The following is a 230686-nucleotide window of genomic DNA, read 5'->3' as shown; positions in this document are numbered from 1 at the left end:
CATTTATTTTTCTAATAGACAATTTCGGCAAATCGCGACTGCAAACATTTTCTCAACGATCGGGGACAAGATGTATTATCTGGCCATGCTGACTTTTGTCAGTACACTTCCTAACGCGCAGTTAGCGATTGGCCTGGTGACAGCGTCTGAATTGATTCCGCAGCTATTTTCCTCTTATACTGGGTATCGGGCAGACCAAACGCACAAGGTAGCCAGAAATTTAATTTGGGCTGATCTCATCAGAGTTGGCTTGTATTTCATCGTCGGCTTGCTATTTTGTTCGAGCCTTGAGAAATGGATTGTGTTAATAGGCATCGTTATATTGAATTTCCTGTCCGATTTCACAGGATCGTACGCAAGTGGGTTGCGGCTGCCGCTCATCGTGAAAGTTACTGGAAAAGAGGATTATCCTCAAGCCAGCGGCTTCAATCAGGGCATTTCACAAATCGTCGGCATGATTTCCCAATTCGTAACCGCCTCCTTACTGATCGTTGTGTCTTACTCCTTTTTAGCCTGGACGAATGCTGCAAGCTTTCTTTTTTCTGGCTTTATTATGCTGAGTTTTTTTAGAAGAAGCCCGCAATTCACAACAAAGGCTGTAACCGAAGTACAGCAAGGGCATAAAGGGGACGGCTATTTCAAAAACCTGAAGGTGAGCTTTGCAGCATTAACAAAGGAAAACAAGCTTTTCGGCGTAATTCTTGCAATTATCGTGCTTAATGCCATGCTATCGTCCCTCACACCACTCATTCAAATGATCATTGTATCGGCTAAAAAAGAGATGGTTATTTATTCCTATCCATTTACAATAGCTGTACTAAGCACGGTGATTTCTCTTTCACTAGCTGCTGGCGGACTGCTGGGAACTAAAATACTCAAGCAAATGCAATTGCAGCAATTAGTGATGATCTGCTTAGTGTTTACCACTATTTTTTATCCTGCTCTACTTCTAAAAAATATGCTGATCATTCTGCCGATGCTAGCACCTGTTTGTTTCCTGGTCGGGACGATCGTTCCCAAGTTATCCGGCTGGATCGTGTCCGTAGTAGAAGAGAACAAGCTGGCAACGACGATTGGCATCATTAATACACTTTTAGTAGGCCTTGCACCGTTAACCACCTTTTTATTAGTAACGATATCTGCTGCAGCTTCTCCAATTTTGACCATAGCGATTTTATTCGTCAGCTCCCTGGCATTGATGACATTTCAAATCAAGAGCGGCCGGGTCAATAAAAGCAAGCAGCATGTGAATCTCCAGTAGTGTGAGGAACGGGGAACGTCAAATAGCCCCATCTAGCGAGAGGGGGCGAAATGGAGAGCGTTGGTGGCAATACCCATTTTAGAAACCTGTTGTTAAGACTAACGGCGAGAAAATAACAAAAAACAGGTCAATCATGGTGGTATCTGACCATATTCGACCTGTTCAATGTAACGTAGAATGGAAGAGTATTTGAAAATATCCAACTACTCTTCTGTATCATCATATAAATTTTCTAAAAAAACCTTGAAATTCTCAGAAATTAAATACATGTTGCCCATATCTTCAGAGTCTTCGTCATGAATCCCAAAATAAATATTTCCGGAATACTTCTCAATAAGACCTATGCAAATTTGATTTCCACCAGAATCATCTGCAATTGGTAAAAATCCTGCATTAAGTATATCGTCAAAAATATCTATTTTTTTGTCTAAATTATCATACATTCCTCCAATGCCATAGAAAATATTTACCATACCCTTACCTTGCTCCTCAGAAATGGTGAAGTAGTATGGTTTAGGATAGCCCCCATTGTATCTCAATAAAAAATCTCGATAATGGTTAGGAAGTTGCACTCCAATGATTCGCTCAAAAACTTGAAGTCTAGCTTCTGTTAAAACTTCTTGATTGTTTTGCATTTTCAAACCAATCTCCTCCTGTTCCGTTTACAATGGACCGTCCGCCCATGTGCTCATGTATGTCTTTTCAGTGAAGAAAGCTCGTAGTAGTTTGGCAGCCCTTCCTTGAAAATATGAACCAATTCACATTTCTTTCCTGACTATTATTTGTATACATTAAAACTACCTCCCATCAATTCAGCGTTACATCAAACAGGCCGATTTTAAAATGGATATTGCGCAGGGAAGAGGGGACATGGGCGTCAGGACCATTTGTTTTGGGATCAGGCAGGTTCAGCTTACGAGAGAGGAAAAGGACCATTTCGATTTCCGTGCAGTTCTCAGACCGGGGGAGAAGTTGCTAGCGTAATTGTGCGTACAAGTAAAATGGAAGAATTCTTATACTGATATTAATTGAGTTAAGTCTGCTTGGGCTAAGCCGCCCGAATCACTCGGCATTGGGTGGGGTGTATATTAGAGCCAATCCCTAATATAAGTTATCAAAAAAATCGTTAAAACTGGTTTTTAAAAAAATCATGTTTTCCATTTCTTCATCTGACTCCATATCATGCATCCAAAAATATATTTTTCCAAAGTATTTCTCACTAATTCCAATACAAATCTCATTTCCTCCTGGATCACTAGCGATTGATATAAAACCTTCAGGCAGCTCACCATCTAAAATCTCAAATACCTTAGCCAAATTCCCCTTCATATCACCGATCCCGTAAAATTTATTTACGACACTTTCACCCGCTTCATCAGAAATCTTAAATGTAGACGCTTTAGGATACCCACCATTATTTTTAATCATAAAATCAATATACTGTTCAGGAAGCTTTAGAACATATTTACCTTCAAATTCAAGAATTTCATTTATAGTTATTTTCTTGTTTCCTCGATCCATATTCGCCATAGTTATTTTCCTTTTTAATTTTCTATTTTACTGTAGACTGACCACTGAATGCCTAAACTCACTAGGAATATCTTCATCGACAAGGATCATTGTCTTTCCATATTATTGGGCTTTATGAGTTAATTCTATATATTTGTTCTTCACCAGTTCCACATACTCTTCTAGATACTCAACCTCATGTTCATCCAAGCTGTCCAGATAGAGACGTGGCTATCTCATTAAGAACCTAATTAACATCTAATCCACAAAATCACAAATGAATTTTCGAAAGGAAATCTTGGAGCATTTTCTTTACTGGTAGGCTAGCAGTGTGTAATGAGTCATTTATACGTTGGAGTATATTTGGGTTATCTAATATCATTTTCTTAATTTCTTGATTTGTAAAACTTCTTAGTGTGTCAATACATATTTCGAATAATTCCTCATCATTCGTACTGAGCAATGATAATAAAATGTTGAATTCATTTACATTGCATTCATTATCCAAACAATACGCTAATTTTCTCTGCCACTCTATAGGTTTATTTTGCACTTGATTAGATAATTCAACCCAATCACTTGGGTTAAACTCCGAAAGCATCTCGCTTGCAATGACACAGCCATCATCGTACCACGAATCTACTGATGTATCTGCAGATAAAAGGTTATCTAGTTCTTTGTACATATTAGAGGCCTCCATTTATATTTGAATTAAAAACCTGATAGGCGAGACGCTTTATCTTGCCTGTTGGCTAACCACTTGTTACATCGTTACCAACTTTAAATATATCAATTTCCACAGCATTCGTAGTAGCTATTTTCGAAGTGCTCCATCTCTTAATCTTGTAGAAATAGTATGCTCTTTTTTAGGTTGGAAATATTTCAGTCAGGGAACTGCTTTGTAAAAAACTACATTCTTTGTATCATCAGCATTAGTTGATAATACTTCAACTGCGAGATTAACGTTAGCATTGTTAATGCTTTGCGAATGTCCTCCCAGGTACTCTCCTGATTCTAACGTATCAATCTGTCTTTGTCTCTCGGGGGAGAGTCGCTTTATGCGGATATTCATTTTTCGGGCAACATTTTGCATGAAGCCTTTGAGAGAATCCAGATTCTTTGGCAGGCGGAGCGCATGGTTCTTGAGTTTGCCGTCGCAGAGCTTGGCTATCGCATCTTTAATATTTCCGAGCCCTCTGAACAGGGGAGAGCGGACGTAGGCACCAGGCCTGGGTATTTTGGGATCAGGCAGGCCCATTTTACGGGTGACGGAAAGGACCTTTTTCGAATTCGTGCTGTTCCCAGACAGGGGAAGAAGTTGCTGGTAATATCCATCTTAAAATGCTGGTGTTAAGACTAACGGTGTGAAAATATAAAAACAGGTCAATAATGGTAGCATCTGACCATAATCGACCTGTATTATGTAACGATTTAGTGTTAATTAGGTTATGCTTTTCGAGCATTACTTTGCGTACAAGCAAAGTGAAGAAATTTTGATACGGGTATTACATAGGTTGAATGTGTCATTGGTTATATGATGGGTTCATCCAGCACTGAGTAGTCCCAACTTATGGCTCAAATTCTTCTTATAGTTTGTCATAGTTAAGTTAGCTCGACAGAGCTATTAATCTTGACTATTTAAATAATTCTCTACAAACAGTTTATTCTTTTCATTCTCAGGAAGTAAACCTAAATATCGATATTCAAAAATCATTTGTCTTTGAGTTGGGGTTAGTGTTGAAGCTATTATATCTTCATAATTATAATGAATCTTCAACTTACCAGGATACATCAATCTTAAGGTTAAATTTGTCCACGCATCTTGATCATTGTCTATAAATATTTGTCTTAATTCTTTAAATTTTGTTTGCAACTCTAATAATAATTTGTCGTACTTTTTTTCATTCACACCATATTTTTCAGGAATATCATGGGAGTATATAAAAGCCCCATTCTCAGAAGTATTGAAATAAAAATATACCTCTCTAGATCCATCGAGTATTTCGGCATATAAGTAAATCTCGTTCCAGTTGTCGTCAGGTATCATACTTAAAACACGCTCTGCTATCAAGGAATATAGCTGATCCATCTGTTGCTCCATAATTCTCACAACCTCCAAATTGATTGTTTGGAGCCATTAACTATGAAACCGGCTCACTGCCTATCCGAATGGAAAAATCGCCTTAATTCTGGATAACAGCCGGATTCATCATGCTATAGAGTACAGCCTTTTTTGGAGGAACACCCGCGTCTACAATTGGTTTTTCTGCCACCTTACAGTCCAAACCTCAATCCAGTTGAAGGGCTGCGGCTGTGGCTCAAATCCGATGTAGTAAACAACGTCTTTTTTGAAAAATTCTATAAAATTAAACTTCATGTCAGTCAATTTATGAAGCGAATCAAGCAGCAACCGATGAAAACGATTGATCGCCTGCTTGTCAGGTTATGATCTTAATTGCGTTCTATCTAATTTAGTATTAATAAATAAATCATAATCCATTCTTTCTACCTCTTAAGTCTGCTTGGGCTTAGCCGCCCGAATCACTCGTCCTGGGTGTGTGTATTCATTAACAGCCGCGATAGGATAAGAGACCACAATACGGGTGGCTGTCTCGTATTGTGGCTTTGGCGATTGTGTTGTTGTTATTTCTGTATAAAGTTTTACAGTCTTCTAAGTTGCCAACTATCAGCATTATCTACGAATTTAAAGAGTAGTTGTAATTTCAAGTAATTTGGTTTCTATAAACTCTATTACTTCTGTATAATTTTTAGATTCAAACCTTTCTATTGGTTTATCCCAGTCTTCGTTTATCAAAATTACAACCAAGAAGTTACCTTCTGGAGAAATATCTGGTCTCCAGCCCATATCCAAAGTTATTGATTTTTTTTGATAATGTAACTGCAACAAACTGTCTGTAAACATAAACCAAATATCATCATCAGGATCTAAATTAAGTGGATCAATTTCCCAAAAATTATTTTTGCTTACTGACCAACCTGTTGGAATCCTTAACGCATGAATATCTAGCTTCGGTGCGTCCAACTTTACAAATTTTATCATAATAAATCCTCCAACATTTTATTTTAGCCCTAATTTCCTGAGGTACTTATCTAATCTTCCACCAGATATCGGGTGTCCATGATATATATTACCATTTGTTAATTCTGCTCTAATCCACTGAGTCGGGATACCACTGTCATAACCAATAACTTTACCTGTATCATAAATAAAGTAGTAGTTATTATTTCCGTTATCAATCAAATGTCCTTTTTACAGTGCTTCTTTTTCAATTACCTTATTATTTGCATTAGGTAAATACTGTGCATTTTTATCACCAGTTTCACTAAATATTTTTGCTTCTTCAGCAGTCTTAGCTTTTAAATGTTTATAACCATGAGGGGTGTAATCAGCATTATAAATCTTTGATCTAAATTCTTTTCGATTATAATATCCCCCATAAGCGTCATCACCCGTCCCCTTAGTTCCCCGGCCCGAGTACTCTCCTGATTCTAACGCATCTTTCTGTCTTTGTCTCTCCGGGGTGAGCGGCGTATCCGGACCTTTGGAGCGGGAAGAGTAGGGCTCCAGATCATGAAATAGCCAACGGCCTGCGGCGGTGGCAGGGTCGGGGGAGAGCCGCTTTACACTGATATTCATTTTACGGGCAACGCTTTGCATGAAGCCTTTGAGAGAATCCAGATTCTTTGGCAGGCGGAGCGCATGGGTCTTGAGTTTGCCGTCGCCGAGCTTGGCTATCGCATCTTTAATATTTCCGAGCCCTCTGAACAGGGGGGAGCGGAGGTGACCACCAGGCCTGGGTAATTTGGGATCAGGCAGGGCCAGTTCACGAGAACTGGAAAGAGAAAGTTCCTTTTTCGATTTTTGTGCTATTCCCATACAGGGAAGAAGTTGCTGGTAATATCCATTTAAAAAAGCTGGTGTTAAGACTAACGGTGTGAAAGTAATAAAAAACAGGTCAATCATGGTAGTATCTGACCATAATCGACCTGTTTGATGTAACGGGATAGTGCTATTTAGGTTATAACATTAAAGCATTTGATGTGTGTACAACCAAAATGGTGAAATCTTTATATGGGTATTACATGGGTTATGTCTAATTGAAATCACCAGCCCGACTCATTCGGCACTGGGTGGAGTTGAGACAAGGGCAAAAGAAAACCACAATACGGGCGGCTATCTCGCATTGTGACGTTGTTCGTTGTATTGTACGCTCTTTAGTTGAATGCAATCGACGCTATTTAACGAGTTGAAAAGTTCAACCACTAATTTTTAGACTAAGCCTTATTTATTATTAACTTCCTCCAAAACCTTATCTATTCGTCTTAACAACTCCCGCCCTTCTTCCTCGGTTAATTCATACTGGGAATTATCAAAATATCTATCTTCGAGTTCATTAATAATGTATTGTGGTATTGTTTCATCAAGTCGTATTAAGTTTTCTGCAATTGTGGTGTACACAATCTTCTTTGCACACACTCTGTACCTAAATTCCCTTTCGAATTTTTTTAAAATGTTATCAATTGTATTGTTATCATTTTCTTTCTCAGAAAAGTAACGCTCGACTATATCTACGATTTCATCATAAAACCATCTTGCTTTTGGACAAAGATCTACTGGCATTTTTTCGAGTTCTTGCAATACTCTGTTTCTCCGCAAATAAAGTTCTTCATACTCTTTTTCATTTAATTGGCCTTTTTGAATATAGTCCTTTAGTTGGTGAAAATCTATTAGTTCAAGGTCTCTAATGTAATTTTCCTTTGTATTCTTATAGATCCGTGGCTGTTTCACTTTTAATTCTGCAGAAATAACCCTCAAAACAGCCTTCTCCATATCATCTGAATTTTTCTCACTGTAGTGCTCGTCAAAAGCTCGAGCAACTGCTTCATTTGGACTCTGATTCTCTAACTTGTACTCTTCATACTCTTCAACAAACGACTCTATTAATTCATTATAATTCCAAGGCATATTTTTCTCCCCTATTATGATTTTTTAGATATCTTAACATCGTTATTATGAATTACTTCTACTTTTATTCCAGGATAATCTTTTGTGAAATTATATATAATATCATTACAACTCGCACAAGTATCGTTTTCGGTAAACAGTTTTATTCTTCCCTTTATATCCGGATTAGGTGGACCAAGCTTATTAGCTAAGTCATTAATCATTTTATATTCTGTATCTCCCTCCCTTGGAAATATATCACCTTGTTTATTTGGAGCATCTTTTGCCGGATACCTTATTGTTTCCGGTTTGTATGAAAAACCATCATAATTCATATTGGGTTGATGAGCCGGCGATGGACCATTCACTTGACTATGTGCATAAAATTCAGTTTTTATATTTGGAACATCAACTTTAACTTCCATATATCCAAAATTTGCCCCACCTTTATTTAATGCGCCATTTGAAAGTCTTTGTTTTAACTCGGCAACCCTATCAATAATATATCCCTCAGTATCCATGTCTATGGATCTGGTAGGGAATTTTTGGTTAACATCTAATGTATCTTTACCCGTCCCCCCAGCCCGGCCCGAGTACTCTCCTGATTCTAACGCATCTTTCTGTCTTTGTCTCTCCGGGGTGAGCGGCGTATCCGGACCTTTGGAGCGGGAAGAGTAGGGCTCCAGATCATGAAATTGCCAACGGCCTGCTGCGGTGGCAGGGTCGGGGGAGAGGCGCTTTACACTGATATTCATTTTTCGGGCAACACTTTGCATGAAGCCTTTGAGAGAATCCAGATTCTTTGGCAGGCGGAGGGCATGAGTCTTGAGTTTGCCGTCGCCGAGCTTGGCTAGCGCATCTTTAATATTTCCGAGCCCTCTGAACAGGGGAGAGCGGACGTGGGCACCAGACCTGGGTAATTTGGGATCAGGCAGGCCCATTTTACGGGTGACGGAAAGGACCTTTTTCGAATTCCGCATTGCTGCCAGACTGGGGACGAAGAAGCTGCTGGCAATATCCATCTCAAAAAGGTCTTGTCCGCCTTGAATCTGTCCGATCTCATAACTTTCTTCTGGAGTGAGCGTCAGCGGGTTATGATACGCATTCGCTTTTTGCTGATTCCGTAAGAATTCTGCACTCCCCTCTATGAAGCTGTCCTTGGCTTTCTCGAATTCGGCAGATACTGACTTTTCACCGGTAATGAGATCTTCTGTATAATCTACCGTATTTAGAAGCCCGGCGAAGGTGGAATTCCGTTCTTCAAGCGGTGCGACTTCAGTGCCGCCATTTAACATGCTATATAACTTTCTGGCTTCCTCATCCTGATTACCGGAAAATGCCATATCTCCGAAATCCACCACGGTATCCCAGAGTCCCTTTGCTGCGTCTTGTAAGATGTCGAGGTATCCTTCAGCTTTTTTATCTGCAATTAATAACTGGTGCTGCTTGGTCACCGCTTCGATTCCCAGAGCGCTTACCTGCTGTTCAAAGGCTGACAAAATAGGTTCCGGGTAATATTCATGCATGGAGCCCTTGAGCTCAATCTCGGAACTGACGTTGTTCACTTCCTGTGCCAGATCCAGTGTAGTGGTCGTTGTATGTAATTGCAGGCTGTTGGTGCCTTGGATCATAATGTTCGCGGCATCCAGAGTGAGTTGGCTGCTGGCCTGAATCCAGATCCGCTGGGTACTGTTCAGGCTGACACCCAGCTGGTTGTTCATCGAGATGTACAGTGAGCCCTCTTGGGCCGTCATATGCAGCTCCGAGTTGCCCAGAGATACTTCTTTTCCCTGTGGATTGGCAAAGGATTTGATGCCGGGATCAGCCGTTTTGCGGCTGTGTCGTTCGGCTGGAGACTCCACAGATCCATTTTGTCCCGGTGAGGAAAGAAGGGCAGTAGAGGCAGAGGGCTTTGTGCGCACTGATTGAATCACTATTGCATCGTCTTCGTCGGCACTAGGGAAATACAATTTCACCTGTGCACCGCGTTCAGGCATCATATACCAGACCTGGCTGCCTTCGGCAGAGTAGGGGAACCAGCGGGCTTCCGCAGCATTTTGCCGGTTATCCATGTCCAAATGCAAGCGTACCTGATTGCGGCTGACCTCGAGAATTTTGCCTTCAATCGCTGCCCCAATAAGGATACGGTTATAAATTTTTGGAACCTTGATCCCTTGCGGGATCGCACATTCATACGACCAGGTCATGAGACCGTGAATCATCTGGCCTTCCCGCTTTGTGATGATGAACGTCTCCTGATTGCGCTCGACTTCATCTCCCAACTGCAGCATCTGATCCCATTCAAAGGTGTAACGGGTATAATCTCCAATGCTGGCAGTATTCCAGCCGTTGGCTTCCTGATCCAGATAAGGTGGGATACTACGCTGCATGGCAAAAGGAACACCTTCTAATTGTATGTATTTCCGTGCTTGCGGAATCCCAATCCAGATCTGTACACGTTGTGAGGTCACGTTAGGAACCAGTACGGCGCCCACATGTGAAGCCAGGCGCTGCAAGAACGTCCAATCCGTCTCCTGATACTGCATAATGAACTGACCTGTGTTCTTCTTCTCGAAGGCTTCATCTAATTTGTCTGAGCCTTTATAATCTGCCAGCACTGCATCTACAATCTCTACGTATCTCTGATTCACTTGTTGGAAGGAACGGTTCTTAAGCTGTGTGTCCAACTTGAAGCTATGGGAAATGACATCCAGAGTGACCATAACTTCCTGATTCAAATGCTGAACATCCACGGCATACAATTGTCCCATGAACAAAGGATACTTGCGGGCATTGTCATCCGTGACCCACAGCTCGACTTCGTCGTCACTGCCCGCTCTGGTTATCAGAGTGTCGGTCTGGTCAGCTTCCATGCTTCCGGTGATCAGCAATTTCGCGTGTGCTCCAAGCTCTTGGGTCAGCTTTATCTGCTGTAAGCGCAGATTGCCGTAGGGCCAGACCACATGCAGCTGATGAGAAGCAAAGCGGTCTTTTACTGCGTTGTTCATCCCATGTTCTCCTTGCTGATTAGATTAAAGGTCTTGTCCGTCATCTGTAATCGAAATGATTCCACCGCCGCCGACAGAGGGGAGAGGGGAGACCTGTGCGCCAATAGCCAAACTGTCTAATCCTGGGCAGCTGCATACTAACTTGGAGTCACTCAGCAGGGCAGGAGCCCCGTCGATCAGTACATCCTCTTTGCCCCCTGTCCATTTCGAAGCCAAGGCAATTTCCGGTTCGCAGGGAGCGCTCTTCAATTTGCAGAACCCAAAGGCATTAATTTTACTGATATTAACTCCGCTAACTGCGTCGTCGATGTTCAGGAGGGGTTTGCTTTTAATATAGACCCCATGGCTAAACATTGTATTGAGTACGCCGGGGTCTGTCCCCATACTGCATTTCAGGGCAGCCCCCCGGACCACAAAGCTTTGTTCACCCTTTAGCGCACCTTGCACCAAGGCACTCAGTAACATAGGCAGCAGCATATGCATCCCTCCATAGATAATATATTGTCAAGAATCAAGGTTATCCGACCAAACCGCATGATGCAGCATGGCATAGGTTAAAGGCACCCATAACGATGCATCTTCCAGCTTGAACTGGCAGCTCCCGATATAAGCTTTACCGCGCCAAGAACGGACAAAGGCAATCTGATAAAAGGGAATGGGAGTCAGCAGAAAAAGAGATTCATAGCAGCCGATTACAGTACCTTGAATAAGCAGGAATTTGTGGTTGATTAGTTTCATCTTTGAGTGCTTGCGGGTTGTATGCTCTATCATCTGTTGCAGATACGATTCTAGCTGCTCTTGTTCCAATTCATGGTTGGTTGAACGCAGACCTAGCACAATTCCATTAGCCTTGTCTTGAACAACAACACCGCCCAACGAATTGCTGCTTTGTTCTGCCGAAACTTCCGGAATCAGAGAACGGGGAATCGATAGGGTGAGTTGATCCTCAAAAGCTTGTAGGGTGTGAAAATGGATGACTTGTCCATCCGGCAAGGTCAGCGAACCACTCGATAATCCCTCAATTGCCTCTTCCACAGAGAAGGTCATCCATTCCTGGTCCTGCTCTGCCAACTCCAACTCCTCTTGCAAGACTTGCTGATTGTGCAGCTTCAAAAATAATTCATCCCAGTGCGCGGTCATAGCCCGGCCCCCTTGCAGAGTTCTGCCATTTGCAGGCGATAACCGCTTAACCCCCGGCGGAGCAAGCTCTCCGCTGCCTCAAGGCTAATGATGTAATAAGGTTCTCTTATCCCTGATAATCGGAAAAAATGATGTCCCTTCACTTTAGCTGCATCCAGCACGAGCTGCTTCAAGGTATGATCGTGCGGATACCACTCGGTCTCTCCTGAAATGCCGTCCAAAGCCGGTACATGGGGAGTCCAATATAAGACCTGCTGTTGATCTTCCCGATTTATGAGATACAGTTGTTTGAATCGAGCATGCGTATTGTACAGTTCCAAGATCCGTTTCATGGGATCGGAGAGCAGCGGGTTCACTGCGGCTGACAGAGGTAGCCAGTCTGTGAAATCCTGCTCTGCCGCAGCCTGCACCTCCAGTACTTGAGCCGGGGGCATTTGCGTGAAGGGGGTTTTTAAGAGAGCCATATTCACAGGTGTAAGCTCGCGGGAGATCCGGTTGTCATTCTGCAGAATATAATAGTGGCGCATGACCATGTCCTCCTTATTCGATCCATACAATAGATTGGCGCTGCGTATCACTGAGCTGCCAGTGCTGTTGGAACATTCGCGGAACCCGGGTTCCTAGCATGGAAGCTCCTTCGAAATAGGCATGCTCAAACGCTTGGACAGCCGTGAAATCTGCGGCATCCAGATTGGCATGCTCAAAGTGGATTCCCACTAAACCGGGCAACCGCAGTCCCTTGTTCCGGTAGGTTTCTCCGCTGGCCTGACTGAAGTCCACACCTTTCATATGGGCGTACCGAAAGTCGGCATCTGTAAGCAGACAACCACGGAAACTACCGTCTTCCACATCCGCTTGCTGCCAGCGGCTCCCCACCAAGTTACAGTTGTGATACCGGCTTCCCTGCAGATGGCTGTGACTGAAATCGTTATAGCGCAGGTCCTTGTCTATAAGCTCCAGATGATGAAGCGAGAGGTGCTTCAGATTCTCGTAGATGAAAGGTTCCTCTGTACTGGCTTGCATCAACTGCTCTCTTATCTCATCCCCTTGTGGGAGGTGTTCGTCGTCGACATATATATTTTCACTGCTATCCATATACTCACCCGTGCGAATAAGCAAACGTTCCGCTTTCAGAATCGTCTGATATTCGGGCATCAGGACAGCCTCCCCTATGGCCAAGCGCAGGATTGAACTTACAAATTGATGGAATAAAGGCATTGACTCCAACAACAGCCGTTCGATGTCTGCCGGATTGAGCACACCCATATATCGCTTGCGCTCCTGCTCCAAGGTTGACAGCATGGTACTTATTGGAGCATACGCCCAAGAGGCGTCATAGGTGGACTTGCAGTCCGAGTCATCCTCGTACCACGCCGTATCGTAAGCCTCAGTCATACAATGGTAGGTTTGTTCAAGCACTTGGGTACGTAAAAAGGAATAGTGAATATAGCCTATGGGAGCTTTCAGCTCCCGCTGCTGCATGCTGTGGATGTGGAGGCATAAGGATCTGAAAGACGCCTTGAAACCGCTGATCAGCTGGCTCTGCTCCCGGTGATATGCCGTTTCCAGCATGTTCAGTTGTTCATCCAGCAAAGGGTTGAAGTATTGCTTTCTAAAATGCTGCAAAGCTGCTTGTTTATCCATATTGACTGCGTGTCGCTCCTGTTAGTTCATTTTAATTTCCTTACCGGAAAAAAGTGTTTTGTCATCGAGTGTAATCTTGTTGCCCTTTCCAGACAGCTCGATTTTGGATGCAGACATATAGATGCTGCCCGATTTCATGACCAGGTCGGTGGTGGCGCTAATATTCACATTTTTACTGCTGACAATATCAATCCCGGTTTTATCATTGATGACGATGGACATGCCGCTGCCGGAAATGACGATTTGATCCGGGGCCAGCATAATTTCTTTACCGTATTTGGTGCGCAGCGTTTTGATCGCCGGATCTGCCATGCGGTCTGGTGCAGGTGCGGCTGCCGTCAGGGACGAAGATGATTTGGCTTCAGAAGATTGAGCAGCAGTAACGGATGCAGCAGAAGTGTGCTCAGTAGGAGGAACTTCTCTTTTTACCGAGCTGATGGCATAGCCTTCTTCCTCTTTGTAACCGGGAAAATAGATGCGGATATGATCGCCTTCTTCCGGCATACAGTACCAGCCGGTGTTGTCTGCTGATGCGTAGATGGTTGAGTAGGGGAACCAGTAATCGGTATTCGGATCCTGCTGGTCATCCATATCAAGTGAGGCGCGGATTTTGTCTCCACGAACGCTGAGCACTTGTCCCTGAATCGAAGCGCCGATGATAGAACGGTTGTAGTCTTTAATAGGCCGCAGTCCACTGCGCGGCGACAGCTTGCACGTATGGACAAGTACTCCTTCTTGCATTTCCGACACTACCTCGGCCACCAGCAGGAGACGTCCTTGAAACTTGACCTCATATCCGGGCTCAAGCAGTTTATCCGTTACCAACTCATATTGGATAAAGTCCGCATCCCTCACCCCGGGAATATGATTGTCAGATGCAGTCTGGTAAGCGCCGATCCGCTTGCTCACTTTGAAGTTGGGCGATTGGATATCTCCCTTGCTCAAGCTCATGGGTAAACCGAAATAGAACTTGGGCACCCCATAGCCGACTGCAGGAATGAGCGGGGAGTAAAAGTGAGAAGCCATACGTTTGAGGAAATTCCAATCGGTCTCATCATATTGCATGATAAAGGTGCCAATCGGCTGCTTGCCGCTGGCAACATCCATGGTCTCGGCATGCGGATAAGCGGACATAATGCTCTCAATAAGGCCGGTGTATGTAAGTCTGGGATTCTGGAAAGAGCGTTTGTGGCGCTTAATATCCAGTTCATAAGTATGGGAGATGGCTTCAACATTGAGGTAATGAACACCATTCACCACTTTCTCTTCAACATTCAGGGCGAGACCCCGAAATAGTGGATGGCGCTTGCCGTTCTGATCGGTAATAAAGGCTTTGACCTGAGTTTTATCATCGGACGCTCGTATGTACAGTTCTCGATTGTTCTCGGAGATGATTCCGGTGCAGATCATGCGGGCATGCTCATTGACAGCTTTGGTAATTTTCAGTACATGAAGACGCACAAAGTCATAGGGCATGATCTCGATCTGACCGTAAGTCACGGTGTGTTCCATGGGCAGCCTCCTTCTGGGCAATATAATGTAATTGCTTGAATATCCAGAATATGTATTTATCGGTGTAATGAGGATATTTATTTACATTAAGCTCCATAGATTGGGATATTTGTACTTCGGACGATCATTCTATTAATGTTTGTAAACTTAAACATTAGAACTTCTAAACTTCTTGACGGTTAGTTCTTTGTGGGTTAGTATGAGGATAAGAAGCTTCTGAATGCTAGAAGGAAAGCAAAATATACGAAGGTAGGAGAGGTGCTGTGTATTATGAAATACGATGGAAGTCAGGCTGGCACAACAGCGGTGTCCAAGATTCAGATGTATCTCACAGGAAAGCCGTTTAACCGGAATGAGGCTACACAGATACTAGAAGGCCTCAAAAGCTACAACAGGAACCGCAAGTATGGGGAAGAACTTACTGGATCATGCCAGGAAATTTTCAGCTATTTTAAATCCAAAACAAAAAACAGATTTACAGACGAGTTAGCATATGACAACTTCTTTAAGAAAAATGGGATTGTCGATTATGCAACGCTTGAGATTCAAGCAGAGGACTACTACGAACGCTACAAGCTTTAAGAATTATAATCACTTTATCCCCGGCCTACGTGTGAGAACCTTGAGAAATCAAGGTTTATTTTTTATAGAGAACTATAGAATGTAAGTTTAATCTTTTGTTTTTATTGAAACTTCTAAAGTTCAGAAGTTTTTTTGATTGTATGCATACTTTTTTACTTGTATACTTAAAGCGAATATAGGATTGTGCAATTTATAAAAAGTAGGAGTTGATCAGAATGAGTGGAGAACAATTTAGCTCAAACGCTGAGGAAATCAGATATTATATTAAACAATTGCTTCAAGATGGTGCGATACATGGCATTGAAGAAATGCGAAGTTATGTTGAACGGCATTCTTCCAACAGTGCGAATTTTACTACTGGCATGTATACAGGGGCAATACGTGATCTTGTGCGTAATAGCGGGGGGCATTATGCCAATCCGGTTCGGGGCGGCTATCAATTGGTTCAAGAGCCAATCGTGAAGTCGGCAGGCTCCGAGTTGCGTCAAAATGTGCTTACCGTGATCGATAATACATGTGAATCTCTAACAGAAGCATGCACGATTAATATAATTGGACTTTCGCAGGCGGAATTAGCTGTCGCGAATAAGGTAGCTGATCTAATAGCCTATTTGAAATCAGCCGCTGATGAAATTCGGCAGGAATAATAAGTCTTTAATAAGTTTGCAGTCCAACTAACAATAGAAAAGCGGCGGTCCTTTGGACCCTGCCCGTCTTACAGGCAAAGGCCGAATGGGCCACCGCTATAGGATTACTTCAGTAATGGGGATAGAAAGTCACATTTTAAGGCCGAATGCCGGATATGAGGATGCCGTTCTTGTACAGGGTAACATGATCCCATGTGCTGAAATCCACTTTGCTTGGGTCAAAGGAGTAGTCATTGGCTTCGTTGAAATTACTCCAGTCGCTTTTATGCAGGCGCAGCTGGATATCTCCGGTCTGTCCCCCGGCAGGAAGACTGCCCGCGTTTGAACCAAAGGTGAGCTCCACATAGGAATCAGCGGAAGTGCCGCTGAAGCTGCCGAATGCGGTAGTGATGTTGGCTGCACCGATTTGCGCCCAATCAATAACGGCATTCAGCGATTGTGTCCCATCCTTGGTGAAGTAATAACGTATTTGTAAGTCACTTAAGCTGACTGCGGAGGGCCCATTGTTCTTGATATTGAAATGGGGTTTGATCTGGTTGTCATTGATGTTCGTATCCGCAGCCCGGTAGTAGAGGGCAAGTCCTGTGGGGGCTGCAGTTGGGGTGGGTGTAGGTGCGACGGTTGCTGTTGGTGACGGCGTTCCTGGGGGGCTAACCGTTGGGAATGCAGTAGGCGTTGCGGTAGGTGCTGTCGTAGGTGACGTTGTTGGGGCTGGAGTTGGAGTGGTTCCATTGTCGGGAACAGGTACATAACCGGGCGTTGTATAGATTCTGTTCAGAACAGAGGTTGCCTGTGTGCCGTACACACTGTTCACAACGGTATTTCCCCATTCCGAGAGCGTGCCTGCCGGACCGCTGGCCAAGTCCAGATATTCGACACCGCCGCCATTACCGTACCAGGACCAGGCCAGCCAGCCTACTCCTATTTGCTGCGAATAGCTCATGATCGTCGCTTCATCAACATCGCCGCTGGTGTGCTTGTACCCAAATTCTCCAATAATAACCGGCAGACCGAGGGCCAGAACACTGTCGATATTGCTTTTGACTGTTGTGGCTGTGCCACCGGCATACTCATACATATGAATGGAGAAAATCGTATTTTTGAGCGGATCGGAGCTAAACACTGCATTGCCGCTGTTGAAAATCGAACCTGGATATTGTCCCCAACCGGCGGAATCCACGACAAGCGTATTTCTGATTCCCGCGGCCCGGAGGGCAGGAATGGCGGATTGATAGCCGCTGGCCCAGGTAGCCGTACTCCAGGAACCAAACCATTCGTTGGCAATGTTGACGATGACCCGGTCTTCCTTGCCGATCAGCGCATCCTTTATGCTAATCCAGTAATTTACGGCAGCGTTCAGATCAGAGATGTTGTCTGAACCTGTGGCATCATGCACTTCAAGCATAGCGGTCAGTTTGTACTCATCGCACAGCGCCAGAATATGCTGGACATCTGCCACACTGTCGAGGGACCATTTGCTGCCGTTCGAAAGCACGATGCGAACGACATTGGAGCCGGTGGCCGCTATGGCGGGAATGGCCGTTTCCAGGTCGTTTTTGTACCAGGTATGTGCATGGTTAATGCCTCTCATTACGAAAGGGCTATTGGTTGCATCGTACAAATTGGAACCGCTTACATAAAATCCTTTGACCGATGTACCTGCCGCTGCTGCCTGCTTCTGAGGGAGTGAGAGGGAGAGGATGAGGACGCAAGCCAGAGCCACTAGACTAATGCTGCGGAACGAAAATAATTTGCCGGATTTCATTCATAGTTCCTCCTCAAATGGATATTGAACTTGCTTCGGAAGCCAGCACTGCCGAAAGAAATGGAGAATTCAACTGAAGAATACTCACAGAAGCATAAGTTAGGCTTGCAGCATTGATCACCTCCCATATATATCCAACATAACATAAAAAGGTTTATATGGGAATGTTTATAGATTTGTATTTTAATCTTCTTTGAACTTTTCGGAAAAACCTTTTATTCTATCTACGAAAATTCCTTTCAGCTGATCCGTGCCTTCCTTCGGCGCTGCATAGGCCTTATAACCGCCAAAGGATTCAATGCAGACCGCTGCTTTTTTTAGTTCCTCAGGAAAATTCGCCTCGATGATTTCTTCAGTTTTTTTTGGCTTTTCGTTGCAAATGTAGTAACCCACACGCTTTTTCAGCAGTTCGGTTTGATTTTTTTTGATGAAATCGCGGATCGGTTTATACAGCTTTCCGTCTCTTACTCCAGCTCCAAGAATAACACTATCAAATTCCTCCAGGTTTGGTTTCCCGGAATCAATATTGCAAAGCGTACAGTGAGAAAGCTCTTCCGATAGGATTTTGGCACATTGCTCTGTGGCTCCTGATTTTGTAGCGTATAAAACGACTAATGACATTGTTCCGCACCCTTTCAGAAAAATATGTTGGATAGACGAGAAGGTTATTTGACGATTATCTAGATTATCAAGATATATTAATTCTAAGTATTGATCGAAACTTTGTCAAGCAAGGTGCGAGGTGTATGGTGAAGTGGACTTGCTCTGCTGCTGCAAAGACACCGGCTAGATGGGCCGATTTCTCAGGTGCTTTTGCTATATTTTCCGGGAGAAACTCCGGCAATATTTTTAAAGGTGCGGATGAAATTGGCATAATCATTAAAACCGGCCAGGTAGCAGGTCTCGGATACTGATTTTCCTCCAGCCAGCAGCTGCTTGGCCAGAGCTATTTTTTTTAGCAGTACATAGCGGTAAAGGGTGCCCCCGGTTTGTTGTTTGAACAGGTGGCTTAAATAGTATTTATCAACGGCCAGCTCACTGGAAACCTGCTCCAGCGAAAGGCCGGTGTGCAGATGGTTGTCGATATAATGGATTGCCGATTCGATCAAGGCGGAAATAATGCTGGGAACCGGGGAATGTGACTTGTTATAGAGACCATTGATGAATACCAGCAACTGCACAAGATAGGTCAGGGCGAGCACATCGCTGCCATACTGCGGGTGGTTTAACGCATCAATCAGCCGGGAAGCCAGCCGCATATATTCATTCAACTGAGGTTCGTCCATATGGGAAATGTTCTGCTTGCCCGGTTGATGGTTTTGGAAACAGGCCAGGAGATTCGTCTCCGCGGTACAGAAGGGATACACCAGCTCTGCTTTGAAATGGATGGTTACCCGTTCATAGGGTCCCGGTGACAAATTGATGATTTTATGGATTTCTTGATTATTGAATACCAGCACAGAGCCTCTTTGCAGCGGATAGCAATACTGGTCCACGAAGCCGTTCACTGTTCCGTTCAGAAAGAGAAAAATTTCATAATGGTCATGAATGTGAAAATCTTTTGTAGGCGATAAGGGTGAATTTCCGATTCCCGCCAACAAGGGCGCGGCAATTTTCTCATAATACTGGGAATGTTTCATAAGTTTAACGGCCTCCACATATAGCAATATTCGCAAGAAATCAAACATTAATCGCAAAGAACTTGCATTACTATAAAGGTAAACTAGGAGGGGAAATAACTCAATACGGCAGACAGTATTCGGTTGGTTGATATGAAGGGATGGACTGATCAGGAGGGTTAATAATGCTCGAAACCAAGGAAATAAGACAAATGCTGCTGCGCATGGAATCGTCCAAGCTGTATCTGGCTGATTATCCGGAGATGCTGAAGCAGAAGGTGCTCGGTTCGCCGGCCTTGCAGCCCATGCTGGCAGAGATCCGGGCGGAGGGTGAAGCGCTGCTGGCGACAGCGATTCCAGAGCTTTCTTACACATTGTTTCGGATTTATTTCGAAAGAGGCACCCGGATGGAGTATGAGACGGCCTATTTCAACAGGAGAAACCGGCTGAGAACCTTTGGGCTGCTGGCATGGCTAGAGCCGGATAACCTTGTGTTCCGTGATGCGCTGTGCGATACCTTATGGGCAGTCTGCGACGAGTATACCTGGTGCGTTCCGGCACATCTTGCCGGTGAGGCGGAGAATGATCCCGCGCTTCCTGAAGGTTCGATTGCAGCGGGCAAGGAAGTACCGGCAGCCACAATAGATCTATTCTCGGCGGAAACCGCTTTTGCGCTTGCAGAATTACTGCATCTGCACGGGGATAATCTGCCGCAACTTGTACGTAAACGGGTCATCTCCGAGGTGCTTCATCGTGTGCTGATTCCATTCACCGAGCGCAGCTTTTTTTGGGAAGAATCCAAGCATAATTGGGCGGCCGTCTGCGCAGGTTCTGTCGGAGCCGCAGCATTGTATATCCTGGACAATGCCGAGGATACGGCGGTCGTGCTAGCCCGTGTACTTCCTGCGATGGACAGCTTTCTGTCAGGCTATCCTGCTGATGGCGCGTGCACGGAGGGGTATGGTTATTGGCAATACGGATTCGGATTTTATGTTTATTTTGCGGATCTGCTGAAGACCCGGACCGGTGGAGCACTCGATTTGCTGGCAGAACCTAAAATCCGGCAAATTGCCATGTTTCAGCAAAAAGCATTTCTTGATGATTGCCATACCGTGAGCTTCTCCGATACCCGGACAGTAGCAGGCGTGTTTATGGGCTTGTCCCACTATCTGCATGCCCGGTTTGAAGAGGTTGACATACCGTCGCGCAGTTATGAGGCCGCTTACATGGAGGATCATTGCTACCGCTGGGCTTCGTCGTTACGCAATCTGATCTGGCAGCATGGGGAGACGGAGGGACAGCCATGGAGGCCGGCTTCCTACTACCTGCCGGAAGCGCAGTGGTTAATTTCCCGGCATGAATCGCAGGGACGGCGGTTTGTATTTGCCGCCAAGGGCGGGCACAACGATGAGCCGCATAATCATAACGATGTCGGCAATTTCATCCTTTTTGCCGAGGGGACGACACTGTTAGCAGATATGGGGTCCGGACAATATACCAGCGGATATTTCGGCCCGGAACGCTACAATATTCTGTGCAATGCAAGCTTCGGACACTCTGTTCCTATCATCAACGGAATGGCCCAGTCGCCGGGCGGGCAGCACCGGGCAGCCGATGTTCAAATGGAGAGCGGGGAGCTGACGGAAACCTTCTCGCTTGACCTGGCCCAGGTCTATGAGGATAACAGTTTGCTGCGGCTGAAACGCCGGTTCACATGGACCAAAACAAGTCAGCCCGTGCTTATGCTGGAGGACAGCTATCAGTTTGCCTCTCCGCCGGAATCTGTTACGGAAAGATTTATTACCCCGCTGAAGCCGCGGATTGAAGAAGATGCAGTCATCCTGTCTTCGGATCAAGCTGCGTTAAGGATTGTCTTTGACAATAAGCTGCTGGCCCCGGAAATCCAGGTATTACAGCATAAAGCTCATCGTGGACGCCTGGCAACCTTTTATGCCCTTGATTTTGCGGTCATCCGTACGGAGCAGAACATGAAGCTGTCACTGCGCTTTGAGTTGTCCGGAGGATAACGTCCGCTCTCTTAAGAGCAGCAAGAATACCTACTAAGAAATAGGGAGAGGATCAGAAGATGGAATATCATTTGACAACCGATGACCGGCAATGGCTGGAGGGAATATGGGGAAATATCCGCAAAAAAATGGCTGTGGAATGTGAAAGAATCGGCACAGACATTCCATTCGAAGCCGAGAACGGCAAATATATAGATATGGGCAAGCAGGACATTTACTGGTGGACCAACGGTTTTTGGCCGGGAATGTTATGGCAAATGTATCATGCCACCGGAGAAGAGCTTTACCGGACCACTGCGGAAGGCGTGGAGGCCCGGCTGGACGAGGCGCTGGAAGGCTTCGAGGGATTGCATCATGATGTAGGTTTCATGTGGCTTCATTCCGCCGTGGCGAACTACCGGATCACCGGGAATGAAAAGTCGAAAATCCGCGGATTGCACGCCGCGTCGCTGCTGGCTGGCCGTTACAACCCGCTGGGACAATTTATCCGTGCCTGGAATTCTCATTCCGGAAATGATTGTACAGGCTGGATTATTATTGACTGCATGATGAATATTCCGCTGCTCTATTGGGCCTCCAAGGAAGTCAATGATCCCAGATTTAAAGCGATTGCCATCCATCATGCGGACACTGTGCTGAAGACAACAATCCGTGGCGACGGTTCTTCGAATCATATTGTCATGTTGGACCCTGAGAACGGGGAGTTTATTGATAATCCCGGAGGACAGGGGTTTGACAGCGGTTCTTCGTGGAGCAGAGGCCAGGCATGGGCGGTCTACGGGATGGCTCTCAGCTATAAACACACTGGAAAAACGGAATATCTCGATGCAGCAAAGCAGGTAGCCCATTATTTTATCGCAAATGTTGCAGAGACCGGCTACATCCCGCTCGTGGATTTCCGCGCTCCGGCGGAACCGGTATGTTACGACACTACTGCCGGGGTATGTGCGGCTTGCGGTCTGCTTGAGATTGCCGGGCATGTCAGCGAATACGAGAAACCGCTGTATATCCGCTCTGCCATCAAGATTCTGCAGGCGACCGAGCGTAAATACTGCAATTGGAATCCTGAAGAGGATTCGATTGTCAGCGGTGGTACGGGAGCATATCACAGTGAAATCAAAGAAATTCCGATTATTTACGGAGACTATTTCTTCATTGAAGCTGTGTTGAGATTGCTGGATAAAGATATTTTCATCTGGTAGAACTGGGCTTCAGCCTATAACTTTTATAAAAATGGGAAGCAGTGAGAGTTTAACTCGCTGCTTCCTCTTTTTTATAGTGTGGTAAAATGGTAATGATTTATAACCGGAAGGAGTCTTTCTATGTTTGATATAAATAGAATCAAGGAGCTAATCCCGCACCGATATCCATTTTTGTTGGTCGATAGAGTCATCGAGCTTGAAGAGGGGAAACGAGCGGTAGCGATTAAAAATGTGACAGTTAATGAGCCGTTCTTCACGGGGCATTTTCCCGAGTACCCGGTTATGCCGGGGGTGCTCATCGTTGAGGCCTTGGCACAGACCAGTGGCATTGCCATGTCCAGTTCAGAGGAAGACAGCAATAGAATTGGACTGTTGACGGGCATCGACAATTGCCGTTTCAAACGTCAAGTAAAGCCGGGGGACCAATTGCGGCTCGAATTCGAAGTTACCCGGGTGAAGGGACAGATTGTCAAAGGCAACGGAACCGCCACCGTCGATGGAGAACTGGTCTGCCAGGCAGAGATCATGTTTGCCTTCAGCAACAAATAATTGTGAGTAATGCAGTCTCGCCAGAATAAATCGCTCCTTATTGAAGTGGTTGTGTGGTACCTCCATTTTACTAAAAGGGCGATTTTTTTTGTTTTTTTAAAAGAAATTAGAAACAATTCCCGCTTAAACAATAGACACCCCCGCTTTGCCTATGCTTTGTAATTATGCAGTGCTGGCGGCGCCTGCTGTTCCTTTTTATACTCGTTGGGTGAGAGGCCGACCTCTTGTTTGAACAGCTTGGAGAAATAGGAGTAGTTGTTGTAACCTGTTTTATTGGCAATGGTATAGACGGACATATTGGTCGTTTCCAGCAGGTGCTTGGCGGCTGCGATCCGGACTTGAATGACATAGCTGCCGAGGGAGACGCCGGTCTCTCTCTTGAACAGCCGGGCCAGATAATCCGGATTGAGATAGACGATTTCCGCCAAGTCATTGCGCGTCAGATCATCCCCGTAATGCTTATGGATATGCTCCTTGATTTCTTCGGCAATGGAAGTGGGCTGTGCGGCAAAGTCACGGTATTCCATGGCGGTGTTGACCAGATACTTCAGATATTCCTCCATATCCTCAATGGAGCTCAGCGAATGCATCAGCAGCTGATCATTGGTTTTGCCGGTATACAATTTATGCGCCTGTATCCCCTTCAGCTTCAGAAAGGAATACACAAGCTGCACAATATCCAGCCGGAACAAGCCCAGGACAGAGGTGTCGATAGCTTTGTTGCTCAGCATATGTTTCAGATGCGAGATGGATTCTCCAAGAAAATCGGCAAGCTTGTTCTGATTGAGCAGCTCCTCCAGATGTGCCAGATCCGGCGGAAGGTAGACAGGTTTATTTTGCCGGGAGTACGCTTCCACGGAGAAGGTCTGGTTGCGGCATTTGGTCAGCTCTTCATCCATATTCAGCAGTTGTTTGAGAATAACACCGACCTTATTCAGTGTGCCAGGCAGGCCGATATTGCAGCAGACATCGCATTTTAAGTAGGGATTGGCTTTTTGGATAAAAGAGGCACTGAACGCTCTGAGCACCCCGGCGTCCTCCGGCGGGTCGTTCCATTTTAATATGGCGATCCAGTTATAGTCTTTAACTTCCAGGATGCTTTCTATGGAGAAGCCCGGATGGTTCAGCAGTTCGTACAGCACATTCAGCAGCGCAAAATCAAACAGGCCTTTTTCTTCTTTGCCCATGCTTCCATTGTGGGGAAACACGTTGAACAATATGGGCTGCAGGAGATCTTCCATTTGATAGGACAGGTTCTGCTCTTCAATTGCATGGGCGATGCCCCCCGGTTTAAGCGGGAAGGAGGTGCTGCTGCTGACCAGCTTGCGCCAGAAATGCTCAAGATTTTTCGCTTGATTCTTTTGCCAGAAGTAACCGCCCCGAATCGCCTGCTCGTTGCTTTGCTGCTCCGCTGCCCGCACGACAGCTTTTTGAATGATTAGCATCAGCTTGTCAAATTCGATCGGCTTGAGAAAATACTCAAAGCTTTGCAATTCGATGGCCTTCTGCGCATAATTGAAATCAGCATAATTGGTAAGCAGGATGGCTTGAATACTGTAATTCTGCTCACGAATCCACGCCAGAAGCTCCAGTCCGCTTCCTTGCGGCATTTCGATGTCTGATATCAGAATTTGCACCGAATGCTTCTCCAGAATTTCCCGCGCTTGCGCCACGTTATTGGCCGTATACACAGTTTCGATATTCAGCATTTTCCAGTCTATTTTCTTCTGCAAGGCGGCAATTACGTAATAGTCATCATCCACAAGTAATATATTCATAAGCTTCTCTCCATTCCTGATGATAGATCCGGCTGATCCGGCAGGGTCAAGGTGATAACAGCGCCGCCTTCCGGCAAATTGGAGAAGCTGACGGACGCTTTTTTAGCATAAAGGTATTCCAGGCGCTTAAGGGTGTTCATGATGCCGATATGTGTGCCTTTCGTCTGATCCAGCGGCAATCCGGAATGAAGTTTCTCCAGAACCTCCGGCGGAAAGCCCGGTCCGGTGTCAGAAATTTGGATAATGGTCAGCTCAGTGTCTTCCTCGTCCGCGCAACGTCCGACGGTAAGCTTAATCTGCACTTCCGAATCTCTGGAAATCGCATATTTAATGGAGTTCTCAATGAAGGTTTGCAGCACGAGCGGAGGAATCATCACGCTGCCAGCCTGTTCAGCCATCTCGATATGATAGATAAAGGCATCCCGGTAACGTTGACGCTGAATTTCCAGATACATCCGCACATGCTCAAGTTCATTCTCCAGCGGAACAAAATTCTCGCCGTTCTGGAACAAATAGCGGAAATACTTGGAGGTCGACATCGCCATATCCTCGATCTCCTGATACATTTGAATTTGCGCCATGCTGTAAATGCTGGTCAGGCAGTTAAGGAAAAAATGCGGTTTAATCTGCTGCTTCATATAGTCCAGCTGGATTTGCTGTTTCTCCAGTTCCTGCTCGTACATGGCAATTTTAAATGTTTTGATCTGCTCCACCAGGTCTTTGAACTGGTCATTTGCCTGTTCCAGCTCAATAAGCTTGCTGCTCTTCAGATCCGCCGGCTGCCCGTCTTCATTAATACGTGCCAGATTCTCGGAGAAGCTTTGGATCGGGCCAAGTACCCTCCGTTTGAAAAAGAGCATAACGACACATATCGTTGAGGTGACTATGAAGAACAGCAGCATAATGAGCAGCTGGGCGATCATGATTTTCTCAAAGGCTCCGAATTTAATAACCATCTCAGCGCTGAACGTTGTACTCGTGAATTCACTGTTGATCGTGGTACGGGGCTGCAGCCGATTGAAAACGCCATCATTGTTCTGAAGCACTTTGCCGTTGTTGGAGACCGGGCTGGTAAGGCTGATGCCGCTCTTATCCACCAGGGATGCATAACCGTTGGCTCCCAGATTGATCTGGCGCAACGGACGGATCAGATGATCCGCCGAGATGAGACCGATGAGATAGCGGTTATAATAAGGAACAATGTTGATCACATAATATTTGCCGTTTACGAGCACAGGCGTCCATTTGGAATAAAACTTCTCATACAGCTCTTTATCATCTATATAGGAAATGATCTGTTTCTTCAGCTCCCGGTAGTCGGTATAGGTCACGCTGATCGGAGCGCAATTCAGAAAGTAGGACTGATTCTTTAAATAGTAGAAGAAGTTATACTCCAGTCCGTAGTTTTTCTGCAGCTCGGTGAACCGTTTATGCAGGTTTTCATTTGCTTTTAAGAACTCGATGCTGTTGATCCGGAAAGCGTTCATCGTGTTGAGGCTTTCATCATTGGCCAGTGTCCAGCCCATATAGTGATTAATGTAAGCAAAATCATGATTGATCCGGTTGATATAGAGGTCAGCGGTATCCTGCAAATACCTTGTGGACTGCTGCTTGACGATAAAAATAGAAGCGATGCTGATTGCCAAATCCAGAACAAGCACGGAGAATGAAATCAGAAGCATAACTTTCACATAATGACGAACAGGGTACAGTTTGGTTGCTGCTTTACCTGAAGTTGTATTGGCCATAGTTCCCAAATCCAGTATCCTTTCCTGCGCAGCCATTTCTATGAATGCGTTTTTATAAGTAACAAAATCATTATAAAACCTTTATATGAAAAAAACATAAGAACAAGTTGCCGTTTCAGCGCAAAGTCCGGAAAGAGCAAACAAAAGTCTGGAAACTGTTATTAAAAAGAGGCCGCGGATAATTTTGCAGCTTCAATATTATGTAAGCGGATGCAGAAGTCCGAATAAGAGGTTCAAAGTGTCCGGAATGCTGAGCGGCAAGCAGGTATGATTAGAACTGCAAAGAGGATGTATATATCGAAATGGGGGATTATGAAATGGGTGAACAGAGCAAGAAATCATCGGCAAAGAAATGGATGACCGGACTTCTGGCAGCCGTAATGGTCATGGGACTTGCCGGCTGTGGCGGCAACAACAAGGAGAACAATACCGCGGCGACCGAAACGGGCGGGTTCAATAAAGAGGGTCTGCCGATTGTAAGCGAGCCGGTGACCCTGAAGATTCTGACTGTCCGCTGGGGCAGCATGGGCGATACTTTTACCCAGAACCAGTGGCTTAAGGATTTGGAGAAGAACACCAATGTGAAGATTGACTGGCAGGTGATGTCATCCAACGACTGGGCCGAGCAAAAATCCATTATGTTAGCAAGCGGCACCCTTCCGGATGTGGTACTGGGGGATCAGACCTTCTCCGATTCCGACATCGTCAACAACTTAAGCTACTTCCGTCCGCTGGATGATTATATTGATCAGTATATGCCTAACCTGAAAGCGGCAATGGAAGAAACGCCGGATATGAAGAAAATCAGCACTTTCCCCGACGGGAAAATCTACTCTCTGGCCACAAGACTGCCTTCGCGTCCAAAGAGCTCGCGCCAGCCTGTAATCAACAAAACCTGGCTCGACAAACTGGGTCTCGAAGTGCCGGATACCCTTGATGATTTGTACAATGTATTGAAAGCATTCAAAGAGCAGGATCCGAACGGAAATGGCAAAGCGGATGAAATTCCTTATATTGAAGTGAGCAATGACCTCATCAGTCCTTTCGGGATCACCGATCTGAATACCAACAACATGCTGGTCAAGGACGGGAAAGCAGTATACTACCCTACTTCGGAAGCGTTCAAGGAAGGCCTCAAGTGGGAAAATAAACTCTACAACGAAGGCTTGCTGGATAAAGAGCTGTTTACACAAGACGACACCATGAGATCGGCCAAATTCCAGAGCCCGGATGCTCCGGTTGTAGGCTTCTCGTACCAATGGACTCCCGATGCCGTATTTGGCAAATGGGGAGATCAGTATGAAACCATTCCGCCGATTGCCGGACCGGATGGCAAACGTTATACGATCGGCAATCCAATCGGGATGAATCTGGCCCGCAACGAGCTGCTGATCACCTCTTCCTGCAAAACACCGGAAATCGCTGCCCGCTGGGCCGATCAGTTCTACACCAATGAAGCAAGCATTCAGAATTTCTGGGGAGCTATCGGCACTGTTATCCAGAAGAACGATGATGGCACCTATACGCTCATGGACCCGCCAGCCGGAACCAGCGCGGATGCCTGGTACTGGGATCAATCGCTGCGTGATTTCGGGCCGAAATATGTAAGCCCGTCTTTTGAAAAGAACATCGTGTTGAGCAGCGAAAGCGGCGACGGCTTGAAGCTGCAGCTCGATAAGCTGGGCAGCGAATACGTAACAACGCCTTTCCCTAACGTAATGTACACTGCGGAAGAATTCCAGGAGCTGCCTACCTTGACCACCGATATTGATACCTATGTGAACACCATGCGGGCCCAATTTATCAGCAAGGGCGGAATTGATGATGGCTGGGATGCATATGTGAAGAAGCTGAACGACATGGGACTTGAGAAGCTGATCAAGATCCGTACTGAAGCTTACGAACGTTATATGAGCGTAAAATAACTCATTTGACTCCACGAATCCGCCCTGCGCAGCTCACTAGCGCGGGGCGCATTGTATTCATGGCTCAGCAGACAAGGGATATGAAGTCCACTATCCGCAAGGAGGCAGTTATGACAGTTACACTTAAGAAAGTGGCCCGTAGAGCCGGAAGGCAAACTGGGAAACCGTGCAGGCGAATGGGCCGACATCGTGGATTTGGACTATAACCATCCCGGGTTGTGGGATGTTCAGATTGAAACCCAGAAGATGTGGGCAACGTTCGTAGACGGCTTTCGCTGCGACGTTGCACCGCTGCTGCCGCTGGACTTCTGGCAGCACGCCCGCCAAGAGGTGGCGGCGGTGAACCCCGGCTGCCTGTGGCTCGGTGAATCCGTCGAACCGGGATTTCTGCTGGATCTGCGTTCCAAAGGTCTGGTGAGCCTGTCCGACGCTGAAATTCTGCAGGCTTTTGACGTCTGCTATGATTATGATATTTATCCCGATTTCGCCGGATATGTTGCTGGAGAGCAGACGCTTGACAGCTATGTGGAGAAGATCAATGCACAGGAGTATATCTATCCGGATAACTATGTTAAGCTGCGGTTTCTGGAGAATCATGACCGGGCCCGCGCCAAAGCGCTGTTTCCGGATGAACAGAACCTGATCAACTGGACCGCCTTTATGTATTTTCAGAAGGGGATGCCGCTGATCTACGGGGGACAGGAAATGGAGAATGAGATACGCCCCGACCTGTTCGACAAGAGCACGGTGAACTGGAACACAGGAAAGGACCTGTCCTGGCTCTTTAGAGCGCTGAATGTCATCAAGAAAAAAGAAATTATTGCCCGCAGCGTCTGTCTCCTGAGAGCTGAGGAGGCGGACATTGTGGTTGGGACCCATACCTGGGGAGCGCAGAAGCTGGCAGGCGTGTTCAGCCTGAAAGGGAAGCCGGCAGAGGTAAAGCTCGACTTTCCCGATGGAGTGTACCGCAATCTGATTGACGGCAGTGAGGTGACCGTTTCCAAGGGCAAACTGTTCTGCGCAGCCGCGCCTGTCATACTGGAGCTTGAACAATAAGTAACACTCAACGATCCCATGGAAAAACGTCCGGCACACCACCCTGTGCCGGACGTTTTTTTTGCTGGAATAGTGAAAGTCCGGAAAACAGCAGGGAAAGTCCGAATACCCTATGGCTTCCCGTTCATCCCGGAACTGTTCTGCATTCTGACGCAGAAACGAACTCTAAAAGTCCGGTTAACGCGCCTTATATGTCCGGTAGGCGCAGAAGCAGAGGCGATATACTGAAAGCAATTAAACAGATAAACAGAATCAGGAAGCGGATGCTTACAAAATTTTAGGGGGGATTTCATGAAATCCGGTCAAGCCAGTCCGGCACGGGCATTCGGACAAATGAAACGAAATTGGGGACTGTACCTGTTACTGCTTCCCGCTGTGGTGCTTACATTATTATTCGCCTACAAACCGATGTATGGGGTGCTCATTGCTTTTAAGGATTATAGTCCGGCGATGGGTATAAGTGACAGTCCATGGGCGGGATTCAAGTATTTCGAGAAGTTTTTTAATTCCTATCAGTTTTCATCGACGATTAAGAATACATTGATCATCAGCTTGTACAGCCTGCTTACGTTTCCAATCCCGATTCTGCTGGCACTGATGGTCAATCAGATGCGGCCAAACCGGTTTAGACGTTTTTTTCAGACCGTGTCCTATATGCCGCATTTTATTTCAACCGTGGTTATGGTTGGGCTGATGATGATTCTGCTGTCCCCAAGCACCGGGCTTGTCGGTAATCTGTACAGTTTGTTTGGCAAAGAAGCCCCCGATCTGATGGGCTCCTCCAGCCTGTTCAGCAGTGTCTATGTCTGGTCGGATGTGTGGCAGCATGTGGGCTGGGACAGTATTATCTTTATCGCTGCTCTGTCTGCGGTGGACCCCAGTCTGTACGAGGCCGCTACTGTAGACGGAGCAAGCCGCTGGCATAAAGTCCGCTATATTGATATTCCGATGCTGATGCCCACAGCGGTTACACTGCTGATTCTGCGTGTCGGCGGGCTGTTGGGGGTTGGCTTTGAAAAGGTCTATCTCATGCAGAACGATCTGAATGCCACTTCAAGCGAAATTCTTTCAACGTATGTCTACAAAATTGGTCTGCTCAGCAGCCAATACAGCTTTTCCTCGGCGGTCAACCTGTTCAACACGGTCATTAACTTTATCTTACTCATTATCGTCAATCAGATTTCCAAAAAACTCAGCGAAAACAGCTTGTGGTAGAAAGGAGGAACTTAGACATGGGAGTCTTGGAACCTGTAGTGAAAGAGAACATGGGGAAAATAAAAAACAACCGTTCCTCGGACACGGTTATGGAATATGGAATGTATGCCATTGCGGTGGTCTTTCTGATCATCCTGATGTACCCGTTGTATTTTATTATTATCGCTTCGTTCAGTGATCCTTCTGCGGTGGCGGGCGGACAGGTGTGGCTGTTCCCCAAAGGGTTCACCTTTGACGGCTACAAAGAGCTGCTGCGGCATGAAAACATTTGGATCGGGTACCGGAATACAGTGCTCTACACGGTGGTGGGAACAGCCATTGGGCTGGTGGTCAATATCTCGGCGGCTTATGCACTGTCCCGGAAGGATCTTGCCGGACGAAAGTTTCTGTCGCTCTTCTTCATCTTTACGATGTTTTTTAACGGCGGTCTGATTCCGACCTTCCTGACGATCCGCGATTTTCATATGTACGATACCTTCCTGGTCATGGTGCTGCCTTTTTCAGTAGGCGTTTATAACATCATCGTTGCGCGTACTTTTTTCCAGACCAGTATTCCCGGAGATTTATGGGAAGCGGCGCAGATCGACGGCTGCGGGAACCTGCGTTATTTTGCCCAGGTGGTTCTGCCGCTCTCCAAAGCTATCATTGCGGTGCTGGGATTATGGATTGCTGTCGGCTACTGGAATTCTTATTTTAATGCGCTGATTTATTTGAAAAATCCGAACCTGCATCCGCTGCAGCTGATTCTCCGCAACATTCTGATCACCAATCAGATGCAGTCGGGCATGGGGACAGGCGAAGCTGCCCAAATCGCGCTGCGTTTGGCTAATATGATGCGCTATTCCGTGATCATCGTTGCCACCGTTCCAATTATGTGTGTGTATCCGTTTGTGCAGAAGTATTTTAATCAAGGGGTTATGATCGGCGCCGTGAAGGAATAGCACTTTTGGCACGGAGCTGATAGCCTGTCCGGTCACACAGCCGGTAGACAAGCAGACAGGCGTTGCTGAATTCAAGGCTTGGCTGCCGGAAGGGATCTGGGTGGATTACTTCAGCGGGAAAGTATATGACGGCGGAAGGAGGCTGTTTCATCCTGCCAGCGGTAATACAGCAGTTGTGCCGGAGCGGCGGACCTGGAAGCTGTCCTTTGTCGGCTTCGAAAGCCCGTACTCCTTTTCCTCAATCCTCATCCCCAAAGGTTAATAGGCCACACTCAAACCCCTTCACCACAGCCCCGATTCTTGTCTTCACCCCCAGCTTCTGATTGATTGCGGCCAGATGGTATTCGACAGTCCGCTGGCTTAAGGCCAGCTCTGTGGCAATTTCCTTGTTGGATTTCTCCTTCGCCAGCCAGCGCAGCACTTGTCGTTCAGTTGTTGTTAGCGCGTCTGGAGAAGCGGAAGCCCGAAGATGCTCAGGGACCAGAATATTGCCCAGCACACTTTGTTTGATCGCGTTGATAATGATGCTGTATGAGCTTTGTTTGGAGAGGTAGGCATGAACGCCGATTCGGTACGCTTTGTAGTAGAACTCTTCGTAGGTATAGCCTGATAATAGAATAATCTTCAGCACATTGCCGTAGTTCTCTTTCAACAGCCGGGCTACCTGGAAGCCGTCCATCTGTGGCAGCGAGATATCCATCAGCACTACATCCGGGCGCAGCAGCGCCGTCTCTGCGAGGAATTCTACCGGATCTGTGAAGGTCCGCAGAACTTCAAGGCCGGGCTCCTCGTCCAGACGGCTCTTAAGCCCGTCCAGCACAAGGGGGTGATCATCAAGAATATACAGGGTTATATTGTCATTCATGAGAAGACTGCTCCTTATAAAGAGGTATTTTGAGTGTGACAGAAGTTCCCTGTTCCGGTACAGAGTCAATCAGAGCCGTTCCACCCAGATGCTCCATCTGTTCACGGATCGACAGCAGTCCGAAGCGGGGGCGGCCGTCGGCAGGGGCCGTAATGGCAATATTTCCGTTGAAGCCTATACCGTTGTCGGACACACTGCAATAGATGCTGTCACCGTCTATCCATACACGGACCTTCAGTTCGGAAGCCATCGCATGCTTGAAAACGTTGACGACCAGCTCTCGGGCTGCCCGGAAGAGGTTCGCCTTGATAAAGACAGGGAAGGAGTCCTGCATTGGAGCCTCAATCTGCAGGGTTACGTTAAGCTCCTCCAGGCGGTTCATGTCTTGCAGCAGCCAGTGCAGGGCTTCCTGCAGATTACCTTTGTCCAGAATATGTGGATATAATTGATCGCTGAGCGCCCGGATGCTGCGCTGAGAATCGGCCAGGCATTTGAGCCATTTCGCATTGCGCTCCTGCTGGTACCTTCCGGTATCATGCAGCTCCTCAAGGTCCCGGGACAAGAAGATCAGGTTCTGCAGCAGGTCATCATGCAGGAAATAAGAGATGCGGACCTTCTCCGCTTCTCTGGCCTCCAGCAAGCCCTGGCTATAGCTGCGGAAATCATGCACCTGGCGCTCGTAATGGTCAATCTGCTTTTGATTGTCCTCATATTCGTGCCTCAAGCGGAGCAGAAGGCGGGCGTTCATAAGCATCTGGACAGCTTCACTGCGGAATTTCTGGATGATCCGCTGTTCTTCGGCAGAGAACAAGGTCTGATTGTGCTTCGGTCCAAGGCACAGGTAGCCAAGCCGCTGCTCCTCCAGTTCATGCACCAGCTCGAATACGGCAGCGTATTCGCTGCCGGCGGACCATTCAGGTTCAGGGGTGTCCCGTAACGGAGCTGGACCCTTCGTCCCTTTCTCCTCGTAAATCCCTGTGTTATGTACTAGCGGCAGGGAACTGTCATCGTAATAAACCAGTGTAAGACCTTCTACTTCAATCATATCCTGCAGGAGCTCAGCGAACAGCTTGAGGATATCGCGGATATTCTTGTTACCGGCCAGTTGTAGGGAGAGAAGCAGCTTCTGTTGCTCCAGCCAGTCTTTTTTGCGCTTTTCCCCATGCTGCAGCCGCCGCAGCAGCAGACGATAGCCGCCGGTCAGCAGCGCCAGCAGAATGAACAATAGCACCGCGTATCCTATCGAACCCCAGACGGTTGTCAATAGAAATACCACTAGTGTCAGGCTGAAGTACAGGCTGTGCGCGGCCAATCTGGGAATATAGAATCTCATGTCCAGAACCTGACGCTGGACGAGCAGATAAGTGAACGTTGCAGAAATCGGCACCAGACCAACCAATGCATATTCTGCCGTGATCCAATACCGTTCCCATAACAGATAGGGCAGGGCATACAGCCATACATAAGGAAGCAGACTTACGGTTATTCCTGCAAACAGGATGTAGAGCTGATTTTTCTCAATCCGGTCGAATTTGCTCCAGTGCCAGACCGTTATGGCAGCCATCAGCAGCAGTGTGGCAAGCAAGGCCATATTCAGAACGCTGGTCACCCAGTCATATACATGACGCTGCAGCATAAAGCCTACAGCAAAGACCGAGAACATCAGCGAGTAGACCTGATAACCCCGCAGCAAGGCACGGAATTTTGAATAAATAGGACGGAAGGCAAACAGCAGATAGAAGGAAATTATCGCATAAGGCATCCAGATTGCACAGAAAGTGAACAGGTAGCCGGAGAGCACAAGCTCATCCGAGAACAGCGCCACTATGACGAATGCAAACAACAGATTCATCAGCAAAAATCTGCGGATCAGCAGCGATTCAGGATTCTTGCACAGGGCATAAGTGCCTACACCCACCAGAAAGATTTCCATGACGAAGGCAAAGCCATTCTCCAGTTTGTCTCTGCTGCCAGCTTTAAGCTGAATGGTATACGGCTGCCCTTCCTTGCTGTCAACCTTCAGACTATGGGTTCCCGTAAGCATTCGCCTTCTGTCAATGATAAATACTTCCGGTTCCGGCTCCCCATCGAAAGCGAGAATACGATCACCTGGTTTGAGGTTTGTTCTCGAACCAGGGCTGTCCCTATCGATTCTGGAGATCATCCATTCGCCGTTGGAATCCGGTTCCACGCTGATGCCTGAGTAGGGATTGGTGAATAATTGAATCTGTATATAGGTTGTGGCAAGCACAACAAGTCCCATGAAGATGTAGATGATCCTACGGCTGACACGGGGGCGTTGAAGAAAGCTGAACATGGTTCACAATCCTTTATCACTCTTTTCTTAAAAGTATATGATAAAACAGGCGATTCGTCTCGAATCGCCTGTTCGGCTGCCCTGTTGTTACAGCAGGTTCTGCAGCAGCCGGTAGATTAAAGCTGCGGCCTCCTGATTCAGCATTGGATCCTGTGCCCTGTAATTTACTTGCCCGTCTGACAACTCTACGTCAGGACCATAAAGGCCACGGCCAACCACATACTGGACACCCTCGGCAGCCCAGTCCGAGAAGGGCTTTTGCACATCAGCCTTCACCGGGGCGGCTCCCAGGCCAATACGAGCAATCCGCCAGACAAAGGTTGCAGCCTGTTCACGTGTCAGTGGCAGGTCGGGGCCGAAATAACTGCCCGGCAGTCCTTGAACGACACCGTAATCAAGCGCAGTCTGAATGGCAGTCTCATAAGGGCTGCCCTTGGTGTCTTTGAATGCGCTGGGCCGGGTCGAAGATTGAAATCCGGCAAGAGGTATCAACTGGGCAATGAATTGTCCGCGTGTAACTGGGTGATCCGGCTGGAAGGGTCCAGTGCTTTCAGGAATGGCGCCTAACTGAACAAGATTATAGATGTATTTGGCATAGGGATGATCAGAGCCCACATCGCTGAAGTGCTGGGGCTCAGGCAGCTTTTCAAGCCAGCTGTCGGGCTGGTTGTAATAGAAGTACAGCACCTTGCCGTCGGCATCCAGCTTGAAGCCTGCCGGCTTGTCTTCTTCATCATAAAACAGCAGCTCGTCAGCCTGCCGCAGCTTATGCTCTCCGAACACATCCTTAACCAGGAGTGCTCCGTCTACTGCGGTGATCTCCGAAGTTAAGGCTGGTGTTCGCAGGTGGCGGTACAAGCCTGCGAAACGCTGCAGCTGCTCTTGGGTAGCTGCAGGTTCGATGGAAGCGGGAGCGCTTGTCTCAGGGAAATAACGGCTCATGAATTGATGGAACAAGGGCTGGCGCAGATTGCCTTTATCACTGTTCAGTGCAAGGAAGATTCCCGTGTTCTGCTCAGGCAGCAGCCATAGATTAGTATGAAAGCCGGATAGATCGCCGCCTTTCTCCGCAACCTTATATCCGTTGTAGTCCTGCGAGTAGGTAGACTCGAAGGCATAACCGTTTCCTGGAACCTTAGGATGGATCGCTACACTGCTGTGCTCCATGGCCTGTATGGATTCTGGTTGGAGAATCCGGTTCTCCCCCTTCTTCCCGCCGTTCAGCATCGCAAGCATGAACTGGGCCATATCCTTCCCGGTAGAAGTCATGCCGCCTTCAGGAGCACTAAGCGGGTCGTTGGGAATCTGCTCGGTCGGCTGCAGTTGATTATCATAAGGGGTGGCCATCCGCTTGATCACCTTATCATCGAAAATGAAGCTGGTGTTGCCCATCCCGAGCGGTTTGAATAGCTTTTCGGCCATGTAATTCTCAAAGGGCATCCGGGAAACTTGTTGAATGATGTAACCTTGCAGGGAGAAGCCGAAGTTGTCATAGCGGTAGACCTCACCCGGCTTGCGGACGATTGTAGGCATCTTCTCCTTCACGAATTTCTCCAGTGTGGAAGGGGTCCCGGATTCAAGGACATCTCCGTTGTCGAAACCGGTAGTATGGGTCATTAGATGTTTGAGGGTAAGCGGGAATCCGCTTGTGTTGTTAATGTGCAGACCCGGCAGATAGCTCTGCACGTCTGTGTCAAGATCAACCTTGCCTGATTCGCTCAGCTGCATCACGCCTGCTGCAGTAAACAGCTTGGATACGGAAGCCAGACGAAACAAGGTCTTCTCCGCATCAACCGGCTGTTTGGCAGCAACATTGGCATACCCATAGCCCTGGTTCAGCAGAATCTTTCCATCCTTAACGATGACTAGAACAGCTCCAGCCAGCTGCTCCTGTATCTCTTGCTGCTTAAAAAAATCATCGCCAAACCGCTTCGCATCCTCCATGTTGAGCGTAACCGCAGAGGGGGAGCCTGGCGGACCGGCGGCAAAGGCAGAGAGGGGGAACATCAAGAAGGCCATAACAACAAGCATAATTTTTCTCATAAATGTGCTCCTTTGATCAGGTTGAGCCCTTATCCTATCATAATTGCATCAGCCTGAAATCCGTAGAAGCGGGCAGCGGGCGCGGACAAGCCGCATGAATTTTGCGGGATCACGCAAAGGGGAGGCTGGTAGGCTGCGCCTGATTTGGCATAGCCGAAGTTTTTACAAACACAAATAAGAAACCTGCTAATAATCTCAGCATGTTATAATCTGGAATACTTCGCAAATATGCTACATAACAGTGACAGCAGCTTGCAATTCGATTAAATAAAGGCTATTATAGACTAATAAAGTCTTTGATTGAGGTGGAAGATGAAATATTCAAAGGCAACAAATTATGCGCTGCATACGATGCTCTTTTTGGTGGCGGCTGCGTCTGACAAGCCGGTAGGCGTACAGCAGTTGGCAGAGCGGCAGGAGGTTTCCCCTACGTATCTGTCCAAGATATTGACCAAGCTAGTGAAAGCTGGACTGATCGAGTCGGCATCGGGTGCGAATGGCGGTTATCGGCTCAAGCGTAAGAAGGAAGACATTTCATTTCTCGACATCATTCATGCCATTGAAGGCACCGCCTCGTTGTTTGATTGCACGCTAAATCATCCCAGCGAGTGTCTGATTCAGCAGGAAATGGTGGAAGCCGAACGGCGGATGGAAGATTATTTGCGGAATAAAAAAATCTCCGAGCTTGCTGCACAGATAACGGTGGCTTTATAACCGCCGTTATTTTTGCAATTAAATTATAGATATAATAAGTCTGTTAAGTCTATTAAATGCAGGCTAAATGATATTCAAGAAAGGGATGAGCAAAGATGGCAAAAGATTTATTTGATATTCAATTGTGGGAGCAGGCGTGGAAGGAGGACCCCTCATCCACGGCCAACCAGATGAAGCGTGCTGGCATTGATCCCACGCATGGGTTCGATCATAAGGCCAAGGTGTTTGATGAAGAGGTATTCAGTGAAGGCGGAAGACGCAGAAGTGAGCGGATTATCGGCTGGATGGAAGGGCAGGGAGTGGATTTTGCCGGACTCAGCGTGCTGGATATCGGTGCGGCTTCAGGGGGCTTCAGCGTACCTTTTGCCGAGCGCGGGGCCAAGGTTACCGCCGTTGAGCCCAACGTACCGCTGGCTGATTTATTTGAGGCCAATACAGCCCGTGTCAGCCCCGGAAAAGAAAAGATAACCTTAGTGCGGGAAGCATTCGAGGACCTTGACATAGCTGCAATGGGCTGGGAGAAAGGATTTGATCTGGTATTCGTCTCCATGTGTCCGGTGATCATTGACTGGGATAGCGTGGAGAGAGTGCTGAGCTGTGCCCGTCAATATTGTTATATCAGTACTTCAGCTGGGAGCAGACAGCATAGTCTTATTAATGAGGTAATGCCGCTGCTGACCGGGAGGGAGATACACCCGGATTCCTCAGATATGGCGTATTTGAACCATCTGCTTTACTTGAAAGGGTATGCCTATGAGTCCATTGTGACACGAGAAATGAAAAGCACCGAACTTTCCGTAGAGGCGGCAATTGAAGAGGTCTTGCAACTGTTGAAGATGTATCATCTGCCTGCCCACGAAGTTTCCCGGAATATTGTTACGGATTATATACGCAGCACGTATCAGGAGAAGAAGGTAACGGTTCAGCAGGGCGGACGTTTCGGCAAGGTGCTGATCCGGCTGCAGGATCAGAATATGTACAGCAAATCATAAAACGTAGAATCAACCGCTTCTAAGGTGTATTTTCCTTGTGGAAATACGCCTTTTTTCTTTGCGGCCGCAGCAGAATGCGAAAATTGTCGGCCAACCATTTCTATCAGGAGCTGTAAAATGCTAAGATAGGAGTACATTATTTAACGGGGAGTGAATTTCTTATGAAAAAGATTGCTGCCGGATTTCTTGCCGGGGCAATACTGATGGTTAGTGCGCAGGCGCTTGGGGCTACCTCTAGTCTGGTAGGAAAGAAAATCCAAGCGGAATATACAGTCAACGTGTACGGCAAGAAGCTGGTAGATCCGGCCATAATCATTGATGGAAAAAGCTACGCCCCGGTGCGCGCCATCGGAGAACTGGCAGGCTTTAAGGTTTCGATATCCGGCAAGAATATTAACCTGGATGAGAAAGATAGCGGAGCGGGCGCATTGGCCAATGATAAAAATACCAATGCCGTCCTGGGACCGCGGCCGACCACAACACCGGACCCTTTGCCGGCGGTCACCAAAAATAAAATCAAACAAATTGACGAAAAAATTGATACTGTTGTCGATAACATTCTGGTCACCAGCAGCCTGCTGAAGACAGATGCCAATAATGCTGAATTGAAGCTTAAGCTGGAGCAGTATAAATCGGAATACACAGATCTGCTGAAACAGAAGGATCTGGAGCTGCAGAAGTAAGGAAGAGCAGTCGTGCTTTCCCGTTAAGTGATATAAAGACAGGGCGATCCCCATCCTCTCAGTGAGAGGATGGGGATCGCCCTGTTTCATAGACTTCACCGCTGCCTTATCGTCTGAATAGGCGGAATTCAGCCGTTTGCTCCCCAGGCCTTCAGCAGCGGACCCGCTTTCCCGTAGACGGGATCGCTATCCGGCAGCGGCACCTTCCCGTGGCATGAATCGTGACCTCCTGTTCAATGATTCTTTTATTATTGAATCTGTTGTCTGCGGTATTGATAAGGTGTGATTCCATACTGATCCTTGAACAGCTTGATGAAATACTGCGGCTTCTTGTAACCGACCATATGAGAAATATCGATCACATGCAAATTGGACTCTATCAATAGCTGGGAGGCTTTTTCCAATCGTTTGGCTGCAATGAAGTTCGATAGATTCTCACCGGTTTCCTGCTTATACACTTTGGACAGATAGACAGGATGAAGATGAACAATTTTACCTAGATCGTCCAGGCTCAAACCATCGCCGATATGACCGGCAATATGAGATTGTATGGTTTGGACAATATGATTGTTAGACAATTTTGCGCTTCGCTCGAATTGGGTGATGCAGAGCAGAATGGACTCAAGCGCAGCATCCGGCTCTGCCAGTTGACTGAAGATCCAACCTGCGACCTCAACCTGCTGCAGCCGGCTGGCAGTGAAATACACCCGCTGAATAAAGTCGAGCAGATAGAGGATTTTCTGTTTTCTGGACGCAAGCTGGGCGAAGGTCTTGAGAATGTTCTTTCTGGTCAGCTCCCATTCTCCCGGCTCCCACTTAGGATGAGCAGTAAAGTCCTGCAGCAGGGTACAGTCACCCGCGTGAACTTCCTCCTGGTAATAAAACTGGCAGAAGATATGCCGGACGGCATTCTTCCGGGTAAATTCAAATTTCTCCGAAAAGGAAATATTGCTGATGCTATGCGCGAGTTTCTGAGCGTCGGATTCCAGGATTAATCCTGCCAGCCCCGAGCCTGTCGTCCAAATCAATTGATCCAGCTCCCGGCTGTTGTCTCTTAAGGTGATTTCATCTGCTCCCTCTGCATCTGGAACCTGAAAGAAGCAAAAGGTCTCCTTCAGCAGTACGGTATCATAAGCACTGAAATCAGTGCCTGCGGGGGAGGGTCCGCCAATAACGGACAGCAGATAACCCAGTCCGTCAAATTTCTCCCACATAATCTGGGGCTTCAGCTGCTGCTCATCAATGCTTTTGAGTACTTGCTTCATCGCTTTCTCCATATCCTCTTTATCCACGGGCTTCAGCAAATAATCCAGAGCGCCCAGCCGGATCGCTTTCTGCGCATAATCAAATTGGGAGTAGCCCGAGAGAAAAACGACCTTGGTCTTAAGCATGTTCTCATTAATATGCTCCAGCAAATCAATGCCGGACACCTCGGGCATGCGGATATCCGTAATCAGAATATCAATCTGATTCTGATTCAATAATTGTTTGGCTTCAACCGAATTGGTTGAGGTCACAATCTGGTGTATGCCGAATTTCTTCCAATCCAGCAGATGTTTTAAGTATTCAACAATGTAATGTCCGTCATCCACAATCAGTAATCGCATGTTCTCCTCCTTCATCCAGCGAGAAATCAATGTAAGCCATCACGGACAAGCCGCCCCAGTCATTGGTGAAGAAACGCAGGCCGCTTAATTCGCCGTAAGCATTTTTAAGACGCTGATGTATATTCCACAGACCGATTCCTCTGGAGCCTGGCGGAGGGGATTCGCTTTCGACCCTGGCTGCCAGAAGAACCATTTGCTCCGGCGTAAGCCCCTTGCCGTCATCTGCAATTATGATCAGCGCACCGTCATCAAGAGCTTTTATCTCTATGGATACACGATGGGCGCCTTGCCGTTCCTCAATGCCATGCTGGATGGCGTTCTCTACGATCGGCTGGATAATGAGCGGCATAATACGATGTTCTCCCAGCTCCGGGGGCAGGTTGATTTCATAATGAATCTCTTTGCATAGGGACATGATGGATAAAAAATGATCCGCAAGCTGGAGCTCAGAGGCCAGAGTGGCGTCATGGCGATCCAGCTTCGTCAGATAGCGGTAATATTCAGCCAGATGTTTGCTCATCTGCATGACAGCCTCCGGAGATGTCTTCGCCATCGACATAATAAAGAACAGGCTGTTATACAGAAAATGCGGATTGATCTGCGCCTGCAGCTGCTTCACCTCGGCATCTCTCCGCAGCTCTGTTTCAATCTTCAGGGACGCAAACAGATTCTGGGTTTTGAGCACCATATGGTTAAAGCTTTTGAACAGATTAAAAAATTCATTAACGGGATTCTCGCTGATCCGTGTGCTGTAATTTCCTTGCTCCACCTGATAAAATTTCTTGCCCAGCAAATGAACATTCCGGTAGAAATTCCGGTAGAACATCAGAATGACGATCAGCCCAATAATCAGAATGACCAGGATACTGCCTACGAATACCTGCTGATTCCGGTCCAGCGGATTCAAAAAATCACTCATCCGTGTATATGTCACAAGATATGTGTCAATAGGCTCGATATATTTAGACAATACATAATAGTCGTCCTCGCCGGTATGATAGTCAAATTTCAGGATTCTCTGCGTATCCGGTGTAATCGTCTCCTTGGCTTTTTGCTCGATACGGCTGTCTACAGGTTTGCCGCTGATCACCAGGTTGTCGTTCACCAGGAAAAAAGCATTGGAGCTGTCGCCGTTAACCGCTTTGCCCAGCAGGCTGACCAGATATTCCTTCTTGAGCTTCACCCCCACGATGTATTGAATATTTGCCGGGTTTTTGGGCTGATGGATGTAGGGGTAGACTGAAAAATAATACAGGCTGTTATTATAGGTCTGCCAGCCGCGCTCAGTGACCTGTTCGAAGGGAAGCTTAGCCAGAGAATCATGGCCGGTCTGAATAAAGGTGCTATCCGGCTTCCAGTAAATCCCGATAGATTCCACCGCCAGACTCGAAAAGAGCTGATCCGATAACCGGTCCGAGATTTCATTCTTGTTCATCTGTGCATCATAATTGCTTAATTCCTGTTTCCGGCTCTGATAGAACCGAACATCATTGTCGGCGGTATACTGGATACCATACATGCTTGCCTCGGAGATGACGCCATCCATAATGCTCTCCGCATAAGCCAGCTGATTTTTGGAGGAGTTGATCAGACTTTCCTGAATCGTTCTTGAGCCCAACGTATTCATGATAAAAAACAGTCCCAACGTAAGCAGCAGAAAAAAGACGAAAAAGTAGATGAACCGTTTCATATTCACTTTTTTAATCATATTCACTTCCTCGTTCCCCAAAACTGGCGGTTGCCGGATTCGTATCATTCCGTATAAATCTATCATAATTCATTAAATTCAAAAGAAAAAGATAATCCAGCCGCAAAATGAAAGCGCTTATCAAACATGTTTAGGGATTGGTTATGATCTTTAGATTAAGACATTTTAGGATGAAAGCGCTTTTGCTAACATTAAACCTGAAAGAAAAACTTCTTGGCATGATAAAAGGGGGTAACACAAATAGCTCAGGTTATAAATACCCAAGTGGGGACGTTAAAGACAGATGACAGGAAAAAAAGCAGCAAAAATCCCTGGAACAAGGAGATCAGGAAAAACTGGCCGCTGTATGTGCTCTGTATCCCGGCACTCGTATTCGTTCTTATCTTTGCGTACGGACCGATGGTCGGCCTGGTGATGGCTTTTCAGGATTACAAGCCCTGGCTGGGACTTACCGGCTCAACGTGGATCGGCTGGGACAACTTCGCGAGAATCTTCCAGTATAAAGAAGCGACACAGGCCATTACCAACACGCTCATCATTGCTGTAATCAAAATTATTGTCGGCATTATCGTTCCAATCTTCATGGCAATCCTGTTAAGTGAAATCAGAAATGTGGGAATCAAGAAAAGTATCCAGACCTTGGTGTATTTGCCCCATTTCTTATCATGGGTAACCGTTGCCGGAATTATGATTGATATTCTGGGACTGGACGGCGGCATCAACCACTTTTTGTCCAATCTGTTTGGATCGAAACCGATCTTCTTCCTGGGTGATCCGGTCCTGTTCAGGCCGACGGTTATTATCAGTGACCTGTGGAAAAATTTCGGCTTCGGCATGATTGTCTACCTGGCGGTCATCACCGGGATAGACCCTTCCTATTATGAGGCTGCAGAGATCGACGGCGCTTCACGCTGGCAGCAAATCAGGCATGTTACTTTGCCGAGCATGATGCCGATGATCATCGTCATTGCTACGCTGAGCCTGGGAAACATCCTCGATGCGGGCTTTGATCAAATCTTCAACCTGTACAATCCGCTTGTCTATAGCACAGGAGATATTATCGATACGTACGTGTACCGGTCTTCCTTATTGAATGGACAATACGGGTTCGGTACTGCCGTCGGGTTGTTCAAATCTGGCATAAGTTTTATATTGATCGTCGTTTCATACCGGATTGCCTATAAGGTTGCCAACTACAAGATATTCTAGAAAGGAGCATGGAGAGTGTATCATAAGTCCAAGGGATATAAGATCTTTTCGTTCTTCAATTATATATTTCTGATTCTGATTGCATTATCATGCTTCTTGCCTATGCTCCATCTGCTCGCGCAATCTCTTAGCAGCAAAGCAGCTATAAACGGCAATCTGGTCTCTTTTTGGCCGGTGGATTTCAATGCGGACGCCTATGTCAAAACCTTTAAAAACTCCAACTTCACCGGTTCCATGCAGGTATCCGTGTTCAGAACCGTACTGGGAACGTTAATCAGCATGTTTATTATTACGACTGCGGGTTATGCCTTATCCAAAGATTTCCGCGGACGCAATGCCTTGATGTGGGTCTTCATCTTCACCATGCTGTTTTCCGGGGGGCTAATTCCGTCCTATATCCTGGTCACGAAGCTTGGATTAAAGGATACGATCTGGTCCTTGGTGCTTCCGGGTGCCTTTGGCGCGTACAATTTGATTCTGATCATGAATTTCTTCAAGACCATTCCGAAGGCGCTGGAAGAAGCAGCGTTTATCGACGGAGCTTCGTTCTTCGTGATTTTCCGCAAAATCTACTTGCCACTGTCGCTTCCCGGCTTGGCCACTGTGGGATTGTTCATCATGGTCGGGCACTGGAACGCCTGGTTTGACGGCATCCTGTATATGTCGAATACTGAGAACTACCCGCTGGCTTCGTTCCTGCAGACGGTCGTCGTCCAAGGCTCAGCCCAGAGTATGGCGCTCAGCCAATCGGAAGCGGCAGCGATGTCGGAGCAGAGCATCAAGGCGGCCCAGATTTTTATCAGCACCTTGCCGATCATTCTGGTCTATCCCTTCCTGCAAAAGTATTTTGTGAAAGGCATCGTGTTAGGTGCAGTCAAAGAATAATCCACTATAAAGGAGCCTACTCAATGAAAAAAACAGGTGTTTTACTCTCCGCCGCTTTACTGATGACTGGATTGCTCGCCGGCTGCGGCTCGGATAACAAGGGATCAAGCTCCGCTGCGGAAGCAACGCTTAAGGACGGGAAATATGATCCTCCGATTACGATCAGCATTGCGAAGCAGCAGGATGAAAATGCCGGCAAATACATCAACGGCGAAAGCCTGAATGACAATGTCCTGACCCGCTGGGGTAAAGAGCATCTCGGCATCCAGATCGAGACCACACTGCTGGGCGGCGATGCGACCCAGTATAACACCAAGCTGCGGCTCGCGCTCACCGGCTCCGAGAAACTCCCGGATGTTCTGCCTGTCTATGACACCTCGCTAGAGAATGACCTGATTCAGTCCGGGCTGGTCAAAGATATTACAGAGGACATCAGCAAATATATGCCTGAGCGGCTGAAAGAGATTTATAAGGAATACCCGACGGCCTTCAATCCGGTCATACAGGACGGCAAGGTGTACGGCATGCCGATTGCCCCTAATTTGACGGAAGGCCAAGTGATGCTCATCCGTCAGGACTGGCTGGATAAGCTGAACTTAAAGGCACCGACAACCATCGATGAGTTTGAAAAAGTGATTGCAGCCTTTACGAATGATGATCCCGATGGCAATGGCAAACAGGATACCTATGGATTTGATTTCTCCGGTAAGGATTCCTACAACACAGGCTGGGTCAGTGACTCCGTGATGATCTTCAGTGCCTATACCGGCAAGCATCTTCCTGGCCAATGGTATAGCGAGGACGGTAAGCTAACTTACGGGTCAGTTTCTGAAGGAACCAAGGATGCGCTTGCCAAACTCCGCGACTGGTATTCTAAAGGGTATCTGAACAAGGAATTGGCTACACAGGGCGCATGGGATGCACTGGCTGACTTTACCGAAGGTAAAGCAGGCATTATCATTGGCCGGCCTTGGCTGTACGGCAGTGTAAAGGATGTTGAAACCAACGTTCAAGGTGCCAAAATTAGTGCTTACCCCACTATCAGCGGTGTCAGCGGAGATAAGACCTACCAATCCGGTCAACAGAATGACGGAGTGTTCATGTTCAATAAGGATTTTAACAATATGGAAGCTTTCTTCTTGTACTACGACAAGTTGTACGATGCGGCATTCGGCACGGGTGACTTCAAGTACGGATATGCCGAGGGTTACGATTATGATACCGTAAACGGCGAAGTAGTTTTTGATTCCAAGAAATTCAACACGCCCATGGATGCTGCACAAGGTGTAGGTAAGATGTCCTTTACCAAGAATACGCCAAGCGTTGACGGCCCGGGCAAATCGTTTTATGATCTTGCGCAAGGCGCGAAGCCGGATAATGGGGTTCTGATGAGATCCGCAGCCAATGATCCTACCGCCAAAGACGGATATGTTATTTCTTATGAGAACAGAGATGTGCTGCTTCCTAACGCCTTCAACGGACCGCCGACCAAAACGATGCAAACTTCGTGGGAACAGCTGAACACCATGGAGAAGGAAACCTTCACGAAGATCATCTACAGCAAAGAACCGCTTGAAGCTTACGACACCTTTGTTAAGCAATGGCATGACAAAGGCGGCACGCAAATTACAGAAGAAGTGAACGAATGGTACACCAATGCCAGCAAAGTCGATGTAATGTCCAATATGGGCCTGAAATAAGCCAATGATGGAAAATAACTTAAACATGGCTGTCATCCAAAACGGTGTTCCGCTGATGGACACAAACGGAAATCCCGTTCATGCACATGGCGGACATATGCTCTTCGAGGACGGATTCTATTACTGGTTCGGAGAAAACCGCACAGGACGGCGTAAAGTGAGCTGCTACCGCTCCGCGAACCTGGCGGACTGGGAATGGCGGAAGGATGTACTGACGCTGGATTCTCCGGTACGGCCGATTTATCACCGCACTTCCCTGGAGCTGGAACCCGGGGAAGCACAGAACCGCGGGTACGGAAAAGGGGCTGTCATCGAGCGGCCGAAAGTGCTTTACAATGCGCTTACCGGCAGATACGTCATGTGGATGCATTGGGAGAACGGGTGCGACTATTCCGACGCGCGGTGTGCGATTGCCGATTGCGGGACAATCGACGGAGATTACGTCTTTCGCGGCAGCTTTAATCCGGTAGGCAACATGTCCCGGGACTGCACTCTGTTTCAGGATGACGACGGTATGGCCTATTTCCTGGCCGCGGCCAGGGAGAATGCAGACCTTATCATGTACCGGCTGTCACCGGATTATCTCAGTATAGAGGAGCAAGTGAAGACATTGTGGCCGGGGCAGGCGCGCGAAGCTCCTGCGTTGATGAAGCGTGGAGGTATCTACTTTCTGATCTCGTCAGCTTGTACCGGCTGGCTGCCCAACCAGGGCGCGTATGCCTGGGCCGGGCAGCTGACCGGCCGCTGGTCGCCCCTGATGCCGCTTGGCGACATTACGACCTACGACACTCAGCCTGCATTTATCGTTCCTGTAACGGATGCCACACAGAGGCAGACCTCTTATTTATATGTGGGCGATCGCTGGGACCCTGCGGATTACTACGCCTCGTCCTATGTGTTCCTACCGCTTGAGTTTCCGTCAGAAAGAGAGATGCGGCTTACGTGGGGAGAACGGCTGACTATAGATCTTGGTTCGGGAAAAATGAAGGCGGAATGCAGCTCCGGCAGCGGGCTGTTCCGGCTGAAGAGTGTAGGCACGGAACTTTATCTTGCCGCAGCAGGAGAGCTTGGAGAACAAGGCCAAGCGCTGAGTGTGGAAGTCCGCAAGCTTGCTTATAGCGATAAGCAGCAGCAATGGGCCGTGGAGTACAACGATGACGGGACTGTGAAGCTCATGAACGGGGAGTTCACATTATACTCCGGTACTGCCGGTGCCTTGACACTGGAGCCTGCACCGTACGACCTTGATAAATCACACTGGCTGCTTACAGAGACGGAAGAAGAGGCGCTGATTATCAGCTCCAGGGACAGCAAAGTGCTTAAGGTAGTGAGAGATTCAAGGGAAGGACCGGGCCGGGTGTTCCTTGAACCGGAATCTGCTCATGATCCACGCCTTGGCCCGGATAGGCAGTTGTTTCAGCTGATACCGGTAAGATAACGGGCTTACGGCCGGTCTTATAATTATGAAATCATTTATTTCTGAGAAAAGAGGGTTACTTATGAACCTTACGATCCCATTCTCCAATGAATGGTTTCAAGCTGATCATAATTCACAAGTATCCGCGGCTCCGTCCGGCGGCTTCCGGTTGAACACAACGCCCGAGGGCGGGGGAATGGAGCTTCTGCCGGGCAGTCTGGACAGTTCTGTATGGCAGGAATACGAGTTTATGAATGCAGAGGTGTATCACGATTCACATGATGTACTGGTGCTGCTATTCAGTTTCCGTGATCAGGACAGTCGTATGATCACCTATCATACTGGCATTTTGCCGGGCGTCAGAACGGTGATCTGTTTGCCGCTGAAGCACCTTAACGGGGAGAAGCTGTTCCTTGACCGTTATCCGGGTGTGATGCAGACCGTGCTGCGCGGAGATGCAAGGGTCGACCGGAAGCGGATTGCAGAGTTCTCCATTGCGACCATTCCTTCAACGACAAGCCGGAGTGTGGAGATTAGCGGATTGTCCCTCAGCGGAGCCGAGCCGGATTTCACCTACGAGTACCACCCTTACATTGATGGGCTGGGCCAGCTGAAAGGCAGGGATTGGCAGGGGAAGACAGCGAATCAGGCGGAGTTGAGCGAAAGGCTGCATTTAGAACGGCAGCTTGCAGCTGCGGCTGATTTCGGCGGGAACGGTCTCGGCCGGTACGGAGGCTGGAAGGGACTCGCATTTCAGGCGACCGGTTATTTCCGGACAGAATTTGACGGCAGCAACTGGTGGTTTGCTGATCCGGACGGCTATGCCCTGTTCAGTACCGGAATGGACTGTGCCGGTCCGGCTTCTCCCATGCGCGTAACCGGAATGGAGCATTTGATCCCGCAGCTGCCGGAGCGGGAAGGGAGTTATCATGAGGCCTGGTCACAGGCAGGGCAGGAATTCAGCTTCGGGATCGCCAATCTGATCACAACCTTCGGGTCACAGTGGCGCTCCGCCTGGACGGAGCTGACTGAATACCGGCTGAGACAGTGGGGATTCAATACGATCGGCAATTGGTCCGATGACGGATTTATCAAGAGTTCGGAGCTTCCCTATGTGTATCCGCTGTCTGATTTTCCGGCGACGGAGCAGACGATCTTCCGCGATTTCCCCGACGTGTTCAGCCGGGAGTATGAGCAGAATGCAGAGGAATTCGCTAAGCAGCTGGTTCCGCTGCGCGGAGACCTGCGGATGATCGGCTATTTCATGCGCAATGAGCCGCATTGGGCATTCGTGGACAGTCTGAATTTGACGCAGCTGATGCTGAAATCACCGGTCCGTTATGCCAGCAAAGAGCGGTTCGTCCAGTGGCTGGGCGAAAAGTACGGGACTGTGGAGCAGCTGAATGAGGCGTGGGCCAGCAGCTACGCCAGCTTTGAACAGCTGTACACACCGCATGGTACGGCAGCTTCGGATCATCCCGTAAGGGAAGCAGATTACGCACAGTTCAACCGGATGATGATCCGGCGGTATGTCGAAATTCCGGCACGTCTATGCAAGCAGGCGGACCCGAATCATCTCAATCTGGGCATGCGTTATGCCTGGGTGGGCAGCGACGATGTGCTGGAGGGCTGCGAGTGGTTTGATGTCTTCTCGCTGAACTGCTACCAGTTCGCTCCTGACCGGGAACAGATCATGCATATCAGCGAGCGGCTGAGCAAGCCGGTCATGATCGGAGAATATCATTTCGGCGCAGCGGACGCCGGCATGCTGGCTTACGGCATACGCGCGGTGGCAACCCGGGAGGAGCGCGGCAGTGCCTACCGCTATTATGTCGAGCAGGCTGCAGCCATTCCGCAGCTGATCGGGGTGCATTATTTTCAGTGGAATGATCAGCCGGTGCTGGGGCGTTTTGACGGGGAGAATTACGGGATCGGCGTGGTGGATGTCTGCAACCGGCCGTATGAACATTTTGTAGAAGCAGCGAAACAGGCCCATGAGCAGATGTATCAGGTGCGGACCGGCCTAGTTGAACCCTATAATGTACTTCCCGCAGAGATACCCAAAACAGGATTCTGACGGCACAATCCTTACTGTCTACACTAAAAGGGCAATCCCGGGTCTTAGTGACCATGGATTGCCCTTTATTTAGATTATTAGAATATGATTTAATCCATTATACTTAAGCTTTTTCTACCGTAAGCTTGGAAGGATTCAAGCCTTCTGCTTCTCCTTCGGCAGGAGCCTTGTTCGAGGTGCGGAGCGGCAGCTCCTTCAGGAAGAAGACCAGAAAAAAGGCGACAACCAGTACGATGGTCCCTGTCAGGAACACGGTGGACAATGTCTGGCCCAGAGCGTCACGGATGCTGTCAATCATCTGAACGAAGATCGGCTGGGCATCGGCAGGCAGGCTGGCTTGTGTCTGCTCAAGCAGCGGCTTGTTCATCAGCGCCTGCGGATTGGCAAAGGCTGTCATTTGCTGGGTCACTGCCGGATCCAGCTGAGAGAAGTCTGCTGCCGAGGAAGACTGCAGGGCTTCCTTGAGATGTTTCGTAAGATTGTTCGACATAACAGTCCCCATCACTGCGATACCGATGGTACCGCCGAGGTTACGGAACAGCTGAGACGAAGCGGTAACTGCACCAAGCTCCGTATGGGAAACTGCATTTTGCGTAGCCAGCGAGAATACAGGCATACCCAGACCAAGGCCGAGGCCGAATACGATCATACTCAGAACTGCCATTGGCACATTGTTCATGAATACCATAATCGCCATGCCGGCAATCATAACCGGTACGCCAATCAAGGCATAACGTTTGTATTTTCCTTTTTTGGCGATCATCTGACCGGTAAAGGTACTGGCAACCACCATAACGATCGACATCGGCATTGTGACATAACCGGCGTAAGTAGCGGAGATACCGAGTACACCCTGCACGAAGAACGAGAGATAAATCATCGCACCCATCATGCTGAAGTTCATAATGAACCCGATCAGGTTGGAAATCGTAACTACACTGTTTTTAAATAGATGAAGCGGCAGAATCGGATTCTTCGCTCTGGTTTCGGTGAAAATAAAGACAAGCAGCGAAATAACGGATCCGGCTAACAGGCCGAGAATTTGGGATGAACCCCAGTCATATTCTGTACCTGCCCAAGAGAAGGCCAGCAGCAGCGGAACAATGGTCGTCGTCAGGAACAGTGAGCCGAGATAGTCGATGCTTGTAGACTCTCCGCGTTTGGCTTTCGGGAACAGGGCCAGGATCAGCGCAAAAGCAACAAAGCCGAGCGGCAGGAAGATCCAGAAGAGCCAGTGCCAATCCATATGGTCAACAAGATAACCGCCGAGTGTCGGTCCGAGTACACTGGAGAAGCCGAAGACAGCCGTCATTAGGCCCATCCATTTGCCGCGTTCACGCGGAGGGAACAGGTCGCCTACAGCTGTGAATGCGGTGGACTGGATAATACCGGCGCCCACGCCTTGAATCCCGCGGTAAATGATGAATTGATACACATCATCCGAAGTACCGGTCAGAAAAGCTCCGACCATAAATATCAGAATCCCTGCCAGCAGAAAAGGCTTGCGGCCGAACATGTCGGACAGCTTGCCGACAAGCACCGTGGCGATTGTTGAAGTCAGCATGTAAATATTGATTGTCCAGGTATAGTAATCCATACCGTCCAGTATCGCGATAATGCGCGGCATAGCCGTGCTGGTAATCGTCTGATTGATCGCGGCAAACAGCATAGCTGCCATAATGGCGATCATAATGGTAAGCTTGCGCTTATCAGATAAATGTTCCATTGATTTTTCCCCACCGTTTTTTTATTTTTTGTCTAATTCCGAAATTAATACTCCAAAAATTCTTCTTAAATGTGCGATATCCTCATCAGGCAAGATGCTGAAGTAGGAGCCCATGATCTCCTTTTGTTTATTATGCGCCTCCTCGATTGCAGCTTTCCCTTCCTTCGTCAGTGTAATATTAACCACTCGTCGATCGTCAGCCGCCCGTTCCTTCTCGACGTAACCTTCAGCAAGCAGCGAGTCTGTAACACCTGTGATTGCCGCGGGGGTCATGTTAAGCGCAGCGGCCAGCTGGGATACCATCATCGGGCCTTCCTTGGACAGAAAATGCAAAGCCTTGAATTGGGTCAGGCTAAGGGCAAAGCCTTGTTTATTCCAGCCCTGAGCCATTCCTTTCAGGAACGTTTTGAACATAGTAGAGATTTCAAAAAAATCATTGTGATCGGACAAAACTTCACCTCCGAAAGCTGTATGGAAAACGCGTACAAGTTAATTTAGTGTTTAATGATTAAGTGATAAATAGTTAAATACTAAATTATTAAGCTGTGAATCAATATATCACCATTTTTTTATCCCGTCAAGACAACAAGCTAGTGAAATTTTCTTTGATTCTAATCGTTAAGCAGTAAATGTTTAAATACTAAAATAATAAACCGTGAATCAATATATCATCAAACTTTTATCCAGTCAAGATTGATATAAGTGGAATTTCATCGGATTTCTTGACGTAAAAAGTGCAGGATAGTTCAGTTATGTCCCATAATAGATCATTTATGTTTATTTCCCGCCGGGGTACTATTAATGCTGGAGAAGTTCGGCACCAAAGAGATTATGAACTTTGATTAGGAGGAACCTATTTTATGGAAGCCTATTTGTTTGTACATTTTAAGGAGAAAAAGACTCCCGACGGAGAACAGGTCTATTTCGCACTCAGCACCGATGGATTCAATTGGGAAGCGGTTAACGGGGAACAGCCTGTTTTATGGAGCAATTTGGGTGAGAAGGGCGTCAGAGATCATACCATCATCAGAACACATAACGGCAAATTTTATATTCTTGCGACTGACCTGAGTCTGGCCAATTGTTTCCACACCAAATACAAAGGAGATTGGTCCAACATTGGCAGGGATGCGAGCAAATGCCTCTCCTTGTGGGAATCGGATGATCTTGTGAACTGGTCTGATCAGAGAATGATTGAACTCGGCGATACGGATTTCGGCTGCCTGTGGGCTCCGGATGTGATTTATGATTACCAGAATGAAGACTATGTCATTCACTGGTCTTCTTCGCATGCCTCCAATAATTATGGGGATAAGGCCATCTATTATACGCGTACTAAGGATTTTGACAGCTTTAGCGAACCACGGATGCTGTGCCGGAAGGATGGCAGCGGAATTATCGATTCGGCAATTTATGAAGAGAACGGCATGTATTACCGCTTCTTAAAGAGCGAGGCCAACCCGGCGGGGATTATTCTGCAGAGGGGCAGAACTCTTACCGGAGAGTACACCCGAATTGAAGCCTTTGATGAAGAAATGGCCAAGCTGGGACACAGTGCTTATGAAGCACCTACAGCGTTTAAGCTGAGCAACGGCAAATGGTGCCTGATGCTGGACTTTTTCGGTGTGGAAGGGGAGGGTCAGGGCTACGTTCCTTTTATAGCGGATGAAATCGACACAGGACGGTTTATCCGCTCAGACGAGAGCTTCAGCTTTCCGTACGGTTTCAAGCACGGCACAGTGCTGGCTATTACAATGGAAGAATACAACCGGATCAAGGAAGCATTCGCCGGACAATAGAACAAAAGGAGCATCCGCCAGCGCAGCGGATGCTCCTTTTTTTGTTCATAAGCCTGTATCTCTACAATTCCTCGACTTCCCGCAGCCAGAGCGCGGCGGAAGCGTCGCTTGGCATCCGCCAGTCGCCGCGCGGTGAAAGACTGACGGTCCCGACCTTCGGGCCGTCCGGCAGGCAGGAGCGTTTGAACTGTTGGGTGAAGAAACGGGTGATGAATACTTTCAGCCACCCGACCAGCTGTTCCCGGGTATATCCATCGCCAAAGGCATGTTGGGCGAGGTACAGGATTTTGCCGGGGGAAGCGCCGGTGCGGAGCATATAATAGAGGAAGAAATCATGCACAACATAAGGACCGAGTATATTTTCGGTCAATTGGACAATTTCCCCTGTCTTCGAAGGCGGCAGCAGCTCTGGGCTGATCCCCGTTTCAATAACGCTGTAGAGCAGTTTGTTCACCGTCTCGTCCGCTTCGTGATCCGCATACCAGGCGACGACGTACTGGATCAGTGTCTTCGGAATGCCTGAGTTGACACTGTACATGGACATATGGTCCCCGTTATAGGTACACCATCCAAGCGCCAGCTCGGACAAGTCGCCGGTGCCGATGACAATGCCGCCATTTTTGTTGGCCAAATCCATCAGGATTTGTGTCCGTTCTCTGGCTTGTACATTTTCGTAGGTCAAGTCATGAACATCCTTGTCATGGCCGATGTCCTCGAAGTGCTGCAGACAGGCAGCCTTGATATCGACAACCTTAAGTGAAGCTCCCAGCGCTTTGATCAGGCCGACGGCATTGTCGTAGGTCCGGTTCGTTGTGCCGAAGCCCGGCATCGTAACGGCGAGCACGTCGCTTGCCGGGCGGCCGAGCAGCTCCATGGCCCGTACGGCCACCAGCAGCGCAAGCGTGCTGTCCAGGCCGCCGGAAATGCCGATGACGGCCTGCTTGGTGCCGATATGGCGGATTCTTTTCATCAGGCCGGAAGTCTGGATGGAGAGGATCTCACGGCAGCGTTCGTCGCGCTGAAGCGGATTGCCGGGAACAAAAGGATTAACGCCGACGGTACGAACCAGTTTCCGTTCACTGTTAAGGAGGGCAGGCTCCGCATACAGCACCTCACGATAATTGCGGCCGCCCTTTCCGGCACGGAAGGTACCCATGACCGCGCGGGAATACTGGATTTTCGGGATGTCGATATCGGCGATGATGATCCGGCTCTCATGGGTAAAACGCTCCGATTCCGCAAGTGTCAGACCATTCTCGGCGATCAGAGAATGGCCGCCGAATACGACATCGGTTGTGGATTCGCCGGCATTGCAGCCGGCGTAGACATAACCTGCCACGCAGGAGGCGGACTGGCTGGAGACAAGCTGGCGGCGGTAGTCTGCTTTGCCTACCAGCTCGTTGCTGGCTGAGGGGTTAAACAGCAGCACAGCGCCGGCTTGAGCCAGCAGACTACTCGGTGGAACGGGAACCCACAAGTCCTCACAGATTTCAACGCCAAAGGACAAATTGCTGTTCGCTTCACATGCGAAAATAAGATCATTGCCGATGGGAACGGTGATTTCCCCGAGACGCAGCTCTGTGATTTCAAGCTCTTCGGCACCTGCAAACCAGCGCGGTTCATAGAACTCACTGTAGCCGGGAATACAGGTTTTGGGCACAATGCCCAAAATGTTTCCCTGCTGGATGACGGCGGCACAGTTGAACAGCCGTCCCTTGATGGCAATGGGCAGCCCGGCAATGACTACCATGTGAAGTCCGGCACTTGCGGCGGCAATGCTATGAAGGCTCTTCAGAGCCGCATCCAGCAGCGCGGGCTGCAGGAATAAATCTGCACAGGTATAACCGGTGATGCAAAGCTCGGGCAGCACCAGGTACTCTACCTGTTCCTCGTCCGCCTGCTTGATAACCTCAATAATTTGTGCTGCATTAAACTCGCAGTCAGCCACCCGCAGTTCCGGGGAAGCGGCAGCCACCCGCGCGAATCCATAATTATGCATTGGTTTCACCTATCCTTTTTATAATAACGCGTTTCTAATAATTGTACCCATGATTCCCCATCAGTAACAAGCGGCAGTTTCATGAGTTATAGATTACGCGCAGCGGGGCGGGGACGGGGAGTCACAGCAGCATTGGTTAAAATCGAACCGTGCGTCGTTACATAAAAATGCCCGGGACTCCAGAGAGCCCGAGCATTCAACTGCAGCGCCGGATGATTTCAGAGTGCATGTTCTGGAATCATCCGGCATATTAGACACGGTAAATCGGTCCTGAAATGTGTTTGCATCATCCTAAGAGATACAGCGTTTCGCTAGACTTCGCTGTATAACCGCTGCAGGAAATCTACACTTTCCCGCAGATGCGGTTCAGTAGTGCTCTCCAGGAGGCCCTGAATGTGCGGGCGTGTATATTTCATGTACCGGAGGACAGGAGCGAAATTAAGCTGTCCCTGACCGACAGGAACAATGATGATTTGGCCGTCCTGGACCGTGAAATCCTTCAGATGGATCACCGCGATTCTGTCCCCAAGCAGCTCAAGTGCTTCGGTAATGACCGCTTCCTGCTGCCGGTAATTATCGGGCGACATCAGGTTCGCGCAGTCCAGAATGATCTGCAGATTATTGGAAGGAATCAGATCCAGCAGCCGCCTCGTCAGCTTCGCAGAGTGCAGGGGATGATTCTGGCCTGCCTCAATGCCTACCGTTACGCCGAAACGTTCCGCTTCCGCCACCATTGCCTTGACCGAAACGACTACCTCATGGAAGGCTTCCTCCGTAAAGTTATCCGTTGTATAGCCCTTGCCTACGCTGCCAGTTTCTGTGCCTACCAGGCTGGCTCCGAAATCACGTGCCAGGCGAAGGTGGGTGCTGAAATCATTTAGCGCCTGTGCTCTTTTGCCGGGATCGGGATCAATGATATTCACATAGCAGCCGAGTACAGCAATCCGGACCCCGGCTTGCCGGAACGCTTCGCCAAAGTATGCCGCCGTTCCCGGGCTTAATGCCGCCAGAGAGGGGACGCTTTCGGGAAAAGATTTGCGTACCGCAAACTGAATATGCTTAAAGCGGTATTGATCCAGCTTGGCGATCAGCTCCGGCAAAGGAAGCCGGGCAAAATCATGGGCGCGGATGCCAAGATGAAGCGGTGCGGACATAGGGTACATCCCCTTTTCTTAGTTAAATCCGGTTCTGTTGCAATGGTTGCATGTGTTGAATAAGAGTGGACAAGTCTGCAGAATGGCGGATTGCTTCTGCTACCAGCTCTGCCACTTGTTTGGCCCCTTCATTAGAGAAATGGGTATCATCCGTAATCCCTTCCGGATAATTGGGATGCCTGCTCTTGGGCAGATGCATAAATAAATGTCTGGACTCCTCGATACCGAGCTTCCGGTAGAGCTGCTGGGAAGAAGCGAAGATATCAAGCAGCGGTGTACCGGTAAGCTTCGCCACTTCACGCATCGCCTGCGGGTAAGCTCCCACCGCCAGCGGATCGGGATCGCCCTGCGGAGTGAAGCGGCGGCGGCTGACAGAGGTCAGCAGGACAGGGAAACCGCCGCGGCTGCGGGCCGAATCAATAAACGTGATCAGATTGAGGCGGTAGTCCTTGCCGGGATCGGTATAGCGGGCCGGATCCTCCTGCTTCTCGTCATTGTGGCCAAACTGGATCAGCAGAAAATCACCAGGCTGGAAATCCTGTTCAATATCAGCGAGCCGTCCTTGCTCGAGATATGATTTGGTGCTCCGTCCGTTAATTGCGCGGTTGTCCACGGTGATTTCCGGGCCGAAATAGCCCTGAAGATATTCTCCCCAGCCGGTCATTGGCTTCTGGTCCGCACCTTTCTGCGCTGCGGTGGAGTCACCGGCGATATATAGTGTCGGCATGAAGTATTCTCCTTCATTACATATTAATGTTTTTGCGCCAGCTCTTGCGGAGCTGATCGCGCCTGCTTTTCTTTATTCTCCGGCTGGAAAACCGAAGAATCCGGCGGCGTTGTTATACGCGATATTCTCCACCAGTTGACCCAGCAGCACTTCGTCATCCGGCGCTTCACCGCGCTCGGCCAGTTCACCGATCAGCCCGCACAGCACACGGCGGAAATATTCGTGGCGGGTGTAGGAGAGGAAGCTGCGGGAATCTGTCAGCATGCCGACAAAATTACCCAGCAGGCTGTTGTCCGCAAGCAGTGTCAGCTGCTCGCGCATTCCGCTGCGGGTGTCGTTGTACCACCAGCCGGAGCCAAGCTGGAGTTTGCCCGGCGTGTCCTTTTGATAGCAGCCCATCAAGGCCAGCAGGGCGGGATAATCGCCCGGATTCAGCGAATAAAGAATCGTCTTCGGCAGGCCGGTCCCGCATTCTGCGCGGTCGAGCAGCTTAGACAACGCTTCGGTCAGCGGCAGGTCATTCAGGCCGTCATAACCGGTATCCGGTCCCAGCTTCCGGAACATTGGTGTATTGTTGTTGCGGAAGGCGTGCAGATGCAGTTGCATCGTCCAGCCTTTATCGTGATAAAACCCGATTAGAGCCGACAACAGCTCCGTGCGGTAGAGTGTGATCTCCTCCGGCGAGAGGATTCCGCCCTCCAGCCGCTTGGCGAAGATGGCTTCAGCATCAGCAGGTTCACCTGCACGGTAGCGCAGCACATCCAGCGCATGGTCGGACAGGCGGCAGCCGTTCTCATGGAAGAATTCCACGCGGTTTCTCAGTGCGTCCAGCAGCGAAGCATACGACACCACGCTTAAGCCGGATGCTTCTTCCAGCCGCTTGATCCAGGCCGGGAATCCTTCGGCGTCAATGTTCAGCGCCTTGTCGGGACGGAAGGTAGGGAATACCTTGAAGGCCGTCTCTGAATCTTTTAACAGCCGGTGGTACTCCAGCGTATCAGCCGGATCATCGGTAGTGCAGATGGTCTTGACTCTGGAGCTGCGGATCAGTCCACGGCGCGAGAAGGCCGGTTCCGCCAGCTTGCGGTTGACTTCTTCCCAGATGGCCGGGGCAGACGTTTCGTTGAGCAGCTCATGGATACCGAAAAAACGGCGCAGCTCCAGGTGAGTCCAGCTGTACAATGGGTTGCCTACGGCTTGCGGTACGGTCCGGGCCCAGGCCAGAAACTTGTCATAATCCGAGGCATCTCCGGTAATATGCGATTCCGGAACCCCGTTGGCACGCATCAGCCGCCATTTGTAATGATCTCCGTAGAGCCAGGCCTCGGTCAGGTTGCTGAATGCACGGTCTTCATAAATCTCTTTTGGATCGAGATGGCAGTGGTAATCAATAATGGGCATAGCTTTGGCATGTTGATGGAACAGAAGCCGTGCGGTATCGGTTGTTAATAGAAAATCATCGTTTAAAAACATAATGACGCTCCCTTTGCATGGATTTGGAATGGAAATAGGGTATTATAGCGTGACTCCTGTTTTGAAAATAGCCAGCTCGCGCACTTCGTTTTGTTCATTCCGTGTTTTTTCGCCGCTGGCAACATCGATAATATAGTCGATAAACTCCTCAAGCACATCGGCCATCGGGACCTCCAGCAGCGGACCGGCGTTGAAATCCATCCAATGGCCTTTTTTGGCAAAAAGCTCATTGTTGGTCGCCACCTTAACCGTAGGCACAAAGCTACCAAATGGAGTTCCTCTGCCGGTTGTGAACAATACCAGCTGGCAGTCCGATGCGGCCAGCGCAGATGCGGCCACCAGATCGTTGCCCGGCGCCTGCAGGAGGCTGAGCCCTTTTTTGCGCAGCTTAACACCGTATTGCAGCACATCCACCACAGGAGAGGTTCCTGCCTTCTGGGTACAGCCCAGCGATTTGTCTTCCAACGTGCTGATGCCTCCGGCTTTGTTGCCGGGAGAAGGGTTCTCATAGACCGGTTCCCCGTAAGACAGGAAGTATTGCTTGAAGTTATTGATCAGGGATACGATATCTTCATAGACCTCACGGCTTTCCGCACGGGCCATCAGCATTTTCTCCGCTCCGAACATTTCAGGCACTTCGGTCAGTACCGAGGTTCCGCCCTGGGAGATAATGAAATCGGAAAAAGCGCCCAGCAGCGGGTTGGCGGTAATGCCCGAGAACCCGTCGGAGCCGCCGCATTTCAGCCCGATGTTCAGCTCGCTGAGCGGAACTGTCTCACGGGCATCATTCTTAGCTGCTTCATACAGTTCCTCCAGCAGCGTGAGACCTGCTTCCACTTCATTACCCACTTCCTGGGCGACGAGGAATTTGACCCGCTTCTCGTCATAATCACCCAGCATGCTGCGGAACTCGGAGACGATGTTGTTCTCGCAGCCGAGACCGAAGACGAGCACACCCCCGGCGTTGGGATGATTCACGGCATCCAGCAGAATGCTGCGGGTCATCCGGTGGTCATCACCAAGCTGGGAGCAGCCGTAAGGATGCTTAAGCACGGTAAAGTTGTCGAAGGTTCCCATATCCGGATGTTCAGCCTTGAATTCCTGCAGCATTTGCTCGGCGATACCGTTCACACAGCCTACTGTGGGAATAATAAACAGATCATTGCGGATGCCGACCTTGCCGTTTGCCCGGCGGTAGCCCTGAAAGGTCAAATCACGGGAAGGGTAAGTGACCGGATGAAGATCGGGCACGTATTCATATTCCTCTTCACCCGCCAGATTCGTCTTGATGTTATGCGTGTGAATCCATTCGCCCGCTTGAATCGGAGCAATCGCGTGGCCGATAGGATAACCATATTTCGTAATGACGTCATCCGCCGCAAAGCTGGTCAACGCCATTTTATGACCCTGCGGGATGTCCTGGACTGCCTTAAGAGTCATTCCCTCAAAAACAAGCTCTTCTCCGGCGGAAATGGGGCGCAGCGCCACAGCTACCGTATCCCGGGGATTCATTTTCATTAGACGCTTCATGCTGTCCCTCCTAAAAGTATGGTGATTTCATTAACTTCCTTGATCAGCTTCCTCTAAAGCTTGCTTTGGAACCTTTAGAAGAAGCTGTGATTGTTAGTCCGCCTATCGTTCATTTACCTGCCAAGGGTAGAAGTCTCAGCTTACAAACTGCTCCAGTGCAGCCCGGCTGTCCGAGCTTTCCAGCTTCTGCAGATGGGACGCAAGCACCTCTGCCAGGCCCGGCACCTGCGACAAATCTTCGCCCCACAGGCTCTCGTCCTTCAATATCGCCTGAACGAAGTTGACAGGATTGCTCCACGCTTCATCAAAAATGGCCAGTACTTCCGGACTTTCCTGACGCGCCACAAGGTCTCCACGGTAGCTGAGCAGCAGGCCGGCAAAGGAGAGGGTAATCAGCTCCGGCAGCTTGCCGCGCTCCTGCTGGTACTTTAGCAGCACAGGGAGCAGCCGGGTTTTGAATTTGGAGATGCTGTTCAGGGAAATGGATGTAAGTTCATGACGGATAAAAGGGTTCTTGAACCGCTCCTGCACAGCGTCAGCATAAGGCAGAAGCTCCTCTTTCGGCAGATCCAGCATCGGGATCAGTTCTTCCTCTATCAGTTCCCGTACAAACAGGGAGAACGTTTCGTCATTCATCACATCCTCAACCGTCTCAAGGCCGGCCATCATGCCCAGTGGCACCATCGCCGTATGAGGGCCATTCAGCAGATGAACCTTTCGCTCACGGTAAGGTGTCATATCATCTGTCACCACGACATTCAGTCCGGCTTCCGCCAGCGGCAGCTTCTCTGTAAGCCATGCCGGGCCTTCAATGACCCAGAATAGAAACGGTTCAGCGGTCACCATCAGGTTGTCGAGATAACCAAGTTCAGCCTCCAGCTCCGCGGCTTTATCGCGGGGATACCCCGGTACAATCCGGTCTACCAGACTGCAGCAGAACGTATTCTCCTTTTCCAGCCATTGCAGGAAGGCTTCACCCAGGTTCCATTCCGCAGCGTACTGCTGCACAATTTGCCGCAATTTCTCACCGTTGCGGTCGATGAGCTCACAAGGGATGATGACGAAGCCTTTTTTGCCCAGTTGAAAACGCCGGTGCAGAAGCGCTGTCAGCTTGGCCGGGAAACTCTTCGGCGGCGTACCGTCCGCGCGGTCGCCCGGATGATAGGCAATCCCGGCTTCAGTGGTGTTGGAAGTGATGAATTCCAGCCCATCGTCCTCAGCCAGAGCGAGATAAGCTTCATAATCGGTATAGGGATTAATCACCCGGCTGACGCTGGAGATGATCTCGCGTGAATTCACAGGCTGCTGCTGCATGATTCCGTTTAGCAGTACAGTGTACAGGTTATCCTGGGCGGCCATCAGCCCGCCAAGACCCTGCTCGATCGGCTGAACCAACACTGCACTTCCGTTAAAGAGTCCTTGATTGTTCATTTGCTGCAGCTGCCAGTCTACGAAGGCGCGCATAAAGTTGCCTTCACCGAACTGAATCATCCGTTCGGGATGCAGGGGCAGATGGGGATGAGTGCTTCGGGATAAACGGTTTGTCGACATTGGTTTGATCTCCTTTGAGTTCAAATAGTTATATGCACACGTTAACATTTTATTTTAAAAAAGAGAGGCTCTTTTTTAAACAATACCGGGACCCGGTATTTGCTCTGCCGGAGCGCATTTGACCGGCAGGGCAGGGGTCGGGCAGATCCTTCCACATCCCTAAATTTCTGCGACCGTGTCCCGTACGACCAGGGAAGTCTTGACGAACAACTGCTGGGGTTTGGTCTCCGGCTGCTGCAGGAGCTGAATCAGCATCTTGGTGCCGAGCTCACTGATATCGGCAATAGGCTTGCGGACCGTAGTCAATGCCGGATTCGTGTAGCGGGCGAACATAATATCGTCGAAGCCGATGAGTGAAATCTGTTGCGGAATGCTGACCTTACGGGCATAGCAGGCATTCATGGCGCCGATAGCCATATCGTCATTGGAGCAAAAGACGGCCGTAGGGTGATCTGGCAACTCAAGCAGGGTAGACATTGCGGCATATCCGCTTTCAATGCTGTAATCACCGGCTGCAAAATAACTTGAATTCAGCTGAAGCTGGTGGGCGATCAGGCTATCTATGAAGCCCTGTTTGCGCTCGGTTGAGGACTTGAAGCCGGGTTTGCCTTCAATAATTGCAAAACGCTGATGCCCTTGTGTTACGGCATAGTCGATCGCTTCCTTCACACCTTCGCGGTCATTGGCCACCACGTTCATAATGCCGGGATCCTCCAATTGGCGGTTCAGCACCACAAGCGGGATGCCCATTGTTTTGACATGGTAGATAAAAGCGTTATCCTCGTCGCTCTGGCTCATGACCAGAATACCGTCAAAGCGCTGCGGCTGAATGTTGGCGTAATTGTGAACGCCGTCAATTCCGTTCACAGTCAGGTTAAAGTTCTCATCCAGCACATGGCTGATCCCTTTAATGACGTCGACCAGAAAGCTGGACGATGTTCCCTGATCAATACTGGAGAAGAACAGCCCGATGGTAAAGGATCGTTTGGTGACCAGGCTTTTGGCGCTGTAGTTCGGCACATAATTCATTTCCGCGGCGATTTTCTCGATCTTGTCCCGGGTTACTTTCTTGATTAGCGGGCTGCCGTTTAGTGCTCTGGAAACGGTGGTATGGGAAACGCCGGCAACACGTGCAATATCTTTGATAGTAATCATAATATCTCTCCGGGAAATAGAATTGTTAACGATTCCAGTGTAGTTCCTGAACGGGATCAAGTCAAGCGATTTATGAAATGCACACGTTAAAATTTATACTGGCAGAATACGCTCCCGGGCGCTATAATTTATTTGCTTGCGGACGGAAGAGGAGGAAAATGAAATGCTGGTGGGCAAAGAGGGCTTTTGCGATTTTCATTCGATCCAGGAGGCGGTTGATGCGCTTGAACGGCTGCCTTCAGGTAAAGCGGAGACGTTGTATATTCTGGCTGGTATTTATGAGGAGGCTGTGCGGATCTATCGTTCGGACCTGACGATCAAGGGCATCGGACAAGTAGAGATTACCAACAACCGTTACGCAAGGCAGAAAGATGTGACTGGAGAGGAACAGGGCACCTTTGCCACTCCGACCTTGTTTCTGGGTGGGAGCAGGCTGGTGCTGGAAAACCTGACCCTATCCAATACGGCCGGGCAAGGCACTGAAATTGGGCAAGCGCTTGCAGTATATGCACATTGCGACGAAACGGTTTTCCGCAACTGTATCTTAAAGGGGCACCAGGATACCCTGTTTACTGGCCCGCTGCCTCCGGCGAACAAACAGGGGGGAGCTTTCGGAGGAATCCCCCTCAAAGAGCGGCATAACCATTACCGCCAGCTGTACACCCATTGTTACATAGAAGGTACGGTAGATTTTATTTTTGGCGGTGCGACGGCTTATTTCGAGCATTGCGAAATCCGCAGCCTGCGGCATTATAACGATGGTCCTGGCTATATCACGGCAGGCTCCACACCGCCGGGCCAGCCTTACGGCTACCTGTTCAAGGATTGTTACCTGACAGCTGCCCCGGATGTGGATGAAGTGTATTTGGGCCGTCCCTGGCGCGGCTATGCCAAGACGGAGATGGTGAATTGCCGCATGGGCGGGCATATTCATCCAAGCGGTTGGGATAACTGGGAGGATCCGGCCAATGAAGGGACCGTCCGTTACCGCGAATATGGTTTGGCGAAGGCTGACCCTTTGAGGAAACAGCGTGTAAGCTGGGCTATTTTGCCGGACATGGGGGAAGAGGCGCCGGGCAAAGAGCAGGTTTTTGCCGGTACGGATTTTTGGAAAGTGTAATTCCCTGCCCGATTTTGAACAATTGTTTATGAGATGAGCCGCCGGGGAGCCTTCTATGAGCTGAAGCAAATGCAGGGGTAACATAGCCCGCTGCAAGGGCATAAAAAGTGGACACCGTGTCAAATCAAGTGTCCGCTTTTTTGCGTTGGGGTCATCTTTAAATCCGGATAGTTATTGTTTTACTAGAAAAAGCAGGGGAATTGCCCTGAAAAGGGGAAATTAAAATAAAGCTTATGTGCGGTGCGTTAGGCCTTGTTATGCTGAAACTTCGTAATATCCCTGTCATAGTGCGAGATGGAGCCGTCGAATCTTTTTAAGCGTACATACTCTTCGGAGAATTTCTCAACAATCCCGAAGCCTACCTGGGAGTACATTCCATCGGGGTCAAGCTGCAGCGCGGACACAAAGGTCTGCGACAAGGCAGCAACAAAAAAATCGGCATTTTTAACAAGTGTTTGCGGCATAGTCCCGTTCCTCCGTTTATCAGCTCGAATTTTAATCGTTCCATAAAGTCATTTCAATCATTTTACGACAGGCTGTGAGTTTTGAAAATAGGATTTAATTTGTAATATTTGCGAAAATAATACTGTGGTTGGAATCCGCGAGTCCAGTCTTAAGCATATTGAGCCCTATAATCCTTATTAAATACAATCTACAGAACAAGGTGGAACCCTCATGAATGACCTGACACAGCAAGCAAAAGAATGTTTTGCCCGTTATTTGGGCAGCTTTGTGCAGATGCACCGTGAAGGTGTACTGGAGCAGTACAAGCAATATGAAATCCCAAGGGAAATGGAGCTGCAATGGTTTCAGGAGATGGTAACCGGTTATTTGCAGCAATTGTCGATCCGTGATTGGGAGGCGGTGTCCGCACTCGATGCACTTTCCAGACAGTTCCAGGATTCTGTTATCGTAGAAAATACAGCTTCCTTCGCTGCCCGCAACCTGCTCAGCGCCGACAGCATCGTCCGGCTGATGTATGCCGAAAATCTGGTGGGAATCATCCGCTCGAATAAAGGGGTCATTCCCCGCGATCTTTTGTTCAGCGCTTGCCGCACAACGGTTCAATTGCTTGAGTCTGTGATTGCAGAGCCGCTGGTCATAGATCCCGGACATGAACTGCAGTCGCTTGGACTTAAGGATAAGCGTGGGCTGAACAGCAGAGCGAAAAAAAGCATTGAAGAGGTAGAAGTGCTGATCAATTAAAGCAAGCAAAGGTATTTGATTTGAATTACCGGGCTTTTGGAAACCGCGAGGATGAATCGAGGCTGATTGAAAGAATAAGAGAGTCCGCAGACTTCATTCCTGAGCTTTCCATTGTGGCTGTGGAGGATGAGACGGTCATCGGCCATCCCTCCTATTATCCCAAATTCGGCTTTACACCAGCACGTGCATTTGGGCTGGAGCTGAAGCAATTTGAGGTGCCGGACGAGGTATTCCAGGTGTATGAGTTACAGGAAGGCCAGCTGGGGGACATCAAAGGTGAGCTGAGGTATCCCGAGGCGTTCTTTTGACCCTTAAATGAACATGACATAAGGCTGTCTGGTTCGTTATGCTACGCTTTCCTGACAGAGAGTCTGAATGAAACAGCAGGAGGAGACCAACGTATGGCTGAACCATTAAAAGCAATGTACAACGAGGAATTTCTGCGCGGCTTCGGCGGAAAGATTAAAGCCGTATACGGGCTGTTCGATCTGGAAGGCTTCGTCCAGTCGGCGATGAAGGCGCCTTGGGAGGAACTGGAGCTTAAGGGACGGATGCGGCGCATTACAGAGACGCTTGGGTCTTTTTTGCCCCCGGGGTATGAGGACGCCTTGGATATTCTGTATGCAATAGATGCTCAATGTGTAGGGTTTCCGTACCTGATCTTCCCCGACTTTGTCGAGGTGTACGGGCAGGCGGAGGAACACTGGGAACGGTCGATGGCGGCACTGGAGCGATTCACAAGAGGATCGTCGGCGGAATTTGCCGTTCGTCCCTTCCTGCTGCGCGATCCGCAGCGGATGATGGCGCAGATGCTGCGCTGGTCCGGCCATTCCAGTGAGCATGTGCGGCGGCTGGCCAGTGAGGGAAGCCGGCCTCGTCTGCCGTGGGGGCAGGCGCTGCCGATGTTCAAGCGTGATCCGGCTCCGGTGCTGCCGGTGCTGGAACGGCTGAAGGCTGACCCGTCACTGTATGTGCGCAAAAGTGTGGCCAACAATTTGAACGATATCGCGAAGGATCATCCTGATGTTGTCATCGGGATTGCCCAGCGCTGGAAAGGTGAGAATGAGTACACGGACTGGATTGTGCGGCATGCCTGCCGTTCGCTGATCCGCAAGGCGGTCCCGGAAATTATGGCGCTGTTTGGATATGCGGCTGAAGCGGTGGACACACCGCTTGTTGCCGATGCCTCGCTTTCCGTCGATCCGGCTATCGTGCAGATTGGGGGAAGCTGCGAACTGCGATACAGCCTTGATATTGCTCAAGGCGGCCCTGTGCGAATCCGGATTGAATATGGCATTGATTTTGTGAAAGCAGGAGGAAAGACATCACGCAAATTATTTCTCCTGTCCGATAAAACAGTGCCCGGCGGAAGTACATTAAAGGCCACACGGACACACCGCTGGGGTGATTTGACGACCCGCCGCCATTATCCGGGAGAACACCGGATAACGCTGCTGGTGAACGGACGCGAAGCTGCTTCGGCCATGCTGCAACTGGAGAAGCAGGACAAGGGGGATATCGGGCTGTGATTATCAACAATTTATTAATTAAGCTGAAGGACAGCAGTCCGGGCAGCATAGCCAAGACAAGAGAGGTATTGCTTGGCATGCGCGAGAGAATAGAGCATATCCGCGATCTGAAAGTGGAGGTTGATGTCCGAAGCGGCCCGTATGATCTTATGCTAATCGTTCAGTATGCATCAATGGCGGACATGGAGGCTTATCTGGTGCATCCTTATCATCTTGAGGTGTCCGGCTACATTGCGGGCGTGCTGGAATCGTCAGCCTCCCTCTGCTATGAATCGTGAGCTACTGGTAAGAGAGGAGTGCCTACTATATAGATTGAACTTAAGATTACATGTAGGGAAAAGTGGCGGAGGGGAATTTTGGAACTGGAGGAGCGGTAGCGTTCGCCTTTAGGTTTGGATTTCTACCGCGATTCGCGGTTAAAATCAGAAAATCCAAACCTAACAGCGGCCGGAAGTCCAAACATTCTCTGTAGTCACGGCCAGTCCCAAAATAGAAGAATTATAAGTTCAATTTATATTGGGGGGGGGATAAAGTGAATTTTGAATTTCCTGTATTGGAGACGGACAGGCTTAGATTAAGAGAAATTACAGCAGAGGATGCCGAGGGGATCTTCGCCTGCTTTTCCAGCAGCGAGGTCATGCGCTACTATGGGCAGGAGCCGCTTACGACACTTGCACAGGCGGGGGAATATGTTGATTTCTTCGCAGACAGCTTCCGGGACAAACGAGGTATCCGGTGGGGCATTGAGCTTAAGGGCAGCAAAGGGCTTATCGGGACGATCGGGTTTAACGCCTGGTCACCAAAGCACCAACGGGCCGAAATTGGCTATGAGCTCAATCCGGATTTTTGGCGCAAAGGTTATGCCGCGGAAGCGGTGTCCAGGGTTCTAGCTTATGGCTTCGAAAGAATGGAGCTGACCCGGATCGGCGCTGTAGTATTCACTGGAAATGAAGCCTCTAAAGCGCTGCTGGTTAAACTGGGGTTTCAGCAAGAGGGGCTGTTAAGAAACTATATGGTCCAGGACGGCAAGCCGCATGACACAAATGTATATTCCATCGTAAAATGAGCAAGAGTTCTCTAAGTACAGTAATTTCAAAGATACGATCCTACGCGGATGGTATCTTTTTCTAGTTTTCGGCAGCCTATCTGCAACATATTGGAGTGTTATCATCGTTTAGAAAGAAATGGAGCAAGCGCGGGAAACCGCCAAAGGAGGAAATGAAGATGTCTAAGCTGCTGGCCTGTTTGCCGCTGCTGCTGGTTCTGCTGCTTGCAGGGTGTGAAAGGACGGATGGAGGAAACGGAAGCACTACACAGTCTGCAGCTCCACTACAGAGGCCTGACCACCTTATGCCTGAAGTGATGCCGGAGGATTTTGCCTTCTCCGTCCGTTTTGGAATTACCGGGAAGAATGAAATTAATACCTTTGAAGGCACCGTAACCAAGGATTTGGTGACCCAAGGTGAGGCAACTGCGGATCTGACGTTTACTGAGAGCGAAATGGCGGACATCTATACCCGCCTGCGGGATATTGGTGTAATGGGTGAGCTGAAGCTGGAACCGGCGAGGCAAAACTGCAACCAGACACCCTATAATGAAGAGCATTGGCAGATAAGGCTGAATGGAGAAGAGCAAACACTGGAATGGTCTGAGGAAAAATGCGAGGTCACCGAAGATGCCAAAAAGCTGAAGGAAATAAGAAGCTATATCTTTGAACTCGTCAAGACAAAAGCGGGATATCAGGAGCTGCCTGAAGCGGTAGGCGGATATGACTGAGTGAGAGAAGAAGCGTCCACCCAAGTGCTCACGCAGATCCTGCTCAAAAAACGAGGGGTGTCCCAAGCAGCCATTTCATGGCTTTTGGGACACCCCTGCGATCGGACGGAAATTAGTCCGTTATATTGCCGGCCATTTTCAGGCGCTTGGCGATTTCCTTGAAGTCCTCCGCGGAGATGCCCGGTGCGAACTCTTCCTTGGACTCTGGAGCTTCAGGAATGGGAACACCCTTAGGAACGCCTTGAATGACTTCAAGCGGAAGGCCATCCTCCGGATGTGTGCCTTTCCAGATCTGGTCGATGGCACTAAAATCCTGGTCGCTCCATGTATAGAGCTTCGTATGCACACCTTTTTCCTCATACTTCCTGGCTTCGTTAAAAGATTTATTGCTTAAAGATGGTATCGGCACCAGCTTCGTGACATTGACGCCTGTGGCAATTTCCAGTGCCTTGGCATAGGCCACGACGTGCACGCCTCCACGGACAAGCAGGAAGCCGACGACAGCGCGTGCAGCCGGATGATCGGTCATTTCGTAGACTTTCATTTTATGTGTTCTTGCTCCGCATTCGAGGAAGAAGTTGTGGAGCAGATCCTCCACCAGGTTGCCGCTGTTAAACACGTTTGCCCCGGTCCATGGGTTGCCCATGGAGTCGAACGGCATAGCGCCTTGTGCTCCGGCCAGGAAGTGGTAGGAGAGACGCGCGTCTTTGACGGAATCAAGCGGAGTGGAATTCGGTTTTTTGTACTCCGTCGAACCTCTGAGACATTTGTTCACAGCATGGGATACCAGTTCAACGTGGCCCAGTTCCTCTGCGGTGATGCTCATAACCAAATCGTAGAAGGGCTTCAGCTTTTCTTTGGAGCGAAAGTTAAAGGATTGATAGAGATAGTTGTTGAGTGTTGACATCTCTCCAAACTTACCACCTAATAGTTCCTGTACGGCAGCGGCGGCATTGGGATCTGGTTTCTCGACTTCGGGAATCTCGATCATGATTTCATCCATGCGTTTGAACATTGAATTGTCACCCTCCTTAGAACTTCTGCATAAAAATTCCTGCTCTGCCCTAACTTAAACGCAATCCTCTGTCCTTAAACATTAACGCTCCGGTAGTGTCACCTGCAGACGGTGGTTATCCCTCAATTCCCGCCCGGCCATTCCCACGACATAACTCCGCAGTCCGCCGGAGGGAGCATCCTGCCAGAGCCTATAGCCCGCAGAAGCAATGACATCTGCAATGTCTGTATAAGCGGTTCCGGCAAAATAGATCTCATTTAATCGCCCGACAACATGGGCCATGGCCTGCAGCTCGGGTTCCGTGTAGCGGCCATAATCCTTGTTATTCACCAACTCCGCATAGACTCTGTCTGATGACAACCTGTGAAAGGATTCTTCGCTGTACGAATTGAAATGAAGAAGCCTGGAATCGGTTGTCCCGGATGCTGCTGCCCACAGCTCCACATTCAGCTTGGTGGTACTGTAGTCCAACGTCTGAGAGCGGGGAGTATATTTTAAAATGCCATATTGGTGAGGGTATACGGACAATGCGCTGTTTGCGATGTCATAAATATTTTTGCCGTCTTTACGCTGGTAAGTACGGATATCTTGAATATGAATATGTCCGCTGAACGCTGCGGTAATTCCATTTTGGATGAGGGCATGAATGATCTGATCGTTATCATTGACGGTGAAGCCCTCGCGGATGAATTCGCTGTGGTCCAGCAGGCTGTGATGCATCACCGCTACGATTTGTGCTCCGTTGTCAGCCGCAAGTTTCCCGCACTGGTCGATCCATTTCAGCGTGGTGGAGCTCAGTCTCCCATCCAGCTGGGGATGTCCCAGTTCTTTGTTTTTGCTGTATTGACTGGTATCCAGCATCAGCAGCCACAGGTCGTCCGAGGGAGCGGCCAAATAGCTTAGGGAATCCTTATCCTGTAATAAAGCCTCGCCATAGCCAAAGGCGCTGTAAATCTTGCGGAACTTCTCTGCTGTGACAGAGGCTACGGGCTCTTGCCGCTGACCTTTGAACTGCCGGGCCCAGGGATTGCGGATATCGTGATTGCCGGGGATTACATAGATTTGGGTTCCACTGGCCTCCTCGATCGTCTGCAAATGTTTTGCCAAATCCAGATGACTGGCCTGCTCGCCGTTATTGGTTAGGTCACCGCTAATAATCACAGCGCCGGGCCGCTGAGTTTCGATATCGTATCCAAAAGCATCGAGCATTTCCTCGCTGTAGCAGAGCTGTTTCCCGTCTCCGGCGGCGATAAAGCGGTTGAAGGCAGGACCGTTGTCGGTCAGGCTGCCGGACAAATAGTGGGTATCAGTGGTGGTGAAAATACTCAGCTCCTGGCCGGACTGGATCCGGTATTGCGGAGCTTGCAATTTCTCTTCTCCGCTGCAGGAATACAGCAGAAGGAGCAAGGGGAGAACTGCCATTCCGCGAACAGAAATCTGCATGGATACGCCTCATTTCTTTGAACCCAAAAGAGGTGCCTCCCCCTGCATTGCAGTTTGTCGAGGGAAACACCTCTAATTTAAGAGCGGGTTTATTTCTTCACTTCTGTGACGCCGGTTACAATGCCCTGATCTGATGAGTCGAAGGTGGATTGATATTGATCATTCGCGAAATAGACGTTGCCCTTGATGGTGGCATTCACAACGCTAAAGCCGTCCGCCTCCACATAAACGTCCCCGACAAAAGTACCACCCTGAATACGGGCATTTTCACTCTTAATGGTGATTTTGGGAGCAGTCAGTATGAACGAGTTAGTGATGTTGTGCTCCGCATCCTGGGTATAGAGGGCAATTTTGCGCGCAGGTTCTTCCTTGTTGATGAACTGGCCGTCCACAACGAGATCTTCGGTGAACGTAAGGTCATTCAAGGTTGCGGCAATCCAGGTGCCGTCTTTGCTGATTGCTTTTTTGAAATCCTCTCCATTGTTAACTACGGATGCTGAAGTAACAGCGTCAGTGGTTTCCGTAACATTGGTATTGCTGTTTGCGGACGTATTTGTATTTGCCGCATTGTTGTTGTTCGAGTTTCCGCATCCTACGAGTAGGGTCAAAGCGAATACTGCGGCCAGGCCTGCGATCTTTCTCATCTAAAGAACCTCCTTAAGGTGTGTGTGACTTTGGGGTATGTTTCCTTCAAAATTAATATAGAATGATTAGTGCGGAATTAATGTGATGGAAATCACTTTTTCTTCATTATATTTACCGATCGTTCTATAAATGGTAAAATCGACCCAGAGAGGAGCATGATGATGGCAAGAAGCAAAGAGTTCGATATCGACAATGTACTCGGCAAAGCGATGAATGTCTTTTGGCAGCAGGGCTATGAGAAAACCTCCATGCAGGACCTAGTAACCGGAATGGGAATTCATAAGCGCAGCATGTATGATACTTTTGGCGACAAGCATACTTTATATATGAAAGCTATAGACCGGTATGTGCAGAATACCTCAGCTAAGATGGAAGAACAGGTGAAGGAAGCGGCCTCTGCAAAAGGGGCAATTCGTCAACTTTTTGAACTGATTCTTCAGATGGCAGAAATGGACCCGAAGGGCTGCCTGCTTGTGAACACTGCGGTTGAGCTGTCCTATCATGATCCCGAGGCAGCAGCCAGAGTGAATGAAGCGTTCCTGAATACAGAGCAGCTTATTGAGAAATTGCTGCTGGATGGCCAGGCAAGCGGTGAAATCTCCAGCCGCCGTCCGGCGGCGGATCTGGCGGCATATCTGCACAACGCGCTGGTAGGACTGCGGGTAATGGTCAAAACAACCAGGGATGTAGACAAACTACAAGGGATTATAGATACTACGCTTGTGGTGCTCGATTAAACTTCTCGTATAGTATGAGCTTGCGCCGGGTCAAATATCCGCAGATTTTTGAGCGGCAACAGGCTCTGATTATAATTTGACTTCAATATAGCCGCAGTTTGGATTACAATATTCTTCTGATGAATTTTTACGCGAAGGAAGGTCTGTTCCATGGCTAAGCAGAAATTTTATGTAGTATGGGAAGGCAAACAGCCGGGAGTGTACGGTACTTGGGCAGAATGCCAAGCCCAGACGGATCATTACACCGGAGCGAAATACAAGTCCTATGAATCCAGAGCTGCCGCAGACGCAGCGTACAAGGCTGGCTGGAAGGGGAATTGGGGAACGGGGGCATCATCCGCTTCCGGTAGCTCAAAGGGGAAACCGGCTGCCTCACGGGGACGGAGCGCTAGTGTAGAAACCTTGGCAGAGATAGATTATGACAGCATATCCGTTGATGTCGGCACACGGGGCAATCCGGGACCGGTAGAATACAAGGGTGTGGATACTCAGACCGGCGACATTATATTCAGCTGCGGACCCATTAAGAAAGGTACGAATAATCTGGGTGAATTTCTGGCAATTGTTCATGCGCTGGCCTTGCTGAAGAAAGAGGGCAGCAGCAGGACGGTTTACAGTGACTCTATGAACGCGATGAAATGGGTCAAGCAGAAAAAGGTGGCCACGACTCTGCCTAGAGATACCTCTACAGAGGAGATTTGGATACTGATTGACCGCGCCGAGCGGTGGCTGCAGAGCAATACTTATGACAACAAGCTGCTGAAATGGCAGACCAAAGAGTGGGGCGAGATCAAAGCGGATTACGGGCGGAAATAGCCCTGGCAACCCAGCTTTAGATCTGCCCTGCCACTGGAGTGCGCAAGCCGCCTTATATTATGGGTAATAACAGGTAATGAATAATGATTACGTGAAAGATCGGAAGGAGAACGGGGATGTTCGGCAACGATTGGGATGAGGTATTGCAGGAGGAAACAACAAAGTCCTATTTTCAGGAACTGCGCTACACGCTTGCGGGTGAATATAAACAACATACAGTTTATCCGCCTAAAGAGCTGTTGTTCTCGGCGCTCAAGCTGACACCATACAGCAAGACCCGGGTGGTTATTCTGGGACAGGACCCTTATCATGGTGCGGGACAAGCTCACGGGTTAAGCTTCTCAGTGAAGCCCGGGGTGCGTATTCCGCCTTCGCTGCGCAATATTTATGCGGAGCTCCATACGGATACCGGGCTGCCGGTTCCGAACCACGGCTCACTGCTGCACTGGGCCGAGGAGGGTGTCCTCATGCTGAACGCAGTGCTGACTGTGCGCGAAGGCCAGCCCAATTCACATAAGGGACTAGGCTGGGAGACATTTACTGACGCCATCATGGAGAAGCTGAATGAACGGACGGAGCCGATGGTATTTATCCTGTGGGGAAGCCATGCTCAGCAAAAAGGGGCTTATATCGACCGGGACCGGCATATGGTGATTCAGTCACCGCATCCGAGTCCGTTCTCGGCACATCGCGGCTTTCTGGGCAGCCGCCCCTTCTCCAGAGCCAATCAGTATCTGGAGTCACATGGCCTTAAAGGAATAGATTGGTCCATACCGAATGTATAGGTAGCACGGACACAGCGAAGGGGGTGGAGCAATGAAGCATTGGGTTGGCAGACCGGTCATTATGTATTGCGGGGAAGAGCCTTACACCATCATGAAGGGCGTTCTGCGCAAATGGGATCCAGCCGCTTCGGTGGCCGTGATCGGCCATCAGGAAATTGCTGTACCTTTTCGTGACATTGTGTTCATTAAGGCTCTTGCTCCTAAAGAGAGAGCCTTGCCCCCGGTTCTTCACTCCGTTGGATATGTCATGAGAGAGCGCCAGCAGTTCGATAACGCAGTTTATTTCAAATCAGCAGTAACCGTGTGGAAAGGTGATCAGCTGATTGCTTTTAATACAACCATAGCATCGCATACCAAAGGTTCGGTTACCCTGGTGGATGGGCAGAATCTGATGAAAGGCACACACATCTTTGTCGTCCGCTCCCTGCGTGGCTGAGGAAGACAATAAAAAAACGGCTGCACCCTCCCGATTAAGGATGGCGCAGCCGTTTTTCGGTTTTGTTTCAGGGGCCTCTACAAGAAGTTAGCTTCACTAGCAGATGCTATAGCTGTTCTTCCTTAATGACTTCAACTTCTTCAACACGTTCCGCGATAATAATCTCATAGATTCGCAGAAATATGATTTTGATAATCATATACACGGGAAGAGCAATCAGCACACCGATGATACCGAAGAAATCTCCGCCGATCAGCACAAGGAGTACCGTCGTGAGCGGGTGAACATCCAGCGACTTGCCGTAGATAATCGGAGAAAGCACATTATCTTGAATTTGCTGGGCAACCACAATAATGACCAAAGACCAAATCGCCATGGATGGCGAATCAATGAATCCCACAATGACTACCGGGATTGCTGCCAGCAGAGAGCCGACATAAGGAATGAAATTAAGCGGTATGGAAATTACGGCGAGCAGGAGCGAATAGGGCAATCCAATAATCAGAAAGCCGATATAGAGCATAATTCCCAGCACAACATTGAGCAGAACCCGGGTCACGATAAAACCGCTGAGTGCGCTGTCGATATCCTTCAGCATTTCCTGGCCTTCCTTGCGGTACTTTCTCGGAATCAGGCTCTGCAGAATAGGGGACAGCTTGTGTCCGTCCTTCAGCATGTAATAAAGAATAATCGGCAAAGTAGCGATGACCACTACAATGCTTGAAATGACACCGATAAGATTGGTCATCGAGTTGGTGACCCAGGTAATCCCATCGTTCAAATATCCCGAGAGCCGGGCGGCCACGTCGGTATCCCCTTTGAAGAATCTTGACAATGAAGGATCATTCTGCAGCTTGTTGAACTGATCCTGCATTCCCTGAACCAGGTAAGGGGTGTTGTCAATAAAGTTCTGAATCTGTTCACGGAGTGTCGGCCAGACCAGCACCCAGAACAGGATGAATAGTCCCACAGCGACAAGATAGATCAGCAGGATGGATAATCCGCGTCCCAGTTTATGGCGCTCCAGGAACGAGACCAGCGGACGCAGCAGATAATACATAAATCCGGACAGCATCATCGGCACAAGCAGCAGATTCAGGATCGCCACCACAGGACTGAACAGGAAAATAACTTTGGAGCCCAGATACAGAATCGTCAGAAAGGCGATAATGGCTAGGCATGTTCGAAAATACTTGCTTTGTAGCATAGCAGCCTCCCCTTCATTCAAAATAATGCCTGTATGTATCAGCATCAGGATCATTGGTAGATCTACCAATATACTAATAGTACATTAAAATCGCGGTAAATCTAAACCCGATTCTATCTTTATAACCGATATACGAGAGTTTGATTCAAGTTTATCCGGAACCAGGGCAACCGGCCGGCCGGTTCAAGCCGCAAAGGTGGCGGTTAATATCGCTTAAACAGGAGGGATGTCATATGACTATGCTGGTTGTAGGAATATTCGGGCACCGGAGCGATGCAATACTGGCGATAGAGGCGGTGCAGGAGCTCGGAGTCAAAGCGAAGCAGATATCGGTTGTGACGAAGGAGAAAAATACGCTGGCGGTCATCAGCCACGATACAGGGATTGGCAAGCCCGAAGCCGGAGCAGGTAATGAAGGCTTGTTCGGAACAGCGAGAGGCCTGGGGGTAGGGCTGGATATGTTGTCCGATACGGCGGTGGCAGCAGGGCCTGCAGCGAAGAAGCTGGCTGGGGCTGATCTGGATATCGACGGTCTTGCCGTCAGCCTGATTAGCATCGGAATCCCCAAGGAGGATGCGCAAGCCTATGCCAAACATGCTGACCTCGAGCATATTATTGTGATTGTCACACTTAAGGATGAAGAACCTCGCGGGAAGATAAACGCCATATTTGAAAAGCATCAGGCCATACCGTTTGCGTCTGCCTAATGCGAAAGAACTTATTGCCATAGATTAAGCTTTAACGCGGTGGACGGGATTTCCGTCGGGCCGCTTTTTTTTTTCTGGATTGTATGAATAAAAGCGGGTCGATATCTACCTGGCCTCCGGTTTCCTTGGTCACTTGCTTCGCTTTGACGAGGGCCAAAAATGCGAACACTTCTCCCAAAGCGGCTAGACCGGCAGCGATAATTTCATAATCTTCAGCGCTTAACTCCGCGGATTCTACCGGATTGCTGGCGCCGGGATTATTATTCAGATTGCTGACGCCCATGCGGTTGCGATATCCAAAGTTGTTTTTGTTATTGGCCATTTCCTGTTCACCCGCTTTTTCCCATATGTATTATAAAATATGTAACACCCCGGGCAGATGAAATAGGCGTTCGGGAGGATATTTCAGACAGCCGGATCTGAGCAGATCTGCTCAAGAAAAAGGAGCTTTACAGATGATGAAAACGCTGTTATTATCATAAATAAGCAAAAGTAATCACAAACAGTCAATTTCAATCAAAATCGAGCAGTGGAATCTATTCGATCAAAATATGGAGTATAAGGATTATTGTTAATTCAGATCCTAAAGAAGCCGGAAGGTAACGCTGTTCCGTTAAGGAGTGAACCGTCATGCTGTTTGAAGAGGAAAGAAAACGTAGCATCGTGCAGTTTGTCGAGAAGCACACGAGGGGATCGGTGCAGGAGCTTAGCCAGCAGCTTGGCGTATCCGAATCGACGGTCCGCCGTGATCTTAAAGAGCTGGAGGAAGCACGGCTGCTGAAACGGACGCATGGCGGGGCGGTCTCCCTGCAGAGCGTCAACTTTGAAGCGGTATTTCAGGACAAGGAAGACCAGTTCCTGGAAGAGAAGCTGCGGATCGCCCGCAAAGCGGTGGAGATGATTCAGGACGGCGATGCAATCCTGCTTGACGGAGGAACAACAACCCTGCAGATTGCCAGGGAGCTGAAATCCTTCTCCAATCTTAAGGTTATTACTAACTCTATCATGGCGCTAAACGAGCTGAAGGAGTGCCGTAATATCGAAGTATCCATCACTGGCGGTATGCTTCGTCCGGATACACTTGCTTTTGTGGGACCGATGACGGAGCGGTCACTGGAGATGGTGCGGGTGGATAAGGCGTTTCTCGGTACGAACGGGCTGGATGTGCACGAAGGAATTACCACACCGAATATGCTGGAAGCCGCCACCAAACGCAAAATGATCTCCGTTGCCAAGCAGGTCATCCTGCTGGCCGATCATAGCAAGGTCGGGCAGGTATCCTTCTGCAAGGTTGCGGATCTGCAGGAAATTGATCATTGCATTATGGATTCGGAAACGCCGGAGAGCTTTATCCGCGAGCTTGAAATGATGGATATGGACTATACATTAGTTTGAACATTAGAAAACCATAATAATGAGGGATAATCATGATATATACAGTGACACTTAACCCTTCCATTGACTATATCGTGGAAGTTGACCAGGTAAAGCTTGGCAGCCTGAACCGGATGAAACGTGATTTGAAGCTGCCGGGGGGTAAAGGGATCAACGTCTCACGTGTTCTGAACCAGTTGGACGTCCAGAATAAGGCAATTGGTTTTCTTGGGGGCTTTACCGGCCGTTATATTGAAGATTGGCTGCATGAAGAAGGCATTGCCAGTGATTTCGTATCCGTCTCGGATGATACCCGGATTAACATCAAGCTCAAAGCTGGAGAGGAGACGGAGATTAACGGAGTGGGCCCGGTGATCCGGGATAACGAAGCCGAAGCGCTGCTTCAGAAGCTTGCTACTTTGCAGGCCGGTGACATCGTTATTTTGTCCGGAAGCATTCCTCCTTCGCTGGGTGAGGATTTCTATAACAGGCTGATAGGCGTATGCAAGCAGCACGGGGCCGAATTTGTTATTGATACGACCGGACATGCATTGCAACAGGCATTGCCTTTGGGACCTCTGCTTGTTAAGCCGAATCATCATGAGCTGGCTGAGCTGTTCGGGGTTCAAATCAGCAGCAAGGAAGATCTTATCACCTACGGGCGTAAGCTGCTGGAGCTCGGGGCAAAGCATGTGCTGGTCTCCATGGCCGGAGAGGGGGCTCTGTTCATATCAGAGAATAGCCTGTTCCGCGCCAACGCGCCGGCAGGCAAGGTGAAGAATTCGGTAGGTGCGGGGGACTCTATGATTGCTGGTTTTGTTGGCACATTGTCCTTGACAGGAGATGTATTGCAGGCATTCCGTGCAGGAGTAGCTTCCGGCAGCGCAACCGCATTCTCCGATGATCTGGCGGACAGAGAACTTATTGAGCAGCTCAAGCCCTTGATCGAAATTTCACAGTTGTAAACGAGCAGTTCAAGAAAAAAGGGGAGTTGAAATAAATGAAAATTACAGACTTGATGATAAAAGAAACGATGATTATGGACCTCAAGGCCACGACCAAGGAAGCGGCGATCGACGAATTGATCGCCAGTCTTGCGGGCAGCGGGCGCATTAATGATCCCGTGCAGTTCAAGGAAATGATCCTGCTTCGGGAAGCCCAGTCCAGCACTGGCATTGGCGGAGGCATTGCAATGCCACACGCCAAAACCCGGGCCGTCAACGAGGCAACGGTTGTATTTGCCAAAAGCGCAGCAGGCGTTGATTTTGCCTCACTCGATGAGGAACCGGCACAGCTGTTCTTTATGATTGCCGCGCCGGAGGGTGCTGGAAATATGCACCTGCGTACACTGGCTTCATTGTCCAGGTTGCTCATTGAAAGCGAGTTCATCGAGGCGCTGATGAAAGCTTCCACCCCGGAGGAAGTATCCGCTTTGTTCGATGCCAAGCAGGCAGAGCAAGAGGCCAAGGAAAAGGACAATGAATCCGGAAGCAGCACAAAGCAGGCTCCTGAACGCGTAATTACAGGCAACCCCGCTTCTTCAGGCTTCGTCGTTGCGGTCACGGCGTGTCCTACAGGAATCGCCCATACCTTTATGGCTGAGGATGCATTAAAGAAAAAGGCCCTGGAAATGGGCGTCAACATCCGTGTGGAGACAAACGGTTCTGAAGGGGCACAGAATGTGCTGACCGAGGACGAAATCCGCCGGGCCAGCGGTGTTATCATCGCCGCCGACAAAAATGTGGAGATGGCCCGGTTCTCCGGCAAGCCGGTGCTGCAAAGACCGGTAAGCGACGGTATCCGCAAACCCGAAGAGCTGATCACCAAAGCAATGAATGGAGATGCGCCGATATACCGCAGTGAAGGCCGCAGCAGCGGGGATGCCCCGGCAGGGAACTCCTCCAGCATCGGTAGCAAGATCTATAAAGACCTGATGAACGGCATTTCACATATGCTGCCATTCGTAGTCGGCGGGGGGATTCTGCTGGCGATCTCCTTCCTGTTCGAGCAGGTGGCAGGTGTAGATAATCCGCTTGTGAAGCTGCTGCAGACGATCGGCGGGGGAGATGGCGCCTTCCATTTCCTGATTCCGATTCTCGCCGGATTTATCGCGCTCAGCATCGGCGACCGCCCGGCACTCATGCCCGGGATGGTCGGCGGTTATATGGCCTTGAACTCCAATGCCGGATTCCTTGGCGGACTTGCCGCAGGTTTCCTGGCAGGGTATGTGGTCATCCTGCTGCGCAAGGTTTTCGCCGGTCTGCCCAAAACCCTGGACGGCTTGAAGCCGATACTGCTCTATCCGGTATTCAGTCTGCTCATTACCGGCGGCATTATGTTCTACCTGTTTGATCCGGTATTTAGCTGGATCAATGAAGGACTTATCGATGGTCTCAACAGTCTGGGCACCAGCAATATGATCATTTTGGGAATTATTCTCGGTGGAATGATGGCGATTGATATGGGTGGTCCCTTCAATAAAGCAGCTTACACTTTTGCCATTGGAGTATTTACGTCCAGCGGCAACACTAACGGACTAATGATGGCTGCCGTTATGGCGGGAGGGATGGTTCCTCCGCTGGCCATTGCGCTGGCAACCACATTCTTTAAGAACAAGTTCACAGAAACCGAACGCAAGTCAGGTGTAACGAATTATGTGCTTGGTTTGTCATTCATTACCGAAGGAGCTATTCCCTTTGCCGCAGCCGATCCGCTGCGTGTCCTGACCAGCTGTATTATTGGTTCGGCCGTAGCTGGCGGACTTACACAGTTGTGGAACATCAACGTCCCGGCTCCGCACGGCGGAATTTTTGTAGCCGCTCTGTCCAGCAACGCTCTGCTGTTCATTCTGGCTGTTCTTATCGGAGCTGTTATCTCCGGCCTGACGCTGGGACTTTGGAAGAAGCCGATTAAGGCTAATTAAGACAGTACAACATCCGTACTGCGGGATTCAGAATTCAACTCTGAGTCCCGCAGTTTTTTTTTGCCTGAACGAACTGCATTTTGCAGGCGTATTTCTGTATAATTACAAATATACTTAACGAGAAGATAAAGGAGCGAGCGAGATGATTCTGCACAAAGGGGAGGCTTTGTTCCGCCAGGGAGACAGCTGCCAAAATCTGTACAAGGTAAAGAGCGGGCTGTTTAAGGTGACAAGGCTGCATGAGAACGGGAACATGGTGCTGTTCAACCTGTTGTATCCCGGTGAGACGGTTCCCCATCATTCCCTCATTTCGCCAAAGGAGGCGCATGGAACGGCGGTGGCGATGATGAGGAGCGAGGTGGAGGTCATTCCGGCTGCGGAATGGTACCGCGAGCTGCGTGAGGAGCCGGATAAAGTGATGGAAATCGCTCTGCTGCTCCAGGAGAAGGTTCGTTTTATGCAGACACGCATTGACCACCTTACTGTCGGATCGCCGGGGGAGCGGATGGAGCTGCTGACCCGCTGGCTGAATGAGTACTCATATGGAGCACAGCTGACAGACCTGCTGACACAGGAAGAAATTGGTCAATTGATCGGCGTCCGGCGGGAGACGGTGAACCGTCTGCTGCGAAATCCGGGCTAATTCATGCTTTTTATTGGAAAACTGTTTAGAGTGACTCCTTTGCGTGGTATAATCTAAACAGAACATATCAAACTAAAGAAAGGATCAGGATACCATGTGTCCCCGAAGGACGATTCCCCAAAGGACGATTTGGAAACGTTATGATCTGTCTTATACTTAGCTTCCCTGTAGAATGTGCGCGAACCGTTGTTAATTGACGAAGCCGCCTCTGCGTGGGAAGGGAGTATTGTATGCGAAGGAAGAACTCTTCTGGTTTTACCCCTCGTAGAGGCTGGCGGGACGTCTAAGCCGCCATTTACGATAAGGGGAGACCTGTATGAAGAAACAAGACAGTGGCATGAGGTTGCCGCTACGACTCATTATTATTTTATCCGGAACATTGTTACTTGCATTTACTTATTATCACATCAATTATCAGAATCATTTGACCGAGGGCGGATTTGTAGGCCTGGCACTGCTCGGCAAATACGTATTAGGAATTTCACCTTCACTATCTACGCTAATCTTAGACATTCCAGTACTCATAATCGCAATGATATTCAAAGGAAAATCGTTCGTGGTGAACACCTTCATCTCCGTAGGAGCCTTCACGGTATTCTATGGATTGATGGAACGCTATTCCGGATGGGTCATCGACTTGCAGGATAACTTGCCGCTTGCGGCGTTGTTGTCCGGTGTACTGACAGGTCTAGGAGCGGGAATGGTCCTGCGCGGCGGCGGGGCGAGCGGTGGAGACGATATTTTGTCCCTGCTGATCAGTGAATGGAAAGGAATTAAAGTGGGTACGGTATTCATCCTGATGGATGTAATTGTTTTGGCGTTGTCACTCTTCTATATGCCTCTCAAGGAAACCTTGTATACGGTGATGGCCGTGGTTGTAGCCGGCTATGTGATCACCTTTACCACGTCCTTGGGCAGACCGAAGCTGAGCAAGGCGCCGAAGATCCAGCCTGCACGCGTGAAGCCGCAGGATGGTACGGTAATGTGATTAGGGCAAAGTTAGCCCCATGTCATGGGGATCATTATGAGAGGCCAGCGGGAACTTACCCGGCTGGCCTCTTGTTTGTGTGGCAAAGTTAATCACCTTCCGGTAAAAAACAATTAAAAAAGTTGATGTCGAGGAATTGTGTTATATAATGGAAACAAAATAAAAGAATGGTGGGATCGGCGCTTTGATGATGACTATATTCCTGACAAAAGAAATCGGTTAATCCATTAACTGAATAACGCATGAACTGACCAGGCACAGGTATTCCCGGAGTACTGAGGGATTATTCCGCATGGCCGCAGCTCATTTTTCTTTTGTTATGAACTATAGTCTAGTCTCAAGCTGCCGTATCCATTGCCGCGATAGAGGTCTCTCTATTGCCGGGCACCGTTTGCGTACAGCCGTGGATGAACAGAGTTCATTCACGGCTTTTTGCTGTGCCCTGGAGGAGGCAGACCGGGCTTTGTTTACCAATTCAAAGGGAGATGATGAGTAATGAACAGAGTTAAACCAAACGTCACTGCAGAGGAAATCGAAAGGATTGTCAGAAATGACCGGGGAATGCAGGCCGAGAATATCAGTGCGATGGAAGGCAGGAATCTCAGCAGTGTCTTCTCATTCAAGGCGGAAGACCATGAGTATGTTATCCGGTTCAATGAGGCGGAGGATGCCTTCCAAACCGAGTCCTATATTGCCAAGCTGCTCACTGCACAAGGAGTTCCTTTTCCAAGAGTTTTGGGGCTTGGGGTATATAAGGCATACCGCTATTGCATCTCAGAGCGCGTGACCGGACATGATCTCGCTAAACTGCAGAATGAGCAGAGGCTTGCTCTGCTTCCCGAACTGGTCCGTATCATTACCGGGATGAACGGGGTGAAGCTGGACAGCAGCTCTTCAGGGTATGGTTTCTTGAACAATGAAGGCAATGGTATCTATGCCAGCTGGGAGGAGTTCATCCGCTCTTTTTACGGGCAGGAGCAGCAGGAAGGCTTCTGGAAGAATTGGCATGAGCTGTTCACCAGCAGCTGTCTGGAAAAGGATGTGTTTGACGAGTGCTACGCCCGGTTGCTTGCATACAGCAAATATAACGCGCCGCACCGCCATTTTGTCCATAATGATTGCCATGAGTGGAACATTCTCACAGACGGCCGCCGGATTACCGGAATTATCGATAGCAACAGCATATACGGGGATTTCATGATTGATGTGGCCACAATGCATGCAATGATACCCGGTGTGGATATGGCACAGGTTTTCCGCAGGCATTATGAAGAGCTGGGAGCACCGGTTGCCCATTTTGAGGAGCGCTTAACAGGTGCCCACTATTTTAAAGGGCTGGACGCCATGAGGTTTTACGCAAAAATGGGCTGGGACCATGCTTATATGGAGACGCGCGACCGTCTGCTGTCCATACCCTGCAATATTTAACAGAATGCTGAAACCGCTGCTGGAGGGAGCGCGTATATATCTCATTCAAAAAACATAGGAATACAAAAACTTTAGGGGGATAACAAGGATGAGTGCTCACGAAATTGATTATGTCATTATGGGCGAGGAAATACAGTGTGTGGAGGTGCAGCTTGATCCTGGAGAGAGTGTAATCGCTGAGGCAGGGAGTTTCATGATGATGGACCCGGAGATTACGATGGAGACGATCTTTGGCGACGGATCAGGATCTGGACGAACAAATGGTCTGGTAGGCAAGCTGATGGGTGCAGGCAAACGCCTGTTGACCGGAGAAAGCCTGTTTATGACGATCTTCACACACAGCGGGGCCTATGGCCGGAAGAGCGTCACCTTTGCCGCCCCGTATCCGGGCAAAATCATTCCGCTTGATCTCCAGCAATACCACGGCAAAATCATCTGCCAGAAGGATTCATTCCTCTGCGCTGCCAAAGGCGTGTCGGTGGGCATTGAATTCCAGCGCAAGCTGGGCGCAGGCTTCTTCGGCGGTGAAGGATTCATTATGCAAAAGCTGGAGGGAGACGGACTCTCCTTCGTGCATTCCGGGGGATATGTGCTGGAACGGACGCTTCAGCCTGGAGAGACAATAAAGATCGACACTGGCTGTCTTGTGGCCATGACTTCGTCTGTGGATTATGATATCGAATTTGTCAAAGGTGTTAAGACCGCGCTGTTTGGCGGGGAAGGATTGTTCTTTGCTACCCTGCGCGGGCCGGGCAAAGTATGGGTACAGTCGCTGCCGTTCAGCCGGATGGCGGACCGCATTCTGTCGGCTGCCGGCAATACCGGCCGCAAGGAAGAAGGAAGCATCCTTGGGGGCCTTGGCAATCTGCTGGATGGCAGATAGGATCACCAGAGACAAGAATTAGAATTGCCGCTTATCCACTTCGCGGGTACAGCGTGATTAGAGAAACAGCCGTCTTCACCGGATTACCCGGGAAGGCGGCTGTTTGTTTAGCTGAGTTCTAAGGACATGAAAGGAATACTAGTGTTTGACGGCGGCCAACAGCAGGAACATCGGACGGCGAAATTCCTCTTGCCAAGCCGGATTCTGCTCCAGCATTTCCTTGGTCGGCTGAAGCTCGGAAAGCTTGGTTACCGTGAAGCCGGATTCAATCAGTGTATTGATATAGGTAGCGACATTGCGATGATATTTAATCACATCATGATCCAGGAACCTGGCTTCACGCGCTCCCTCGGTATGATAGTTGTCAACGGGCCAATGCAGTTTTTCTCCGCCGGGGCCGTAGAATCAATCCTGTGCCGCCAAGGCCGTAAAGACCGGAGTCCGGGAAGCAGGGAGCGGAAGGTACTCCATTCTCCGGCAGCTTCCAATCCTCCTGTGGAACGGGGCATTTGACTGTATTTATCAAAAAATCCTGATTCGTCATAGTTGTTCTGCTTCATCAGAGGACTCCTTGGGTGGGGTGTTTGTGTTATTTTACGGCCAGAATAATATTAGTATGTATTCCTTCAGTAAAGACTCCTTTGGGGTCCAGAAGCAATAACCTCTCTTCCAGCTCTCTCTCGAATAGAGGTGCCCGGTCGCCGAGAAACCGCTTCGAGCCAAAGGAGGTGGAATACAGATTCCCCAGTATGGCTTCTATAGTCCACTGATATTCATACATTGGCAGCCGGTGAGTTTCAAGGCGGAAGCTGGATCCGGCTACGATATCCGTGTGACTTTTGACCGGATGAGAATAGGTCGTATTGCCAGCCTTCCGCTCCTCGCCATACCATTTGCGCACGATCCGGTCCACTTCGTTCTGCCAAGGCAGGGGCGCTTGATCGGGCTTGTATTGATCCATAATAGCGACTCCGCCTCCCGGAGCAACCCGGTTGTACAGCAGTTCGAGCACCAGGTCCCTGTCCATCCAGTGAAAAGCCTTGGCTATAGTGACCAGACGGTACACGGGACTGGTGGACAGAGCCAAATATTCTTCTGCTTTTCCCGCAACCCATTCCGTATTAAGCGCTCTCAATTCCTTGCTGATCTGCACCGCCTCATTGATCATTTCCTCTTCGTAGTCGAGTCCGGTCACGCGCTGGACCCAATCGGCAAAACGCAAGGCAAGTTGCCCGGTTCCACAGCCCAAATCCAGCAGTTCGCCTTCCCCGTCCAGCCCAAAGCGGTTCACAAGGAATCTTACCAGCCCGGAAGGATAGAGCGGGCGATACTTCGCGTAATAACCTGCCGATCCTTTGAAAAGATCCTGACCATAATCTATCATGCCACTCATCAGCTCCTTTGACTGAAGATTATAACCTATATTTGACTAGCCTGCAGTGACTGTATATATTATTGGGCAAACCCCTTAGCTTCACTAGGGCGTAAACCGGAGGCCTGATATGTTCAAAATATTTATCATTGAGGATGACCGGGGGCTGGTGGCGCTGCTCCAGGAATATTTACATAGGTTCGGCTATGAAACACAGGCAGTGAACGATTTTGAAGCGGTACGGACCGAGTTTGAGCAGTATGTGCCGCATCTCGTACTGCTGGATGTTAATCTGCCTAAATTTGACGGTTATTACTGGTGCCGCCAGATCCGCGGGATCTCGACCTGTCCGATTCTCTTCATCTCCGCCCGCGACGGCAAAATGGATCAGGTGATGGCGCTGGAGAACGGGGCAGATGATTACATTACGAAGCCGTTTGATTATGAAATTGCCATGGCCAAAATCAAAAGCCATTTGCGCCGCGCTTACGGATCCTATGCTGTGGGAGCAAACGAGCGCAGTCTGGCGGTGTCAGGGCTGACGCTGGATGTGGAGCGTCTGATGCTGTCGCGCGGCAATGCCAAAGTCGACCTCAGCCATACGGAAGCGAAAATTCTCGACGAGCTGATGAAAAAAACAGGCACCATCGTCACCCGTGACCGGCTGCTGGAGAAAATCTGGGATGACCAGGCATTTGTTGATGACAATACGCTGAATGTCTATGTCACCCGTGTGCGCAAAAAGCTGGCAGCGATGGGTATTCAGGACGGGCTGCAGACTGTACGCGGGCAAGGGTACCGGTTAAGCGACAACTGGGGGGAAGTGACGTGAAGCTATTTTTGCGGGAACAGACGCCGTTAATCGTGATCTACCTTGCCCAACTGATGATCATTACCCTGGTGTACCGGCTGGACGGAGGAAGCGGTGTGAATGTCAGTCTGTACGCCGGGCTGCTCAGCACCTTCCTGCTCTTGGCCTACCTTGCGTACCGTTATTTCTCCAACCGGTCATTCTATGAGCGGCTGGAGAGCCTGCCTTCATCGCTGGATGAATCGGGAGGACCAGCACAGGGCTCTCCGCTCGCGGAAAGCCTGCGCAAGCTGCTGGCACAGCAGTTCCGGCTCTACCAAAATGATTTGCACAGCTACCGCCACAAGCTGGAGGAGCATATTCATTTCATCAACCAGTGGGTGCACGCTATGAAGACTCCGCTCTCGGTGATCCACTTGATTATTCAGGATAAAGACGGTCCCCCGTTTACGGCCATTGGCGATGAGCTGGACCGGCTGAAAAAAGGGCTGGATACGGTGCTCTATACCGCAAGACTGGATACGTTCGAGCATGATTTCTATGTAGAGCAGCTGGAGCTGGCGGACATCGTGCGCGGTGTGACCTCAGAACAAAAACGGCTGTTCATCCGCAAACGGGTGTTTCCGGCGATAGCGATGGACAGCGGCATAACCATCACCTCTGACGAGAAATGGCTGACGTTTGTACTGACACAGCTGATAACCAATGCTTTGCGCTATACGGTAGAGGAGGGGCGTGTAGTTCATTTTCGCGGATATCTTCAGGAGAAGGGCAGGGCGGTGCTGGAAGTCCGCGACGAAGGAGTCGGCATCCCCTCGGGGGATTTGCCGCGTGTCTTCGATGCTTATTTTACCGGTGTGAACGGCCGCAGCTTTCAGGAATCCACGGGGATGGGCCTCTATTTGGTGAAGCAGATCTGCAGCAAGCTGGGGCATGAGGTGGAAATTTCCTCTGAGGTGGGCAAGGGTACGGCAGTGCGGATTATTTTCTGAGCAGAGGCTGAAATGGAGAACGTATTGAAGAATCATCCGGGAGCGGGGCGATATTATTCCTTGTGCCGGGGCTGAAACCGCAGGATCAGAATAACGACAGCCGATACTACTGTTAAAGACATAGTGTTTGTGATGAAAAAAGCAAGTCCCACGCCCGTCAACACCAAGTTGACAGCATAGGCTTCCATTAAACCTATCCCCAGCAGCATCAATAAGTAAGACTTCAGGTTTAAGTCCGCAACCGATTTTGTCTTGAGAATTTGGATGATTTGCGGGAGCCAGCCGAGGGAAAGAATGACACCGCCGATCAGCTGCATAAGCGAAAAGAGCATGAGAGCACCTCACAGTTTCTTTTTGTACGTTGTATGCGCCGCGGGCGGAATGGGTTCTTTGCACCTGAAAAAAAACCGCCGCCTCTAGGATGAGGCAGCGGGTCGTTCAGGAAGCCAGGCTTACGCCATCATTGCTGTTTCAGACGCAGCAACTGCTCCAGCAGCTCCTGCACCCTGGTGTCAGGGAACGACTGGGCCAAAACCTCGTTAACGGTCACCCGGGCCCGGTCCAGCTTGTCTTGCCCTATGGCAGTAAGCGAGGTATAGATGCTTCTGCGGTCATCATCACAGGTCTTTCTTTGGAGCGCGTTGCAGCCTTTGGCTTCAAAACGGCTGACCAGTCTGGAGACGGCGCTCTGGCTTAACCCGACCATCGACTCCAATTGCTGCAGCTTCAGCTTCTTCTCCGGGGCTTCGGAGAGAAACAGCAGCAGATAGAATTCTTTTAAAGACAATTGGTAGTTCTCCTGAAGTTTGGTTTCCAACTCATTTGCTACATTCATTTGTATATGGGTCAATGACAACCAGCTGGTTATCAGTTCATTGGCAAGAGTATCCTTCATCGCATATCACAATTCCTCTCCCGGCTATATACCGACTCATGAAATTAAATATTCAACTATTATAGCATCATAGGCCCGTGGTTTGATAGATACAGAGGAATCGGCTGCAGCGTACCGGAATTCTGTCAACTCTATTCTGCTTACAATAATGTAAGGTGACTGTAAGTTTCAGAAATAGCAGCTGTAGTTTACAGTTTGTATAATGAAGTCAATCCAAAACGATCAGGTGAACGAAGGAGCGGAAGCACTTGCCCATATTAGACGTCCATAATTTATCCAAAATATATGAGGGCAAGGTATCGATTCATGCGCTGAACCATATTCGTTTTGCCGTGGAGAAGGGTGAGTTTGTAGGTATTATGGGACCTTCAGGCAGTGGGAAAACAACGCTGCTCAACGTGATCGCCACGATCGACGAGCCTACCTCAGGCGAGGTAATGATTAACGGAGGAAATCCGAATGCGCTCGGGCGCAAGGACAAAGCGCTCTTCCGGCGGAAGGAGCTGGGTTTCGTCTTTCAGCATTTCAATCTGCTTGATACGCTTACCGTAGAAGAAAATATCGTGCTGCCGCTGACGCTCACGGGGGTTCCGCTTCCGGAAATGGAACGCAGGCTGCAAGAGGTGGCTGAGCGACTGGCCATCGGTCCGCTTCTTCATAAACGGACATATGAAATCTCCGGCGGGCAGATGCAGCGGGTGGCGATTGCCCGGGCAATGATTCACCGGCCGGCGCTGATTCTGGCCGATGAGCCTACGGGCAGCCTGGACTCCAAAACAGCGGCCGAAGTGATGAGCCTGCTGGCTGAAGTGAATGAAGCGGAAGGGGCAACGGTCCTGATGGTCACCCATGACGCAGTGGCGGCGAGCTTTTGCCACCGGGTCATCTTTATCAAGGACGGACGTTTCTACAGCGAGATGTACCGGGGCAGCAGCAGGCCGGCTTTCTTCCAGAATATCATTGACATGCTGTCGCTGCTGGGAGGAGCAAGCCATGACCTTTCGGCAGTTCGCTTATAGAAATGTAACGCGGAATAAGCGTAAATACGCCGCTTATTTTGTCAGCAGCGCATTTTCCGTAATGATCTTTTTTCTCTGCGCACTGTTTATATTTCATCCGGCGATTTCGGGCGATATGATCTTGGATACGGCGGCTGACACCATGATGGTGGCTGAGGGAATCATCTTTGTATTTTGTTCCCTGTTCGTACTGGTGTCTGTAGGGTCTTTTCTGCAGTCCCGCAAGCTGGAATTCGGCATCCTGCTGATGCACGGCATGACGAAGCGGCAGCTGAACCTGATGGTCTTTTTGGAGAATATGATGATCGGCAGCTCCGCCATCCTCACCGGCACTTTGCTCGGTCTTCTGCTGGGTAAGCTGTTCCTGATGATTGGAGCGGGGTTCCTGGGCATTGGCCCGCTGGAATTTTATCTTTCCTGGCATGCACCGGTACTGACGATTTGCAGCTTTGCTCTGCTGTTCCTGCTGATCTCGTTAAGTACCTTTGCCTTTATCGGGAACGAGTCGGCGAGAGGTTTGTTTCAGGGCGGACGCAAAGGAGACAAGGAGCCGCGGGTGTCTGCCTTACTGGCGTTCGCTTCGGCCTTGCTGCTGCTTGGAGGCTATGTTCTGGCCGCTACCACGACCGCAGCGTCGGTGGAGAGAGTGATGTTTCCGGTGGTGGCCATTACAGTCGCTGGCACTTACTTGTTCTATACACAGCTTAGTCTATATGTAGTTAGGATAATGAGGAAAGTCCGGCGGTTTTATTGGCATAAGACAAACATTATTACGCTCTCGGGCTTAACCTACCGCTGGAAGGACAACGGGCGGATGTTTTTCATGGTGACGATTGTTTCGGCGGTATCCTTCACCTCTGTCGGGGTATTTGCTTCTATTCATACACTCTCCAAAGAACTGAAGCTGGATTATCCGGCAGCGGTTGGTTATGTGGCCAAGGGCAATGAGGCCGGGTCCGCTGCGGAAGAGGATTTAAACGGGATAAAAGCGGAACTGGAGCGGTTGAATCTTCCCTATCGCTCGCTGGAGATCCAAATCAAATATGCGGAAGTAGAGTCTCAGACCGGTCCCGACAGTACAGAACGTTTGCCGCTGATGGCTTACAGTGATTACAAACAGGCGCTCCAGCAAGCCGGATTTACCTCCCGCGAGCAGCCGCTCCAGGGGAACGAAGGTCTGGTCATGATCGGTTCCCAGCGTGACCGCAGCCTGACCTCTGAACGAGTTCATGCCCTTTATAAGCTGAAGCAGGGAGTAGATATTCAGGAGATCGGATATACGGAGCATGTGCCGATTGCTGAATATCTGCTGCCGGAGCTGGATGGGAGGGATGGCGGTGATTTCAGCGGAGTAGTCGTCAGTGACAGCTTGTTCGCCGCCATTAATCCCGTGCAAAGAGATTTGTATACCGGGTTCTATGTGGACCAATTCCAACAGACGGTTGGTATTGCTTCGGGACTTGCGGACAAAGGCAAAGTGTCCTACGAGAGCAAATCCCCTTATGCCGTTGTGGTCAGCGGCACGCTGTTCGAAATTCAGCGGACGCTATACAGTACGATGCTGTTTGCTTCGCTTTTAGTCGGCACCGTTTTTTTTATCGCCGCAGGCAGCTTTTTGTACTTCCGGTTGTACATGGATCTTGACCATGACCGGCTGCAGTATTCCACCTTGTCCAAAATGGGCCTGACCGACCAGGAACTGGACCGGACCGTGACCCTGCAATTGTCACTGATGTTCTTTATTCCGGTGGGGCTTGCCATCCTACACAGCTTGTTCGCCTTTATTGCGCTGCAGCGGCTGTTCTATCTGTCCATCGCTGCCGAAACGGGTGCGGTGCTTATCGGCTACCTGGCTGCGCAGGGGTTATACTTCTTCCTTATCCGCAGCCGTTATTTGCGCAATCTCAAAAAAAATCTCATCTGAACGCGGAGGAGCACGAAATGAAAACATGGATTACCGATTTTATGGAACAGTTCGGCTATCTGGGCATTTTTCTGATGCTGGCCCTGGAAAATATTTTTCCGCCTATCCCCTCGGAGGTAATCCTTCCGTTCGGCGGTTTCATGACAACCACTTCCGGGATGACCATCCCCGGCGTGCTAATCGCCTCAACGGCTGGCTCGCTGCTGGGAGCGCTTGTGCTGTACTGGATCGGCCGGATGCTGGACGTGAACAGACTGGAGCGGATTGTGGACCGCTGGGGCGGACTGCTCCGGATCAGCGGAAAAGATATCCGCAAAGCGGATGCCTGGTTCGACAAATACGGCTACTGGACGGTATTGTTCTGCCGGATGATTCCGCTGGTGCGGAGTCTGATCTCCATTCCTGCCGGAATGTCGGGGATGAAATTCGGATTATTCATGCTGTTTACGACGATCGGGACGCTCGGCTGGAATGTGCTGCTTATTCTGCTTGGTGCTGCGCTGGGAGAATCCTGGGAGGATATTGGCGTGTACATGGAAGCTTACTCGAGTGTCGTCTACGTATTGATTGCTGTGGGAGTTGTTGTGGGTGGTGTGCTCTATTTCCGCAAACGCCAGTCCGGTAGAAAAGCGGTAGATACCACGGATTAATTTAATACACAGGTTTCTCAGAACATTTAAAGCCTCGCATAGGGTGAGGTCAACAAAAAGGAGGGGATCAATATGGAGCTGCTGACTATCATGAAAGCCATCATTCTGGGCATTGTAGAAGGATTAACTGAATTTGCTCCGGTATCCTCGACCGGCCATATGGTAATCGTGGATGATATGTGGCTGAAATCCCAGGAATTTCTAGGAAAATATGCGGCGAACACGTTCAAAGTAGTCATCCAGCTGGGGTCGATCCTGGCGGTAGTCATCATTTTCCGCAACCGGTTCATCGACTTGCTGGGTCTCAAGCGGTTCAGCCGCAAGGAGCTGACGGCGGTGCCGGAAGGGCAGCCTCCGGTGGAGACGGAAGGCCGGCTGAAGCTGGCGCAGGTCATTGTGGGACTTATTCCTGCAGGAATTTTCGGGTTTCTGTTCGAGGATTACATCGACGAGCATTTATTCTCGACGTCGACGGTGCTGATCGGTCTGGTCATTGGTGCAATATTCATGATTTTTGCCGACCGGTTCGCCCCCAAAAAAATCAAGACAGAGAGTGTTGACCAAATTACATATAGACAGGCGCTATCGGTAGGTTTGATCCAATGCTTGTCGCTCTGGCCCGGCTTTTCACGCTCCGGATCGACCATCTCAGGTGGAGTGCTGCTGGGTATGAGCCACCGTGCGGCTGCAGATTTCACCTTTATTATGGCAGTGCCGATTATGGCGGGTGCGAGTCTGATTTCACTGGTCAAGAACTGGCAGTATTTTACGATAGATGCCCTGCCGTTTTTTATTGCCGGGTTCATTAGTGCCTTCCTGTTCGCGCTGCTCTCTATGAAGTTTTTCCTGAAGCTGATCAACCGGATCAAGCTCATGCCGTTTGCGATTTACCGTCTCGTTCTTGCCGGCGTAGTCTACCTCGTTTGGTTCTAAAAGACAGGCTGGAATAGTCCGTTGATTGCTATCATTTATCGAAAAAGAACCGGGTGTACCTCCTTGCCAAGGACGGTGCGGCCGGTTCTTTTTGCTGTATACCAAACGTTTTGCTGAAGCTGCTTCTTAAAGGGAGGCTGTGAGGGAATGTGCGGCAGAATCCCCGCAAAATGAGCCTGCACGGCGCCAGCTATAGGGAATGTGTATAACGGGAATACCCGTAAATCTGTTGCGGATAAGGTATCGGATTCAGTATGATGGCATCAGATTACGGGATGAATACAATTTGCAAATATCGGAGACAGGCGCCAGCCGGAGCATCAGAAAGGCCCGGAGGCTTAATAGGGAAATTCGGTGACAAGCCGATGCGGTCCCGCCACTGTAACGGAAGAGTTCATAGCAGCCTATGTCACTGGCCATCTCTACTTCGCCGGGAAGACTTGCTGATGGATGCCGACGCCGCTAGCCAGGAGACCTGCCTGTCTCAACAGCACTGCAGTACCTACGGAAGATAGGGAGGTGTTAAGACGTTACCCATTGGCAGCCCATGGGCGTCTTTCCCTGCGGCCTGGTTAGGGGAAGACGCTCTTTATTATTGATAACGACTGAGATCATTAACTAAAGCTTAAGGCATTTACTATAGACAAGGGAGTGACTGTAATGACAAACAACATCAAGACGAGCAGCCTCGGTTATCCGAGAATCGGAAAGAACCGGGAGTGGAAAAAGACGCTGGAGGCTTACTGGAGCGGCAAAATCAATGAAGAAACCTTCCGCGCGGAAATGGCCGGTATTCAGCTTCAGCACCTCAAGACACAGCAGCAGGCCGGGATCGCACTGATTCCTGTCAATGATTTCACCTTTTATGACCATGTGCTGGATACCGCTGCTATGTTTGGCATTGTTCCTCCACGTTATGCCTACGACGGCGGTGACATTCCGCTCGATCTGTACTTCGCCATGGCGCGCGGCAATTCGGCCGCCCCTGCCTGCGAGATGACCAAATGGTTCAATACGAATTACCATTATATCGTGCCGGAAATCGGCGAGCAGACTCCCCGCCTGATTGAGAACAAACCGCTCGCTGCCTACCGTTTCGCCAAAGAGCAGGCGGGTATTGAAGGCAAGCCGGTTATAGTCGGGCTCTATACCTTCCTGAAGCTCTCCAAGGGATTCGCTGCTGATCAAATTGCAGAGGTTGCTGCCCGTTTCCTGCCGGTGTATGTGCAGCTGCTGCAGGAGCTGCAGCAGGAAGGCGTGGCTTGGGTACAGATCGACGAACCGGCAATTGTCACCGGCTTAACCGCGGAAGAAGTGGAACTGCTGGGAACTATCTACAGAGAGATCGCTGCAGCAGTGCCCGGACTTCAAGTCTTGCTGCAGACTTACTTTGAAGCTGCAGAGCCGCTGGAAGTGCTGCTGGAGTTGCCTGTGCAGGGTATCGGACTGGACTTTGTCCATGACGGCGGGGCTAATCTGGCGTCGATCCGGCGCCTGGGCTGGCCGGAGGACAAATGGCTGGGAGCGGGCATTATCGACGGGCGCAATATTTGGCGCTCCGATCTGGATGCCAAGCTTGAGCTGGTCCGTGCGCTGAAGTCCCATGTGCCGGACGAACGGCTGATCCTCCAGCCATCCTCCAGTCTGCTGCATGTGCCGGTAACCGTTCAAGGCGAGGACAAGTTAAAGCCTGCGGTACGGCAGGCGTTGGCCTTCGCCGACGAGAAGCTGGCGGAGCTGAGTCTGATTGCAGCAGCGGCGGGAGAGGATGGACTGGTCTATGCCGCAGCGCTCGCCGAGAGCCGCGAGGCGCTGAATGTGTTCCGCGCCCTGCCGGAACGCGGGCGCCGGGATGTGGCTGAGCAGGTGCGCAGCCTGGATAAGCTGCCGGACAGCCGCAGCTTGCCCTTCGCGGAACGCGTAAAGGTACAGCAGCAGAAGTGGCAGCTGCCGTTGCTGCCGACAACGACGATCGGCAGCTTCCCGCAGACGCCTGAAGTGCGCCAGGCCCGGCTCAAATGGCGCAAGGGCGTCTGGAACCAGGAGCGTTATGACGGATTTATCCGCCAGCAAATTGCAGATGCGATTACTTTTCAAGAGGAGCTCGGGCTGGATGTGCTCGTGCACGGTGAATTTGAGCGGACGGATATGGTTGAATTCTTCGGCGAGAAGCTGGCAGGGTACCTCTTTACCAAAGGGGGCTGGGTCCAATCCTACGGTTCACGTTGTGTGAAGCCGCCGGTCATTTATGCCGATGTCGCGTTTACCGGCCCTATGACAGTGAAGGAAAGTCTGTACGCCCAGTCCCTCACCAGTCTTCCGGTAAAAGGGATGCTGACCGGTCCGGTGACTATTCTGAACTGGTCGTTTGTCCGTGATGATCTCAGCCGTGAAGAGGTGGCCAACCAAATCGCCCTTGCCTTGCGTTATGAGGTTCAGGCGCTTGAGGAAGCGGGAATCGAGATGATTCAGGTGGATGAACCGGCGATCCGTGAAGGCCTGCCGTTAAAGGCTGAAGATCATGAGCATTATTTGAACTGGGCGGTAAGATCTTTCCGTATCGCTACCAACCCTGTGAAGGCGACCACGCAGATCCATACGCATATGTGCTACAGTGAGTTCAATGACATGATCGGATCAATCTCGGCGATGGATGCCGATGTAATCTCCATCGAGACCTCGCGCAGCCATGGGGAGCTGATCGTCAGCTTTGAAGAGCAGGAGTATGGCAAGGGAATCGGTCTTGGTGTGTATGATATTCATAGTCCGCGTGTACCGAAGGTAGAGGAAATGACACAGGCTATTGAGCGGGCGCTGCGTGTGCTTGATGCCGGACAGTTCTGGATTAATCCGGATTGCGGCCTGAAGACACGGGGCTGGGAAGAAACCGGAGCGGCGCTGCGCAACATGGTGCAGGCTGCCGTGATTGTCAGAGAGAAGAGCGGAGCGGTCAGCCGCTGATACGTCCGTTATAACTGGCCTCCAATTTCCTGGTGATCCGGAGGGGGCTGAATATTCCGGAAGAAGTCCAGCTAAGGTCGGCATATATACTGTAAAAACCAATCCGGGGTATTCCACCCCGGATTGGTTTTTTGTGGCGATCTTTTTTAGTATAAACACTTGATAATAATTCTCATTCTTGATAGAATGGGTAACAGAAAAGAAGGAACCGTGGAGGGTCCCTTCTAAGTTTACGCTTATTTACTTTCGAAAGTTTTGCAGTCTGTTTCTTCAGACTGTGTAGGCTCTTTGGAGCTGTGATAAGCAACAAAAATGGACTCAGCGTTGCATTTGTTCTCTTCTGCCCAATAGGTGCAAGAGTTCACTGCGCACAATACGTCTTTTGCCATGAGGGTTCACCTCCCCTTATAGTGGATTGGCAACATGATTAGAACGTTTTGATTTGTCCTGTTCAGCAAGGTGGAGCTTGTCCGAACAGAACCCTGCCCTTATTCCTTGTGAATAGAGGGTTTTTGGTGTTTCCTGTCTTTTCAGACACGATTATTGTAGCAAATAAAGCCTGATTTCGCAAACAGGATCATTCAGCATTCGAATGATCCTGTTTGCGATGTAAACGGTGTTATTTTTGGGAATAAACATCAAAAAAGGTCCGAAATTCTCCAATCTCCTGCAACCTTCCAGCTTTTGGAACGTCAAAATAAATAACGCGGAAGAGACTCAGAGATCAAAGGGCCTTTCGCCGGAGTAGTTTATATAGAAGAAGCTGAAATTCCACTACACTTTTGGAGGAATGAGAATGCGAAAATGGGGTCTGCATTACTTTTTATTTTTATTTGTTCTAGCAGTTGTGCTGGCAGGCTGCGGTTCAGGCGACGACAACAACTCGGCTGCTGATCAACTCAGTGCGAACACCTTCTCTGAGGGAGGGGCGGCAGATTCAGCACCTGAGGCTGCTTTGGTTCAATCGAAGGATTCTTCGGCGGAGTCTGCTACAGTAACAGCAGGCGGGCAGGATCAGAAAACCGATGCGAACAAGACGGGGACAGCCAAGAATCTAGGTACAGAACAGGGTGCTGAACAACCTTCCGGATTTACCGGGAGCGATGTTGCAGCCGGACTGAACAAGAAGCTGATCTACCGGGCCAACCTCAATATGGAGGTAAAGGACTATGCCTCAGCGCAAAGTGATGTACGGAACATGATTACTTTGGCCGGCGGCTATATTATTGAATTTTCGGAGAATATGTCTGAATACGAGAAGGGCGGGACCTTTATTCTGAAGGTGCCGGCTTCCGGATTCGCCTCTTTTCTGGATAATCTGGAGAAGATCAAGAATGAGAATATTCAGCAAAGCATCACCGGGCAGGACGTCTCAGAAGAATATGTTGATTTGGAATCACGTCTTAAGGCTAAGCAGCTGATGGAGAACCAGTATATCGAGTTTATGAAAAAAGCAACCAAATCGTCCGATCTGGTCGCTTTCGCTAACCAGCTTGGAGCGATTCAGGAGGAAATCGAGCAGATTAAAGGCAGAATGCGTTATATTGATCAAAATGTCTCCTTCTCCACCGTGGAGCTCCGCCTCTATCAGACGGACGAAAGCCTTGCTGTTACGCAGAAGAAAGAGCAGGGTCCGCTGTTAGAGCGGGCATCGGATGCGCTCAAGAGCAGCCTGAACGCTATGTCTATTATGTTGCAGTGGCTGGTTGTTTTCCTTGCAGCGGCACTTCCGGTGCTCCTTGTAGGCGGAGTGGTTACAGTGATTGTCCTCTGGTTCCGGAGAAAATCCAAGGAGCGTGAGAAGACGCATAGGGATCACATCGGCCAGACCAACCGGGAGCAAGGCAGGGAGACTCTGAACCGCAGCAGCGCAGAGCCTGCACCGGAGAATAGAACTGCCCCCGAAGAAGATGCGGGTGAACCGGAGAATAAAGGATAAAGAATGAGCCCCCTGTATGGGATGATAAGTTTTTTCGGAGCTTGGTTGTAATTCTCTTATGAAATTTCCCTAATAGATGAGAAGCAAAGATGGCGCGCCAGCTTCTACTAACTAATATGTATAGGGAGATGGATAAGAATGAACAGACACGGAGCAGTTAGAACAATTACCAATGCAGCCAGCTACACAGGGGTAACAACAAAGCTTATTCTGCCGACAACCATTAATCCGGTAAACGGCTACGTCGACTGGTACTTGGGCATCGGAGATGCCTCCATTGAAGCGGGGATTTCCTACTCTTACCTTGGGTTCAAAGTGTTTCTTGGAGCCTCCTACGGAGGAACCAGCACGTATTATAATTCCCAAGTTGTATCGAGTCTTGCCAAAGGCCAGACGGTTGACCTTAAGCTCACTTATGATCATTCCACGCGTCAAGCCACCCTGTATCTGAATGGTGCGGCGCTCCCTTGGACCGACCACAAGGATGTCGGCAATGCGTCGAAGGCGCTGGGGACGTATAACAAAGTGAAAATGATACACGGTGTGGAGGATCAAGGCGCCAGCTCGTACAGCCAAGCCAGCTTCTCCCAAACCCAGCTGCGTACGGACACAGCCGGGGCAAATTACACCCCTTGGACCAGCAGCCTCTCAACAACACAAAAGGTTGCTGTAGGCAGTGGTGATCCAACCAGTGCGAATAAATTCTCAGTGATTAATTTTGCACCACTTATTACGAAGCTTGACCCTGCATAAGCAAATACAAAAAAAGAAACTCTGTAATCAGAGTTTCTTTTTTTTGTATTTGTTAGATGTTTAGAATTCCTGTTCTTTATGAATCAGGCATGCTGGAAGAGCACGCGGTACTCTCCATAGCCTTCCTTCTCCAGATCTTCTTTCGGCACAAAACGCAGGGCAGCCGAATTGATGCAGTACCGCAGGCCATTTTCACCGGGACCGTCGTTGAACACATGACCAAGATGGGAATCGGCAGTTTTGCTGCGTACTTCCGTGCGGATCATCAAGTGGCTGAGATCGGTTTTCTCCTTGACTGAATAGTCGCGGATCGGCCGGGTAAAGCTGGGCCACCCGCAATCGGAATCGAATTTATCCTGTGAACTGAAGAGCGGCTCGCCGGATACGATATCTACGTATATACCGTCTCCATGATGATCCCAGAATTCGTTGCGGAAAGGCGATTCCGTTGCGTTGTTCTGCGTCACTTCGTATTGTAGTGGCGTCAAACGTTCCTTCAGGCTATTTTTATCCTCCTGATGTGTCCAGTGATTCTCGATAAAAGCATCCCGGCCGGAGCCCTTGCGGTAACGCTTGTAGTGTCCGGGATTCTTATGATGATAACCCTGGTGGTACTCTTCGGCAGGGTAAAACGGTTTGGCCGGCAGGATTGGGGTTACAATTGGCCCCGGGAAACGTCCGCTGGCCTGTAGCGCAGCCTTGGAAGCTTCTGCCTGCCGGCGCTGCTCCTCCGAATGGGTGAATATTGCCGTGCCGTAGGAAGTTCCGCGGTCATAGAATTGTCCTCCGGCATCGGTAGGGTCTATCTGTTGCCAGAACAGCTCCAGCAGCTTGCTGTATGGGAAAATATCCGGGTTAAAGGTAATCTGTACCGCTTCAACATGGCCGGTCGTTTCTGAGCACACTTCTTCATAGGTCGGATTGACTGTATGCCCGCCCGTATAACCGGAGAGGATCTCGACAATACCCGGCAGCTCCTCAAAAGGAGATACCATGCACCAGAAACAGCCTCCCGCAAAAGTCGCTTTTTCTGTTTTGGTGGCTATATGGTTAGACTGAACATCACTCATAAATATCCCTCCATTCATAGAATGCAATTAAATAGATCACAATTCAATTTAATTATAAAGCAAATTAGATCACTCTGCCAGCGGATGCAATTCGTGTGGAGGAAAGCTCGTAAGCAACATCCTCATAGCAGCCGGGACTCTCACTGCCACATGTGTGCTCAGTTGACTCTTTATTCCAAGGAACGGCGGGACCGGAGGGACCATACGGCCAGTGCGATTACGGCGACATAGACCAGAATAGCTATAACAGCGCTTTTCGGATGGAGGACCAGTTGTCCTCCAAGAAAGGCGTACAGCGATATGCCAGGGATTTTGCCTAGGCCGGTAGCGGCGAGATAACTCCAGAAGTGCAGTCCAGATACACCGGCGTAGATGTTCACCGCCATTTGCGGAATTACCGGAGTCAGACGGGCAAGCACAATGGAAGCAAAGGGGCGCCGCTGTACGGCAGACGAGAATTTCTCAAGCAGTGGTATAGAGGCTAAGTATGTACCCGCCCTGTCTTGAAATATATATTTTACGATGCCGTACACTACCGCGGCAGCTATAGTGGTTGCTAACCAGCAGATGGCTGCGCCGGCTACACTTCCGTAGGCATATCCGAATAAAGCGATGACAGCTTTATAGGGTATGACAGGAATAAAGGCCAGCAATGTGGCTGCGCCGATCGACAGGAGGAGATTATGGTCCTCCCGCAGCCAGCCCAGGATTTCATTTCTATAGATAAACGCGAGGATTACACCCGCAACATACAGCAAAGCCATCAGCCATTTTCTCATTCTACTATTCCCTTTCTTCCGTTCATTCATCTCATCATACTGAAAAAAAAGTAATTAATGAAGCAAAGATCATTTGTCGAATGAGCTTGTCACTGTATAATACATCTAAGAATGACAGAAGAGGGAGAGGCTATGATGAATAACACTGCACGTAAAAGAGTGGCGATGGTCGGCATCGGTGATATTGCCCGTAAAGTCTATTTGCCGCTGCTCTCCCGTCATGACCAGGCCGAGGTCGTTGGAGTGCTAAGCCATTCTCCGGCTACGGTTCAGGGAGCGGTCCGTATGTACCGCTTGCCCAAGGGTACGACCGATCTAAACGAGCTGCTGTCCTGGGATCTTGATGCGGTCTTCGTGCACAGTCCCACGCCTACTCATTATGAGATTGTGACCCAGTGCCTGGAGCACGGATTATCGGTGTATGTGGATAAGCCGCTGTCTTATGAGCTGGAACAATCCCGGCGGATGGCGGAGCTGGCCGAAGACAAAGGACTGCTTCTGGCTGTAGGCTTCAACCGCCGGTATGCCCCGATGTATATGGCAGCCAAGGCCTGGCTAACCAAAGCCGGCGGCATCAGCCATTGTCAGGCGGTCAAACACCGCACGAAGCTGCAATCCGGCAGCAGCCGTGAAACTGTGCATGATGATCTGATTCATATGCTGGACCTGCTGCTCTGGCTCTGCGGCGGGGATTATGAGCTGCTTCACAGCAGCCTTAAGTCCGATCAGGAAGGCAGGCTGCTTCAATCCTCCGGAATGCTGTCCTGGACCAGCGGGGAGAGCGGAATGTTCAGCATGGTCAGGGATGCCGGAGCTGACCTTGAGAAGCTGGAGCTGCACGGAAACGGCAGATCAGTAGAAGTGGTGGACATGGAGAAGGTTACATTATTCGAGAAGGGTTCCCTGCCACGCAACCAAAGCTTCGGAAGCTGGGATACGATTCTGGAGCGGAGAGGCTTCAGCGGCGTGGTCAGTCATTTTTTGAACAATATTCATACCCCGGAGCAATGCGGCATCGCAGCTTCCGCCGTTCTGCCCAGCCATGTGCTGGCAGCGAAGCTTGCCGAATGACAGAAGAGCAGAAAGGAGCACACTATGGACGAGTACAGCAAATCAATGGAAGAGCAGATTATCGAAAGCTACAAACGGGATGAGGAAATGATGATTCTCGTGTTTGCCCAATGGTGTGTGAACAACAAATTAGACCCGCATGCGCTGTATCTGCAGGCTTACCCGCAGCAGGAGGGCAATGCCGCGCTCAGCAGGGCACTGGCGCTGACTGTACCCGAGGAAGAAGCAGGCTTTATCTCCGATGATACGGTTCTTGGAGTATTGTCCCTCTATAGCAACGATGATCTGGCTTACGTGGTAACCGAGGCGATTGCACAGCGAAAGCCGCCGCAAGGCACCGTGGATTGACATCAGGGATATAATTAGGTAGGCTAGTGAACTTTTTTTTGGTAAACGATGTTCATTACGCTATAAATGTGGTAAAATTATATATACTAACTAATTGTAAGTTTCACAAGTGAGAGGTGAGAACAATGGAAGAACATCAACTGACGATGTGCCCAAGATTCGAAACGGCCTTCTCTTTCTTAGGCAAACGTTGGAATGGGCTGATTATCCAGACATTGATGAGTGGACCGAAGCGTTTTAAGGATATTTCCGGCCTGATTCCATCAATGAGCGATAAGATGCTGTCCGAACGAATGAAGGATCTGGAATGTGAGGGCATTCTGGTAAGGCATGTGTATCCGGAAACTCCGGTGCGCATCGAGTACGAATTAACCACTAAGGGCCGCGCACTTGAGCCGGTTATGCAGCAAATTCAGTCCTGGGCAGAGAGCTGGGTCGAGTAGCCCGCGCTTCAGCGTCCTATTGATCGCCTCTTTTCCGCTACGTGGAAAAGGGGCTTTTTCAAATTTATTCAAATTTTTTCAAATAAAACTTGCACAATCAACCACAGGATATAATATAATAGAAAAAACTGTTGCCGGGCGGTGTGCGAGCGTTACCAAATATATGAATATGCTTTCGAAGTAAGTTTTGTCGTAGTGGACTCGAAGAAGTAACGCTAACAAAACTAAGTGTATGCTTTCGAAGTGAGTTTTGTCGAAGTGGACTCGATGAAGTAACGCTAACAAAACTTTTAGGAGGCGAGGAAGATGAAAACCACCTTGTTTTCCCGGGAAATAACATATGGAAAAGATGATGTTGCTGAGCTGGAGACCGCCTCAATTAGAGTTCAGCTCATTTACGACAAGACGTTGTTTATGCTGCACGGGCATCTTCCCGGCTCGTTATGGGATGCGTGGATTGGAGTGCCCTACGAAATCATTTCCTCCTTATACAAGGGAGACAACGATAGCGGGAGCGTGTTTCAGAAATGGATCCAGAGCCCGACCGGCTGGAAATGCATCGGCTGTGAACGGCATTGCCTGGAACCGTCGGCAGTCCCGGACAATCTCAGCTCCGGCCAGCAGCGCAGGTTCACCTTCCATAATGGCATCCGGCAGAGCATGGTGCTGCAGGCTGTGATATGGTCGCTGTATGAGAATACGGTGCTGTTTCAGCCATACTTGGGCGAAGAAGCCTTTCTGGATGGCGATGATCTCGATACAATTTCCACGTATTTCGTACCGACCTATATGAATAATCTAAGGCTGGCCGAGATTGGCAAACCCAGCAAAGAATATAAAGAAAAGAACATAAGAGTGTATCAGGAATGGATCGCAGCTCCCGATCTTGTTCTGCAGTGGAATGGCGGCCTGACTGAGGGCCGATGGATGACAGGGGTGTATGTAGACCATTCCCGCTTTGCCGGGCTGGGACCTTACTTGAAGGACGCTGAGGGCAAACGGACTTATATGCAGGCGACGGTCCGATAGCGAAGGTTGATACAAGAAGGATTGTAAGAATATAAAATAAACCAGTGGGAATGTCTATGACAACAGCGCGTGCCGGTACAATCGGTGCGCGCTGTTTTGAGTTGGGCTTGAAATCGCTAACAATAATAAGCACGGACAATCTGAACTATGGCTGTGGAAATAAGCTATTGACTGTTCCCTTGGGTATTAGCTTATTTTATTACAAGGAGGTGTTATTAATGAAAATAAGTGCGATTATGGATATTACGGGCCTTACCAAAAAAGCAATAAACTATTACGAGGAAGAAGGGTTAGTAAGCCCTCATGTTAATCCTGAAAACAATTATCGGGAGTATTCGCAAAGTGATGCCGATGTATTGGTGCAAATATCTGTTTTGAGACAATTTGATGTACCCCTGAAAGATATCAAAACAATGATATCGAACCCTCAAATGTTAAAAGATTGTTTAGAGCAACACTTGGTAAGACTTGACAGTGAGATCAAAAGACTTGGAAAAAGTAAAAATGTGCTTCAATCCAGCCTGAGCAGTTTTGATTCTGATGAGATTGGACTTCTTCAATTAACAAAACAACTATCGGTTCTGAATAAAACTCTTGAGCTGGATGAGCGAAGCAGAGAGGGCTTTATGAAAAAGCAGATTGAGCGTATTTTTCCAGGGAACTTTGGGAAGATGTTGATCATGCAATACAGTTCTTTCTTAAATGAACCTATAGATACGCCGGAAAAAGAGGAAGCGTGGATTTCCATAATTAAATTCTTAGATGAAGTCGAAGTTATAAAATATCCTCAAGAAATAGTAGACATGTACGAAAAGCTGACAATTAAAGATATTGAAAAGTATGAAAAACATATTAATGACTATATCGAGAATTGGCTTACCATAACAGACGAGGGAGTTGTAAACGAACGAGAGAAAATTTCTGATTATATTCACCGATTAAAACACGATCCTGACATGCAGGCAGAATATATAAAATTGACAAATTTATCGGAAGGGATGCGGGGATTGATGAATGAAATTGGATATTATGATAAGTTTGTTGAAAATCTAAAAATTCTAAGCAAAACGTTTTGTGCTTATAATGAAAAAGTGGAAAAGCTTTCGGAATTTTCAAAGTTATCAAATATTACATTTGACGTTCAATAAAATTTTATATATTCAGTGCGTTCAATCACTAGCTTGGGCCTCTCTTGGCGTTAAGGTGGAAGGGTAACAGAAACCAATAACGTAAGGGAGGGGCCATTATGACGGCCAATCAATTCAATAATACAATTACAGGAACACAGGACAATGCGGGGAGCCATTCTGCGGCAGCGCCTATCCAGTTTACCGGAGCGGACATGGTCAGAGATATTGTACTGCAATTCCCTAAGGCGGCAGATTATTTCAAAGGACAGCGGATCGATTTCTGCTGCGGGGGCGCAAAGCCGCTGGCCGAAGTGGCAGCTGAGAAAGGGCTTGACCCGGAGACCCTGCTTGCAGATCTGCATAAACTGCTGAAAGAGCATCCGGTGCTTGATGTAGACACTGCCTGGAATGAGGCATCTTCCGCTGAGCTGGTTGAGTATATTGTAGGCAAGCATCACCGGTACTTGCGCGAAGAGCTGCCCTTGATCAGTCAGAATGTAACCAAGGTATTCCGCGTCCATGGCGAGGATTCTCCGCATCTGGGTGAAGTTTACCGGTTGTTTAACCTCCTGAGGGAAGATTTGCTGCAGCATACAGCGAAGGAGGAGGAATCCGAATTCCCTAAGATGCTTGCCTACTCCGAGAATCCGAGCGAAGAAGGATTGGCCGAGCTGCGCGGGCTGCTGCATACGCTGGAAGAAGAGCATGACGGAGCCGGTGAGATTTTGCGGGAGCTCCGCAGAGTTACGAACGACTTCACTCCGCCAGAGCATGCCTGCACAACCTATCGCCTGACCTATGCCCGCCTGGAGGAGTTAGAGGGAATGACCTTCGAGCATGTGCATCTGGAGAATAACATCTTGTTCCTGCGTTATCAGTAAAATAGAGCATGCTGTTCTCAAAGTCCCTGCGGGGACTTTTTTTCTTCTTCACCGCTTCGCTGCCTGATTAACTCCCGAAATTTATCGTTTGAGAACAAAGCTAGTTTGCGTTATTCTTAAAAGATAGTATACATAATGACTAAAGACCTGAGAGAATGATTGAGGTTATGATCGGGCGGAAGAGGGCGGTGCCGGGAATGTCCACGAAATTTCTGTGGCGTTTATGGGTAGGTTTAATTATCATTGCGACGCTAGGCGGATGCTCGGCATTTGGTTCAGATGCGAACGGAAACAATGCCGCAGCCGGGGCTGCAGGCCCTGCTTTTTCACTAATGGCCGGTGATAATGAGCTGGCAGGGAACTCAGGGAGACAGCTCAGCGAAGCATACAAGCCAGGAATAACGCTTATAGAGCTGCTGAAGAGTAGCGGTGTCGTTACTTTTGCCGAAGACGGATTTAGCATACTGGCAGTCAATAAAATTTTTCTTGCCCCGGACATGATCTGGCAGATTCAGCTTGGCGGCAAAATCATAACCGATTGGAATAGTCCAGTCTCGCGGGAGCAGGCGATTGTTATTACTGCGAAGCCGGCAGCCGGAGATGCCCCGCTTCTGCCCATTATTCTTACAGTGAACGGCGGGAGTGAGCAGCCTGAACTGACACATTCACATATTTTATCTTATAGCGAAGACCTGTCTGTCCGGGGTCTGCTGAAGAGCAGCGGAATTGTTCAGTTGGCGGAAGACAACAAGACGGTACTCACGGTCATGGGGTACACGCCGCTCACCAGTGAAGACTGGAAGCTGAAAGTGAACGACAAGACGCTGCTTAACAGCGGAATTGATATGAAGCTCAGACCTCAAGATGTACTCGAGATTTCACTGGTTCTCCGGTAAGATGATAAGTATCATAGCCAGATTTCCTTAATGCAAGAGGTAGCATAAGGGAAGCTGGCTATTTTTCTTTCACCAAAAAACCTTACATACGCTGGCACAAAAATATGTGAAAAGATTCACATTTATTGTGATTTGAATCACAAATGCTCTTCAAATTTAAAACGTATAATTTTGTTATCAGATATGTATATGAAGAAATCCAGAAGCATTGAGGAGGGTCTTAACAGTGACCGTGGAGAGAGAAAAGTTAGTTTTGATAGGGAATGGTATGGCTGGCGTAGGCACTATCGAACAGATCCTTAAGCTTGGCGGCGCTTATGATATTACGATCTTTGGAAGCGAGCCTCATCCCAACTACAACCGGATAATGCTGTCCTATGTCCTCGAAGGAAGCAAGAGCATTGAAGATATCATTCTGAACGACCGCCAGTGGTACGAGGATAACAATATTACTCTGCATACTGGAACCACTGTTGTCCGGATTGATGAAGCCTCCCGTCAGATCATTACAGATAATGGAATGTCGGTTCCTTATGATAAAGTTATTATTGCAACAGGTTCAAATTCATTCATTCTGCCGGTACCGGGCAGCACAAAGGATGGAGTTGTAGGCTTCCGTGACATTGCGGATTGCGACGCCATGCTGGCTGCGGCACAACAATACCGCACAGCGGCGGTGATTGGCGGCGGACTGCTTGGTCTTGAAGCAGCCAAAGGACTTGTGAACCTCGGTATGGATGTTACCGTTGTGCATCTGCTGGAGGATTTGATGGAGCGTCAGCTTGACCATACTGCTTCCTCCATGCTTCAAGCTGAGCTTGAGCGCCAGGGCGTGAAGTTTGCTATGGGCAAACAGACGGTTGAGCTGACCGGAGAGGAACGGGTAAACGGCCTGCGTTTCAGCGATGGAACCGAGCTGCAATCAGATTTTGTAGTGATGGCGGTCGGAATCAAACCGAATGTCCAGCTGGCTAAAGACAGCGGCATCACGGTTAATCGCGGAATTGTCGTGAACGATTATCTCCAGACCTCGATGGCGAATGTCTATTCTGTAGGAGAATGTACAGAGCACCGCGGCACTTGCTACGGGCTGGTAGCTCCGCTGTTCGAGCAGGGGATGGTGCTGGCGAAGCATTTGTGCGGCGCCTCCACCCAGCCGTATGAAGGTTCTGTCGTAGCCACCAAGCTGAAGATCTCCGGAGTGGATGTCTTCTCTGCCGGTGATTTCACTGAAACAGCGGAGCATACCGTCATTTCGGCTAAAGATGAATGGAAGAGAACCTATAAGAAAATTCTGCTCAGAAACAATATTATTGTCGGTGCAGTCCTGTTCGGCGATGTGACTGAGTCTGCCAGTCTGCAGAAGCTGGTCAAGCAGGGCACCGAAATGACCGACGAAATTTATGGCGAAGTAATGGGCACGGGCTGCTGCGGCGGAGGCGGTGCAAAAAAAGGCTTGTCAGTCGAAACGATGGCTGATGAGGAGATCGTCTGCGGCTGCAACGGCGTGACCAAGAAGGCAATCGTTGATGCCGTTACGGAGAACGGTTTTACCACGGTAGACGAAATTAAAGCCTGCACCGGAGCTACCCGCTCATGCGGTGGCTGCAAGCCGGTTGTCGAGCAGATTCTGCAGTTTGTTCTCGGTGACAGCTTCCAGGAAAGTGCGAAGCAGGGGATCTGCGGATGCACCACCTTGAGCCGCGATGAGATTGTAGCAGAGATTACCGCTAAAGGACTGAAAACGACCAAAGAGGTTATGAATGTGCTGGGTTGGAAACAAGCGGAAGGCTGTTCCAAATGTCGTCCGGCTGTGAACTATTATCTTGGCATGATCTACCCGGATACCCATGAGGATGAGAAGGAATCGCGGTTCGTCAACGAACGGATGAGTGCGAACATCCAGAAAGATGGTACCTTTACCGTTATTCCACGGATGTACGGCGGGGTAACTACACCGGAAGACCTGAGACGAATTGCCGATGTTTCCTTGAAATATAACGTGAAGGTTGTAAAAGTGACCGGTGGTCAGCGTCTGGATCTGGTCGGTATCCAAAAAGAGGATGTGCCTAAAGTATGGGAAGAGCTGGATATGCCTTCCGGTTATGGCTATGCGAAATCGCTTCGTACGGTAAAAACTTGTGTAGGTTCGCAGTTCTGCCGCTTCGGGACACAGGATTCCATGGGTATGGGAGCTTTTATTGAACGTAAATATGAACGCCTTGATTTGCCGGCCAAATTCAAAATAGCAGTCAACGGCTGTCCGCGCAACTGTGCGGAATCCTGCACGAAGGATATCGGCATCGTCGGCAACGACGGTGGCTGGGAAGTGTTCATTGGCGGCAACGGCGGGATCAAACCGCGGATAGCCGATGCCTTCTGCAAGGTGAAAACCGATGATGAGCTGATCGAAATCTGCTCCGCCGTGATTCAGTACTACCGTGAAACCGGGAACTACCTGGAAAGAACCTCGGAGTGGGTCGAACGCATGGGACTGGAAAATATCCAGAACGTGATTCTGAACAATGAGGACAACCGCAAGGAGCTGGCTGCAAGGATTGATTTTGCCCTGGCTCAGGTAACTGATCCTTGGAAAAAAATGCTGAATGACGACAGCACCCGCACCGCGCTGTTTGAGAAGGCAAGAGTCTAATCATAACCCAAAAGGAGAGAGAACAATGGATAGCGCAAAACAAGAATACGCCGTAGGACCGGTACAGAGTTTCCTGCCGCAAATTGGACGTGTTGTAACAGCCGGGAATCTGGAGCTGGCCATATTCCGCACCTCGGACGGAGCTTTCTATGCCGTAGAGAACAGCAGCCCTCATCCCAAGGGTGGGCCTCTCGCTGAGGGAATCGTATCGGGACATTATTTGTACGATCCGCTGTATGACTGGAAGATTGACCTTCGCAGCGGCGAGGTTCAGGCACCAGACCACGGTACAGTAGCAACCTTTCCCGTTTCTCTGGACGGAGATATTGTGAAAGTCAGCCTGCAACAGGCAGTTTTTCAAAGCTAAATTAAGATGAGGAATGGCGGGGTGGAGAGATGTTTACGCAAAGTGTCGAGAACATCGTAGAAACAGCAGTAGGCAAACGCGACAAAATGAACGAGAGTCTGCCGAGGTATTTTCTGGCTGCAATATTGGCCGGGGCTTACGTTGGGATCGGAATCATTCTTATTTTCTCACTCGGCGCACCGCTAGCGGCGGCCAAATCTCCTTTTCAGCCGCTTGTGATGGGCACCTCCTTCGGGATTGCACTGACACTGGTCGTATTTGCCGGATCTGAGCTGTTTACCGGGAACAATATGTTTTTTACCGTAAGTACGCTTGCCGGAAGAACCAGTGTCTGGGATACGGTAAAGAACTGGATTATTGTATTTGTCGGCAATGTTGCCGGTGCGGTCATTCTGGCGCTGCTGATTCAAGGAACGGGTCTGTTCAAGGCAGCTCCTGCTGAGCATCTGATCTTTACCGCTGCCGCCAAAAAAATGACACTGCCCTTCTCGGAGCTGTTCTTCCGTGGTATCCTCTGTAACTGGCTGGTCTGTCTGGCCTTGTGGATGTCCTCGCGTGCGAAAAGTGAAGCAGCGAAGCTGGTGCTGATCTGGTGGTGTCTGTTCGCCTTTATCGCCAGCGGATATGAGCACAGTGTGGCTAACATGACACTGCTAAGCGTAGCCGTACTGCTGCCGAACCATCCGGAGACCATCAGCATTGCCGGCTGGCTGCATAACATGATTCCCGTCACCCTGGGCAATATCATCGGCGGTGGTGTGTTTGTAGGTATGGCCTATTGGCTGATCTCACCGGTGCGTGCTGCCCGAGGCAAACGTTAAGGTACGGAGAAGTTTTGAATAGCAAGCAACTATAACTGTCTTGTGGGTCATAGCCCGCAGGACAGTTTTTTTGTTAAACTGTATCTGCACGGGGACTTTACATTAAGTCATATTGTTATATTTTACAGGGAGAGATCTGCGATGAAGAGCTTCAATCATTTTGGGGTTTATGGAATTTGTGAACGCGAGGGCAGGCTGCTGGTCATACATAAAGGAAGAGGGGCTTATACCGGAAGATATGATCTTCCCGGGGGAAGGCTGGAGGAGAATGAATCGCTGGCTGATGGGCTGGTCAGAGAATTTATGGAGGAAACCGGGTTGTCTGTCAAGGTGAGAGACAGTTTGGGCACCTTTTATTTTTTTGTGCGCTATCAGGAGAATGACTTTACACATATGCATCACATCGCAGCACTGTACACTGTGAATATCACGGACCCTCAACATGCTGCTACTATCGGAGTATTCGCGGAGCAGGATTCACTGGGGATGGAGTGGGTGGATCTGGCAGCCATTACGCTGGATTCGGCTTCACCGGTGGCGGTGCTTGCAGCGGGTTGGCTGAGCGGAGGCAGTTTGTCTCCAGAGGCTGGATATTATGGGAAATGGGAGATGAAAAAAGGCTCCAAGTAGTACAGCTTCACTAATGGAGCACTGCCTCAAGGTAATACAAACGGAAAAAAAGACGCCCGCAAGGCGTCTTAGACCACTCTATCTTTATTGTGAAGAAAATTTGGGCCCTATATGTTTCATTGAGGAGAATAGAGGGTATTATTACAAGGAAATTAAATACGGCAAATTTCGTTCGGACATAATTCACAGTGGCAGATTTCCTGCAGCATGCCAAGATCTTTAATTACGATCATGCCGTTTTCGTATTCCACAGCGTCTTTCTTGCGAAGGTCGCTCAGCATCCGGTTGACACTCTCACGGGTAGCACCGATCATGTTGGACAGATCCGTATGCGTGATTTTTTTGTTGATCAGAATGTTGTCGCCGTTCTTCTCGCCATAAGTGTTGCCGAGGCGGATCAGCGTCGAACAAAGTGCGCCAGGCTTGCCGTACATCATCAAATCACGGAATTTCGTCTGGGTGAGACGGTGGTGAATGCCCATCCATTTCATAAAGTCAATGGCGAAATCACAGTGCTGGCAGATCAGAATCTCCAGATCCTTCTGCTCAATCACACCAACCTCGCTCTCCTCAATCACTTCTGCGGTGAAGCTGTGCTTCGTGCTGAAGAAAGGGTCTGCTTGACCTACCATGTCACCAGCCTGATACATATAAAGAATAAGTTCCTTACCCTCGTCAGTAGATTTGGTCAGTTTAACACGTCCACGTTTGATATAAAACAATTTATCCGAGTAGTCGCCTTCCCAAAACAAGTGAGATCCTTCAGGGACCATGCGTTCTTTCATTGTGACAAGAAGTCTGTTGAAGTTCTGTTCGGAGAAACAGTTTGTATTCCCGTGGGCTTCGATAACATTATAATGTTCCTTGATCATAATCGACATCCCCTTTATTCCCTCAGTTTTTCAGTAAATTTTAAATTAATTATACCTTGAAATCCCTCATTATGGGTAAAAATTTTCGCCAAAAAGTGTCGAATTTTTAACATTGTGATAAATTTCACTTCAAACGTGTGAGATTTAATATGCATTTCAGGGCTGCTCAGCTTTATTGATCATATCCTAAACTGCAGGATTCCTTCAACTCCGTAAAAATGCACATAACTCCATTACAGGCAGACATTGGCCAAGATTCTCCGGAAAGATACTCTTGAAGTGAGCGTCCGGCGTTTCCTCTGAGCACAGGAGGACATGTGGATACAACTCGGGAGAAGGAGAAATCAAACATGGCAAAAGTGGCGGATAAATATTTAAAGGTCGATCCATGGGCGATCATTGAAGATGGGTTTGACCCGGAAAGGAACCGTACCTCGGAATCGATTTTTTCACTGGGCAATGAGTATATGGGTGTGCGTGGTTTTGCAGATGAAGGTTATAGCGGTGATTCACTGCCTGGCAGCTATTTTAATGGTCTGAACGAGCAGCAGGAGATTGGCAATCATTATAAGGGTATTATTCGCTCCTTGCGCTACATGGTAAATGCAGTGGACTGGCTGTACACCCGAATTACTGTGGACGGAGAGGTTCTGGATCTTGCAAAAAGCAAAGTTTCGGAGTTCAGCCGCAGACTGGATTTTCAGAGCGGGACGTATTGCCGTGAGTTCATCTGGCATCTGGAGTGCGGGAAGGATCTGAAAGTAACATTCACCCGGCTGGTCAGCATGACCCTGTCCCATCTGGGGCTGCAGCAGGTTGCCTTTCAGCCGCTGAATTTCTCGGGGACCGCAGAAGTGTGCACAGGGCTTGATTTTAACATGATTCATGAGGAACGCGGGAAGAGTATGTGGAAAAGCCTGCGCAGCGGGGTGGAAGACGGCGTCACTGCGATTATGGCGGAAACGCTGACTACCGGCAATAAGCTGTTTAGCAGCTTTGTCCTGCAGTCTTCGCAGGTGATTAATGCTGTGCGGGTAGAACGGGATCGATTTATTGGCCAGCAGTTTACACTGGAGCTGACCCAAGGGAAAGCCGTGCATTACACGAAGCTTGCCGTCAATTGCACGGATAGTGACTCCTCACGGAGCGAAGATAGTCTGTGGGCAGAAGGAATGGAGCTTGCGGTTACGGCAGGCAGACTAGACGAGCAAGCAGTATTCTCCGAACAAAAGACCTACTGGAGCGGCATCTGGCAGACCAGCGATATCCGCATCGAAGGTGATCCCGAGAACCAGCAGGGCATCCGCTTCTGTATCTTCCAGCTCTACCAGACATATCACGGTGACCATCCCGGCTTTAATATCGGCGCCAAAGGCTTAACGGGCGAGGCTTACCGTGGTCTTGCCTTCTGGGATACCGAGTCCTACTGTCTGCCGTTCTATATGTTCAATAATCCCAAGGCAGCCAAAAGCCTGCTCGAATTCCGCTATAAAACGCTGCCGGAAGCGATGCTGCGCGCCAAAGACGTAGACTGCGAGGGAGCCTGCTATCCGATTGCCACGATTGACGGGACGGAGAGCTGCGACCTGTGGCAGCATTCTAATCTGCAGCTTCATGTTGGCACTGCCGTTTCCTACGGTATCTGGCATTATGTGAAGAATACGGGCGACCGAACCTTCCTGTACAGCAAAGGTGCAGAAATGCTGATCCAGATCAGCCGCTTCTATGCTACGCGCGGGCAATGGGGACAGCGGAGCGGCGAATACGGTTATTTCGGTGTCATGGGTCCTGATGAGTTCCAATTGATGGTGAACAATAACTGCTATATCAACCTGATGGCCCAAAAATTGTTCGAATACACGCTGGAAACGGTCGCTGAAATGAAAGAGCAGGTACCTGATACGTTCGCCGAAGTGATGGCCAAGACGGGATTGCGTGACGAAGAATTAGCGGACTGGAGCCTTAAAGCGCAGCATATGCGGATTCCCCTGGACCCGAACAGCGGGATCTATGAGGAGCATGACGGATTTTTCGATATGCCGCATATTGATATTCACTCCATACCTGTCAGGGATTTTCCGCTTTACGCGAATTGGTCCTATGACCGTCTCTACCGTTACGACATGATCAAGCAGCCTGATGTGCTGATGTTCATGTTCCTGTACAGCGGGCAGTTCTCCAGAGAAGCCAAAGTGGCGAACTATGAATATTACGAACCCAGATGTATCCATGAGTCTTCACTCTCTCCTTCGATCCATTCCATTCTGGCCAGTGAAATCGGTAAACATGAGGAGGCTTATACCTTCTTTGAATTTGCCACCCGGCTTGATCTGGATAATTATAACCGCAACACCCGTGAAGGCCTGCACACCACTTCAATTGCTGCCGCATGGATGAATATCGTATACGGATTTGGCGGTATGCGCTCTGATGGCGATTGTCTGAGCTTCCAGCCTTCGCTTCCGCAGCGCTGGACCTCTTACAGCTTCCAGGTGATGTATGAGGGAGTGCTGCTGCGCATCGAGGTCACGAAGGACACGGTAAGCTTTAAAGCTGTGGATGGCGGAAGTACGGAGATTGTTGTCTATGGACAGAAGCTGAAGGTGGATGCTGCCGGCACAGCGATTCCGCTGGGTGAAGGGATGTTGGCCGGATGAGCTGGACAGTAGCAGAGCATGACTTCGACAAAAGCAAGGTGACAACGAACGGAAACAAATATATGACCGGCAACGGCTATATGGGTTACCGCGGTACGCTGGAGGAATTCACCAAGGAGCAGCTAACAGCTGTAACTCTGGCCGGATTGTACGACAAATCCGGCGAGCAATGGCGAGAGCCGGTGAACGCTCCAAACGGTCTGTTCGCCAAGCTAAGCTGCAATGGCCAGCCGCTTGGAGTTCTGGATGCTGATCCGCTGTCCCATTGTCAGGAGCTGGAGTTCCGCAACGCTGTCCATCGGCGGGAGACTGAATACGGTATCCGCGGCGGCAAGCTGACCTTCACGGCCGAACGGTTTGTCAGCATGGATCAGCTGCATTTGCTGGCAGGCAGGCTGATCCTGCACAGCACAGCAGATTGCCGTCTCGAGATTGAGACCGGCATCGACGGAGAGGTGTGGGATATTAATGGCCCACATCTCACGGAGAGAAAAGAACAGTGCAAGGCAGGGACAGCCCTCTCCACTGCCATAACTGGTGAGCTGAAACTGCCGGTAGCTGTCGCGGAAAGGGCAGACTTCACCTTTGATGTTCAGGAAACAGCCGGGGAAGGTGCCATGCGTGTGATTTCTTTTGATGCGAAGGCGGGAGAAACCTATGAATGGTTCAAATATGTCGCGGTTTATACCGGGCTTGATAACGCTGGCGATCCGGCAGCGACAGCGGAGCAGGAGGTCCTGACCGCGGAAAAGGCAGGCTACGAAGAGCTGCTCAAGGCTCACTGCGCAGTTTGGGAGGAGCGGTGGTCACGCTGCGATTGCCGGATTGAAGGTGATGAGGCGGCCCAGTTTGCGCTGAGGTACAGCATTTATCAGCTGCTGATTATTGCACCCACCGAATCGGAGAAGGTTTCGATTCCGGCGCGGGGTTTATCCGGGCAAGTCTACAAAGGTGCCGTGTTCTGGGACACGGAAATGTTCATGCTGCCCTTTTTTCTGCATAGCGATCCCCGGATTGCCCGCAATCTGATGATGTACCGCATCCATACGCTGGATGGAGCGCGCCGCAAGGCGGCGGAATACGGATTTCTTGGCGCTTTTTATGCCTGGGAAAGCCAGGACAGCGGAGACGATGCCTGTACACTATTTAATGTAAATGATGTATTTACCGGCCGCTCGATGCGGACGTACTTCCGTGACAAGCAGGTGCATATCAGCGCGGATGTGGTGCACGGGATCTGGCAATACGTAACGTTTACCGGAGATGACAGTCTGCTGGTGGACGGTGGGGCAGAAGTGATCTGGGAATGTGCCCGCTTCTTCTATTCTTATGCCTACTATAACCCGGTCAAAAAACGGTATGAGATCCTCGATGTTACCGGCCCGGACGAATATCATGAGCGGGTGAACAACAACGCTTTTACAAACGCGCTGGTGAAGGAGACACTGGAAATCGCCCTGCGGGTTGTGCAGTTGCTGCAGGATAAATATCGCGGGCATTACCCGGGACTTGCAGCATTGTTTGCGGATGGACCTTTCGTGGCGGAATTTAACGAGATGCTGGAGCATTTTTATGTTCCACAGCCTGATCCGGAGAATCTTGTGATTGAGCAGTTCGACCGTTATTTCAAATTGGAAGAGGTGACACTTTCCGAGCTGAAATCCCGGGTCATCAACAAAAATGAATATTGGGGCGGCGGCAGCGGGCTGGCCACAACCACGACTATTCTGAAACAGGCTGATGTTGTGTTGATGCTGAATCTGTTCAAAGCTACCTTCTCTAAGGAAGTGAAACAGGCAAACTGGGAATTCTATGAGCCGCGCACCGAGCATGGCTCCAGCCTCAGCCCCTGTATCTACGCACTGGTGGCCGCCGACATCGGCTCGCCTGATTGGGGATATCCGTATTTCATGCGTACAGCCACGGTTGATCTTACCGGGGAGTCGAAGCAATATGTCGGTGACCTCTACATCGGGGGAACCCATCCGGCCGCGAACGGCGGCGCCTGGATGGCTGCAGTACTCGGCTTTGCAGGGGTACAGTTTGACGGTGAAGTGCTGCGCCTAAATCCGGCGCTGCCGGGACCGTGGCAATCTGTGGAATTGCCTGTGATTCTGCGAGGCGGCCTCTTTATACTGCGGATCAGCCGAAATGAAGTGGCCGTCACTGCGGCTGCGGACAACCGCGAGCCATTGGCCATCAGCGCATTTGGCGGCGGGGACATGTCATGTCTGCCGGGTGCCAAGCTCCGTCTCTTGAATAGCGCAGCTGCCAGTGAGCAGGAGAGGAACGGGCAAGGAAAGTTCATTAGAGAGGAAAGAAAACAAATGCTGGAACATATGAAAGGCGCAATCTTTGATCTCGACGGTGTGATTGTGGATACGGCCAAATATCATTTTTTGGCCTGGCGTTCACTTGCCGAGGAGCTTGGCTTCGTGTTTACAGAAGAACACAATGAACGGCTTAAGGGGGTAAGCCGGACGAGATCGCTGGACATCCTGCTGGAAATCGGCGGCATGGAATTCAGTGAAGCGGAGAAGCTTGCCATGGCAGACAAGAAAAACCGCCTGTATGTAGAGTACATCTCTGGTCTGAATGAATCTGCACTGCTGCCCGGCGTTAAGGAATACTTGAACAGCCTGAGAGCGCGTGATGTGGCCATTGCCCTCGGTTCAGCTAGCAAAAATGCCGCGTTCATTCTCGATAAGCTGAACATTGCCGGATTGTTTGATGCGGTTGTTGACGGGAACAAGGTAACCCTTGCCAAGCCGGACCCGGAAGTATTTCAAACCGCCTGCAAGGAGCTTGGTTTGCAGCCCGGCGAGTGCGTGGTGTTCGAGGATGCAGAGGCTGGCGTTGCAGCAGGCAAAGCGGCAGGGATGCTGGTTGTCGGTATCGGTAAACCGGAGGTGCTGAAGGAAGCCGATCTGGTGGTTACCGGATTGCATGAACTGTAAGGCCTTGATAGACTAATGATAGAAGAGGATAAATTATCCTCCGTCTCATTATTCTATTATAGAAGGAAAGTATGAGGGATGCAGATGGAAACGTTGTTGTTATGGCCGGAGGGAGCTCCGGGAGCTCTGGGAAGTAGCGATGAGGACAGTCCGGCGATTACGCCGTATCTGGTAGAAGGAAAGCACAATGCTGCGGTATTGATATGCCCGGGTGGCGGCTACGGCATGCGGGCATATCATGAAGGGGAGCCGTTAGCCGAGTGGCTGAATACACTGGGAATCTCAGCCTTTGTACTACGCTATCGTGTGGCGCCATATCAATATCCAAGAGCGCTGCAAGACGCCCAAAGAGCGCTGCGCACAATCCGCTTCCGTGCTGGCGAATACGGAATTGATCCCGGCAAACTTGGAATCCTGGGCTTCTCTGCCGGCGGCCATCTCGCTTCGACCACTGGAGTCTCGTTTGACCGGGAAAATGCCGGGGCGGCCGAACCTCTGGACCGTCAGTCCAGCCGCCCGGACTTTATGATCCTGTGTTACCCGGTGATCACTATGTACGCCGCGGCAGCCCATCAAGGCTCCAGAACCAATCTGCTCGGGGAGACTGCGGAGGAGGAGCTGGTCAAGCTGCTCAGCAGTGAACTGCAAGTAACAGCGGACACTCCGCCAACCTTCCTCTGGCACACCTCAGATGACGGTTCAGTACCTGTAGCGAACAGCCTGCTGTTCGCCGCCGCATTGGAACGTTACCATATTCCGTTCGATCTGCATGTATACACGCACGGGAGACATGGGCTCGGCCTGGCGCCTGAAGAACCTCATACCCGCACTTGGACAGAGGCATGCGCTTCCTGGATGCAACTGAACGGCTATACCAAACAGCGCTAATATTTAGCTATAAGGAAATGCAAGGGAACTTTAGGGAACTGTCCTGTGACAGTTCCTTTTTTGCCTGCCCACCGGAGAAATTGCATACAAATACCCATAATAAACTTTAAAATAAACATATGTAAGCGCTTATTCATTTGATATATTATTGAAACTGGAGGTGTATCCAGATGTTGTCTGCACTTATGAAGCCGCTCGTCAGGCTGAACGTTAAGCAGCAGCTGATCCTGCTGTTTCTGATTATGGTCTCACCTATACTGATCCTGAACAGCTACGGAAATTACAAGGCGGAGGAGATTTTGAAGCGGCATGTCACCAATGCTTATGTAGAGCTGAATAAACAGAATTTTGCAATCATTAACAGGGACATTGATACAGTAAACAAAATCACTACGACGGTCATCCAGAACCCGATCCTGCAGCAGCTGAATATGCAAGGGGATGATACGGTATTGGAACGGGTCGAACGTTATGAAACGATTGAAAAGCTCCTGGGGAGCTATTCACAGGGAGCCGAACACGGCGACGGAATCTTTTACTCTCTCTATGTGTACGATCCGGATAACTATTACTTTTTCGCACCCAACTTCCCGCAGGTGAAGAAAGCAGGCGTTTATTTTTTCTCCACAGGGGAGGAGCCGTATTGGTTCGATCAGGTGGTGCATGAGAAGGGCCGGGGATATCTCATGTTTACGGAAAGACTCAGTCCGCAGGCCGAAAATATGAAGACACTCACCTACGTCAGAGCGGTCAATAACATTTACAGGGGATCAGGGACGATAGGCGTGCTGGTGGTGACCAAGATGGAATCCAAGATCGGCGAATCGCTGAAATCCATCTCTCTGCCTGACGGAGAAATTTACTTAACGGATATGAGCAACCGTGTGCTGGCGTCCACTACAAATTCCACCGGTGAAGTGATTAAGCTGCCGGAGGGGGCAGAGAGCGGGGATCCCGAAGGGACACGGGATGTGATTACAGATGATTTCATTTATGTTGTAAACAATAATCATATGCTGGGGCAGAAGCTGGTTTATAAGGTTCCGGTAAAAGCGCTGCTGCAGCAGCAGAATGAAATGAAGCAGGTCATTCAATACATAACGGTCGCCTATGCGCTATTCGGGATTATCATCATCACCTATTTTTGGCGTTCCTTAATGACACCGCTGCAGAAGCTGGCCTTTTTCGTCCGGAAATTTGAACCGGGGAACCGTGTGCCCGAAACGCCCAGAAGAGGGACCAACGACGAAGTCAGCGTCCTGATCTCCTCGACCTATGATATGGCTCGCAGGTTAAACGGCTTGATTATGTATAAATACCAAATGGAGCTGAAACAGAAAGAATCCCAGCTGCAGCTGCTTTATCAGCAGATCAACCCGCATTTGTTGTACAACACGCTGGAGAGCATCTACTGGAAAAGCTCGCTGGAAGGTAACGTGGAATCGGCGGAAATGATCAAGGAACTATCCAAGCTGATGAAAATCAGCCTGAGCCGGGGCAGGGAACTGATTACGCTGGAAGAAGAACTGGAGCATGCCAGTGCCTATATCAAACTGCAGCAGCACCGCTATGATTATGTTTTTGCTGTCATCTGGAGAATAGAGCCGGACACCAAAAGCAATCTGATTCCCAAGATCACTTTGCAGCCATTGATTGAGAACGCCATCATACACGGTGTCAAAAACATGGATGAGGACGGAGAGATTATCATCAGCGCAAGCGCGCAGGATGACTTTATCCAAATCACAATTGAAGACAACGGATATAAGCAGGTCGACTATGAGGCGATTAGGCAGGTGCTGAACGATGAGAGCCCGAACCCTGCCAGCGGCTATGGCATCCGCAATATTAATCAACGTGTGCATTTGCATTTTGGTCCAGATTATGGAATCAGTTATACGCCGCGCCGGGAGGGCGGGACGGTAGTGACCGTCAAGCTTCCGAAGTCGGAGAATCAGGAATAGAGAGGAGAATCTGCATATGTTCAATATTTTGGTTGTGGACGATGAACCGCTCATTTGCAAAGGACTTAGCAGCCTGCTTGCTTCCTCTGGGCTGGATATCGGCCATATCTATACCGCAAGCAGCGGTTTTGAGGCGCTGGATTGCGTTCGCATGGAAGAGATTGATCTGCTTGTTACCGATATCCAGATGGGAGCGATGAGCGGCATTGAACTGATGCAGCATGCAAAGCTGGCGAAACCCTGGGTGCAGACCATCGTCATTTCCGCCCATGAAACCTTTCAATATGCCCAAATGGCCGTAAGGCTGGGAGCTAAGGATTATTTGATTAAACCGCTGAACAGTGAGCAGTTTCTCGACTCGGTACGCAATGTGCTGCTCAAGATGGATAAGCCATCACCGGAGCTGGCGACTTTAATGAGCGGTATCGGCGAAAGCTTCCGGCTTGAGGAGCCGCTTCCGGCATACAGTCAGCTATTGAATGCGCTGCTGGCTGATCCGGGCATTGTGATAGGCGATGAGGAAGGGATGCGCAAGCTGGATGACCTGCAGCTGAAGGGGCCTTATTTCTCGGTAACCAAGCTCAAACTCCCGGGAGTAGTACTGGGCAAGAAGTACAATGCCCGCGATAGCGGCTTGCTGCGTTACGGTGTGCTTAACATCGCCAAAGAGCTGCTGGATCAGGAGTGGAACTCCATTGCTTTTTATTCTCCTGGGGAAGAAATTACCGTTATCATCCAGTGGGATGAGAAAAGCTACGAGGAATCGGCGGCAGGCCAGGTGGGTAGGCTGGATATGCTCGGCCGCAGTCTGCATTTTAATATCCATAAATATCTGCATCTGAACGTGGTGATCGGGATCAGTCAGATTCTCAAGGGATTGTCGTTCATGGAGGTGCTGAACCGTCAGGCTTCCAAGGCTATTCTGTGGAACAAGGAACATAACGATCATTATGTGTTCTACTACGGAGATTTCAATTGGAACAATTATACCGCCGACCCCTCTGCAGAGGAGCTGCATACACGCAGCAATCTGATCGTGCAGAAAGCCAAGGAATATATCGACGAGAATTACGCCCAGAAGGGCTTGACCATTCACGAGGTGGCCAAAAAAAATCATGTCAGCCCCAATTATTTAAGCTATCTGTTCAAAAAAAATACAGGCCATAACCTGTGGGAATATGTTATTAAGCTGCGGATGGAGGACAGCCGGGAAATGATTCTGCATACGGACCTGCGCCGTTATGAGATTGCCGAGCGGGTCGGCTACGAATCACCGGAGCATTTCAGCAAGATTTTCAAAAAATATTATGGAATCAGCCCCAGTGAATTGAAGAAGTAAGAACGCTCACTACTTCGGTAGATATAGACATGTTCAGCCTCCCCCGCCTTTCCTACAATTAAGGTAGGAAGCACTTTGTCAAAGTGCTGAAGACGAAAGGAATGAGGGAGCAAGATGAACCAGACCGCTGCGTTACACGAGGAGCTGCCGGCGAAGCTCGAGAACAAACCGTACAAACAGAATCGCTGGAAAAAAAACTTTTGGGGCTATATGTTCCTCCTGCCAGCAATCATCATCTTTATCATGTTTATGTGGGTGCCTATTTTTAAAGGTTTTCTGTACAGCTTCTATACTGTAGATTTCGTTAAAGGCAATACCTTTGTCGGCATGGACAATTATGCGAGAGCCCTCACGGACCCCGATGTTCTGATTGCCGTCAAAAATACAGTCTACTATATGGGACTCTGTCTGGTTATAGGCTTTTGGGTGCCGATCGCTTTTGCTATCGCTATCTCGGAACTGAGAAAATTCGGTGGTTTTGTACGCGTTGCGGCTTATCTGCCTTATGTTATGCCGGCCGTAGTGCTATATGGGCTGTGGAGATGGCTGTATGATCCCGTGGGCCCGATCAATGCCTTGCTGGGCACGATGGGTGCAGACCACATCCCGTTTCTGACGGACAGCAGGTGGTCGATGATCTCACTGGTGTTCATGGAAACCTGGCAGCAGTTCGGCTCCGGGATGCTGATTTATCTGGCAGCAGTGCTCAGTATTCCACGCGACTGGTATGAAGCTGCGGAAATTGACGGTGCCGGTGTCTGGGCCCGTATCCGCCATATCACACTTCCTTCACTGCGCAATCTGATTATCCTGATGCTGATCCTGCAGGTCATCGCGACTTCCCAGGGATACCAATCACAGCTGGCATTGCTTGACGGCGGACCCAATAAGACGACGCTAACCTATGCTCTGCTAATTGTGAAGTATGCATTTACCAGACTGGATTATGGAACCGCGACTGCACTGGGCATGCTGATGTTTGTTGTCCTCGGCGGTTTGGGCATTTTACAGTTCAAGCTGAATAAGGAGGACAATTAAGATGAAGAGCGCAGAGAGAGGGATTCTTTCCGAACATGATTTGAAGAAAACAAGCAACAAAATCGTCTACGGAATTATGGTGTTTTTCATTCTGATTATGATCTTTACCATGCTGTATCCCATCCTGATGACGATGTTCAACGGCCTGAAATCCAATCAGGAGGTCAACTCGTTCCCGCCGCATTTTTTCCCCCAGGAATGGCATTTCGCCAACCTGAAAGATGCGCTGGATTACATTGACCTGCTGAAATTCCTCAGGAATACGATTTATATTTTTGTCGGGAATATGATTATGACCCTGGTCGTGCTCGGTCTTGCTTCTTTCAGTATTTCGCGGATGAATGTGCCGTTCAAGAGAGTTTTCTATTTCTTCTTCCTGATGACGCTGTTTATTCCGGCGACCAGCTATATGATCCCGAACTTTGTCAATCTTAAGGAACTCGGACTCTTGAACCAGTATGCAGCTTTCTGGCTTCCTGCCGGGGCGAATACGTTTTATTTCCTGCTCTTGAAGAACTTTTTTGACGGACTCCATCCTGAGATTTTTGAAGCTGCGCGGATTGACGGTGCCTCGGAACCGCGCAGTTTCTTCTCAATCGCCGTACCATTGTCCATTCCAATCTTCGCCACACTGGCAATCTTTATCTTCTCGACAGCCTGGAATGACTGGTTCTGGCCATCGCTCGTCATGCATAGTGAGGACAAATATACACTTGCGACATCGATCTATAAATATGTGATCAACGTCAAGGCGCTCAATACTAATATCAAGTTCGCTATTCTTTTTCTAGTCTCGCTGCCGCCAATCTTGGTCTTCCTGATTTTTCAGAGATTCATTATGCGCGGGGTGGCGCTGTCAGCGGTTAAGGGCTGAATCAGAATATGACTTTTTCTATGCAGAGATCGTAAACATGCACACATAAGGAATATAAATACACCTCGTTTGTAAGCGATTTCTCTTTTATGATGATTTTGTTAGCTAATTATGAATTGAAAAGGGGAGTTTCAATGCGTAAATATTCCAGCGTATTAGCCTGTCTCCTTGTGACCGGCTCGTTGTTATCCGCCTGCGGCGGTAACAATAACAACAACGGAAATGCACAGGGGAATAAGGGAGGGGACGCTTCACCGGCAGCTACCACTGAGACAGCGGATAAAACTGCTGCTCCAACGGATGCGCCCGTGGATGATAACACTCAGAGAAAAGTAACGATCAAAATTCACTATCCTACGCCTGACTTGACAGAAATGAGGGCACAGGAGGATGACCGGATCAAACGCTTCCAGGCAGAATATCCGAACGTGGAGATCGTTAAAGACGACTGGCAGTACAACGTAAGTGAAATCGGCGTGAAGATGGCTGCAAATGAAGCGCCGACCTTCTTCAACACTTATGCTACAGAAGCCAAATTCCTGATTGAAAAAGGCTGGGCTGCCGATATTACCGATCTTTGGAACAAATATGAATACAAGGATCAGATCAATCCGGTGCTGCAGAACCAGTTCATTATTGACGGTAAAGTCTACGGGGTAACACAGAAGGGTTATGTTACCACGACAATGATCAATAAAAAAATTCTGGATGATAAAGGTGTAGCGGTTCCTGCAATGGATTGGACCTGGGATGATATGCTGAATACAGCCAAAGGTGTAGCGGATGCCAAAAAAGGCATTTCCGGTGTCGCACCTATGGGTAAAGGCAATGAAGCAGGCTGGAACTGGACCAACTTCCTGTTCGAAGCGGGCGGAGAAATTCAAAAAGTTGAAGGAGGCAAGGTTGTTGCAACCTTCAATTCCGATGCAGGTGTGAAAGCGCTGGACTTCTACAAGAAGCTGAGATGGGAAGCGGAAGCAATTCCTCAGGATTGGGCGCTTGGCTGGGGTGATGCTGTAGGCGCATTCCAACAAGGACGTACGGCCATGGTAATGGCGGGTTCCGACGGAGTTATTGAGCAAGCGCTGAATCAAGGCGGATTGAAGCCTGCAGATGTGCTGACCTATCCGATGCCTGCTTTTGAAAAAGGCGGTAAGCATACCGGAGTACTCGGCGGAGACTATCTGGTCATCAACCCTAACGCTACAAAAGACGAGCAGGAGATGGCGTTCCGTTACATTACCTTTGATTATTTCTCCGATAAAGGTCTCGATGCGCTCGACGCTATTCTGCAGCAACGTAAAGCGGACGGCAAATACTTCATCCCGCCGCTTCTGGACTACTATGCTGCAGATTCCGAGTTTGGCAAGAAGACCAAAGCGGTATATGACAAGTATTCCGATATCGTGTACCAATATAACCCGGATATTATGGCCCTCTTGGACGGCAAACCGGAAGCACAGTACAATACTCAAGATTACTATGCAACCCTGTCCAATGTGATTCAGGAGCTGTTCTCCAAAAAAGGCACCGATTCCAAAGCGCAGCTAGATGCTGCTGCCAAAACTGTGCAGGAGAAATTCTTTGATACTATTAAAGTAGAGTAGGAAGTTTATAAAATGGTAATTTTTATAAATGAATTATAAAAAGCGGAAGAGACAGGGGACGCAGTTCCCCTGTTTTTTTGCTGTAAATAGTTCTCCAAAGGTTAGGTGAGGGAAGAGAAAAACAAGGATAAGGCGGGAGGAATGAGATAAAGAAATATAGATACAATTACCAATAAATAGAAAAATAATGCTTTATGGAGCCCTGTAACAGGTTAATACGGTTAGTGTCCTTATTTTGGTGTTCGCAGATTGGACAAATATAAGCGAATTTTACCATATAAAATGGAAATAATACCTGAATATGATTAAATGAAAGCGCTTTGAAAACAAATCAAAAAAAACTTTAAACTTTGTGAAAGATTTCACTTTAAATGTTGGAGAGGATGTGATAAGATAAATGTGTAGAGAAAAACAACCTAAAAATTGACAGGAGGACGAGGGAGATGGCAGTTAAAAACGAAGTCGCCGCCCAAGTGAAACAAACCACCGCTGAAGAGTATATTCAGATTTTGGTGGATAAAGCAAAGAAAGCTCAAGAAGCTTATATGGCGCTGGATCAAGAGCAAGTTGACACAATCGTTCATGCAATGGCATTGGCTGGGCTCGACAAGCATATGTACCTGGCAAAATTGGCTGTAGAAGAAACAGGACGCGGTGTATACGAAGACAAAATTACGAAGAACATCTTCTCAACTGAATATATCTGGCACGGAATTAAATACGACAAAACAGTAGGCGTCGTTGAAGATAATAAATATGACAGCTTCCAAAAAATTGCCGAGCCGGTCGGAATCGTAATGGGTATCACACCGGTAACCAACCCAACATCCACCACGATGTTTAAAGCACTGATTGCCGCTAAGACACGTAATCCTATTATATTCGGTTTCCATCCATCAGCGCAAGAGTGTAGTGCCGCAGCAGCAAGAATTCTTCATGATGCAGCTGTGAAAGCAGGCGCTCCTGAGAACTGTATCCAATGGATTGAGCTTCCGACAATGGACAAAACAAACGCATTGATGAACAATCCGGACGTCGCTCTTATCCTGGCAACAGGCGGATCTGCAATGGTTAAAGCGGCATACAGCTGCGGTAAACCGGCTCTCGGCGTAGGCCCTGGTAACGTACCTGCCTTCATTGAGAAGAGTGCGGATATCGACCAAGCGGTTACCGACATTATTCTTTCCAAGACTTTCGATAACGGTATGATTTGCGCTTCCGAGCAGGCTGTTATTATTGAAGAAGCAATTTTTGACCAAGTGAAAAAGAAAATGATCGCAAATGGTTGCTACTTTGTAAATAAAGAAGAAGCTGCTAAGCTGACCAACGGCGCAATGAATGTGGAAAAATGTGCGGTTAACCCGGCAATCGTAGGTCAATCCGCTGTGAAGATCGCTGAAATGTGCGGTATCCAGGTTCCTGCCGGAACGAAGATTCTGGTAGCTGAACTCGAAGGCGTTGGCACCAAGTTCCCGCTGTCCGCTGAGAAACTTAGCCCGGTTCTGGCTTGCTACAAGGTTAAGAACGCTGATCAGGGGATCGAACGTGCAGCTCAAATCGTCGAATTCGGCGGTATGGGACACAGCTCGGCTATCCATTCCAACAATGAAGAAGTTATCATGAAGTTCTCGAACCGTCTGCAAACTGGACGTATTCTTGTTAATTCGCCTTCAACACATGGCGCCATCGGCGACATTTACAATACTAATATCGCTTCGTTGACTCTGGGCTGCGGATCTTATGGACGCAACTCGGTATCGCAAAACGTAACTGCCATCAATCTGATCAATGTGAAAAGGGTGAACCGTCGTACCGTGAATATGCAATGGTTTAAAGTGCCTGATAAGATTTATTTCGAAAAGGGATCCACTCAATACCTGGCCAAAATGCCTGATATTACCCGCGTAGCAATTATCACTGACCCTATGATGGTTAAACTGGGTTATGTAGAAAGAGTAGAACACTACCTGCGTCAACGCCAGACCCCTGTAGCGATCGAAGTGTTCTCGGAAGTTGAACCGGATCCATCGACAACTACCGTAGAAAAAGGTACAGCTATGATGAACAGATTCCAACCGGACTGCATCATCGCACTCGGCGGCGGTTCGCCAATGGATGCTGCAAAAGGAATGTGGTTGTTCTATGAACACCCGGATGCTGACTTTAACGGTCTGAAACAAAAGTTCATGGATATCCGCAAACGGGTATACAAATTCCCTAAGCTTGGCAACAAAGCGAAATTTGTAGCTATTCCAACAACATCGGGTACAGGTTCGGAAGTAACCTCTTTCGCGGTTATTACTGACAAAACTACTGCAAATAACACTAAATATCCGCTTGCAGACTATGAGCTGACTCCGGACGTAGCGATCATCGACCCTGAGTTTGTATATAGCTTGCCTAAGACTGCTGTTGCCGATACAGGTATGGATGTATTGACACATGCGATTGAAGCCTATGTTTCCGTTATGGCGAGTGACTACTCCGATGGTCTGGCTATCAAAGCCATCCAGCTGGTATTCCAATACCTGGAGAAATCCGCACTTGAAGGCGACAAACTTGCCCGCGAAAAAATGCACAACGCATCGACGCTGGCTGGTATGGCATTTGCTAATGCATTTCTGGGCATCAACCACAGCTTGGCGCACAAATGGGGCGGTCAATACCACACGGCTCATGGACGTACCAATGCCATCCTGATGCCGCACGTTATCCGTTACAATGCCAAGAAACCAACGAAGTTTGCTGCGTTCCCTAAATACTCGCACTTTGTAGCTGACGAACGTTATGCAGAAATCGCCCGTATTCTGGGATTGCCTGCACGCACTACCGAAGAAGGCGTAACCAGCCTGATCAATGCAATCCGCGACATGAACAAAAAATTGGGCATTGAAGAGTCGTTTCAACAACTCGGCTTTGATCCTAAGGATTTCGAATCCCGCGTAGACTATCTGGCTGACCGTGCATTTGAAGACCAATGTACTACTGCCAACCCTAAATTGCCGCTGGTTACTGAACTTGCTGATGTATACCGCAACGCATTCTACGGAAGATTCGACAACTAATTGGTGATTGCTTAGCAAAGGATAAGGTTATAGGTTAATATGGAAGGGGATGGTAGTGACAAATATCACCGGAAAGGTGATATTTGTCACAGTCCTTTTTCAGAAAATAAACTAAAATGTTTATATAAAGAACGGTCCCAGTTATGAAGACGCGATTGTGAATTTAATTACAACCATATCTTTGGGATCACGAGACACGGGATTAACCTTCAAGCCCGCGATCTCTACAAATATAATAAATATAAATGGAGGGATTTAGCATGTCGGTGATTGAAAAAGATGTACAAGAAGTGAAGTCTAGTTGGAGAAGTTTTACAAAAGGTAAATGGGCCAGAAAAGTCGACGTTAACGAATTTATTTCCAAGAACATCAAGCCTTATGAAGGAAACGAAGATTTCCTCGTAGGTCCTACCAGCAACACTACTGAACTGTGGAAGATTATCTCCCAACTGAGCAAGGAAGAAAGAGAAAGAGGCGGCGTATGGGACGTTTCCCTGGATACTGTCTCTACCATCACTTCCCACAAGCCAGGCTACATCGACAAGGACAAGGAACAAATTGTAGGCGTACAGACTGATGCTCCTTTCAGACGTTCTGTTCAACCGTTCGGCGGTATTAAGATGATGATCGATGCCACCAAAGCTTATGGCTTCGAGCTTCCGAACAACATTGTCGAAATGTTTACGAATATCCGCAAAACGCATAACCAAGGCGTGTTTGATGCATATACACCTGACATGAGAGCAGTGCGTAAATCCGGCGTTATTACAGGTCTTCCTGATGCTTACGGCCGCGGACGCATTATCGGTGACTACCGCCGTATTGCCCTGTACGGTATCGACTTCCTGATCAAAGACAAGAAACAACAACAAACCGAGCTTGAAGTTGATTCCATGACTGAAGAAGTAATCCGGTTGCGCGAAGAGCTGTCGGAGCAAATCCGCGCTCTGGGCGAGCTGAAAGAAATGGCTGCCGCTCACGGTCTTGATATTTCCAAACCGGCGAACAACTTCAAAGAAGCTACTCAATGGGTATACTTCGGTTATCTGGCGGCAGTAAAAGAACAAAACGGTGCTGCAATGTCCTTGGGACGCGTATCCTCCTTCCTCGACATCTATGCACAGCGCGATTTTGAAGAAGGTACTCTTACTGAAGAACAAGCACAAGAAATCGTTGACCATTTCGTAATGAAACTGCGTATTGTGAAATTCCTGCGTACGCCTGACTATAATGAACTGTTCTCCGGCGACCCTACTTGGGTAACGGAATCCATCGGTGGTATGGCTGAAGACGGAACAACACGCGTAACTAAGAACAGCTTCCGCTTCTTGCATACCCTATACAACCTGGGACCTGCTCCAGAGCCTAACTTGACGGTTCTGTGGTCCGAAAGACTGCCTGAAGGCTTCAAAAAATATTGTGCTAAGGTTTCCATCGAAACCAGCGCTATCCAATATGAGAATGACGATGTAATGCGTCCATATTGGGGTGAAGATTACGCAATTGCTTGCTGCGTATCCCCAATGCGCATCGGTAAACAAATGCAGTTCTTCGGCGCCCGCGCCAACCTGGCAAAAGCTTTGCTGTATGCGATCAATGGTGGTGTAGACGAGAAATCAGGCGTACAAGTCGGACCTGAATTCCCTGCGATCACTTCCGAATATCTGGATTACAACGAAGTAATGAAACGCTTCAAACCGATGATGGAGTGGCTGGCTAAGACTTATGTCAACACCCTGAACATCATCCACTACATGCATGACAAATATTCCTACGAACGCATCGAAATGGCACTGCATGACCGTGACATTCTGCGTACGATGGCTTGTGGTATCGCCGGCCTGTCCGTTGCTGCTGACTCCCTGAGTGCAATTAAATTCGCTAAGGTTAAACCGATCCGCAACGAACAAGGCATCGCCATCGACTTCGAAACCGAAGGTGAATTCCCTTGCTACGGCAACAACGACGACGCTGTTGACAGCATCGCGGTTGAACTGGTTGAAACCTTCATGTCGATGATCCGCAAAAACAAAACTTACCGTGATGCTATGCCGACTCAATCGGTATTGACCATCACTTCGAACGTAGTTTACGGTAAGAAGACTGGTACTACTCCTGATGGACGTAAGAAAGGTGAACCGTTCGCTCCAGGTGCTAACCCGATGCATGGACGCGACAAGAAAGGCGCACTGGCTTCCTTGAACTCTGTTGCCAAACTGCCGTATTCCGAGGCACAAGACGGTATTTCCAACACGTTCTCCATCGTTCCTAAGGCGCTGGGTAAAGACGAAGAGTCCCGTAAGTCCAACCTGGTATTCATGATGGACGGATACTTCCACAACAACGCTCAGCACTTGAACGTTAACGTATTTAACCGTGAACAACTGATCGATGCTATGGATCATCCGGAGAACTATCCTCAATTGACCATTCGTGTATCCGGCTATGCTGTTAACTTCATCAAGCTGACCCGTGAACAACAGTTGGATGTTATCAACCGTACATTCCACGGTACAATGTAATTAAATTAACTGTGTAATACAGTTCTTGTATAAGATGTAATAGCAGTGAGGTGATACCGCCCTTGATTCAGGGGGCGGTAAAATCTTGCTAAAAATTAATTAAAATTTTAAGTTCTTTTCGAAAGGAAGTCATCATATGGCTAATGGACATATACATTCCTTAGAAACGTTCGGGACCGTAGACGGGCCTGGTATCCGTTTTGTTCTATTTATGCAGGGCTGCTTATTGAAATGCCAGTATTGTCATAACCCGGATACCTGGGGGCTTAATGAAGGCAGAGAAATGAGCATCGAGGAAGTGCTGGCGGAAATTGAACCTTACCTGAATTATTATAAGTCTTCAGGTGGCGGGCTTACCGTATCTGGCGGCGAACCAACGCTGCAGGCGCATTTTGTCAAACAACTGTTCACTGAAGTGAAACGGCGCTGGAATCTGCACACCACACTGGATACAAATGGCTATAATGATGGTTCGAAGATCAGCGATTTGCTGGATGTTACTGATCTTGTGCTGCTCGATCTCAAGCATATCGATGATGAAGCGCATATTAAGCTGACCGGTAAATCGAATGATCGTACATTGAAGCTGGCCCGCTGGTTGTCAGATCATAACCGTAAAATGTGGATCCGCCATGTGTATGTTCCTGGCATTCATAATAAGGAAGAGGATTTGCTGAATCTCGGCCGATTCGTTGGAACGCTTAATGGGGTAGAGAAGTTTGAAATCCTGCCTTATCACCAAATGGGGATTTATAAATGGCAAGAACTTGGCCGTCCCTATGAGCTAGAAGGGGTACCCTCACCGACCGAAGAAGAAGTGCAGCGCGCTTACCGGCTGATTGAAGAAGGACGCAACGAGACAGCACTTGTTAAGTGATGATACTTATTATAGGAAGCCGAAGCCGTATCTTGCAGTAGCTTATGTACTGCGGAAACGGCTTTTTTGCTTTTTAATGATCCAGAAGGCATGTTATGTTCCAGCAGATTAAGGGACTATTTTGCAGGAGGAATGATTTTGTGTAGAGGTTTAATGACGCAAAGTCTATTTTCTATGGAATTATTTTTCAGTATATGTAACTATAAATGACGTAGGGTGTGATTTTTTAGAGTTGTATTCGCTTACATTAGAGTATTTTATCCCTATAGTAGATGAATCTTAACCTTACGATTACACACACTGTTTTTTATAATAAGAGTTGTAAGGGAAATTAATAAATAGGGAGGGTCACCCGTAATGAGAAAAAGTATGACTATGCTGTTGTCCCTGGTTTTTGTCTCTTCTGCTTTGCTGGCTGGTTGTGGAGGCAACAATAATAAGGCAAGCAACAATGGAGAAACTGCAGCACCAAGCAATTCAACTGCTGCAACCAATGCTGCTGCCACTGATGAGCCTGCAAGCGCTGAGCCTTTCGAAATGACGATCCGTCATACGCAGGTTGGTGCTGATAAGCAGAAACGTCTAGCTATTCTGGAGGATGTGGTAGGCAAGGTTCAGAGTGAAGTGCCGGGCCTGACATTCAAACTGGATGGTGTAGATTCGGATGTGAACCGCAAAGAGAAGCTGCGCGGTGAAATGGCCGCCGGCAATCCTCCGGCAGTGTTCGATCTCTTTGGGAGCCCTGACTCCAAAATATACGCCAAAGAAGGGAAATTGCTTGACCTAACCCCGATTCTCGAAGAATTGGGCATTAAAGACAAATTCTCGAATCTTGATCCATTTACTTATGAAGGCAAAATTTACGGATTGCCAATCGGCGGTTCCGGTGAAGGTTTCTTCTATAATAAAGAATACTATGGCAGCAAGGGCTGGGAAGCTCCGAAGACCTTTGCAGAGCTTGAGCAGCAACTGGCCGATATTAAGGCTGATGGCAAAGTACCGCTGGCTGGCGCTTCCAAAGCTGGTTGGGTGCCGCTAATGCTGGCCAACCACCTCTGGTCACGTTATGCCGGACCGGATGTAACGGCTAAATTCGCGACCGGCGAAGCCAAATGGAACGATGCTAATGTCGTGAAAGGTTTTGCGAAATACAAGGAATGGGTAGATAAAGGCTACTTCAAAAAAGGCGAGCTTGGTTTCGAATATGCTGAGTATACCACCCAGTTCACTAGTGGCGAAGCCATTCTGCTCTATGATGGAACTTGGAAATCCTCTGTATTCAAAGCAGGACAATCCGGTGAAGGTCTGATCGGCAAGGTTGGATTCTTCAATATCCCGGCAGTTGACGGAGGGGTAGGCGACCAAACAGCACTGATGCGCGATGTGAACAACGGTTACGGGTTCTCGGCTTCAGCGGCAGATGATGAGCGTCAGCTGGCTGCAGTGAAATCTTTTATCAAGAATATGTACAATGAAGAAATGCAGCTTCGCGGTCTGGTAGAGGACGGAGTGCTGCCGGCCATGAAGATTGATCAGAATATCCTGAACGAGAATATTACCGATGATCTGATGAGTGAAATCGTAGCGGTACTGAATAATTCCCAGTCTTCATTCCCTGCCTTTGACTCTCTGGTTCAAGCGGATGTCACCACCGAGATCAGCAACATTCAAATTCAGAAGCTGATCGGCGGACAGACAACACCTGAAAAAATGGGCGAGGCGCTGCAAAAAGTTCAAGAAGAAGCTAACGCAGCAGTGGAATAAGGAACGGTGAATTCTATGTACCCTGGCGCTTGCTCCAGGGTACATTTTTAAAATCTGCCCTAATCGCTCCCAGATAGTCTAAGCAATCGGAGGTAGTCATGAATAAATCACTCAGAAATCCATTGGTCTTTATCCTGTTTGTTATTCCTGCACTTGTATTGTTCTTCATGTTCTTTATATATCCGATCTTCAGTTCGCTTTACTATAGCTTCACCAGTTGGAACGGAGTATCAGATACGGTTAAATTTACCGGCCTCACTAACTTCAAAAAAGCGCTTGGAGATGAACGCTTCTGGGTTTCGGTGAAGAATAACGGCTGGTTTATCCTGTTCTCCGTGTGCGTGCAGGTTCCCCTGATCGTATTCTTTTCGCTATTGATTGCCAACGTTAAGAAACTGAAAGGACTCTACAAGACAGCCGTATTTATGCCTTCTATTATGTCTACTGCGGTAATCGGCATACTTTGGGGATTTATTTATGAGCCCAATATTGGCCTCTTTAATAAGCTGATTGGTCTCGTTGGCATTGAGCCGGTGTACTGGCTGTCGGATGAGCGGTTTGCCATGCTGTCCATTCTGATCACGAATGCCTGGCAGTGGACCGGATTCTACATTGTTATGGTGCTGGCGGCTATTCTATCCATTCCTAGTGAACTGGATGAAGCTGCGGCCATTGACGGCGCTACCGGCTTTCAGCGTGCCACACGCATCACACTGCCGCTGATTGTGCCGATCATTTCCGTAGTTATTATGCTCTCCATCGCCGGTGCAATGAAGGCTGCGGATATCGTCATCGTGATGACGAAAGGCGGTCCGGCTGGATCGACCGAGGTCATGGCAACTTATATGATAAAATACGCGATCACCAACTTTAAATATGGCTACGGCAATGCCATAGCAGTCCTGATCTTTGCATTCACGCTTGTGGTTACGGCGCTGTATCATCTGCTGTTTGCCCGGCGCAATGAAAGGATTGAATACTGATGCCACGCCTGAAAAAGAGTCTGCCGCATGTTGTGCTGTTGTCGTATCTGCTTGTTATTCTTTTTCCTTTCCTGTTCGTCCTGTTCTCTTCAGTAAAGAAAGACAACAACGCGATCGCCTTGAATCCATTCGGCATTCCGAAGGAATTTGCCTTCTCCAACTATGTGGAGGCCTGGGTCAATGCCAAGATCAGCACCTACTTCTTTAACAGCTTGTACATTTCAGTGCTGGCTTCCGTTGTTTCTATTTTGCTGGCGTCGATGTTTGCCTTTGCAGTCACACGGATGCGGCAGGGCAAATGGAACGGTATCTTGTTCTCGCTTGTACTGGTCGGAATGCTTATTCCTAACAATGCGCTGATGCTGCCGATTTATACAATTGTGCGCAAACTGCATATTCTGAATACACATTGGGCATTGATTATCCCTTATATTGCCAATGCAATACCGTTTACGATTATTATTTTGGCCGCATTTATGCGTTCTTTGCCCAGTGAAATTGAAGAAGCGGCAGTTATGGACGGCTTGAAGGCTCCGGGTATCTTTGCTAGAATTATTGTACCTCTGACGGTTCCCGCCATGGTTACAGTATTCATTGTTAATTTCCTGGGAAATTGGAATGAATTTTTGCTGGCTAACTATTTTCTTTCGAATGACGAGCTGCGCACACTTCCGGTGGGAATGGTCCAATTCCGCGATCAGTATCAGATGAATTATGCGCAAATGTCTGCAGGCATTGTCTACAGTGTGCTGCCGGTCATTATTATTTACGCCATTTTGCAGGAGAAAATTATTGAAGGCGTAACGGCAGGCAGCGTAAAAGGATAACCTTATTCACAGTCAGGAGCACTGCCGATGAATTTGCGCTATAAATTATTTACGGCATTTTTGGGCCTGATTATCATCCCCTTGTTTATTCTTGGCATGATTATGTTCTTCGTTACTTATAATTCAATTGAGAAGAAATACAGCCAGCAGACCGAGTATTCACTTAAAGCGATCAGCTACAGCATCTCCAGCGTCTTTAAGGACATGAACAACGTGACAGACAACGGAATTGCTACCTCGGTGTTTCATATGGCGCTCAGCGCGGATGATCCTTCAAAACAGGACCTGACTGATGCTGAGCAGCTGAGCCTGAATGCCAGCCAGCGCAATTTCCGTAGTCTGCTGTATAATCACCCTTCGATCAGCTATGCCTTTCTGTACAATTTTAACGGTAAAGGCAGCTCGGAGATCGTATCGGTATTCAACAAGGAAAATTTCCGCACACTCCCTTACGATAAATTCAAAGGAAGTGCTCTCTATCAGGAGGTCATGAAGCTCAATGGTGTGCCGAAATGGCTGGCACCGCATGAATATCCGGAACTGACAGGAACAGAAGCAGTGTTCACACAGATCCGGCTAGTGAAGGAGCTTAGCTTCTTTGAGGACATCGGCATTCTGGTCGTGCAGATCAAGAACTGGGAGTTCGAATCCATATTCCGGAATTTGAAGATTGGGGACAGTAACCAAAAGGTCTCTTTCATGCTGGTGAACGATGACGGAATGATTCTGCTGGATCCAGACCGCAAGCTGGACGGACAGGATTTCCAGTCGTTTACAGCGAAAAATATTACCTTCAAAGAAGGTTTTCAAAGCTTCAAAACCCAGTTCGACGGGGAGAAGAGTATTCTGTCCGTCTATCATCTGAAGGAATATCCCTGGAGCCTCGTTTCCATAACTTCGTGGGGTTCGTTGTCACGGGAGGTTACAGTGTTTGCCCGCTGGTTCGTCGGGGTTATCTTTCTCTGCTTCCTGGCTGCCGTCATCTTTAATTTGTTCTTTATGAACCGGATAACAGGCGGGATTGCTGTTATTGTCCGCTTTATGCGACGCGTGGAGGATGGCGATCTTACTACAAGGGTTGAGGAGAAGGGCAATGACGAGATGACATTGCTTGCCAAAGGCTTTAATGATTTGATGGATAAAATCAACGGCTTGTTTAATCGGATTCATCTGGAGCAAAGACGGAAGAATCAGGCTGAGATGCGGGTTCTGCAGGCACAGATCAAGCCGCATTTCCTGTTCAACACGCTGGAGTCGATCAATGTGCTTGCTGTGCAGAATGAAGGCCGCAAGGTTAGCGAGATGGTCTACCGGCTAGCCAGCATTCTGCGGATCAGCATTCAGGACAGGGATGAAATCACACTGGAAGAAGAAGTCACTCACCTGCGTAATTATCTCGATATCCAGAAATTCCGTTTCGAGGATGTATTCGATTATGAAATAGACATCCAGGAAGGGCTTATGGGCTGCGGTATCCTCAAGCTGACACTGCAGCCGCTGGTGGAGAACAGTATCCAGCACGGGTTTGAGGGGATCGGCTACAAGGGCAAGGTGACTGTAAAGGGCTGGGAAGACCGCGGCAACTTGATCCTGCAGATTGAGGATAACGGAATCGGGATGACTCCGGCCCAGCTCTCAATGTTCCAGTATATGGTCCATGAATCTGCGGAGCAGGCGGGACAGAACCAGGAGCATGGCATTCATCCGGAGCGGCGTGGTCTTGGGGTGCGCAGTGTGGCTGACCGTATCCGGATTGAATACGGCGACCGATACGGGATATTCATCTGTGCCAGCCCGGGTGAAGGAACAATCATCCAATGCGTCATACCTAAATACGGGCAGGGGGAAGATCATTATGCTAAAAGTATTATTGGTTGACGACGAAGCTCCCATTCTGAACAATCTCAACAGGGTGCTGCCATGGCAGGAAATGGGGATGGAGGTTGCCGGTATGGCCCGCAGCGGCATGGAAGCATTACGAATTGCCGAGGAGAACGCGCCGGACCTTGTGCTATGCGATATCCGCATGCCGGTGATGGACGGCTTGACGTTCATTGGCAAGCTGCGGGAGATGGGTCTGGAGAGCGAGGTACTGCTGCTCAGCGGCTACCAGGAATTTGATTACGCCCGGGAAGCCATACGACTTGGTGTAAAGGAATATATCTGCAAGCCGATTCATTATGAGGAGCTTGGCAACAAGGTACGGGAGATCGGTACGCAAATCCGCAGCAGGCAGTACAAGGATAAGCTGTACAATAGCATTCCGCTGTTTCAGGAAGTGCCTGCAGCCGACGATTCCGTCAAAAAAACACCGGATCAGCTGATGAATCTGGCAGCACAGTATATTTCGGAGCGGCTGCATTATGATCTGGGCATAGAAGAAGTCGCGAACAAGATAGGTATCAGCGGCAGCTACTTCTGCCTGTTGTTCAAGAACCGCTTTGCGATGACCTTTGTGGAATATGTGACCCAGCAGCGGATTGAAGCCGCCAAGTTCATGCTGGCGAGCAGCGACAAGAGCATCACGGCGATTAGCTCTGGTGTAGGCTATCAGGAGCGGCGTTATTTTACCAAAGTGTTTCAGAAGCAGACAGGAATGTCCCCCAAGGAATACCGTGATCAGTTCCGGGAAGTATAACTGTTTTGCTGTCATGGCAATATAAGGTCTGAACGTACGTAACGGAAGAGAACAACCGGCACTGCAAATAATACTATAAAAGGCGATTAACCTTGAACGTCAAGGCTAATCGTCTTTTTTTTGATGATTTTGCCTGTCTCAATAAATTGCTCCCAAGTTCCAATTCTCTCAGCCACTCTTCCACTGTGTTCGGAAGTCAGGCAATCGAAAAAATATTCTGACGATATAACACGTAGGGGCCAATATCCGTTTGTAGACCGTAGATGAAAGGTAAATAAAGGAGAATATAACAAAACGCAGCAACCTCGGTTTTTTTATAAAAAAATCATATTTTTACAGGTTGAAAATGGATTTTGATCTTTCTTTACATTTAATGAAACTTTTAAGGGCTTACTGCGTCTAATACTATGTTTTGTAAAAAGCATGTGGCAAAATTTTGCCTGCCGTCCTTTCGGGGCGTCATGCGTTTTTGCGGGGAATATAAGGATTACAGAGAGAGAACTGCAGGCCTTATATACTACAACTGGGAGTAGAAGGAGTCATATCATGAATCTTAAGAAATTATCATTAGCTGCTGTATTGGCCATCACACAGATTGCCGCAGCAGTGCCGGCTTTCGCCGCACCCGTCAGCACCACTTCGACGAGTAACGTGAGTACCGCGGAGGCAACACCAACACCGTCAGCATCATCTGTACCTCTATCTACTGACCCGTTGTCAGGCGGATTGTTGGACGGTACAGCTTCACCGACTCCGTCTGCAGAGCCTACGGCAACACCGCTACCGCCAGCAACGGTTACCGATCAAACGTACATGCAGACGAACAGTATGGATGCGCAGATGCTCTCCGCCACAGGCGATGATCAGCTGGTGCTGATGTTGAACAGCAACAAAATGTACGTAAACGGTGTGTTATATTTGGCCAATCAGCCGATGGCAGTCAAGAACGGCGTATCCTACGTCTCTATCCGGGCGATGGTGGAACGTGTAGGACTGCAGGTTACTTATGATTCCAAGGCCAAGGAAACCGTAGTTACAAAAGGCAGCGATGTAATGCGCTTTAAGCTGAACAGCAAAACCTATACAGTCAATGGCAAGAAGTCCACAATGAAGGGTGCAACCTACCAGTACAAAGGAACGTTTATGATTCCTTTGACCTCCATTACATCGGCACTGAAATTAAATTATGTATTAGATACTGTTCAGAAACGTGTAATTCTTACACTTTCCACAAAGCCTAAGGCTTCTTTTACCGTTCAGCCTACTGAAATTTATGCCGGTCAAACCATGGTCAACTTTGTGACCTCCAGCAGTTCACCGAATGGAACACCTATCGTTAGTGATCTATGGGGTGGAGACAAGCGGGACTACTATGATGAACCCGGTATTTATACCGTTACCTATTCCGTTGTGGATGCCAATGGACGCACGAGTGATCCGTACACTGCGACCATCAATGTTCTGAAGCCGAATGAAGCCCCGGTGGCAAATTTCGTCACAGACAAGGAACAGTACAAAATGGGTGAACCAATCACTTATACGGATAACAGCAGTGATCCAGACGGCGACACGATTACAGTAACATGGACCAATAAAGCCCAGGCGTTCTTTACACCCGGTGCAACAGTCATCAGCCTGACTGCTACGGATTCCCATGGGGCCGTCAATACGTTTGAGAAAACAATTATTATTACGGAAGAACAACTTTACAATGAAGAGGATTTTAACCGCCTGTTCGCAGTACCCGGTACAGCATTCAAATTTGACGGCTCTCCGGTCCCTACTTGGCCGAATCTAAAATACAACACGTCTTCCGAGCCGTTTACCCTGATCCGCAGCAACAGCCCGGAAACGGTGTTCAGCGAGGGTGTTCTGTACCGTGAAACGGCTACAGGTGCAACACGTTTTCTGATTCACCATAAGAATAATTTGTCGATCAACACCAAGGTATATGTGATTGCCACAAATGACAATATGTATCCTGTGACAATTACAACCCAATATTCCGGATTTGGTGGTCCTAGCTCATTTGCAGAGCTAACCGGACAGAAATCTGTAACACGGTACTGGGAATCGATGCTGAACGGCAGCTCGTACAAGCAAACGGTAATCCAGCCAGGACAAAGCGTATCGATTCTTACAGAACTGAATACTATAGCCATGAAGCCAAATGATAACGTCTCGATGCAGGCTGATTTGTACAGTGATTTAGCGGTTACCTATTCCGTGATGATGATTGATGCGAATAAAGAGCCGATTTCTTCACTGCCTTTAACGCCTATCTTGCCGCGTGACGGAGTGCATAATCGGGGTACCTATCCGGATTCTACTCGTCTCATTAACGTTACGGATTTGGTGGGAACTACTCCAGCCAGACTCGTGATCGGCGACAATAACAATGATCCGAACTTGCTCGGCCTCGATGCTCTGACAGGCCTCCAGGAAACGAACCTGGGGAACTTCGGTGTTCTGTACAAAATCAGGCTGGAGCGAGTAGCGGCCAATACGCTGATTACCTTTAACCCGCGTGGAGGAAACTATATGGGCACCGTTCTTGTTAACGGCAATCAAGTCGTGCAGGTGCCAAACGAGAAAAGTCTGGGAAGTTCCGATTTGAACAGCGTTGTGTACCGGACCGGTGATTATGAAGGTCCAGTAGAGATCCAGTTTACTCCGGCTTCCGGCAGTAATTTGTCGATCAACTTCCTGTTCACACCACTTCCTCCGAAGAAATAAACAGGGAAGTACTTAAGTAATACTGGAATGTCCGGCAACGGACATTCCAATCTAAAAAAAAAGGCTGCCGCTTCCGTCAAGGAAGGGTAGCTTTTTTGTGTCAAATATAGGGGGATTAGGCCTGAAGTCTTCCAGCAAGCGAGTCTTGGGTGGACCGCTTCATTGACGGGGCATTTGTTTTGGGGCATTATAAAGAGAGTGCAATACAAATGACCTATGTTATGGGAGATGAGCGAATGCTGTCGACAGAACAAATACTGGAAGCCATGTCGGGGCAGGGACTGCGAATCACCGATCAGCGCAAAACGCTTGCCAAGTTATTCGGCGAGAATACGGGATATTTGTCGGCGAAGGATGTTTATGAGCATATGGGCCGCAAGTACAGCGGGCTCAGCTTTGATACAGTTTACCGCAACCTGCGTGTCATGGAGGAACTGGGTGTGCTGGAGCAGGTGGTCTTTGAGGATGGCGTCAAGTTCAAAGGCAGCTGCAATCAGGATCATCACCATCACCATATGATTTGCCTTCAATGCATGAAGACTTACCCGATTCATTTCTGCCCGATGAATTTAACGGATACTCCGGATCAGTTCCGGGTGGTCAAGCATAAATTTGAGGTGTTCGGTTACTGCAAGGATTGTGAACAGAACCGTGAAGAAGAGACGGCACTTGCGGCGCACGGCAAAGAAGGGCACTGATTATGCCTATTATACGCAGAACGATCCAGGCCCCAATCCGCGTGTACCGCAAATTTATTTCGCCGCTTAAACCGGCGACCTGCCGCTTTTATCCGACTTGCTCAGCCTACGCGCTGGAAGCAATCGAAATCCATGGTCCGGTCAAGGGTTCGTGGCTTGCCGCGAAGCGCATTGGCAAATGCCATCCCTTCCATCCCGGGGGACTGGACCCGGTACCGCCGCGCAAAGAACACTCTACCGGGGACGAAGCGGCTCCCACGACTTGACATGATGCCTGCATTTTGGGTATATTTTGGATAATAACATCAAATTCCGAGGAACGGATGAGTAGATCGGGACGACCATTACAGAGAGCCGGGAACAGCTGGGAGCCGGTATGGTACGCAGGATTGAATATGGTCCGGGAGGAACTGTGTTCGAGCTGGAGCCGGATTGTCGCGGCTTAAGTAAGATAACAGCGTGTTCCAGCGTTAATGGACAGTTCCGCAAGGGAACTGGCGAAGCCTGTGTTCTGTGAAGAACCAGGGAACTTTGGGTGGTATCGCGTGAGTATACTCTCGCCCCATAAAGGGGCGGGAGTTTTTTGTGTTTATTGTGTTTGCCAAGACGAAAGGATGACATGAAATGAGCGATAAGAAAACTTTTTACCTGACTACACCGATTTATTATCCGAGTGACAAGCTGCATATCGGGCATGCTTACTCTACGGTAGCTGGAGATGCTATGGCCCGCTACAAGCGCCTGCGCGGTTTTGAGGTCCGTTATCTTACCGGTACGGATGAACATGGGCAGAAGATCGAACGAAAGGCCGCTGAAGCCGGCAAGACCCCTCAGCAGTTCGTTGACGATATTGTCGTCGGCATTAAGGATCTGTGGCGCAAGCTGGATATTTCCAACGATGATTTCATCCGCACGACGGAAGAACGGCACAAGAAAGTGGTGCAGGATATCTTTGACCGCCTGCTGAAGCAAGGCGACATCTACAAAGGTGAATATGAAGGCTGGTACAGCATTCCAGATGAAACCTTCTACACCGAAACTCAGCTGGTAGATATCGAGCGGGACGCGAACGGTGCGATCACCGGCGGTAAAAGCCCGGACAGCGGCCACCCTGTCGAATTGGTCAAGGAAGCAAGCTATTTCTTCCGCATGAGCAAGTATGCTGACCGTCTGCTGAAGTATTATGAAGAGAATCCGGAGTTTATCCTGCCGGAATCACGTAAGAACGAAATGATCAACAATTTCATTAAGCCCGGGCTGGAGGACCTCGCGGTCTCCCGTACGACCTTCGATTGGGGCGTTAAGGTCAAGGGCGACGAGAAGCATGTCGTGTATGTATGGATTGATGCATTGACGAACTATATCACAGCCCTTGGCTATGGCTCCGAGGACCGCAGCTTGTATGACAAGTTCTGGCCTGCGGATGTGCACATTGTCGGCAAGGAAATTGTGCGTTTCCATACGATCTACTGGCCTATCATCCTGATGGCGCTAGGCGAGCCGCTTCCAAAGAAAGTATTCGCACACGGCTGGCTGCTGATGAAAGACGGCAAAATGTCCAAATCCAAGGGCAATGTAGTGGATCCGGTTACACTGATCGACCGCTACGGATTGGACGCGCTGCGTTACTATCTGCTGCGTGAAGTGGCATTTGGCTCGGATGGCACCTTTACGCCTGAAAGCTTTGTAGACCGGATCAACTATGATCTGGCCAATGACCTCGGCAATCTGCTGAACCGGACCGGGGCGATGGTGGAGAAATATTTTGGCGGCGAACTCCCGGCTTACGAAGGCAAGGTAACGGCGTTCGACGGCGAGCTTGAAGCGGCTGCGGGCAGCACCTATGCAAAAGTTGAAGAAGCGATGGAAAAAATGGAGTTCTCCGTGGCGCTTACAGCGATCGGGGCATTCATCAGCCGAACGAATAAATACATTGATGAGACCCAGCCTTGGGTGCTCGCGAAGGATGAGAGCAGAACCGGCGAGCTGGCTTCCGTAATGAGACATCTCGTGGAGGGCCTGCGCACCGCTTCGATTCTTTTGCAGCCGTTCCTGACCAGCGCCCCGGCGAAGATATGGGAGCAGCTGGGCATTCAGCCGGGTGAGCTGACAGCCTGGGACAGCGGCAAAACCTTCGGCCTCATTCCAGCTGGAACGAAGCTGGCCAAAGGCGATCCAATCTTCCCGCGCCTCGATGTTGCTGTAGAGGTTGCCTATATCGCCGAGGCGATGGGTGCCGGCAAACCGGCGGCAGCAGAAGCAGAACCTGTGCCTGCAAGCGCTGAAAGCGGCGCAGCAGCTGAGCCGGAGGAAGAGCATAAGGAAGAAATCGGCATCGACGATTTTGCCAAAGCCGAGCTGCGCGTGGCCCAGGTCATCGCCGCTGAGCCGGTGAAGAAGGCAGACAAGCTGCTGAAGCTGCAGCTTGATCTCGGTTATGAGCAGCGCCAGGTTGTGTCCGGGATTGCCAAGTTCTACACTCCAGAGGAGCTGGTGGGACAAAAGGTAATCTGCATCGTCAACCTGAAGCCGGTGAAGCTGCGCGGCGAGTTGTCGCAAGGCATGATCCTGGCCGCCTCCAAAGGCGACAAGCTGACGATCGCAACCGTACCGGACAGCATGCCGAACGGCGCAATTGTGAAGTAAGCAGGCTGTACCAGAACAAATAACGGGTCCAAATGGGCAAATTCAATTGATTCGCCAAACGATTGCAAGGGAACGCACGCAAGCCAGCAATGGCTGCGGTGTTCCTTTTTGTGATGGATACAAGGGATACACGAAGCTTTGAAGCTGTATTTGACTCTGGCAGCAGAACGTTCGAGAGAACATGAGAGTTGACTTATCGTAACCATTACTATTATAATTCTCATAGTAAAATTTACGATTTAAGGAGTCGATAGCAATTATGTCTTTAACAAAACCACACAGAGGGCTGCTGCTGGTGCTTGCTCTGCTGGTAATCCTAACGCTTGCGGCCTGCGGTCCCAAGAGCAGCGGGAGTATCGTTGAGGGTAAAGTGAATGTAGTCACTACTTTTTATCCTATATATGAATTTGCCAAAGAAATTGGCGGGGAAGATGCCAATGTCATCAATCTGCTTCCGGTGGGTGTGGAGCCTCATGATTGGACCCCGCGCAGCCAGGATATCATCAATACTTCCAAAGCTCAGCTGTTTCTGTACAATGGTGCTGGACTTGAGGGATGGGTGCCGAACTTCCTCAAAAGCCTCAACAGCGACAGTAAAGCCAAGGCTGTTGAAGTCAGCAAAGGCGTCGATTATATTATGACAGATAAAGAAGACGGGCATGATCATGGAGGCGAGGAACATGCGCACGAAGGTGAGGAGCATGCGGATGAAGAGCATTCCGAAGAAACAGGCACCGACAGCCTGCATACAGATCCCCATACCTGGGTAAGTCCAAAATCCGCGCTTGTGATGGCTAAGAACATTAAAGAGAGCCTTCAGTCCGTCGATCCTGAGCACAAATCCGGTTATGAGGAACGTTATAACAAGCTGGCAGAGCGCTTGCAGGCGCTGGACAGCAAGTTTACGACAGAGCTTGCCAAGCTGCCGAATAAAGAAATCGTCGTGTCCCACCAGGCGTTTGCCTATCTCGCGCGTGATTATGGCTTGAAACAACATGCCATCATGGGCTTGTCCCCGGATGCGGAACCACGCGGGCAGGATTTGCTAGATCTGGCGGCTTTGGTGAAAGAGGAAGGCATCCGTTATATCTTCTTCGAGGAACTGGTTTCCGACAAGCTGGCCAAAACCCTGGCTGGTGAAGCCGGTGTGGAGACGATGGTACTAAATCCGGTTGAGGGACTTACCACCGAACAAGACAAGAATGGAGACAACTATTTCACATTAATGGAGAAAAATTTGCAAAATCTAATTCTGGCTTTACAATAGTAAGGAAAGTATAAGTGAAAGGCGGTACTTCACAATGCAATCGGTATCCTTGGACTGCCATCAGCATATGATCGAGATACAGGATCTTTCCTTCTCTTACGGAGAGCAGAAGGTGATTTCCAATCTGAATTACACCGTTAAGGAACGGGACTTCCTAGGAATTATCGGTTCCAACGGCGCCGGCAAAACAACCTTGCTGAAGATGATCGTCGGGCTGCTGCCCGCAACCAGCGGGGATATTAAATTATTCGGCCAGTCTGTCCGCAAGTTTAAGGATTGGGAGCGCATCGGCTATGTTCCGCAAAAAAATGCGTTCAACCCCTTGTTCCCGGCAACGGTCCGTGAAGTCGTGCTGTCCGGCTTGTACAACAATAAGAATCTGATCCGCAGAGTGTCCAAAGCGCAGCAGCGCCAGTGTGAGGACGCCCTTGAGGTAATGCGGATTCAGGATATCGCTGAGAAAAGAGTTGGCCAGCTGTCCGGCGGTCAACAGCAGCGTGTATTCCTGGCCCGTGCGCTGATCAACCATCCGGATTTGCTCATTTTGGACGAACCTACCGTGGGGATTGATGCCGAAACGCAAGCCGGGTTTTTCGACCTCATTATGCATATGCACGCCCATCATCATATGACTTTCCTGATGGTGTCGCATGACATCGACATGATCAAAAACTATCTGGGGCAGGAGCCGGTTCAGAAAAACGGCAAAATCAATTTCTACTGCCGCCACTCTCATGACGTCCAGGATTGCGCCGTGGAGAACCTGCAGCATACACTTACCTGATCCGGGGCTGCACAACACACTAAACACTCTTAATACTCTTAATACTTCAAACCAGTCGCTGACATGCTAAACAGCTGCAGTAATTACATTTATACCGGATACCGTACCGTTCACCATCAGTCTGCCGCATCAGCAACTCAACCAGAAACTAACTTTAATAAGAAGACGCCTAATTTGGCATCTATGGACGGACTAATAACTTGATCTGCTGCATTATGTGCAGCAGAATAGCTACATATTTACTAGTTTTTATATTCTGATGTATTTCCTACACTAGAATTCAGTGAACGCACCATTATTCAGCCATATTGCTGCATTCTGCTGCACATAATGCAACAGAATTCCATATCAGCGCCAAAAGTGAGCAATCTATTGTATCATCTGCAGTAGATTGCTCTTCTCCGCTGAAACAAGCCGGTTTTACCGTTGGTCATCCATTGTACAACATAGGATGACCAGGCTTTTAATCTTTGCCTTTGATCTTAGCCTTTGATCTTAGCCTTTGATCTTAGTCTTTGATCTTAGCCTTTGATCTTAGCCTTTGATCTTAGCCTTTGATCTTAGCCTTTGATCTTAGCCTTTGATCTTAGTCTTTGATCTTAGTCTTTGATCTTAGTCTTTGATCTTAGTCTTTGATCTTAGTCTTTGATCTTTGTCCTTATTCCGTACCCAGATCCCGCACTGGTAAAGCATATCCCGTAAGGGAGGAAAAGCGTTCTTTCCTCCGCAGTCACCAGATACCGCAATACACCTCTCCCACGCCAGTTGCACTTAAGCGGGTGTCCAGAGGGCAGAGCCCTTGGGGCCCTCCCTTGGAATGGAGGGTTTGGGAGGGCTCGAAATTGTTTTAGACGAAAATGTTAATATGCAATCGAAATTCAGAGGAGAATATATCTTGGAAATTCTATTCAGTGACTTTTTTCAGCGGGCGCTTGCGGGCGGGCTGATGATCGGCATTACCGCGCCGCTTATAGGCGTTTTTCTTGTGCTCAGACGATTGTCGATGATCGGAGACACGTTGGCCCATGTAACCATCGCAGGTGTGGCGCTTGGCTTCCTGACCGGGTTTTATCCGCTGGGGGCAGGTCTGATTTTTGCGGTGGTGGCCTCCTTTGCCATCGAAAAGCTGCGCAAGGCGTACAAGAGCTACGCTGAGCTGTCCATCGCGATTATTATGTCAGGTGGGGTAGCGCTGGCTTCACTGTTTTTCACCTTAGGCAAAGGGTATAATGCGGATGTGATGAGCTATCTGTTCGGGAGTATCTATACGCTCAATAATACAGATCTGATTGTAGTGGGTATCGTGACGATTGCCGTAGTTGTAGTTGTGACGCTGTTTTTCAAGGAGTTTTTTCTGCTCAGCTTTGAGGAGGATGCGGCGAGTGTCAGCGGCCTGCCCGTGAAGCTGCTCAACATGCTCATTACGGTGCTTACGGCGCTTGTGATCAGTACGGCGATTAAGATTGTCGGTTCGCTGCTCGTGTCTGCGCTGCTGACGATTCCGGTGGCAATCAGTCTGCTGCTGTCACGCAGCTTCAAGTCTTCGGTTGTACTGTCGGTTATCATTGCCGAGATTGCTGTTGTGGGGGGTCTGGTAGTTGCGGGGGTGTGGAATCTGGCGCCTGGGGCAACAATCGTTCTGCTGCTTATTGCCCTGCTGACCCTGACACTAATCGGCAAAAAAGGATTGCCCACGTAAGTATGTAACTAGCAAAGTGACCCTGAACCCGGAAGGAGAGCTGCCGCTTTGTCGAACCTGAATGCAGGAATTGCTTTTGCCGCTGGTGTGGCGTCGTTTATATCACCTTGCTGTCTGCCGCTTTATCCTTCGTATTTATCTTATATTACCGGGTTATCCGTGCAGCAGCTGAAGAGCGGCAGTAACAGCAAAGAGGTACGTTTCCGCACCCTGTCGCATACGCTGGCTTTTATCCTGGGGTTTTCAGTGGTCTTTTATACGCTCGGCTTTGGGGCCGGGCTGTTCGGGCAATTTTTCAACGGGCAGCGTGATCTGATCCGCCAATTGTCGGCTATCCTAATCATTGTGATGGGACTGTTCCTGCTGGGGATTTTTCAGCCACAGTTTCTGCTGCGGGAACGCAAGCTTGATCTGAAATGGAAACCGGCGGGTTACGCCGGCTCCTTTATTTTTGGCATCGGCTTTTCCGCAGGCTGGTCACCTTGTATCGGGCCGATTCTGACGGCAATCATCGCGCTTTCCGCCAGTGATCCGGGAACTTGGTTTACGATGATTACCGCATACAGTATCGGCTTCGCCTTGCCGTTTTTTGCACTGGCCTTCTTCCTGGGCGGGGCGAGAAAAATCCTGAAATATTCCAATGTGCTGATGAAGATCGGCGGCGCACTAATGGTCTTAATGGGGGTTTTGCTGTTTACGGATCAAATGTTCCGGATAACGATTTGGCTGCAGGGAGTCACGCCGGATTGGCTGATCTTCTAGCTTAGGTAAAATAATCAATTCCCGCTTCCGGGAAATGTTCAAAAATCCGCTCTGTGATGAACTCCCGCAGGGCGGTTTGCTGTTCATCGGGGTACACATATTTATTTTGGCCCCAGCGGCCCCATTTCTTTTTGCGTTTTTCAATATCCATCTCCAGCTTTGATTTGGGGTAACGTTTCTCGATCACGGTTTTGGCTGTTTTGGTGAAACGGTGCTGAATCATTTCAAAAGTCAATCCTTTGCCCACATCCGGCGGAAGGGTTTTGGCCAGTTTCTCCAGCAGTTCCGCATAGCCTTCTTCCCAGCCGTCATGCCAGATAATCGGTGCGATGATAAAGCCCAGCGGATAACCGGCCCGGGCTACTTTTCCCGCAGCCTCAATCCGCTCCTCAAACCGCGAAGTAGCGGGCTCGAAGTTCTTGATGACATAGTCGGCATTCACACTGAAACGGATTCGTGTATGGCCGTTATGCTTCAGTTGAAGCAGCGGCTCAACATGCTGGTATTTGGTTACAAAACGCAGCCGCCCGAGCGGCTCTGCGGCTATGAAGCTGATCAGCTCCGTCAGGGAGCCGGTAATATGCTCCAACCCGAGCGGATCGGAAGTACAGGCGGCTTCAAATGTAGTGATTTCCGGAGCGCGCTCTTGGATATATTTTTTAGCGGCCTCAATGACGTCCCCGGTGTTCACATAGACACGGATATAGGGCTTGGCCCCCAGCGTAGTTTGCAAATAACAATAATGGCAATGTCCCATGCAGCCGGTGGCAATCGGAATCGCATAATCCGCGGACGGCTTGGACTGGTCAAAGGTCAACGTTTTGCGCAGGCCGACCACCAGTGTTCTTTTGGCGATTTTGTATTGCTCAACCTCGGTTTCGCCGGGCAGGTTCGTAATGCGGTTATGCGAGGTCGTCATGCGGTAGGGGATGTTCTGGGCTTTGACCCATTCCATAATCCGTACTCCTTTGGGATAATTAAGCGAATCCGGCTCGAAAAAAACCAGCTCTGGAATGAAAAGACCGGTCGGCTTTTTCTGTCTTTTTACCGCGGGACGTTCGGGTGTTACTACAGTCATGGGTTCACGCTCCTTAGGGATGAGGATATCGTTATTGTGCCGGTTAAGGGCGGAATAAAATCATGGTAAACATCGCTATGCTGGGCAACAAGGGGCCGGAGGACTTGCCAAAGAGCGGCAGAAACATGTATCATTGTTAGAGCAAGGTTGGCCCCCGCGCCACGCTCATTATAGAAAAGAGGTAAACTTGAATGCCAACACCCAGCATGGAGGATTATTTGGAGCGCATATACAAGCTCATCGACGAGAAAGGATATGCGCGGGTTTCGGATATTGCCGAGGGACTGGAAGTACACCCCTCCTCTGTAACCAAGATGATCCAAAAACTGGATAAGGACGACTATCTCATCTATGAGAAATATCGTGGGCTTGTCCTAACGAGCAAAGGTAAAAAAGTAGGAAAACGTCTCGTTGACCGTCATCAGCTGCTGGAGGAGTTTCTTGGCCTGATCGGAGTACAGCAGGAGCATATTTATAAGGATGTGGAGGGCATCGAACATCATTTGAGCTGGGATTCTATCACGCGGATTGAAACGCTGGTGGAATATTTCCGGCGCGATGAAGCACGTCTCCAGACCTTATACGATATTCACCATGAGCTGGTCAGCGATTCTTAGACGAAGCAGATTTTTCTTGCTTTGCGCAACTTTTCCAGTTTTTTTACGTCAAAACGGGTAACGTTCTTTTTTTCTATGACCCCGTTTCCAAAGCAAACGGCCGTCTCCCTTATTTAAGGACGAGAAGGCCGTTTCTTTTTGTTTATACACATTTCAGAATGTAAACCTGGGAGGAATTATGAATTACCGTAAATGGATTGTAGGATTGCTGGTTTTTGTCTTGTGCCTGTCTGTAGGGTTACCCGGTGTCCGTGCGGCAGCGGTGCCGATTACGATTGAGCTGGATGGGGAACTACTAAGCAGTGATGTGCCGCCGTACATTACCGCTTCCAACGTAACACTGGTGCCTGTCGCTGTAGTCAGCAGGGGACTTGGCGCGACAGTGGATTGGAACCAGAGCAGCAAGACGGCCACGATCAGCAAAGGGAGCACTGTGCTGAAGCTGACCAGCGGCAGCACAACGGCCCTCGTGGACGGAGCTTCTATCAGCCTTGAAACATCGGTTCAGAGCCGGCAGGGCCGGGTGATGGTGCCGCTTCGTTTTGTAGGCGAACAGCTCGGATTGCAGGTGGTCTGGAATCAGGCTGCAAAGCATATCGCCCTATACTCGAATACAGAAATTATCAGTCCTGTTACCCCGTCGGTTCCAACTACACCGGCAACGCCTGCGGTGCCAACACCTACCGTGCCAACGCCAACGGTGCCGAAGCCAACGGTTCCTGAAATCCCGTCCATTCCGGGAGCAAAAACAGGCAAGGCGATGAAAGGTGCCTGGATCTCCACCGTATTCAATCTGGATTGGCCGTCGACCTCTTCGGCAAACAATGCCGACAAACAGAAGAAAGAGTTCAGCACCATGCTGGACAAGCTGCAGGCCACCGGTTATAACGCCGTATTTGTACAGGTCAGACCGTCAGGGGACAGTCTGTATCCTTCGGTGCTTGTTCCCTGGTCCAAGGTGTTAACCGGAACGCAGGGGATAAATCCCGGTTATGATCCGCTGGAGTACATGGTTAGCAGCACACACGAACGCGGCATGGAGTTTCATGCCTGGTTCAACCCGTTCCGTGCAACCACGGATGCCAGCACTTCAAGCCTTGCCAGCAATCATGTGGCCAAGGCCCATCCGGAATGGATTGTAAAAGCAGAGAACAAGCTGTACATCAATCCGGGAATTCCGGAGGCGCGCCAGCATATTATCGACACGGTGATGGAGGTTGTCAAAGGCTACGACATTGATGGTGTGCATTTGGATGACTACTTTTATCCCTCCGGCTCTTTCGCCGATGACACGGCGTTCAATACATATAACGCCAAGGCTATCTCCAGTAAAGGGGATTGGCGGCGGGACAACATTAATGAATTTATCCGCCAGCTAGGCCAGGAGATTCATAGCGCGAAGTCTGATGTTTCTTACGGTGTCAGCCCGTTTGGCGTGTGGCGCAACAAGAAGGCCGACAGTACCGGCTCCGACACAACGGCAGGCGTATCGGCCTATGATAACATGTATGCGGATACCCGGACATGGATCAAAAATGGCTGGATCGATTATATTGCACCGCAGATTTACTGGAGTTTATCCTTCTCAGCAGCCCGCTATGACAAGCTTGTAGACTGGTGGGTAAATGAAGTTAAGGGTACCGGAGTGAAGCTGTACATTGGCCAGGCAGCTTATAAGGTCGGAGCAAGTGATCAGAAGGCCGAATGGCAGAGCGGAGAGCAAATCATCAATCAGCTCAAATATAACGAACAGTACGATGAGGTTGCCGGAAGCATTATGTTCCGTGCGAATGATATCGTCGTGCGTGATCCGTTCGGACTCTCCAGCTTATTGACCTTCTATTTCAAATCCTGATGAATTACCGGCAATTGCAATCATAAGAAGTCATGAAACTTCCCCCGTGCTCATAGATAAGCAATAGGATCTATGGAACGGGGGTAAACTCTGTATGGAGATTAATGCTGTGTTTGAAGGCGGTGGGGTAAAGGGAATATCGCTCGCGGGAGCGGTCGAGGCGACGGAACAGGCGGGCCGCACCTTTCGTAAAGTAGCCGGAACTTCCTCCGGTTCCATTATCGCCTCGATGCTGGCTGCAGGTTATAACGGTGAAGCCATGAGCCGGATTATAAAAGGAACTTCTTTTTCTTCTTTTTTAAAACGGGGAGCGTTGTACAACACAGCTTTCGTAGGCCCTGCGCTGCGGGTGATGATTAAAAAAGGCCTGTACTCGGGAGAGGCGCTGGAATCCTGGATCCGCGGCATTTTGCGGGAGAAAGGCATTGTCACCTTCAGCGATTTACCGCGCGGGAAGCTGTCCATCATTACTTCGGATATCTCGAACGGACGAATTGTTGTCCTTCCGGACGGACTGGAGGAATACGGCATAACCCCAGGCGGGTTTGAAGTCGCCAAGGCAGTCCGCATGAGCTGCAGCATTCCTTATTTTTTCGACCCGGTTATGCTGCGTTTAAGCGGGCAGGCTGCCCGGGGGAAGTCATTCACTGAACAATTCGTTTATTTCGTGGACGGAGGACTGCTCAGCAATTTTCCGTTATGGCTGTTCGATGAGAAACAAGCAGGTTTTAAAAGTCCAGGGCACAAAATCCCTACAGTCGGCTATCAGCTGATCGGGAGAACGGATCCCCAGCCTCACCGGATCACCGGTCCCTTCAGTATGCTGCAGGCGCTGGTTGGGACCATGCTGTCGGCTCATGATGAACGTTATATCGAAACAGAGAAACTTGTGCGGACGGTCAAAATTCCGACACTGGGGATTTCCACAACCAGTTTTCATATTTCCCCGGTGCAGGGTGATGATCTGTACGCGGCTGGATATAAGGCGGGGGAGGAATTCTTCAAAAACTGGAGGCCGCCCGTTCACAAGCTCACCCAGTGAGTCTCCATCTTCCCACCGCAGCAATTGTATTAAAAAAGGCATCCCACACGTCAGTTATGCAACGTGGAGATGCCTTTTTGATGCTTACAGTTTTCTGCTTGAGCAGCAAGAGCCTGTTAATGATATTTTGGAAGCTGATCGTCGCTTTTACCCTTGCTGCCCTCGATAACCTGGAACGGATAGCTTTTGCGTTTGCCGGGAGCGGTTTGGGCTTTGCGTACCCCTGCCACTTTGGACATGGTTTTCTGTGAAGGCTTTACTTTTGTGCGCGGTCTGCCGGGAACCCGTGTTTTTCCCGCCGGTGTCATCTTGTAACCATAATAGAGAAGACCGAATAACACCAAAGGAAAAATGAATACCGACAACGTTCCGAATACATCGCTTAACATTCCTGTAACGAGACCCAGTACCGCGAGCGATACCGAAATCCAAAAAATCAAAGCATGCCTCATAGGCCACTCATCCTTTCGCAGGATCCAATATGCCGCCTGACACTCTCACTTCTGAATATTCCCCTGCTTCAATTGCGGCATCAAGCTCCCGCATCCGGTTGAACGAGGCGATGGAGACTTCCACCATATCATCCTTTGGTTCCTTAGTGGTGAGCAGCTGCAGCCACAGCCCCGGATAACCTAAATACTTGAGACCCGGAATGTCGCGTACAGCGTTGGTGCCCTTCAGCACTTCAAACGATACCCCAATGACGACAGGAAGGAGAATAATCCGCTGCAGTACACGCTGTGTAAGGTTATCCCAAGGGACAACGGAGTAAATGATCACACCCAGTACAATGGTCAGCATCATAAAGCTGCTTCCACAACGGTAATGCAGGCGGCTGTACTTCTGTACATTCTGAACAGTCAATTCCTCACCGGCTTACGAGGTTGTGCAGAACATAGTTATCAAATGCATTGCCGAATAAAAAATCTTCAACGAATACCGGCACCAGTGTAAATATTACCTTACCGAAGAGAAAGGAGAGGATACCCATAACCGCCACGCCAAAAATCATGCCGAGGCTCCAGCCCTCATCCTTCTTCTTTTCTTTTTCTTTCTGCTGCTTGGCAAGCTCTTCCGGCTCTGTTTCATCCTCGGCATACGATTCCGCTGAGTAATTCAGATGTTTGGAGCCTTTGGCGCTGGAATCTATAATACTGACAATGCCGCGAAGCAGCGGAATCTTGCGCAGTTTAACGACCCAGCTCTTATCGCTTCTCGGCACCTCCAAAAATGTGATTTCCTGATTCTTCCTTCTTACGGCTGTTACGTTAATATGCTTGCCGCCGAACATGACGCCTTCAATAACGGCTTGGCCGCCGTAACTTGGAGTTTCTTGGGACAACCAATTCACCTTCCCATGTATTAATATGATTTATATAATACATTGTAACTAATTTATGCCCACATTGCTAGTTGGATTGCCTTTTCCTGTGCATACTAGCATTTAGAGAGCGGAGGGGCCGAAGGGCAACCCATATATTGAAAGTGAGGCAGTAAGATGAATAATGCAGGCAAGCAAAAATCGCAGCATACGAACCCTTTTTATTTTGCCATTGAACTGGGCTTTTTTGCCGGAATAATCTGGGGAGGGATCCGCTGGCTGATGTATGCCTTTCATTTCACCAAGGTTCTTCCGGGTTTTTTGGCCGAGCCTTTCTTTAAACATGAATTTCTGATGACAGCGGCCGGGCATTTGGCCGGATACCTGTCTTTTATCGTGTTCTCGGTAGCAGCATCACTTTTTTATGTGCTGATCTTCCGCAAGCTGAAGGGTCCCTGGCCGGGGATGATTTACGGGGTTCTGTGCTGGTCCGCGCTCTTTCTTGCCGGGTCGTGGCAATTTCTTATGCAGCCTCCGTTCAGGTTGCCTTGGAACTCTGTAATCAGTGAATTTTGCATCTTTTTACTCTGGGGTTTGTTCATCGGCTATACCGCGGCGATCGAGTATACGGATGAGCGGAAACGCGAGCAGCAGACAAGCCTGGCTTAATGGCCCGAAAAAACTTCTCAAGGGCATGACCCTATGTTAAAATACAATGTGGCTATTTCGAGAGGAGAATGAAAATGGGCAACGAGCGCGTCTCCAAGCTGCGTACGGTTTTGCAAGAACAAGGATTGGATGCGATGTTAATAACCAGCGGCATCAACCGCCGCTATTTGAGCGGATTTACCGGCTCTTCCGGTTATGTACTGGTGACCGGTGATGACAGTTATCTGCTGACCGACTTTAGGTACATGACACAGGCTGCAGAGCAGGTGAACGGACTTAAAGTGGTTCAGCATGGTGCGAAATTCATTGACACTGTACGCGAACTGCTGCCGCAGGGCGGCAATATCCGTGTCGGCTTTGAACAGGATGATGTAACCTTCAGCGCTTACACCGCATATGCTGCGGCTCTGCAGCCGGCGGCACTGGTTCCAGTCTCCAAAGCTGTTGAGAACCTGCGCATGTTTAAGGACAAGGAAGAGCTGGCCGTCATGCAGCGGGCAGCGGATCTGGCGGATGCAACATTCAGCCATATTCTGAATGTGATCAAGCCCGGCATGACCGAGCGTGATGTAGATCTGGAAATGGAATTCTACATGCGTACCCATGGCGCCACTTCTTCATCGTTTGACACCATTGTGGCTTCCGGTGAACGTTCGGCAATGCCTCATGGTGTGGCAAGCAGCAAGGTCATCCAGAACAACGAATTCGTAACCTTCGATTTCGGTGCACTGCTGGACGGCTACTGTTCGGATGTAACCCGCACCATTGCGCTGGGAACTCCGGATCCGAAGCTGAAAGAAATCTATGATATTGTGCTTGAAGCGCAGCTGCACACGCTGGCTAACATCAAGCCGGGCATGACCGGACGGGAGTGCGACGCTTTGGCGCGTGACATTATTACCCGTTATGGTTATGGGGAATATTTTGGCCACAGCACAGGCCATGGCCTTGGCATGGAAGTCCATGAATGGCCGCGGTTGTCCAAGCTTGCTGATGAAATTATGCAGCCGGGTATGGTAGTAACCGTAGAGCCGGGCATTTATTTGGAAGGCCTCGGCGGTGTGCGCATTGAGGACGACATCGTGATTACAGACAGCGGTATTGCGCTGCTCACGCATTCGTCCAAAGATTATACGGTATTGTAAGGATCGCTTGAACAGGTAAATTATTGATTCCAGGAGGGATTTTTTGTGATTTCAGTTAACGATTTCAAAACAGGCTTGACCGTAGAGGTAGAAGGCGACATCTTTACCGTACTTGATTTCCAGCACGTTAAACCAGGTAAAGGTGCGGCATTTGTCCGCTCCAAACTGAAGAATCTGCGCAACGGCAACACTGTAGAACGTACATTCCGTGCAGGTGAAACTATTGGCCGGGCGATCATCGAGAACCGTGGTGTGCAATATCTGTATGCCAGCGGTGCGGACCATGTATTTATGGACAACGAAACTTATGATCAATTCGAATTGTCTGCCAAGCAATTGGAATGGGAGCTTAATTTCCTTAAAGAAAACATGACTGTGAACATCGTCAGCTACCAGGGCGAAATTCTCGGAATCAACCTGCCTACCAGCGTTGAGCTGAAGGTTGTAGAAACAGAGCCGGGCATCAAGGGCAACACGGCTCAGGGCGCTACTAAATTTGCTAAGGTAGAAACCGGATTGAACGTTCAGGTTCCTCTTTTCATTAATGAAAACGACGTACTTCTGATTGATACCCGCGAAGGCAAATACATTTCCCGCGCGTAAGATTTGTCCTGCCTTAACTTACATTTATACCAACCGGCCTCCCTCGCATCCTGCGGGGGAGGCTTTTGGCTATCCGGGTAAGGCAGCCTGGTAAATCACGGAAAGAAACGGAAATTGGGCGCTTTTTTTGTGAAACCATTAACGCATGATATGGTTTTCGTATTATACTGGTTTAAAGCGGGAAACCAAATATAAGCTACTACATAGAGCGAAATAGGGAGTGAATGGGACTTTGTCACTTTATGTCATGAAATTCGGAGGCAGCTCCGTCGGCGATATTGAACGCATGCAGCGTGTCGCCAAACGCATCGCAGACAAGCAGGATGAAGGGCACCGTTGCGTAGTGGTCGTATCCGCCATGGGGGACACCACGGATGATCTAATCGATCAGGCGAAGCAGCTGAACGCTCAGCCGCCCGCGCGTGAAATGGATATGCTGATGACGACAGGGGAACAAATCTCTGTTGCGCTTCTTTCCATCGCATTGCACGGAATCGGCCGCAATGCCGTATCGTATACAGGCTGGCAGGCCGGCTTCGTCACCGATGAGACTCACGGCCGGGCACGGATCAATGAAATTGATCCCCACCGCGTGCTGGAGTCGCTGGAGCGCGAGCAGATCGTTATAGTAGCCGGATTCCAGGGGATGACCCAGAGCGGCGAAATTACCACGCTGGGCCGCGGAGGTTCGGATACGACAGCCGTAGCGCTGGCAGCCGCCATCAAAGCGGATGTATGCGAAATTTACACGGATGTGGACGGCATCTACTCCACAGATCCGCGCATCGTGAAGAGAGCGCGCAAGCTGAAGGAAATCTCTTATGATGAGATGCTGGAGCTGGCCAACTTGGGAGCGGCAGTACTGCATCCGCGCGCCGTGGAATATGCCAAACGATATCAAGTGAAGCTGGTCGTCAGATCGAGCTTTAACCATAATGAAGGTACTGTTGTGAAGGAGGAAGCGAGCATGGAGCAGGGAGTAGTAGTTAGCGGAATTGCCTATGACAAGAATGTGGCGCGGATCAGTATTCTGGGAGTGCCTGATATTCCCGGCGTATTGGCCCAAGTGTTCGGCAAGCTGGCTGAAGAAGGCGTCGACGTAGATATTATCGTACAGAGCGGCGTGCAGAATGAGAAAGCGGATTTCTCCTTTACGGTGGCGCTTAGCGAGCTCGCACGGGCCAAGGAAGTGATCGAGGGGCTGTACAGCGCCCTGCCGTACCGTGAAGTCACTTCAGAGGATAATCTCGTCAAAGTATCGATCGTAGGCGCAGGCATGGTCAGCCATCCGGGTGTGGCCGCGCAAATGTTCGAGGTCATTTCCCAAGAGGGCGTAAGCATCAAGATGGTCAGCACCTCCGAGATCAAGGTATCGTGCGTGATTGAATCCGGCAATCTGCAGCAGATCATTCAGGCGCTTCATACCGCCTACAATCTGGATACAGAGGAGCAAGCCTTCGTCGGGGGTCCGCAGGACCGCCGCTAAGGAATGCTCTCGACAAGACGATCATAGTAAAAAGTCCTATTCCCGCTATAAAAGTGGAGAATAGGACTTTTTGTTATGGGCAGCTTTCCGCTGCTGTTATCCGAGACGCCGGAACCGGCCGACAATCTCTACGGTCTCCAGGACGTTGACGAAGGACTTTGGATCGGTTTCCAGAATTGTTTTTCTCAGTTCGGCAAGCTCATATCGGGTCGTTACAGTCATCAGCATAGTATTGCCTTCATGGCTGTAGCCGCCTTCCGCATTGACGACGGTAACGCCGTGAGGCAGGAGCTTGAGGCGGGTCAGCATCTTTTCCCGTTCCTTCGTGACGATGAAGCAGGTCAGCTTGATGTGGCGGCTGTGGATCATATCGACTACACGGCTCTTGACGAAAATACAAAGCATAGCGTAAAGGGCAGAATCCCAGCTTTTGAAGAAGCCGAGGCTAAGGATTACCAGACCATCCATTACAAAGAGTACGGTGCCCATTGGAATATCGTGTTTGCGCGTAATAATAGAGCCAAGTATATCAAAACCCCCGGAAGAACCCCCTGCACGAAGCGAGAAGCCTACCCCGCCCGCAATTATTACCCCGCCGAAGATACTGGCAAGGATCGGGTCCTTGGTCAGTTTTACCAGGGGGATGACGGTCAGAAACCAGGTGGTGGCCAGTACCGAGAGCATGCTTAAGCAGATATATTTCTTCCCTACGACAATGAAGCCCCAGATCAGGATTGGAAGATTGATACCAAAATAGAACAGTGAGATGTACTTCGGATTCGTTAAATAACCAAGGATGGATGCCGTCCCTGCTACCCCGCCACTGAGCAGCTGATGAGGAATAAGGAACAGCCGGAGTCCGCTCGCCACCAGAAAGGCCGAGAAAATAATGATGGCCACATCCCTCACCTGTTTGGCTACTGTGTTTGAAACAAGCGGCACTACGAAATTACGAACTTGCATGACATAAATCCCCTCTTTTTCCGATGTCTTTATCCAACTATAACAATGTAACAAGAAGCTTGAAGCGATAAGTCCGGTTGTAGTTTATCCCACAGGCCGCCCTTATATTTTCCAGCTCCTTTTTTTCAGGCACTGCAAAATTTATTTTATCATACTGATGATATTTTTTTATAGAGGGATTCACTATGATTTCTTTCACATCTTCCAATTGAAAACCGCCCATTTCTTATTGTCTAAAGTAGGCAAGTCCAGCATATCCATGGATAACAGCAAGTTTTCCCGCGGGTGAAGTCTGGCAGGTTGCAATTCAATTTCCAATTGTAAAAAAAGGAGTTGAACAGATTGGACAAGTATGTGAGCTGGATGGCGGCGCTTCGGCTGCTCTCAGGCAGTGTGGAAATAACGGCTGCGCTGATCATGCTGCGGCTGAATCAGGTGGACAAGGCACTGGCGGTCAATTCCGGGCTGGCTCTGGTCGGACCTACGATACTGATCTTAACGACCGCGGTTGGCCTCACAGGGATGGCGCAGGAGCTGTCCTGGGGCAAGCTGGGCTGGATTGGCTGCGGGGTAGCCTTTCTCTTAATCGGGATTCTGAAAAAATGATAGATGATAGTCATAAAGCACAGGTACAAGCATAAATATGGAATAAAGCTATTAAAGTAGAGGACAACTTGGGGGTACTCTGTATGGCTAACGACTGGCTTTTATTGTTTCCCGAAAAAGTAAGGGCGCTGCTGAGAGGGCTTCCTGTTCATTTGCTGGACAAGGTGGAGGAAATCCGGGTCCGCGAAGGGCGTCCGCTGGAGATCAACTATTCCGGCAAATATCATTTCCTCACCGGCGACGGCAGTCTGACCCAAAGACCCGAAGAAGCGTACAAGCCAAGCCGAGAGGACACTCACCGGCTGCTTGACCTGATCAGCAATCATTCGCTTTATACGATGGAAGAAGAACTGCGCAAAGGCTTTATCACCATCCCCGGCGGACACCGCATTGGTCTTTCCGGCCGGACAGTCTTAAGCGGCGGCGGTGTGGAGCACTTGCGGGATATCACCGGCTTCAATGTCCGGATCGCCCGTGAGCTGCCAGGCATTGCCGACGGAATTCTGCCCTATCTGCTGGAAAGGGGGAGGCAGCGGGTCATGCACACGCTGATCCTCTCGCCGCCGCAGCATGGCAAGACTACACTGCTGCGCGATCTCGCCAGGCAGATCTCGACAGGGAGCCCAAGAGGGCGGGAGGGCAACCGGCCGGGACTGAAAGTCGGCATCGTCGACGAACGTTCGGAAATCGCCGGCAGCCGCCGCGGCATCCCGGCCTTTGACGTGGGTCCGCGTACGGACATCCTCGACGGCTGTCCCAAGGCGGAAGGCATGATGATGATGATCCGCTCCCTGTCGCCCGATGTGCTGATCGCCGATGAAATCGGCCGCCCTGAGGATGCCGAAGCCGTCACCGAAGCGCTGCACGCCGGCATCTCGGTAGTGGCCTCGGCCCACGGCAAGGAAGTGGCCGAGCTGGCCCGGCGGCCCGGCCTTGGCGGATTACTGGAACATCATATGTTCGAGCGTTATGTCATCCTGCACCGGACGGACGCCGGTCTGTCGTTCCGCATCCTGGACGGGCAGAAACGCGGGCTGCTGCTGGTCTCGCCTGAAGAGCGGCTGGGCGGTGACCGCCATGCTTAAGCTGTTCGGAGCCGTGCTGATCGTGCTGGCGGGTACGCTAGCCGGGTTCAAGCGGGCTGCGCAGTATGCTGACAGGCCCCGGCACATCAGAGGCCTTATCGCAGCGCTGCAGCGGCTGGAGACCGAGATTCTGTACGGCTTCACCCCGCTCCCGGAAGCACTGCGCCGGATTGGGCTGCAGTCCAAGGATCCGCTGAGGGCGTTTTTTATGAGAGCGGCTGAAGAGATGAGCCCGCCACATGACCGCAGCGCCGAGGAAGCCATCCAGCGGGCTATGGATGCCCACTTCAAAACCGCCTCCCTGAAGGGAACGGAGCAGGAGATCCTCCGGCAGCTGAGCTGCACGCTCGGCACCAGCGACAGGTCGAATCAAAGCACGCATATCGCGCTGGCTTTGCAGCAATTGAAGCAGGAGGAGACAGTGGCCAGAGAAGATCAGGGCAAATATGAAAAAATGAGCAAAAGCCTGGGTCTGCTGCTTGGAGCATTGATCGTCATTTTGATCTTTTAGCGAGGTGCCAGGAATGAATATTGAAGTCAACGCGATCTTTCAGATTGCCGGCATCGGCATCATCATCGCCATGATTCACACGGTGCTCAAACAGATGGGTAAAGAGGACATCGCCCATTGGGTGACGATAGTCGGGTTCATCATCGTGCTGTTTATGGTGATCCGCATGCTGGACGGACTGCTCCAGGAAATCAAAACGATTTTTCTTTTTCAATAGGCAGGCCTTATGGAAATCATTCAAGTGGTAGGAATAGGGCTCCTGTCAACGGTTCTGATCCTTGTTCTGAAGGAACAAAAGCCCATGTTCGCCTTTCTGCTGACCACTGCGGCAGGCATTCTAATCTTCCTGTTCCTGATCGGCAAGATCGGCACGATTCTGGGCACGCTGGAGCGGGTGGCGGAGTCCTCCGGGATGGAAATGATCTATCTCAAAACCGTGTTTAAAATCATCGGGATTTCCTATATCGCGGAGTTCGGAGCGCAGATTGTGCGTGATGCCGGACAGGAATCCATCGCCTCCAAAATCGAGCTGACCGGCAAGGTGCTGATCATGGTGCTTGCCGTACCGATCATCAGCATTATTATCGAAACGGTGATGAAGCTCCTGCCCGCCTGATCCGTGACCCTTAGTAAAAAGAAGCCAGAGAAAGGCGGGAGGAAAGGATATGCGTCAACGCAGTATTTTTCGTCCGCCAAAACTAAAAATGCTGCTGCTGCTCCTGCCCTGCCTGCTGTTTCTCTGGTGTGCGGATACCGCCCGGGCTACAGCCGCTGCGCCAACCACTCCGCCAACTACCTCACCAACGTCTTCAACCACCCAGGGAGGGTCTTCCTCTCCAGTGGATCAGTGGGTGAAAGGGCAAATGCAAAGTCTGCCGACAGACAAGGTGGAGTCGTACTGGGACCAGCTGATGAAGGATTACGGGGGATTTTTTCCGGACGGGAAGACTCCTTCGCTGATGGATATGCTGCTGCCGGGGGAGAAGGGACTCAGCTTCAAAAGCGTGCTGACCGGACTGACCTCCTACATGTGGCACGAGGTGCTGTACAACGGCAAGCTGCTGGTGACGATCGTTATGGTCAGTGTGCTCAGCATGATTCTGGAGACGCTGCAGACCGCTTTTGAACGGAAATCAGTCAGTAAAATCGCCTATATGCTCTGTTACATGGTTGTGCTGGTCATCGCCGTCAACAGCTTCAACATTGCAATCGGCTATGCCAAGGATGCCATCGACCGGATGATCGATTTCATGATGGCGATGATCCCGCTGCTCTTCGCGCTTCTGGCTTCGATGGGCAACATCGTTACGGTGTCGGTTACCCATCCGCTGATTGTTTTCATGATCCATGCGGTGGGCACGCTCATCCATACCGTCGTGTTCCCGCTGCTGTTCTTCTCGGCGGTGCTGCATCTGGTGAGCGCAATGTCCGAGAAATACAAACTGACCCAGCTGGCCAATCTGCTGCGCAACATCGGAGCGGGACTGCTCGGCGTACTGCTGACCGTGTTCCTAGGTGTCATTTCCGTCAGGGGGATCACCAGCTCGGTTACGGACGGTGTGACCATCCGCGCAGCCAAATATATTACAGGAAATTTCGTGCCGGTTATCGGCAAAATGTTCGCGGACGCCACTGATACGGTAATCTCGGCCTCACTGCTGGTGAAGAATGCCATCGGGTTGTCGGGCGTCATTATCATCCTCTTCCTTTGTGCTTTTCCGGCGATCAAAATACTGGTTCTCGCGCTGATCTACAATGTGGCCGCAGCGGTCATGCAGCCGCTGGGCGAGACACCGATTGTAACCTGCCTGCAGACGATCGGCAAAAGCATGATTTATGTATTCGCGGCGCTGGCCGCCGTATCGCTGATGTTCTTCCTGGCCGTCACGATCATGCTGACGGCCGGCAATGTCACCGTCATGATGAGGTGAATAGGGAACAGCTTCAAAGCGGTTTTTTCTCCGAAGTGAGTATTGTCGAAGCGAGTTCTGCGATGCAATCCTAACAAAACTTGTAGGAGGTAGACAATGACCTGGTTGGGCGGATGGCTGCGGGAGCTCATTCTGGTGGTGCTGATGGCCGCCTTCGTGGAAATGCTGCTTCCGAGCAAGTCGATGGAACGTTATGCCAGGCTGGTGCTCAGTCTGCTGGTCCTGCTTACTATGCTGAGCCCGATCGTCTCTTTTCTGAAAGGAGATGCTGCAGCAGAGCTGAGTGTGGCGATGGTGCAGCAGGAGAAACACGGCGGTCTTTTGTCCGGTGCAGGTGACGGGGCAGACTCGCTGGAGAAAATCCTGGCGGACGGGCGGATGCTGGCTGCGGGAGCAAAGGAACAAAGTCTGAAGCTGGCCGCCGAAGAGGTGGCTGGGCAGATGAGAGACCAGATTGCCGGCAGCACAGGGGTAGGCGGGGCGAAAGTCACCGTAACACTGGGGATGGGCAAGGCTCCCGGAGAGGGCGGCGGTGAAGATGTTCCGTTAATCTCTTCGGTGACCGTCTCTCTGCCGGCAGCAACTGGAGCAGTGGAGGCTGGGGGTACAGGTGCGGAACCAGACAATGGCGCAGGCACAGCAGAGCCGATCATCATCCAGCCGGTGGAACCAGTGCAGGTTAGCCTGGGCGGGGGAGAGGGAGAGGCAGCTGAGGTTGGAACAGAAGCCGGGGCATCGGTTGAAGACAGCTCCAGTGCAAATACCGATGAGGAAATGATCATCAAGCTGCTGGAGCAGAACTGGAATTTAGACCGCGATGCGATTCATATTCAAGGCGGTAAAAACGGCGCCGAGAAATTATAAATATAGCTCTACCAATACGGCATACGCCGGTAACCGGAGGAGGGATAAGAAATGGGCAATTGGCTGAAGAAACTGGAGCAATGGGCAGGAGGCGGGTCCGGCAGTCCGAAAAGGAGTCATACCTTCCGCTGGCTGATTATTTTGGGACTGCTGGGTGCGGCAATCATGCTGTTCAACTCCTTCGTAAACGTGAAAAAGCTGGACAGCGAGAACACTGGAAGAGAACCGCCGGTAAGCGAGAGTTCGCAGGCGACCCTGCAGCAGGGGGAGTTGAGCACTCCCAATTCATTTGATGGCATTGAGCTGGCAATGGAGAACCGCACGAAAGAAATTCTGGAGAAAATCGTTGGTGTAGGCACGGTCGATATTATGGTCACTGTGGATTCTACTGAAGAAATTGTCGTGGTCCGGGATATGAACGATTCCCAACAGCAGAGCGAAGAGACCGATGCCAACGGAGGCAAACGGCACACCACACAATACACAAGGGATGGCGAGATCGTCACCTACAGCCAATCGGGCGACGAAACCCCGATTATAACCAAACGGATAAAACCCCAGGTGCGCGGCGTTCTCGTCGTTGCCAAGGGAGCGGAGAACAAAGTCGTCCGGGGATTGATTGAAGAGGCTGTCGAGAAGGGGCTGAACGTGCCGAGCTACCGCATATCCGTAGTGCCGCGCAAGCAGGAGCAGTGATTGATTACATGCTACAAACTTTGAGGAGGAATAAAAAATGAAGGGCAAAAGACAAACGATTTGGTTGGTATCCATGCTCAGCTTAATGGTTGTGCTTTCCGCATACTATTTATTCACAGAGGACTCCGGGGCCTCGGTCCCCCAGGAAACAGCGGGAAGTATTCAAGTGGATAACCTCAAGGAAACTGGCGCGAATTCATCAGTACTGGATAACGGGTTGGTCATCAATGAAGTGGACACAAAGGACGCAGTTACTGCTGATGCCGGAACAACGGGTACAGCGGACGACAGCACAGCCGTCGCTGCTGATGACAGCACCAATGACAGCACTGTCGCCGCGAAAGGTGACAACGATGATGCCGCAGTAAAAGATGACAGCACTCTGCCGGCGAATGCCAAAGGTGAAGACGCTGATAAGACAGCGGCCGCAAAGGACGACAAATCAAGCGATTCGAAAACCGCAGCTGCAGATACCTCCGCAGCAGCCGATAAAGATACTGCAGCAGCTTCCACAGAGAAAACTCCAGCCAAGGGCGACGATGAAATCCTGGATGAGGTAGCCTCCCAGAGTGTTTCTGCAAGCAGCCTGTTCAACAACTACCTCTATGAACGCGAGCAGCAGAATCTGAAGAATTACAACGATTTGCTGGCCCTGATCAATGACATGGACAAAACCCCTGCCGAAAATGCAGTTGCCCATGAACAGCTGAACAAGCTTGAAGAAAAAGAAACCAAAATCACCGGAATTGAAGAGCAATTGCAGAAAAAATACGGTGAAGCCATTGTCAAAGAAGAATCCGGAGATGCTTACACCGTGGTGGTGCTGAGCGAGAAGCTGGATGTGAAGCAAGCTGTTGGAATCGTGGATCTCGTGATGAAGGAACTAAGCGTTTCCCAGGACAAGATCAGAGTCCAATATGTCAGCGAGCAATAATCAGCCTGTCGAAAACCAAAGAAAATGCCGAAAGAGCCCGGGCGCGTCCCGGGCTCTTTCCATTTCTATCGTTTGTGATATAATACATAAAGTTATCTTGACCGTATCAGAAGAGTGGCTTCGAGAGAAAGCTGAAGGAGTGAACTATTAAATGTTCAAGTTAAGCGAAATTAAGGAATTGATTAAATTGTTGGACCAGACCTCCTCCGTACACGAGTTGGAGATTGAAAGCGAAGGAATGAAGCTGGCTATTCGAAAACCGGATCGCCCTGAAGCTGATGGAACAGCAATACAGGCGACTCCTTATGGCTATCCCTTTACGCAAGCACCGCAGCCGCAAAGTCCGCAGCAAGTTGCACCTACGGCCGTTTATGAGATCCCTGCTGCACAGCAGCCGCCATCTTCACCCGCTGAAGGCGCATTACATAAAATTGTCTCACCGATGGTAGGGACTTTCTATAGTGCCGCTTCACCGGAAACCCCGTCTTTTGTTAATGTCGGCGACCGGGTCAGCGAGAAATCAACGGTCTGCATTATTGAAGCGATGAAGCTGATGAATGAGCTGGAGGCTGAAGTGCGCGGAGAGATCGTCTCCGTCCTTGCCGAGAACGGCCAGCTTGTGGAATACGGCCAGCCGCTGTTTCTGGTGAAACCGGAATAAAGCACGCTGAACTTGAGGAGCTTGCAAGCTTCGTTAAACTTTGGGAGGAAACGCATGAACATTCAAAAAGTGTTGATTGCCAACCGCGGCGAAATCGCGGTCCGCATTATCAGGGCCTGCCGTGAACTGGGCATTTCCACCGTGGCGGTCTATTCGGAGCCTGACCGGGATTCACTGCATGTCCGGCTGGCTGACGAAGCTTACTGCATCGGCCCGATGCTGTCGAAGGATAGTTATCTGAATTTTACAAATATTATGAGTGTAGCCACGCTTACTGAATGCGATGCCATTCATCCCGGCTACGGTTTTTTGGCTGAGAATGCCGATTTCGCAGAAATCTGCGAATCCTGCAATATTACCTTCATCGGACCGTCCCCCGACGCGATTACGCGTATGGGCGACAAGGCTGTAGCCAAGGAAACGATGAAGCTGGCTGGCGTGCCGATCATTCCCGGCTCTGACGGGCTGGTGGGCGATGTGGAGGAGGCTATTATGCTGGGCCGCGATATCGGCTATCCGATTATCGTAAAGGCTACCGCAGGCGGCGGAGGCAAGGGCATCCGCATTGCCGAGGATGAGGAATCACTCGTGAAGCAGATTACCGCCGCACAGCAGGAAGCACAGAAGGCTTTCGGCAATGCAGGCGTGTATCTGGAGAAATTCCTGACCGGCATGAAGCATGTGGAGATTCAGATCATTGCCGATAACCACGGCAATGTTGTCCATCTAGGCGAACGGGATTGCTCCGTGCAGCGCCGCCGCCAGAAACTGGTGGAGGAAGCTCCATGCTCCGTACTTACGCCGGAGATCCGCGAAGCTATGGGCGAAGCAGCGGTGCGGGCCGCACTGGCGGTCAATTACTCGGGAGCGGGTACGCTGGAGTTTCTGCTGGGTCCGGATGGACAGTTTTATTTCATGGAGATGAATACACGGATTCAGGTTGAACACCCGGTAACGGAGATGGTTACGGGCGTTGACCTGATCAAGGAAATGATTTCTGTGGCTGAAGGTAATCCGCTGTCCTTTACACAGGAAGATATCGTGATTAACGGCTGGTCGATTGAATGCCGTATTAATGCAGAGGATCCGGAGCGTAACTTCATGCCTTCACCGGGCAAGATTGGCTTTTATCTGCCTCCGGGCGGACTGGGTGTACGTGTAGACAGCGCAGCTTATCCGGGATATACAATCTCACCTTTCTACGACTCGATGATTGCCAAATTGATTGTCTGGGCGCCTACGCGCCAGGAAGCGATTGCGAAAATGAAGCGTGCGCTTGCTGAATTTGCCGTGGAAGGCATACATACTACAATTCCTTTCCATCAGAAACTGCTGGAGCACCCGGTGTTTCTGGACGGCAATTTCGATATCAAATTCCTCGAAGAGTATGAAATTTAGGACGGCTTCTCATTGTTTGTCATAAAGTTCGGCAAATGATATAGTATGTTTAATAAGAGACGTGCTTGGCGCTTGAAATTGTGAACAACTTTTTGATTGAAAGGTGTGAAGTCCAAAATGAGTACATTGCCGACAGAATTCGAACGTACGGAGATCGGTGAGATCCAGATCGCTCCTGAAGTGATCGAGGTTATCGCAGGTTTGGCAACCGTAGAAGTTAAAGGTGTGGCTGGCATGAGCGGCGGCTTTGCCGGAGGGATCGTGGAGCTTCTCGGACGCAAGAACCTGTCCAAGGGCGTGAAGGTAGAGGTTGGCCAACGTGAGGCTGCTGTAGATGTGTCTGTCATTATTGAGTACGGCAACCGTCTCCCTGAAGTGGCTGCAGAAATTCAGCGCAACGTGAAACGTTCCATCGAGACAATGACAGGTCTGACCGTTGTGGAAGTAAATGTGCATATCCATGATGTGCAGTTCAGAAACAACAACACTGTAGACAAGAGTGAAGATACAGATGCGGTTCTCCGCGTGAAATAAGGGCCTGCGTTCTTCCATAAACCCCCGACAGCACCGTCGAGGGTTTACTCTAATTTAAGGAGGTTATGTGACTCGTGGCAAAAATTTTGGACAGACTTCTGCTGTTTCTGTACAGCTTAAGTATCGGAATATTATCAGTAATTGCCATCCTCCTCTTAAGCGGCGCTATTCCGGATACGCTGGAGATTCCGGATGACCCTGCAGCGTATATAACCGCAATAGCCGTGGCTGTTATCCTGTTCTTGCTCAGCATCCGTTTCTTCTACATTTCTTTGCGCCGGGACCGCGCCTCGATGCCTTCGGTGGATCAGCGCACGGAGTATGGGGATATTCAGATTTCTATAGAGACCATTGAGAATCTGAGCCTCAAGGCTGCCGGTAAAGTAAAAGGGATCAGGGATTTGAAATCGCGCATTCGCGTTTCACAAGCCGGTCTTGAAATTATGATCCGAGCAGTGGTGGACGGCGAGCATTCCCTTCCGCTGCTTACAACAGAAGTGCAGCGCCAGGTGCATGAATTCGTGCAGGAAACGACCGGGATTCCGGTTGCTGACGTTTCTGTATATATTGCCAACCTTACTCAGTCTCCAAGCTTCAAAAGTCGAGTGGAATAGAGGTGAGTTTCCCTATGTTCTGGAGAGAAGTATGGGAAAGTCACGGGGGTAGAATTGCCGGAGTCACCTTCGGCATCGTTCTCGGATTGATTTATTTGATTAGCGGTTTTTGGGATATGCTGTTCTTTGCACTGGTAGTGTTCATCGGATATACGTTCGGCAAAAGAAAGGATACCGCACAGGGTCCCCTGTTTCAGTGGCAGGATCTAGTAGCATGGTTGTCCGGACGCTGGCGTCCCTTCAAGTGAACCGCTATAGTCTTTCTCCCGGAGCTGGAACCCGTTCGTTAGAGTTGCCTGTTTTGCCGGAAGAAGGGCTGTGCGGTTTTTTTTCTGGAGCAGGGCGGTAATCGGCTGGAACGTTGTGGCATTTGCCCGCAGTAGTAAGCTCAATTAGCTCTGGCTAGTAGTTGAGATTAGGCCACAGCTTACTAAACTAATGTAAAATGAAGTTTTGCGCTTGTTTAATTGCATTTTGTTCATTTAAAATTGCAATATTGGTCTGCAAAGCTTGTTTAACTGTATTTCGTACAATTAAATACAGAAATAAACACGGAAATGAACTTTTTTGATTTTTAATTGTACGAAATACAATTAGGGATAGAATTTGCTTGATTTATCTAGATTGAACTTGAGAATTATATTTAGGGAAAAGTGGCGGAAGGGAATTTTGGAACTGTAGGAGCGATAGCGTCCGCCTTTAGGTTTTGGATTTCTACTGCGATTCGCGGTTAAATTCATGAAATCCAAACCTAACAGCGGCCGGAAGTCCAAACATTCTCTGGAGTCACGGTCAATCCCAAAATAGAAGAATTATAAGTTCAATTTATATAGCTTGAAATAATTGTATGAAATGCAACGCGACAGACTGGTGTGGAAATACAGCAGTGTAATATAAAATGTGAGATTAGATTGTAGGAGGAAACACATGAAAAGACGTTTAGCGAGAGAGATTATTGTCCAAAGCTTGTACCAGATGGAAATGAATGACGTAGACAGTGCGGAAGCCGTGGAGATGCTGATTGAGGAAGCTTCGGAAGAGAATGAGACTGAACGTGTCATTACAGACGAAATTGAATTGAAGGCGTATGTCGTTGAGCACGTAAATGGCGTATGGGAGCATAAGGTTGCGATCGACGATATGCTTGAGCATTATCTTAAAGGCTGGCAAATGAGCCGGCTGTCGCGGGTGGACCGTCAGATTCTGCGCCTGGCCACGTTCGAAATGGTGTTTGGCAATGATGTGCCGGCTAAGGTTGCCGTCAATGAGGCGATTGATCTGGCCAAGCACTTCGGTACGGACGATTCCGGCAAGTTCGTCAATGGCGTACTCGGCAAGATGATTCAGGAGATTGATACGCTCAAAGCAGATATTTAAAGTATTCTATCTACATCTTAATCAGACAAAAGGGGAGAGACTTACATGACAGCAGCAATCATCAGCGGTAAACAGGTATCCGACGAAATTCGTATCGACATTGCCCGGGAAGTTACCGGACTGGCCGAACGCGGCGTGAAGCCCGGTCTTGCTGTCGTTCTTGTCGGTGAAGATGCGGCTTCTCAGGTGTATGTCCGCAATAAAGAGAAATCCAGCACCCAGCTTGGCTTCCATTCGGAAGTCCACAGGCTGGATGCCTCCACTTCCCAGGAAGAGCTTCTGAAGCTGGTGGCAGAGCTGAACAGCCGTGATGATATTGACGGAATTCTGGTTCAGCTGCCGCTTCCGAAGCATATTGAGGAGAAGGCGGTCATTGACGCCATTTCCGTGGAGAAAGATGTTGACGGCTTCCATCCTATCAATGTCGGCAATCTGGTCATCGGCGATGACAGCCTGCTTCCTTGTACGCCTGCCGGAGTCATCGAGCTGATTAAACGTACCGGCACTGAATTGTCAGGCAAACATGCTGTAGTCATCGGGCGCAGCAATATCGTCGGCAAACCGGTCTCACTGCTGCTGCAGCGTGAGAACGCAACGGTAACAATGTGCCATTCGCGCACCGCGAACATCGCTGAGCTTAGCCGCCAGGCAGACATTTTGGTGGTAGCCATCGGCCGGGCCAACTTTATTGACGGATCTTATGTCAAGCCCGGTGCGGTTGTGATTGACGTCGGGATGAACCGTCTGGATAACGGCAAGCTTGCCGGTGATGTCGATTATGAGAGCGCCAAGGAAGTTGCCGGATACATTACACCAGTACCGGGTGGAGTGGGGCCAATGACGATCACCATGCTGATGAGCAACACGCTGATAGCGGCCAAACGCCGCCGCGGCCTGGAATAGGTCAGGGCTCATGGCGGCAGAACGGCAAGTCTACTCGATAAAGGATCTTAACCGTTACATCCGCATGAAGCTCGATTCCGACAACCTGCTGTCCGATGTGTGGATTCGCGGAGAAATCTCGAATTTCACCCATCACGGCAGCGGACATATGTATTTCACGCTGAAGGATGAGAGCAGCCGGATCAAGGCGATAATGTTCGCTTCGCATAACCAGCGCCTGCCCTTTGTCCCGAAGGAAGGCACCAAGGTTATTGCCAGAGGCAATGTAACCGTATATGAACGGGACGGGCAGTATCAGTTCTATGCTACGCATATGCAGCCTGACGGGATCGGCAGTCTGTACATGGCTTATGAGCAGCTCAAGCGCAAGCTGGAGCAGGAGGGACTGTTCGCGGCCGCACGCAAACGGCCGCTGCCGCGGTTCCCTCGCTGTATCGGGGTCGTGACTTCTCCTACAGGCGCGGCGGTTAGAGATATTGTGATTACGCTGCAGCGGCGTTTTCCGCAGGTGGCGATTGTGCTCTATCCCGTGCTCGTCCAGGGCAAAGGTGCAGGCCCTTCCATTGTGAAGGCCATCGAAACCTTAAATGACATGGGCGAGGCCGACGTGCTGATCGTCGGCCGGGGCGGCGGCTCACTGGAGGAGCTATGGGCCTTCAACGAAGAAGCTGTCGCCCGGGCCATTGCGGCGTCAAGCATTCCGGTCATCTCGGCCGTCGGCCACGAGACCGACTTTACGATCGCCGATTTCGCCGCCGACCTGCGGGCGGCGACGCCTACGGCCGCCGCAGAGCTGGCCGTGCCGAGTGCAGCCGAACTGGCCGCGCAGCTGCGCACGGCAGAGCAGCGGCTGCGCCAGGGCCTGCTGCGCCGCTCCCAGCGCGGCGGCGAGCGCCTGGCTTCGCTGCAGCGCTCGCTGGCGCTGGTCGGCCCGCGCCGCCAGCTGGCCCAGCACGCGCAGCGGCTGGATATGCTCCGCACGGCGCTCACGCGCGCAGCGGAGACCCGGAACCGCCGTGCGCGTGAGCGCCAGGCGGTGCTGCACCACAGCCTGCAGCGGTTCCATCCGCTGGGCAGTGTCAGCGCTGCCCGCCAGCAGGCGGAGAGTATGACCCGCCAGCTTGCGGGGGCCATGCAGGCGCGCCTGCAGGACAAGCGGTCACGGTATGTGTCCGAGCTGCGCCATCTGGATGCGCTCAGCCCGCTCAAGGTCATGTCGCGGGGCTACAGCCTCGTCTACGACGAACAGGAACAGCATTTAATCAAATCGCTTAAGGAAGTCGAGCTTGGCGATGTGGTGAACATAAAGCTCAGTGACGGACAGCTAAGCTGCCAGGTATGGGGAATGAAGGAGGATGGCAAAGACGATGACGAAGGAAGCGGAACTGGATTTTGAAGGAGCTATGGAGCGGCTGGAGGAAATCGTACGTGAGCTTGAGCACGGCGACGTTCCCCTGGAGAAAGCTATAGATTTGTTTCAGCAGGGCATGAAGCTCTCGCAGCTGTGCGGCAGCAAGCTGGAACAAGTGGAACGCAAGATTGAGATGATTACCCTGGAAGATGGGGAGCTGCGCAAAAAACCGTTCGGTGCCCGCCTGGAAGGGGATGCCGATGAGCCGCTTTGAGCATGACTTGGAGACAGGCACTACCGGTAAGGCCCAGCAGCCGCCGCTGAAGGATTACATTGCCGAAGTCTGCGAACTGGTTGGAGCTGAGATGGAGCGGACGCTTCCGGCAGCCTGGACAGTACCCATCCATTTGAAGGAAGCGATGGACTATTCGCTGCAGGCCGGAGGCAAGCGCCTCCGCCCGCTGCTCGTCATCGCTGCCTGTGAAGCGCTGGGCGGCAGCCGCGAGGCGGCTCTGCCGGTAGCAGCGGCCATTGAGATGGTGCATACGTATTCGCTGATTCACGACGATTTACCGGCCATGGATAATGATGATTACCGGCGCGGCAAATTGACGAATCACAAAGTATTCGGTGAAGCGACGGCAATTTTGGCCGGCGATGCGCTTTTGACGCATGCGTTCTACAGCGTGGTACAGGCTTCCCGCCGCCATGGCATTCCTGCGGAGCAGGTGCTGTCCATCGTGGAGGACCTGGCCGAAATGGCCGGTCCGCGCGGTATGGTCGGCGGCCAGGTTGCCGATATGGAGGGTGAGCAGGGGCTGACCGATCTGGAACAGCTGCAGTACATCCATCTTCATAAGACTGGCGATCTTATCGTTTTCTCGCTGTTGGCGGGCGGACGGATCGCCGGAGCCGATAAGAAGCAGCTGGAGGCGCTCCGTGAGTTCGGCACCCATATCGGGCTGGCTTTTCAGGTGCAGGATGATATTCTGGATCTGGTCGGTGACGAAGGTAAACTCGGCAAAAAAACAGGCAGCGACATCAAGCAGCAAAAGGTGACCTACCCGTATTTCATCGGGCTGGAATCCTCGCGCGAAGAGGTCAAACGCCTAACGGAAGCTGCCCGGAGCGCGGTGCTTGAGGGCGGATTTGCCGACAATACACGGCTGCTTGAAATCGCGGGGTATTTAATGGCTCGCGATCATTAGAAAAATTTAGGGAGCGGCTGTGTTACGACAGCCGTTTCGTTTGTGTTATAATGGGTTTTATATATTTTACAACATCTAGGAAAGCGGGGAATACTCGTGCTGCTTCCACAAATAAATGATCCGGAGCAACTTAAATCCTTGTCAACCGAGGAGCTGGCTACCCTTGCGGAGGAAATCCGCCGGTTTCTGATCGAGAAGCTTACTGTAACCGGCGGGCACCTCGGATCCAACCTGGGGGTAGTGGAGCTTACACTGGCTTTGCACTATTGCTATGACAGTCCCCGGGACAAAATGATATATGACGTAGGACATCAGGCTTATGTGCATAAGATACTGACCGGCCGCCAGGACCGGTTTGACACGCTGCGCAAGCGTGATGGGCTATGCGGCTTTGTAAAGCGCTCGGAAAGCGAACATGACGTATGGGAAGCCGGGCACAGCAGCACCTCTTTGTCAGCTGCGATGGGCATGGCTATGGCCCGCGATTTGAAGGGCGAAGACAACAAGGTAATTGCTGTGATTGGCGATGGCGCGCTCACCGGCGGGATGGCTTTTGAAGCCTTGAACCATATCGGTCATGAGAAACGCAAGTTGATGGTCATACTGAATGACAACGAAATGTCCATTGCTCCCAACGTCGGGGCGATGCACAATTATTTGAGTAAAATCCGTTCCGACCGCCATTACCTGCGGGCTAAAGATGAAGTTGAAAGATCCCTGAAGAAGATTCCGGCGATCGGCGGCAAGCTGGCCAAGACCGTTGAGAAGATCAAGGATAGTCTTAAATATATGATGGTTCCCGGAGTGCTGTTTGAAGAACTGGGCTTTACCTATCTTGGACCTGTAGACGGGCATGATCTGGAGAAGCTGATTGATACCTTCCATCAGGCGGATAATGTGTCCGGACCTGTTCTGGTGCATGTGCTGACCACTAAGGGCAAAGGTTATAAACCGGCTGAAACCGATTACTATAAATCGCATGCCATTTCTCCTTACAAGATTGAGTCCGGACAGTCCCTAAAGGCTGTGGGCAATCCGATGTACACTGAAGTATTCGGGCAGACGCTGATTGAACTCGGTCATGAGGATAAACGCCTCATTGCCGTTACCCCGGCGATGCCTGGGGGTTCGGGTTTATTCCCGTTTGCCAAGGAGTTTCCGGATCGGATGATTGATGTCGGGATCGCCGAGCAGCATGCGGCGACACTCTGTGCGGCACTTGCAATGGAAGGGATGAAGCCGGTATTTGCCGTGTATTCGACCTTTATGCAGCGGGCGTACGATCAGATCGTTCACGATATCTGCCGGCATAACGCCAACGTAATGTTCGCGATTGACCGCGCCGGCTTCGTCGGCGCTGACGGCGAGACGCATCAAGGGGTGTATGATATTGCCTTTATGCGCCATATTCCGAATCTGGTCATGATGATGCCAAAGGATGAGAATGAGCTGCGCCATATGATGAAGACGGCGCTGGAGTACAACGACGGTCCGATTGCCTACCGTTATCCGCGGATTGACGGAACCGGAGTTCAAATGGACGCCGAGCTGCGCAGCCTGCCTATCGGCTCTTGGGAGCGTCTGCGCCCGGGCGATGATTATGCGGTGCTGGCCTGCGGACCAATGGTCCAGGTAGCAGAGGAAGCGGCGGAGATTCTGAAGCGTGAAGGGATCCAGGTAGGCGTTGTGAATGCGCGGTTCCTGAAACCGCTCGATAATTCTATGCTGCTTGAGCTTGCCCATGCCGCAACCAGCATGGTAGTGCTGGAGGAAGCTAGCCAAGCCGGTTCTCTGGGCAGTGCTGTGCTTGAATTTTATGCCGAACATGAAATTTATGATGCCCGCGTTCACTTAATGGGTGTGCCGGATCTGTTTATTGAACACGGTTCGATTAAAGAGCAGCGCCAGGAGACGGGACTTACCGTGGAAGCGCTGTGCGGACGCATTAAGGCAATGAAGGCATTAAGCAAATATACTTACAAGACGACTTCTACTTCCTGAATGAAGGAAGCTGAAATTGGGAGCCCAATGATCGGGAGATGAACATGGAACACCCTAAAGAACGTATAGATGTACTGTTAGTAGAACAAGGTTTTTATGAAAGCCGCGAGAAGGCCAAGGCTGCCATTATGGCCGGCCTGGTGCTTGCGGATGAAGAACGGATCGAGAAGGCGGGCATGAAGGTATCGCGAGGTGCAACCCTGAAGGTCAAGGGTGCTGTGCACCCTTATGTCAGCCGCGGGGGATTGAAGCTGGAGAAGGCGCTCCGCCAGTTTGGTATCGAACTGACCGGGAGAATCATGCTGGATATTGGCGCTTCTACCGGAGGGTTCACCGATTGCGCGCTGCAGAATGGTGCAAGCCATGTCTATGCGGTCGATGTCGGTTATAACCAGCTGGATTGGGGTCTGCGCAATGATGAGCGGGTCAGCGTGATGGAACGGACCAACTTCCGGTACATGACTCCGCCTGATCTAATCGGGCCGGTGCCTGATTTTGCGAGCATAGATGTCTCTTTTATCTCGCTCAAAATCATTCTCCCGCCGCTCAAAGCGCTGGTTAACCGCCCTGCGGACATCGCCGCACTCATCAAGCCGCAGTTCGAGGCTGGCCGTGAAAAGGTAGGCAAATCAGGAGTGGTGCGTGATCCGGCCGTTCATAAAGAGGTGTTGGTGAATGTGCTGACCATGGCTTCAGAGCTGGGCTACCGGCTGGAAGGTCTGACATTCTCACCGATTACTGGCGGAGAAGGAAATATCGAATTTCTGGCCCATTGGAAGCTGCTGCCGGAAGCTGTGGAAACAGTATCGGCAACGGACCCGGGGACTTCGTTTGCAGAGCTTGCTGATGCCGTAATTAAGGAAGCGGCGGCGACATTTACTGCCAATACCACTGGAAACTCATCGAAGAAACGATGAGTTTCTTTTGCTAGTTCAGCAACAAATAACCACGGTCTAAGTACGACAAGCAGGATTTCAGCGATCCTCAAGCGAATAAATCACCGAGGTGATTGCTTTGGCGAGCTCTGATAAAGTGGTTATGATACTCATTGGAGTGGCGGTATCGATCTTCCTGATTTACCGGATATTTATATGGCTGCAGAGCTCTCCGCGTTCGTTCATCAAGGACCGGCTGCCCCTCAATAAAGACATTCTGCCCCATCCTGCCATAGATCTGCTGGAGGCGGCTGGATATGAGGTGATTGGTGGCAAACTGAAGATTCCGATATCCTTTCAGGTGGACGGGTCTCCGATGTACAGCAGGCTGTTCATTGACTACGTTGCCAGTAAAGAAGAGGACAATTTTTACCTGGTGATTTTATCCCGCCCGCGCAAAGGGCTGGAGTTTACCGGCAGCGGCCTTCGGGATACCCTGCTGCCTTATCTGCTGATTTATCCCGAGTGCAGCGGTGTTCTGTATGTTAACACGTCTGCTTCGGCCATACATCTCATCAATCTTGGCAAAGATGATGGGGAATCGAATTAAAGTTCATTTTTTAAATACGGGAGGCAATAATGAAGGGACACAGGCATATTAAGATACGTGAAATTATTACACAGAGGGATATTGAAACGCAGGATGATCTGGTGGAAGCACTGCGCGACGCCGGTTTCCAGGTCACTCAGGCTACGGTATCGCGTGACATCAAGGAACTGCTACTGATCAAGGTTCCGATGGATGACGGCAGATACAAATATTCTCTTCCTACCGACCAGCGCTACAACCCGATTCAGAAGCTGAAGCGCGTGCTGGTGGATAACTTTGTTCATATTGATTTCTCCGCCAACCTCGTGGTGATGAAATGTCTTCCGGGTACTGCCAATTCAGTAGCAGCTCTGATCGACAATATTGACTGGCCGCAAATTATGGGCACCATTTCCGGTGACGACACTATTCTGATTATTTGCCGTCAGCCAGAGGACAGCAAAGATGTTATTTCGCAAATTATGGGTTATATCTCTTAATCAAAAAAACTCAGTGATCATCTTTTCGGAGGTGTTGTATTCGTGTTAGAAACCTTGTCGATCCGCAATCTTGCCGTTGTTGAAGCGGTGGATGTGCATTTTTATCCCGGTTTTCATGTGCTTACAGGGGAAACCGGGGCAGGTAAATCGATTATTATAGATGCGCTTGGACTTATTGCAGGCGGACGAGGATCAGCGGATTCGATCCGCTACGGCTGTGAGAAGGCAGAAATGGAAGCGTTATTCAGCTTACCCGCCAGCCATCCGGTATGGGAAACCCTTGATCGTCTTGGCATCGGAGCCGACCGGGAGGAGCATCTGGTTATCCGCCGTGAAATCACCTCCCTTGGCAAAAGCACCTCGCGGGTCAACGGGCAAATGGTGAATCTCAGCATGCTGCGTGAGATCGGCGAACAGCTGGTCAATATTCACGGGCAGCATGAGCACCAGAACCTGCTGAAGGCAGATCGTCACCTGGGATTGCTGGATACATACGGAGATGCCGTGATTGGCCCTCTTAAGGCTGATTATCAAGAGAAATATTCCTCTTTTGCCAAAGTAGAGAAAGAACTGCGGGAGCTGCAGGAATCAAGCCAGAAGGCTTACCAAATGCTCGATTTGTACCGCTTTCAATTAGAGGAAATTTCTTCTGCAGGATTAAAACCCGGAGAAGATGAATTACTTGCTGAAGAAAGGGTCAAACTATCCCACAGCGAGAAAATGATGGATTCCGTATCCGGCGCATACGAGCTGCTGTATGACAGGCAGGGATTGGAATCAATTGGTAACGTGATCTCGAAGCTGGAGGACGCGGTACGTTATGATGAAAAGGGTCTCCGGGCAGTGCTTGATCAGCTGCAGTCCTCTTATTATCAGCTTGAGGATGCTGCGTTCCAGCTGCGTGACTATCGTGAGGAAATCGAGTTCAATCCGGTCCGGCTGGAGGAAATTGAAAACCGCCTGGATCAGATTACCGGCCTGCGGCGCAAATACGGGGAAAGTGTAGAGCAGATTCTGGCTTATTATGAGCAGATTGAGCGGGAGACCGATCTTCTGGAGAATAAAGACGAATATATAGAGAAGCTGACCGAGAAGCGCGATGGATTGCTGAACGTTCTAATGGAGGCAGCCGGGAAGCTCAGCGTTGCTCGCAGTCAGTGTGCAACGGATCTGTCTACCCAGGTTGAAGGTGAACTGAAGGATCTGCAGATGGAACGGACCTCGCTGCAGGTCAAGCTGGAACCTCTGGAGGACCCCCGGGGTATCGAACATCAGGGGCGGCGTTACCGTCTGACCCGACAGGGGATCGACAGCGCCGAATTTATGATCTCTCCGAACCCGGGAGAACCGCTGAGACCGCTGGGCAAGATTGCCTCAGGCGGGGAGCTGTCGCGGATTATGCTGGCGATGAAGAGCATATTCGCGCGGACTGATGCGATTCCGGTTCTTATCTTTGATGAAGTGGATACCGGTGTCAGCGGCCGGGCTGCCCAGTCCATAGCGGATAAGCTGTTCAGGTTGTCATCTTCTTGCCAGGTCTTTTCAATTACGCATTTACCGCAGGTGGCCTGCATGGCCGATCATCAGTATTTAATTCGCAAAAAAGTCGAGGACGGACGCACGATGACCGAAGTGGAGTCCCTCTCAGCGGAAGGCCGGGTGATGGAGCTGGCCCGAATGCTGGGCGGTGTGGAAATTACCGAAAAAACATTGCATCACGCACAGGAGATGCTTGGTCTGGCCGAGGCCAGCAAAGCAGCTGTAGGGTAAGCGGGACAATGATTGACAGTAATAAAAGCCTGGGGGCAAGGTTATCTTATAGGTACGCAATTGGCGACCACCTTTTTCGTCAAGCGAAAGAAGCAAAAGGGAGCGTGACAGCCATTGAAGCCGAACCTCAGGAAGTTAATGCCCGGCCTTTTATTTGCCTTCTTTCTCAGCATGTCAGGAATGACGGGATCTCTCCAGGCCTATGCATCACCGCTGGATATACCGCCTGACAAGCCGGTACAAGGAATTGACGGGGAGCTGAAAGTCATCCCTGGAGGCCAGACGATTGGCGTCAAAGTGAAGTCTGCAGGTGTTCTGGTTGTGGGCCATCATCTTATTGAAGTATCCGAGCAGTCCAAGCTTTCACCAGGAGAGAACAGTGGTCTGGTGCCGGGTGATCTGATGATCTCGATTGACGGGAACAAGCTGGACGAGGTATCTAAGGTAGCCAAGCTTGTGGAGCGTGCAGGAATGGCAAATGAGCCGCTGACCATTGTGTACAAACGTGACGGGAAAGAGCAAACAGCGAAGCTTAAGCCTGCTTATGACCGTAATGACAAGGTATGGAGATTGGGACTGTACATCCGCGATTCAGCAGCCGGTGTCGGAACCTTAACGTTCTATGCTCCTGAGCAGGGCGTATATGGCGCTCTGGGCCATGTCATTACGGACATGAATACCGGAACACCGATTGTCGTCGGCAGCGGTCACATCGTCCAGTCCAGTGTGACATCAATCTCCAAGAGCCAGGACGGTGATCCCGGCGAGAAACGTGCTGTATTTCTAAAAGAAAGCCAAGTGCTTGGCAATGTTCAAAGCAATACGGACTTCGGGATCTTTGGCAAAATGACACGCAATCCGGAGCACAGCCTATATAAGCAGCCGATACCGATTGCTATGAGCAGTGAAGTCAAGGAAGGGCCCGCGCAAATTCTTACAGTTGTTGACGGACAGCAGGTCGAGCGATTCAATGTGGAGATCATCCATGTTGCCCATCAGCAGACCCCGGCAACCAAAGGTCTGGTGCTGCGCATTACCGATCCCCGTCTGATCGACAAAACCGGAGGAATCGTTCAAGGCATGAGCGGCAGTCCGATTGTGCAGAATGGCCGTTTAATCGGCGCAGTGACCCATGTATTTGTTAATGACCCGAAGTCAGGTTATGGCTGCTTCATCGAATGGATGCTGAAAGACTCTGGTGTGGCTCAGCAGAGCAATATTGCTCCCTACAATCTTAAGGCGGTTTAGCCTTAAGATTTTTTTGTCGAAGCTAAGCGAGAAAGATCGAAACATGAAACAAAATATTTAATTATAATCCAACGCCGAAAAAAAATAAAGAAAAATAATTTTCGACAGAAGGATATTCAAACTGCATGTCGAAAATGTAAGGGAGACAAGATAAATGTTATTTTCGAATAGCAGTTATTAATAAGGAGGAAGCAGCCAGTGCAGAATATTGAAGTGTTGTTGGCCGATGATAACAGGGAATTTACGAACTTGCTTGCCGAATACATTACGGAACAGGAAGACATGACCGTTACGGGCATAGCCTATAATGGTGAAGAAGTGCTTCAAATGCTTAGCGGGGCACGTAAAGTTCCGGATGTGCTAATTCTTGATATCATTATGCCGCATTTAGATGGACTTGGCGTCCTGGAACGCCTGCGTGATATGGATTTGAATCCGCAACCGAAGATCATTATGCTGACTGCTTTTGGGCAGGAGAACATCACTCAAAGAGCTGTGCAGCTTGGCGCGTCCTATTATATTCTTAAGCCGTTTGATATGGAGGTTCTGGCCAATCGTGTGCGTCAGCTTGTCGGTACCCAAGGCAGTATGAGCTCCTCCTCCAGCATGTCCAATTATTCCGGCTCCAGAAATAACAACAATGTTGTGCCGCTCTCCAAAGGCAAAAATCTGGATGCCAACATTACCTCAATCATTCATGAAATCGGCGTTCCGGCCCATATTAAGGGTTACCAGTATTTACGTGAAGCCATTACGATGGTGTACAACAATATCGAAATCCTCGGTGCTATCACCAAGACACTTTATCCGGCTATCGCCGAGAAATTCAAGACCACGCCTTCACGCGTAGAACGCGCGATCCGTCATGCCATTGAAGTGGCTTGGACCCGTGGCAACATCGACAGCATCTCCCACCTGTTCGGCTATACCATTAATATCTCCAAATCCAAGCCGACTAACTCAGAATTTATTGCCATGGTAGCCGACAAGCTGCGGATTGAGCATAAGGTTTCTTGAAAGGGTTAGGATCAGTGAGCGTGAGTGGTAAGGGGATTTTATGATTTTCTAGCAGCAAGAGCTATTCAGAAATGAATGCAGTAAAAAGACACTGAGATCCTATTCATCAGTGTCTTTATTGTTGTAATCATTTCAATCCAGAAGGTTGTAGTTTAAAGCAACTTAATCAGCTCTTCTAGCTCATCAACCAATACTTTTGCAAGTTCAAAATCAGTATCTTTTAAAGCCAATTCTATTTTCATTTCAACTGATTTTTTCTTTTGTTCAGTTTCTAAATAGTCTCTATCAAAATGACTAGCATAAATCATCTTTCTGAATTTTCGCATACTCATTTTTCTAACCGTCTTATCGACAATGATTAAAACATAATCCATACCATTTACCACAGAATAGAAATCATGAGAAATCATGAGAATCGCACCTTTATAGTCTTCAATGGCTTTCTCCAGTGCTATTTGTGTATAGGTGTCTAAATGGCTTGTCGGTTCATCAAGAAGCAATACGTTTGCTTTACTGGCAGAAACTTTAGCCAATTGAAGCATATTTTTTTCTCCACCAGATAAAGATTCTATCTTTTGATTAACGATTTCTCCTTCAAAGCCATAGTTTGAAATATACGATCTTATCTCTTCATAAGTTTTAAACCCAGCATCGATGAATTCTTCCAGTATTGTATTAGAATCCTTTAGCATTTCGCCTTGAAGCTGAGATAAATAAGCCATTTTAACATCAGTGTTTATTTCAATTGAATCATGATTATTATTAAAGATTTCTCGGAGTAAAGTCGTTTTCCCAGTACCGTTTGAACCGATAAGAGCTACTTTATCAGTAGATTTTATCTCAAAGTTAACATTTTCTAAAAGCAATTCATCAAAGGAAACACTATAATTATTGACATTTACAACAACGGTGTCTTCAATTTCATTATCAATACCTAAAGTGATATTCGGTTGCTTAATATCTACGAATGGCGCTTTAATTCTACGCGCTTCCAATCTTTCTTGAAATTTAACTCTAGCTTTTAGCGCTTTCCCTCTAGATGCTTCTGAATTGTAAGTTGCGATATTTCTAAGATTAATGATTATGCTCTCGTTTCTCTCAATTTCTTCATCCTCAGCGATTGTGAGTTCTTGTAACTCAATTTTAGTTTGAAGTAATGAGAAGTTATAATCAATATATCGCCCATTAAACTCTTGGATCTCCATGTTTTCAAGGTGCATAATTTTGTTAAAACAATGATTCAATAGATATCGGTTGTGCGTAACAACTAGCAGCATTCCTTTGTGGGAATTAATAAGATTTTTAAGCGCATTTAGGTTTTCAAAGTCTAAAAATACATCTGGTTCGTCCATAATCATTAAGTCTGGACTACTAAGCATTTCCTTCATCACTTGAATAAGTTTGAATTCCCCGCCACTCAGGTCGGATACCCTAAGATCTTTTAGCTTCATGAGGTTTGCTAGATTTAGTTTCTTATTAACATTGCTTTCAAAATCATCCCCGCCAATTGAATCAAATGCGTCTAAAGCTAATTGATACTTTTCTAGTGACGAATCAATATCCGATGATGTTTCCATTTCAGTGCAAATAGATTTTATTTCATTTTGGATCTTAATAGATTCTTCTCCTATATATTCAAAAACTGTTGTTTCTTTAGATTTGTCCAGTTGCGAGAACTGACTTACATACCCAATTGTGCAAGTTGGGTCCATCTCTAACATGCCATCGAAAATATATCTTTCTGGATCCATCAGTATATCTATCAGTGTACTTTTCCCACTGCCACTTGTTCCTATAAAAGCGCAATGTTGTGCCTCTTCTAACGTAAATGAAATATTTTTATATAGTTCTTTTTGCGGAAATGAGAAGGATAAATTATCAACTTTTATCATAGTATTACCTTTCTTTATAACTAAATTAGTGACTATTAATAGATGTATTGAAGATCATAAATTTTGAGTTTACCGTTGATAGAGTAACACTGTTTACAACCAACTTCAATCATTTCGCATTAAAGTTGTTCGTGAAATTGAAAAATACAACTTAGAACAATATGATCTCGCCTGTTGAGATGGCGTTTGGTAGCGGATAAGCTGCGGATCAGGATAAACTATTTGAATAATACTTTCATTGAGAGAGGAAGTTGTATTTTGAATTTGAAGAAATTTAATTCTTTAACAAAGTACCCAAGCATTCTTACCTATCATCAATTAGGTGAACGTGGTCGCTTGAATGATGTATTAACTGAATCCAAAGGCTTCTCAGAATCAGACGATGTTTTTGTTTACGAAAAAGTAGATGGTGAAAATTCAAGAATCATTCTATTTAAAAATGATTATAACGAAGTTGATTATCTGATTGGTTCCAGAGAAGAATTGTTATATGCAAAAGGAGACAGAATCGGTAATCCTTACGGGAACATTGCGGAATTCCTTAAACCGTTAGCAGAGAAAGTAACAGCAGATATCTTTTCACAGGGTGACTGGGCATTAACCGTAATTTATCAGGAATCTTATGGAGGAAAAACTAAAGCTTCCAAGAACTATTCTGACAGAAGAACTCAAGGGTATCGTGTATTTGATGTGTTCTCCTTGGATAAGGATGAATTAGATAGACTACTAGAGTTATCGCAGGAGAAAATTGCGGAGTGGCGAGATCATGGTAATCAGCCTTTTTATAATGAGATTGAGAAGAAGAGATTTGTGGAGCGCATGGATTTGCAGTCCGCCCCCCTTCTGGAAACCATCAAGGGTTCCCAATTTCCAACTTCTCTTGAGAATACATATTCTTACTTAACAAAGTTCGAAAATACGCAAGTGGGGATCGAGGCAACAGGCAAATCAGAAGGAATCATTGTTAGAACAACTGACCGTAAACAAATTAGAAAGATCCGTTTCGAAGATTATGAACGAACGTTTAGAAAATAACTGTTCAAAGTAAGGGAGCTATTATGAAGAGTCATTATACAAGAGCCGTAAATCGAATTAACAATATTGATGCTAAGTATTATATAGATATCTCTAATAAAAGGTATGAAGATGTAAGGTCCAAAGGTGAATATACTGCAGACGCTACACTTATCGCTGAATACTATCGTAGAGTTGGTGTTTTATTACAATTTATGTCTATTGAAGGCGTTAGTATTTTTGCAGGCATGGCGAAAATCATTAATAATGAAATGGAGATTCTCGATTTTGATAATCTGTTTAAAATTTGTCCTAATCTTGAGCCGATAAATTTAACGGTTTTAAAAATGATTTGCTCCAATTATATTCAATGGTGCATTCTGCTTGATGCCGGCGACCCGATTGCTATTAAATTTCATGATACATATGAGCCAATCATCAAGTTGTTTGAAAGAGGTGGAGGACGGATTAGTACTCATCATCACGAATTGGTTGGAGGGTTTGGTGCGTTTGGCCGATCTATACATGCTAGTAGAGGAGACATGAAAGAATTCGACATCAGTGACCAAGCACTTAGACAAGAAATCAAAGAGGTAGAACATGCCGAAGAATATGTTAAAGAGTATAAGTTAGATAGCAGCGTAACAAAGAATTGCCTACGATGCGGAAATAGACTGGTTGTACAAGAAAACGAGGGCTATGGTGGTAAATGGTACAAAATTAAATGTGAAACTAATATATGTTTTGATCAGAATTTTAGTTGAAATCTTCAATGAAATAAATCTTAGTCTAGCTGAACCGCTATTCACTTGATTAACCAATCAAAGTGAATAGCGGTTCTTGTTAATCTCCTCGAAAGCCGTCACACCCGTACGTCAATTGATTTTACCGCCCCGGAAGCTCCGGCATCATCCCCAGCAGATTTTCCGTCTCCTGAGAGGGATTTGTCTTTCGAAGTGCTGTCTTTGGTATCTTTCATATCACTGTCCGTATCTTCCTCAAGTCCGGAAATTTCCGGTACGGCTTTATTTGCTTGTGACAAGCGGGAGTTATCCTCTTTGAGCTCGGAAACCAAATCGCCAATTTTTTGATCGATGTTATGTATGGTAGAGCGGATATCCAGTATCCGTTCCCGTTTGGTCTGCAGGACGGTATATTCTGCATTCTCCAGCATTTCGTATCTGCCGATATCTTTGGTAGGGTTGTTAGCCAGTCTGTCGTGCTCCATCTTGGATTCGCTCTTTAACGGATCTATAGAGCCTTCCAGCTTCTTGCTCAGGCCCACCAGCTTGCCCAGGCGGTCATAAGTCGTGCTGTTCTTTAAAACAACGTCCAGCACTGCTGCAGAGCTGTCTGTTGACGTTGGTTTGCTGTCCTGCTGCTCGGGCCGGTTGCGTTCAGCTTTTTCTTGCATTTCTTGGGCTTTGAGCTCGGCAATTTGGGTATCAATGTTTTGGATTGAGGTCCTCAGGGACTGAACCCGTTCGGCCTTCATCTTCGTGTCCAAATCTTTATCGGCCTTAACCGCGCTGATTTCTTCATTTAATTTGCTTTTTTGGCTTAATAAGCTTTGGATCTCCTTGCCACGGGGGGAAGCAATGGTTTGGTTTGCGGTATTAGTGTTAACGTTACTTGAGATTGAGGGGATGGACTTCATGGGTATTTCCTCCAAATCAAAGAATTATTTACCATATAAATGTTTTATCGGTAAAGCATGACGCTAAAATAAGAATAATGCTTAAATAAGCAGCAAGTATTTTAGGGATTAATTGTTATATTGAAACACAAAGTGTTATCTTGTGTTATGATATAGGTAGAGGTGACTCCCATGAACGATTTCGATAACTATCCTGATGAGCTGGGGGATTTTATCCGGCACTTCAGAAAAGCACGCGGGTTGACCTTAAGAGGACTGGAAGAGAAGAGCGGCATCAGTTACTCTCAGCTCAGCAAGATTGAACGCGGGGAAAGTATTCCTCTCAAAGATAACCTGGATAAGATCATTGAAGCGCTTGGAGCGGATCTTAAGAACCGCATGTATCATCTGGCCGACTATATGCCGGATATTGAATACATCAAGACACTTAAGCAGGGCTACAAGCTGCCTGTCCTTAATCAGTCCCAGGATTATATATATGAGACGGCATTTAACAAGCTGAAGGAGTTTCGGTCCAAGGAAGGGAAAGAAACTTCGTACGTTTCGTTTGATTCCGATGAGGTCATCGTTTATGAAACGGAATATGGGGCAGGAATGGTAATAGAAAAAATTGAGAAATATAACCTTACTGATGTGCTCAACGACAAATTTGAAGGCAATTTGGATTCACTCCGCAAGCAGCCCCGAAAAGGCCGACAGGCCTATATCTTCGGCGAGTGGCTGCGGGAATGCATCTATGAGCTGAAGGATGAGGAGCAGGACGAGGTTATCCAGGCACTTAAGGAGTTTACCCAATTTAAGGTGCAGCAGGTTAAGGGTGCGTTTAAATGAGCGTGCGTCCGTTCTATTGTTTTCAAAAATGAATAATGTTGCCCTTTCTTGCAGCCATCTATTCATCTTGATCCATAAACCAACAACAAAAATGGTTACACAGAAAAGGGGATATCTCAAATGAGAGTTAACATGAAATTTACCAGCAAGGGAAAAGCGGCAATCGAAAATTTCAACAACGAAGAGCTGCTGGAGATCTTTGCGAGATACATCAAAACATTGACTAAGAAATATGATATCGAAGTGGACGTGCCTCTCGAAGTGAACCAGAATATCGTGGGGGACGGAACCATAATCGCCATGGCACAGAATGTGAAGTGCGATATCGAAACCTTCTTCAAAGAACTGGGCCGGGATATCAAGGTGCCTCTCAAAAAAAGACTGGGCGGAAAGCTCGACAACGTCTTCAAGACAGAATTCATCGAGTAGTCCTGAAGTACTCTCCTTTATCTAATCATTAATCATCCCAATAAAAGAAGCCATCCTGCACATTAAAGTGAGGATGGCTTCTTTGCTGTTTATCGGGCAAGGTCTATTCCAAAAAGCAGAAACTATGTAAGAATATGCTGAGATTATAGCAGCATCAAGCATCCAGGTGCTCTGAGCCCGTTAATTTTCTCCCGTTCAGTACATTTTTAATAATTTCAATAAAATCAGGCGAAGCCTTCGCCTCCACCGCCAATTCATAGATGTTCAATAACTGTTCGTCAGATAACATTTCAAGGGATGAGGGGCGCGGAGAAGGATGAAAGTAATAATCCATTAGATTCCTCCATCGGTTATTTAGAATGACTTAAATTATAGTAATCTATCTAAATGGTACCATTTGGAAAGAAATCCGTCTCCTGGTATTCACAGGGTGAATTCCCCTTTACAAAAAATGAATGATATGGGAAAATGAAGGATTGGGTCGAAGGATGTTGAATAAAAGCAACGATCCCAGTGCTAATGTGCACCGGGATCACTGCTTTTTGATGCTGCCTTTGTTCTCTTATTGCGAGGAATCTTTTTTGCGTCCTGCCAAATGTTTTTTGAGGCGGGCTTCATTGGACTCAGATACAGTGGCAAATTGTTCTCCTTGATTAAAAAGAACGATCTTCCGCTCCGCATCATAACTGTCCACATTGCTGAGACTCACGACATTGCTGCGGTCAAGACGCTCAAATCCTTTACCCTTATAAGCAACCAATAGATCGGAAAGAGTAGTGGGGAGAACAAATTCGCCTTCTTTCGTATGGACGAATATTGCATTTTTGTAGCTGGAAAAATACAATATCTCTTCTTCCTGGATGTCCAGGGAGGAGCCGTCGTTTTGTAAGACACGCATGTTTTCCCCATCCTTGTTTAATTACTTCCGCAATTCTTTTGGTGCTTCAGGGCTGTGTAAACCAATTTTCATAACAGAGACAAAGAATCGTGCGGAAGCCTCAAGAGCTGAGGATGCTTGTTTCGCAATGTATGACTTCATAACTTCAACCTCCCTTTCCATGGAATTACTGTTAAGGACTGAACCAGAAAAGCCAGTCCGATGACAGACGAACCAATAATAAAATTAAAACCAACAAGTGCTATGGAAGCCATCTTCAGACCGGGAAACCATCTGAGCGGAATTTGGGCATTTTTATCCGGGTTTGGGGCAAATAAAAACATAATGATTAAACTAAAAGCATTTATTATCCAAAGTGAAGATCCAGTGAAATTCAAAAGAAATGGGGTGAGAACACAAATTAATGTAGTAACAATATTGCAGGCAGTCGCCGTTCGTAAATGAAAACCGCCTGAACATATGCGTAGTATGCTAAAACATATATAAAAAATCAAGGTTTCAGTGAAATTATTTAACAACCCGCCAATGACAAGGGAAGCTGTGATGGTTAGAAGAGTGTTTAAAATAATATTCAAGGCATACTGCATAATTTCTTCAGAACAGGTTTCCTCTGGATTGGCCCGCTTTATTGCGGCTGAAATTTTAATAGCCAAACTGTTCAAAATTCATCACCACGGTTCTTCTTGATCGAGAAATTTAAATATCCGAACAAAAGCACAGCGTAAGCGAGAGGGATGAGAATAAATAACTGAGAGGAATTCTCAGAAACATAAATCATTAAATAAACAATAAGAATAGAAGGTAGACTTAATGTAAAGAGGACTTTTTCCTGATGTCCTAAAACGATTCTCTCTTCGGGCTTGTCCGGAACAAAATCAAAACCTATCCTTTTTCTCCCAATATAGTGTCCGATAGAGAATGCTGTCAAGGCAGATAGCGTCTGCATTAAATATACTCCTATCGATATTGAGTGAAGTTTAAAATCTGTAATTCCTGAAGTGCTCATTAACAAATATAGTATAGATTGGATAAGCATGTAGAGCTGGTAGGACATACCTGTCATAATAGCTGCGTAAAAAACATGAATTCGAAATAGCAGCCATAAAAAGAGAAAAACAAGCAGGTATTGGGTAAATACATCAATCCCTGCAAAACCGTTATTCACTCGAATGACATAAGAGAAGAAAGCCATAATTAAACCAGCAAAAACCATTTCCTTCGGATAAAGATCAATCTTGAATATCTTAAATGCCAGATAAAATAATGCGGTACTTTCGAGTACCGAAAACACAATAAAAAGTACAGAATCCAGCATACCGACACTCCCGAAGGTCAGATTAACTCAACCTTTAATCTTGCAAATATTATACCTAATGAACTAAAATACAACAATAAGATTTTGTTCTTTTCACCAAATTTTTCTTAATATTGTTGGAAAAGAGGTATTATTTGATGAATCAGCGACCGGAAAAAAATGAGTATCTTGAGGTTCAGGAGCGATATATCGCTCTAGTGCCAGCTGACGGAGATTTGGCAGCCATTCTGAGGGAGCAATCCGGAAGCTTTTTTGATTTGCTGGGAGCCTTAAGCGAAGAGCAGGGGAACTACCGTTATGCACCGGAGAAGTGGAGCATTAAGCAGATGATTGGCCACCTGACCGACAATGACCTGATTATGTCTTACCGCTTGCTTTGTTTTGCCAGAGGAGAACAAGCACCGCTGCCCGGGTACGAGGAAAATGATTATGTGGCCGCAGGTGATTTTGACCGCTTCACTCTTCAGGAACTCGTCAGCCAGTACAAACTGGTCCGCCAGTCTACGCTGGCTCTGCTGGACAGTCTGCCGGAAGACGCCTGGACCCGGAGAGGAATGTTTCATTCGACAGCAATGTCGGTTAGAGCACAGGCCTGCCTCATTATCGGACATGAACTTCATCATTTGAATGTGCTGAACGAGCGTTACTTGAATTAGTTGCGGCTGCAGTTGATGTGAGTGAGAGGTTGGAACAGGAGGAGTACGCAAATGGGCTTTTTAAGGGGCATATTGCATTTCTTTGTTCCGCGGGAGAGAACTCTGCTCTTCACTACATTTGATCAGGCCCAGTATTTCAGAGTGAAGAGCCGTCTTACCGCAGCGGGTATCCGTCACCGTTCCAAGATTAATGGAGGCATGCGGGCTGCAACCAACCGTGCAAATTATGGGGGGAACCTGGCAGCGCAGCATGAGCTGTTTGTGAGCAGGGAAGACGAACATAGGGCGCTGAAGGAGATCCAATCGTCTTCGGTCTAAACCAAAAAAAGCATTCCGGCTCTTTATGAAGAGGCTGGAATGCTTTTATATTTACAAGGGCGGATTCTTGTGGCATTTGCGGCAGACCGGATAATAAGCTTCGTTGCCGCCGATCTGGATTTGCTTGCCGCTGTATACGGGTTGGCCGTTCTCTACACGCAGCGCCATTGTGGCTTTCCGTTCACAGAACCAGCAGATCGTCTTCATCTCTTCAATTTTATCCGCGTAGATCAGCATATATTTACTGCCTTCGAATAAGTTGTTCTGAAAATCATTTTTTAGTCCGAAGGCCATTACCGGTATGTTCAGCTCATCCACAATACGCACAAGCTGGAGAATGCAGTCCTTGGTCAGAAACTGGCATTCGTCGATCAGCACGCAGTGGGGCTTCGGCAGATTGCTGCTGACTATGCTGTATATATCTGTGTTCTCATCGATAGCTATGGCCTGCTTGCGCAGTCCGATACGGGAGGAAATATACCCGACCTCGTCCCGATCGTCCAGGGATGGAGTGAAGATGAGCACCGACTTGCCCTGCTCCTCGTAATTATGGGCTACCTTGAGAATCTCAATGGATTTGCCGCTGTTCATTGCTCCATACTTGAAAAACAACTGTGCCACGTCCATCTATCCTTTCGTTCTTCAACCTGTGTAATAGTGTACCGAAAAATGCGACTTTATTAGAGTATCATACTCGTGGCTGAACTTGCCAGTGAAATCATTGCCATCGTGTTTTTAAATTTCAGCAACCGCTTTAAAGTGTGCTTCCCTGGTGATATGTTATAATATACGCAATTATGGACTTCCACAGGAGAAGCCTTGACAGAAAGGAAGTTTGGCAGTTGACGGAGAAAATGGAGCATTATAAGGAGAGAATGGCGGCACTTCAGGAGAGCGGGGAACTGTCCCCGGAAACGCAAAGTTTATTGACGGAAATGCTTGATGAATTAGCAGAAATGAACCGGAGCAACAAGGCGCTGCGGCGGGTGATACTCAAGACGGGACAGGGTTCGGCTATGTCCACCCGCCTGCGGGATGCGCTCTACGAATAAACAAATGGGGTAACGTCGATGAACTTAATTTTTTCTTATCTCAAAAGATACCGGGTGGCGGCAATCGCCGCCCTGGTAATGATGCTTATCGAGCTTTCGGTGGAACTGTCGCAGCCTTTGCTGATCTCCAAAATTATCGATAATGGGATCAGGGAGAAGGATAATTCAGTAGTCTGGCTGTGGGGCGGTGTACTTGCAGTAAGCGCGATTATAGCGTTTGCGGCGGGTGTGCTCAGCTCTTTTTTTGCGTCTCATGCCAGTCAGGGATTTGCTTTTGATCTCAGGGACAAGCTGTATGAGAAGGTGCAGTCCTTCACCTATGAAGTGTTCAGCCGTTTTCCGACCTCGTCGCTGATTACACGTCTTACCGGAGATGTGACCCAACTGCAGGATACAATATTTATGGGGCTGCGGTTTATGACCCGGGTGCCGCTTGTTGTCTTGGGCAGTGTGATCATGGCTTTGGTCGTGCATGTGAAGCTGGGGCTGCTGCTGACGGTGACATTGCCGGTGCTGATTCTGTTCCTGGCGTGGGTGATACGCAGGTCATCAGGTTTGTTTCGCAGCGTCCAAGTCCGGCTTGATGGGGTAAACGGCGTTATTCAGGAGAATCTGACCGGCATCCGCTTAATTCGTGTGTTTGTACGTATGGGCCATGAGATTGGCCGTTTCGCTTCATTCAGCGGGGAATTGATGAAGTCGACTGTAGCTGCACTCCGATTGACGGAGACAACAGCTCCGCTGATTATGCTGATCGTCAACTCGGGGATTATGGCGGTTTTATGGTTTGGAAGGATTGAGATTTCTGCAGGGGAAGCAACCCTGGGACAGACCGTGGCGGTCATTAACTACTCGTTACGCACGATAGGTGCTATGTCAGCCTTGTCCTCGATCATGGCTACGTTCTCGCGTGCAATTGCTTCTTCGCAGCGGGTGGCGGAAGTGATGTCGGCAGATGCAGTTCCGGATGTAATGGCGGAGCAAGCCGTACAGACCAATGAGCATAAGCGTGGCGTTTCTGGACGCAGTGACTATACCGGACCGGATGCTATACAGGGTGAGGTTGAATTTGAGAATGTCAGCTTCAGTTATCCGGGGAGCGAGATCGCAGTCCTGGAAGAGATCTCCTTTAAGGTGAAATCTGGAGAAAGGGTGGCGATTATGGGGGCTACCGGCTCCGGGAAATCCTCGTTGGTCGGACTGATTCCCCGGTTATATGAGCAGAACCATGGGGTGATCTCAATTGACGGTGTGGACAGCTCGGAGCTGGACATTGCCAAGCTGAGGGGAGCGATTGGTTATGTGCCACAGGAAGTACTGCTCTTCACCGGCTCGGTACGTGACAATATTGCCTGGGGGAATGAGCACGCAACCCGGGAAGAGATCGAGCGGGCAGCTGCTGCGGCGCAAATCCACGAAACGGTGAGAGGTCTTCCTCAAGGATATGACACCATGCTGGGGCAGCGGGGGGTCAATCTGTCCGGCGGGCAAAAGCAGCGGCTGACTATTGCCCGGGCGCTTGTGCGAAAGCCGGCGATACTCATTCTGGATGACAGCACCAGTGCGCTAGATGCAGTAACGGAAGGTCTTTTGCTGGAGGAACTGAAGCATATGTCCTGCACAACCTTTCTTATTACCCAGAAGATCAGCTCCACGGTATCGGCAGACCTGATCCTGCTGCTGGATGAAGGCCATTTAATCGCCAAAGGTACCCATGGAGAGCTTATGACCGACTCTTCGCTCTACCGGAAAATTTATGAATCCCAGGGCAAGGAGGCGGTGCATCATGTTCAAAGCATTAATTGAACCTTTCAAGCATCCAAAGCTGGATCTGGGACTTGGAGAGGGGAGAAGCTTCGGGGCGGCCTCGAGCCGCAAGCCCCAAGCGAAAGCGAAAAATTGGTCGGCTACGCTGAAACGGATCTGGAGTTATCTTGCTGAGCGCAAAGCCAAGCTGTTCCTCGTGCTTCTGATGGTGCTGTTCAGCTCCGGTCTGGCGCTGCTTGGACCTTATCTGATCAGCCGGGCGGTCGATCATTATTTGGAAGGATCGGGGGGCAGAACCTGGGGGACCTTCCTCATTACCCTTGCACTTGTATATATGCTCAATTCATTAACTTCCTGGCTGCAAAATATTTGGATGATCGAAATTGCCCAGGAGACAATCTACCGCATACGCACCGATTTGTTCGCGCACCTGCACCGTCTACCGATTTCCTTCTTCAACCGTAGGCAGCAGGGCGAAATTATGAGCCGCCTGACCAATGACATCGAGAATATCAGCTCCACACTGAACAGCTCGGCGATCCAGATTTTCTCCAGTGTCCTCACGTTGCTGGGCACCGTGGGTGTCATGCTATGGCTCAGCCCGCTGCTTACGCTGCTGACATTCATTGTAGTGCCGCTGATGACGCTGGGGATGCGCTGGATAACGCGGCGTACCGGTCCGCTGTTCAAGGAGCGGCAGCGCAGCATGGGCGAGCTCAACGGCTATATAGAAGAAACATTGTCGGGACAGCGGATTATCAAGGCGTTCTCGCAGGAGGAACGGGTCATTTCCGGTTTCCGAGAACGCAATACGCGGATTATGCTGTCGGGGTATTGGGCGCAGTCCATTTCCGGCTTCATTCCCAAACTGATGAATGGGCTGAACAATCTGAGCTTTGCCATCGTTGCCAGTGTCGGGGGCCTGCTGGCGATCCGCGGCCTGGTCACTGTCGGTGTAATCATCGCCTTTGTGGAGTATACACGTCAATTTACGCGGCCGCTTAATGATCTGGCGAACCAGTGGAACACACTGCTGTCGGCGATTGCCGGGGCGGAGCGGGTGTTTGAGGTTATGGACGAAGAGACTGAAGCCAAGGATGAAGGCGCAGCGGTATCGCTGGATCAGGTAGAGGGGGCGGTGACGTTCAAGGACGTCTCTTTCTCCTATGACGGAGGCGCCGATACATTGCAGAATATCAGCTTTGAAGCGAAGCCGGGCGAGATGATCGCCCTCGTCGGACCTACAGGGGCCGGCAAGACAACACTGATAGGCCTCTTATCGCGGTTCTACGATCCGAGCAAAGGAAGCATTACGCTGGACGGCATGGAGCTTTCGTCCATCCGCAGGGAAAGTCTGCGCAGCAAGATGGCTTTTGTGCTGCAGGATTCCTTCTTGTTCAAAGGCACAATCCGCGACAATATCCGCTACGGTAGGCTGGACGCCACGGACGAGGAAGTGGAGCAGGCGGCGAAGCTGGCGAATGCCCATTCCTTCATCATGCGGATGCGCGGCGGCTACGAGCGGATGCTCTCCGTGGACGGCAGCGGGATCAGCCAGGGGCAGAAGCAGCTGCTGGCGATCGCAAGAGCGATTCTCGCCAATCCTTCCATGCTGGTGCTGGATGAGGCGACCAGCAGCATTGACACGGTGACTGAAATCAAGATTCAGGAAGGGCTGCAGGCGCTGATGAAAGGCCGGACCAGCTTCGTGATCGCCCACAGACTGGGCACCATCCATGCGGCGGACCGTATCCTGGTATTGCAGGGCGGACGTTTGCTGCAGCAGGGCACACATGACGAACTGCTGCAGCAAGGCGGACTGTACAGCGAACTGGTTCGGGGTGCCAAGGATGAGGCAGCGATGTAAGGGGACAGTCCAGAATCAGAACGACCTAACTAGAAGCAGCAAGATACGCCATCCCGGCAGGCAGTGGAACTGGGGCGGCGGGCTTGCTGCTTTTTTTGCCTTTTCTGAAAAATGGAGCTACTGTTTATAGGATAATATAATGCTCTCATTGCTTAGCTTCCCTTTTAGAGAGGAGCGTACAGCGGTGCAGAGTGCAGCCAGGAGAAGCAGCATACAGCCGGTAATCCAAAGGATGGCGTTACCATCCTGTGTAATCCCGAGCTTGCGGATAAATGTGCCGGGCAGTGAGGCGGCAAACACAAACAGAACGGCACTGACCGAAAGGAAAGTCCTTACCCGCTCGGGGGACTTGGAGAGCATGGAGATCAGCGTCAATGTTCCGGTGGCGGCATAGGTAAACAGGAGATAAGCCGCGGCAAATATCACAAAAGCAACATTCCGGAACAGATGGAGCAGCACCGCTTCCCGGGCAAACAGGGCATAGCCAAACACGAGGGCATTAAAAAGCAGGATAGGAGCAATGCTTAGCACAAAGGCGGAGCGGCTGTATAAAGCGGTTAGCTGGCGGATATCGACCTTGTTGGCAAGATAATATTCGCAGCGCCCCGAGGTTTTTTCGGAGATAACAATTAGACTGAGGGAAAGCATATTTAGAAAGAGATAAATCGAGACGTTGAGGACAAGGTAAATATAGACCGGAATAAAGGCCATCGGGCCGGTGTTGGTTCTCAGAATTTGCAGCAGGGAGTTAAACGGCAAGATCATCATGATCAGGAGCATGGCAATATAGGAGGGGGTTCTCAGGAGATCCTTGATATTCAATTTGTTTACCGGATGCAGCCTCATTATCTAGCCTCCTTAAGTACAGTGAAGAACCGTTGCTCCAAATCACCGCAGAATTCTTGATTATGGATAATATCAACAATGGAACCGCCGATCAGGATGGTGATCCAATCGCTGATTTTTTGAACCTCCGCCAGATCGTGAGAGGTAAGGATAAGTGTTTTGCCTTCATCCTTCAAACCGCGCAGGACACTGCGCATGACCAGTCTTGATTCGGGATCGACACCGGAGGTAGGCTCGTCCAGCAGCAGAATGGGGGAATCCTTCAGCAGCGTAATCAGCAGCGACAGCTTTCGTTTCATGCCTTTGGAATAGGTAGCCACTTTATTATCAAGTGCGGTTTCGAGCTGCAGAAGAGCAGCGTATCGTTCGATCATCGTAGAAGCCAACGCCGGACTTACGTCCAAATAGATGCAGAAATCACGGATGTTTTCACGCCCGGTTTTGGTCTCGATAATCATTCTCCAGCAATACCGAGATTTGCTGCGCATCACTGGAATAAGTAATTGTTCCTTCATCCAGAGTCAAGAGACCCATGATGAGACGCAGCAGGGTTGTTTTGCCCGCTCCGTTCGGGCCGATGATGGCGAAAATGCTGTTATGAGGCACAGCGAAAGAAACGCTGCGGATGATCTTTGTCTGATTTAATGTTTTGCCTGCGCCGGATACGATAATCGCATTGCTGTCCAGTGCCGGGGCCTGTTGTTGATGCAGCAAGACATACCACTCCCTGATTGAAATAAGTTACAGGGAAAATATACCTTATTTCCTAAGAGATTCATAGAATCAAAAAAAGCATCTCCGAATGTCTTCGGAAATGCCTGGTTAAGTGATCTAAGTCATTTAAAGTTAAGGATTACTTTTCGTAGCAGGCGGCTGCTGGATTTTTTGCTTTTCTCTGAACCGCGGGCCGACATAGTTCTTTTTACGGTCACGCGTCAGAATCCAGCCTCCGAGAAAGCTCATCCCGGCCAAGAAGAGCAGCAGCCCCCCGCCAAAGTGCAGCCAGGCAAAATCCGGTGTCACAGCATCGTCGCCATGCATGGAGATATAGTTGAAAATATCATCTTTCATCATCAGGAAGCCCGTCATGGCCAGCAGGCCGGGAATAACCAGAATAAGGATGGCAATGAAGCGTGAAATCAGCAGTTTCATGAGGGTTCCATCTCCTTCGCAGCCCTTTGGATTCCCCCATATGATAACGCTTCACCAGGAAAAAGTCCATGAATACATGACGATTATAAGTTTGTAATGGGCATAAAAGAGAGTACAATGTAATAGGTTATGCAGAACTTATGAGTAATGACTGGAGGATACATATCATGACAATATCCTGTGACGTGGCGATACTGGGCGGTGGAACCGGAGGTTATGTGGCGGCGATCCGCGCGGCCCAGCTGGGAAAGTCGGTTGTCGTCATCGAAATGGACAAACTGGGCGGCACCTGCCTGCACCGTGGCTGTATTCCAAGTAAGTCGCTGCTGCGCAGCGCAGAAGTGTATGCTGAGATAAATGAGAGCGAAAGCTATGGCATCGAAACAACAGGCGTACAGCTGGTATTCCCGAAGGTGCAGCGCCGCAAGGAAGCTGTGGTGGAACAGCTGCATGAGGGCGTGCAATATTTGATGCGCAAGAATAAAATCCAGGTCCTCAAAGGGAAAGGCCGGATCATCGGGCCTTCGATTTTCTCCCCGCGCAGCGGTGCTGTGGCGGTGGAACTGGAGAATGGCGAGATGGAGACTGTAGTCTCATCCAATCTTATTGTCGCTACAGGCTCACGCCCCCGCGTGCTGCCGGGACTTAAACCGGATGGCAAGGTTATTCTGAGCAGTGAAGAAGCGCTGACGCTTGAAGAACTGCCGTCTTCGATCATTATTGTGGGCGGTGGAGTAATCGGTGTGGAGTGGGCTTCAATGCTGGTTGATTTCGGTGTACAGGTGACTGTGGTCGAGGCCGCTGGCCAGCTGTTGCCGCTGGAAGACGAGGAAATTGCCCGGGAGCTGCTGCGTCTGCTCAAAAAACGCGGGGTCAAAGTTCTAACGGGGACAACTGTGGATGCTGAGACTTGTGTGGTAACGGAGGACGGCGTAACCATTGAAGCCCGCAAGGGGGAACAGAGCCAGAGCTTGTCCGCAGAGAAGCTGCTGGTGTCTGTCGGCAGAGTAGCCAATATCGAAAATATTGGATTGGAAAATACCGATATCCACTTCGATAAAGGTGTGATCGAGGTTAACGCTAACATGCAGACGAATGAGCCGCATATCTACGGTATCGGCGACTGCATCGGCGGCCTGCAGCTGGCCCATGCCGCCAGCCATGAAGGTATTCGCGCAGTGAACCACCTGGCAGGTGAGAAGCTCCATCCCTATCATATCCATCAGGTTCCCCGCTGTGTCTACACACGGCCGGAAGTGGCCAGTGTCGGATATACAGAGAAAGAGGCCAAGAATCTCGGCCATGATGTCGTGACCGGGAAATTTCCATTCTCGGCTATCGGCAAAGCTATCGTCTACGGGATGAAGGACGGTTTTGTCAAAGTCGTTGCCGACCGCAGCAGCGGGGATATTCTCGGTGTTCAAATGATCGGACCGCATGTGACCGATCTCATCGGCGAAGCGGCGCTGGCGCAGCTGCTGGACGCTACCCCTTGGGAGATCGGCGAAGCTATCCATGCCCATCCGACCCTTTCCGAGATTATTGGAGAAGCCATGCTGGCGGTAGATGGCAAATCAATCGGTTTTTAGTATACGAGAAAAGTCCCCAAGAGAATGCCGGATAGAGCTGGAGAAGCGTTATGCGCCGAAATAGCTCTATTCCGGCTTTTCCTCTCTTTTCTTTTTGTACAGAAAGGGATTATAATGAACTCAAGCCAAGTCTTAGTACCAGGTTATAAGATCAGGCACAGGTTGTTATAATTTTAAGCATCTGCTGCAAGTTTGTACAAAACCAATTTAGTGGGATTAGGCTCACAAAACTTTTAGGAGGTACCTCTCATATGGAATCTCAAGGTACTGTAGGAACAGTCAACAGACATCAGGAGCTTGGACTCAGTGACGGCCAGGTCATCGATATGTACAAATATATGCAGATGGGACGGAAGTACGATGAGCGCAGTCTGCTGCTGCAGCGCGCCGGGAAGATTAACTTCCATGTTTCCGGTATCGGCCAGGAGGCAGCTCAGGTTGCGGCGGCTTTTGCACTGGACCGGCAGAACGATTATTTCCTTCCGTATTACCGCGATTATGCCTTTGTGCTTACCGTGGGCATGACCATGCGCGAGCTGATGCTCTCCGTGTTCGCCAAGGCTGAGGATCCCAACAGCGGTGGACGGCAGATGCCGGGCCACTTTGGAAGCAAACGTCTGCGCATCGTAACCGGCTCAAGTCCGGTGACTACACAAGTACCGCATGCGGTAGGTTTCGCGCTTGCGGCCAAGATGCAAAAGAAAAAGTTTGTTTCTTTTGTTACGTTCGGAGAGGGCTCCAGCAACCAGGGAGATTTTCATGAAGCGTGCAATTTCGCCGGTGTGAACAAGCTGCCGGTCATTATTTTTTGCCAGAACAACCAGTACGCCATCTCCATCCCAGCCCATAAGCAGCTCGCCGGCAAAGTCAGTGACCGTGCGCTGGGCTACGGCTTCCCGGGCATCCAGGTAGACGGCAATGATCCGCTTGAAGTGTACCGTGTCGTTAAGGAAGCGCGGGAGAGAGCACTTAGAGGAGAAGGACCAACGCTGATCGAAGCGATGATGTACCGCCTGTCACCGCATTCCACCTCGGACAACGATCTGGCTTACCGGACCAAGGAAGAGGTTGACGAGAACTGGAAAAAGGACGGCGTCGCCGCCTTCCGCAACTATCTGATAGAGCTGGGCCTGTGGAGTGACGAACAGGAACGCGATCTGGCTGCACAGTACAATCTTGAACTGAAAGAGGCTATTGAATATGCTGACAAGGCACCGTTCCCGAAACCGGAAGATACGCTGCTGCATGTATACAGTGAATCAGACCTCAAAGGAGGAGCATAATTCATGGCAATGATGGAATATATCGATGCGATCCGGCTGGCGATGAAGGAAGAAATGGAACGCGATGAATCTGTGTTCGTGCTGGGTGAGGATGTTGGCGTTAAGGGCGGTGTGTTCACCACTACCAAAGGGCTGCAGGAGCAGTTCGGGGAAGAACGCGTGATGGATACCCCGCTGGCGGAGTCGGCGATTGCCGGAGTAGCCATCGGAGCGGCCATGTACGGCATGAAGCCTATTGCCGAAATGCAATATTCGGATTTCATGCTTCCGGCAACCAATCAGATTATTAGCGAAGCGGCCAAAATCCGTTACCGCTCCAATAACGACTGGAACTGCCCGGTTGTTATCCGCGCGCCTATCGGTGGCGGTATATTTGGCGGGCTGTATCATTCCCAGTGCCCCGAATCAATTTTCTTCGGCACACCGGGACTGAAGATTGTGGCGCCTTATTCGGCTTATGATGCCAAAGGTCTGCTGAAGGCAGCGGTCCGTGACCCGGATCCGGTCTTATTCTTCGAGAACAAGAAATGCTACAAGCTGATTAAAGAAGATGTGCCGGAAGATGATTATACTGTGCCGATTGGAGAAGCGAACCTGCTGCGCGCAGGCAGCGATATTACGGTGATCGGGTACAGCCTGCCGCTGCATTTTGCGATGCAGGCCGCGGAGGAGCTGGAGCGCGAGGAAGGCATAACCGCACACATACTGGATCTTCGCACGCTGCAGCCGCTGGACCGTGAAGCCATTATTGCTGCTGCCCGTCAGACCGGCAAGGTGCTGATTGTCCATGAGGACAACAAGACAGGCGGAATCGGCGGCGAAGTGGCAGCCATTATTGCTGAGCACTGCCTGTTCGAGCTCGACGCGCCGATCTTCCGGCTCTGCGGCCCTGATGTGCCCGCGATGCCGATCAGCCCGCCGATGGAGAAATTCTTCATGCTGAGCAAAGATAAAGTGAAAGCGGAGATGCTCCGGCTGGCGCAATACTAAACATTCTGATTCTGCTGGTACATACTTCCGAAGCGAGTTTTGTACGAAGATGCTACAGGAAGTAGTGCTTACAAAACTTAAGCGTATGCTTCCGAAGCGAGTTTTGAACGAAGACATTTCAGGAAGTATTGCTTACAAAATTTTAAGGAGTGACAATATGTCTGACAATACAAAGCTGATCGACGTGATTCTGCCGCAGCTGGCTGAGTCGCTGGTATCGGCGACGATCGGCAAATGGCTGAAGCAGCCGGGCGATCAAGTGGATCAATATGAGCCCATCTGCGATTTGATTACAGATAAAGTCAATGCAGAGCTGCCTTCCACCGTGGAAGGAACGCTGGTGGAGCTGCTCGCGGAAGAGGGCCAGACCATCAACGTTGGCGAAGTTATCGCCCGTATCGCTGTAGCTGTGGCTGCTCCCGCAGCTCCAACGGTTCCGGCAGCTCCATCCGCCGGAGCTGGCCAGGTTAATTCCGCTCCGCAGGTGACTGCAGCAGCCAGACCGCCGTTACCAGCTGCCGGGGGTTCAGCTGACGCTCCAATGCGCTCCCGCTACTCACCGGCAGTACAGACACTCGCCGCCGAGCACGGCATTAATCTTGCCGCTGTGCCGGGAACCGGTATGGGCGGCCGTATCACCCGGAAGGATGTGCTGACGTTCATGGAAAGCGGCGGGGCCGCAGCCGTCCATGCCTCCAATGGCGCAGCTTCGGCAGCCGGACATCAGGCGCAAGTAGCCGCGCAGCAACCTGTGCTGCAGGCTGTTCACACCGAAGTGCAGGAAGCGCGGGAGCCCGTTCGCCATTCCGGACTGCACCTGAGCGAATCTCCGCGTATTCCGACGATTGAGGTGGAAGGCGGCCGGGGCAGCAGTTCAGAATTTCTGATCGACGTCACCCCGATCCGCAACACGATCGCCACGAGAATGCGCCAGAGTGTCTCGGAGATTCCCCATGCGTGGACAATGATTGAAGTGGATGTGACGAATCTCGTCGTGCTGCGGAATAAGCTTAAAGATGAGTTCAAGCGCAAGGAAGGCATCAATCTGACTTACCTAGCTTTTATGATGAAGGCTGTGGTCAGTGCGATCAAGGATTATCCGATTATGAACTCCGTCTGGGCGGTTGATAAAATCATTGTCAAACGCGACATCAATATTACACTTGCTGTAGGCACCGAAGATTCCGTTATGACACCGGTAATCAAGAAGGCTGATCAGAAGAACATCGCCGGACTTGCCCGGGAGATCGACGAATTAGCGCAAAAGACCCGCGACGGCAAGCTGCGCCTGGAAGATATGCAGGGGGGGACCTTTACCGTCAACAACACCGGTTCTTTCGGCTCTATTCTGTCCTACCCGATTATCAACTACCCGCAGGCGGCAATATTGACCTTTGAATCCATCGTGAAGAAGCCTGTGGTCATCAACGATATGATCGCCGTACGCTCCATGGCCAATATTTGTCTGTCTCTGGATCACCGGATTCTGGATGGAGTCATTTGCGGCCGCTTCCTGCAGCGCGTGAAGGATAACCTGGAAAGCTATACACCGGATACCAAGCTGTATTAATATTTTGCAATATTCATTGACTGGCGACTCTAAATCGAAGGGGACCTGACGTTATGAATAACCCGCAACCTGGCAAGCTGGAAATTTCATATCACCCCCTGATGGAATATGGTGCGGCCTGGGAGCTGCAGAAGGAACATGTGCAGGCCATTGATGCCGGAACAGGCCTGGAACAGCTGATCCTTTTGCAGCATCCGCCCACCTATACCATCGGTTCTCAGAATCACCCGGAGCATCTTCTCCTCAGCGGTGAACAGCTCAAGGAGCAAGGGATTGCGCTGTTTGAAATCGACCGCGGGGGGGACATTACATACCACGGGCCGGGCCAGCTTGTCGGCTACCCGCTGCTGAAGCTTGGGGAGGACGGAAGGGTCGATCTGCACGGGTATCTCCGCCGGCTGGAGGCTGTAATTATTGATTATTTGGCTTCCTGCGGAATAGAGGGTGACCGCAAGCCCGGGTATACCGGCGTTTGGGTTGGCGACCAGAAGATTTGTGCGATTGGCGTCAAGTTTAACAGAAGCAAATCACGCAGAGGCTTTATTACCAGCCACGGCTTTGCCTTCAACATCTCTGCGGGGATTGGCGGGCGCGGGTTTCAGGGGATTATTCCCTGCGGCATTGTGGAATATGGGGTAACTTCGCTGGAGGAATGCACCGGCCGGCCTATGGATCCTGAGCAGGTATCAGAGGAGCTGATTCCTTATTTTCTGCAGCACTTTCCGTATAAGGTAATCAACCCGGTGAATCCACATGCTTAGGCCGATTTGACGGTAACCCGGGATGTCAAATAGCGCCCGGGGAGCCCGGACGTTATTATTAACGATCTACTTTCTGCTGTTAACTGGCCAGGAAAGGCTCGATGACCATCAGCAAGGTAGAGCCGACCATGGCGATCAGCATGACATAAATGAAGATACGGAACCATTTTTGACGTTGCATGAGTGACTCCTTTAGAATTAGTTTAAGTTAAGAGCGTACAGATATTTAAGGCAGTACCACTATTGTAACGCAATCGTGAAAGAGAGGGAAGTCCAATGATATCACAAGACCGATTGATTCAGGAATTTATGGAGCTTGTCCGTATTGACAGTGAATCAAGAAACGAACGGCAAATTGCCGATGTGCTAAAAGAAAAATTCAGCGCCTTGGGTCTTACTGCCATCGAGGACGATTCCCAGGAGCGCACCGGACATGGAGCGGGCAATCTGTTCGTTACCTGGCCTGCCGATAACGGAGCTGCGGCTCCCAAGCTGCTGTTCACCTGCCATATGGATACAGTGGTTCCCGGACAGAACATCAAACCTACCCTTGGAGAAGACGGCTGGATTACGAGCGACGGCAGCACAATTCTCGGGGCGGATGACAAAGCGGGGTTAGCTGCTTTGTTCGAAGCGATCCGTGTCATTCAGGAACAGGGCGTTGCTCACGGTCAGATCCAGTTTGTCATTACAGCGGGTGAAGAATCCGGGCTGCTTGGCGCCCGGGCCATGGACCCCAAACATCTGGATGCTGACATGGGCTTTGCGCTGGATTCCAACGGTGAGGTTGGAGGAATTGCGGTTGCTGCACCTTCCCAAGCCAAAGTAACGATGCAGATCTTCGGCAAATCCGCCCATGCCGGCGTGAATCCGGAAGATGGCATCAGCGCCATTCAGGTGGCAAGCAAAGCCATCTCGGCGATGAAGCTGGGACGCATCGACAATGAGACTACGGCCAATATTGGCAAGTTCGCAGGCGGCGGACCAACGAATGTGGTCTGTGACCATGTACAGCTTGATGCTGAAGCGCGCAGTATTGTGCAGGAGAAGGTAGACCGGCAAGTGGCTTCCATGCGCGAAGCATTGGAGACCACAGTGCGTGAACATGGTGCAGAATGTGAATTCCGCAGTGAGATTATTTACCCGGCATTCAGCTTTAATGAGCATGATCCGGTTGTGGTACTTGCGGACCGTGCCATAACCTCACTCGGCCTAAAGACACGCCTGTTCCCGTCCGGCGGCGGCAGCGACGCCAATGTGTTCAACGGGCTAAAGGTACCTACGGTGAATCTTGCCATCGGTTACGAGCATATCCATACCACCAAGGAACGGATCAAAGCCGAGGACATCGTCAAAGCGGCTGAGCTGGTTGTAGCCATCGTTAAGGAAAGTGTAAAAGGTTAAAATATCATGTGCAGCAGCTGAGGCTGGGTATATGCAGTGAAGGAGCTGTTTCCGGGCGATGCCCGGGAACAGCTCCTTATGTTTTTCCTGAACAGCAGAATTAACAGTATTAATGGAACAGCTTCGCCGAATGGAACCTTACGGAAAATGCTGCTGTCTAGCTAAATGTACGTATTAGTTGGGAACGTTCCTTCAAGCGAATGGGGAGGACTCTCCGTGACTTAGAAGGTGGCCTAGAAGCTGGGGAGAACTCTCGGTGACTTGAGGATGAGGACTAGAAGCTGCCGGACTCCATGGACGTTATTTCTAATAATCGCCGGTTTTTGACAAGGAAACGGACTCCAGTGACACTATTGTTCTGTTTTGAAGCCAATTCCCCTCCTTGTAGAGGAAATAACGCCTTTCCGGTCCGGATGATCGGGAAAAAGGATTTCCAGGAGTAATAACGTCTTTCCGGTCCGGATACATTCAGAAACGGAAAGGGGAAAATGCTGCAAGCGGGTTACCCCGCTTTAGGTGGACTCAGCCGTGATTCAGCTTTCAGCCGCAGGATGTAGGACAGTGGCATATCACGTCCGTACTGCAGGGTCCACCCGGCGATTACTGCTTTAATCTGCTCCGGTGTACCTACCATTGTGACTGCAGTTGAGCTTGTACGGATAAGGATGTCATTCATGTCTACATTCCTTCTTTCCCCTTAAGTTTGCTATAATACACCCTATGCAGAACTGAGCTAAAGGAGACCATAAACTATGAAAAAAGTTGAAACTCACCGCAATCCCGCACTGGATGAAGAGACGTTGTCTACACAGCCGATTTTTGAAGGCAAAATTATTACCCTGCAGGTGGATACGGTTAAGCTGCCGGATGGCAATACTGCAACCCGCGAGGTCGTGAAGCATCCCGGAGCTGTAGCTGTGCTTGCTCTGAATCAGGGCAAGATGCTTGTAGTGGAGCAATACCGCCAGCCGATGCACCGCACCGAGGTGGAGATCCCCGCAGGCAAGCTGGATAAGGGCGAAGATCCCTTGGCCGCTGCCGGCCGGGAGCTTCAGGAGGAGACGGGCTTTCACAGCGGCGACCTTAAGCTGCTGAAATCCTTTTATACCTCGCCCGGATTCGCGGATGAAATTATTCATTTGTATGTGACAGACAACGCCCAGGCAGGAGATATGGCACTCGATGAGGACGAATTCCTGGAGGTCTCCGAGCTTACGCTGGAGGAAGCTTATCAGTACATTGCGGACGGCCGTATTGCCGACGCCAAAACGATGATGGCGGTGTATGCATGGCATCTCTATACGCTGACGGGCCAATGGCACTAGAAGAGGAGAACAAGCTGCACAGCTTCTACTGTGACCTGCATGTTCATATCGGCCGCACTACGGAAGGACAAGCTGTCAAAATCAGCGGCAGCAAGAATCTCACCTTTGCCGGAATCGCCAAGGAGGCCGCAGAGCGCAAGGGGATCGGGCTAATCGGGATTATTGACAGCCACTCCCCCGGCGTGCAACGCGATATCCGCCACTCGCTGGAATCCGGAGAGATGACAGTGGCAGACGGTGGAGGTATTGCTTACAGGGGCACAACCATCTTGCTGGGGTCAGAGATTGAAATCCGCGAGCCTGGCCGGAAGGAATGCCATGTGTTAGCCTTTATGCCGGACCTGGAGACGATGGCTGATTTCAGCAGCTGGATGAGCAAACATATGCGCAACGTAAATCTCAGTTCCCAGCGGCTATATGCCCCATCCAGGGAACTGCAGGATGAGATTTACGGACGCGGGGGCATTCTAATTCCGGCGCATATTTTCACGCCGCATAAAGGTCTTTATGGTTGTGCTGCAGAGCGTATGGCCGAGCTGTTTGACCTGGAGCGCATCGCAGCAGTTGAGCTTGGCCTTAGCGCGGATTCGGAGATGGCAGGATACATTTCTGAGCTGGACAGCTATACCTTCCTGACCAACTCTGACGCCCACTCCCTCGGCAAAATCGGCCGTGAATACAATGTCATCGAGCTGGCTAAGCCGTCCTTCAGCGAACTGAAGCTGGCACTGAAGCGTAAGGCAGGCCGCAAGGTCAGTGCTAATTTTGGACTGAACCCGCGCCTGGGCAAGTATCACCGCACCTATTGCGCCGGATGCGGCAGTATCATTGATGAAGCGTATGCCACTTCGGAACGCTGTCCTTATTGCGGCAGTCCCAAGCTGGTGCAAGGGGTGTTTGACCGGATTCTGTCCATCGCCGACCGCGGGCAGCCCCTCGTACCGGACCATCGTCCGCCGTATCATTATCAGGTGCCGCTTGAGTTTATTCCGGGACTTGGCCCGGCTAAGATGAACGCGCTGCTGGCGGCTTTTGGCACAGAGATGAACATTCTGCATGGTGCCGGCGAGGCGGAGATTGCTGCAGTAGCGGGAACAGAGCTGGCTGCGCAGATTGTTCTTGCCCGCACGGGGGAACTTGCACTGTCGGCAGGAGGCGGAGGGACGTACGGCAAAGTAATGGTGAACAAAAAGTAGAATTGCTGTGCAGAACAGCGACCTGTCCAAAGGACAAGTCATAGAGCGGGATGTCTCCTCATATGGTGTAATATGTGACCGGAAAGGAGAACGTCCCGATGCGCAGTTTAAGGCTGATGATGAAGGAACAGACGCCTCTTTATATTTTTGTTGCTGTATTATTTCTCGTTGGTGTCGTTTTCGGGGCTCTGATTGTCAGTGCGTTAACGTTGGATCAGCAGCAGGAGCTGGGAGATTACATGGGGAATTTCTTCGTCACCGTTGATCAGCAGGGCCTGCCGGCTGCGCCCGACTCTTTCTGGAGTATCGCCGCGCTCAATCTGAAGTGGGTGGGACTCATTTGGATTCTTGGGTTGTCGGTCATTGGGCTTCCGGGTATTCTGATCTTAGATTTTCTCAAAGGAGTGCTGATTGGCTTTACCGTCGGCTGCCTCGTCAGCCAGTATTCCTGGCACGGCATGCTGTTTGCCCTCGTCTCGGTTGCTCCGCACAATCTTGTGCTGATCCCGGTTCTGCTCGTATGCAGCGCAGCGGCTATTGCCTTCTCGCTGCTGATGATCCGCAGCCGGGTGCTGGGGAAGCGGCGTACGCCGGTGACAAGGCCTTTTGCGATGTACACGGTATTATCGCTCGGAATGGCCGTACTTGTCTTGGGCATTTCCGGTTTTGAGGCTTGGGTGACGCCGGTGATGATGAGATGGGTGACACCCATGCTCGTATCTATAGGTTGATTTAAAGAATGCTGCCGGGTGGATTTTTCACTGGGGCAGCATTTTTTTATTCCTTTGATTGCAAAAAGTTATGAATAGTATATATTTGCAAATATAGGAATTAAAATGGTGTTGGGTGAGCAGCCGAGTAAGGAGGATACAGCAGGTGAAAAAAATAGGAATTCTGATGATTTTTTTATTTATGCTGTCTACGAATGTTTTCGCAGAACCCGTCCAACAGAGGGCTTTAGAAGGCTTTCTTAACAATGATTTGCAATTGTTTGCACTTTCAGCCCAAGAGAAAGTTATTTTTAATAGGATGGATAACTCGATATCTGTCTTTAACTTGGCTTCAGGCGAAGAAGCTTGGACGAAAAGTTATTCCAAGCTCTACGATGTTGATGTACTCAGCTCTCCGGAGAAAATCATTGTAATCGCCAAAGATAAAGACAACAAGCTGCAAAAGATCGTCCTGAGTAAAGAAGGAACGACACTCTCCAATACGGTCTTTAACAGCGCTCCAATCACTAAATCAATAACAAGCAATGGGGAGTTGATCCACTGGTACGTTTCAGAAGGGAGCAGTAAAGAAAGACTCTCGGTGTATAGTAACAACGTTCTCTCTGTATACCAATCCCCTTGGAACAATTCTGTTTTTAAAATGAATTTAGGCGGAATGTCAAGCAGCAGGTACGAAGATTTCATGCTTAAGGATATTAAATTGAGTGGGCCTTATGCGGTTGTCAAATATACAGGATACAGTCTTATGCAAAGTCAGGATTTTTTTCGTGTGATTAATACCTCAAATAAGAAAACATACACTATAGCTTCTGATTGGAACACACGCAGTGATTCTTCATTTGCCGGCAATGAGCTTGTTATTAACAGTTCCTTCAACGTGGGCAATCCGCTGGGCGTGAATGTTGGGCAGCCTTATTCACTATCCGACATGTATAATCTCTCGACAGGAAAAAAGACAGCAGGCATCTCTGAAACGTTTACGGATCGGGAAATGGGATGGAAGTCTGAACGTATAGGAAACCATGTTCTAATCTATCTCCCGGAGAAAGGACGAATTGATATATATAATCTCTCTGGCCGGAAGGTGTCGGAGGCTTCGATTATTCTTCCCAATAGCTTCCGCGTGCTGGATTATTCCAAGGGTGAGCTTTCTTTGCTTATCCGGGAAGAAACCGGAGCAACAATTCAAGTAATCCACACCACTGCTGTTAACGATATAAGTTGAATTAATGAACTACCTAGAGGCAAAAGCAACGGAGGGGAATTTTGGAACTGTAGGAGCGATAGCGACCGCCTTTGTCTACGGATTTCTACCGCTATGAGCATATAAATCAAGAAATCAGTAGACAACAGCGGCCGGAAGTCCAAACATTCACTGCAGTTGCGTTCTATGCCGGCTCGCTAAATCTAAAGTTCAACTTATATAGTCCATAGAACCGTTGGCGGAGTTGTATTGCCATCCCGGAATACCACTATTGAACACACTCTAAAAGCGTTTGACTTCTCAAAGCGACTCCCCCTATAATGGAAGAAGTGGTTTTATGCCCGGTGCGGTAATTTTCCAAGGGGGAGGGATACTATGGAAGCCCGGATAGACAAGATAAAGCAACAGCTACAATCCCAAGGATATAAGCTTACACCCCAACGGGAAGCAACCTTAAGAGTGCTGCTGGAGAACGAAGACGATCATTTAAGTGCAGAAGATGTGTTTATGCTTGTGAAAGAAAAGGCTCCCGAGATCGGTCTCGCCACTGTATACCGGACCCTGGAACTGCTCAGCGAGCTTCATGTCGTGGAGAAGATTAATTTCGGAGACGGAGTTGCCCGTTATGACCTACGGACAGATACGGCGAAACACCATCATCATCATTTAATCTGTGTGCAATGCGGCACAATGGATGAAATCCGTGAGGATTGGCTCGGACCGCTGGAAGAGCGGCTGGAGAACGATTATAATTTCACGGTGCTCGATCATAGACTTGATTTTCACGGGATTTGCCACCGCTGCAAGGACAAGAATACTACGGATGGCAATACGCCCGAATAGGCTTATAGATGATAAATTACCGCACAAGCTCTCCCCGGTGTACTGCCGGAGGGGGCTTTTTAAATGATTTCATCAGGCCGACATACATATCACTGCCCGCCGGCGCATAAAGTGAAGGACGAGTTATGCTTCCGAAGTGAGTTTTGTACGAAGCAATTCCCGGAAGTATAAGCTCACAAAACATAAGTTTATGCTTCCGAAGTGAGTTTTGTACGAAGCAACCCTGGGAAGTATAAGCTCACAAAACTTTTAGGAGGAATCCTAATGATTATTTCTGTGCCTGGAACGGTGCGCCGGCTGTATTTTTTGACCCTGCTTGTTGCATTGAGCTGTTTCCTGTATTACGCCCTTAGCTGGCTAAGCGGATGGATCAGTCCGATAGATCATTATGAAATCCCGGAAGGCACGGCAGTCCGGGCCTTTAAGGATGCCCCTGTCAGTGTGGACAGTCTGAATGCAGGGGAACGTCTGCGGCTATATTACTGGTATGGCGAGTGATTGCCCGGCCCGAAGCAGGAAGAAGCCGGAACACTGTCGAATGAACCTTAGGTGAGTTTATGACTCTGGCTTGCCGCTGTGCAGCCAGATGCTGAACTCCATGCCTAAATGCTGCATAGCCGCGAAGAGCAGCCTGAGCAGACAGGAGCGTGAATGAATTGAAGTCACACTTGCAGCCTTTTATGCAATATTTAACCGTAGACAAAGGTTTATCTTCCAGCACGCTCGAGTCCTATGGACGCGATGTGTCGCAGTTTCTAGAGTTTGCCGAAGGCCGTGGTGCCGTTACACCGGAGGAGATTAGAAGATCGCATATTATGCAGTATCTCGCTGAGCTCCGCACCGCAGGGCGGGCAACCGCAACAGTGAACCGGAATACGGTGTCGCTGCGCGCGTTTTTTCACTATCTGCTGAAAGAACGGCTGATCGTGCAGGACCCAACGCTGGATATGGAAATGATCAAACCGAGCAAAAAACCGCCGATGATCTTAAGTATCGAAGAAATCGAACGGCTGCTGGCGGCTCCTGATGAAGCTTCCCCCCAGGGGATGCGCGACAAGGCGATGCTAGAGCTGCTGTATGCTACCGGCATCCGGGTTACAGAGCTGATTACCCTGAATGTCGAGGACGTGCATACGGACCTGAAGTTTGCCCGCTGCAGCGGGGCTTCCGGGAAGGAGCGGGTAGTGCCGATCGGCGCTATTGCAGCGGAGTGCGTGGCGGTGTATACATCCGGTATGCGGGACAAGCTGCTGCGGGGAAATCAGGAGGAGCCTGCCCTGTTTCTGAACAGTCTGGGCGGACGGCTGACCCGTCAGGGCTTCTGGAAAATCATTAAAAAGTATGCGCGTGAAGCTCAGATTGAGCAGGATATCACTCCGCATACCCTTAGACATTCGTTCGCTGCTCATTTGCTGGAAGGCGGTGCGGATCTGCGTTCCGTGCAGCAGATGCTTGGTCATGCGGATATTTCCACAACGCAGATTTACAGCGGGATTGCCCGCAAAAATATGAAGGAAGTCTACGAAAGCCACCATCCCCGGGCGAGGTAACTGCTGCTGCGGAATGGGTATAAGACCTGAATCGCGGGTAATCCCCGAGGAAAGGGTAAAAAGATGCTTTTTGTGAGTAAGATCGTTATGATGGAAATATACTGAAAGGATAGACCGGAGCGTGTGAACCCCGGGAGTTACTTTCGGCAGAAACGGGTACCTAAAAAGCGGGGCAATGGGCCGCTGGCTTCGGAAGGGCTGTCCCTTCGGAAGAAGGTAGAGCCGTTTCTTCTTGTTTTGATGAAACCTAAAGAATATGCATACTACGAAGGAGTGAAGACGGACATGTCCTCATTTAAACGAATTGGATTTATCGTTCTTGATAGTGTTGGTATCGGCGAAGCGCCGGATGCGGAAAGTTTCGGTGATAAAGGGTCCCATACGCTGGGACATATTTTGGAGCGGGTGCCGGGTCTTAAGCTGCCTAATCTGCAAAAGCTTGGTCTCGCCAATATTGCACCGCTGCCGCCGCTGGAACCTGTAGCAGCACCGGCCGGTTATTACGGTAAAATGCAGGAGGTATCGGTAGGCAAGGATACAATGACCGGCCATTGGGAGCTGATGGGACTAAAGATTGAAGTTCCGTTCAACACCTATTTTGACGGATTCCCGGCAGAGCTGATTGAGAAGTTCGAAGCGGCAACCGGACGCAAGGTTATTGGCAATAAACCGGCTTCCGGTACGGAGATTCTGGTCGAATATGGCGAAGAGCAAATGAAGACCGGGGCCTGGATTGTGTACACTTCCGCCGACAGCGTATTCCAGCTTGCTGCTCATGAAGATATTATCCCGCTGGAAGAGCTGTACAGCGCCTGCAAAATCGCCCGCGAGCTGACGATGGCTCCCGAATTCTCGGTAGGCCGCGTAATCGCCCGCCCATATGTCGGCAAACAGGGGAACTTTGTGCGTACTCCCAACCGCCACGACTATGCGGTCAAACCGCCGGAGCCGACGGTAATGAACGCGCTGGAGGATATCGGTAAAGACGTTATCGCTGTGGGCAAGATCAACGATATTTTCACAGGTGAAGGCGTAACAGCCACTTATCCGACAAAAAGCAATGAGCATGGCATCGAGATTACGATCCGAGAGCTGCGTAAGCCGTTTGACGGCTTCCTGTTCACGAATCTGGTAGATTTCGATTCCCTGTATGGCCACCGCCGCGATCCGGAAGGTTACGGACATGCTCTTGAGGTATTCGATCAGGCGCTTCCGGAACTGCTATCTACACTCGGCGAAGATGATCTGCTCATTATCTCGGCAGACCACGGCAATGATCCGATCCATAGCGGAACTGATCACACACGCGAGTATGTGCCACTCTTGATTTATAGTCCAAGATTCAAGACTCCGGGCAACCTGGGCATCCGCCAGACGTTCTCGGATGTGGCAGCGACAATTGCCGACAACTTCGGGGCCAAAGCACCGCAATACGGGACAAGCTTTTTGGCGGAACTCAAATAATACGAATTTCTATGAAGCATCAATACTACGGACAACCCTCAAGGAGGCAATAAACTATGGAAGCAGTAAGCCAAAAGCACATTCAGGAAGCAGCGGTTTATATCAAGGATAAATGTACAGTCGCCCCGGAAATCGGGCTGATTCTCGGTTCAGGACTGGGCGTTCTGGCAGACCTCATTACGGATGAGGTTGTAATTCCCTACAACGAGATCCCCCATTTTCCTGTATCCACAGTAGAAGGACATGAAGGCGAACTGCTGATCGGGATGATCGAAGGACGACGAGTTGTAATGATGAAGGGCCGGTTCCACATGTATGAAGGCTACGGCCCGGAGACGACGGCTTTTCCGGTGCGCGTCATGAAAGAGCTTGGCGTAACCAGCCTGCTCGTTACCAATGCCGCAGGTGGCGTGAACACGGACTTTACACCCGGCGATCTGATGCTGATTACCGATCATCTGAACCTGACCGGGCGCAATCCGCTGACCGGCCCGAACGACAATGCTCTGGGCGTGCGGTTCCCGGATATGTCGACCGCCTACAGCCCCCGCCTGATTGCAGCGGCGAAGGAAGCTGCGGCAGAGCAGGATTTTGAATTCAAGGAAGGCGTTTATGCCGGGTTGCTCGGCCCTTGCTATGAAACTCCGGCTGAAATTGTCATGCTGCGCCGTCAAGGCGCGGATGCTGTAGGCATGTCCACCGTCTCCGAGACGATTGTGGCCCGCCATGCCGGTATCGAGGTGCTTGGCATTTCCTGCATCACCAACATGGCTGCCGGCATTCTTGACCAGCCGCTGAACCATGCGGAGGTTATGGAGACGGCTGAACGTGTGCGTGAGCGCTTTTTGAAGCTGGTACTGGCCTTTATTCCGAAGATGTAGGATTTATAGAACTGATTCAATGGCATCGGAATTATGCCAATATTTTTCGTCCACAACAATTCATACCCGGGAGGTTCAATTTATGACACAAACCAATATTTCTTACGGCAATCAGGTGAAAGAAGCAGCGGAATACGTAAAATCCAAATTAGGAGCGTATTCACCGTCCATCGGGCTGATTCTGGGCTCAGGTCTTGGCGATCTGGGCGACCAAATCGAAGATGCAGTGTATCTGCCTTATGAAGAAATTCCTCATTTTCCGCGTTCTACGGTAGAAGGCCATGCTGGCCGGTTCGTCATCGGGAAGCTGGAAGGCAAGGATGTTATCATCATGCAGGGCCGCTTCCACTTCTACGAAGGCTACGAGATGCGCAAAGTTGTGCTTCCGGTCTATGTGATGGCAAAGCTTGGCGTGGGTACGCTGGTGATCACTAACGCGGGCGGCGGAATGAACCGGGCGTTCAAAGCAGGCGACCTGATGCTGATTACCGACCACCTCAATATGACTGGCGACAACCCGCTGATCGGACCTAATGATCCGGAGCTGGGTGTACGTTTCCCGGATATGTCCCGTGCTTATGACCCTGAGTACATGGCTTTGGCCAAAAAGCTGGCGGCTGATGTTAAAGGTGTAGACGGTGAATCGCTTGTGCTGCAGGAAGGTGTATATGCCGGCATCAGCGGTCCGACTTATGAGACACCGGCGGAGCTGAAAATGCTGGCATACCTCGGCGGCGATGCTGTCGGGATGTCTACTGTGCCTGAAGTGATCGTGGCCAGCCACAGCAAGCTGCGTGTGCTCGGCATTACCTGTATCACTGATATGGCGATCGGGGATGAGCTGGAGCCGTTGACGCATGAGCAGGTGGTGAAAGTTGCCAATCTGACTAAACCGAAGTTTATCGGCCTTGTGCGGGCCTTTGTGCGTGAGGTACAGGTGTAATGCGAGCGGTTGATCTTATTCAGAAAAAAAGAGACGGCGGGGAGCTTAGCCGTGAAGAAATAGCTTTTCTGATCCAAGGCTACAGCAAGGGTGAAATTCCCGACTACCAAATCTCGGCTTGGGCAATGGCGGTGTATTTCCGCGGGATGAACGCACGGGAAACCGGCGATCTGACGCTGGAAATGGCCATGTCCGGTGATCAGGTCGATCTCAGTCCGATTGCCGGCATCAAGGTGGACAAGCATTCCACTGGCGGCGTGGGCGATAAGACGACTGTGGTTCTGGCACCGCTTGTTGCCGCAGCCGGAGTACCGGTGGCCAAAATGTCCGGCCGCGGGCTTGGACATACCGGAGGCACCCTCGACAAGCTGGAGTCGATCAGCGGCTTTTCTATCGAGATGGGCCGGGAACAATTTTTCGCCCAGGTCGGGGAGATCGGCGCTGCCGTAATCGGCCAGTCGGGCAACATTACACCTGCAGACAAGAAGCTCTACGCACTGCGTGATGTGACAGCGACAGTGGAATCCATTCCGCTGATCGCCAGCTCCGTCATGAGCAAAAAAATCGCCGCAGGTGCCGATGCCATCGTGCTTGATGTGAAGACCGGCAGCGGCGCGTTCATGAAGACGCTTGACGATTCCATTGCCTTGGCGCAAGCCATGGTGGATATCGGGACCCATCTGGGCCGCAACACGGTTGCGGTCATCAGCGACATGGACCAGCCGCTTGGCTACGGCATCGGCAATGCCCTGGAAATCAAGGAAGGCATCGAAACCTTGAAGGGCCACGGGCCGAAGGATCTGCAGGAGGTCTGCCTTATTCTGGGCAGCCAAATGCTGTTGCTTGGCGGCAAGGCGAAGGACGAAGCCGAAGCCCGCTCCATCCTGATGTCTCATATCGAGGATGGTAGTGCTCTGGAGAAGTTCAAGCAAATCGTATCTGCGCAGGGCGGAGAGGTGTCGCAGGTCGAAGCGCCGGAGACGCTGCCGGCAGCACGGAGATTTATCGAAGTGAAAGCAGCAACCGCTGGTTATGTGGAGAGCATCCAAGCCGAAGAGATTGGTATAGCTGCCATGCTGCTTGGCGCAGGCCGCGAGACCAAGGAATCGGTCATTGATCTCGCCGTTGGCATTCAGCTGTCGCTGAAAGTCGGCGATGCCGTAGCCGCAGGAGATACGCTTGCCGTATTGCATGTGAACAATGCCAGCGAGAACAAAGTGCAGGAAGCGGAAGCTAAAGTGCTGGAAGCTTACCGCATTTCCGCTCAGCCCGTTCCGCCTCAGCCGCTGGTGTTTGCGCTTGTGACCAAAGATGGCGTAACCCGGTACTAGGATTCAGCGCAGGAATGTAAAGGTTCTCGATATTTCTGTGATAAATCAGCATCATGTAAACGAAAAGCCGTACAGAACAGTCAAATGTTCTGTACGGCTTTTTGCAATTTGAAGTAATCTAACCCTCCAGTAGTTTGACGTTAAATATCATCAAACTTGCGCCTTGGAAAGAAGAATTACTGCAGCAGCCATTCCTCTACCACCTTCAGGATAGGGTAGGCTCCCCGGCTTTTGTTGCACAGGACAACAACGGTTGCTCCGCTTGCAGGGTAGAAGGCGGAGTGGAAGGACACCCCGGGATCGTACCCCATCAGATGATATTTCAGTGCCTCGCCATTTTGCTTCGTGATCCATACTCCGTAACCGTAGTACTCCTCATTGTCATCATGAATGTGCGGAGTGAGCAGGAGGGCCGTCAGCTCCGGATTTAGCAGCGTATGATCGAGCAGTCCCTGCCATAGCCGCTGCATATCCGGCGCGGTGACGAAAGCGCCGCCGTCAGCGCCTCCTTTTACAGGAATGGAATAGATGTTGGTGACCCAGTTTCCATCCGCTTCTTCGATATATCCCATGGCGGTATTGGCTGGAAGCGCATCCAGTGCAAAATACCCGGAATGCTTCATTCCGCAAGGCGCAAAAATATGCTGCTCCACGTAATCCGTAAAGGGCATCCCGCTAATCTTCTCAACCAGCAGGCCAAGCATGATGTATCCGGCATTGTTGTAGTGAAATCTTTCTCCCGGTGTGAATTTCATCGGATGCTGCGAGAACATCGGTACGAAATCCTGGAGCTTGCGCAGCAGGTACATGGGCTGGTTCAGCCACAACGCCGCGTAATCATCCATGATTTCTTCATCAAAGTAATCCGCAATACCCGAGCTATGCGTCAGCAGGTGATGAATGGTCATGTCATGGCTGAATCGGGCAAATTCTTTTCCATTCAGCACATCCAGCACCTTGCTGCTGAAAGCAAGCTTCCCCTGTTCCACCAACTGGCAGACAGCAATTGCCGTAAACAGCTTGCAGCCGGAGGCGATGCCAAAGCGTGTGTCCGGATGATTTAGCCGCTCCTCTGAAATGTTGGCACTGCCGTAAGAAGCGGCCAGGGTCTCGCTCTGTTTTTTGACCAAAACTGCTCCAGAGAATCTTTCGGTCTCAGCTTCCTCGCTGATCTTATGCTGCAGATATTCAAGCTTCATGGTGGCTCCTCCGATTCAGTTCATTTATAGTAGCTTAGCTAAGAAATTCGCCTGAAAGATACAAGTTTCCTTTATTTGATCCTTATTTATGAGGCGAGAATTGGAATAACGACTGAAGACTGTACGTGCTGCGTAAGGTTTATCTGCAAAGGACAAGAAAAGCACATCAGTTTTGGCAGGGCGGTACATTGTGGACGTTTTGGAATTTAAGATACTATAAACTCTAACCTTACAATAATAGTTTTGTACAGACTGGCGGCGATTGGCTGCTTTTTCATGAAATGTCGTTAGCATTTCTACAGATTAACAAATCCGCGAGTCAGCACATCCGAGGAGGAATTATAATGGCACTTCATCAAACGATAACGGTATTGAACACACTGGACAGCGCTTATGTTAACGGTGAACAGGTCAGGCAGCTGTTTGCAGCTTATCCGGCAGTTAAGGTAGACGTCCATAAGGTTGAGGGTGAAAAGGGCAGCACGGAATTCGTCAAAATCTCAATCCCAGGCAGCAACGGAAAGCTGGCGGGCGGCACGGCGCCGACCTTCGGAATTGTGGGCAGACTTGGCGGAATCGGAGCCCGTCCCAGCCGGATCGGGATTGTCTCCGATGCGGACGGCGCAGTCGCTGCCATTGCTTCAGCACTGAAATTGGCCCATATGCAGACCAAAGGCGATGTGCTCAAAGGGGATGTGCTGGTAACGACCCATATTTGCCCGGATGCTCCGACGCTGCCGCATGAACCGGTGGATTTCATGGATTCCCCGGTCGATATTCTGCAGATGAATGAACATGAAGTGCTGCCGGAAATGGAAGCGGTTCTGTCCATTGATACCACTAAAGGCAACCGGGTGGTCAACCACAAAGGCATTGCAATCTCGCCAACGGTCAAGGAAGGCTACATCCTGCGGGTGAGTGAGGACCTGCTGCGCATTCTGGAAATGACGACAGGCCAGTTTCCGGTTACTTTTCCGGTGACGACCCAGGATATTACACCTTACGGGAACGGCCTCTATCATATTAACTCGATTCTTCAGCCTGCCGTTGCAACGAATGCTCCGGTTGTAGGCCTGGCGATAACTGCACAGTCCATGGTCCCCGGCTGTGGCACCGGTGCAAGCCACGAGGTTGATATTGCTTCCGCAGTACGTTTTGCAATTGAAACCGCCAAAGAAGTGACCGGGGGATCATGCTCATTCTATAACGAAGCGGAATTTGACCGCATTACAGAATTGTACGGCACGATGAGTGTATTGCAGACACTGGGCAAACCGGCGGTAACCTCCCGCTAAATCCGGGTTTATAGAAATTGTACTGCGAAGGGTAACTCCATGAACATCTAGGAGGAAGCAGATTGAAAAAAATTGGGTTGATCACGATTGGACAGTCCCCCAGATCCGATGTGGCGCCGATTATTGAAAAATATTTGGAGGGCCGTGCGGAGCTGCTGCAGTCGGGGGTATTGGATGGATTCACCCCGGCGCAGGTTCGCGAATACTACAGTCCGCAAGAAGGAGAATATGTTCTGACGACCCGGATGGCGGATGGTACTGCGGCGATTATCTCCCGCGAAAGGATAAAGACAGTGCTGCAGGGAAAAATTGATGCCATGGAGGCTGCTGGAATCCGACTGATTCTGCTGCTCTGCACCGGTGTGTTTCCTGAGCTGCACACGAACCGTGCCCATTTGCTTGAGCCGGACCGGATTATACCACCGGTAGTGCAGGCCATGATCGGCAAGCGCCGGTTGGGGCTGATCGGTCCGTTGCCTGAGCAGGAAGAGAATATGGTCGAGAAATTTGCCGGGCCGGGGACCACCCTTCCTTTTGCCGCTGTCTCTCCATATACCGGCACTGAAGCGGAATTCCGCGCCGCAGCGAGCCGGCTGAAAGACCAGGCGGATGTGATTGTGCTTGACTGCATGGGTTATGTGGAGCAGCATAGAATATGGGCGGCCTCAGCAGGAGTGCCAGCCGTACTGTCAAATGCCCTCATAGGGAAGCTGATGGCGGAAATGGTGTAATCAGGAGGAACGAATATGAGTGAAGAGCGGATAATAATCAGTATGAATGTCCTGAAGGACTGCCTGGGACTCAGCAGCGGTGAACTGCTGGCTGTAGTGGCGGATGATGACAAGCGGGAGCTTGCCGAATCCGTCTATGAGGCCGGCAAAAGACTCGGAGCCGAGTCGGTGCTGCTGATCATGCAGGAACGGAGCAAGTCCGGTGAAGAACCGCCTGCTCCAATTGCGGAGGCGATGGCCAAGGCGGATGTGGCGGTGTGTATTACAAAACACTCCATGACACATACAGCGGCCCGCAAGCAGGCTGCTGCAGCGGGAACCCGGGTAGCGACCATGCCGGGTATGACGGATGACATGTTCAGCCATGGAGCCATTACGGCAGACTATGGACAAGTGAAGTCGTTGACGGAACAAGTTGCCCTGCTTCTGTCCGCAGGCCGTGAGGTACGTGTGGAGAAGGACGGGCTAAGCCTCTCCTTTTCCATAGAAGGGCGGGACGGAGTGCTGAGTACTGGGCTATACCTGAATCCTGGGGAATCCGGGAATTTGCCTTCGGGCGAAGCGTATATAGCACCGCTTGAAGGCACTGCCGCAGGACGGATTAAAGTAGACGGGTCCATAGCCGGTATTGGCGCCTTGGCCAGTCCAATGGTGCTGACGGTGGAGCAGGGCCGGCTTACAGCAGCTGAAGGTGAAGGCGGAGACAAGCTGCTGGGGATGCTGGGGGCAGGCGATGGCCGGCTCCTGGGTGAGTTCGGCATTGGCACGAATAACAAGGCGAGAATTACCGGGGTGGTGCTTGAGGATGAGAAGGTCTACGGGACCATTCATGTAGCCTTTGGCAGCAATAACACCTTTGGCGGTGTTGTAGCGGCAGGTGTACATATAGATGCCGTAGTGATGAAGCCGGATGTGTATATTGATGACAAAATCATTATGCACGCCGGGGAGTTGCTCTAGTCTTGCCAAGTACCTAAGCGGTCGTTACAAGCAACCTGAAAGGGAGGGATACGGATGCTGGGAATCATACGTGTAATAACACTTCAAGAAGAGAGCTCCATCCATCTGCACGGCGAGCTGATAGAACGCCGCTATGGTCTGCCGGTCATGAGCCGCTGCATTCAGGATCAGCCTCAAGGCGTCTACGATGACCTAACGGAAGCAGAATCCGTACCGAAAATCATTGAACTCGCACGGGAGCTTGAAGCAAGCGGATGTACTGCGATCGGCATCAGCTGCGCGGCGGATCCGGCGCTGCTGGAAGCGAGGGCTGCGGTAAGGATTCCTGTACTCGGTGCCGGGTCCTGCGCAGCCCATATGGCGCTGGCCTTCAGCAGCCGAGTCGGCGTTCTGACGATCCTGACCGAGGTGCCTCCCTTCATTCGAAGCATCCTCGGGGACGCCTATCTCGGGATGGATCGTCCCGACGGTGTAACAACGACGCTTGATCTGAACACGCCTGCGGGACGTGCCGGAGCTCTGGCCGGAGCGGCAAGGCTCGTTGAGCGCGGAGCAGAGGCCATTGTGTTGGCCTGCACCGGATTTGCAACGATCGGTTTGGCTGCTGAACTGGAAGAGAAGCTAGGAATCCGCGCGCTCGACCCGATTCTCTCATTGGGTGCCGCAGCGGCTTCGGCTGCTTCTCTGCCCGGGCTTGTCCGCCGCTAAACCTTTGTCAACGGCTGATTTGCTGGGTGACAGTTATCCACACTCAAGTGAAACGTTCTCCCGGACCCTCGGTCCGGCGAGGACGTTTTTTTGTGGATCACTCGAAAGCTTGAGAAGCGCAGGAGCGGAGTCACGATCGCGTTAAGTGGTGGAACAGATGGCAGTATGAGATGTTAAAGTGCATCTGATATTGCCGCAAACGCGATGGATGGTGGGATGAGATGTTAAAGTCCGCAGATTGCCGAAATTGTGGATTTAATCGAACTAACAGCTCTGGTGTCCGGATAAGTCACCGCTACAATGTAGTTTGCGGGATGCCTCCACTTCAGCGATTTTCTCCAGAAGGTTTTACTGTAGGATGCAGTTGTTATCTGCAATTTGAAATATTTGCCCTGTGGTTCGCAGGCGAATTCTGATAAACTATCGGGAACGCCAGACTATGGCATATCTCAGGAGAAAACTTGAAATACTGTAGACAGCGGAGGGAGGAAGGAATATTGAACACACGAGGAATTACGTTGAGAGAGCTGCTGCAGCTGCCGATACTCGGCACAGCCACCGTAGTCAGCGGTGGACAGGGACTGGACCGGATTGTCCGCTTTGTAGATATTATGGAGGTTCCCGACCTGAAGGGTTGGATCAGTGAAGGCGTCATGCTGCTCACTACGGCCTATTCGATCCGCCATGACCCTTCACTGCTGACTGAGCTGGTATACACACTGGACAAGCTGGGGGCAGCTGCGCTGGCGATAAAACCAGCCCGGTTCCTGAAGGAAATTCCCCAAGCGGCGATCGAAGCGAGCAATGCCTGCGGGCTGCCGATCGTCGAGATTCCGCCTGAAATCCCTTATACGAACATTACCCAGCCGGTGATGGAGCTGCTGCTGGGCCGTCAGGCTATGCTGCTGCGCCGGGCAGAAGAGGTCTACCGCACACTCACAACGATGGTGCTGGAGAACAGCGGAATTCAGGCGGTCAGCGATAATGTGGCCGATTTTCTAAAAGCGCCTGTCGCACTGGTGGATACGCAGCGCAGTATTATCGTTTCCTCTCCCTCCAATTTTGACTGGTCACAGAAGACTTCACCGCTGAACTGGAACATTAATGTGGACAAGAAGACGGTGGCCAGGCTTCTGGTAGACAAGGAGAAGCTGGATGATATGGAGGAAGTGGGGATCGAACAGGCCAGACTGGTGTTTGCCCTTGAGCTGATGCGGAAAAAGGTAGCCGAGGATACCGAGTTTCGTCTACGCGGCAATTTCATCGACGAGCTGCTGACACCTCCGCTGCCTTCACGGCATGAAGTGGAGCGGCGGGCACGTCAGCTTGGTATGAATCCTGAACATAAATGGGAGGTCGCCGTCATTGAAGGTGATACCGCTCCTAGTGAGGAGACCGTGAACCGGCTGCTGGACCGGGAAGCGCGCAAGCGCGGAGTGACTCCCCATGTGGAATACCGCTCAAGCCGAGCCGTGTTGTTCTTGCCGACACCGGAAGGCCGTAAATTTACGGGAGCTGCAGGCGGGGAGGAACCATGGGCGGCAACACTGGAAAGCTGGCTGCATGACAAAAGCGAAGGTCTTAGCGCCTACCGGACCGGTATCGGTACCCCGGAGGATTTGTGGAATATCCACACCAGCTATAATGAAGCGCGCAAAGCACTGTCGGTTTCCAAACGTCTGGGCCAGGGGGCTAGTGCAGTCACCCAATACGAGGAGATGGAGGTCTACCATCTGCTGGAGGGGTTAAGCAGGCAGGGCTTCGAGGTGCTGTTCGAGCGCAAGCTGGGCAAGCTGCTGCGATATGACCAGGAGCATGACAGCAACATGCTGTTGACGTTCTATCATTATCTGGAGCACCGGGGGAGTCTGATTGATACGGCCAGCAGTCTCTACATACACCGCAATTCAGTGAAGTACCGGCTGGAGCGGATCCGTGATATTACAGGGTTCGATCTGAATGATCCGCGTGAGCAATTTGTCTGCCATTTGTGCCTGATTTACTACTACCTGCAGGAAAAATAGGGCGTGCTGGAATTTTTACGGAAGTTAATGTTAGATAACATGACATTTAGAGGCGGTAATAGTGCACAACCGACAAACGGTTGTGCTTTTTTTTAGCTAAACGGGACGTAGAGTGGACATGAAATTGTATGTAGAATTAGCTCAACTACTAAAGAGAATAAAGAAACAGCACAGTACCTGACATGGAACCGCAGGTTCCGCCAAAGAAAGGACTCACAGCCTGGATTGCAACAGAAGCCGTAAGGGGGTTGATTCATTGTTTGCTTACACATTAAAAAGACTAACGCAGATGATTCCGGCCTTGCTTGGTATCATCGTCATCACATTCATTCTATCCAGGGTACTGCCGGGCGATCCCGCAATTATGCTGGCCGGTGAACAGGCCCCGGAGGAAATCGTGAACAAGATCCGCCAGGACATGGGGCTGGACAAGCCGCTTTACGTTCAGTTCTTCAGCTATTTCGGGCAGCTGTTTCAAGGAAACATCGGTTATGCCTATCATACGGGGCATTCGGTAGCCAGTGATTTGTCCTCACGGTTTCCGGCCACCCTTGAGCTGACCTTGACCAGCATACTGATCGCGATTCTGGTGGCGATTCCCGTCGGAATTGTTGCTGCGACCCGCAAGGAATCCATCCTCGACCATATTTCGCGTGTATTCTCGCTGATAGGCGCCTGCGTGCCGATCTTCTGGCTCGGTCTGATGTTCATTTATATTTTTTACTCGATCCTTGGCTGGGCTCCGGCACCGATGGGGCGAATCAGCGGTGATCTGAATCCGCCGGTCCACATTACGGGTTTGTACGTGCTGGACAGTCTTCTGTCGGGTGATACCGCCGCTTTGAAAAGCAGCCTGGCCCACCTGCTGCTTCCCGCAATCTGCCTGAGCACAGGCACCATGGCCATTGTGGCCCGCATGACCCGTTCGAGCATGCTGGAGGTAGTCGATCAGGATTTCGTGCGCACCGCCCGAGCCAAAGGGCTGCGGGAGTCCGCCGTGATTTACAAGCATGCACTTGTGAATGCCCTCATTCCTACACTTACCGTGCTCGGCCTGCAGTTTGGCTATCTGATGGGCGGTGCGGTCATCACCGAGACGATCTTCTCCTGGCCGGGCATCGGCGGGTATGTCACAGATTCCATTCTGGCCGCGGATTATGCGCCGATTCAGGCGTTTACCCTAGTAAGTGCGATTCTCTATTGCGGCATTAACCTGGCGGTAGATCTGATATACGGTCTGATTGATCCGCGTATCCGCTATGAATAAACAGCTTTTTGGAGAGGAGGAGATTTCTGTTGAGCACTGCAGCACATTCAGCACAGGGCAACCCTGCCAAACCCGCAGCTGCGCCGAAACCCAAAACATTACTGACGCTGCTTCTGCATAACCGTCTGGCTGCCATCGGCCTCATCTTTATTCTGATCTGGACGGTGATTGCCATCATTGCACCCTGGATTGCTCCGCATGATCCTTACATTACAGATATGGCGAATAAATTGCAGGCTCCTTCAGGAAGCCACTGGTTCGGAACGGACAACTTCGGCCGGGATATTCTCAGCCGGGTGCTGTACGGAGCAAGGATCAGTATCTGGACTGGTCTGATCGCCGTGGCGATTTCTTTTCTTATCGGCGTACCGCTGGGCGGAATTGCTGCCTACTACGGCGGGAAGACCGGAACGGTCATAATGCGCTTGATGGATGTCCTGTTATCCTTCCCTTCACTGGTGCTGTCCATGGCAATTGCCGCTTCCATCGGGGCAGGCTTAACCAGTGCAATGATCGCTGTAGGAATCGTCGGTATTCCGGAGTTCGCGCGGCTGATGTTCGGCCAGACCGTCTCCCTCCGAGAGAAGGAGTATGTTGAAGCCAGCCGGGCAATCGGTGTAAAAAATTCGGTGATCCTATACCGTCACATTCTGCCCAATGCACTGGCCCCGCTGATGGTACAGGCTACCCTCGGAATGGGCTTCGCCATCCTGACGGCATCCAGTCTCAGCTTTCTCGGCCTTGGAGTCAAACCCCCGATTGCCGAGTGGGGGGCGATGATCTCAGAAGGCAGGGAATACATCATTTCCGGTCAATGGTGGTTGGTCACTTTTCCGGGATTGTCCATCGCCACTTCGATTCTGGGCTTTAATCTGCTCGGCGACGGTTTACGAGATGTTCTTGATCCACGGTTGCGGTCGGGCAAATAGAGCGGAGCGCAGGCAGGGAAGTCCCGCTGCACATCCGCAGGTTGCCCGATAAATATAGATTAGAGTCTACCGGAAGGGCTGCTGCAGACAGGCGAGACCCTCGGAAGCAGATCCAGCCCCTCACGGAGCATGATCACAAGCAGCAATATGTTTTTTTTAGCAGGCAGGATATAGAAAAGGGAGGAATTACTGATGAAAAGAGTCAAGCTGCTGTCCACATTCATCGCTTTTTCAATCATGCTGGCTGGTTGCGCAACCAGCGCCAATCCGCAAACACCGGCTGCCTCACCAGCGACATCGGGAACCACAGGAGAGACGGCGGCTGCCAAGCCATTCCTGACCGTAGCTTATTCCGAGGGCGGCACATCACTGGACCCGGCAGAAGCGAATGACCTGACCTCCGATACACTGGTACTTGCCGCATACGATCAGCTGGTTACCTACGGAATTAAGACCGAAAATGGCGCGAATATCGCCAACACCGAAGATATTCAGCCTATGCTTGCCGAGAGCTGGGAGGCTTCGAGCGACAATACTGTCTATACTTTCAAACTGACGCCCGGAGTGAAATTCCAGAGCGGCAATCCTGTGGATGCAGCATCGGTTGTGTATTCCTTTGACCGTGTTGCCAAGTCCAGTTCCGGCAGTTTTCTCTATGGGATGGCTGCGATCAAAACCGTAACTGCCGTAGATGATGCTACAGTTGAAATCACCCTGACAAATGCCAATCATAATTTCCTGCAAATACTGGCCATGTACACCTTCTCCGTCGTCGATCAGAAGACGGTAGAAGCGCAAGGTGCCGATTACCTCAAGACCCATGCCGCCGGCTCCGGCCCGTTCAAGCTGGAGAAATGGGACCCGGCTACGGAAGCAGTGTTCACACCTAACGAGGACTACTGGCAGGGTGCTGCGAAACTTGGCAAGGTGACCCTGAAGTTCACCAAGGAAGCCTCCAACCGGGTGCTGCTGCTGGATAAAGGTGATGTAGACATGGCGATTGAGATTCCGCCTAAGGATGTATCCTCTCTGAAGAGCAACACCGACCTGACCGTAGCCTCCAATGCCAGCAACCGGATTCTCTACTTTGCGATGAACAGCAAAGTGAAGCCTTTTGACAACGAGAAGGTCCGCCAGGCGATCAATTATGCCATTCCTTATGATGAACTGCTGAGCGGCGTCATGTACGGCCAGGCGAATCAGATGAAGAGCGCCGTGGCCAGCAATACTCCGGGCTTCACCGATGCAGGTTACGTCTACGAGCATAACCTGGACAAAGCCAAGGAATTGCTGAAGGAAGCTGGTTATGAGAACGGGTTTAAATTTGACTTCACCCTGGGCTCCGGCTTTGACGACTGGGAAGATGATGCCGTACTGATTCAGGCTGAGCTTGCCAAAATCGGCGTCACTATGAACATCAACAAGCTGGCACGCGCCCAGTTCCTGGAACAGCAGAAAACAAAGAACCTGACCGCTTATATATCCAAATGGACTTCTTTTGTCAATGATCCCGGCTATCATCTTGGTTTCCTGATGTATGGCAAAGGTTCCTCCAACTACAACAACTATCAGAATGCCGAAGTAGACAAGCTGTGGGAACAAGCTAATACGGAGACCGATCAAGCCAAACGCAGTGAGCTGTACCAGCAGGCACAGGAAATTATTACAACAGAAGCGCCATGGGCGTACCTCTACGAATACAACCGCATCGTTGGCATGAGCAACAAGATCAGCGGTTATGCGTTCTACCCGGATGAGGTCATCCGATTCTATCCATTGTCGGTGCAGGAATAAAATTCGACTTACAAAGAGCGGACGGGCCATGAGGCTGCGGTCCCTCTTTTTTCACAAATTCATGGGAGCTATAGGGAGGCCACTACCAATGACAGACTGGACAGGCAAGGTGCTGAATGCAATTGATGAAGGGCAGGATCAGCTGCTGGAGCTGTGCTCGCAGTTGATCCGTTATCCATCGGAGAATCCCCCGGGCGATTCGCGTGAGATCAGCGCTTTTATTATCGATTATCTGAAGCAGGCGGGAGTGAACACGACCATTTATCCGGCCACTGAAAAGATGCTGAATCTCGTATCCACATTGACAACAGCAGCTGAACAGCCTTCCGATAAAAAGTTGATTTTCTGCGGACATACCGATGTGGTTCCGGCTGGTGATCTGTCCCGCTGGGATTTTGATCCCTTCTGCGGGGATATTGTCGATGGATACATGCTCGGCAGAGGCGCTTCCGATATGAAGGCGGGGCTTGCCGGACTGATCTATGCCGTGGCCCTGCTGTCGAAACTAGGCGTGCCGCTCAAAGGCGATCTGTCGCTGCTTATCGTGCCGGATGAAGAAACGGGCGGCCACCTGGGTGTGCCCTGGGTGCTGGAGCGCGGACTAATTACCGGAACTGCAGCAGTTATCGCGGAGCCCTCCGGACCGCTGAATCCGACGATCGGCCAGAAGGGCAGCTGCTGGTTTGAATTCACAGTGGAAGGCACGCCGGGACATGGCAGTCTGTCTCCAGTGGTTGGTGAAAGTGCAATCGTCAAAGCGGCCAAAGGCATTGATGCCTTGCAGCGCCTATGGGATATCAAGCCGAATATTCCGGAGGAGGTCAAAGAAATTATCCGTATCTCCCAGGATTATGTGAAGCAGCGTGAAGAGTACGGTACGGTCGCCTACCAGGTGTTTGACCATGTTACCGTGAATATCGGAACCATTCAGGGCGGTACGAAGGTCAACGTGGTTGCCGACCGCTGCACTATTCAGGTGGATTCGCGGGTGCCGTTCGGCGTTGATTACCGCGATGTGCTTGACCGCGCCCGTTCCTTGCTGCTTGAGGCGGGAATCGAGTCAGAGGTCAAGGGCTTCGGCTTCCAGGGGAATGCGAATTGGACCTCCCCGGAGGAGCCGGTCGTCAGCGATCTCGTTGAGAGCATTTGCGAAGTGAGTGGAGAAGAGGCTTACGGTGTGCTTCAATGGGCATCCAGCGATGCGCGCCATTTCCGCACCCATAACATTCCGGTGCTGCAATACGGCCCGGCCGAGCTGTCCACCATTCATAATTTCAATGAAAAAGCACCAGTCTGGCAGATCATTCAATGCGCCAAGGTTTATGCCTTGACTGCGCTTAAATACCTGGGCGTGGAAGAAGACACGAAATAATGATGTTACATTGCTTGGTATTAAGATAACTGAAAAAGGTATGCAAAAATAAACGTAACGGAGGGGAAACGATGACAGAACTGCTGGAAGTATCGGGTTTATGCACCGAATTCGTAAGCGCTGCGGGGACAGTCCGCGCGGTGGACGGCATCAGTCTGTCAGTGCGCAAAGGCGAGACGCTGGGCATTGTCGGTGAATCCGGCTGCGGCAAAAGCATAACCTCGCTGTCGATTATGCAGCTCCTGCCCAAGCGGATCAGCCGGATCTCCGCCGGGCAAATCCGTTTTGAAGGCAAGAATATGCTGGAAATGCCGGCGAAGGAAGTTCGCAATATCCGGGGCAACCGGATTGCGATGATTTTTCAGGAGCCGATGACCTCGCTCAATCCGGTATTCAAGATCGGCCGGCAAATTTCCGAGTCTGCCCGCTTTCACCTGAAGCTGAGCAAGAAGGAAGCGAATGAGCGTGCAGTTGAGATGCTGCGAAAGGTCGGCATTCCCCGTCCGGAGAAAATTGCTGAGCAGTATGCCCACCAGCTCTCCGGCGGCATGCGCCAGCGGGTGATGATTGCCATGGCGATGGTCTGTAACCCCCAGCTGCTGATTGCAGATGAGCCGACCACGGCACTGGACGTCACGATCCAGGCGCAGATTCTCGATCTTATGCGCGATTTACAGAAGAACGAGGGCATGTCCATCCTGATGATTACCCATGATCTTGGGGTGGTTGCAGAGATGTGCGACAGAGTGGTCATTATGTATGCAGGACAGATTGTGGAAGAAACAGATGTGGCGACGCTCTATAACAATCCGCTGCATCCGTATACCCAAGGGCTGCTGGCATCGCTGCCTCAGCTCGCGGGAGACAATGACCGTCTGAGCTCGATTCCGGGGCAGGTGCCGAACCCGGCCAACCTGCCGCCCGGCTGCCGGTTCGCTCCCCGTTGCCCGATGGTGGTTCAGCGCTGTTGGGAAGAACGCCCGGAGCTGCTTGAGATTCAGCCGGGACACACTTGCCGGTGTCTGCTGCTGCAGGAGGAAATATCATGAGTACAATTCTGGAAGTCCGCAATCTTAAGAAACATTATCCGATCCGCAAAGGGTTCTTCTCCAAGCAAGTAGGTGCCGTGAAAGCCGTTGACGGCATTACGTTATCGGTAGAACAAGGAGAGACCCTAGCCGTAGTGGGGGAGTCCGGCTGCGGTAAGTCTACTACGGGGCGGGCCATCCTGCGCCTGATCGAACCGAGTGAGGGCGAGATCCTCTTCAACGGCACAGAT

General features: G+C 49.7%; 216 protein-coding genes, 4 pseudogenes and 1 riboswitch (2 of these 221 running past the window's edge). Of the genes and pseudogenes, 155 read left to right on the top strand and 65 right to left on the bottom strand.

The annotated features are described in order from the left end of the window. A protein-coding gene (locus tag ACQ76X_RS03390) for an MFS transporter (RefSeq protein WP_438491500.1) crosses the window boundary here: on the top strand, nt 1-1261 show its 3' portion. 5 nt of this gene lie to the left of the window's left edge; only the last 1261 of its 1266 coding nucleotides appear in the window; its start codon lies beyond the left edge, outside the window; the stop codon is at nt 1259-1261. A gap of 203 nt (nt 1262-1464) precedes the next feature. On the opposite strand, the gene ACQ76X_RS03385 is transcribed toward ACQ76X_RS03390, so the two are convergent. From ACQ76X_RS03385 to ACQ76X_RS03370, 4 genes are all read right to left on the bottom strand, one after another. Then, the gene (locus tag ACQ76X_RS03385; RefSeq protein ID WP_438491608.1) at nt 1465-1896 is read right to left on the bottom strand and encodes an SMI1/KNR4 family protein; all 432 of its coding nucleotides are present in this window, start codon (nt 1894-1896) and stop codon (nt 1465-1467) included. A 466-nt stretch (nt 1897-2362) separates the two neighbouring features. Continuing rightward, nucleotides 2363-2791 carry an SMI1/KNR4 family protein gene (locus tag ACQ76X_RS03380; protein WP_438491498.1) on the bottom strand — a complete coding sequence of 143 codons (429 nt, stop codon included), beginning with the start codon at nt 2789-2791 and terminating at the stop codon, nt 2363-2365. A 250-nt stretch (nt 2792-3041) separates the two neighbouring features. Further along, nucleotides 3042-3455 carry a hypothetical protein gene (locus ACQ76X_RS03375; RefSeq protein ID WP_379140886.1) on the bottom strand — a complete coding sequence of 138 codons (414 nt, stop codon included), beginning with the start codon at nt 3453-3455 and terminating at the stop codon, nt 3042-3044. Between the two features lie 939 nt (nt 3456-4394). Next, the gene (locus ACQ76X_RS03370) at nt 4395-4871 is read right to left on the bottom strand and encodes an antitoxin YezG family protein (protein WP_438491496.1); all 477 of its coding nucleotides are present in this window, start codon (nt 4869-4871) and stop codon (nt 4395-4397) included. Nucleotides 4872-4923: 52 nt separating this feature from the next. On the opposite strand from ACQ76X_RS03370, the pseudogene ACQ76X_RS03365 reads away from it, so the two are divergent. Next, a pseudogene (locus tag ACQ76X_RS03365) lies at nt 4924-5219 on the top strand (transposase); the annotation flags it as partial. 255 nt (nt 5220-5474) lie between these two features. Here the strand turns inward: ACQ76X_RS03365 and ACQ76X_RS03360 are convergent. The 4 genes from ACQ76X_RS03360 to ACQ76X_RS03345 form a co-directional block, all read right to left on the bottom strand. Further along, nucleotides 5475-5831: a hypothetical protein gene (locus tag ACQ76X_RS03360; protein ID WP_438491494.1), complete on the bottom strand. Its 357-nt coding sequence runs from the start codon at nt 5829-5831 to the stop codon at nt 5475-5477. Between the two features lie 210 nt (nt 5832-6041). Further along, nucleotides 6042-6755, bottom strand: coding sequence for a hypothetical protein (locus tag ACQ76X_RS03355; RefSeq protein WP_438491492.1), 714 nt, complete (start codon nt 6753-6755; stop codon nt 6042-6044). A gap of 318 nt (nt 6756-7073) precedes the next feature. Next, the gene (locus ACQ76X_RS03350; RefSeq protein ID WP_438491490.1) at nt 7074-7757 is read right to left on the bottom strand and encodes an Imm3 family immunity protein; all 684 of its coding nucleotides are present in this window, start codon (nt 7755-7757) and stop codon (nt 7074-7076) included. A gap of 14 nt (nt 7758-7771) precedes the next feature. Beyond that, the gene (locus ACQ76X_RS03345) at nt 7772-10459 is read right to left on the bottom strand and encodes a deaminase domain-containing protein (protein ID WP_438491489.1); all 2688 of its coding nucleotides are present in this window, start codon (nt 10457-10459) and stop codon (nt 7772-7774) included. Between ACQ76X_RS03345 and ACQ76X_RS03340 the strand changes: the two genes are divergently transcribed. Beyond that, the gene (locus ACQ76X_RS03340) at nt 10433-10672 is read left to right on the top strand and encodes a hypothetical protein (RefSeq protein ID WP_438491487.1); all 240 of its coding nucleotides are present in this window, start codon (nt 10433-10435) and stop codon (nt 10670-10672) included. The genes ACQ76X_RS03345 and ACQ76X_RS03340 overlap by 27 nt on opposite strands. A 96-nt stretch (nt 10673-10768) precedes the next feature. Here ACQ76X_RS03340 and ACQ76X_RS03335 read toward each other — a convergent pair whose 3' ends face one another. From ACQ76X_RS03335 to ACQ76X_RS03315, 5 genes are read right to left on the bottom strand one after another with little or no spacing between them, the layout of a single operon-like run. After that, nucleotides 10769-11221 carry a DUF4280 domain-containing protein gene (locus ACQ76X_RS03335; protein ID WP_438491485.1) on the bottom strand — a complete coding sequence of 151 codons (453 nt, stop codon included), beginning with the start codon at nt 11219-11221 and terminating at the stop codon, nt 10769-10771. Between the two features lie 27 nt (nt 11222-11248). Continuing rightward, on the bottom strand, nt 11249-11884 hold the full coding sequence (locus tag ACQ76X_RS03330) for a hypothetical protein (RefSeq protein WP_438491484.1): 636 nt from the start codon (nt 11882-11884) through the stop codon (nt 11249-11251). Beyond that, on the bottom strand, nt 11881-12411 hold the full coding sequence (locus ACQ76X_RS03325; RefSeq protein ID WP_438491482.1) for a hypothetical protein: 531 nt from the start codon (nt 12409-12411) through the stop codon (nt 11881-11883). The genes ACQ76X_RS03330 and ACQ76X_RS03325 overlap by 4 nt, the downstream gene beginning before the upstream one ends. A gap of 13 nt (nt 12412-12424) precedes the next feature. Continuing rightward, complete coding sequence (locus tag ACQ76X_RS03320; RefSeq protein WP_438491481.1) at nt 12425-13528, bottom strand: pentapeptide repeat-containing protein; 1104 nt, start codon at nt 13526-13528, stop codon at nt 12425-12427. A gap of 21 nt (nt 13529-13549) precedes the next feature. After that, nucleotides 13550-15040 (bottom strand): hypothetical protein, encoded by a 1491-nt coding sequence (locus ACQ76X_RS03315; RefSeq protein ID WP_438491480.1) that lies wholly within the window; start codon nt 15038-15040, stop codon nt 13550-13552. A gap of 270 nt (nt 15041-15310) precedes the next feature. Here ACQ76X_RS03315 and ACQ76X_RS03310 point away from each other — a divergent pair, with 270 nt between their 5' ends. Beyond that, the gene (locus tag ACQ76X_RS03310) at nt 15311-15622 is read left to right on the top strand and encodes a hypothetical protein (RefSeq protein WP_438491479.1); all 312 of its coding nucleotides are present in this window, start codon (nt 15311-15313) and stop codon (nt 15620-15622) included. 215 nt (nt 15623-15837) lie between these two features. Next, complete coding sequence (locus ACQ76X_RS03305; protein WP_438491478.1) at nt 15838-16269, top strand: hypothetical protein; 432 nt, start codon at nt 15838-15840, stop codon at nt 16267-16269. Nucleotides 16270-16405: 136 nt separating this feature from the next. Here the strand turns inward: ACQ76X_RS03305 and ACQ76X_RS03300 are convergent, their stop codons facing one another. The 3 genes from ACQ76X_RS03300 to ACQ76X_RS03290 form a co-directional block, all read right to left on the bottom strand. Next, nucleotides 16406-18034, bottom strand: coding sequence for a cellulase family glycosylhydrolase (locus ACQ76X_RS03300; protein ID WP_438491477.1), 1629 nt, complete (start codon nt 18032-18034; stop codon nt 16406-16408). Between the two features lie 183 nt (nt 18035-18217). Continuing rightward, nucleotides 18218-18655, bottom strand: coding sequence for a flavodoxin domain-containing protein (locus tag ACQ76X_RS03295; protein ID WP_438491475.1), 438 nt, complete (start codon nt 18653-18655; stop codon nt 18218-18220). A gap of 182 nt (nt 18656-18837) precedes the next feature. Beyond that, nucleotides 18838-19674, bottom strand: a complete 837-nt coding sequence (locus ACQ76X_RS03290; RefSeq protein WP_052092233.1) for an AraC family transcriptional regulator — start codon at nt 19672-19674, stop codon at nt 18838-18840. Between the two features lie 164 nt (nt 19675-19838). Here ACQ76X_RS03290 and ACQ76X_RS03285 point away from each other — a divergent pair, with 164 nt between their 5' ends. The 3 genes from ACQ76X_RS03285 to fabZ all read left to right on the top strand — a co-directional run bounded on the left by ACQ76X_RS03285 (nt 19839) and on the right by fabZ (nt 23431). Continuing rightward, nucleotides 19839-21680, top strand: a complete 1842-nt coding sequence (locus tag ACQ76X_RS03285; RefSeq protein ID WP_438491473.1) for a hypothetical protein — start codon at nt 19839-19841, stop codon at nt 21678-21680. A gap of 59 nt (nt 21681-21739) precedes the next feature. Continuing rightward, nucleotides 21740-22882: a glycoside hydrolase family 88 protein gene (locus tag ACQ76X_RS03280; protein ID WP_438491472.1), complete on the top strand. Its 1143-nt coding sequence runs from the start codon at nt 21740-21742 to the stop codon at nt 22880-22882. 120 nt (nt 22883-23002) lie between these two features. Beyond that, nucleotides 23003-23431, top strand: coding sequence for a 3-hydroxyacyl-ACP dehydratase FabZ (fabZ, locus tag ACQ76X_RS03275; protein ID WP_438491470.1), 429 nt, complete (start codon nt 23003-23005; stop codon nt 23429-23431). 149 nt (nt 23432-23580) lie between these two features. Here fabZ and ACQ76X_RS03270 read toward each other — a convergent pair whose 3' ends face one another. Then, complete coding sequence (locus ACQ76X_RS03270; RefSeq protein WP_438491469.1) at nt 23581-25209, bottom strand: response regulator transcription factor; 1629 nt, start codon at nt 25207-25209, stop codon at nt 23581-23583. Further along, nucleotides 25206-26957, bottom strand: a complete 1752-nt coding sequence (locus ACQ76X_RS03265) for a sensor histidine kinase (protein ID WP_438491468.1) — start codon at nt 26955-26957, stop codon at nt 25206-25208. Before ACQ76X_RS03265 ends, ACQ76X_RS03270 begins: the two co-directional genes overlap by 4 nt. Nucleotides 26958-27274: 317 nt before the next feature. Here ACQ76X_RS03265 and ACQ76X_RS03260 point away from each other — a divergent pair, with 317 nt between their 5' ends. The 5 genes and pseudogenes from ACQ76X_RS03260 to ACQ76X_RS03240 form a co-directional block, all read left to right on the top strand. Next, nucleotides 27275-28882, top strand: coding sequence for an extracellular solute-binding protein (locus ACQ76X_RS03260; RefSeq protein WP_038600383.1), 1608 nt, complete (start codon nt 27275-27277; stop codon nt 28880-28882). 189 nt (nt 28883-29071) lie between these two features. Then, entirely contained in the window at nt 29072-29938 is an 867-nt protein-coding gene (locus ACQ76X_RS03255) for an alpha-amylase family glycosyl hydrolase (protein WP_438491466.1), read from the top strand. Nucleotides 29939-30229: 291 nt separating this feature from the next. Continuing rightward, a complete protein-coding gene (locus ACQ76X_RS03250; protein ID WP_340897173.1) occupies nt 30230-31153 on the top strand; it encodes an ABC transporter permease in 924 nt (307 codons plus the stop codon). 17 nt (nt 31154-31170) lie between these two features. Further along, nucleotides 31171-32094, top strand: a complete 924-nt coding sequence (locus ACQ76X_RS03245) for a carbohydrate ABC transporter permease (protein WP_438491464.1) — start codon at nt 31171-31173, stop codon at nt 32092-32094. Between the two features lie 13 nt (nt 32095-32107). After that, nucleotides 32108-32356 (top strand): annotated as a pseudogene (locus ACQ76X_RS03240) (hypothetical protein); the annotation flags it as partial. On the opposite strand, the gene ACQ76X_RS03235 reads toward ACQ76X_RS03240, so the two are convergent. From ACQ76X_RS03235 to ACQ76X_RS03225, 3 genes are all read right to left on the bottom strand, one after another. Beyond that, on the bottom strand, nt 32333-32959 hold the full coding sequence (locus tag ACQ76X_RS03235) for a response regulator (protein ID WP_438491462.1): 627 nt from the start codon (nt 32957-32959) through the stop codon (nt 32333-32335). The pseudogene ACQ76X_RS03240 and the gene ACQ76X_RS03235 sit on opposite strands and share 24 nt — an antisense overlap. Further along, entirely contained in the window at nt 32952-35276 is a 2325-nt protein-coding gene (locus ACQ76X_RS03230) for an ATP-binding protein (RefSeq protein WP_438491460.1), read from the bottom strand. Before ACQ76X_RS03230 ends, ACQ76X_RS03235 begins: the two co-directional genes overlap by 8 nt. 87 nt (nt 35277-35363) lie before the next feature. Next, nucleotides 35364-37319 (bottom strand): serine hydrolase, encoded by a 1956-nt coding sequence (locus tag ACQ76X_RS03225; RefSeq protein ID WP_438491458.1) that lies wholly within the window; start codon nt 37317-37319, stop codon nt 35364-35366. Nucleotides 37320-37631: 312 nt separating this feature from the next. On the opposite strand from ACQ76X_RS03225, the gene ACQ76X_RS03220 reads away from it, so the two are divergent. The 3 genes from ACQ76X_RS03220 to ACQ76X_RS03210 all read left to right on the top strand — a co-directional run bounded on the left by ACQ76X_RS03220 (nt 37632) and on the right by ACQ76X_RS03210 (nt 39708). Next, nucleotides 37632-38033 carry an Rrf2 family transcriptional regulator gene (locus ACQ76X_RS03220; RefSeq protein WP_076113395.1) on the top strand — a complete coding sequence of 134 codons (402 nt, stop codon included), beginning with the start codon at nt 37632-37634 and terminating at the stop codon, nt 38031-38033. A gap of 95 nt (nt 38034-38128) precedes the next feature. Beyond that, nucleotides 38129-39025, top strand: coding sequence for a methyltransferase domain-containing protein (locus ACQ76X_RS03215; protein WP_438491456.1), 897 nt, complete (start codon nt 38129-38131; stop codon nt 39023-39025). A 161-nt stretch (nt 39026-39186) separates the two neighbouring features. Further along, on the top strand, nt 39187-39708 hold the full coding sequence (locus ACQ76X_RS03210; protein ID WP_438491454.1) for a hypothetical protein: 522 nt from the start codon (nt 39187-39189) through the stop codon (nt 39706-39708). Between the two features lie 248 nt (nt 39709-39956). Here the strand turns inward: ACQ76X_RS03210 and ACQ76X_RS03205 are convergent, their stop codons facing one another. Together ACQ76X_RS03205 and ACQ76X_RS03200 are read right to left on the bottom strand one after the other, a co-directional pair. Continuing rightward, nucleotides 39957-41315, bottom strand: coding sequence for a response regulator transcription factor (locus ACQ76X_RS03205; RefSeq protein WP_438491452.1), 1359 nt, complete (start codon nt 41313-41315; stop codon nt 39957-39959). Next, entirely contained in the window at nt 41293-43023 is a 1731-nt protein-coding gene (locus ACQ76X_RS03200; protein WP_438491450.1) for a sensor histidine kinase, read from the bottom strand. The genes ACQ76X_RS03205 and ACQ76X_RS03200 overlap by 23 nt, the downstream gene beginning before the upstream one ends. A 264-nt stretch (nt 43024-43287) precedes the next feature. Here ACQ76X_RS03200 and ACQ76X_RS03195 point away from each other — a divergent pair, with 264 nt between their 5' ends. The 5 genes from ACQ76X_RS03195 (at nt 43288) to ACQ76X_RS03175 (ending at nt 50311) form a co-directional block, all read left to right on the top strand. After that, nucleotides 43288-44232, top strand: a complete 945-nt coding sequence (locus ACQ76X_RS03195) for an ABC transporter permease (protein WP_438491448.1) — start codon at nt 43288-43290, stop codon at nt 44230-44232. A gap of 15 nt (nt 44233-44247) precedes the next feature. Then, nucleotides 44248-45117 carry a carbohydrate ABC transporter permease gene (locus tag ACQ76X_RS03190; protein ID WP_038595090.1) on the top strand — a complete coding sequence of 290 codons (870 nt, stop codon included), beginning with the start codon at nt 44248-44250 and terminating at the stop codon, nt 45115-45117. Nucleotides 45118-45140: 23 nt separating this feature from the next. Beyond that, nucleotides 45141-46817, top strand: a complete 1677-nt coding sequence (locus tag ACQ76X_RS03185; protein ID WP_438491446.1) for a hypothetical protein — start codon at nt 45141-45143, stop codon at nt 46815-46817. 25 nt (nt 46818-46842) lie between these two features. Beyond that, the gene (locus ACQ76X_RS03180; RefSeq protein WP_438491444.1) at nt 46843-48255 is read left to right on the top strand and encodes a family 43 glycosylhydrolase; all 1413 of its coding nucleotides are present in this window, start codon (nt 46843-46845) and stop codon (nt 48253-48255) included. Nucleotides 48256-48316: 61 nt separating this feature from the next. Next, nucleotides 48317-50311, top strand: a complete 1995-nt coding sequence (locus tag ACQ76X_RS03175; protein WP_438491443.1) for a beta-galactosidase — start codon at nt 48317-48319, stop codon at nt 50309-50311. A gap of 103 nt (nt 50312-50414) precedes the next feature. Here ACQ76X_RS03175 and ACQ76X_RS03170 read toward each other — a convergent pair whose 3' ends face one another. Both ACQ76X_RS03170 and ACQ76X_RS03165 read right to left on the bottom strand, forming a co-directional pair. Then, complete coding sequence (locus ACQ76X_RS03170) at nt 50415-52037, bottom strand: MDR family MFS transporter (RefSeq protein ID WP_438491441.1); 1623 nt, start codon at nt 52035-52037, stop codon at nt 50415-50417. Nucleotides 52038-52058: 21 nt separating this feature from the next. Continuing rightward, nucleotides 52059-52487 (bottom strand): MarR family winged helix-turn-helix transcriptional regulator, encoded by a 429-nt coding sequence (locus ACQ76X_RS03165; protein ID WP_038595081.1) that lies wholly within the window; start codon nt 52485-52487, stop codon nt 52059-52061. Nucleotides 52488-52897: 410 nt separating this feature from the next. Between ACQ76X_RS03165 and ACQ76X_RS03160 the strand changes: the two genes are divergently transcribed. After that, nucleotides 52898-53836: a glycoside hydrolase family 43 protein gene (locus ACQ76X_RS03160; protein ID WP_438491439.1), complete on the top strand. Its 939-nt coding sequence runs from the start codon at nt 52898-52900 to the stop codon at nt 53834-53836. A 61-nt stretch (nt 53837-53897) separates the two neighbouring features. On the opposite strand, the gene ACQ76X_RS03155 is transcribed toward ACQ76X_RS03160, so the two are convergent. The 7 genes from ACQ76X_RS03155 to ACQ76X_RS03125 all read right to left on the bottom strand — a co-directional run bounded on the left by ACQ76X_RS03155 (nt 53898) and on the right by ACQ76X_RS03125 (nt 63425). Continuing rightward, a complete protein-coding gene (locus tag ACQ76X_RS03155) occupies nt 53898-55835 on the bottom strand; it encodes an NAD(+) synthase (protein ID WP_340897207.1) in 1938 nt (645 codons plus the stop codon). 311 nt (nt 55836-56146) lie between these two features. Beyond that, nucleotides 56147-56989, bottom strand: coding sequence for a sugar phosphate isomerase/epimerase family protein (locus ACQ76X_RS03150; protein WP_438491436.1), 843 nt, complete (start codon nt 56987-56989; stop codon nt 56147-56149). A gap of 22 nt (nt 56990-57011) precedes the next feature. After that, the gene (locus ACQ76X_RS03145) at nt 57012-57716 is read right to left on the bottom strand and encodes a rhamnogalacturonan acetylesterase (protein ID WP_438491435.1); all 705 of its coding nucleotides are present in this window, start codon (nt 57714-57716) and stop codon (nt 57012-57014) included. 72 nt (nt 57717-57788) lie between these two features. Then, nucleotides 57789-59189 (bottom strand): glucuronate isomerase, encoded by a 1401-nt coding sequence (gene uxaC, locus ACQ76X_RS03140; RefSeq protein WP_076108807.1) that lies wholly within the window; start codon nt 59187-59189, stop codon nt 57789-57791. A 42-nt stretch (nt 59190-59231) separates the two neighbouring features. Beyond that, entirely contained in the window at nt 59232-60719 is a 1488-nt protein-coding gene (locus ACQ76X_RS03135; protein ID WP_438491433.1) for a UxaA family hydrolase, read from the bottom strand. Nucleotides 60720-60854: 135 nt separating this feature from the next. Next, nucleotides 60855-62270 (bottom strand): tagaturonate reductase, encoded by a 1416-nt coding sequence (locus ACQ76X_RS03130; RefSeq protein ID WP_438491431.1) that lies wholly within the window; start codon nt 62268-62270, stop codon nt 60855-60857. A 159-nt stretch (nt 62271-62429) separates the two neighbouring features. Continuing rightward, nucleotides 62430-63425 (bottom strand): LacI family DNA-binding transcriptional regulator, encoded by a 996-nt coding sequence (locus tag ACQ76X_RS03125; protein WP_438491430.1) that lies wholly within the window; start codon nt 63423-63425, stop codon nt 62430-62432. A 163-nt stretch (nt 63426-63588) separates the two neighbouring features. Between ACQ76X_RS03125 and ACQ76X_RS03120 the strand changes: the two genes are divergently transcribed. Further along, nucleotides 63589-64545 carry a pectinesterase family protein gene (locus ACQ76X_RS03120; RefSeq protein ID WP_438491428.1) on the top strand — a complete coding sequence of 319 codons (957 nt, stop codon included), beginning with the start codon at nt 63589-63591 and terminating at the stop codon, nt 64543-64545. Nucleotides 64546-64790: 245 nt separating this feature from the next. On the opposite strand, the gene ACQ76X_RS03115 is transcribed toward ACQ76X_RS03120, so the two are convergent. After that, nucleotides 64791-65009: a hypothetical protein gene (locus ACQ76X_RS03115; RefSeq protein WP_038595062.1), complete on the bottom strand. Its 219-nt coding sequence runs from the start codon at nt 65007-65009 to the stop codon at nt 64791-64793. 211 nt (nt 65010-65220) lie between these two features. Between ACQ76X_RS03115 and ACQ76X_RS03110 the strand changes: the two genes are divergently transcribed. The 6 genes from ACQ76X_RS03110 to ACQ76X_RS03085 all read left to right on the top strand — a co-directional run bounded on the left by ACQ76X_RS03110 (nt 65221) and on the right by ACQ76X_RS03085 (nt 69056). Next, nucleotides 65221-65751: a hypothetical protein gene (locus ACQ76X_RS03110; RefSeq protein ID WP_438491426.1), complete on the top strand. Its 531-nt coding sequence runs from the start codon at nt 65221-65223 to the stop codon at nt 65749-65751. Between the two features lie 20 nt (nt 65752-65771). Continuing rightward, nucleotides 65772-66059, top strand: coding sequence for a hypothetical protein (locus ACQ76X_RS03105; protein WP_438491424.1), 288 nt, complete (start codon nt 65772-65774; stop codon nt 66057-66059). A 93-nt stretch (nt 66060-66152) separates the two neighbouring features. Next, entirely contained in the window at nt 66153-67280 is a 1128-nt protein-coding gene (locus tag ACQ76X_RS03100) for a hypothetical protein (protein ID WP_438491422.1), read from the top strand. Continuing rightward, nucleotides 67277-67558, top strand: coding sequence for a Dabb family protein (locus ACQ76X_RS03095; protein ID WP_438491420.1), 282 nt, complete (start codon nt 67277-67279; stop codon nt 67556-67558). The genes ACQ76X_RS03100 and ACQ76X_RS03095 overlap by 4 nt, the downstream gene beginning before the upstream one ends. A gap of 254 nt (nt 67559-67812) precedes the next feature. Then, nucleotides 67813-68346 (top strand): GNAT family N-acetyltransferase, encoded by a 534-nt coding sequence (locus tag ACQ76X_RS03090; protein ID WP_438491419.1) that lies wholly within the window; start codon nt 67813-67815, stop codon nt 68344-68346. 158 nt (nt 68347-68504) lie between these two features. Further along, a complete protein-coding gene (locus tag ACQ76X_RS03085) occupies nt 68505-69056 on the top strand; it encodes a hypothetical protein (RefSeq protein ID WP_438491417.1) in 552 nt (183 codons plus the stop codon). 112 nt (nt 69057-69168) lie between these two features. On the opposite strand, the gene ACQ76X_RS03080 is transcribed toward ACQ76X_RS03085, so the two are convergent. The 3 genes from ACQ76X_RS03080 to ACQ76X_RS03070 all read right to left on the bottom strand — a co-directional run bounded on the left by ACQ76X_RS03080 (nt 69169) and on the right by ACQ76X_RS03070 (nt 72158). Next, the gene (locus ACQ76X_RS03080; RefSeq protein WP_438491415.1) at nt 69169-70071 is read right to left on the bottom strand and encodes a manganese catalase family protein; all 903 of its coding nucleotides are present in this window, start codon (nt 70069-70071) and stop codon (nt 69169-69171) included. Between the two features lie 81 nt (nt 70072-70152). Next, nucleotides 70153-71514: a metallophosphoesterase gene (locus ACQ76X_RS03075; RefSeq protein ID WP_438491413.1), complete on the bottom strand. Its 1362-nt coding sequence runs from the start codon at nt 71512-71514 to the stop codon at nt 70153-70155. Nucleotides 71515-71603: 89 nt separating this feature from the next. Then, complete coding sequence (locus ACQ76X_RS03070; protein ID WP_438491411.1) at nt 71604-72158, bottom strand: hypothetical protein; 555 nt, start codon at nt 72156-72158, stop codon at nt 71604-71606. A gap of 162 nt (nt 72159-72320) precedes the next feature. Between ACQ76X_RS03070 and ACQ76X_RS03065 the strand changes: the two genes are divergently transcribed. From ACQ76X_RS03065 to ACQ76X_RS03050, 4 genes are all read left to right on the top strand, one after another. Further along, a complete protein-coding gene (locus ACQ76X_RS03065; RefSeq protein ID WP_438491409.1) occupies nt 72321-72896 on the top strand; it encodes a TetR/AcrR family transcriptional regulator in 576 nt (191 codons plus the stop codon). Nucleotides 72897-73046: 150 nt separating this feature from the next. After that, entirely contained in the window at nt 73047-73712 is a 666-nt protein-coding gene (gene rnhA, locus ACQ76X_RS03060) for a ribonuclease H (RefSeq protein WP_438491407.1), read from the top strand. 116 nt (nt 73713-73828) lie between these two features. Further along, on the top strand, nt 73829-74497 hold the full coding sequence (locus tag ACQ76X_RS03055) for a uracil-DNA glycosylase (protein ID WP_340897235.1): 669 nt from the start codon (nt 73829-73831) through the stop codon (nt 74495-74497). 31 nt (nt 74498-74528) lie between these two features. Continuing rightward, nucleotides 74529-74933 carry a hypothetical protein gene (locus tag ACQ76X_RS03050; RefSeq protein ID WP_038595039.1) on the top strand — a complete coding sequence of 135 codons (405 nt, stop codon included), beginning with the start codon at nt 74529-74531 and terminating at the stop codon, nt 74931-74933. A gap of 106 nt (nt 74934-75039) precedes the next feature. Here the strand turns inward: ACQ76X_RS03050 and ACQ76X_RS03045 are convergent, their stop codons facing one another. After that, the gene (locus ACQ76X_RS03045) at nt 75040-76140 is read right to left on the bottom strand and encodes an AI-2E family transporter (RefSeq protein WP_438491404.1); all 1101 of its coding nucleotides are present in this window, start codon (nt 76138-76140) and stop codon (nt 75040-75042) included. A gap of 233 nt (nt 76141-76373) precedes the next feature. Between ACQ76X_RS03045 and ACQ76X_RS03040 the strand changes: the two genes are divergently transcribed. Further along, entirely contained in the window at nt 76374-76847 is a 474-nt protein-coding gene (locus tag ACQ76X_RS03040) for a hypothetical protein (protein WP_438491403.1), read from the top strand. 31 nt (nt 76848-76878) lie between these two features. Here the strand turns inward: ACQ76X_RS03040 and ACQ76X_RS03035 are convergent, their stop codons facing one another. Next, nucleotides 76879-77169, bottom strand: coding sequence for a hypothetical protein (locus ACQ76X_RS03035; protein ID WP_438491401.1), 291 nt, complete (start codon nt 77167-77169; stop codon nt 76879-76881). Nucleotides 77170-77477: 308 nt separating this feature from the next. Here ACQ76X_RS03035 and ACQ76X_RS03030 point away from each other — a divergent pair, with 308 nt between their 5' ends. From ACQ76X_RS03030 to ACQ76X_RS03000, 7 genes are all read left to right on the top strand, one after another. Continuing rightward, nucleotides 77478-78242 (top strand): DeoR/GlpR family DNA-binding transcription regulator, encoded by a 765-nt coding sequence (locus ACQ76X_RS03030; protein ID WP_438491399.1) that lies wholly within the window; start codon nt 77478-77480, stop codon nt 78240-78242. Between the two features lie 32 nt (nt 78243-78274). Then, nucleotides 78275-79186, top strand: coding sequence for a 1-phosphofructokinase (gene pfkB / locus ACQ76X_RS03025; RefSeq protein WP_438491397.1), 912 nt, complete (start codon nt 78275-78277; stop codon nt 79184-79186). Between the two features lie 35 nt (nt 79187-79221). Beyond that, complete coding sequence (locus ACQ76X_RS03020; RefSeq protein ID WP_438491396.1) at nt 79222-81144, top strand: PTS fructose transporter subunit IIABC; 1923 nt, start codon at nt 79222-79224, stop codon at nt 81142-81144. 142 nt (nt 81145-81286) lie between these two features. Continuing rightward, a complete protein-coding gene (locus tag ACQ76X_RS03015; RefSeq protein WP_038595026.1) occupies nt 81287-81787 on the top strand; it encodes a Crp/Fnr family transcriptional regulator in 501 nt (166 codons plus the stop codon). A 316-nt stretch (nt 81788-82103) separates the two neighbouring features. Continuing rightward, the gene (locus tag ACQ76X_RS03010; RefSeq protein ID WP_038595024.1) at nt 82104-82775 is read left to right on the top strand and encodes a YitT family protein; all 672 of its coding nucleotides are present in this window, start codon (nt 82104-82106) and stop codon (nt 82773-82775) included. 495 nt (nt 82776-83270) lie between these two features. Then, complete coding sequence (locus ACQ76X_RS03005) at nt 83271-84203, top strand: phosphotransferase family protein (protein WP_438491394.1); 933 nt, start codon at nt 83271-83273, stop codon at nt 84201-84203. Between the two features lie 88 nt (nt 84204-84291). Beyond that, nucleotides 84292-85086, top strand: a complete 795-nt coding sequence (locus ACQ76X_RS03000; protein WP_076108828.1) for a TIGR00266 family protein — start codon at nt 84292-84294, stop codon at nt 85084-85086. Nucleotides 85087-85224: 138 nt separating this feature from the next. Here ACQ76X_RS03000 and ACQ76X_RS02995 read toward each other — a convergent pair. Both ACQ76X_RS02995 and ACQ76X_RS02990 read right to left on the bottom strand, forming a co-directional pair. Next, nucleotides 85225-85646, bottom strand: a pseudogene (locus ACQ76X_RS02995) (hypothetical protein). Between the two features lie 29 nt (nt 85647-85675). Then, a complete protein-coding gene (locus ACQ76X_RS02990) occupies nt 85676-86470 on the bottom strand; it encodes a class I SAM-dependent methyltransferase (protein WP_438491393.1) in 795 nt (264 codons plus the stop codon). 118 nt (nt 86471-86588) lie between these two features. On the opposite strand from ACQ76X_RS02990, the gene ACQ76X_RS02985 reads away from it, so the two are divergent. Both ACQ76X_RS02985 and ACQ76X_RS02980 read left to right on the top strand, forming a co-directional pair. Beyond that, on the top strand, nt 86589-87290 hold the full coding sequence (locus ACQ76X_RS02985) for a response regulator transcription factor (protein ID WP_438491391.1): 702 nt from the start codon (nt 86589-86591) through the stop codon (nt 87288-87290). Next, nucleotides 87287-88261: a sensor histidine kinase gene (locus ACQ76X_RS02980; RefSeq protein ID WP_438491389.1), complete on the top strand. Its 975-nt coding sequence runs from the start codon at nt 87287-87289 to the stop codon at nt 88259-88261. The genes ACQ76X_RS02985 and ACQ76X_RS02980 overlap by 4 nt, the downstream gene beginning before the upstream one ends. A gap of 53 nt (nt 88262-88314) precedes the next feature. Here the strand turns inward: ACQ76X_RS02980 and ACQ76X_RS02975 are convergent, their stop codons facing one another. Together ACQ76X_RS02975 and ACQ76X_RS02970 are read right to left on the bottom strand one after the other, a co-directional pair. Next, nucleotides 88315-88593, bottom strand: a complete 279-nt coding sequence (locus ACQ76X_RS02975) for a PQ-loop domain-containing transporter (protein ID WP_438491387.1) — start codon at nt 88591-88593, stop codon at nt 88315-88317. A 128-nt stretch (nt 88594-88721) separates the two neighbouring features. Continuing rightward, complete coding sequence (locus tag ACQ76X_RS02970) at nt 88722-89048, bottom strand: MarR family winged helix-turn-helix transcriptional regulator (RefSeq protein ID WP_438491385.1); 327 nt, start codon at nt 89046-89048, stop codon at nt 88722-88724. A 356-nt stretch (nt 89049-89404) separates the two neighbouring features. Here ACQ76X_RS02970 and ACQ76X_RS02965 point away from each other — a divergent pair, with 356 nt between their 5' ends. The 5 genes from ACQ76X_RS02965 to metE all read left to right on the top strand — a co-directional run bounded on the left by ACQ76X_RS02965 (nt 89405) and on the right by metE (nt 96643). Continuing rightward, nucleotides 89405-90175: an ABC transporter ATP-binding protein gene (locus ACQ76X_RS02965; protein ID WP_438491383.1), complete on the top strand. Its 771-nt coding sequence runs from the start codon at nt 89405-89407 to the stop codon at nt 90173-90175. Next, nucleotides 90150-92099 (top strand): ABC transporter permease, encoded by a 1950-nt coding sequence (locus ACQ76X_RS02960; RefSeq protein WP_438491382.1) that lies wholly within the window; start codon nt 90150-90152, stop codon nt 92097-92099. The genes ACQ76X_RS02965 and ACQ76X_RS02960 overlap by 26 nt, the downstream gene beginning before the upstream one ends. Nucleotides 92100-92116: 17 nt before the next feature. Continuing rightward, a complete protein-coding gene (locus tag ACQ76X_RS02955) occupies nt 92117-92749 on the top strand; it encodes a DedA family protein (RefSeq protein WP_438491380.1) in 633 nt (210 codons plus the stop codon). Nucleotides 92750-92821: 72 nt separating this feature from the next. After that, complete coding sequence (locus tag ACQ76X_RS02950) at nt 92822-93682, top strand: undecaprenyl-diphosphate phosphatase (protein ID WP_438491378.1); 861 nt, start codon at nt 92822-92824, stop codon at nt 93680-93682. 286 nt (nt 93683-93968) lie between these two features. After that, nucleotides 93969-94179: riboswitch (cobalamin riboswitch) on the top strand. A 163-nt stretch (nt 94180-94342) separates the two neighbouring features. Then, complete coding sequence (gene metE / locus ACQ76X_RS02945) at nt 94343-96643, top strand: 5-methyltetrahydropteroyltriglutamate--homocysteine S-methyltransferase (RefSeq protein ID WP_438491376.1); 2301 nt, start codon at nt 94343-94345, stop codon at nt 96641-96643. Nucleotides 96644-96879: 236 nt separating this feature from the next. Here metE and ACQ76X_RS02940 read toward each other — a convergent pair whose 3' ends face one another. Beyond that, nucleotides 96880-97032 carry a DUF1540 domain-containing protein gene (locus tag ACQ76X_RS02940; protein WP_076108838.1) on the bottom strand — a complete coding sequence of 51 codons (153 nt, stop codon included), beginning with the start codon at nt 97030-97032 and terminating at the stop codon, nt 96880-96882. Between the two features lie 407 nt (nt 97033-97439). Between ACQ76X_RS02940 and ACQ76X_RS02935 the strand changes: the two genes are divergently transcribed. Together ACQ76X_RS02935 and ACQ76X_RS02930 are read left to right on the top strand one after the other, a co-directional pair. Next, complete coding sequence (locus ACQ76X_RS02935; protein WP_438491374.1) at nt 97440-98582, top strand: DUF4349 domain-containing protein; 1143 nt, start codon at nt 97440-97442, stop codon at nt 98580-98582. A gap of 138 nt (nt 98583-98720) precedes the next feature. Continuing rightward, the gene (locus tag ACQ76X_RS02930) at nt 98721-99335 is read left to right on the top strand and encodes a hypothetical protein (RefSeq protein WP_438491373.1); all 615 of its coding nucleotides are present in this window, start codon (nt 98721-98723) and stop codon (nt 99333-99335) included. Between the two features lie 83 nt (nt 99336-99418). Here ACQ76X_RS02930 and msrB read toward each other — a convergent pair whose 3' ends face one another. Together msrB and ACQ76X_RS02920 are read right to left on the bottom strand one after the other, a co-directional pair. After that, entirely contained in the window at nt 99419-100405 is a 987-nt protein-coding gene (gene msrB, locus ACQ76X_RS02925) for a peptide-methionine (R)-S-oxide reductase MsrB (protein ID WP_438491372.1), read from the bottom strand. A 170-nt stretch (nt 100406-100575) separates the two neighbouring features. Further along, nucleotides 100576-101184: a TVP38/TMEM64 family protein gene (locus ACQ76X_RS02920; RefSeq protein WP_438491370.1), complete on the bottom strand. Its 609-nt coding sequence runs from the start codon at nt 101182-101184 to the stop codon at nt 100576-100578. 135 nt (nt 101185-101319) lie between these two features. Between ACQ76X_RS02920 and ACQ76X_RS02915 the strand changes: the two genes are divergently transcribed. The 11 genes from ACQ76X_RS02915 (at nt 101320) to ACQ76X_RS02865 (ending at nt 111453) form a co-directional block, all read left to right on the top strand. After that, a complete protein-coding gene (locus ACQ76X_RS02915) occupies nt 101320-102255 on the top strand; it encodes a Gfo/Idh/MocA family protein (protein ID WP_438491606.1) in 936 nt (311 codons plus the stop codon). A gap of 24 nt (nt 102256-102279) precedes the next feature. Continuing rightward, nucleotides 102280-102603 (top strand): hypothetical protein, encoded by a 324-nt coding sequence (locus tag ACQ76X_RS02910; protein ID WP_341118946.1) that lies wholly within the window; start codon nt 102280-102282, stop codon nt 102601-102603. Nucleotides 102604-102728: 125 nt separating this feature from the next. Beyond that, nucleotides 102729-103046 carry a winged helix-turn-helix transcriptional regulator gene (locus tag ACQ76X_RS02905; RefSeq protein ID WP_038594991.1) on the top strand — a complete coding sequence of 106 codons (318 nt, stop codon included), beginning with the start codon at nt 102729-102731 and terminating at the stop codon, nt 103044-103046. 306 nt (nt 103047-103352) lie between these two features. Beyond that, entirely contained in the window at nt 103353-104075 is a 723-nt protein-coding gene (locus tag ACQ76X_RS02900; protein WP_438491368.1) for a hypothetical protein, read from the top strand. Between the two features lie 218 nt (nt 104076-104293). Next, nucleotides 104294-105223: a MerR family transcriptional regulator gene (locus tag ACQ76X_RS02895; RefSeq protein WP_438491367.1), complete on the top strand. Its 930-nt coding sequence runs from the start codon at nt 104294-104296 to the stop codon at nt 105221-105223. A gap of 194 nt (nt 105224-105417) precedes the next feature. Then, on the top strand, nt 105418-106086 hold the full coding sequence (gene ric / locus ACQ76X_RS02890) for an iron-sulfur cluster repair di-iron protein (RefSeq protein WP_438491604.1): 669 nt from the start codon (nt 105418-105420) through the stop codon (nt 106084-106086). Between the two features lie 197 nt (nt 106087-106283). After that, entirely contained in the window at nt 106284-106982 is a 699-nt protein-coding gene (locus ACQ76X_RS02885; RefSeq protein ID WP_438491365.1) for a hypothetical protein, read from the top strand. A 226-nt stretch (nt 106983-107208) separates the two neighbouring features. After that, nucleotides 107209-109635 (top strand): nitrite reductase large subunit NirB, encoded by a 2427-nt coding sequence (gene nirB, locus ACQ76X_RS02880; RefSeq protein WP_438491364.1) that lies wholly within the window; start codon nt 107209-107211, stop codon nt 109633-109635. A 25-nt stretch (nt 109636-109660) separates the two neighbouring features. Further along, on the top strand, nt 109661-110002 hold the full coding sequence (gene nirD / locus ACQ76X_RS02875) for a nitrite reductase small subunit NirD (RefSeq protein ID WP_038594983.1): 342 nt from the start codon (nt 109661-109663) through the stop codon (nt 110000-110002). A gap of 29 nt (nt 110003-110031) precedes the next feature. Then, nucleotides 110032-110823, top strand: coding sequence for a formate/nitrite transporter family protein (locus ACQ76X_RS02870; protein ID WP_342436383.1), 792 nt, complete (start codon nt 110032-110034; stop codon nt 110821-110823). Between the two features lie 141 nt (nt 110824-110964). Beyond that, complete coding sequence (locus ACQ76X_RS02865) at nt 110965-111453, top strand: NUDIX hydrolase (RefSeq protein ID WP_438491361.1); 489 nt, start codon at nt 110965-110967, stop codon at nt 111451-111453. Between the two features lie 152 nt (nt 111454-111605). On the opposite strand, the gene ACQ76X_RS02860 is transcribed toward ACQ76X_RS02865, so the two are convergent. Continuing rightward, nucleotides 111606-112325, bottom strand: coding sequence for a Crp/Fnr family transcriptional regulator (locus ACQ76X_RS02860; RefSeq protein ID WP_379140765.1), 720 nt, complete (start codon nt 112323-112325; stop codon nt 111606-111608). Nucleotides 112326-112675: 350 nt separating this feature from the next. Between ACQ76X_RS02860 and ACQ76X_RS02855 the strand changes: the two genes are divergently transcribed. The 24 genes from ACQ76X_RS02855 to ACQ76X_RS02740 all read left to right on the top strand — a co-directional run bounded on the left by ACQ76X_RS02855 (nt 112676) and on the right by ACQ76X_RS02740 (nt 148917). Continuing rightward, nucleotides 112676-114982 carry a glycoside hydrolase family 65 protein gene (locus ACQ76X_RS02855; RefSeq protein WP_438491359.1) on the top strand — a complete coding sequence of 769 codons (2307 nt, stop codon included), beginning with the start codon at nt 112676-112678 and terminating at the stop codon, nt 114980-114982. Beyond that, nucleotides 114979-117939 carry a beta-phosphoglucomutase gene (pgmB, locus tag ACQ76X_RS02850; RefSeq protein ID WP_438491357.1) on the top strand — a complete coding sequence of 987 codons (2961 nt, stop codon included), beginning with the start codon at nt 114979-114981 and terminating at the stop codon, nt 117937-117939. The genes ACQ76X_RS02855 and pgmB overlap by 4 nt, the downstream gene beginning before the upstream one ends. Nucleotides 117940-118023: 84 nt before the next feature. Further along, nucleotides 118024-118827, top strand: a complete 804-nt coding sequence (locus ACQ76X_RS02845) for an alpha/beta hydrolase (protein WP_438491355.1) — start codon at nt 118024-118026, stop codon at nt 118825-118827. A 170-nt stretch (nt 118828-118997) separates the two neighbouring features. Further along, nucleotides 118998-120791: a cache domain-containing sensor histidine kinase gene (locus ACQ76X_RS02840; protein WP_438491354.1), complete on the top strand. Its 1794-nt coding sequence runs from the start codon at nt 118998-119000 to the stop codon at nt 120789-120791. 16 nt (nt 120792-120807) lie between these two features. Next, the gene (locus ACQ76X_RS02835; protein WP_438491352.1) at nt 120808-122130 is read left to right on the top strand and encodes a response regulator; all 1323 of its coding nucleotides are present in this window, start codon (nt 120808-120810) and stop codon (nt 122128-122130) included. Nucleotides 122131-122244: 114 nt separating this feature from the next. Continuing rightward, nucleotides 122245-123168, top strand: a complete 924-nt coding sequence (locus ACQ76X_RS02830) for a carbohydrate ABC transporter permease (protein WP_438491350.1) — start codon at nt 122245-122247, stop codon at nt 123166-123168. A gap of 1 nt (nt 123169) precedes the next feature. Continuing rightward, complete coding sequence (locus tag ACQ76X_RS02825; RefSeq protein ID WP_038594969.1) at nt 123170-124042, top strand: carbohydrate ABC transporter permease; 873 nt, start codon at nt 123170-123172, stop codon at nt 124040-124042. Nucleotides 124043-124176: 134 nt separating this feature from the next. Next, nucleotides 124177-125649, top strand: coding sequence for an ABC transporter substrate-binding protein (locus ACQ76X_RS02820; RefSeq protein ID WP_438491348.1), 1473 nt, complete (start codon nt 124177-124179; stop codon nt 125647-125649). Nucleotides 125650-126092: 443 nt separating this feature from the next. Beyond that, the gene (gene adhE / locus ACQ76X_RS02815; RefSeq protein ID WP_438491346.1) at nt 126093-128714 is read left to right on the top strand and encodes a bifunctional acetaldehyde-CoA/alcohol dehydrogenase; all 2622 of its coding nucleotides are present in this window, start codon (nt 126093-126095) and stop codon (nt 128712-128714) included. Nucleotides 128715-128974: 260 nt separating this feature from the next. Beyond that, the gene (pflB, locus tag ACQ76X_RS02810; protein WP_438491344.1) at nt 128975-131236 is read left to right on the top strand and encodes a formate C-acetyltransferase; all 2262 of its coding nucleotides are present in this window, start codon (nt 128975-128977) and stop codon (nt 131234-131236) included. A 136-nt stretch (nt 131237-131372) separates the two neighbouring features. After that, nucleotides 131373-132113 carry a pyruvate formate-lyase-activating protein gene (pflA, locus tag ACQ76X_RS02805; RefSeq protein ID WP_438491342.1) on the top strand — a complete coding sequence of 247 codons (741 nt, stop codon included), beginning with the start codon at nt 131373-131375 and terminating at the stop codon, nt 132111-132113. Between the two features lie 357 nt (nt 132114-132470). Beyond that, the gene (locus ACQ76X_RS02800; protein WP_438491340.1) at nt 132471-133877 is read left to right on the top strand and encodes an extracellular solute-binding protein; all 1407 of its coding nucleotides are present in this window, start codon (nt 132471-132473) and stop codon (nt 133875-133877) included. Nucleotides 133878-133975: 98 nt separating this feature from the next. Beyond that, a complete protein-coding gene (locus tag ACQ76X_RS02795; RefSeq protein WP_038594963.1) occupies nt 133976-134860 on the top strand; it encodes a carbohydrate ABC transporter permease in 885 nt (294 codons plus the stop codon). Further along, nucleotides 134860-135687 carry a carbohydrate ABC transporter permease gene (locus ACQ76X_RS02790; RefSeq protein ID WP_038594962.1) on the top strand — a complete coding sequence of 276 codons (828 nt, stop codon included), beginning with the start codon at nt 134860-134862 and terminating at the stop codon, nt 135685-135687. The genes ACQ76X_RS02795 and ACQ76X_RS02790 overlap by 1 nt, the downstream gene beginning before the upstream one ends. A gap of 27 nt (nt 135688-135714) precedes the next feature. Then, a complete protein-coding gene (locus ACQ76X_RS02785) occupies nt 135715-137565 on the top strand; it encodes a cache domain-containing sensor histidine kinase (protein WP_438491338.1) in 1851 nt (616 codons plus the stop codon). Further along, nucleotides 137543-138325 (top strand): response regulator transcription factor, encoded by a 783-nt coding sequence (locus ACQ76X_RS02780; RefSeq protein WP_438491336.1) that lies wholly within the window; start codon nt 137543-137545, stop codon nt 138323-138325. Before ACQ76X_RS02785 ends, ACQ76X_RS02780 begins: the two co-directional genes overlap by 23 nt. A gap of 546 nt (nt 138326-138871) precedes the next feature. Further along, the gene (locus tag ACQ76X_RS02775) at nt 138872-141061 is read left to right on the top strand and encodes a stalk domain-containing protein (protein WP_438491335.1); all 2190 of its coding nucleotides are present in this window, start codon (nt 138872-138874) and stop codon (nt 141059-141061) included. Nucleotides 141062-141297: 236 nt separating this feature from the next. Further along, complete coding sequence (locus ACQ76X_RS02770; protein ID WP_076109008.1) at nt 141298-141759, top strand: Fur family transcriptional regulator; 462 nt, start codon at nt 141298-141300, stop codon at nt 141757-141759. A gap of 2 nt (nt 141760-141761) precedes the next feature. Further along, on the top strand, nt 141762-142025 hold the full coding sequence (gene yidD, locus ACQ76X_RS02765; RefSeq protein ID WP_438491333.1) for a membrane protein insertion efficiency factor YidD: 264 nt from the start codon (nt 141762-141764) through the stop codon (nt 142023-142025). Nucleotides 142026-142383: 358 nt separating this feature from the next. Next, nucleotides 142384-144405, top strand: a complete 2022-nt coding sequence (metG, locus tag ACQ76X_RS02760) for a methionine--tRNA ligase (protein ID WP_438491331.1) — start codon at nt 142384-142386, stop codon at nt 144403-144405. A 259-nt stretch (nt 144406-144664) separates the two neighbouring features. After that, nucleotides 144665-145672 (top strand): metal ABC transporter solute-binding protein, Zn/Mn family, encoded by a 1008-nt coding sequence (locus ACQ76X_RS02755; RefSeq protein WP_438491329.1) that lies wholly within the window; start codon nt 144665-144667, stop codon nt 145670-145672. 34 nt (nt 145673-145706) lie between these two features. Continuing rightward, entirely contained in the window at nt 145707-146456 is a 750-nt protein-coding gene (locus tag ACQ76X_RS02750) for a metal ABC transporter ATP-binding protein (protein ID WP_076108873.1), read from the top strand. Between the two features lie 895 nt (nt 146457-147351). After that, a complete protein-coding gene (locus ACQ76X_RS02745; protein WP_038594950.1) occupies nt 147352-148155 on the top strand; it encodes a metal ABC transporter permease in 804 nt (267 codons plus the stop codon). 48 nt (nt 148156-148203) lie between these two features. Further along, nucleotides 148204-148917: a cytochrome c biogenesis CcdA family protein gene (locus tag ACQ76X_RS02740; RefSeq protein WP_038594949.1), complete on the top strand. Its 714-nt coding sequence runs from the start codon at nt 148204-148206 to the stop codon at nt 148915-148917. Between the two features lies 1 nt (nt 148918). Here the strand turns inward: ACQ76X_RS02740 and splB are convergent, their stop codons facing one another. Further along, nucleotides 148919-149995 (bottom strand): spore photoproduct lyase, encoded by a 1077-nt coding sequence (gene splB / locus ACQ76X_RS02735; RefSeq protein WP_438491325.1) that lies wholly within the window; start codon nt 149993-149995, stop codon nt 148919-148921. A 191-nt stretch (nt 149996-150186) separates the two neighbouring features. Between splB and mntR the strand changes: the two genes are divergently transcribed. The 3 genes from mntR to ACQ76X_RS02720 all read left to right on the top strand — a co-directional run bounded on the left by mntR (nt 150187) and on the right by ACQ76X_RS02720 (nt 153509). Continuing rightward, complete coding sequence (gene mntR, locus ACQ76X_RS02730) at nt 150187-150612, top strand: transcriptional regulator MntR (protein WP_038594947.1); 426 nt, start codon at nt 150187-150189, stop codon at nt 150610-150612. Nucleotides 150613-150790: 178 nt separating this feature from the next. Further along, nucleotides 150791-152467, top strand: a complete 1677-nt coding sequence (locus tag ACQ76X_RS02725; protein WP_438491323.1) for a family 10 glycosylhydrolase — start codon at nt 150791-150793, stop codon at nt 152465-152467. A 94-nt stretch (nt 152468-152561) separates the two neighbouring features. Beyond that, nucleotides 152562-153509, top strand: coding sequence for a patatin-like phospholipase family protein (locus ACQ76X_RS02720; RefSeq protein WP_438491321.1), 948 nt, complete (start codon nt 152562-152564; stop codon nt 153507-153509). A gap of 116 nt (nt 153510-153625) precedes the next feature. Here the strand turns inward: ACQ76X_RS02720 and ACQ76X_RS02715 are convergent, their stop codons facing one another. Together ACQ76X_RS02715 and ACQ76X_RS02710 are read right to left on the bottom strand one after the other, a co-directional pair. Then, the gene (locus ACQ76X_RS02715) at nt 153626-153961 is read right to left on the bottom strand and encodes a hypothetical protein (protein ID WP_438491320.1); all 336 of its coding nucleotides are present in this window, start codon (nt 153959-153961) and stop codon (nt 153626-153628) included. Between the two features lie 7 nt (nt 153962-153968). Then, nucleotides 153969-154800: pseudogene (locus ACQ76X_RS02710) on the bottom strand (DUF1385 domain-containing protein). Between the two features lie 207 nt (nt 154801-155007). Here ACQ76X_RS02710 and ACQ76X_RS02705 point away from each other — a divergent pair. The 4 genes from ACQ76X_RS02705 to ACQ76X_RS02690 all read left to right on the top strand — a co-directional run bounded on the left by ACQ76X_RS02705 (nt 155008) and on the right by ACQ76X_RS02690 (nt 158733). Further along, nucleotides 155008-155499, top strand: a complete 492-nt coding sequence (locus tag ACQ76X_RS02705) for a YqhR family membrane protein (RefSeq protein WP_340897292.1) — start codon at nt 155008-155010, stop codon at nt 155497-155499. 74 nt (nt 155500-155573) lie between these two features. Further along, complete coding sequence (locus ACQ76X_RS02700) at nt 155574-156644, top strand: M24 family metallopeptidase (RefSeq protein WP_438491318.1); 1071 nt, start codon at nt 155574-155576, stop codon at nt 156642-156644. A 45-nt stretch (nt 156645-156689) separates the two neighbouring features. After that, the gene (gene efp, locus ACQ76X_RS02695) at nt 156690-157247 is read left to right on the top strand and encodes an elongation factor P (RefSeq protein WP_076108880.1); all 558 of its coding nucleotides are present in this window, start codon (nt 156690-156692) and stop codon (nt 157245-157247) included. Nucleotides 157248-157479: 232 nt separating this feature from the next. Beyond that, nucleotides 157480-158733, top strand: a complete 1254-nt coding sequence (locus tag ACQ76X_RS02690; RefSeq protein ID WP_438491316.1) for an aspartate kinase — start codon at nt 157480-157482, stop codon at nt 158731-158733. A gap of 96 nt (nt 158734-158829) precedes the next feature. On the opposite strand, the gene ACQ76X_RS02685 is transcribed toward ACQ76X_RS02690, so the two are convergent. Next, a complete protein-coding gene (locus ACQ76X_RS02685) occupies nt 158830-159696 on the bottom strand; it encodes a YitT family protein (protein WP_341094788.1) in 867 nt (288 codons plus the stop codon). Nucleotides 159697-160038: 342 nt separating this feature from the next. On the opposite strand from ACQ76X_RS02685, the gene ACQ76X_RS02680 reads away from it, so the two are divergent. The 26 genes from ACQ76X_RS02680 (at nt 160039) to spo0A (ending at nt 182369) form a co-directional block, all read left to right on the top strand. Beyond that, on the top strand, nt 160039-160302 hold the full coding sequence (locus tag ACQ76X_RS02680; RefSeq protein WP_379140721.1) for a YqhV family protein: 264 nt from the start codon (nt 160039-160041) through the stop codon (nt 160300-160302). An 83-nt stretch (nt 160303-160385) separates the two neighbouring features. Next, complete coding sequence (gene spoIIIAA, locus ACQ76X_RS02675) at nt 160386-161387, top strand: stage III sporulation protein AA (protein WP_038594938.1); 1002 nt, start codon at nt 160386-160388, stop codon at nt 161385-161387. Continuing rightward, on the top strand, nt 161380-161898 hold the full coding sequence (gene spoIIIAB, locus ACQ76X_RS02670) for a stage III sporulation protein SpoIIIAB (RefSeq protein ID WP_038594937.1): 519 nt from the start codon (nt 161380-161382) through the stop codon (nt 161896-161898). Before spoIIIAA ends, spoIIIAB begins: the two co-directional genes overlap by 8 nt. Nucleotides 161899-161911: 13 nt before the next feature. Then, nucleotides 161912-162115, top strand: a complete 204-nt coding sequence (gene spoIIIAC / locus ACQ76X_RS02665; protein ID WP_020426549.1) for a stage III sporulation protein AC — start codon at nt 161912-161914, stop codon at nt 162113-162115. Nucleotides 162116-162124: 9 nt separating this feature from the next. After that, complete coding sequence (gene spoIIIAD / locus ACQ76X_RS02660) at nt 162125-162514, top strand: stage III sporulation protein AD (protein WP_038594936.1); 390 nt, start codon at nt 162125-162127, stop codon at nt 162512-162514. Nucleotides 162515-162563: 49 nt separating this feature from the next. Further along, nucleotides 162564-163829, top strand: a complete 1266-nt coding sequence (gene spoIIIAE / locus ACQ76X_RS02655) for a stage III sporulation protein AE (protein ID WP_438491312.1) — start codon at nt 162564-162566, stop codon at nt 163827-163829. A gap of 96 nt (nt 163830-163925) precedes the next feature. Further along, nucleotides 163926-164693 carry a stage III sporulation protein AF gene (gene spoIIIAF / locus ACQ76X_RS02650; protein WP_438491311.1) on the top strand — a complete coding sequence of 256 codons (768 nt, stop codon included), beginning with the start codon at nt 163926-163928 and terminating at the stop codon, nt 164691-164693. 51 nt (nt 164694-164744) lie between these two features. Next, a complete protein-coding gene (spoIIIAG, locus tag ACQ76X_RS02645) occupies nt 164745-165389 on the top strand; it encodes a stage III sporulation protein AG (protein ID WP_038594934.1) in 645 nt (214 codons plus the stop codon). A 37-nt stretch (nt 165390-165426) separates the two neighbouring features. Next, nucleotides 165427-166323: a SpoIIIAH-like family protein gene (locus ACQ76X_RS02640; RefSeq protein WP_438491309.1), complete on the top strand. Its 897-nt coding sequence runs from the start codon at nt 165427-165429 to the stop codon at nt 166321-166323. A gap of 151 nt (nt 166324-166474) precedes the next feature. Continuing rightward, on the top strand, nt 166475-166984 hold the full coding sequence (accB, locus tag ACQ76X_RS02635) for an acetyl-CoA carboxylase biotin carboxyl carrier protein (RefSeq protein WP_038594932.1): 510 nt from the start codon (nt 166475-166477) through the stop codon (nt 166982-166984). A gap of 54 nt (nt 166985-167038) precedes the next feature. Then, complete coding sequence (gene accC / locus ACQ76X_RS02630) at nt 167039-168382, top strand: acetyl-CoA carboxylase biotin carboxylase subunit (protein WP_438491307.1); 1344 nt, start codon at nt 167039-167041, stop codon at nt 168380-168382. Nucleotides 168383-168499: 117 nt separating this feature from the next. Beyond that, the gene (locus tag ACQ76X_RS02625) at nt 168500-168916 is read left to right on the top strand and encodes an Asp23/Gls24 family envelope stress response protein (RefSeq protein ID WP_438491305.1); all 417 of its coding nucleotides are present in this window, start codon (nt 168500-168502) and stop codon (nt 168914-168916) included. 74 nt (nt 168917-168990) lie between these two features. After that, nucleotides 168991-169530, top strand: a complete 540-nt coding sequence (gene amaP / locus ACQ76X_RS02620; RefSeq protein WP_076108886.1) for an alkaline shock response membrane anchor protein AmaP — start codon at nt 168991-168993, stop codon at nt 169528-169530. A 14-nt stretch (nt 169531-169544) separates the two neighbouring features. After that, nucleotides 169545-169778: a DUF2273 domain-containing protein gene (locus tag ACQ76X_RS02615; protein WP_438491303.1), complete on the top strand. Its 234-nt coding sequence runs from the start codon at nt 169545-169547 to the stop codon at nt 169776-169778. 679 nt (nt 169779-170457) lie between these two features. After that, a complete protein-coding gene (gene nusB, locus ACQ76X_RS02610) occupies nt 170458-170907 on the top strand; it encodes a transcription antitermination factor NusB (RefSeq protein ID WP_438491301.1) in 450 nt (149 codons plus the stop codon). 45 nt (nt 170908-170952) lie between these two features. Further along, nucleotides 170953-171810, top strand: coding sequence for a bifunctional methylenetetrahydrofolate dehydrogenase/methenyltetrahydrofolate cyclohydrolase FolD (gene folD, locus ACQ76X_RS02605; protein WP_341094776.1), 858 nt, complete (start codon nt 170953-170955; stop codon nt 171808-171810). Between the two features lie 10 nt (nt 171811-171820). Further along, nucleotides 171821-173206 (top strand): exodeoxyribonuclease VII large subunit, encoded by a 1386-nt coding sequence (xseA, locus tag ACQ76X_RS02600; protein WP_038594925.1) that lies wholly within the window; start codon nt 171821-171823, stop codon nt 173204-173206. Next, entirely contained in the window at nt 173178-173435 is a 258-nt protein-coding gene (xseB, locus tag ACQ76X_RS02595; RefSeq protein WP_038594924.1) for an exodeoxyribonuclease VII small subunit, read from the top strand. The genes xseA and xseB overlap by 29 nt, the downstream gene beginning before the upstream one ends. Further along, nucleotides 173422-174369 (top strand): polyprenyl synthetase family protein, encoded by a 948-nt coding sequence (locus ACQ76X_RS02590; RefSeq protein ID WP_438491299.1) that lies wholly within the window; start codon nt 173422-173424, stop codon nt 174367-174369. Before xseB ends, ACQ76X_RS02590 begins: the two co-directional genes overlap by 14 nt. Before the next feature lie 96 nt (nt 174370-174465). Then, entirely contained in the window at nt 174466-176370 is a 1905-nt protein-coding gene (gene dxs, locus ACQ76X_RS02585) for a 1-deoxy-D-xylulose-5-phosphate synthase (protein WP_438491297.1), read from the top strand. Between the two features lie 44 nt (nt 176371-176414). Further along, a complete protein-coding gene (locus tag ACQ76X_RS02580; protein WP_438491295.1) occupies nt 176415-177287 on the top strand; it encodes a TlyA family RNA methyltransferase in 873 nt (290 codons plus the stop codon). Nucleotides 177288-177384: 97 nt separating this feature from the next. Beyond that, nucleotides 177385-177855, top strand: coding sequence for a hypothetical protein (locus ACQ76X_RS02575; RefSeq protein ID WP_438491293.1), 471 nt, complete (start codon nt 177385-177387; stop codon nt 177853-177855). A gap of 29 nt (nt 177856-177884) precedes the next feature. Continuing rightward, nucleotides 177885-178334, top strand: coding sequence for a transcriptional regulator AhrC/ArgR (gene ahrC / locus ACQ76X_RS02570; RefSeq protein ID WP_341379201.1), 450 nt, complete (start codon nt 177885-177887; stop codon nt 178332-178334). A gap of 42 nt (nt 178335-178376) precedes the next feature. Next, nucleotides 178377-180104: a DNA repair protein RecN gene (gene recN / locus ACQ76X_RS02565; protein ID WP_438491291.1), complete on the top strand. Its 1728-nt coding sequence runs from the start codon at nt 178377-178379 to the stop codon at nt 180102-180104. Nucleotides 180105-180275: 171 nt separating this feature from the next. Next, complete coding sequence (gene spoIVB / locus ACQ76X_RS02560; protein WP_438491602.1) at nt 180276-181352, top strand: SpoIVB peptidase; 1077 nt, start codon at nt 180276-180278, stop codon at nt 181350-181352. A gap of 198 nt (nt 181353-181550) precedes the next feature. Continuing rightward, the gene (spo0A, locus tag ACQ76X_RS02555; RefSeq protein ID WP_076108893.1) at nt 181551-182369 is read left to right on the top strand and encodes a sporulation transcription factor Spo0A; all 819 of its coding nucleotides are present in this window, start codon (nt 181551-181553) and stop codon (nt 182367-182369) included. 152 nt (nt 182370-182521) lie between these two features. Here spo0A and ACQ76X_RS02550 read toward each other — a convergent pair whose 3' ends face one another. Next, nucleotides 182522-184261, bottom strand: coding sequence for an ABC-F family ATP-binding cassette domain-containing protein (locus ACQ76X_RS02550; protein WP_438491290.1), 1740 nt, complete (start codon nt 184259-184261; stop codon nt 182522-182524). Nucleotides 184262-184519: 258 nt separating this feature from the next. On the opposite strand from ACQ76X_RS02550, the gene ACQ76X_RS02545 reads away from it, so the two are divergent. After that, entirely contained in the window at nt 184520-185296 is a 777-nt protein-coding gene (locus ACQ76X_RS02545; protein ID WP_438491288.1) for an RNA ligase family protein, read from the top strand. Nucleotides 185297-185319: 23 nt separating this feature from the next. Then, complete coding sequence (locus ACQ76X_RS02540; RefSeq protein WP_438491286.1) at nt 185320-186039, top strand: hypothetical protein; 720 nt, start codon at nt 185320-185322, stop codon at nt 186037-186039. Between the two features lie 98 nt (nt 186040-186137). On the opposite strand, the gene ACQ76X_RS02535 is transcribed toward ACQ76X_RS02540, so the two are convergent. Then, complete coding sequence (locus ACQ76X_RS02535; protein WP_438491284.1) at nt 186138-186932, bottom strand: FlxA-like family protein; 795 nt, start codon at nt 186930-186932, stop codon at nt 186138-186140. Nucleotides 186933-187103: 171 nt separating this feature from the next. Between ACQ76X_RS02535 and ACQ76X_RS02530 the strand changes: the two genes are divergently transcribed. Next, a complete protein-coding gene (locus tag ACQ76X_RS02530; RefSeq protein ID WP_038594913.1) occupies nt 187104-187763 on the top strand; it encodes a helix-turn-helix domain-containing protein in 660 nt (219 codons plus the stop codon). Between the two features lie 120 nt (nt 187764-187883). Continuing rightward, entirely contained in the window at nt 187884-188192 is a 309-nt protein-coding gene (locus ACQ76X_RS02525; RefSeq protein ID WP_038594912.1) for a hypothetical protein, read from the top strand. Between the two features lie 154 nt (nt 188193-188346). Here ACQ76X_RS02525 and ACQ76X_RS02520 read toward each other — a convergent pair whose 3' ends face one another. The 5 genes from ACQ76X_RS02520 to ACQ76X_RS02500 form a co-directional block, all read right to left on the bottom strand. Then, nucleotides 188347-188526, bottom strand: coding sequence for a sporulation histidine kinase inhibitor Sda (locus tag ACQ76X_RS02520; protein ID WP_342436334.1), 180 nt, complete (start codon nt 188524-188526; stop codon nt 188347-188349). A 228-nt stretch (nt 188527-188754) separates the two neighbouring features. Next, nucleotides 188755-189090, bottom strand: a complete 336-nt coding sequence (locus ACQ76X_RS02515) for a LytTR family DNA-binding domain-containing protein (RefSeq protein ID WP_341094748.1) — start codon at nt 189088-189090, stop codon at nt 188755-188757. 21 nt (nt 189091-189111) lie between these two features. Continuing rightward, nucleotides 189112-189231, bottom strand: a complete 120-nt coding sequence (locus tag ACQ76X_RS02510) for a cyclic lactone autoinducer peptide (protein WP_156130936.1) — start codon at nt 189229-189231, stop codon at nt 189112-189114. After that, the gene (locus tag ACQ76X_RS02505) at nt 189228-189752 is read right to left on the bottom strand and encodes an accessory gene regulator ArgB-like protein (protein ID WP_038594909.1); all 525 of its coding nucleotides are present in this window, start codon (nt 189750-189752) and stop codon (nt 189228-189230) included. Before ACQ76X_RS02505 ends, ACQ76X_RS02510 begins: the two co-directional genes overlap by 4 nt. Then, complete coding sequence (locus tag ACQ76X_RS02500; protein WP_438491280.1) at nt 189749-190405, bottom strand: hypothetical protein; 657 nt, start codon at nt 190403-190405, stop codon at nt 189749-189751. The genes ACQ76X_RS02505 and ACQ76X_RS02500 overlap by 4 nt, the downstream gene beginning before the upstream one ends. Before the next feature lie 137 nt (nt 190406-190542). Here ACQ76X_RS02500 and ACQ76X_RS02495 point away from each other — a divergent pair, with 137 nt between their 5' ends. Both ACQ76X_RS02495 and ACQ76X_RS02490 read left to right on the top strand, forming a co-directional pair. Then, nucleotides 190543-191061, top strand: coding sequence for a DinB family protein (locus tag ACQ76X_RS02495; protein WP_438491278.1), 519 nt, complete (start codon nt 190543-190545; stop codon nt 191059-191061). 51 nt (nt 191062-191112) lie between these two features. Further along, a complete protein-coding gene (locus ACQ76X_RS02490) occupies nt 191113-191379 on the top strand; it encodes a hypothetical protein (protein ID WP_438491276.1) in 267 nt (88 codons plus the stop codon). A gap of 51 nt (nt 191380-191430) precedes the next feature. Here ACQ76X_RS02490 and ACQ76X_RS02485 read toward each other — a convergent pair whose 3' ends face one another. Then, nucleotides 191431-192000: a thymidine kinase gene (locus ACQ76X_RS02485; protein ID WP_076108911.1), complete on the bottom strand. Its 570-nt coding sequence runs from the start codon at nt 191998-192000 to the stop codon at nt 191431-191433. Between the two features lie 221 nt (nt 192001-192221). Here ACQ76X_RS02485 and ACQ76X_RS02480 point away from each other — a divergent pair, with 221 nt between their 5' ends. From ACQ76X_RS02480 to ACQ76X_RS02470, 3 genes are read left to right on the top strand one after another with little or no spacing between them, the layout of a single operon-like run. Further along, nucleotides 192222-192431, top strand: coding sequence for a hypothetical protein (locus tag ACQ76X_RS02480; protein ID WP_038594769.1), 210 nt, complete (start codon nt 192222-192224; stop codon nt 192429-192431). A gap of 18 nt (nt 192432-192449) precedes the next feature. Further along, nucleotides 192450-194237, top strand: coding sequence for an ABC transporter ATP-binding protein (locus ACQ76X_RS02475; RefSeq protein ID WP_438491274.1), 1788 nt, complete (start codon nt 192450-192452; stop codon nt 194235-194237). Then, nucleotides 194218-196065: an ABC transporter ATP-binding protein gene (locus ACQ76X_RS02470; RefSeq protein WP_438491272.1), complete on the top strand. Its 1848-nt coding sequence runs from the start codon at nt 194218-194220 to the stop codon at nt 196063-196065. Before ACQ76X_RS02475 ends, ACQ76X_RS02470 begins: the two co-directional genes overlap by 20 nt. Nucleotides 196066-196182: 117 nt before the next feature. Here ACQ76X_RS02470 and ACQ76X_RS02465 read toward each other — a convergent pair whose 3' ends face one another. The 4 genes from ACQ76X_RS02465 to ACQ76X_RS02450 form a co-directional block, all read right to left on the bottom strand. After that, nucleotides 196183-196911, bottom strand: a complete 729-nt coding sequence (locus tag ACQ76X_RS02465) for a hypothetical protein (RefSeq protein WP_438491270.1) — start codon at nt 196909-196911, stop codon at nt 196183-196185. Next, the gene (locus ACQ76X_RS02460) at nt 196911-197369 is read right to left on the bottom strand and encodes an AAA family ATPase (RefSeq protein ID WP_438491268.1); all 459 of its coding nucleotides are present in this window, start codon (nt 197367-197369) and stop codon (nt 196911-196913) included. The genes ACQ76X_RS02465 and ACQ76X_RS02460 overlap by 1 nt, the downstream gene beginning before the upstream one ends. Then, nucleotides 197341-197625 carry an ATP-binding cassette domain-containing protein gene (locus tag ACQ76X_RS02455; protein WP_438491267.1) on the bottom strand — a complete coding sequence of 95 codons (285 nt, stop codon included), beginning with the start codon at nt 197623-197625 and terminating at the stop codon, nt 197341-197343. The genes ACQ76X_RS02460 and ACQ76X_RS02455 overlap by 29 nt, the downstream gene beginning before the upstream one ends. Before the next feature lie 132 nt (nt 197626-197757). Then, entirely contained in the window at nt 197758-198063 is a 306-nt protein-coding gene (locus tag ACQ76X_RS02450; protein WP_038594760.1) for a DUF2627 domain-containing protein, read from the bottom strand. 167 nt (nt 198064-198230) lie between these two features. Between ACQ76X_RS02450 and lpdA the strand changes: the two genes are divergently transcribed. From lpdA to lipB, 5 genes are all read left to right on the top strand, one after another. Then, a complete protein-coding gene (lpdA, locus tag ACQ76X_RS02445) occupies nt 198231-199652 on the top strand; it encodes a dihydrolipoyl dehydrogenase (protein ID WP_438491265.1) in 1422 nt (473 codons plus the stop codon). A gap of 251 nt (nt 199653-199903) precedes the next feature. Continuing rightward, nucleotides 199904-200935: a thiamine pyrophosphate-dependent dehydrogenase E1 component subunit alpha gene (locus ACQ76X_RS02440; RefSeq protein WP_438491263.1), complete on the top strand. Its 1032-nt coding sequence runs from the start codon at nt 199904-199906 to the stop codon at nt 200933-200935. Between the two features lie 3 nt (nt 200936-200938). Then, nucleotides 200939-201925 carry an alpha-ketoacid dehydrogenase subunit beta gene (locus tag ACQ76X_RS02435; RefSeq protein ID WP_076108918.1) on the top strand — a complete coding sequence of 329 codons (987 nt, stop codon included), beginning with the start codon at nt 200939-200941 and terminating at the stop codon, nt 201923-201925. 157 nt (nt 201926-202082) lie between these two features. Next, nucleotides 202083-203495, top strand: a complete 1413-nt coding sequence (locus ACQ76X_RS02430; protein ID WP_438491260.1) for a dihydrolipoamide acetyltransferase family protein — start codon at nt 202083-202085, stop codon at nt 203493-203495. Nucleotides 203496-203548: 53 nt separating this feature from the next. Further along, nucleotides 203549-204256, top strand: coding sequence for a lipoyl(octanoyl) transferase LipB (lipB, locus tag ACQ76X_RS02425; RefSeq protein ID WP_438491259.1), 708 nt, complete (start codon nt 203549-203551; stop codon nt 204254-204256). A 79-nt stretch (nt 204257-204335) separates the two neighbouring features. Here the strand turns inward: lipB and prli42 are convergent, their stop codons facing one another. Next, the gene (gene prli42 / locus ACQ76X_RS02420; RefSeq protein WP_438491257.1) at nt 204336-204437 is read right to left on the bottom strand and encodes a stressosome-associated protein Prli42; all 102 of its coding nucleotides are present in this window, start codon (nt 204435-204437) and stop codon (nt 204336-204338) included. 95 nt (nt 204438-204532) lie between these two features. On the opposite strand from prli42, the gene ACQ76X_RS02415 reads away from it, so the two are divergent. Continuing rightward, nucleotides 204533-205660, top strand: coding sequence for a M20/M25/M40 family metallo-hydrolase (locus tag ACQ76X_RS02415; protein WP_438491255.1), 1128 nt, complete (start codon nt 204533-204535; stop codon nt 205658-205660). A 502-nt stretch (nt 205661-206162) separates the two neighbouring features. Here the strand turns inward: ACQ76X_RS02415 and ACQ76X_RS02410 are convergent. After that, nucleotides 206163-206336 carry a hypothetical protein gene (locus ACQ76X_RS02410; RefSeq protein WP_156130927.1) on the bottom strand — a complete coding sequence of 58 codons (174 nt, stop codon included), beginning with the start codon at nt 206334-206336 and terminating at the stop codon, nt 206163-206165. A 76-nt stretch (nt 206337-206412) separates the two neighbouring features. On the opposite strand from ACQ76X_RS02410, the gene ACQ76X_RS02405 reads away from it, so the two are divergent. The 11 genes from ACQ76X_RS02405 to ACQ76X_RS02355 all read left to right on the top strand — a co-directional run bounded on the left by ACQ76X_RS02405 (nt 206413) and on the right by ACQ76X_RS02355 (nt 217128). After that, the gene (locus tag ACQ76X_RS02405) at nt 206413-206985 is read left to right on the top strand and encodes an NUDIX hydrolase (protein ID WP_076108922.1); all 573 of its coding nucleotides are present in this window, start codon (nt 206413-206415) and stop codon (nt 206983-206985) included. Beyond that, entirely contained in the window at nt 206976-208181 is a 1206-nt protein-coding gene (locus ACQ76X_RS02400) for an endonuclease Q family protein (RefSeq protein WP_438491600.1), read from the top strand. Before ACQ76X_RS02405 ends, ACQ76X_RS02400 begins: the two co-directional genes overlap by 10 nt. Nucleotides 208182-208279: 98 nt before the next feature. Further along, nucleotides 208280-208912 carry a stage II sporulation protein M gene (spoIIM, locus tag ACQ76X_RS02395; RefSeq protein ID WP_076108924.1) on the top strand — a complete coding sequence of 211 codons (633 nt, stop codon included), beginning with the start codon at nt 208280-208282 and terminating at the stop codon, nt 208910-208912. 145 nt (nt 208913-209057) lie between these two features. Further along, a complete protein-coding gene (locus ACQ76X_RS02390; RefSeq protein ID WP_438491252.1) occupies nt 209058-210137 on the top strand; it encodes a hypothetical protein in 1080 nt (359 codons plus the stop codon). A 354-nt stretch (nt 210138-210491) separates the two neighbouring features. Then, on the top strand, nt 210492-210959 hold the full coding sequence (gene fur, locus ACQ76X_RS02385; protein WP_038594739.1) for a ferric iron uptake transcriptional regulator: 468 nt from the start codon (nt 210492-210494) through the stop codon (nt 210957-210959). A 264-nt stretch (nt 210960-211223) separates the two neighbouring features. Next, nucleotides 211224-211457: a DUF4227 family protein gene (locus ACQ76X_RS02380; protein WP_038594738.1), complete on the top strand. Its 234-nt coding sequence runs from the start codon at nt 211224-211226 to the stop codon at nt 211455-211457. Nucleotides 211458-211615: 158 nt separating this feature from the next. Continuing rightward, the gene (xerD, locus tag ACQ76X_RS02375) at nt 211616-212509 is read left to right on the top strand and encodes a site-specific tyrosine recombinase XerD (RefSeq protein WP_438491250.1); all 894 of its coding nucleotides are present in this window, start codon (nt 211616-211618) and stop codon (nt 212507-212509) included. 285 nt (nt 212510-212794) lie between these two features. Further along, the gene (gene deoB / locus ACQ76X_RS02370) at nt 212795-213973 is read left to right on the top strand and encodes a phosphopentomutase (protein ID WP_438491249.1); all 1179 of its coding nucleotides are present in this window, start codon (nt 212795-212797) and stop codon (nt 213971-213973) included. A 56-nt stretch (nt 213974-214029) separates the two neighbouring features. Beyond that, nucleotides 214030-214854 carry a purine-nucleoside phosphorylase gene (locus ACQ76X_RS02365; protein ID WP_076108927.1) on the top strand — a complete coding sequence of 275 codons (825 nt, stop codon included), beginning with the start codon at nt 214030-214032 and terminating at the stop codon, nt 214852-214854. A gap of 82 nt (nt 214855-214936) precedes the next feature. Next, entirely contained in the window at nt 214937-215797 is an 861-nt protein-coding gene (locus tag ACQ76X_RS02360) for a purine-nucleoside phosphorylase (protein ID WP_438491248.1), read from the top strand. Then, complete coding sequence (locus ACQ76X_RS02355; protein WP_438491247.1) at nt 215797-217128, top strand: pyrimidine-nucleoside phosphorylase; 1332 nt, start codon at nt 215797-215799, stop codon at nt 217126-217128. Before ACQ76X_RS02360 ends, ACQ76X_RS02355 begins: the two co-directional genes overlap by 1 nt. A 176-nt stretch (nt 217129-217304) precedes the next feature. Here ACQ76X_RS02355 and ACQ76X_RS02350 read toward each other — a convergent pair whose 3' ends face one another. After that, entirely contained in the window at nt 217305-218327 is a 1023-nt protein-coding gene (locus tag ACQ76X_RS02350; protein ID WP_438491246.1) for a serine hydrolase domain-containing protein, read from the bottom strand. A 344-nt stretch (nt 218328-218671) separates the two neighbouring features. On the opposite strand from ACQ76X_RS02350, the gene ACQ76X_RS02345 reads away from it, so the two are divergent. The 11 genes from ACQ76X_RS02345 to ACQ76X_RS02295 form a co-directional block, all read left to right on the top strand. Then, complete coding sequence (locus tag ACQ76X_RS02345) at nt 218672-219622, top strand: DUF1177 domain-containing protein (RefSeq protein ID WP_438491244.1); 951 nt, start codon at nt 218672-218674, stop codon at nt 219620-219622. A 62-nt stretch (nt 219623-219684) separates the two neighbouring features. Further along, nucleotides 219685-220353: an AroM family protein gene (locus ACQ76X_RS02340; RefSeq protein ID WP_341094699.1), complete on the top strand. Its 669-nt coding sequence runs from the start codon at nt 219685-219687 to the stop codon at nt 220351-220353. Nucleotides 220354-220368: 15 nt separating this feature from the next. Next, on the top strand, nt 220369-221313 hold the full coding sequence (locus ACQ76X_RS02335) for an aminopeptidase (protein WP_438491241.1): 945 nt from the start codon (nt 220369-220371) through the stop codon (nt 221311-221313). 54 nt (nt 221314-221367) lie between these two features. Next, entirely contained in the window at nt 221368-222021 is a 654-nt protein-coding gene (locus tag ACQ76X_RS02330) for an aspartate/glutamate racemase family protein (RefSeq protein ID WP_076108934.1), read from the top strand. 497 nt (nt 222022-222518) lie between these two features. Further along, nucleotides 222519-224045 (top strand): PucR family transcriptional regulator, encoded by a 1527-nt coding sequence (locus ACQ76X_RS02325; protein WP_438491239.1) that lies wholly within the window; start codon nt 222519-222521, stop codon nt 224043-224045. Between the two features lie 256 nt (nt 224046-224301). Further along, entirely contained in the window at nt 224302-225312 is a 1011-nt protein-coding gene (locus ACQ76X_RS02320) for an ABC transporter permease (protein WP_340897335.1), read from the top strand. Between the two features lie 29 nt (nt 225313-225341). After that, a complete protein-coding gene (locus ACQ76X_RS02315) occupies nt 225342-226241 on the top strand; it encodes an ABC transporter permease (protein ID WP_076108936.1) in 900 nt (299 codons plus the stop codon). A 192-nt stretch (nt 226242-226433) separates the two neighbouring features. Further along, nucleotides 226434-228035, top strand: a complete 1602-nt coding sequence (locus tag ACQ76X_RS02310) for an ABC transporter substrate-binding protein (protein ID WP_438491237.1) — start codon at nt 226434-226436, stop codon at nt 228033-228035. Nucleotides 228036-228123: 88 nt separating this feature from the next. Next, complete coding sequence (locus ACQ76X_RS02305) at nt 228124-229407, top strand: M20 family metallopeptidase (RefSeq protein WP_438491235.1); 1284 nt, start codon at nt 228124-228126, stop codon at nt 229405-229407. A gap of 71 nt (nt 229408-229478) precedes the next feature. Continuing rightward, nucleotides 229479-230456, top strand: coding sequence for an ABC transporter ATP-binding protein (locus ACQ76X_RS02300; protein WP_438491233.1), 978 nt, complete (start codon nt 229479-229481; stop codon nt 230454-230456). Continuing rightward, nucleotides 230453-230686, top strand: partial view of an ABC transporter ATP-binding protein gene (locus ACQ76X_RS02295; protein ID WP_438491231.1) — the 5' portion only. It continues 729 nt past the right edge of the window; only the first 234 of its 963 coding nucleotides appear in the window; it begins with the start codon at nt 230453-230455; its stop codon lies off the right edge, out of view. The genes ACQ76X_RS02300 and ACQ76X_RS02295 overlap by 4 nt, the downstream gene beginning before the upstream one ends.

The organism is Paenibacillus sp. IHBB 3054, from assembly GCF_051594305.1.
Classification (GTDB): Bacteria; Bacillota; Bacilli; order Paenibacillales; family Paenibacillaceae; genus Paenibacillus_AQ.
The sequence above is the reverse complement of the archived record's forward strand: the minus strand, read 5'-3'. Positions and strand labels throughout refer to the sequence as shown.

What these genes read in the sequence shown, in the direction of transcription:
- ACQ76X_RS03385 (WP_438491608.1), bottom strand. Translation starts at nt 1,896, where the DNA reads ATGCAAAACAATCAAGAAGTTTTAACAGAAGCTAGACTTCAAGTTTTT.
- ACQ76X_RS03380 (WP_438491498.1), bottom strand. Translation starts at nt 2,791, where the DNA reads ATGGCGAATATGGATCGAGGAAACAAGAAAATAACTATAAATGAAATT.
- ACQ76X_RS03375 (WP_379140886.1), bottom strand. Translation starts at nt 3,455, where the DNA reads ATGTACAAAGAACTAGATAACCTTTTATCTGCAGATACATCAGTAGAT.
- ACQ76X_RS03370 (WP_438491496.1), bottom strand. Translation starts at nt 4,871, where the DNA reads ATGGAGCAACAGATGGATCAGCTATATTCCTTGATAGCAGAGCGTGTT.
- ACQ76X_RS03360 (WP_438491494.1), bottom strand. Translation starts at nt 5,831, where the DNA reads ATGATAAAATTTGTAAAGTTGGACGCACCGAAGCTAGATATTCATGCG.
- ACQ76X_RS03355 (WP_438491492.1), bottom strand. Translation starts at nt 6,755, where the DNA reads ATGATTGACCTGTTTTTTATTACTTTCACACCGTTAGTCTTAACACCA.
- ACQ76X_RS03350 (WP_438491490.1), bottom strand. Translation starts at nt 7,757, where the DNA reads ATGCCTTGGAATTATAATGAATTAATAGAGTCGTTTGTTGAAGAGTAT.
- ACQ76X_RS03340 (WP_438491487.1), top strand. Translation starts at nt 10,433, where the DNA reads ATGGGAAATGACATCCAGAGTGACCATAACTTCCTGATTCAAATGCTG.
- ACQ76X_RS03345 (WP_438491489.1), bottom strand. Translation starts at nt 10,459, where the DNA reads ATGGTCACTCTGGATGTCATTTCCCATAGCTTCAAGTTGGACACACAG.
- ACQ76X_RS03335 (WP_438491485.1), bottom strand. Translation starts at nt 11,221, where the DNA reads ATGCTGCTGCCTATGTTACTGAGTGCCTTGGTGCAAGGTGCGCTAAAG.
- ACQ76X_RS03330 (WP_438491484.1), bottom strand. Translation starts at nt 11,884, where the DNA reads ATGACCGCGCACTGGGATGAATTATTTTTGAAGCTGCACAATCAGCAA.
- ACQ76X_RS03325 (WP_438491482.1), bottom strand. Translation starts at nt 12,411, where the DNA reads ATGCGCCACTATTATATTCTGCAGAATGACAACCGGATCTCCCGCGAG.
- ACQ76X_RS03320 (WP_438491481.1), bottom strand. Translation starts at nt 13,528, where the DNA reads ATGGATAAACAAGCAGCTTTGCAGCATTTTAGAAAGCAATACTTCAAC.
- ACQ76X_RS03315 (WP_438491480.1), bottom strand. Translation starts at nt 15,040, where the DNA reads ATGGAACACACCGTGACTTACGGTCAGATCGAGATCATGCCCTATGAC.
- ACQ76X_RS03310 (WP_438491479.1), top strand. Translation starts at nt 15,311, where the DNA reads ATGAAATACGATGGAAGTCAGGCTGGCACAACAGCGGTGTCCAAGATT.
- ACQ76X_RS03305 (WP_438491478.1), top strand. Translation starts at nt 15,838, where the DNA reads ATGAGTGGAGAACAATTTAGCTCAAACGCTGAGGAAATCAGATATTAT.
- ACQ76X_RS03300 (WP_438491477.1), bottom strand. Translation starts at nt 18,034, where the DNA reads ATGAAATCCGGCAAATTATTTTCGTTCCGCAGCATTAGTCTAGTGGCT.
- ACQ76X_RS03295 (WP_438491475.1), bottom strand. Translation starts at nt 18,655, where the DNA reads ATGTCATTAGTCGTTTTATACGCTACAAAATCAGGAGCCACAGAGCAA.
- ACQ76X_RS03290 (WP_052092233.1), bottom strand. Translation starts at nt 19,674, where the DNA reads ATGAAACATTCCCAGTATTATGAGAAAATTGCCGCGCCCTTGTTGGCG.
- ACQ76X_RS03285 (WP_438491473.1), top strand. Translation starts at nt 19,839, where the DNA reads ATGCTCGAAACCAAGGAAATAAGACAAATGCTGCTGCGCATGGAATCG.
- ACQ76X_RS03280 (WP_438491472.1), top strand. Translation starts at nt 21,740, where the DNA reads ATGGAATATCATTTGACAACCGATGACCGGCAATGGCTGGAGGGAATA.
- fabZ (WP_438491470.1), top strand. Translation starts at nt 23,003, where the DNA reads ATGTTTGATATAAATAGAATCAAGGAGCTAATCCCGCACCGATATCCA.
- ACQ76X_RS03270 (WP_438491469.1), bottom strand. Translation starts at nt 25,209, where the DNA reads ATGAATATATTACTTGTGGATGATGACTATTACGTAATTGCCGCCTTG.
- ACQ76X_RS03265 (WP_438491468.1), bottom strand. Translation starts at nt 26,957, where the DNA reads ATGGCCAATACAACTTCAGGTAAAGCAGCAACCAAACTGTACCCTGTT.
- ACQ76X_RS03260 (WP_038600383.1), top strand. Translation starts at nt 27,275, where the DNA reads ATGGGTGAACAGAGCAAGAAATCATCGGCAAAGAAATGGATGACCGGA.
- ACQ76X_RS03250 (WP_340897173.1), top strand. Translation starts at nt 30,230, where the DNA reads ATGAAATCCGGTCAAGCCAGTCCGGCACGGGCATTCGGACAAATGAAA.
- ACQ76X_RS03245 (WP_438491464.1), top strand. Translation starts at nt 31,171, where the DNA reads ATGGGAGTCTTGGAACCTGTAGTGAAAGAGAACATGGGGAAAATAAAA.
- ACQ76X_RS03235 (WP_438491462.1), bottom strand. Translation starts at nt 32,959, where the DNA reads ATGAATGACAATATAACCCTGTATATTCTTGATGATCACCCCCTTGTG.
- ACQ76X_RS03230 (WP_438491460.1), bottom strand. Translation starts at nt 35,276, where the DNA reads ATGTTCAGCTTTCTTCAACGCCCCCGTGTCAGCCGTAGGATCATCTAC.
- ACQ76X_RS03225 (WP_438491458.1), bottom strand. Translation starts at nt 37,319, where the DNA reads ATGAGAAAAATTATGCTTGTTGTTATGGCCTTCTTGATGTTCCCCCTC.
- ACQ76X_RS03220 (WP_076113395.1), top strand. Translation starts at nt 37,632, where the DNA reads ATGAAATATTCAAAGGCAACAAATTATGCGCTGCATACGATGCTCTTT.
- ACQ76X_RS03215 (WP_438491456.1), top strand. Translation starts at nt 38,129, where the DNA reads ATGGCAAAAGATTTATTTGATATTCAATTGTGGGAGCAGGCGTGGAAG.
- ACQ76X_RS03210 (WP_438491454.1), top strand. Translation starts at nt 39,187, where the DNA reads ATGAAAAAGATTGCTGCCGGATTTCTTGCCGGGGCAATACTGATGGTT.
- ACQ76X_RS03205 (WP_438491452.1), bottom strand. Translation starts at nt 41,315, where the DNA reads ATGCGATTACTGATTGTGGATGACGGACATTACATTGTTGAATACTTA.
- ACQ76X_RS03200 (WP_438491450.1), bottom strand. Translation starts at nt 43,023, where the DNA reads ATGATTAAAAAAGTGAATATGAAACGGTTCATCTACTTTTTCGTCTTT.
- ACQ76X_RS03185 (WP_438491446.1), top strand. Translation starts at nt 45,141, where the DNA reads ATGAAAAAAACAGGTGTTTTACTCTCCGCCGCTTTACTGATGACTGGA.
- ACQ76X_RS03180 (WP_438491444.1), top strand. Translation starts at nt 46,843, where the DNA reads ATGGCTGTCATCCAAAACGGTGTTCCGCTGATGGACACAAACGGAAAT.
- ACQ76X_RS03175 (WP_438491443.1), top strand. Translation starts at nt 48,317, where the DNA reads ATGAACCTTACGATCCCATTCTCCAATGAATGGTTTCAAGCTGATCAT.
- ACQ76X_RS03170 (WP_438491441.1), bottom strand. Translation starts at nt 52,037, where the DNA reads ATGGAACATTTATCTGATAAGCGCAAGCTTACCATTATGATCGCCATT.
- ACQ76X_RS03160 (WP_438491439.1), top strand. Translation starts at nt 52,898, where the DNA reads ATGGAAGCCTATTTGTTTGTACATTTTAAGGAGAAAAAGACTCCCGAC.
- ACQ76X_RS03155 (WP_340897207.1), bottom strand. Translation starts at nt 55,835, where the DNA reads ATGCATAATTATGGATTCGCGCGGGTGGCTGCCGCTTCCCCGGAACTG.
- ACQ76X_RS03150 (WP_438491436.1), bottom strand. Translation starts at nt 56,989, where the DNA reads ATGTCCGCACCGCTTCATCTTGGCATCCGCGCCCATGATTTTGCCCGG.
- ACQ76X_RS03145 (WP_438491435.1), bottom strand. Translation starts at nt 57,716, where the DNA reads ATGCCGACACTATATATCGCCGGTGACTCCACCGCAGCGCAGAAAGGT.
- uxaC (WP_076108807.1), bottom strand. Translation starts at nt 59,189, where the DNA reads ATGTTTTTAAACGATGATTTTCTATTAACAACCGATACCGCACGGCTT.
- ACQ76X_RS03135 (WP_438491433.1), bottom strand. Translation starts at nt 60,719, where the DNA reads ATGAAGCGTCTAATGAAAATGAATCCCCGGGATACGGTAGCTGTGGCG.
- ACQ76X_RS03130 (WP_438491431.1), bottom strand. Translation starts at nt 62,270, where the DNA reads ATGTCGACAAACCGTTTATCCCGAAGCACTCATCCCCATCTGCCCCTG.
- ACQ76X_RS03125 (WP_438491430.1), bottom strand. Translation starts at nt 63,425, where the DNA reads ATGATTACTATCAAAGATATTGCACGTGTTGCCGGCGTTTCCCATACC.
- ACQ76X_RS03120 (WP_438491428.1), top strand. Translation starts at nt 63,589, where the DNA reads ATGCTGGTGGGCAAAGAGGGCTTTTGCGATTTTCATTCGATCCAGGAG.
- ACQ76X_RS03115 (WP_038595062.1), bottom strand. Translation starts at nt 65,009, where the DNA reads ATGCCGCAAACACTTGTTAAAAATGCCGATTTTTTTGTTGCTGCCTTG.
- ACQ76X_RS03110 (WP_438491426.1), top strand. Translation starts at nt 65,221, where the DNA reads ATGAATGACCTGACACAGCAAGCAAAAGAATGTTTTGCCCGTTATTTG.
- ACQ76X_RS03100 (WP_438491422.1), top strand. Translation starts at nt 66,153, where the DNA reads ATGGCTGAACCATTAAAAGCAATGTACAACGAGGAATTTCTGCGCGGC.
- ACQ76X_RS03085 (WP_438491417.1), top strand. Translation starts at nt 68,505, where the DNA reads ATGTCTAAGCTGCTGGCCTGTTTGCCGCTGCTGCTGGTTCTGCTGCTT.
- ACQ76X_RS03080 (WP_438491415.1), bottom strand. Translation starts at nt 70,071, where the DNA reads ATGTTCAAACGCATGGATGAAATCATGATCGAGATTCCCGAAGTCGAG.
- ACQ76X_RS03075 (WP_438491413.1), bottom strand. Translation starts at nt 71,514, where the DNA reads ATGCAGATTTCTGTTCGCGGAATGGCAGTTCTCCCCTTGCTCCTTCTG.
- ACQ76X_RS03070 (WP_438491411.1), bottom strand. Translation starts at nt 72,158, where the DNA reads ATGAGAAAGATCGCAGGCCTGGCCGCAGTATTCGCTTTGACCCTACTC.
- ACQ76X_RS03065 (WP_438491409.1), top strand. Translation starts at nt 72,321, where the DNA reads ATGGCAAGAAGCAAAGAGTTCGATATCGACAATGTACTCGGCAAAGCG.
- rnhA (WP_438491407.1), top strand. Translation starts at nt 73,047, where the DNA reads ATGGCTAAGCAGAAATTTTATGTAGTATGGGAAGGCAAACAGCCGGGA.
- ACQ76X_RS03055 (WP_340897235.1), top strand. Translation starts at nt 73,829, where the DNA reads ATGTTCGGCAACGATTGGGATGAGGTATTGCAGGAGGAAACAACAAAG.
- ACQ76X_RS03050 (WP_038595039.1), top strand. Translation starts at nt 74,529, where the DNA reads ATGAAGCATTGGGTTGGCAGACCGGTCATTATGTATTGCGGGGAAGAG.
- ACQ76X_RS03045 (WP_438491404.1), bottom strand. Translation starts at nt 76,140, where the DNA reads ATGCTACAAAGCAAGTATTTTCGAACATGCCTAGCCATTATCGCCTTT.
- ACQ76X_RS03040 (WP_438491403.1), top strand. Translation starts at nt 76,374, where the DNA reads ATGACTATGCTGGTTGTAGGAATATTCGGGCACCGGAGCGATGCAATA.
- ACQ76X_RS03035 (WP_438491401.1), bottom strand. Translation starts at nt 77,169, where the DNA reads ATGGCCAATAACAAAAACAACTTTGGATATCGCAACCGCATGGGCGTC.
- ACQ76X_RS03030 (WP_438491399.1), top strand. Translation starts at nt 77,478, where the DNA reads ATGCTGTTTGAAGAGGAAAGAAAACGTAGCATCGTGCAGTTTGTCGAG.
- pfkB (WP_438491397.1), top strand. Translation starts at nt 78,275, where the DNA reads ATGATATATACAGTGACACTTAACCCTTCCATTGACTATATCGTGGAA.
- ACQ76X_RS03020 (WP_438491396.1), top strand. Translation starts at nt 79,222, where the DNA reads ATGAAAATTACAGACTTGATGATAAAAGAAACGATGATTATGGACCTC.
- ACQ76X_RS03015 (WP_038595026.1), top strand. Translation starts at nt 81,287, where the DNA reads ATGATTCTGCACAAAGGGGAGGCTTTGTTCCGCCAGGGAGACAGCTGC.
- ACQ76X_RS03010 (WP_038595024.1), top strand. Translation starts at nt 82,104, where the DNA reads ATGAAGAAACAAGACAGTGGCATGAGGTTGCCGCTACGACTCATTATT.
- ACQ76X_RS03005 (WP_438491394.1), top strand. Translation starts at nt 83,271, where the DNA reads ATGAACAGAGTTAAACCAAACGTCACTGCAGAGGAAATCGAAAGGATT.
- ACQ76X_RS03000 (WP_076108828.1), top strand. Translation starts at nt 84,292, where the DNA reads ATGAGTGCTCACGAAATTGATTATGTCATTATGGGCGAGGAAATACAG.
- ACQ76X_RS02990 (WP_438491393.1), bottom strand. Translation starts at nt 86,470, where the DNA reads ATGATAGATTATGGTCAGGATCTTTTCAAAGGATCGGCAGGTTATTAC.
- ACQ76X_RS02985 (WP_438491391.1), top strand. Translation starts at nt 86,589, where the DNA reads ATGTTCAAAATATTTATCATTGAGGATGACCGGGGGCTGGTGGCGCTG.
- ACQ76X_RS02975 (WP_438491387.1), bottom strand. Translation starts at nt 88,593, where the DNA reads ATGCTCTTTTCGCTTATGCAGCTGATCGGCGGTGTCATTCTTTCCCTC.
- ACQ76X_RS02960 (WP_438491382.1), top strand. Translation starts at nt 90,150, where the DNA reads ATGACCTTTCGGCAGTTCGCTTATAGAAATGTAACGCGGAATAAGCGT.
- ACQ76X_RS02955 (WP_438491380.1), top strand. Translation starts at nt 92,117, where the DNA reads ATGAAAACATGGATTACCGATTTTATGGAACAGTTCGGCTATCTGGGC.
- ACQ76X_RS02950 (WP_438491378.1), top strand. Translation starts at nt 92,822, where the DNA reads ATGGAGCTGCTGACTATCATGAAAGCCATCATTCTGGGCATTGTAGAA.
- metE (WP_438491376.1), top strand. Translation starts at nt 94,343, where the DNA reads ATGACAAACAACATCAAGACGAGCAGCCTCGGTTATCCGAGAATCGGA.
- ACQ76X_RS02940 (WP_076108838.1), bottom strand. Translation starts at nt 97,032, where the DNA reads ATGGCAAAAGACGTATTGTGCGCAGTGAACTCTTGCACCTATTGGGCA.
- ACQ76X_RS02935 (WP_438491374.1), top strand. Translation starts at nt 97,440, where the DNA reads ATGCGAAAATGGGGTCTGCATTACTTTTTATTTTTATTTGTTCTAGCA.
- ACQ76X_RS02930 (WP_438491373.1), top strand. Translation starts at nt 98,721, where the DNA reads ATGAACAGACACGGAGCAGTTAGAACAATTACCAATGCAGCCAGCTAC.
- msrB (WP_438491372.1), bottom strand. Translation starts at nt 100,405, where the DNA reads ATGAGTGATGTTCAGTCTAACCATATAGCCACCAAAACAGAAAAAGCG.
- ACQ76X_RS02920 (WP_438491370.1), bottom strand. Translation starts at nt 101,184, where the DNA reads ATGAGAAAATGGCTGATGGCTTTGCTGTATGTTGCGGGTGTAATCCTC.
- ACQ76X_RS02915 (WP_438491606.1), top strand. Translation starts at nt 101,320, where the DNA reads ATGAATAACACTGCACGTAAAAGAGTGGCGATGGTCGGCATCGGTGAT.
- ACQ76X_RS02910 (WP_341118946.1), top strand. Translation starts at nt 102,280, where the DNA reads ATGGACGAGTACAGCAAATCAATGGAAGAGCAGATTATCGAAAGCTAC.
- ACQ76X_RS02905 (WP_038594991.1), top strand. Translation starts at nt 102,729, where the DNA reads ATGGAAGAACATCAACTGACGATGTGCCCAAGATTCGAAACGGCCTTC.
- ACQ76X_RS02900 (WP_438491368.1), top strand. Translation starts at nt 103,353, where the DNA reads ATGAAAACCACCTTGTTTTCCCGGGAAATAACATATGGAAAAGATGAT.
- ACQ76X_RS02895 (WP_438491367.1), top strand. Translation starts at nt 104,294, where the DNA reads ATGAAAATAAGTGCGATTATGGATATTACGGGCCTTACCAAAAAAGCA.
- ric (WP_438491604.1), top strand. Translation starts at nt 105,418, where the DNA reads ATGGTCAGAGATATTGTACTGCAATTCCCTAAGGCGGCAGATTATTTC.
- ACQ76X_RS02885 (WP_438491365.1), top strand. Translation starts at nt 106,284, where the DNA reads ATGTCCACGAAATTTCTGTGGCGTTTATGGGTAGGTTTAATTATCATT.
- nirD (WP_038594983.1), top strand. Translation starts at nt 109,661, where the DNA reads ATGGATAGCGCAAAACAAGAATACGCCGTAGGACCGGTACAGAGTTTC.
- ACQ76X_RS02870 (WP_342436383.1), top strand. Translation starts at nt 110,032, where the DNA reads ATGTTTACGCAAAGTGTCGAGAACATCGTAGAAACAGCAGTAGGCAAA.
- ACQ76X_RS02865 (WP_438491361.1), top strand. Translation starts at nt 110,965, where the DNA reads ATGAAGAGCTTCAATCATTTTGGGGTTTATGGAATTTGTGAACGCGAG.
- ACQ76X_RS02860 (WP_379140765.1), bottom strand. Translation starts at nt 112,325, where the DNA reads ATGATCAAGGAACATTATAATGTTATCGAAGCCCACGGGAATACAAAC.
- ACQ76X_RS02855 (WP_438491359.1), top strand. Translation starts at nt 112,676, where the DNA reads ATGGCAAAAGTGGCGGATAAATATTTAAAGGTCGATCCATGGGCGATC.
- pgmB (WP_438491357.1), top strand. Translation starts at nt 114,979, where the DNA reads ATGAGCTGGACAGTAGCAGAGCATGACTTCGACAAAAGCAAGGTGACA.
- ACQ76X_RS02845 (WP_438491355.1), top strand. Translation starts at nt 118,024, where the DNA reads ATGGAAACGTTGTTGTTATGGCCGGAGGGAGCTCCGGGAGCTCTGGGA.
- ACQ76X_RS02840 (WP_438491354.1), top strand. Translation starts at nt 118,998, where the DNA reads ATGTTGTCTGCACTTATGAAGCCGCTCGTCAGGCTGAACGTTAAGCAG.
- ACQ76X_RS02835 (WP_438491352.1), top strand. Translation starts at nt 120,808, where the DNA reads ATGTTCAATATTTTGGTTGTGGACGATGAACCGCTCATTTGCAAAGGA.
- ACQ76X_RS02830 (WP_438491350.1), top strand. Translation starts at nt 122,245, where the DNA reads ATGAACCAGACCGCTGCGTTACACGAGGAGCTGCCGGCGAAGCTCGAG.
- ACQ76X_RS02825 (WP_038594969.1), top strand. Translation starts at nt 123,170, where the DNA reads ATGAAGAGCGCAGAGAGAGGGATTCTTTCCGAACATGATTTGAAGAAA.
- ACQ76X_RS02820 (WP_438491348.1), top strand. Translation starts at nt 124,177, where the DNA reads ATGCGTAAATATTCCAGCGTATTAGCCTGTCTCCTTGTGACCGGCTCG.
- adhE (WP_438491346.1), top strand. Translation starts at nt 126,093, where the DNA reads ATGGCAGTTAAAAACGAAGTCGCCGCCCAAGTGAAACAAACCACCGCT.
- pflB (WP_438491344.1), top strand. Translation starts at nt 128,975, where the DNA reads ATGTCGGTGATTGAAAAAGATGTACAAGAAGTGAAGTCTAGTTGGAGA.
- pflA (WP_438491342.1), top strand. Translation starts at nt 131,373, where the DNA reads ATGGCTAATGGACATATACATTCCTTAGAAACGTTCGGGACCGTAGAC.
- ACQ76X_RS02800 (WP_438491340.1), top strand. Translation starts at nt 132,471, where the DNA reads ATGAGAAAAAGTATGACTATGCTGTTGTCCCTGGTTTTTGTCTCTTCT.
- ACQ76X_RS02795 (WP_038594963.1), top strand. Translation starts at nt 133,976, where the DNA reads ATGAATAAATCACTCAGAAATCCATTGGTCTTTATCCTGTTTGTTATT.
- ACQ76X_RS02790 (WP_038594962.1), top strand. Translation starts at nt 134,860, where the DNA reads ATGCCACGCCTGAAAAAGAGTCTGCCGCATGTTGTGCTGTTGTCGTAT.
- ACQ76X_RS02785 (WP_438491338.1), top strand. Translation starts at nt 135,715, where the DNA reads ATGAATTTGCGCTATAAATTATTTACGGCATTTTTGGGCCTGATTATC.
- ACQ76X_RS02780 (WP_438491336.1), top strand. Translation starts at nt 137,543, where the DNA reads ATGCTAAAAGTATTATTGGTTGACGACGAAGCTCCCATTCTGAACAAT.
- ACQ76X_RS02775 (WP_438491335.1), top strand. Translation starts at nt 138,872, where the DNA reads ATGAATCTTAAGAAATTATCATTAGCTGCTGTATTGGCCATCACACAG.
- ACQ76X_RS02770 (WP_076109008.1), top strand. Translation starts at nt 141,298, where the DNA reads ATGCTGTCGACAGAACAAATACTGGAAGCCATGTCGGGGCAGGGACTG.
- yidD (WP_438491333.1), top strand. Translation starts at nt 141,762, where the DNA reads ATGCCTATTATACGCAGAACGATCCAGGCCCCAATCCGCGTGTACCGC.
- metG (WP_438491331.1), top strand. Translation starts at nt 142,384, where the DNA reads ATGAGCGATAAGAAAACTTTTTACCTGACTACACCGATTTATTATCCG.
- ACQ76X_RS02755 (WP_438491329.1), top strand. Translation starts at nt 144,665, where the DNA reads ATGTCTTTAACAAAACCACACAGAGGGCTGCTGCTGGTGCTTGCTCTG.
- ACQ76X_RS02750 (WP_076108873.1), top strand. Translation starts at nt 145,707, where the DNA reads ATGCAATCGGTATCCTTGGACTGCCATCAGCATATGATCGAGATACAG.
- splB (WP_438491325.1), bottom strand. Translation starts at nt 149,995, where the DNA reads ATGACTGTAGTAACACCCGAACGTCCCGCGGTAAAAAGACAGAAAAAG.
- mntR (WP_038594947.1), top strand. Translation starts at nt 150,187, where the DNA reads ATGCCAACACCCAGCATGGAGGATTATTTGGAGCGCATATACAAGCTC.
- ACQ76X_RS02725 (WP_438491323.1), top strand. Translation starts at nt 150,791, where the DNA reads ATGAATTACCGTAAATGGATTGTAGGATTGCTGGTTTTTGTCTTGTGC.
- ACQ76X_RS02720 (WP_438491321.1), top strand. Translation starts at nt 152,562, where the DNA reads ATGGAGATTAATGCTGTGTTTGAAGGCGGTGGGGTAAAGGGAATATCG.
- ACQ76X_RS02715 (WP_438491320.1), bottom strand. Translation starts at nt 153,961, where the DNA reads ATGAGGCATGCTTTGATTTTTTGGATTTCGGTATCGCTCGCGGTACTG.
- ACQ76X_RS02705 (WP_340897292.1), top strand. Translation starts at nt 155,008, where the DNA reads ATGAATAATGCAGGCAAGCAAAAATCGCAGCATACGAACCCTTTTTAT.
- ACQ76X_RS02700 (WP_438491318.1), top strand. Translation starts at nt 155,574, where the DNA reads ATGGGCAACGAGCGCGTCTCCAAGCTGCGTACGGTTTTGCAAGAACAA.
- ACQ76X_RS02685 (WP_341094788.1), bottom strand. Translation starts at nt 159,696, where the DNA reads ATGCAAGTTCGTAATTTCGTAGTGCCGCTTGTTTCAAACACAGTAGCC.
- spoIIIAA (WP_038594938.1), top strand. Translation starts at nt 160,386, where the DNA reads ATGGCTAACGACTGGCTTTTATTGTTTCCCGAAAAAGTAAGGGCGCTG.
- spoIIIAB (WP_038594937.1), top strand. Translation starts at nt 161,380, where the DNA reads ATGCTTAAGCTGTTCGGAGCCGTGCTGATCGTGCTGGCGGGTACGCTA.
- spoIIIAC (WP_020426549.1), top strand. Translation starts at nt 161,912, where the DNA reads ATGAATATTGAAGTCAACGCGATCTTTCAGATTGCCGGCATCGGCATC.
- spoIIIAD (WP_038594936.1), top strand. Translation starts at nt 162,125, where the DNA reads ATGGAAATCATTCAAGTGGTAGGAATAGGGCTCCTGTCAACGGTTCTG.
- spoIIIAE (WP_438491312.1), top strand. Translation starts at nt 162,564, where the DNA reads ATGCGTCAACGCAGTATTTTTCGTCCGCCAAAACTAAAAATGCTGCTG.
- spoIIIAF (WP_438491311.1), top strand. Translation starts at nt 163,926, where the DNA reads ATGACCTGGTTGGGCGGATGGCTGCGGGAGCTCATTCTGGTGGTGCTG.
- spoIIIAG (WP_038594934.1), top strand. Translation starts at nt 164,745, where the DNA reads ATGGGCAATTGGCTGAAGAAACTGGAGCAATGGGCAGGAGGCGGGTCC.
- ACQ76X_RS02640 (WP_438491309.1), top strand. Translation starts at nt 165,427, where the DNA reads ATGAAGGGCAAAAGACAAACGATTTGGTTGGTATCCATGCTCAGCTTA.
- accB (WP_038594932.1), top strand. Translation starts at nt 166,475, where the DNA reads ATGTTCAAGTTAAGCGAAATTAAGGAATTGATTAAATTGTTGGACCAG.
- accC (WP_438491307.1), top strand. Translation starts at nt 167,039, where the DNA reads ATGAACATTCAAAAAGTGTTGATTGCCAACCGCGGCGAAATCGCGGTC.
- ACQ76X_RS02625 (WP_438491305.1), top strand. Translation starts at nt 168,500, where the DNA reads ATGAGTACATTGCCGACAGAATTCGAACGTACGGAGATCGGTGAGATC.
- ACQ76X_RS02615 (WP_438491303.1), top strand. Translation starts at nt 169,545, where the DNA reads ATGTTCTGGAGAGAAGTATGGGAAAGTCACGGGGGTAGAATTGCCGGA.
- nusB (WP_438491301.1), top strand. Translation starts at nt 170,458, where the DNA reads ATGAAAAGACGTTTAGCGAGAGAGATTATTGTCCAAAGCTTGTACCAG.
- folD (WP_341094776.1), top strand. Translation starts at nt 170,953, where the DNA reads ATGACAGCAGCAATCATCAGCGGTAAACAGGTATCCGACGAAATTCGT.
- xseA (WP_038594925.1), top strand. Translation starts at nt 171,821, where the DNA reads ATGGCGGCAGAACGGCAAGTCTACTCGATAAAGGATCTTAACCGTTAC.
- xseB (WP_038594924.1), top strand. Translation starts at nt 173,178, where the DNA reads ATGACGAAGGAAGCGGAACTGGATTTTGAAGGAGCTATGGAGCGGCTG.
- ACQ76X_RS02590 (WP_438491299.1), top strand. Translation starts at nt 173,422, where the DNA reads ATGAGCCGCTTTGAGCATGACTTGGAGACAGGCACTACCGGTAAGGCC.
- ACQ76X_RS02580 (WP_438491295.1), top strand. Translation starts at nt 176,415, where the DNA reads ATGGAACACCCTAAAGAACGTATAGATGTACTGTTAGTAGAACAAGGT.
- ahrC (WP_341379201.1), top strand. Translation starts at nt 177,885, where the DNA reads ATGAAGGGACACAGGCATATTAAGATACGTGAAATTATTACACAGAGG.
- spoIVB (WP_438491602.1), top strand. Translation starts at nt 180,276, where the DNA reads ATGTCAGGAATGACGGGATCTCTCCAGGCCTATGCATCACCGCTGGAT.
- ACQ76X_RS02550 (WP_438491290.1), bottom strand. Translation starts at nt 184,261, where the DNA reads ATGATAAAAGTTGATAATTTATCCTTCTCATTTCCGCAAAAAGAACTA.
- ACQ76X_RS02540 (WP_438491286.1), top strand. Translation starts at nt 185,320, where the DNA reads ATGAAGAGTCATTATACAAGAGCCGTAAATCGAATTAACAATATTGAT.
- ACQ76X_RS02535 (WP_438491284.1), bottom strand. Translation starts at nt 186,932, where the DNA reads ATGAAGTCCATCCCCTCAATCTCAAGTAACGTTAACACTAATACCGCA.
- ACQ76X_RS02530 (WP_038594913.1), top strand. Translation starts at nt 187,104, where the DNA reads ATGAACGATTTCGATAACTATCCTGATGAGCTGGGGGATTTTATCCGG.
- ACQ76X_RS02525 (WP_038594912.1), top strand. Translation starts at nt 187,884, where the DNA reads ATGAGAGTTAACATGAAATTTACCAGCAAGGGAAAAGCGGCAATCGAA.
- ACQ76X_RS02520 (WP_342436334.1), bottom strand. Translation starts at nt 188,526, where the DNA reads ATGGATTATTACTTTCATCCTTCTCCGCGCCCCTCATCCCTTGAAATG.
- ACQ76X_RS02515 (WP_341094748.1), bottom strand. Translation starts at nt 189,090, where the DNA reads ATGCGTGTCTTACAAAACGACGGCTCCTCCCTGGACATCCAGGAAGAA.
- ACQ76X_RS02510 (WP_156130936.1), bottom strand. Translation starts at nt 189,231, where the DNA reads ATGAAGTCATACATTGCGAAACAAGCATCCTCAGCTCTTGAGGCTTCC.
- ACQ76X_RS02500 (WP_438491280.1), bottom strand. Translation starts at nt 190,405, where the DNA reads ATGCTGGATTCTGTACTTTTTATTGTGTTTTCGGTACTCGAAAGTACC.
- ACQ76X_RS02495 (WP_438491278.1), top strand. Translation starts at nt 190,543, where the DNA reads ATGAATCAGCGACCGGAAAAAAATGAGTATCTTGAGGTTCAGGAGCGA.
- ACQ76X_RS02490 (WP_438491276.1), top strand. Translation starts at nt 191,113, where the DNA reads ATGGGCTTTTTAAGGGGCATATTGCATTTCTTTGTTCCGCGGGAGAGA.
- ACQ76X_RS02475 (WP_438491274.1), top strand. Translation starts at nt 192,450, where the DNA reads ATGAACTTAATTTTTTCTTATCTCAAAAGATACCGGGTGGCGGCAATC.
- ACQ76X_RS02470 (WP_438491272.1), top strand. Translation starts at nt 194,218, where the DNA reads ATGTTCAAAGCATTAATTGAACCTTTCAAGCATCCAAAGCTGGATCTG.
- ACQ76X_RS02465 (WP_438491270.1), bottom strand. Translation starts at nt 196,911, where the DNA reads ATGAGGCTGCATCCGGTAAACAAATTGAATATCAAGGATCTCCTGAGA.
- ACQ76X_RS02460 (WP_438491268.1), bottom strand. Translation starts at nt 197,369, where the DNA reads ATGATTATCGAGACCAAAACCGGGCGTGAAAACATCCGTGATTTCTGC.
- ACQ76X_RS02450 (WP_038594760.1), bottom strand. Translation starts at nt 198,063, where the DNA reads ATGAAACTGCTGATTTCACGCTTCATTGCCATCCTTATTCTGGTTATT.
- lpdA (WP_438491265.1), top strand. Translation starts at nt 198,231, where the DNA reads ATGACAATATCCTGTGACGTGGCGATACTGGGCGGTGGAACCGGAGGT.
- ACQ76X_RS02440 (WP_438491263.1), top strand. Translation starts at nt 199,904, where the DNA reads ATGGAATCTCAAGGTACTGTAGGAACAGTCAACAGACATCAGGAGCTT.
- ACQ76X_RS02435 (WP_076108918.1), top strand. Translation starts at nt 200,939, where the DNA reads ATGGCAATGATGGAATATATCGATGCGATCCGGCTGGCGATGAAGGAA.
- ACQ76X_RS02430 (WP_438491260.1), top strand. Translation starts at nt 202,083, where the DNA reads ATGTCTGACAATACAAAGCTGATCGACGTGATTCTGCCGCAGCTGGCT.
- lipB (WP_438491259.1), top strand. Translation starts at nt 203,549, where the DNA reads ATGAATAACCCGCAACCTGGCAAGCTGGAAATTTCATATCACCCCCTG.
- prli42 (WP_438491257.1), bottom strand. Translation starts at nt 204,437, where the DNA reads ATGCAACGTCAAAAATGGTTCCGTATCTTCATTTATGTCATGCTGATC.
- ACQ76X_RS02415 (WP_438491255.1), top strand. Translation starts at nt 204,533, where the DNA reads ATGATATCACAAGACCGATTGATTCAGGAATTTATGGAGCTTGTCCGT.
- ACQ76X_RS02410 (WP_156130927.1), bottom strand. Translation starts at nt 206,336, where the DNA reads ATGAATGACATCCTTATCCGTACAAGCTCAACTGCAGTCACAATGGTA.
- ACQ76X_RS02405 (WP_076108922.1), top strand. Translation starts at nt 206,413, where the DNA reads ATGAAAAAAGTTGAAACTCACCGCAATCCCGCACTGGATGAAGAGACG.
- ACQ76X_RS02400 (WP_438491600.1), top strand. Translation starts at nt 206,976, where the DNA reads ATGGCACTAGAAGAGGAGAACAAGCTGCACAGCTTCTACTGTGACCTG.
- spoIIM (WP_076108924.1), top strand. Translation starts at nt 208,280, where the DNA reads ATGCGCAGTTTAAGGCTGATGATGAAGGAACAGACGCCTCTTTATATT.
- fur (WP_038594739.1), top strand. Translation starts at nt 210,492, where the DNA reads ATGGAAGCCCGGATAGACAAGATAAAGCAACAGCTACAATCCCAAGGA.
- ACQ76X_RS02380 (WP_038594738.1), top strand. Translation starts at nt 211,224, where the DNA reads ATGATTATTTCTGTGCCTGGAACGGTGCGCCGGCTGTATTTTTTGACC.
- deoB (WP_438491249.1), top strand. Translation starts at nt 212,795, where the DNA reads ATGTCCTCATTTAAACGAATTGGATTTATCGTTCTTGATAGTGTTGGT.
- ACQ76X_RS02365 (WP_076108927.1), top strand. Translation starts at nt 214,030, where the DNA reads ATGGAAGCAGTAAGCCAAAAGCACATTCAGGAAGCAGCGGTTTATATC.
- ACQ76X_RS02360 (WP_438491248.1), top strand. Translation starts at nt 214,937, where the DNA reads ATGACACAAACCAATATTTCTTACGGCAATCAGGTGAAAGAAGCAGCG.
- ACQ76X_RS02355 (WP_438491247.1), top strand. Translation starts at nt 215,797, where the DNA reads ATGCGAGCGGTTGATCTTATTCAGAAAAAAAGAGACGGCGGGGAGCTT.
- ACQ76X_RS02350 (WP_438491246.1), bottom strand. Translation starts at nt 218,327, where the DNA reads ATGAAGCTTGAATATCTGCAGCATAAGATCAGCGAGGAAGCTGAGACC.
- ACQ76X_RS02345 (WP_438491244.1), top strand. Translation starts at nt 218,672, where the DNA reads ATGGCACTTCATCAAACGATAACGGTATTGAACACACTGGACAGCGCT.
- ACQ76X_RS02335 (WP_438491241.1), top strand. Translation starts at nt 220,369, where the DNA reads ATGAGTGAAGAGCGGATAATAATCAGTATGAATGTCCTGAAGGACTGC.
- ACQ76X_RS02330 (WP_076108934.1), top strand. Translation starts at nt 221,368, where the DNA reads ATGCTGGGAATCATACGTGTAATAACACTTCAAGAAGAGAGCTCCATC.
- ACQ76X_RS02310 (WP_438491237.1), top strand. Translation starts at nt 226,434, where the DNA reads ATGAAAAGAGTCAAGCTGCTGTCCACATTCATCGCTTTTTCAATCATG.
- ACQ76X_RS02305 (WP_438491235.1), top strand. Translation starts at nt 228,124, where the DNA reads ATGACAGACTGGACAGGCAAGGTGCTGAATGCAATTGATGAAGGGCAG.
- ACQ76X_RS02300 (WP_438491233.1), top strand. Translation starts at nt 229,479, where the DNA reads ATGACAGAACTGCTGGAAGTATCGGGTTTATGCACCGAATTCGTAAGC.